Raw genomic sequence first — 230,686 nt, forward strand, 5'->3', positions numbered from 1 at the left:
TGCTTCTACTCCAGAATACAATGATCTTAACTATAATATTGCCTATGCTTATTTTTCAGATAAGGATTACGAAAATGCGGCTTCCTATTTTGAAAAATTCACCACTGAAAATACCGAAGATAGGGTACGTCGTAATGATGCTTATTTACGATTAGGAGATAGCCGTTTTATTTCTAGTAAATACTGGCCTGCATTAGAAGCATATAACAAGGCGATCGAAATCAATGCAGCCGATAGAGATTATGCGACTTTCCAGAAATCGATGAGCTATGGATTTGTAAATCGTAATGCAGATAAGATCAATGGTCTTAAGAACTTTACACAAAGTTTTCCAAAATCTAGTTATAGAGATGATGCTTTATATGAATTGGGGAATGTTTATGTCTCTCAAAATAATAATGATGAAGCGATTGCAGCCTATGATCAATTAGTGCGTGATGTGCCTGGTAGTTCTTATGTGTCTCGTGCATTGCTCAAAAAGGCATTGATTTACGATAATAATAATCAGTCAGACCAAGCACTTACCATTTTAAGAAAGGTGGCTGGTGATTACCCAGGAACTCCTGAGGCATTGCAAGCAGTAACTACCGCAAAACTTATTTACATAGATTTAGGTCGTGTAAATGAATATGGACAATGGGTAAGTACCTTAGACTTCATAGACGTAGAAGATGCAGAGCTCGATGATGCGGCATATGCTTCGGCAGAAAAACAATATTTAGAAAATAATACCACACAAGCAACACGCTTGCTAGATGAGTATGTAGAGAGTTATCCAAATGGGCAGCATGCCTTGAAAGCTCACTTTTATCTGGGGCAACTCGCTTTCGCGAAAGCGGACTACCCAACCACTATTCCTCATTACCAGTTTGTTATTGCTAAAGAACGATCGGAGTTTACAGAACAGGCACTAGCTAGATTAGGGCAAGTATTCTTAACACAACGCTCATATGCAGATGCGATTCCTGTATTAGAACGCTTAGAAATAGAAGCCGATTTTCCTCAGAATATCATCTTTGCACAATCTAACTTAATGAAATCCTATTATGAGTTAGAAAATTATACAGATGCAGTGACTTATGCAGAAAAAGTATTGACCAACGCTAAGATTGATAATGCTGTCAAGAGTGATGCACAAGTTATTATTGCCAGATCTTCTATTAAAACAGGAGATGAAGATCGTGCAAAAACAGCATATGCAACGGTACAAGGAATTGCTACTGGAGCACTTGCAGCAGAAGCATTATACTATGATGCGTATTTTAAGCATAAAGCCAATGACTTTAAAGGTTCTAATACAACTGTACAAGAACTAGCCAGAGATTATAGTGGCTATAAAGAATTTGGCGCTAAAGGACTTGTACTTATGGCAAAAAACTTCTATGCTTTAGAAGATGCATATCAAGCTACGTATATTTTAGAAAGTGTGATTACTAACTTCTCAGAATATTCAGATATCGTAAAAGAAGCAGAAGAGCAACTTGCACTTATTAAAACCAATGAAGCCAAAACTAATTCTTCTGTAGAAGAAGGTGGCAACTAATTTTTATCAATCACAGACATAATCTATTTATATATGATAATTCATCAGATCAAAACATATAAAACTATTTTCTTACTTGTATTAGGGTTAGGAGTTTCTCAGGTATATGCTCAAGAAGAAGAGGAGAAGGAAGAAAAGCAAGACTTAGGAACCGAGGTCGTAAATGTTGTCAAGCCGTATACACCCACCATTAGTGATGCGTTTAAAGTAAAGGCAACCCCAAAGCTTAATGACTCTGTAAATACAGCCAAGAAGAAAGTAACATACAGTATATTTTCTGTTCCTGTTGCCAGTACATTTACACCTGCCAAAGGAAGAGCGGCTGCCGTTAAGAAAGCACCTAAACTGAAGCTATATGATAATTATGCGACCCTAGGCTTTGGAAGTTTTACATCAGTACTCGCAGAGTTTTATAGCAATTTTCAAATAAGCCGAACCGAAGATTTTGGAGTCTTCTTAAATCATAACTCCTCACAAGGAGGTATTGATAATGTAATTGTAGATGATTTCTTTTATGATACACGTTTAAACTTAAATTACGGAGCGAGAGAACGTGATTTCTCTTGGCGTACCGATCTTGATATACAACATCAAGTATTTAATTGGTATGGAATATCACCTACCATTATAGACATAGGTCCAGCAGATGCACCTATCCTTACTGAAGACTTTGATGTTACACACTCCTATATCACTGGCGCTATTAATGGAAGTGTTGCCTTTAAAGATGGTATTTTTAAAGAAGGAAAAGGAACCGTACGTTACTTAAGTGATTCAGAAAGTAGTAATGAATTACGTGCCATTGTAAAACCAACGGTAGAGTTCCCTATCGCAGGAGAGAATATTACGACAGCATTTACGGTAGATTATGTAAATGGTAGTTTCGCAAATGATTTTGATATGAATCTAGAGGAAACAAACCATAGTATTCTTAATGTAGGAATCAATCCAAGTCTTGTTATTTTAAGAGATGACCTTACGGTAAATCTTGGAGTTGCAGGATTTGTGAGCTTAGATAGCGAAAATAGTGATACCGATTTCTTTGTGTATCCAAGAATAACAGCATCTTACCGCGTGGTGGGTGATTACTTTATAGCCTATGGAGGACTAGAAGGAAACTTAAAACAAAATAGTTATTATGATTTTGTACAAGAAAATCCTTTTGTTGCGCCATCACTTGCGATTACACCTACAGATCAACAGTATGATGGATATCTAGGGATGAAAGGAAAACTCTCTAATAATGTAAGCTATAACCTAAGAGCCAATTATAGCGCAGAAAGTAACAAAGCCCTATTTGTATTTAATCCAGCACAAGTATCATCACCAGTAGCCTTTCTAAATGGAAACTCTTTTAGTATTGTGTATGATGATGTTGAAACATTAGGCGTATTTGGAGAACTTAATTTTGATGTAAATAGCAACTTCAAAATGAAAATTAATGGACAGTATAATTCCTATACAACAGACAATCAGGCAGAGGCGTGGAACCTTCCAGAATTAAGAGCTTCTGTATTTGCAGATTATCAAATCACACAGCAATGGTTTGCAGGAATTAATCTATTCTTTGTAGGAGAGCGTCAAGACTTATTATTCTCAAATGACCCTACCGATATCCTTGCACAACCACAAATAACAACATTAGATAGTTATCTAGATGCAAATGCGCATGTTGGGTATCGATTTAATGATAGACTTTCTGCTTTTGGAAGGGTTAATAATATTTTGAATAGTGATTATCAAAAATGGTTAAATTATGAAGTACAAGGCCTCCAAGGAATGGTAGGTGCTACCTATAAATTTGATTTCTAATACGATTCTTGTAAAGAAGATGTACATACATACTGAAAAGGTTGCATTACTTTCTATAAAAGTGACGCAACCTTTTTTAGTTTTATGAATCTGGAGAGTAGAGCATAAAGACTACTTAATCATGAAAAAAATCATTTTTATACTATTCATAAGCCTTTCATTAGTACAATGTGCCAATGATGACGATGCTCTTGATTGTAGCACCGTATTATGTGAAGGACCTAGTTTCGTTTTTGAATTTATAGACAGTGATACCGGAGATAATGTATTAGAAGGCGTCTTTGATAATGGAGTCCCAGATGGTTTTTTTATTGCCTTAGGAGAAGATGATATTGCCTTAGAATTTGGAATAGACTATGCTGTCAATCCACTGAATCAATTAGGAGTTTTTAGGTTTTCTGAACAATTTCAAATTTCATTACCAAACGTATTTGACGTTACGATTGCCTATGATTTTGGCGCCATCTCAAATGGATGTTGTCAAGACTATACCTATGAAAATGTGACCGTTATCAATGCTACTTTTGAACAGGTGGAAGATGGCAATAGATTGTTTTTACGTATTTTTATATAACACCCCCAGAATATTAATTATGTTACAACGAAGTATAAGCACTTTATTCGTACTCATTATGTGCCTTTCTTGCGCAACTGATGATGCAGAAACTGCTGCAAGCCCATGTGAACTAATAGATTGTGCTACCATAAGCCTAGCATTACAATTTGTGTCTAGCGAAACTGGTGAAGATTTATTTTTTAATGAAACCTTTTCTATAAACAGTTTGCAAATTAGAAATACACAAACCAATGCAGTAATTCCCTTTGCCGTAGGAAGCTCTGGAACAGAACGTACGATTATCTCACTTCCTACATTTACAGAAAGCAGTGATTTAGAAAACTATCAGATTACGATACCAGAAGTATTTGATATTGGTTTTAGTTTTTCTGTAGAAGTGATAGAAGATCCCTGCTGTTTAGGGAATACCTATAGCAATGTTGCACTCCAAGCAGATGGGGTTCAAATTGAAAATACAGAATTCGGCATTTACAGATTGCTCTTTTAAAAGTATTTAGAAGCTATTGTAAAAGGACGATGTTTTGTACTTTAGTGCAAAAATCTTTGTCATGCGAATACTTACTTTTTTATTTCTTTTATGTATTGCTATTTCCTGTACTCAAAAACAAGAAGTAGATCTTATTGTTACCAACGCAACAGTATATACGGTGAATGACGCTTTCGCGAAAGCAGAATCATTTGCCATTAAAGATGGTGCTTTTGTAGCGGTAGGAACCTCTCAAGAAATCACCGATTCATATACCGCCACAGCAACCATAGATGCTTCTGGTAAAACAGTATTGCCTGGACTCATTGATGCCCATTGTCATTTTTATGGATTGGGACAAAATCTACAAATCGTAGACCTTGTCGGTACAACAAGTTATGATGAGGTGTTGGAACGTGTGTCCGCTTTCGCGAAAGCAAACCCAGCTACCTCCTTCTTACGAGGAAGAGGATGGGATCAAAATGATTGGGAAGTCAAAGAGTTTCCAACCAAAGAAAAATTAGATGCACTATTTCCAGACCTACCCGTAGCCTTAGAACGTGTAGATGGTCATGCATATCTCGTAAATCAAAAAGCGTTAGATATGGCTGGAATTACAAATGCAACTACAGTTACTGGTGGTGAAATTGTAAAAGTAGATGGAGAAATTACAGGTGTATTAGTAGATAGACCACAAGAATTAGTAGACGCTGTGATGCCTAAAGCCAGTAGAGCACAAAATATTACCTCTCTTAAAGATGCCGAAGAACTTTGCTTTTCGTATGGATTAACTACCGTCAATGACGCAGGATTGGATAAACCTATCATTGAGCTCATTGATAGCCTTCAAACTGCCGGCGATCTTAAAATGCGTGTATATGCAATGATTAGCAATAATGATGAAAACTTAGATCATTACTTAACCGCTGGAAAAGTAAAAACAGACTATCTGAATGTACGTTCTGTAAAAGTATATGGTGATGGTGCATTAGGTTCTAGAGGCGCTGCTTTAAAAGAAGCTTATAGTGATAAAGATGGACATTTTGGAGCTATGATTACACCAGTGACCGATATTCAAAACCTATCAAAACGTATTGCGCAAGCAGGCTTTCAAATGAATACACATGCCATTGGTGATAGTGCCAATGTTGTGGTATTAAGGGCTTATAAAGAAGCATTACAAAATGTAGATGATCCACGTTGGAAAGTAGAACATGCACAAGTAGTAGCACAAAATGATTTTGATTTCTTTAATCAAAAGATCATCCCATCGGTACAACCTACACATGCAACAAGTGATATGTATTGGGCAGAAGATAGAGTAGGGGCAGCACGTATAAAAGGAGCTTACGCCTTTAAAGATCTTTTAAATAAATCTGGTATTGTTGTCTTAGGAACCGATTTTCCTGTAGAGCAAGTAAGTCCGTTTTATACCTTTTATGCCGCTGTAGCTCGTAAAGACTTAAAACAATATCCTGAAGGTGGTTATCAAATGGAAAACGCATTAACGCGAGAAGAAACCTTAAAAGGGATGACTATCTGGGCAGCTTATTCTAATTTTGAAGAAGGAGAAAAAGGAAGTATCGAAGTTGGAAAATTTGCCGATTTTATTATCATGGATAAAGATATCATGACCGTAACAGAAGATGAAATTCCAAACCTAGAAGTAAGAGCAACCTATGTAGGAGGAGAAAAGGTATATGGGGAATAAAAAAACAATTTTTGTATTAGGAACAATAGGCGTTTTAGTGTATTTATTAACTCCTAGAGTTGCTGCCTATTTTTACAGATCTACTACAGACCCTATTGAAATAGAGAGTAAAAGGAAAGAGTATTGGGAATTGACTGATTATGCTTATAAGAATAATGTTAAGTCTTCTGAAATTCAAAAAAGGCGGAAGGAATTATTTTTATGGATGCACGTCAGGGATTTGCAAATAGACGAAGGGCATGATGGTTTAACGCTACTAGAAGAATGGAACGAGTTACTTGAATATTGGAAATTAGAAGATAGTAACTAATGACACCTCAAGATCACCTTATCGAACTCGCACATTACAGAATGCCTTTTGGAAAATATAAAGGAGAGTACCTTGTGGATATTCCTGAACATTACTATGTGTGGTTTAAGCAAAAAGGGTTTCCAGAAGGAAAACTGGGGCGTTTACTTCAGGAAATGTATGAGATCAAAGTAAACGGCTTAGAACCTATGATTAAGAAAGTACAGCGTACATATTCAAAACCTTCTAATTTGAAATAAAATTTAAGGATAGCTTCTTTTTTTGAATAGCGCAATGGTAAGATTAATCATTAGAATAAGCTGTGCAATACTAATTAGAATAACGGCATTCTTATCAGATACTATACTCGTATTTGTGTAATATACACGCTTCATATTGAATAATGGAATGACTATGAAGCCTAGTACTCCTAGAAACATCAAAACCATATAGACAATATCTAACCATCTGAGAGTCTTTTTTCCTACCTTATAGTATAACCAATACAATAAACCTACAATCCCAAAATACATAGCTATACCATTATACAACTGATTTTTTGCTATTACATAATAGGTGTCATGTACATTGAAGTCTAATGTTTCTCTTCTTTTAGTAAAACCTATAACTAAGGTTAGAATTGCAGCGATCCAAATGATATAGTGTGTCTTTAAATAGCGTTTTATCATAAACCCTTATGAATAATAAAAATCGCAGGACGCTTATGAAGGTCTGGTAAATTAGTTTTCCAAAAACTAGCTTTCTTTGTTTGGATAAACTCGGTAGGTAAGGTGATGTCACATGCTATGCATACTAATGTATCAGGACGTACTGTATTTACAATATCCATTAGCATTTTGTCATTACGATACGGAGTTTCTATAAATAATTGAGATTGACCCGTCTCGAAAGATAATTTTTCGAGACGTTTCAATTCCATTTTACGTTGTTTTTGTTCTATTGGAAGGTACCCATTAAAGGCAAAATTTTGTCCATTCATGCCACTACTCATCATCGCCATCAAAATAGAAGAAGGTCCTACAAGAGGTACTACTTGAATTCCTTTTTGATGTGCAATTTTCACAACATCTGCACCAGGGTCTGCAACCCCAGGTACTCCAGCTTCAGAGAGTAATCCCATAGAAATTCCTTCAAAACAAGGATCTAAGTACGAAGGCAATTCCAATTCATCCGTATACTTGTTTAGAAGTCTGATCTGTAATTTAGGCTGTGACTTCCCAGGAGAAATAGATTTGATAGATCGTCTTGCTGTTTTTTCATTTTCAACTATATAATGATCTACAAGTTCTATGACTTTTTTTACCGATAGCGGTATCACTTCAAGAGCGCTAGTTTCTCCTAAAGTAGTTGGGATAAGGTATAATTTGCCTAGTGTTTGGGGTTCACTCATTAGAATGTGTTATTTAATAATTAGTTTTTGGGTATATCCCGAATTTTCTAATTGTACAAGATACACACCAGCGGTTAAATTACTCATTGGTATCGTAGTTTCTGTTTGTTGTACACCCACTGACTTTACAAGCTTTCCAGTAATATCAAAAACTCGAAGTGTATCGGAAATTGTGGGATTAGAAAAAGTAACCGTAATGACATCTGTTGCTGGGTTTGGATATATACGTATGGTGCTTTCTTGAGAGAACTCATCAACATTTAATAAATTGGCATCAACCACTCTATATACGGTTCCAGCAAGACCAGATATATATAATTCCTTATTTTGATCTTCCCCAAAAGTTACAAATGAGTTGTTACTAAATTCTTCACTAAAGGTAATATCAGCAGGGGTTGTTGCATCTACATATCTGATGTCATCTGCGCACGTATCAGAAAAGAAATATAACCCTTGCATGGTAGGAAATTCGGTCCCTCTATAAACATACCCTCCCACTATAGAGAAGAAACCACAACTATTGTCATGTGTATATTGTACTACAGGAAATGTGAGTTCATTTTGATTAGGGCATCCAGAAGTATTAAAAGGACTATTCCCTTCATAACAACGCCATCCGTAATTATGACCACCTCCAGTACCGCGGTCTATTTCTTCTACAGCATTCTGTCCGACATCGCCTATCCACATAGCTCCAGTTTCATCATCAAAAGAAAAACGGAATGGATTACGAAGTCCTAAATCCCATATCTCTCCTCGAAAACTCGTATTATCTACAAAAGGATTAGAATCTGGGATGCTATAGTTTAAGTCACCATCTTGATTATCTACATCTATACGTAGCATTTTACCTAGTAGAATACTTGGGTTTTGAGCTCTGTTGCCAGGATCACCGCCACTTCCTCCATCTCCTAAGGCAATATATAAGAAACCGTCCTCGCCAAAGGCAAGTCCGCCGCCATTATGATTTCCAAACGGTTGCGCTACTTCTAAGATTTCAAATTCCGAATTTGGATCTGCAATATCGGGGTCGTCAGTCACTGTAAATCTCGATATTCGAGAAGCTCCATTATTTCTTGTGTAATGCACATAAAAAAAGCCATTTGTAGCATAATCAGGATGAAAGGCAAGTCCTAAAAGTCCTTGTTCATTACCGCTATCATTAACAGCTATTGAAATAAAAGGAGTGCTATTTACGGTATCATCATCATTAATAATTCGGATAGCACCAGGTTGTTCTACAATAAATAACCGATCGTCTCCTGCATTTTGGATGTCTATAGGTCGGTTAAAGCCAGAAGCAACTTCTAAGATATCAATGTCAGGATCTTGTCCGTATAATACATAAGTTGCTAAAAATAAAGTGAGTAGGATTTTAATTTTTTTCATAATAAGATAGTTTTCTTAAATATACGAAATCTACGCATATACAGATTACTACCTTATGTTTTGACTAATCATATCACAGGCTTCATCTAGCATTTTATATACACGCTCAAAACCATCATCACCACCATAATATGGGTCAGGTACATCCACGCGTTCTCCAGGAAATATAGTGTCTAGAATCATAGATACTTTTGAACGATCAAGATCGCTTTCTGCCAATGAGAGTACATTTTCTAAATTAGAACTATCCATCACATAAATATGATCAAAATCTTGATAATCCATACTTGTAAATTGTCTTCCACGAAGCGTGGAGATGTCTAATCCATATTTTTTTGCAACAGCAATACTTCTACTATCTGGAGGGTTTCCTATATGCCAGTTTCCAGTTCCTGCTGAGTCTATAATAAATTTATCAGTATCTAATTTATTACGTAGTATTCCTTCAGCAAGTGGCGATCGGCAGATATTGCCAAGACACACCATGAGCACCTTAGTCTTGTCCATAATCATTGGTTTTGGGGGTACTAAAATAGGGATTGTTATGCTTTCTAGGAACAAAGTGATCTAGAAGTTTATACTGAGTTATGTCGAAGTACGAAAACGTATGGTATGATAATCCTAACGTAAAGAGGGTAAAATTAAGTCTTGTACAATCTTAAATGGTAGCTTGTCTTCCTGTGAATTATAGGCACCTCCAGTAAATACAATAATCATATCTTGTTCGGGAAATACCATAATGTATTGTCCTCCATTTCCAGTAGCTAATGTAGCAGAAACACGCTGCCCTTGAATATTAAAAGGAAATTGCCACCATAAATACCCATAATTAATTCCAGTGATTTTTGTATGCACAGCAGTAGCTTTATCTATCCATGCTTCTGAGACAATTTGTTGGCCATTCCAATTTCCTTTTTGTAATATGAGCTTACCAATTTTTGCCATATCTCTAGGAGTCATGTAAATGCGTTTAGCAGTATTAATGATTTCCTTGTTGGTGGTCGTATGTCCTCGCTTAATATTTGTAATCCCTAACGGATCAAAGAGATATTTTTGAGTAAATTCTTCTAAAGGCATACCGGAAGCCTGTTGGATAATTTCGGCGGCTAGTAATGTACACATAGAGCAATACAGTGATGTTTCTCCGGGTTCTCGTACCATTGGAAGATCAAGCGTGTATTGTAACCAATCTTTCTTTTTATAGACGCGATCTTCTTGCCCTTTTGATTTTTTATCCCAATCATTACATTCTAAACCTGTACTCATGGTAAGTAAATGTTTAATCGTGATTTTTTCTTTTCTGGGATCTAAATTTTTCTCAGGCACAGGCTTTTTTAAATATTTTGAGATAAGATCATCTTCACTATCTATAAAACCTTTGTCAATAGCGATCCCCATGAGAATAGACTTTATGCTTTTATTTACAGAGCGTAAATCCTGTTGCTTATTATAGGCATAGTCTTGATAGTAGTGTTCAAAGACAATATGATCATTTTTAATAATGAGTGCACTATGCATTTTATGATCTACGGTAGCTAGTTGTGTAAATCCTTTATATAATAAGGTGGTATCAATACTTTGAGAGTGAAGATCACTGGTTTTCCATCCATCGGAGTATTGTGTTGGGGTAGTGTAGGTGAATGTTTCTTGTCCAAAACTTGAAGCAGAAAGTAGTCCAAGGAAAAACGAATAGATAAGTTTTGTATTCATATAAAATGAAATGTCTAGTTGTACGTGATCATGCCACTAAAATAATGCCGAATTTTCAGAAAAGATTTAAATAAAATATAAAAGGGATCAAATAGTACTATTTGATCCCTTTTATATTGAATTAAGCCTCCTGTAATTATACAGTTAATTTTTTATTTAAATCTTCTACATATTTACGGAATTGCTTATCTGTAGAAGCAAGGTTGTCTACTGTTTTACATGCATGTAAAACAGTGGCATGATCACGTTGTCCTATTTGAGAACCAATACTTGCTAACGATGCTTTTGTTAATTTCTTAGCAAAGAACATAGCTAGTTGTCTTGCTTGTACAATATGACGCTTACGTGTTTTAGATTGTAAGGTATCTACATCCATTTGGAAATAATCTGATACGATTTTTTGGATATAATCGATAGATACTTCGCGTTTGGTATGTTTTACATAGTTATCTACAATCTTTTTAGCAAGATCTAATGTAATTTCCTTTTTATTGAAAGAAGAATGTGCAATTAATGAAATGATAGCACCTTCTAATTCACGGATATTTGTTTTGATATTATTGGCAAGAAACTCTACGATCTCTTCTGGCATTTCTACACCATCTTGGTAAAGCTTATGCTTGATAATAGAAATTCGGGTTTCGAAGCCAGGATGTTGTAACTCGGCAGATAGTCCCCATTTAAAACGAGATAATAAGCGTTGTTCTATATCTTGCATATCTACAGGGGCCTTATCACTTGTAAGGATAACCTGTTTTCCATTTTGGTGTAAATGATTAAAGATATGGAAGAATACATCTTGTGTTCCTGCCTTACCACTTAATAATTGAATATCATCAACAATAAGGACGTCAATTACTTGATAGAAGTGAATAAAATCATTTCTATTATTTTTCTTAACAGACTCTATATATTGTTGTGTAAACTTCTCGGCAGAGATATAGAGTACTGTTTTTTCTGGATATTGATCTTTAATATGTACACCAATAGCATGCGCTAAATGTGTTTTACCTAGACCAACACCTCCAAATATAAGTAGTGGATTGAAAGAAGTTCCTCCAGGCTTATTTGCAACTGCCATACCCGCAGAGCGAGCTAGACGGTTTGAGTCTCCTTCTAAAAAATTATCAAAATTATAACTTGGGTTAAGCTGTGATTCAATTTGTAAATTACGTATTCCAGGAATTACAAATGGATTTTTTAATTCAGGGTTTTTATTCTTTAATGGAGCATCTACATCTTGAGATTTCAAAGAAGTTCTGTTTGCACTAGGTATTTTTTCCGTAAACGGTTGATTATTACCATAGGTGTTTTCCATTTTTATAACATACACCAGCTTTGCGTTCTCCCCCAGTTCCTTATTAAGTGCCACTTTTAAAAGCTTAACATAATGCTCCTCTAGCCACTCATAGAAAAACTTACTTGGCACTTGTATGTTAAGTGCCACATCTGTAAGCTTTACAGCTTTGATAGGTTCAAACCACGTTTTATATGCTTGGGGTGTAATGTTGTCCTTTATAAAAGACAGACAATTATCCCATACAGATTGCGCAGTTCTACTCATTCGTTAGTTTAAATTATTTGGTTGTTAGTTGTAATTAGGAGGCTAAAAATATATCAATTATTAACATAATTGTTCCCCGTTTTAGCCTGTAGCAAATATGTGAACAATTTTTTGAAAAAAAAAACGACTTAGGGGTTGTTTTTCGATTAATTTTTGTGCATACTTTACATGATTTAAATCTACAAAAAAAAACCGTACCATTTCTTGAAAACACATAATTCTTTTATAAAAGTTAGATATGCAGAGACAGATCAAATGGGAGTGGTCCATCACGGCAATTACCCACAATATCTTGAAATAGCGAGGCTTGAGTGGTTAAATGACTTAGGTGTGTCCTATAAGACTATGGAGGAGAATGGCATCTTCTTGCCTGTATATACTATAGGTATAACTTACAAGAAATCAGCACAATTTGACGATGTGTTAAAGGTGGTTGTAAGCTTGCGGAATTTACCTACAGTTCGAATCATTTTTGACTATAAAATTTATAATCAGCATAATGAATTGTTAACAACTGCACATACAGAATTGATTTTTATGGATGCAGCAAAAAATAGACCGATAAGATGTCCTGCTTATATTCTCGATAAACTACAAGATTAATCTTCTTTTTCTTTGACTTTTACACCGTAGATATTTTTTACAAGTAAACTTTTTTGCTCAAAATCTTTTTTTCTAATGGCTAATGTGTATTCACAAGCCAATTCAGACTTTTGACCAATAATCCTAATATTTTGTTCTTTGATCACTCTCATGACTTTATTCATGAGTGCATATTCAAAAGTAATTGTAAATTCAATATCGATTGTTTTTTCTTGAATAGTTGCTTTTTCTAAGGCAAGTTGTGCCGCAGTGCGGTAGGCATTGATCAATCCACCTACGCCTAATTTAGTACCTCCAAAGTAGCGAACTACTACTACGAGGGTATTTGTGAGTTCGAATGCTTGTAGTTGTCCATGTATAGGAGCACCCGCACTATTAGATGGTTCTCCATCATCATTTGCGCGATATCGGTTGTATGCTGTTCCAAGTACCCAAGCATAACACCAGTGACGTGCTTGATGGTGTTGTTTTTTGAGTGTTTCAATACATTCTTTTATCTGATCTTCATTCTCAACAGGAAAGGCATAGCCATAAAATTTACTATTCCGATCCTTAAATAATGCTTCAGGAGAAGGAGTAGTGATCGTTTTATAGGTGTCTTTCATAGGAAACAGTATGTGCTTAATCTATAATGTTGGTTGTATACGCTTTCGCGAAAGCGTATACTTAAAGGAGCATATACCATTTCACGAAAGTGAAACGAATATAATAGAAATCACCGCAAGTGCAATACCAATCCAATTTTTAAGGTGTAATTTTTCTGTAAATAATAAGATGCCTATTAAGGTTGAGACCATTACGACCCCTACATTATTGATGGTGAAAATAGTAGAACTGTCGAAGGCATCATTTCGTAATGCCTTTACTAAAAAATACATAGATCCATAATTAGGAACGCCTAGGCAGATACCTGCAATGATGTTTTTAACCTCAAACGTAAAGCGCTTTCTTAGGATTTGTCCAATGATAATAAGAGTACCTATAATACCAGCGGTACCAAAAACCATTGTCAAAAAAATAGGCAAATCTCCTTCACTGAGATACTTCCCTTCAAGGTATTTTATACTTGTATCAATAGCGCCACTTCCTAAAAAGACAAGCACTGGAAAAATAAGATCTGTTTTTTTAAAGGCAACCCCATCTTTAGATTTTACAGAGGCAAGGTATACCGCAATAAGCGCAATGATGATTCCTGTGGTTTTAAAAAAACCTAAGGACTCCTTATAATAGAGTATTCCGAATAATATGGGAATGACTACACTCATTTTTGTGGCAACAGATACTACAGAAAGTCCGCTGCGTTGTGTGGTGAGCGCCATCAAATTAAAAATGAGAATAAACAAGAATCCAAGTGCTACGGCAGAAAAAAACCAATCTTGGTGGGGTATCGATGGTAGGGGAATCTCTCCATTATATAATAGGACACCTAAGGTACTTGCTGTAAAATAATTAATGACAATAGCATGCAGTGTGTTTACTTTAAAACGCGCAAATAACTTAAAAACCACAAAAATGATACTAGAGGAAGCAATACTAAGGAGTAAATAGATCACGTGGTTTTGTTTTTATAAGTAGTGAGTATATCTCCTTTTATATCTTGCGTAATAGATGAAGTAGGTTGTTTGGGAAATACAGGTGCCTTCGTGCCATTACCAAAAGTGGTTTTTCCTGTAAACACTCTTGCCTCATCCCAATTGCCAGTATCTATAAAGCGCTGTAATGTTTTTGCACCTCCTTCTATAATAATAGACTGTACCTCTTTTTTATAGAGGATACTTCCAATTTCTTCTGGATCTTGTGATTTTATAACAATAGTAGCCGCTTGCTCATTAAAAACCTGCGCATCTTTAGGGATCGTATCGCTTTTATCTAACACGACGCGTAACGGTGATTTTCCTTCCCAATCTCTTGTAGTTAGTGAAGGGTTATCTGCCAGTACGGTATTTGCCCCTACTAAAATTGCTTGTTCTTCACTACGCCATTTATGAACGAGTTGTCTAGCATATAGATTTGTAATCCACACAGGAGCTTTTTTATCTCTATGAGCAGGAGCGATATACCCATCTAAGGTTTCTGCCCATTTTAATAGTATATAAGGACGCTTTTTCTCGTGGTATGTAAAAAAACGTTTGTTAGCTTCATAGCATTGCGATTCTAGAACCCCTACTGTTACATCAATTCCAGCTTCCATAAGTTTTTTTATCCCATTACCCGCAACTTTTGCATGCGGATCTGTGGTACCAATGACTACTTTTTTGATACCAGAAGCAACGACAAGATCTGCACAAGGAGGTGTTTTTCCATGATGACTACAGGGTTCTAAAGTAACATACAAGGTTGCTTTCTGAAGAAGCTCAGGCGAATGTGTTTGTGCGTAGGTAATGGCATTTACCTCGGCATGAGGCCCTCCATAGGCACTGGTATATCCTTCGGCAATGATAATATCATTTACTAATAGAAGTGCTCCAACAGATGGATTAGGCATCGCGCTAGGAAGTCCATTTTTAGCTAAATCTATACAACGTTTTATGTACTTTTCGTGTATCTTCACACTGCAAAAATAGAACTATAACTTTCGATGAGCAAACCTATTATTCGTCCTATAGAAAAGGCAGACAATGAGCAAGTTGCTGCCATGATTCGTAAAATACTTATAGATATTGGAGTTCCTAAAGTGGGTACAGCCTATGAGGATGTAGCCTTAGATCAAATGTTTGAAACTTATGATCGCCCTAAAGCGGCTTATTTTGTAGTGGTTGCTGATGGAAATATAATAGGAGCTGCTGGAGTTGCACAACTGGATAATTATGAAGGAAATGTATGCGAATTACAAAAAATGTATTTCCTAGAAGAAGCCAGAGGAAAAGGGCTGGGTAGTGAGATGATGAAGATCTGCTTGGATGCTGCACGCCGTTTTGGATATGATCAATGTTATCTGGAAACAATGCCGTACATGAAAGCTGCTCAGAAATTATACCAGCGTACAGGATTTCATTATATAGATGGTCCTATGGGAGATACGGGACATTTTTCTTGTCCAGTGCATATGCTTATTGACTTGTAAAATTTGTAGTACACTTACGTGAAAATAAAAGACCTCCGTACCGCTTTTGTAGATCGTCTACAGGATCACTATCCGCTTGAAGAAGTGCAAAGCTTTTTTCAAATCACAGCGCATCATTTTTTAGGGTATAGCCGAATGGATATTGTTTTACAGCTAGAAGAGGTTGTAGAAGAAGTAAAAGTGCAGCAGTTTTTAACTACTTGTGATCGATTAAAAAATCACGAACCTATACAGTATATACTTGGAGACACAGAGTTTTACGGACTTCCCTTTAAAGTAACACCAGCTACCTTAATTCCAAGGCCAGAAACCGAAGAGTTGGTATCATGGATATTGGAAGACCTCCCCAAAGACACCACGTTACAGCTATTAGACATTGGAACAGGCTCAGGGTGTATTGCCATAAGTCTTGCTAAGCATATGGAGCAAACAAATGTAACTGCGTATGACATTTCTGAAGATGCCATAAAGGTGGCTTCAGAAAATGCAATATTAAACAAGGTTACAGTCACTTTTACATCTGTAGATATTTTAAAAACAACCCGATTAGATCAATCCTATGATTGTATTGTATCTAATCCACCCTATGTACGTGAGCTTGAAAAAGAAGAAATTCAATCGAATGTATTAGACCATGAGCCTCATAGTGCTTTATTTGTATCAGATACAGACCCATTAGTTTTTTATCGTGCTATTGGAAAGCTTTCATATGATAACTTATCAGGAAACGGGAGGTTATTTTTTGAAATCAATCAGTATCTTGGTAAAGAAACCGTACAACTCCTTAAAGAGATAGGATTTACACAGGTAGAATTACGCCAAGACATCTTTGGGAATGATCGGATGATTAAGGCGAGTAGGTAAGTACTAAATAAGTTGATATTGATATACGTATTAAAGGTATTTTCGCTTAAAGCGAAATAATATAATGTATAAAATATGAAGGAATATAATACTGATATAGAATTCTTGATTTCTGCTTTTGCTTATTCTTATTTATCCTTAAATGAAACTTTTTATCTAAGGAAAAGAGATTTAAAAGTGATTGGAGTTCATGTTCTTGATCATTCGTTGGTATCAGATTGTAAATCTAAATATGATTCAGGTTTAACTAAAGCAGAAGAAAATGATATAAAAGAAGCTATTATAGCTAATGAAAAAAACTATGATACTCACGTTTTTATTCCAAGATTGACAAAAGAAGAGCGATTTGAAATTATAACAGAATTCATTGCTTTAAATAACAACTTTAAAGAAGAACTTAATAGGAATTATAAAACTTTAATTGATTCAACCGAAAATTATGGGATTGAATTTTATAAAAAAAGAATTAAGGCAGGGGTAGAGATGGAATATTTAACCAATGGAATTGATAATAACGAACTTAAATCTCAATGGACAAGATTCTACAGGGATAAAACAAAAGCGATCGCTATTATATGGTTGAGTGCACAAAAAAGTTTGTTACAATAAAGAATACAATATGTATCGTTTTTTGAAAGTAATACATACTAAACGATGCATAATCAACAGGAAACTAACTAACACTATTTCCACTTATCTGGAAATACTAAACATATAAGTTATGACAACTATAAAATCCATTTGTGTATTCTGCGGAAGCAGTGATGGCAATGATATCCAAGTAGAAGAAAAGGCCAAAGAACTCGGTACATATCTAGCACAAAACGATATCACATTGGTATATGGTGCTGCTAAAATAGGAGTGATGGGGCAAGTAGCGCAAGCAAGCTTGGATCAAAAAGGAAAAGTAATAGGAGTGATTCCAGAATTTTTAAAACTCAAAGAAGTGGTTCATTTAGGATTAACAGAGTTGATTACCAATGAAAACATGCATCAGCGTAAAATGACTATGCAAGAAATCTCAGACGGGTTTATCACTTTACCTGGTGGTTTTGGAACCTTAGAAGAGCTTTTTGAAATCATCACTTGGAGTCAGTTAGGACTGCATCAAAAACCAATAGGTCTCTTAAATATCAATGGGTTCTATGATGACTTATTAAAGATGCTAGAACATATGGTACGTAGAGGATTTCTAAAAATGGAAAATTACGAACTCTTACTAGTAGATACTACCGTAGAAGGTTTGATCTCAAAAATGAAAGCCTATAAACCCTTAGATGTTCCAAAATGGTTAAAAGGTGATCGTACGTAATGTGCCAAAAGTAAACTTGATAGCTAACTATTTAAAATCTAAAATAAGTTTATGAAGTATTTTTTTGTTGTGTTATTAATGCTATTAATGACAGGCTGTAAAAAGGAATATGAATTTTGGAACCTTTCCAAATTCAATATAGATGACACGGCTTTAAACGATGGAGAAGAAATAAAGCTTCTTTATACAAGTAATGGACCAGATGAAAATTTGGAACAAAAATATTATATACACTTAGTTGTTGTTTCTCAAAGAAGCAAGGATACCGTCAATATTTTAACGACGTCAAAAAACTTTTTAGACGGAAAGTCAGGGAGCAAAACTTTTAATTATTACAAAGAAAATAGCTTAATCTCCAAAATAACTCAAAGTGTACTAAATGGAGAAGATATAAAACACATAGATGACTTAAAAAATGTCGATCATAAAGACATAACTAAAGTAGCTAGAGACGTTAAGTTTGACTACATAGCAGATAATAATTTTCCAACTGTAATAGGAATGATAGGTAAAACAAGTTCAAATTAAATTACTATTCATTTTGAACTTGTTTTACTACGATCTACTAAATAACTAAAAGAGGACTACGTCTAGTATCTTTTTGTTTATACCAGCATTTAATCGATTTCTTTGTGTTTTTAATCGATGTTTGATTTATAATTTCAATTCATAAGACTGCTCATAATATAATTTTTAAATTAGTATTACTAACTAAAAATCAATTAATTATGAGTGCAATGAAAAAATACACTGCAGAGGGACTTGGTACTTTTGCGTTGGTTTTATTCGGTTGTGGTGCTGCTACAATAGCTGGCGTTTCAGCAACGGGACCTTCAGGATTAGGTCTTCTGGGAATTTCTTTAGCTTTTGGATTAGCTGTAGTAGCGATGGCCTATACGATAGGTCCTATATCTGGATGCCACATCAATCCAGCCATCTCTGTAGCTATGTGTGTAGCAGGTAAATTATCTGCAAAAGATCTCATAGGATATGTGATCGCACAGTGTATTGGTGCAATTCTAGGAGCAGCAATATTATACGTTATAGCTACTGGAAGTGCAGGATTTGAAATGGTACCATGGTCATTAGGAAGTAATGGTTGGGGAGAAGGATACCTAGGTGCTTATGATATGAAATCAGCATTTATAACAGAGTTTGTATTTACCTTTTTATTCTTGATGGTCATTTTTGGAACCACAGCAAAAAAAGCATCTCCACAAATGGCAGGACTAGCCATCGGGATATCATTAGCATTAATTCATTTTGTAGCAATTCCTATTACAGGAACATCAGTAAATCCAGCACGTAGTATAGGACCTGCCATATTTGCAGGAGGAATTGCAATACAACAATTGTGGCTATTTATTGTCGCACCACTAGCAGGTGGCATCTTTGCAGCTTTATTACGTAAAGTGTTTGTAGATGATTGATAGTGTCATTTATAATTAAATTTTATAGTGATATAGCTTAGTAAAGGGCCATTTTTTAATGGCTCTTTATGTTTATAGCTTTTTATAAAAGGTAGAATGTAGTAGCATAAAAATTATTATTTTGTGATGTGTAAATAATATAGGTGTATTAATAAAATACGCTTTCGCGAAAGCATATAATTAATGAATATAGAACAACAGATTACATCCCTACGTAAAGAACTTCAAGAACATAATCACAGGTACTATGTGCTTGATAACCCGGTAATTTCAGATTTTGAATTTGATCAAATGCTTAAACAGTTACAAGCATTGGAAGCGGCACATCCAGAATATGACGATCCTAATTCACCTTCTAGACGCGTAGGTGGGGATGTGACAAAAAACTTCAATACAGTCGTTCATGAACACCGAATGTACTCTTTAGATAACTCGTATTCAAAACAAGATTTAGAAGATTGGGAGGTACGTGTTAAAAAACAAGTAGATGGGGAAGTATCTTATACCTGTGAATTAAAATATGATGGTGCTTCTATAAGTCTTACCTATGAAAATGGAGAGCTAATAAGAGCATTAACAAGAGGAGATGGTATACAAGGAGATGATGTGACCACAAATATCAAAACAATTAAGTCGGTGCCTTTAAAATTAAAAGGAGATTACCCTCCTAAATTTGATATTAGAGGAGAAATTATTCTGCCTTGGGATGGGTTTCATAAAATGAATGAAGCTAGAGAAGCACAAGGATTAGAATTGTATCGCAACCCTAGAAATACAGCTTCTGGAAGCTTAAAATTACAAGACAGTGCAGAGGTTGCAAAACGACCATTAGATTGTCTACTATATAATATAACAGGAAATAACCTCGGTATTGCTAGCCAAATGGAGAGCTTGGAAAAAGCACGAGCATGGGGCTTTAAGGTGCCAGATGCTTCTAAACTTGCCAAAAATATAGATGAGGTGTTGGCATTTGTAAACCATTGGGATATAGCGCGTCATGACTTGCCGTATGAAACGGATGGCGTAGTGGTGAAAGTGAATAACCTACAACAACAGGAAGAGTTAGGGTATACTGCTAAAGCACCTCGTTGGGCTATGGCCTATAAATTTAAAGCAGAACAAGTGTCTACACGCTTACGCGAAATCACATACCAAGTAGGTCGTACAGGAGCCATTACACCAGTAGCAAACTTAGAGCCTGTAGAACTTGCAGGCACCACGGTAAAAAGAGCTTCCTTGCACAATGCAGATCAAATCGCAAAATTAGACATCCGCGAAAATGATGAAGTCTTTGTAGAAAAAGGAGGAGAAATTATTCCTAAAATTATAGCAGTTGATCTTACAAAGAGACCAGAAAGTTCTATCCCAACTACGTATATTTCTGAATGCCCAGAATGTACTACGCCATTAGTTCGTAAAGAAGGAGAAGCACAGCATTATTGCCTAAATGAAGTAGGATGTCCTCCCCAAATTATAGGGAGAATACAACATTATATCTCTCGGAAAGCATTAGATATAGAAGGTTTAGGGGGAGAAACAGTTGCTTTATTAGTAAAAGAAGGGCTTATTACAAATTATGCCGATTTGTATACACTTACCGTCGAACAATTATTGCCATTGGAAAGAATGGCGCAAAAAAGTGCCGAAAACTTAGTGCAAGGCGTACAAGCGTCTACTACTATTCCTTTTGAACGTGTACTTTTTGGATTAGGGATACGATATGTAGGAGAAACGGTAGCAAAAAAACTTGCAAAGCATTACAAAACTATTGATGCAATTGCGATAGCTTCAGAAGAAGATCTCGTGAGTGTAGACGAAATTGGAGAAAAAATTGCAGAGAGTGTGGTGGCTTTTTTCGCGAAAGCGGAAAATAATACCTTGATAGAAAGGTTAAAATCATACGGTGTACAACTAGAAATTTCAGCAGAGAAATTAGCAGATCAGTCTGATGTCTTACAGGGGAAAACCTTTGTGGTATCAGGAGTTTTTGAAATGCCTCGTAATGATTTGAAAAAACTAATAGAAGATAATGGAGGAAAAGTATCTAGTTCTATATCTTCTAAAACTTCATTTCTTGTAGCGGGAGATAAAATGGGACCTAGTAAGCTTGCAAAGGCTGAAAAACTAGAAGTTACAATGATTTCTGAACAAGAATTTTTAAATATGATTGAAGATTAAAAAAGAAGTACACATACGTAGCAAAATTTATAGAACATTAACGATTATTGTATCTGTACTGCTCGGACTTGCGACTATATTTTATGATATAGAGTATACGTTTGTGTTCTTTCCTATGTATGCACTTTTTCTGTTCTTATATCATTATACAGCTACACAAGTATTTAGCAAAGTGCTTCTTGTGTACTTAATAACGACAATGCTTTCAGAAATGATATTTTTGTATGACTTTGACAAGTATATTAATATTGCTTCTGCATTACACATCACAAGTCAGCTATGTTTTTTATGGTTATTAAAACCTATACTTAAAGTTGATATTAAAAAGTTTAGCACCCATAATTTAACGGAGCTAATTATAGGAACCCTCGGGATTAGTTATGTAGTAGGATATTTACTGTATCTAATTTTTCCTTTAATACCAGATTTAACGTTGTTTGTACCTTCTGTTATTTCATTTCTCATCATTGTAATATTGTGTATACGATACCCTTTCTTTAATAGACATCCTGATAATATTTTACTTTGGGGTGTTGGTGGTGGTATGATTGCTGAGATGATGTGTGCTTTTATTTTTCAATATGTGTCAGACCTTAGAATCTTTACCGTGATGGCCCATGTTTTTGGTGCGTTTTTAAAGATTGTTTTTGTTATATATCTTGTACGTTTAAGAAAAAAGGAAGGCATTGATGAGAGTTATTTATAAACGCTGAACCGTCAAGCTTTAGGATGTTTAGCTCAAAAAGTGGAAAAACTTAGTTGCGGTATGTAAGCATATATGATCATTGACTTTAAATGTGTATTTTTAGATGAGGATTCAAAGTCTAGGAGAAGCTGTAGCAAAAACTGAAAATTTAGAATTTACTATGATCTATTACTAGGAATTTTAAATTAGCAATAAGATTAAAAAGTCAATATACATACCGGGTAGAATTTACAGATCATTAGCGATTATAGTATCTATAATTTTAGTGATAGCTACTTTTTTTTATGATATACAATATACGTTTGTATTGTTCTTAGTTAATTTGGTGCTTTTTACATTGTATGATTATAAGTCAACTAGAAGATTTAATGGTGTTTATTTTGTATTTCTAACCATATTAATGATGGCAGAGGTGGGGTTCTTATACGATTATGAAAAGTATATAGTGCCTGTTACTTTTGCTTATTTGGGGAGTCAATTATGTTTCTTATGGCTTCTAAAGCCTATGTTGGGGATAAAAATTAAAAATTTTAGTACGCATAACTTACCAGAGCTCATTATTGGTTTTGTAGGAATTAGTTTTATAATAGTTTATGTGCTCTATTTAATCTTTCCTTTAATTCCTAGTGTAGCACTTTTTTTACCTTCTAGTATTGCCTTTATACTTATCGTATTATTAATTTTTGGAATTCCTTTTTTTAATAAACATCCTGACAATATTATGTTATGGGGAATAGGTGGAGGAATTATAGGTGAGATGCTTTTTGGGTTTGTATACCAATATATATCTGATGATAGATTATTTATAGTAATAGCTCATACTTTTGGCGTTTTTTTTAGAATCCTTTTTGCTACTTATTTAGTTCGTATGAAATCTATTAAAGAAACTGAAAATGAGTATAATCAAATATTATAAAACGTACTAGTGTGTTCATTCCCTTTAACAGGATCTAGATGAAAATCTACACGACCTACCTGAATACCACCCCATCCCACTTGATTTACGAGTACAATGTTGCCTTCTTTATTTTGAGTAATGGTTGGTTTGTCAAGAAAAGTGTGTGTGTGTCCGCCAATAATGAGATCTATATCTTTAGTACTAGCAGCTAGTTTAAGATCAGAGATACGATTCTTATTACTATAGTCATATCCAAGATGGGATAAGCATATAATAAGGTCACAAGCTTCTTCTTCTTTTAAGATTCGAGTCATATCATCTGTTAATTCTACAGGATCTAAATGTTTCGTTTCTTTAAATTGACGCTTGTTAACGAGTCCTTCTAGTTGAATACCAATCCCAAAAACACCTATGCGAATACCCTCTTTTACAAAAACACGATACGGTTTCGTAAGCCCTTCCATAATAGTATTTGTAAAATCATAATTGGCCGATAAGAGTTCAAATGAAGCATGAGGCATTTGTTTAGCAAGACCACCTACACCATTATCAAAATCATGATTTCCTATGGTTGCTGCATCATATCCTAACATAGACATGAGTTTAAATTCTAGTTCGCCTCCGTAAAAATTAAAATAGGGCGTTCCTTGAAAGATATCGCCAGCATCTAATAATAAGACATTAGGGTTTTCTTCTCGGATGCTATTAATAAGCGTGAGTCGTCTAGCAACACCTCCTTGATTTGCATATTTAGGGTCATTTGCTGCAAAGGGTTCTATATGGCTATGTACATCATTTGTATGCAAAATAGTGATCTGTTTTTTAGAAGGCGATGGTGTTGTACTCATTGCGATGCCTCCTAATCCAATAAGACTTCCTGCTGCGGCTGTTTGTTTTATAAAATGTCTACGTTTCATATGTTTATTCTTTTATAAACCTGTCATCTCTCACAGGAGCAATGGTATCGTATTTTTTAAAGTAATCTATAAGGACATTACGTATTTTATAATCTAGTGTAAGTAAACTTACGGGCTTACTTAAAAAGGTCATATTGTCTCCTCCTTTTTGAAGATAATCACTGGTGGCAACAAAATAGGTTTCATTATCAATAATTTCGTGACCTTGTATGGTTCCTTTTTTAAGACTTCCATCTTCATTAAGAATTACTTGTAGATTTGAAATAGGATGCGCTTTTCCTTTTGCTAAGTATTGAAATAATTCTTTCATCTGGAAACCACTAAGCTCTACTACTACCACTTCATTTTCAAAAGGCATCAATTCATATGCAGAACCCGTAGTGACATTCCCTTTGTTTAATGGAGCGCGGATACCGCCATGATTTAAAATAACAGCATTAAAAGGATAACCTGCCCTTGCTTTAAACACAGGATTTGCCATTTCAAAAACAGCATCTGCCATCATATTGCCTAAAGCTGTATTGTATCTAGTATCATTTTTAGATATGGATGTAGGAGCATATGCAAGAACACTGTCCATTTCTTTATCTACCGAAGCTTTGTATGGAGCAATAAAAGCCGTGATAGAAGAATCTTCTTTAATAGACCTGTCTATAGGAACAAGTTCGGCATCTACTCTCGAAGTATTGTAAGTATCTTCTTTACAGCTTGTGAAAAGTGTGAAAATACAAACAAAAAAGAGGGAATATGTTATTTTTTTTAGTACCATTCTTAAGTCAAATTTAGTCTGTTTTTAGCTACATTTGCGTAAAAGCTAAGATAGATGTTTTTGAACGGATTAAAGGCAAAATCCATTTTAAGAAAACTTAAAAAAGAAACAGAAAGTAGATCGTATACTCCTTCGGGTAGACAAATACGTCGTATAGGAATCCTACAAGAAAATGCTAAGCCCTTTGATATAAAAAGAATAGAACAACTTGCCCATGTTTTGGGAATTAAACCTAAAGACGTTGAGGTGTTATCATATGTGCCAAAACTTCCTAAAGATCAAAAAAATGATCCAGGGGTGTATTCTGAAAAAGGAATCGGGTGGAATGCAACCTTAAAAACAATAATTCTAAAAGAATTTGTAGCAAAAGATTTTGATATTCTTTTAAGTTATTATGCAGAAGATCGACTACCACTCCAAGTAGTGTCAGGACTTTCTAAAGCCACATTTAAAGTAGGTCTTATTAAAGATGAACAAAGTTTTCAGGATTTAGTTATTACTACAGCTATAGGTGAAGAGACATTATTTATCAATGAATTAGAAAAATATTTACAAATACTTAAAATTAGTTAACATGCAATCCTTCCGAGGTACAGGAGTAGCCCTAATTACTCCTTTTAATGAAGACCTATCTATAGATTTTGATGGGTTAACCAGACTTATAGAACATAATATTGCTCAAGGGACTGATTATTTAGTTGCTTTAGGAACTACCGCAGAGAGCGCTACACTTTCACTTGAAGAGAAAAAACAGGTCAAACAGCATGTGGTGTCTGTAAATAATGGACGCTTGCCTCTTGTGTTAGGATTAGGGGGAAATAATACAGCTGCTATTATTACTGAACTTAAAACAGAAGGAATTCTTGAGGGTTTTGATGCCATATTATCGGTTTCTCCATATTATAATAGACCTACGCAAGAAGGGATATATGCACATTACAAAGCAATTTCTGAAGCTTCACCACTTCCAATTATTATGTATAATGTTCCTTCTCGTACAGGAAGTAATATGGAAGCCAGTACAACTTTACGTTTAGCAAAAGATTTTGAAAATATTATTGCTATCAAAGAAGCTGCGGGAGATATGACACAAGCATTACGTTTGTTAAAAGATAGACCAGAAGGCTTTTTAGTGATTTCTGGAGATGATATGCTAGCATTACCAATGGTTTCGGCTGGTGGTGATGGGGTAATTTCTGTGATAGGCCAGGGGTTGGTAACCTCTTTTTCTTCTATGATCAGGAATGGTTTAGAGGGCGCTTTCGCGAAAGCGTATCAAGCACATTATCAAATCATGCCAAGTATAGATCTTATTTTTGAGGAAGGAAATCCGGCAGGAATAAAATCATTATTAACACAGATAAATATCTGTCAAGATCACGTAAGATTACCCCTTGTAAAGGCGAGTGAAGATTTAAAACAAAGAATTGGGGTATATCTTAAAACTTTATAAAAAGCGTTAATCTTATGCTAATCCTGTGATACGGACCATAAATCCGTTTATTTTTGGATCATCATATAAGTTTTAATATGTGATAGTTTTTGTGTAATTTTGCCTGCTGTTTTAGTCTTATGAAGAATATTCTTGTCCTTTTAGTTTTTGCAATCGTATTTTGTTCTTGTTCAACATACCAAGATGCATTGAAGTCTGATGATATCAAACTCAAGTATACGCTTGCAGATTCTCTGTATCAAAATGGAAGTTATAAAAAAGCGTTAAAGCTTTATGAACAAATCGTTCCTTTATATAGAGGGCGTCCACAAGCTGAGCGTGTGATGTATGCCTATTCAGATATCTATTACCAATTAGGAGATTACTATTTGGCAGGATACCAGTTTGATCGTTTTGTAAAATCGTATCCTCAGAGTTCTAAAAATGAAGAAGCAGCTTTTAAGAGCGCAGAAAGCTATTATCAACTCTCACCTAGTTATTATCTTGATCAAGAAGATACCAACAAGGCAATGGAGAAATTGCAAGAGTATATCAATAAGTATCCTGAATCAGAACGACAGGATAAAGCTAATGCTATGGTGAAAGAGCTTCAAACCAAGCTAGAAAAGAAAGAATTTGAAATTGCAAAGGGATATAATACGATAGGCGCAAGCCGTAACACATTTCCTAATGCAATGAAATCATTTGACAATTTTATATCTGCTTATCCAGGATCTGCATACAGAGAAGATGCCATGTTCTGGAAATTTGATTCTGCTTATCAATATGCTTTAGGAAGTCGACAAGACCTTATGGCAGAACGATTAGCAAAAGCAAAAGAAGCATATGAAGTTTTAGAAAAATATTATCCTTCTGGGAAATATGCTAAGGAAGTCACAAAAATGATAGAAGATATTAATGTAAGACTTCAAACTGAAGAGACCATAAATTAAACATTTATACAATGAATATTAAGGAGACTGATGCACCGGTAAACACTACAACAATAGATAAAAATCTAGTAGATGCCCCTACAAATAATGTGTATGAAGCAATATCTATTATTGCAAAGCGTGCAACACAAATCAATACTGAAATTAAAAAGGAACTTTCTGATAAATTAGATGAGTTTGCTACATTTAATGATAGTCTTGAAGAAATATTTGAAAACAAAGAACAAATAGAAGTATCTAAGTTTTATGAGCGTCTTCCTAAGTCACATGCACTTGCTGTTCAAGAATGGTTAGAAGACCGTATTTATTACAGAGATACAAGTGTTTCTGAAGACGAAACAAACGCTTAATCACATATATGTCAATATTACGCGGTAAAAAAGTACTTTTAGGTGTTACCGCTGGCATAGCCGCATACAAAAGCGCCACTTTAGTAAGAGCATTTATTAAAGCTGGCGCTTCTGTGCAAGTAGTTATGACAGAAAAAGCAAAGGATTTTGTAACACCCCTCACACTATCTACACTTTCAAAAAACCCTGTTCATAGTTCTTTTACAAAAGAAGAAGATGATAATGCCGTTTGGACAAATCATGTAGAATTAGGATTATGGGCTGACCTTATGGTGATTGCACCAGCCACAGCAAATACACTTTCTAAAATGTCTAATGGTACTTGCGATAATCTATTATTAGCTACGTACCTAAGTGCAAAATGTCCTGTATACTTTGCACCAGCTATGGATCTTGATATGTATATCCATCCTTCCTCTAAAGAAAGTTTTGAAAAGCTTACTTCATACGGAAATATTATGATAGAAGCTACAAGCGGAGAATTAGCGAGTGGCTTAGTAGGTCAAGGAAGAATGGCAGAACCAGAAGATATTGTACGATTTATAGAGACTCAAATGCAAGAAAAACTCCCCTTACGAGGTAAACGTGTAGTCATTACTGCAGGACCTACCTATGAAGCTATAGACCCTGTACGTTTTATAGGAAATCATAGTAGTGGAACTATGGGAGCTGAGCTCGCATACAGAGCTGCCGAATTAGGAGCTTCTGTAGATTTAATTTTGGGACCTAGCGCCTTAAAAGTCGAACATGATCTTATCACTGTTCATTCTGTGGTTTCTGGAGATGATATGTATGAAGCTGTACATCAAGTGTATGAGCAATGTGATATTGCCATCGCTTCTGCTGCTGTAGCCGATTATAAACCATCACACGTAGCTGACGAGAAAATAAAAAAGAATGATGATACGTTTACCATCCATCTGGTAAAAACAAAAGATATTCTTGCTTCTATGGGTGAAAAAAAACAAGGACAATTCCTTGTGGGGTTTGCCTTAGAGACTCAAAATGAGCAAGAAAATGCGCTAAAAAAATTAAAAAAGAAGAATTTAGATGCAATTGTTTTAAATTCGCTTAGAGATAAAGGTGCTGGCTTTAAGACCAAAACCAATAAAATTACGTTTATAGACAAAGATGGCTCACCTACTTCTTATGATTTAAAATCAAAAAAAGAAGTTGCTGTAGATATTTTTGACCAGATACTTATAAAAACGACATGAGAACACTTATCGCAATCTTTGTAATTTTATGTTCGCTATCCGTACAAGCACAAGAGCTTAATGCGGTAGTGATTATTAATGCAGAACAAACTGGAAAAGCAGAACTTCAAGTTTTTAGAACGTTAGAAAGATCGCTTACTGAGTTTATCAATAACACAAAGTGGACCGATAGAAGATATAAACAACAAGAGCGTATTGATTGCTCGTTTAATATTATTGTTCAAGAAGTAAACTCTGATGCTTTTAAAGCAAGTATTCAGGTACAATCATCTCGTCCAGTATTTAATTCAAATTACGATAGTCCTGTTTTTAACTTTAATGACAGAGATTTTGATTTTGAATATGTAGAATTCCAACCGCTTATTTTTAATCCTAATAACTTTGATTCTAACTTAGTTTCTGTGATTTCTTATTATGTCTATACTATATTGGGATATGATAGTAATACGTTTCAGCTTAATGAAGGCGATAAGTATTTTCAAATTGCAAAGCAAATAGTAACCACAGCACAAGGAAGCAACAATAGAGGTTGGAGACCACAAGACGGACCACAATCACGTTACAGATTAAATGAGGATTTATTATCTCCTAATTTTAGAGATTTTAGTAGTGTACTATATGATTACCACCGCGAAGGAATGGATATTATGGCAGACGATGCTAAAAAAGGAAAAAAAGCTGTAATGGATGCTATTGGTAAGATGAAGGTCATGTATAATAAGCGTCCTAATAACTTTTTAAACCGTGTGTTTTTTGATTCAAAAGCAGAAGAAATAGCGTCTATGTTTTCTGGAGGGCCACAACTTCCTATTACAGACTTATTAACGACACTTAATCGTATCGCACCTACAAAGTCTACATTCTGGAGGCAGATTTCTTTTTAAGAAAAACTTACTTATTTATATTTAGAAAATAATTTTTAAAGATTATTACTTAACCATTTAATTCTTTCAATTTATGAAAATCAAATACTTTCTTTTAATTGCTATTAGTATGATTACTTTAAATTCTGTCAACGCACAGAAGGTTAAGTTTAAAGGAGAAAAAGTACTTCTAGATGGTGAAGAAGTGTTTAAGTTTGATAGAAAAGGTTTGGGAACCGAAATATCTATATTCTCTCTAGAAAATAACGATGAGATCATTTATATGTCATCAAATGAAAATGGTACAAGAGGGTATTATGATGATGATTATGTAGTGTTAAATTTTTTTGAACAAAGAGTGAAATTCGAATCTGATAGGTTAAGATCTAATTGGAAAAAACTATTGACTATATTATTTAAAGAACAAGTAATAAATGAAAATGGAATAATAAACGTAGATAAATTAAATAAATTTGCTTCTAAATATTCCAGATACTAAGAAGTTATGATTTCAATCTAAACTCGCTAGTTTATCAACACTCCAAGCTTCAGGTTTATCTGAAAACATGGGTTTTGTTTTTGCCCAAACCCCTTTAAATAATGTTGAGTGACGATAGTCGTTTAAGGCATCGGCAGTATCCCAATAACTATAGGTGAAGAAAATGCAAGGATCATTTTGATCTCTATACAATTCTAAAAATTGACAACCAGGAAAAGCTCTTATCTGCTCTTTTACCTGTTCAAAATTCGTTAAAAATGTAGGTATTTCGCTTTCGCGAAAGCGCATTTTGACAATTCGTACTAGCATTAATCTTCAAAGTTTATCGTAATAGCATCGCGATAGTCTAATCCAAAAAGACTAGCGGCACTTCCTACTGTAGTTGGATTGCTCTTATAAATAGCAAGTTCTATATAATCACCCGAATTAAAAATGGCAAGCTTCTTACCTTCCTCTTCGCGTTTATGTTTTTCTAATGAAAAATTAATAGCTTCGCTATAAGACTTATGTATTTTTGAAATCTGAGTACGTCTTGCTTCTATCTTAAATGGACGCCCTTTTCCGATATCTTCAAATAATTTACGTGTAATATTACTCACAACATTGCCATAATTATCTACATAAATTACATTTCCTATAATCTGTTTTTGAGACTTATTAACAACCGGCTGAATGCCTGTAAGCGGTTTTATCTCAGAAATAGGCTTTCCGATCACGCCTAAGGTACCACCTCGAGCAATATGACAAGCCGTTTGTACAAATACATCCAGCACTGTGAAATTTGTGATAATTCTGTTGTGAATATTAATCTCTACCATCTCCTGAGGAACAATATCTCTAGTGATTAAAGAAATGATACCATTATTAGCACATATGAAGTAGTGATTCTCTAGTTTTACAGCAATATGGTTTGTTTCAGGTGTGAGCTCGCTATCTACCCCTATAATGTGAATACTCCCTTCCGGAAAGTTTTTATAGGCATTCTGTATAATATATGCAGCCTCTGTAATATGAAAAGGCGCTATAGAATGTGTAATATCTACAATACGTATATCACTAAGTTCACTATAAATAGCACCTTTTACAGCACCTGCAAAGTGATCTTTTTCCCCAAAATCTGTGGTTAATGTGATAATTGCCATACGTATATATAAAGGAATAGTACGCTTTCGCGAAAGCAAAAACAACAACCTTCCCCAAATTGTTTATTATTTTTAATAATACGATAACTCATGAGTAGGTATAGAAGCTCAAAAATTTCGTACTTTGCTTTAACAAATCTAAAATAATTTACTGAGGAATCTCATAAAAACTGCTTGCCATTTGAACGAATTAATAATTGAACTTTCAGAAATCAACCCGCGTGAGTTTTTTGGACAACAAAATGCCAATATAGAATTACTTAAACGCTACTTTCCAAAATTGAAAATTGTTGCTAGAGGAAATAAGATAAAAGCCTATGGTGACGAAGACTTATTAGAAGAATTTGATAGGCGATTTTCTATGCTTACAGAGCATTTTGGAAAGTATAACAAGCTGGACGAAAATGTCATTGAGCGTGTACTTACTAGTCAAAGTAAAGCCGATTATGAAACGTCTAAAGAGAGTGGAGAAACCATTGTACATGGTGTAAGTGGTAAATTGATTAAACCACAAACAGCAAATCAGCGTAAGCTGGTAGAGCTTTCTAAAAAGAATGATCTAGTATTTGCTATAGGTCCTGCAGGAACAGGAAAAACCTATGTAGGAGTGGCACTTGCTGTAAAAGCACTTAAAGAAAAATCTGTAAAACGTATTATTCTAACACGTCCAGCGGTAGAAGCAGGAGAGAACTTAGGATTTCTACCTGGTGATATGAAGGAAAAGCTTGATCCGTATATGCAACCGCTATATGATGCCTTACGTGATATGATCCCGCATGAAAAGTTAGAAAGCTTTATAGAAAAAGGAGTGATTCAAATTGCTCCGATGGCGTTTATGAGAGGACGTACCTTAGATAATGCATTTGTGATTCTAGATGAGGCCCAAAATACAACGCATGCGCAAATGAAAATGTTTTTAACGCGTATGGGGCGTAGTGCTAAGTTTATGATTACAGGCGATCCTGGACAGATAGATTTACCAAGACGTGTTACCAGTGGTCTTAAAGAAGCATTACTTATTCTTAAAAATGTAAAAGGGGTCGGGATGCTTTACCTAGACGATAAAGATGTTGTACGTCACCCATTGGTTAAAAAAGTAATTTCTGCCTATAAGGATATTGAGAATAGGAATTAATTACACATTCTATTCTTGCATTTTAAAATAAAACATACAACTAGATTTATCTACATACAATCATGAATACCATTATAGATACTAATTTTAACTTCCCAGGACAAAAGGATTTATATAAAGGAAAAGTACGAGAAGTATATACTCTTGATAATGACTTATTGCTAATGGTAGCAACAGATAGATTAAGTGCTTTTGATGTGGTGATGCCTAAAGGAATCCCATATAAAGGGCAAATCTTAAATCAGATAGCGACCAAGATGATGAAGGATACAGAAGATCTAGTACCTAACTGGCTCGTGGCTACACCAGATCCTAATGTGGCTATAGGAAAGCGTTGTGAGCCTTTTAAAGTAGAGATGGTGATACGTGGTTATATGTCTGGGCATGCTGCTCGAGAGTACAAAGCTGGAAAAAGAATGTTGTGTGGTGTCCCAATGCCAGAGGGAATGAAAGAAAATGATGCATTTCCAACACCTATCATTACACCTGCAACTAAAGCTGAGATGGGTGATCATGATGAAGATATCTCTCGTGAAGATATCTTAAAGAAAGGAATTGTTAGTGAAGCAGATTATGTTGTATTAGAAGATTATACACGTAAGTTATTTCAAAGAGGTTCTGAGATTGCTGCTAGTCGTGGTCTTATACTAGTAGATACTAAGTATGAGTTCGGAAAAACAGCCGATGGAGAGATTGTACTCATTGATGAGATTCATACGCCAGATTCTTCTCGTTATTTCTATGCAGAAGGTTATGAAGAACGTCAGGCGAGGGGAGAAGCCCAAAAACAATTATCTAAAGAGTTTGTAAGACAATGGCTCATAAGCAATAATTTCCAAGGTTTGGAAGGACAAACCGTGCCAGAAATGTCTGATGAATACATAGCTACCGTGTCTGATCGATATATCGAATTATATGAGAATATTACTGGGGAAGCTTTCGCGAAAGCGGATGTATCTAATATAGAAGTCAGAATAGAACAAAATGTATTAAACTATCTTGAGTAGGAGCTTTTGTGCATATAAAAAATACCTGTTAGCACTGTGTGTTTCAGTTACTTTTTGTTATGTTTCCTGCAATGAAAAAAAAGAAAGTACAACTCAAAAACAGTTAGATACCTCCATACTTAAAGAATATGATGTTGAGTTTCTAAATTCAACAGTTTGGTTACCTCCTAATTATGAGAAGCTAACGTACGAAGCGATTTTTGAACTAGCAAAAGTTAGTGATGATCGTTTTGTGAATACGTTACTACAATCCTCAAAAGAGTATAGGGATAAAGAAGAGAAACCTGTGTTCTTTAGGGATGAACTGATGCCTAGTAATTTTATAGCAATTTATCCTAGACCTTATTTAGCATTAACCAAAGAGGCAGCATCCTATTATATAAGCGATTTTGCTGCTACGATGAAAAGGGAAGACCAACAGTATGGTCGAACTTCTGAAATTATAGAAAAACGTATTAAGAATTTTAGAGGGCATAAAATGGTAAAACTAAAAGTAAAACAAGAGTTTGCTTTTAAAAATAATCATCATTTTATGCAGTATTTTATAAGTAGTGATATCCGATCATTTATGATCATCCATATTGATGTTCTTAATAATGACTATGAATTAAACTTTAAAGAACTTTCTTTAAAAAGTAATTAATCCATTTTATTTTGTGTCGATAAAACGAGTATTAGAAATATCTTTTTCTGAGTATAACTTGGTAAGTGCATCAAATAGGCGTTGCATTTCAATAGGTTTCCATAAGAAACCATCAAATAGATCTGCAAACTCGTCTTTATTTGCAGAAGTAACATCGGCTGTTAATGCAAAAATGGGTGTATGTTGATTTAAATTTTCTGTAGATCTGATGATACGTGTAGCATCAAAACCATTCATTTCAGGCATATGAATATCCATTAGAATAAAATCTACTTTAAACTCATGTGCTTGAACAATAGCTTGTTTTCCGTTTTTTACACGTTTTATAGAAATACCCCACTTGTTGAGTAGTTGTCGCATCACCAGTGCATTAATCTCATTGTCTTCGGCTAGGATAGCTGTTTTATTTTGTAACGACTTAAACATCTCCTTGTCCATATGAACAGGTGCTTCAGATTTTTTAAATTCAAGTTCAAATTTAAATACAGATCCTTCGCCTTCTACACTATCTATAGATATGGTGCTTCCGTGTAGCTCTATTAATTTTTTTACAATAGAAAGACCTAATCCAGTGCCTCCATCATTTCGAGTCATAATAGATTTAGGCATATAAAAACTCTCAAAAAGCTTTTCCTTTTCTGCTGCAGGAATACCAATCCCGGTATCTTTTACTTTAAATAATAGACGGTCATTTTCTTTTCCTATAGTAGTTGTGTCTACACTAATTTCTACAGCGCCTTTTTCAGTAAATTTGATAGCGTTACTTACTAAATTTCCTATAATTTGGAATAATTTAGTTTCATCTATTTCATAGCTATTGGCTACAGTATCTGCTATATTTAAATCTAAAGTAATGCCTTTGTCTTCAGCAAGACTTACATAGGTTTGCTGTATATTACACAATACCTCCTTGAATTTTACAGGATGTTTTTCTAAATCCATTTTATTGGATTCTAACTTTGAAAAATCAAGAATATCATTGATAATATGCATAAGATGATTTGCAGAAAACCGTAGTGATGTAAGTAATTTTTTTTCTTCCTCATCAGATCGTTCTCTTAGTAAAGAGATAATACTGGTTACTGCATTTAAAGGAGTTCTAATCTCATGACTCATCGCCGATAGGAAATTTTGCTTCATTGAAGCTTCTTGTTCTGCACGTTCTTGTTTTGCAGCAATTTCGGCTTTTTGTCTTTCTAATTTTGCTTCGTTTTCTTTAGACTGTATTTTAGAAATACGTTCATAATTCTCAATTACTTTGAGTGTTTGAGAATTTAAAGCGGCATCTTTTTCTTGGATATAATTTTCTAAGTATTGTAATGAAATCGCTGCATTTCCTTCTTCTTTATAAATGGTATACATAAAGTGATAACATTTATATTTCATGATAGAGAGATTATTTTTGGTGCTTATATCAATAGCAGCGAGTAGGCACTCTTTTGCCATTTCTCTCTTTCCAATTTTTATAAAGAGCTTTGCCATTTTATTATGGCACATAGCAATAGCAAATTGATCTCCTACTTCTTCATGAATAGCTAAAGCTTCTTCGAAGTCTTTTAGTGCTTCGTCATATCGTTCTAGATATGTTAATACTTTAGCACGGCCATAAATGGCAAAAGCATATCCGCGTCTATCTTTAGTTTCTATTTTTATAGCAACAGATAACTCTATGATTTCTAATGCTTCTTTTATTTCTCCTCTTTTAAGTAAGATTCCTGAAAGGGGATTATAGGCATTAGACTCTAGGTTTTTGTCACTAACATCTTTAGCACAGGTAATCGCATTTTTATATGCCAGAATAGCACTTTCTTGATCTCCTAAAACTTCATATATGGTTCCGAGTGTTTTATGAGTTCTAGATTCATTATGCTTATCGTCGTGTTTACGGAATATGGTAAGACAATCAATAAGATGAAACATCCCTAAATGGTAATTATTCGTCTTATAGTAAACGCCTGCGATGTTATATTTGGCTTTAGCGATGCCTAACTCATCATTGTCTTTTTTAAAATGAGTGATGGCTTCTTCAGACATTTCAATGGCTTTTTGATTGTCTGCACTAACCATATGAAATAAAGCAAGCTTGCTTAAGCTACTCCCTATGAGAGAAGAATCATTAAGGATTCTACTTTTTTTGAGTGCTTCTTGGGCAAGTTCTATACTGTGGTGCATATTTTCACCACGTAATGCATAAGCCTTATCGAGAAGCTCAATGACCTCTTTGGTTGATTGTGTATCTTTATTCATTGGTTAAGTAGCAATAAAGCGCTAGTACATAAATACTATCAATACATGGAGGGTACTATATTGATAACCAAGACAAATATACTTTTTTTAATTCTTTAAAAACTTTATTTGTAGGTATTTTCTTATTTTTTATTGCTGTTTAACAGTAGCAATATATGTTGGTGTTCGTTTTAAAAATAATCATATATAAAAAGAGGTTATCAATTAGATAACCTCTTTAAAATATAATTTAAATCGATAGATTTAAATTAATTGTCGGGGCGTTATTTGTTAACTTCTTTCAAATACAACTACGTCTATTCCTCCATTTCCTCCACTTATATCTCTAAGTTCTATACGATTTTCTGTAATAGATATGATATCCCAATCATCATTTAAATCTTCAAAATCATTTGATTGAGAAACAGGGAAGGAAATATTAAAATCGATGTCATCATCATCAGAACTATCATCATCACTACTACTATTACTGTCATCAGTGATAGACCAAGTACCTGTTAGCGTATTTGTACCATTGGTAGCTGTTAATACACCTTCGCTTCCAAAGTCAAACGTATAGCCATTAAAATCTGATGTTTCATCCTGTCCAGAATCATTAAAGTTGGTAATGATCCAAGTTCCTGTGTTTGCAATACTTTGTGCTTCCATGATTTGAGCATCCGTGTTATTACTGCTATTGCTATTATCATCGGTAGTACAACTTTGTAAAGCTATCATACCTATAAGGAAGAAAGTACCAATAAATAATTTATTCAGTGTTTTCATAATTTATAATCTTGTTAATATCAACGTATCAGTTCCTCCATTACCGCCACTCACATCTTGAAGCTCTACTTGGGTTTCAGTCACAGAAATGATATCCCAATCGTCTTCTAATTCATCTAATGGTGAGGAGGTTCCAAAATTTAGTAGTAATTCTGTCTCATTGTTTATATGTGCCCATGTTCCGTTAGTAATAGTACCACTGTTGTTAGCTGTCGCAGTCCCATCTATATTGAATTCAAATTCAAACCCATTAAAGATAGCGGTTTCATCATTGTTATCTTCTGTGTAGCTACTTACAAACCATACACTATTTTCTGCGGTAAGAACACCTTCTAAAAATGTGACGTCATCTTCTTCTTCACACTCACAATTTTCATTTATAATACCATTGTTTCCATTTTGGCTTTCACAAGCATCACCAATATTAGCTTCTAAATCGGGGCAATCAAAATCATCATTACCATCATCTTCATCATCACATTCAAAGACAATATAATCGTTACCATTTGTGATAGTAATTTCAACTTCTTCATCTTCATTCTCTATTTCTATAACCTCCCACACATCATTAAAATCATCTAATCCAGGTATAGAAATTTCAATAGTACTATCATTTCCTTCGCCGTCAAAAGACCAAGTACCTTCAAATACTTCTCCATTAGTTTCTACAATGACAACTCCATTTGGATTAAATTCAAAAACATAATCTTCATACTGCTCTGTATTATCAATGTCACCAATGATAAACTCATCTACAACAAATCCATTGTCGCATGATTCAAGCGCATCTACTAAAGTATCATTAGTACAGTCTTCACAATCATCGTCATCTATATCATTATCATCATCTTCATCACAATCATCTATGGCATCTTCAATGACTTCTTCTAAGTCTAAAATATTGGTGACTGTTACCGTATTTCCATCTGACAGGATTAAAGTAAGAGGGAAATTAATTGTGATAATATCAGTATCATCTAGATTCTCTATAAATTCATAATGTTCTTGGTCATTAGAAATCGTAACGGTTTCTATAAGTTCATTGTTTTGATCAAAAATAGAATAGGTGATAGGGTATTGAAAGTCAATACACTCAATATCTTCATCCACCTCATTCTCTCCAGAACATTCTTCCACAAGCGCTATTAACTCTTCTTCATTTGCAATAGTTACCTCTGTAAAATCGCTAAGAATAATTGTGATTGGAAATACAAAATCTAATTCATCTATATCATTTATAAATTCATCAAAAATATCTTCAATCGTATCAAAATCTTCTTCAGAATTAACGATGATTTCTAAGTCGTCAATAATAACAGTAACGGGTAATTGTATATTTATACAGTTAGCATTATCTAAAATATTATCATTAGATCCATCATTCGTACTTACTCTGGTAATTAAATTTGCAGCATTTGAATTTGCTTCAAGAGATTGTTGTTCTGGTGGGGTAATAATTTCTTCGTCTTCTGTTCTACAAGCACTAAAAAGTAAAAAAGTCGCAAGTAGAAAATATGGAGCATTTTTTAAGAATTTCATAAATATTCGTTTTTGTTATGATTAGCAAAAATTATTTTAAGAATGCATTTTGTTAACGATCGTTCAAACATAGAACAACTAGCTTTTAAAAACTCCTGAAAAAAAAATTAAAAAGTTTCTGTTAGCTTTGTAGCAAACCTAAAGCACCCTTTTGAAGAAGCCATTACATAGTTCTGTTTGTGAAGATCACATCTTTTCAAAATTATATGACACCTATGCGCAACCGCTAGCAAATCACTTGTATTATAAATACGGGGAGGTTCTTAATCCTAAAGATACCGCGCAAGAAGCTTTTATAAAATTATGGGAGAATTGTAAAAAGGTTGCATTGGATAAAGCCAAGTCCTATCTCTATACGATTGCAAATAATATGATGCTTAATCATGTAAAGCATCATAAAGTAGTATTGAATTACAGAAAAATTCAACCTAAAGACTATACTAATGAGTCTCCAGAGTTTTTACTTCAAAAGGATGAGTTTCTAAAAAATTATCAAGAAGTCTTAGGAAGATTGTCTGAAGAACAACGGGTCGCTTTTTTACTTAATAAAGCAGAAGGGAAGAAGCATCAAGAAATTGCAGATGAGTTGGGGATCACCAAAAAAGTAGTAGAATACAGAATTTATAGTGCTTTCAAAAAAATAAAAGAAGAGCTTGAAGGATTTAATATAAAATAGTTTCAGGATATTTTATACTAAAGTTGTTTTAATAGTAGACAGTGTATTATGGAAAAAGAACACTTACTTAAAAAATGGTTGAATGATGAGTTAAACTCAGAAGAGCTCGAAGCATTTCATAAACTAGAAGATGCTTCTCTCTACCAAGAAATCATTCAAGAATCTAAGCGATTTAAAGCTTCAGATCAATACACTGTAGATGATTTTGAAAAATTTAAATCACAAAAAGAAAATCATACAAAAACACCTTCATCGGTAATACCATTGCATTGGACAAAAATGGTTAGTAGTATTGCGGCAGTAATGCTTATTGCTTTAGGTATATACTATGTTTTTACAAGTAATGCCGCAACTACTATTACTACAGAATTTGCACAGAAAGAACTTTTAGATTTGCCAGACCAATCACAGGTAGTACTTAACGCCAAATCATCTATTCGATATAAAGAAAAAACTTGGGAAGAAAAAAGAGAAGTATCTCTAGATGGAGAGGCATTTTTTAATGTTGCCAAAGGATCAAAATTTGATGTCCTTACAGACGATGGAATTGTATCTGTATTAGGCACTTCTTTTAATGTAAAACAACGAGATCAATTTTTTGAAGTCACTTGTTATGAAGGGTTAGTGAGTGTAACATATCAAGCAAAAACCATTCAGCTTCCAGCAGGAACAAGCTTTCGATTAGATCACAATAAAGAGTCACATAGTAAGATTACTATAGATGCACCACAATGGATTGCAAATAGAAGCGTTTTCTCTAAAGTAACCGTATTAGAAGTTTTTAAAGAATTAGAAAGACAATTTGACGTATCGATAGATAGTGATCAAATAGATAACACCATACTGTTTTCTGGAGGATTTGAACATACAGATCTTACAGATGCATTGACACAGATTACAGCCCCTCTTCGTTTAGAATTTAAGATAGAAAACAATAAGAAGGTTGTTATATATGACGCAACACATTAAGAGATATCTCTCTATACTTATCTTTTTCTTACCCATCTATGAGGGCATTACTCAAGAAGATGCACAACCCATTGCTGTCATTCAAATGCTTGCTGAGTTAGAGCATTCTTACGATATTCAGTTTAATTATGCCGTACAAGACTTAGAGGGAATCTCCCTTTTACCGCTTTCGCGAAAGCGTACCCTTGAAGAAACCCTTCGTTACATACAAGATCAAACAGGATTAATAGCCACTAAAGTAGGATCTCGCATTTATTACATAACCAAAAAGAAAGAAGAAACCCGTATTTGTGGATATTTACGAGATGTCGAATCACAAGTCCCTATAGAAGGAGCCTTATTAAAAACAACAGAAAATACCCTTATCACAGACAGTGAGGGGTATTTTGAGTTTATAGCAACCACCCCAAATACCTTAGTAGAAATAAGACATTTAGGCTATAAAACAATAACAAGAAGTACAGCGTTCTTTACTAAAAATAAATGCGCCATTATATATGTATACCCAGAAGAAACGCTACTTTCAAAAGTGATTTTAACAAGCTATGTGGTTAAAGGAATTACTAAGAATAGTAGCGGAAGCACACAAATAGATTTTTCAAGATTTAGCATTCTGCCTGGACTAATAGAAACCGATGTATTACAATCTGTACAAGCATTGCCAGGTATCATAAGTTTAGATGAAACTATTTCAAATATTAATATAAGAGGTGGAAGTAATGATCAAAACCTATTGCTTTGGGATGATGTGAAGATGTATCAATCTGGTCATTTTTTTGGATTGATTTCGGGCTTTAACCCTCAAATCACAAACACCGTATCTATTCAAAAAAATGGCACAAATGCGGCCTATACAGACGGAGTCTCTGGAACGATTAACATGCATACAGATACAGAAATAGCCGATCGTTTTGAAGCTTCTGTTGGGATTAATCTTTTAAGCGCAGATGCTTTTGTAGATATTCCTTTTTCAGAAAAATCATCAGTACAAATAGGGGTTCGTAAATCCCTCAGTGATTTTGTAACCACACCTACTTATGTATCTTTTTTTGATAGAATTACGCAGGATACAGAAGTACAAGATAATGACATTGCCATTTTGAATACTAATCAGAATTTTGATTTTTATGATACGTCAGTACGATGGTTATATAAAATTTCAGATAAAGATAGACTTCGACTTAATTTTATAAATATTCAAAATGAGTTGAGTTTTAATGAGACTGCAAATGTAGATACTGTATTAGAAACAAGAGAAAGTAGTCTTACTCAGAATAGCATTGCAGGAGGTATTTTTTATGAGCGTATTTGGAATGATACGTTTAGAACGAGTCTTCAAGTATATGAAACAGATTATACCTTAAGAGGGTTTAATGCAAATCTTTTTGCATCACAGCGGTTTTTACAAGAAAATGTAGTTTCAGAAACCGGGATAAGGCTACAAGCCATGTATGCATGGTCACCTACATTTAGTATCCAGAGTGGATATCATGTAGTAGAAACAGAGATTACAAACCTTAACGATATTGATGAGCCTTTATTTAGAGAATTACGCTCTGATGTAGTACGTACTCATGGCGTTTTTTCACAACTAGGATATACCGCAAAAGATGGAAATACGCAGGCACATCTTGGAGGTCGTTTTAATTATATTGATAAGTTTAAAAAGGTATTGATAGAACCACGTCTTAGTGTAAATCATCAATTTGGCTCTTATTTTTCTGCAGAGTTACTAGGAGAATTCAAACATCAAAACGCGTCTCAATTTATTAATTTTCAAAATGATTTTCTAGGCATAGAACGTAGAAGATGGCAACTCGCAAATGATGAAGATATTCCTGTTATAGAAAGCAAACAAGCCTCTTTAGGAATCTCTTATAATCGTTCTGGGTTATTAATAGATATTGATACCTATTATAAAAAAGTAGACGGTATTACCACGCAAAGTCAAGAATTTCAAACAAAGTATGAGTTTACACGTACTACTGGGAGTTATAATGCTATGGGAGTAGATGTATTATTAAGAAAGCGATATGGTAAATTCAACTCTTGGTTGAGTTATTCTTTTATAGATAATACGTATACTTTTAATGAATTGCCAGAGATACAGTTCCCAAGTAATTTTGATATTACCCATGCACTTACTTTTGGAACCTCGTATAATTATAAGAATCTAAAGGTAGCTTTAGGTCTGAATTGGCGTACTGGAAGACCTACTACATTACCTGTAGAAGGAATAGAAGTTGTCAATGATGCGGTAAATTATGAAGATGTAAATACAAGCAATCTGGATGATTATCTAAGAGCAGATTTCTCGGCAATGTATCAACTAAAAACGAATAAAAGGTGGCGTGCTGATATTGGGTTCTCTATTTGGAATTTGACTAATAATTCTAATACAATAGAACAGTTCTTTAGAGTAGATAATACAGCCACTATTCAAGAATTTAAAAATGATGCTTTAGAAACTACGTTTAATACCGTTTTTAGAGTGTATTATTAAAAGGTTCTTATGTAGCCTATCCCTAACTCTGTAAAATCAGCTTGTCCTAAATTTGCATTAATAAAAGCACCCGCATATAGGTTATGCTTTGGAGCCTTGTCAGTTCCTATCACATAATACTTTAATCCTGCACGTGTACTCACAGCATTTTTAGCTCTAAATTTAGAATCAAACTCTCCAAACACCCATCCACCTGGAATATCTCTAGGCGCAAGATCCCATCCTTCATTAATACGCCAATCAATTTTATAGGCAGGTTTATGAAAATTAACCCCTAATTGTAGCTCGACACCTACGTGATTAAAAAGGAGTTCTCCTTTTGCAAAAAGGCCATAATTAGATGCGTTATTCCAAGGATTGTCTCTGAAAGAAGCAAATTCCTCTCCGTCTCTTACTAAGAATTCATTCCCTCTTATATAATCATAATAATGTTCATATACTCTGTAAAAAGCACCTACTCCTAATTTTAAAGTCTTGTTATAGATTTTACCATATTCTGCAGAGATAGTATACACTTCTTTTTTATCGTTTAAAATAGAAACATCACTAAATACATTTTGTCCAATACCAGCGCGTATAGCAATATAGTTTTGAACGTTTCTTTCGGGTGCAGGCTGTTCTATGATATTTTCTTTGTAGTTCTTGAATTTAGGACTTTTTAATTCTGCAGAAAGGCTTAACAAGAAAGAATTAAATCCTTGATTGGGAAGTCTTGTATGACCATTAGAATGATGAAAAAGACCTGCGCCTATTCTATAATTTATAGATTCAGTTTGAAGAAAGTTATAATGCATAAAAGCTTTAAAAGACCATGTGAAGTCTGTACTTACTGCTCTATTAAAAAAATTGGTTTCAAAATCATATTCATTGGTAAAATAAGATACACCAATACCTATTTGAGTGGTAAGACGCTTTTTCTTAAACACATTAAACTCTACAAAAGGGACTAAACTATAGGCACTTCCAAGGCTTTCAGAATTTCCAAAATTGGTATACCCTACACTTATTCCTGTGCGCAACCTTTTAAGGCGTTGTGCCCATTCTTGTGCATTATTTTCATGATGCCAAAGGATATTAAAAACTGCTTGTATTTGAGGATTTCGTTCTGGAAATGTCTTATTAGATGCTACAGAAGTACCAAAAACAAGTTCAGGAACTATCGTGATATTAGACGCATCTTCTTGAGCGTTTAATATATGTAAATTACTGAATAATAGCAAGATTAGTAGTAGTGTGAGACTTCTTTTGAATCGTAAAACACAAGTAGGATTTTTCATGTAGTTTTTAAAATTTACAAAGTTGGAAGATAGTTTAATTAATTTATCTACCGAAAAAAGAGGTGTAATACCAATTAAAACATAAAATAAGATGAATAATTTGTTTCTATTGCATTCAAATTTCAATATAAAATAAAATCGTAACGAAGGCTATGATTTGATTTTCTATTTCATCTGAACATACCATAATTCAAATTCTTTAATCCAATTTTGCATTCTAAATGGTATAAGTTGTAGATTTAAGCAAATTATGGAGCATCATTTATGGAAAAACTAGACTCGATTATAGAAGCTTTTTCAGGAGCAGTATGGGGTATTCCTTTACTCGTTTTATTAATAGGCGGAGGTCTTTTTTTATTGTTTTATTCTCGCTTTTTACCTTTTCGTTATTTAGGACATGCAATTCAAGTATTACGTGGGAAGTATGACGATCCTGATGATCCTGGAGAGATTAGTCATTTTCAGGCATTGACCACTGCATTGTCTGCAACTGTGGGTATGGGAAATATTGCAGGAGTAGCTGTGGCTATTGCTATAGGAGGTCCTGGTGCTGTATTTTGGATGTGGATAAGTGCTGTTGTGGGGATGGCTACTAAGTTCTTTACAGGAACACTTGCGGTGATGTATCGCGGTACTGATAGTGATGGAGTTGCTCAAGGAGGGCCTATGTATTTTATCACAGAAGGCATGGGGAAAGTATGGAAACCACTGGCTATTTTCTTTAGTGTGGCGGCATTGATAGGAGCATTGCCCGTTTTTAATGTAAATCAACTCACGCAAGCGATTAATGATATCTTACTAAAACCTCAGGGAGTAGAAGTTGGGCTTAAAACAAACTTAGTTATCGGCGGGATATTAGTACTTATTACTGGTTTTGTTGTACTAGGCGGGTTGAATCGTATTAGTAAAACAGCCTCTCGATTGGTGCCTTCTATGGTAGTTCTTTATTTTATAGCAGTAATGTATATCCTTATTGTGAATATAGAGGTGGTGCCCGAATATTTCAAATTGATTCTTACCGATGCATTTTCGGCGAGTTTATATAAAGGAGAACCCTTATATGGAGGTATATTGGGAGCATTGATTGTACTTGGAATTAAACGTGGAGCCTTTTCTAATGAAGCAGGTATTGGTACAGCACCTATGGCACATGGTGCAGCAAAAACAGATCAACCAGTACGTGAAGGACTTGTTGCTATGTTAGGCCCTGCAATCGATACACTGATTGTCTGTACCCTTACGGCACTCGCTATTTTAGTCACAGGTGTTTGGGAAAATACAGGAGCAAGTGGGGTGAGCCTTACGGCAACCGCTTTCGCGAAAGCAATCCCAAGCGTAGGAAAATATATATTATTAATCTGTATCGCGGTGTTTAGTATCTCGTCATTATTCTCCTATTCCTATTACGGATCGAAGAGCTTGAGTTTTCTAGCAGGCGCAAAAAATAAGAAGTATTATAATATTTTTTATGTAGCGAGTATTATGCTTGGTGCGACCACCACCTTAGATATGATGATTAATCTGATAGATGGCGTTTTTGCATTAATGGCTATTCCTACGATGTTTGCAACCTTATATATGGCGCCTAGAGTAATGAGAGAAGCAAAAAAATACTTCAGTAGTTTCAAAAAATCTAAAGGCTAATACTTTACCCTTCATTAGGATATGTTATCTTTGCACCTCATTAAAAAAATGAAGGAATGCAAGACGGTATATACGCAAAATTTAGTACGCCAAAAGGCGAGATATTAGTACAACTAGAGCATGAAAAAACTCCTGGAACAGTAGGGAATTTTGTAGCGCTGGTAGAAGGAAATATGGAGAATGGTGCTAAACCACAAGGAACTCCTTATTACGATGGATTAAAATTTCACAGAGTAATTCCTGATTTTATGGTTCAGGGAGGATGCCCTCAAGGATCAGGTACTGGAAGTCCTGGATATCAGTTTGATGATGAGATTCATCCAGATCTTATTCATGATGCTCCTGGTAAATTAAGTATGGCCAATGCGGGACCTGGTACCAATGGAAGTCAGTTTTTTATAACGCATGTACCTACACCATGGTTGGATGGTAAACATACTGTTTTTGGATCTGTTATAGAAGGTCAAGATGTGGTAGATGCTATTGCACAAGGAGACACTATGGATACAGTTTCTATTGTACGTCAAGGTGCTGATGCCGAAGCATGGAATGCGATCGAAGCATTTAGAACTTTTGAAGGTGCTAGAGAAAGAAGAATTGCAGAAGCAAAAGCAGCACAAGAGGCACAGTTAGATGAGCTTGCTGCTGGATTTGATAAAACAGAAAGCGGTCTGAGATATAAAGTGATCCAAAAAGGAAATGGTGCAAAACCAACTTCAGGACAAACGGTTTCTGTACATTACAAAGGACAACTTCCTGATGGAACTGTATTTGATAGTTCTTATAAGCGTAACCAACCTATCGATTTTCAAGTAGGGATAGGTCAAGTAATCCCAGGATGGGATGAAGGTATTATGTTACTAGAAGTAGGAGATAAAGCGCGTTTAGTAATTCCTTCAGATCTTGGATATGGAAGCCGTGGGGCTGGTGGCGTAATTCCTCCAGATGCTACATTGGTTTTTGATGTAGAATTAGTTGCTGTAAAGTAAGTTATATGCGCTTTCGCGAAATCGAACCCGTGAGATTCACGACCATGGGGAGAGCAAAGCGATAAAGCGTATAATGAAAATAAAGAATACCTATTCATGGGTTGTATAAACTGTGAATAACTACTCATAAAAAGTGCCTATTACGATAGGCACTTTTTCTATTTTTAGGGTATGGAAGCACTCAAATACCCAATAGGCACATTTACGCCACCAGAAACCATTTCTGATGAAAAATTAAAAGAATGGATTACCATTCTAGAAGTATTACCAGCACAGTTACGTGATATGGTAAGCGAAATGAAAGATGAACAGTTAGACACACCCTACCGCCCAGAAGGATGGACTGTACGACAGGTAGTTCACCATGTAGCAGATAGTCATCACCATAGTTATATTCGTTTTAAATGGGCACTTACAGAAGATAATCCAATCATTAAGCCATATTTAGAAAAGGAATGGACTGATCTTCCAGATTTGAAAGGAATGCCAGTAGAATGGTCATTAAAACATCTAGAGGCGGTACATTATAAGCTCGTACGTTTGTTACGTAGTTTAAGTGATGAACAGTTAGAACGTACGTTTATTCATCCAGATGGAAATAAAACGATTTCTTTACGCCAAAATGTAGGACAATATGCGTGGCATGGAATGCATCACTACATGCATATTGCAAACCTTGTGAAGAGAGAAGGGTGGTAGTCACCAAATACTAGATATGATTTAAGAAGCCTATGATCACTGATGATAGGCTTTTTTAATCATTGATATTTCTAAACTCTTTTGGGTTTTATTACTTTGGTTTTAACTATTTCTCCTTTTTCATTAAAAAATGTAATCGTTTCTTTTACTACTAATCCTTTTATTTCAATATATATATGTTTATACAAAAACCTTTCTTTGGTGTTTTTGGAGAGCTTATAATAATTAATGGTTCTTTTAATATCCCCTAAATCAGTTGGATTCAATTCATATCTTTTGAAATATTCCTCTAAATCTCTAGCATCATTATCTATTTCTGTTGTGATCCATTCCTCCGTGAGTTCTCCTGTTTTATCATAGAACTTTTCATTTAAATAATACCCATATGCATCTTTGACTGATATTCTACCAATAGTTCCATTTTTATGATAGAAAATACTGATGCCGTTTTCCTTAAGATATTCTTTGTCTTGAAATGTATATTCTGTTTGTTTTGCTAAGTGTTTTATTTGTCCATTGCTGTAATATGTGGTGTCAACAGTTGAGCTTCCTTTTTCTAATCCAGACATTAGTGTCATAAATCGTTCTGTATGTTGTGCATATGAACTAAAACCTATAAAAAATATAATATAACAGAGACACTTGAGATTAGTTTGAAAGTTCATGTTATAGTGATCGAGTTTATAAGATATTGTCTTTATGTTGAAAGACGATATCTATTAGCCGTTGTTGCAAAAGTCATTTATTTTATAAAACGTCTTTTATAGAAGGCGATTAGCTTTTACTCTTTATATATTTAATGGCTTCTATAATGTTTTTATCTTTTGTAAGGTCTTCAAAGTTAGCTTCTTTTATGATTTCAATATCAGGAGTGATATATTCTCTATATTTTTCCTGAGCATCGGTTATATAGGATGTGGTGAGGGCTATTTTGACAGTATAAGGAAGTTCAAACAAGTCGTTTCCAGTTAAAAAGCCATAGGTGTTTTCTCCTATAAAAGTGACATTCTCTCTATTTTTAAATGCGACTGCAATATCTTCGCCAGAACTTCCAGTGAGTTTACCAATGAGCAATGCTACGGGTATATTAGTATCTGGCTTTATGGAAGGTATTACTTTTGCTTTTAACACCTTACCTTCGTAAAACCCTCCATCTTTTAATGTGTGAACTCCAATGTTAATACCATCATTGTCAATTGCATTATACATCAGGTTATCCCCTAATAAGCTGTGTAGAGCAGCTAGCATAGGAAACACATTCCCACCACCATTAAATCGTAAATCTATTACCCATCCTTTTATTTTTTTTATTTTTTGTAGCGTGACTATTTCATCATACATTTTTTGGGTTTCTATATTAAGAGAATCCTGAGTTAAATCAATCATTAACATTCCTGGTATATTGATATATCCAATATTTTCATTAATGAGTTGTACTTTAAATGGAGGTCTTTTTTCTAATTCTATTAAAAATGCGCTATTGAAATCTTCTTTAGATAATTGTTTGTTTAATGTGCTCCTATAAAAGCCTTTATCTGAAAATAAGCTACAATGATTGCATTTAATAGTATCAAAAACTTTAGTTGTTGTCTCTAAAGAAGTAGCAAAATCTTTTGCTTTAAGCGCTTGTTCAAGGGAGTATTTCCTTACAGTATTCCAATCTACATCTTCACGATTTAAATATTTTGATTCTAGATTGTTTAATAAATCATGGTAAAAGAATGTGATACTATCTTTAACGGTTAGGGATGTGTCTTGCGCATATGCCGTTGAGATTAATAAAAAAAAGCATAGTAAGATACCTGTACTTATTGATTTCATATTTGTGTCTTTTTGATTAACTATAAAACCAAAACTAAGCGTTGTGATATAGTTTAGCGATAAAAAAATGATGGAGAATGTCCAGAAAAAAGATATTGGACGTCTTAATTTTTATAGGACGCTTTATATTGAGACGGTGTCATACCAGTCGCTTTTTTAAATACAGCATTAAAAGATGATTTTGAACTAAACCCTGCTTTTTCCCCTATGGCTACTAGGGTATATTTTTCTGCTTGAGGAGATTGTAAAAGAGTTTTTACTTTATCAATTCTATAGGAATTTATAAAATCAGAAAAGGACATAGAAGCTGTTTCTTGTATATAGATAGATAATTCTTTTTCTTTTATGTTGAGAAGCGTAGCTAGGTCTACTACTTTTAAATGTTTGTTTGTAAAAACCTCTTCTGTAGTCATTATCAAATCAAGTTTGTCTTTTAGTGATTTATGAAATACTTCTTGTTCTTTATCTTTTAGTGTATATGATTTGAATAATAGCTTTGATTTGGTAAAACCAATGTATCCAATCCAATAGATATACATAGAATTTAAAAGTAAAATTGCATAATAAAATTGACCACTATCTTCAAGATTAAAACTAATGGCAATGATTTGATGAAGTAAATTCAACATAATGAATACAATAAACACCCATGAAAAAGTGCGTAACCATTTCCAATTTTTATAAACAGTAGTAGATCCTTTTATAGTGCTTTGATGTTTTTTAAGAAACCGAATTGCATATAACATCATGCATAGGTTAAATAAGAGGTATCCAATATCATTATATAAGAAAAAACCAGTTTGATATACCCGCACAAAAATATATTCATCAATTCCTGAATGCACATTTATATACCAGTAAAGTCTTAAGAGTCCATAGATAATCGCCGGAAGAAATAAACAATATTCTATAGAAGAGATTATTTTTTTATTTGTAATCTGACGTTTGATATAAAAATAAAAACCTACTCCTATAAGGTATTTATATGGAAAAGGAAAAGAAGCAAGTGGTATGGGACCTATAGTTCTTATCTGCATGTATAAGAACGCATATACCAAATTAAAAAATGACAATGAAAATAAGAATAGTAAATAATTATTACGTGCTTTCTTATTTTCATACGATTGCTTATAAATATATATGCAAAGCGTAAAGCCTTGAATAGCTCCGAATAAAACAATAATATTTAAAACGGTGTAATTAATGTTTCTTTTTATTTACCCAAAGACGAGGTAAATAATCGGATGTTGCAGGTATTATACTTCTTTAGCTAGTAGTTTATCTGAAATCCTATAGGTAGCCGCATACTGTAAATTTGCTTGCTGTTTTTTAAATTCAAAAAAAGCTCTTTTATACCATTTAGGGTCGGTAGCTTTCTTTCTGTAGGCTTCGTTGGTTTTTACACCATACATCTTGCCCTCAAACCAAGGTTCAATACCATAGATGCCAATTCCAAAATGTTCAATTCTTTCAAGGATAACTGCAAAGTCTGCTTCCGAAAAATATGGTGTAGGATCAGCGTCTGATTCTTGATGTATCTTTTGAAGATCAGTGAAAATATGCTTTTCTAAAAACTCATTTTTATCCATAATTAGCTAGTGATTTTTGCAGGTGTATTCTTTGGTAAAGGTACAGGTATTCGTATAGCTATTTGATGATCTAACGAAAAAATAAAAATCTTTATTCGTTAGCTATTATGTCTATAAGTAAACATAGCATTTACTTACAGTATCTTATCCTTCAATTCTACTTTTCTGCCATCTAAGTCTTGTATTACGGCAGTCTGTCCCCAAGGTGTTTTCTGTATATCAGATAGTATTTTCCAATTTGTTTCCTTAAGAATTTCTATAGTTTGCGGTAGATTGCGAACATCAAATCCTAATCTAAGAGATGCATCTGCTACTGTCATTGATTTTGTTAGAGGATATATTTCAAAAACAAATCCATTTGTTTCACAAGCATAATGATATGGGCCTTTCTCATGTTTATGATATTCAAAATTCATCCCCAATAATTCATGTTGAGCTTTTAATAATTCAGGTTCTTGAGTTCTAATGACAAGAAGATTTAATTTCATGTGAGGTTAGCAATTACTACTCTTTATTTATGATACCTATCTGTATTTATAAAAGAGTCCATTACTTTAGAAATATTTTTTGGAATATCCTCATCCCATTCACCACTTGTGATTTCTGCAATGACTTCTGCATTTGGATTGGTTTTTATAAATGTAGGAATGACATTAATACCATAATTTGCATAGACACTTTGTTTTTCTACATCTTCATCTACATTTATTTTAATAAACACAGCATTAGCTAAAGCTTCTTTTACAAGATTACTTTTGAAGCTCTTTTTAAAGCGTTTACATGGACCACACCAATCGGCATAAAAATAAATAATGGCTACTTTATCTTGCTTTTCTATGCTAGTGATTAATTCTTTAAGCTTTAAATCTTGTTCATAATAGTTGACAATAGCTACTTTGGGAGCTTTTGTATCCGTATTTGTTGTAAACGAAAAGAATGTTACTGTACTTAGGATAAGAGTAAGGAGAACTATTGTTTTTTTCATATGCTTTGATTTTTATACGTTGTTTCTGTTAATGGTTGATTCTCTATTTTTGAAAATCGTTGTTTATCAGTAGGAAGTATATCAACTATTTCAAATTGCTTTTTATCTAAAACATTAAAATTAACATGGTCTAAATAGAGATCAACCACATTTCTATCAATCATTATTTTTCCTCCACCGGCCCAATGTCTATCGGTTCCGTCTTTTTTTACTCCAGAAACCCAGTATTCGTCACCAGTTTCAAGATCATAATAATTTCCTGCTATTCCAGTACCACTTGAACTTTTTAACGCTTTGTTATTAAAATAAACAGTACGCCCAGATTTGGAAAAATCGGGTACTCCTATCCAAGCAGGACCATTATCTCCAAAACCACTTTTAAGTTCTATATATTTTAAGGTTTGTTCCATAAGATGTATTAAGAATGCGTTAATCTAGTAATAATTGCCGTATGTTCTGGAAACAATTCGATTAATTCTTTACGAGGAGGCATTACAAAATCTTTAAAATCGAATCCAGGAGAAACAGTACACCCTACAAAGGCATAGGTATCATCACCCACCACTTCAGCAGCAAACCAATCACCTCCTTGCACTACCAGTTGTGGTACTTGCCCTAAGACGATATCACGTCCAATTATATGATAGGTATACTTTCCATCTTTAGAAATCACATGAAGCCTAATTGGAGCGCCATCATAAAAATGCCAAATCTCATCCTGATTAATTTTATGAAAAGCAGAAAAACTATCGGAGGTTAATAAAAAGTAGATACTCGTGGCATAATTTCGGTTGCCATCATAGGCTTCTGGAAGTGCAGTTGCAGGAATGCTTCCTTCACTCCTGTAGACTTCTTTATAATACCCTCCTTCTGGATGAGGTAAGAGATCTAAGGCTTCTATAAGGTTTTCTTTAGTGTTCATCTATAAATGAGTTTATTTTCTTTTAAATAATGCGCTATATACTTGTTAATTTAATAAACGTTGGGTGTGTCCATAGATTTTTTAATTCAATATATTGTTTTGCATCCTCTTTTAATTCAGGTTCTAATTGAAATGTTTTTTCTAGATATTCAAAACTCTCGCTTTCTTTGTTTTGTAAATTCTTAATAATTGCTATTTGATAATAGTTCCAGGAAAAGGGGTTTATGTTATTTAATTGCTCAAAAAGTATTATGGCTTCTTCAAGTTCATCAATGCCTTTAAGATATAGTGCTTTACAATAATCAAGTTGGTATTTTGCTTCTTTCGAAAGCCCATTTTCTATAATATCAAATTCTCTTAGCGCTTCTTTTTTATCAGGAATACGGTTAAATATATTTAAGAGTAGCTGTATAGCTATTTGTTCAGAATAATATTCAGAAAAGAGTTTCTTAAGTTCTTTAAGAGCGTTTTTTAGATCATTCTGTTTGATATAATATTGTATGATATACATTAGCGCATTTGGACTTTTATCATCTACACTTAAACAAGCCTTGACAGTATCTATAAACTTGTCTTCGCCTTCTGAAACCATAATCTCATAAAAAGCTTGCATTTTATTTTCAAGAATCTGAATATTTTTAGGATCAAATTCTAATGCCTTATCATAAAATGCTACAGCTTTTTTATACTCACCACGTATGGAGTATAATGTGCCTTTATTTGCATAAGCTAATGTGGCTGTTTCATCAAGTTCTATCGCTTTGTCAAAAAGTTCAAGTGCATTTTCTAAGTTATCTCTTTCCATTTGGTAGGCACCAAATCCAATATATTTATCAACTTGATCTTTAGTTACACTCCCTTTTTTATGATCAGGATTAGGTTGAATCTTTATTTCTGAAATTTCTCCAGAATCTAATTTCCCCTGAAAATCATCCACCATATTAGAAACAATTCTTTTTAAATTTTCTATTACTTGATTGCATTGATGCTCAGTAAGTCCCTCTTTTGCTAATTGTTTTTTGACAATAATGTAATCATGGTTGTTTTCAAAATATACAGTTTGTGCTAGTGCTGTAATTTCAGTTTGGTATTGAAGTGAATTAAAAGTCTCACTTTTAATTCCTTTTTTCTTTGATTTCATAAAGTCAAATATTCCCATACTTTTTGATGTTTAATAAATAAGATATTACTATTTCTTACTGAGAATGAAGATACTTAAATTAAAAGTCTTTATACGCTTTCGCGAAAGCGTAAAAAAGAATAATGCCATTCGATTATTTTCAGTACTTTAAAATATAAGCTTTTGCAGCTTCAAGCACTTCATCTTTCCCGTTTTTAATACCTTCTATGGTAGGAGTGACCTCAATATCTGGAACAATACCTATGCGTTGTGTTTCGGTACCATCAGGATAATATACACCAATACCAGAAATCATAGTGACGAGTCCGCCGGGTAAATCAATTTTTGAAACATCGCCATCGGCACCAGCTGTGGCGCTTCCTATTACTGTAGTATGTACACCCGCTTGAAATGCCATGGTTGTATATTCTGATTGACTTTGAGAATTTTCATTTACTAGTACAACAACTTTTCCTGTATACGGTTGCTTTGATGTCGGAATAGAAAGTGGTTCTCCAAATTTAAATTCCCCTGGATTTTCTTTATTAGGGATTGTGAATTTTACAAAAGGTGTTGCCTCCTCTACAAAATAGTTTCCCAATAAATAAGGGATATATGTATTAGGATAATGACGTAGATCAATAATAATTCCTTTAGCATTTATGAATTCTTTTTTGATGCTAGCAATATCACTTTTCTCGATATGTTTTACACTCATATAACCTATGTTGTGATCTAAAAAGTAAAAGCGTTGTTCTTTATCTTTATCAAACCATTGTTGGAGGTTTAATTTTTCTCTAGGATATACAGCTACTTGATATGAAGCCTTTTTACCATTTCGAATGACTCCTACATTGATACTATCTTTATTAGAGCGCAAAAGAATACTTGATAGTTTTCTGTGTAACGAAGCAGTATTAGAAACAGGAATTACGGGAGATAATTTCTTTATTAAATCATCAATAGGTTGTCCATCTACAGAGGTGATGATATCACCTATTTCAATATTGTTTTCTTGTTTTAACGCTTCATTATAATGATCTATCACCACAAGTTGGTTTTCAATAAACTGCATTCGAAAAGAAGGGAGGTTAGTTCCTTTCCATTCTTTGAGTTTATCATCACCTTCCCATAGTGTAGCATGGGTGTCTTGAACATCACCAATTATTTTTATAGTAGCGAATTCATATTCAAGTTCGTTTTTTGCATTGATAAATAGCGGTATGTATTCTTTTAGGGTTGTATCCCAATTTTTATCGGCGATATGCTTATATGGAAAGAAGTAATGAATGATATTCCAATATCTATATAGTGCTAATAACCTATAACCCGTATCTGGATAAGTTGCGTCAGCATACGGTTCTTCAGCAAATTGAGCGTTTCCAATATAAGGTTTTATAGATACGTACTGTTGTTTTCCTTGATGTCTATTAGTATAGATATTTTGTAGTCTGTCTTTTAAGGAAATGCTTAATTGATGTTGCGTCGTCCAATCTAAGTTGGGTTTACGTTGCGCATCAGGATCAGTAGGGATACATTTTTTACAAGCTGGAACTTCACCTAACCCATCTATCCATTCTAGGAGTAATTGATCTCTATCATTAGTTGTAACCTTTAGATATTTGGGTAAAAATGCAAATAATTCGTAATCCCATTGATAAGTTCCTTTTGCAACTGCGGGATGATGGTATTTTAAAAACCCCCAGATTTTACCTAATAGTTCTAGATTATCAATACGCTCAGGCGTGAGATTAGAAATAGTGATATTAGACCCATTTTCAAAGGTATTTGTTGTTGGTTGTCTACTATTTGTTTGAGATTGGCATGATAGGATTCCTATGACAAAAAGGAGGAGTGTGATTTTTTTCATTGATTGATATGTGAGTTCAATCTGTTGACGGATGATCACATACTTTGTTACACTAATTTCTATTTTATGGATGCTAGTTTTTGATGATACGCTCCTGCCTGCCGGCAAGGCAGGTTCGCGAAATCAAGCTTGCGAGACCTGCCTGCCGGCAGGCAGGTTCACGACTGGAGGGAGAATAAAATAGTAAAGCATACTCAGTCAGATTTCTAATTGTAGTACTAAGAGTTATTTAAAACCGCATCGTATCGTTAGTTTGATATCTTTGTCAATTACTGTTTTTTGTATAAAATTTTCTTCATAAGCAATACCCCACTGAAATCGGTCAATCGTAAATGTGGTTGAGAAGTGAGTATTTGTAAAAATAGCCTCAAATACAATGGTATGTGTTTTTCCTTTGATGGTTAAATCACCAGTAATTTCTGCAATCTTCTCTGTCTTATATGAAGCTTGTATCATCTCAAAAGTAGCCTTTGGAAAACGATCAACATCAAAAAAATCAGAACCTTTTAAATGCTCATTTAGATTCCTTCTAGGGATTGGCTCATACTCAGGAATATCAGTAACAGCAATGGTAGACATATCTACTGTAAAATGTCCTCCTGTTATCTTGTTTTGATGTGTGATGAAATATCCTTTTTGTAGATCTACTTTCCCTTCATGTTTTTTGGAACCTCTCAATTTAGTGCCTTCCCAAAGGATGCTTGACGTCTCTATAGATATAGGAATCGTATCTCCTTTTGTTTTGATATCAGAAACCTTTGCTTCAGTAATTATTGCTTTTTGAACTACCGAATGATTTTTGGAAGTACAGGAAGCAAAACATAAGAATACGATAAAAATGGCGCGATACTTATTCATAATTTGGAATATTAGCTCCTAGAATGATATCTCTTTTTACAGTCAGTATCCCATTTTCTATAACAGGTTGTGTAATTCCCGAACCTCCACGATTCTCTAATGACTCCCTTTCTTTTGGAGTTAATAATGGATCATCATCAAATACAACACTATCTATGTAATATTCATTTTTGAGAGGTTCTTTTACAGTAATATGTATATGTTCAGGTTCTGATCTATTGGGATATGCCGCAGGTCTGAATGTATAAAACGTATAAGAACCTGTAGCATTTGTTTTAATCCAACCACGTAAATACCCATGTTTTTTTGCCCAGCCTTTGGCATTGGTTTTAGGTGTGTATAATCCTTTTCTATCGGTATGATAGATATATAAAATGATGTTTGCTGCAGGCGTTGTACCGTCTTTTTGTAATACGTTGCCTGTGAGTTTTAATGTTGGTTTCGCTTTCGCGAAATCAGGGAGCGTATCTATAGCGGTAAGGTTTTTAGTTCCATAGTCAAAAATTGCTTCACATCCTTGACATGGCCCACCTATAATGGCCGTATTTGTTTGTTGACCTTGGCAACTACTACATAAAAATAAGCTGATTACGCAGATGAATAATGCGTTTTTAGAATAATACATGCGTCATTATTTTTTCTAAACATAGGCTAGAAAAATAGATAGTAGAAATAAAATAAGCTCACAGGAGTTAAGATTATCCCAAGGTGAGGTGATCAAAATACGGTTTGAATTTTTGACTGTAATTCCGGCTTGCTCTTACCATTTTTTGATTACTTAAAAGCACATCATAATCGCCATTTTTTCGAGATGTATAAGAGACAATAGCATTCGTATTAACGATAGTGCTTTTATGTATTTGTATAAAATTAGTGGATGTTTTTTCCTCTAAAAAACGCTTTAATGTACTCGTATGTAAATATGTTTTTTCTTTAGTAACAATAGCTATATATGGTTTTTCTGAGCTTATAGATACAATGTCTGAATACGCTATAATCACAGAAGTATTACGATAGGTTACAATCATTTTTTCAGCAACAGTTTCTTTTGTAGTAGTCTTTAGAGGTGTTTCTTTTTGTGAAAGAAAGAATAGATGTGTACTATATATAAGTAGGCAGACAATACCATATCGTGTGATGGTATTTAAAAAGGTTTTGAAAAATTCAAATGGGTATTCATAAAACATATTAGATATTGAAAAAACTAGTGCTGAAAATAACGTGATATGCAATAGGGTCATTATAGGCGGAAAATAGTAGGCAGTTACTACATGCTTCATTTTTCTAATAAGAAGAAGGGTAGGAGCAAATAGCACCCAGAAAATACTAAATAGTAATGATTCTGAGAGGTAAAAAGAATAGGATCGTAAATAGGAATGCGATAGGTCTTTTACAATCACAAGAAGTATGATGATAGTACTTGCTAATAGCCCTTTTTTTATGATGTTTGTATCCTTATGGATAGTCATTGTACTCATGATCGTATATGATAATATTGATACCTTTAAGATACACTTTTATTTTAGTTTCTTCCAGAATATCACCTTATCATCATCTTTGTCATAAAATTCAGGAATGATGGCTTGTTGTATGTAATTACATTGATCATAAAAAGACCTTGTTAGTTTAAAATCGGGTTTTCCAGAGGTTTCTACAATGAGAATACGGTGTCCTTGATTTTGTAAAAGGTTTTCTATGTAACGCATCATTTTTTTACCAATTCCTTTTCCTTGATGTTCTTTATGCACAGCTATGGCATAGAGATTATACGTGCCTTCTGTAAGCCTTTCTGGCGCGCAATAGCCAATAGCAATAGGTGTGTCATTATATAGTGTTGTAAACCAAATATCAGTAGAGGAGGGGTTGTTAAAATAGTCATAAATCATATCTTCTAGTAACTCGGAGGGAAATAATTCACTAGAATCTAATACGACTTTTAGATCATGAAGATCTTCTTTTTTAATCGTTCTTATTTCTGTATGCATCGCTTTAAAATATAAAGGTCAAAAATACACTAGCTAAAGCTCCTAAAATTGTACGGTTCTGCTATTATACGCCTTGGAAGGTGGAACACCTAATACATTTTTAAAAGCATTACTTAAATGTGCTTGATCAAAAAAACCATGCTCTAATGATGCTTCTGTAAGGGTGTTATTGTTTTGTAAATGACTTTGAATAGCTTTTTTAAGATTATTCCAGACTAGATACTTTTTTATAGAGACTCCAATATGTTCTTTAAAAAGATGCGAAAGTCTACTTTCAGATAGGAATACACTGTCTCTTAATGATGGGATGAGTGTTTCATAAGTCACCTTCTTATGTGTTATGATGTCAAGACATTTTGCGATACGGGTATCTAACGGAGTTTTAAGGTCATTGTTTAGAGCAAATTCCTTGAGATGGGTGTAGAACTGTTGTTTTTCGGGAAATGTCGTTGAGGTATAATATCCATTGGAAAGTATAATGCCAGATTGTATTAAAAATTCAGAGAGCATATTATTATGACTTTCTATCATCAGTGTTTTTACCAGACAATCTTGTGAAGAAAATTGATGTTTTACGTTTGCATCTACTATAGCGAATACTAGGTTTTCAGAGACGAGTTCATTTACTTTTAGGGAAAAGGTTCCTTTTATGGCTATGATAACTTCCACCACAGGATGTGCATGATTCGTAGTGTGTATATCATGCATCTCAAAATCATAGATGCCTTTGTAGATATCAAAGTAATGAATGGTCATGTGTGGATTTTTGTGTGTACTACTATCTAATAAAAACTTCTAATTTTCAGACAATTCTTGTGCCTTTTTATAATAAGCAGCAGCCTCTTTCTTCATATCTAAAGCCGTGTATGTATCTCCTATTTTTTTGTGTAATTCTTGCGAATCAGAACGTTTATGAAGGAGTATTTTATAGATATCTAAGGCTTCTGCATATTTACTGTGTTTTATATAAAAATCGGTGATTTCATAGGGGCGCGAACCTCTAAGATTTTCTATAAAAGAAGATGATGAAAATGTAGTCATAAAATAGTCAAACTGCGTATAATTCTCTTCGCGAATTCCACTACGTATTAAGGTGAATTTTGTCCACTCAGACACTTCATTTTGGAAACCAAATTGTTCTGATCGTTGTTTATAATAGTCATATACATATTCTAAACCTCCCGCTTTTGTATATTCCTCTAGGGTATTAAACTGTAACTCTGGATAATAATGATAAAATTGGGTAATCCCTTTGTATAAGGTCATATATGGAGTAGAACGATGCTCTGCATCTGCTAGCTTTTTATACGTCCAATGCATAGATTTTGGCGCTTTTACTTGAAGCAAACTATCTAACTTTTCGGTACCCATATTGACACTGCCTTCATGCGGACTTACAGAAAAATATAAGGATCTATCAATAGTTGGATGTTTCTGAAGAAAAGTAGCTACAGCATCTATTTTCTGTGCGATAGGAAATGGACTTGCCGCCATATACCCATTAAATAGTTCTGGGGTATCTAATAAGGTTTGAATCACAAAACTACCTCCATATTCCCAACCAAAAAGTAAGCGCTCTGATGAAGTGCGGTAGTTGGTATCTATAAATGGTAACACTTCTTCTTTTATAAATGATGAGAATTTTTTTTCTGAATCGCTAAAGTGACCAAAACGATGAGGATACGTATTAGTGATTCCTACTACGATAAACTCTGGGGTTTGTTTGAATTGTGTAAAAGACTTTAGTAAGCTAACGCCATAAGGAAATAAGCGTTGCCCATCAAGTATAAAAAGAACAGGATATTTTTTATCTGATTCAGAATACGAATCTGGAGTATATACCTTTATTTCTCGATGCTCTTCTAAGAATGTAGAAGGTATTGTACGCGTAAGTCCTAAGCTATTTTCTGAAGGTGTATTTTGTGTTTTCACACTAATGGTAATACAGAAAAAAATGAATAGGAAGAGTTTCGTTTTTAAGCGCATCATATACGTTGTTGATTGGCACTTAAATATATTGTTTTTGATACATCAGGGTTGTTAAATAGAGGTTAAAACACGACTTGAGTATGAGTACCTAAATTTTTCGATGTATTTACCTTACTTCAAGTTTGCATGGAGTTTTCTTTTTTCGCGAAAGCGGAATATTGACATCAATCCGTAATTATTTCTAAGTGATTCTTTGAGCCTGTCATTTGCCAATGAGTTAATGACACAGGGATATTTCCGATACTGTTTAGGGAATCAAAAAAGTCTTTTAGAATAAAGGGTTTGTTTTGTGATTCTTGGATTCTAGCATAATCAGCAAATGCATTTTCTAATAAATATTTACCTGTGATATAACTTGTCCCATATCCGGGTTGACGTAAATACAAGTGTTGCTCAAAAATAAGGAGTTCTTTTTCAGTCTTCATCCAACCACGAGGGGTGTATTCGCTGTGAATCCCGCCAGCTTCTTCCATGGTCATTTCATTGGCATGTGCATATAAAGATCCTAAACCTCTTGCAGCACGTTGCGCAATCATGATATATACAATCTCTTTGGTTCTTGGACTATCATCATATAAACCCGCTTGCATGAATAGTTCTTCAACAGCTGTGGCAGTTCCTTCATTTCTTGAATCGAAAATATTATACAATAAGGGGCCTTTTCGTATCTCACTTTTATGCGGTTCATTATCCATACGGGCTAGTTCAAACCAATGGTAAAAATGGGAGTATAGCGGTCTGGGATCGTAATGTTCTCCTATGGTGAAAAAATTTCGTTTCTCTTTGGGTATAAATGCTCCTAAATGCTCACGTAAGGCAGGGTCGAAATAAGGTTTTACAGTTACAATTTCTTCCTGATCTAGAAAAGTAATTAAACTATTGGCAGCTTCATCTGCCATTTTATTGTAGGCTTCAGGAGAGTTGGCATCCATTAATTTTGGAAGTTTTCTATTTCTGTGCTCTTCCAATTTTAACGAAGTCCAAGCACGGGCGAGTTCTCGTTTTAGAATCATTACTTCGTCATCCCAAGTTAAGGGAACTAGGTGTACATTTTGTAAATACCAAGTATAATTGTCTTTGCCAATTCCTGAGGGACCTGTTTTTGATTTAGATTGATTCTGTAACCAAGATACCAGATCATTGGTTGAGGCTATCGCTTCATCAATCATCGACACTAAGGCAGTATCCTCTTTAATAGTCGCTTGCTTTTTTAGATTGGTAAGTACGACGCTTTGGTATTGAATATCCCGAATTCCAGTGATCCATAAATCTCTGGCATTTCCGGTTAAATTTTTCTTTGCTTGCTTATTGAGAGGTGTAATTATTTTTAGATCGTTTAAGAGTCTATCTCTTTCTTTTGTCGATAATGGAAATGTATAGGTCCATAGTTCGGTAGTGCCGTGATGGGTAGGGCCTTCATGAGCAGGGACATCACTTCTGCTAGACCAAACTGATTTATAAAAAGCAGGATCACGCGCCCAAGGTTGTAAAATTCGATGGTTAAAATCATAGCCATTCATTTCTGCCCAAACAATCATCCAATCTACTTGATGTTCTATAGACCAGTTTGTAGTGTCAATAGATTGTAAACCTGACTGTAATTCTTTGAATTTTGGCACACGTTTTTCAAAAGTTTCTGCTGTATAATCAGGAGCGCCATCGAGTAGGGGTGGGTTTTCAAAGGTTCTCCATTCTTTAAATAAGGTTACTAAAGTAGAATAATCTTTAGAGGTATAATCCTGAATACTAGTTACGGTTTCTTTGGTTGTTTCTACCGATTTTTCTTTGGTCTCTGTTTGACAGCTTAAAAGAAATATGACTAAAAAAGAAAGAATGATGGTGGTTGTTTTCATCTGAGTATGGTTATGGTATTTTTTGTCCAGCTAAATGCAACATCTTAAAAATATCGCCAGACTTCATAAAAATACGGAAACCTTTTGATTCCCAGATTCTAGTCTTCTCTTAGAAGAAAAGGGATTACTTTTTTAGTCTTGAATTGTGATTTTTTTAGGTCTTGGTTCGCTTTCGCGAAAGCGTATAACGTATCAATAGTTATATGAGTTTCCTCTTTGGAGATTAGAGACATTCTCTCCCTTCCGTCTGTGTCTCATTCTTCGACACATTCACCTTCCCTCATCCTGGCCTTCTCCCAGAGGGAGAAGGAATTATTTTTTAGTTCGCCCTCCAGTGGTTAGGTGGCTTACCACTTAATACATTCATTCGGAAACGGAAAGTTATTATTTTTTTGTGCTTCGCATTTTACAAAAAAACAATAACAACTACCCACTCACATTAACATTATACACTATATAGATATGACTAGGTGATTGAGTGCTTCGTTGTAAACGAAGTGTATCGAAATCACCACTTAATAATAGAGCTTGCCCATGTAAAGCCACTACCAAATGCAGCAAGAACAACGGTATCTCCCTCTTTTACCTTTCCTTTTTCCCATGCTTCTGTTAATGCAATGGGAATTGAAGCAGCGGTCGTATTACCATATTTTTGGATATTATTAAATACCTGATCGTCTGTAAGACCAAATTTCTTCTGTACAAATTGTGCAATACGAAGATTGGCCTGATGAGGAATCAACATATCTATATTTTCTGCAGTTAAGTTGTTTTTAGCAAGTCCTTCTTTGATTACTTCAGAAAAACGAACTACTGCATTTTTGAATACAAATTGTCCATTCATATATGGATAATATGGAATATCTTCAGTAGGATTTGTTGCTATAATTTCTGGCACCCATTGCTCAGTACTTGGACCTTTAAGTGAAAGCTCCAATGCGTGTTCTCCTTGACTATGTAAGTGAGAAGAAAGAATTCCTTTAGACGTATCTTCTTCACGGGTTAATACCGCAGCACCAGCACCATCTCCAAAAATAACAGAAACTGATCTACCGCGGGTTGTAAAATCCAGACCCCCACTATGATTCTCTGCACCAATAACCAATACGTTTTTATACATTCCCGTTTTTACAAACTGATCTGCTGTAGCAAGGGCATATACAAAACCACTACATTGGTTACGTACATCTAATGCAGGAATGGTCTCCATACCCATAAGATGTTGTACTTGCACACCACAACCTGGGAAGTAATAATCAGGGCTTAAGGTGGCAAAGACAATCATATCAATATCCTTGTTTGTCAACCCTGCTCGTTCTATAGCGATAGTGGCAGCTTTCACCCCCATTTTTGCTGTAGAATTCCCATCTCCTTTTTTGATATGACGACGCTCTTTTATTCCAGTTCGCTCTTGTATCCAAGCATCATTTGTATCCATCAGTTTTGATAGATCATCATTAGTAACAACATTTTCAGGAACATATGCGCCCAATCCGGCGATTCTAGAATTATACATATAGATTTTTATTTAAAGGTCACACAATCAGGTGGTGACATATAAGTAATTGCTTTATACGTTTTCACGAAAGTGAAAAAAGACGTAACACAAATATATGTTTTTGAATGTCGTTTAAGAAGAAAGCATGCATCGTTTAGTATGCGTGCATAATAATATTAAAAAGTATGGTTGGATACAAAAAAGAGCGCCCGACTGAAAGCGCTCTTTTTAAAACAACCTAACCAAATAATTGAAAAGCTTAGCTGATCAAATATTAACTTTTTATGCTACCCGTTTTTTATAGGCATATTGCTCAAAGTTATTCACTTTGATACGTCCACCTAAGTCGTGCATTAAATTATAGAGACCAAAAAATGTTCTGTTTATATAGAGGAAATGTTTACTACCTCTATTTCCATTCATTTTTCGGATTTCAGTGTCTTTACTATATTTTTCACTTAACGCTGCTATCTTATCAAAGAAAGTAGTGTCTTTAAAATCAAATGTTTCTTGATGAAAAGGCTCTGTAAAAAGACTTAGCATTTCATGAAACAGCTCTGAGAAGAATTTGACTTGATCTGGTGTATCATCTTCTCTTAAGATTTCTAATTCAAATAATTTTTGCTTAAAAATCTCAGGGTTATTGATATTTTCTTTTTCAGCCAATTCAAAGTAGGGGATATAGAAGTCTTCCGGAACATGCTTGATACATCCAAAGTCTATGGCGATCAATTGATTTTTATCATTGACTAAGAAATTACCGGGATGCGGATCTGCATGGACTCTTCTAAGACGGTGCATTTGGAACATATAAAAATCCCATAAGGCTTGACTTAATTGGTCGGAAGCTTCCTGATTGTTGTTGGTTGCAACAAACTCACTCAAGTGTTGGCCATCCATCCAATCCATAGTAAGAATACGCTCACTTGACAGTTCTTCATAATACTTAGGAAACTGTAAGTTGGGTATAGATGCACAATCTTCTACCATCTGCATACTTTGTGCTAGCTCTAGTGTGTAATCGGTTTCTTCTAGTAGTTTATCTTCCACCTCTTTAAAGTACTTTTCTTTTCCTTTTCCTTGTAGATTAAACATTCTAGAAGCGATCGGTTTCACTAGAGCTAGATCACTACTGATACTATCTGCGACTCCAGGATATTGGATTTTCACAGCAAGTTTTTTCCCATCTAGTATAGCCTTATGAACTTGGCCTATACTAGCAGCATTAACACTTTGAGCCTCAAATGTATCAAATAAATCTTCTGGGTATTTCCCCAAATATTTTTTAAAAGTTTTGCGTACTAAAGGAGCAGAAAGTGGTGGTACAGAAAATTGAGAAAGCGAAAACTTCTCTACATATGCTTTTGGCATGATGTTTTTTTCCATACTTAACATTTGAGCTACTTTAAGAGCGCTTCCTTTTAAACTTTTTAAGCCGTCGTAAATATCTTCGGCATTACTCTCGTTTAATTTTTCTTTTGATAAAGAAGGATTGACCACCTTCTCACCATAATATTTCACATAATTCACACCAACTTTAGCACCTGTTTTTACTAGCTTGGATGCACGTTGTAGTTTATTAGTAGGTATGTGATCTATTGTTTTCATAGGCTTCGGTGCCTCCTTAGGAGGTCTCTATTCATTCTTATTCCCTCAAAGGCGGGAATCTTTATTTTAACGCTTCACTCTCCCTTTGGTTGTGAATCTTACGAGTTCGATTTCGCGAAAGCGAAATTCTCCTTCACTATAAATTTTCCAAAATCAATAATGCTTTCTAGGGGTGTTGTTTCAAACACATCAAAAATGGCTTTGACAGATTTTTCGATAGCAACATCTGTTTTTTCAAATCCGGCAGAATTATCACTCATCCAATATTTTAAAAGGAATAAGAACTGAATCCAAGCTCCTTCACTAAATAATTGCACAGGATTTTTTGTGATTTTATAGGCTTTGCTTTCATTACCTTCTTCAATGAGCGATGTTGCAAAGTGACGTATTTTTATACGAAGTTCTTTAAGCTGTTCTAAATTTTTAAGAGGCATCGCGTGCTCTTTCAAAACAAAAAGGACATAACTTCTATTGGCAGTAAGATTACCAAACATGGTATAGAAAAATGAAAGCATCTTGTCTTTATTAGGATAGTTTTCAAAATCTTTATCCTTGTGTAAAGTTGCAACGGTGCTTTCATAAAGAGCGATCCAGATATGTTGTTTCAATCCTTCAAAAGAACCAAAATGCTCATAAAATTCTGTTTCGGTACATTTGATGTCTTTACAAAATTTATAGATAGTTACTGGGGTTTTGCCATGTTCTAAAACATGGTCCATGTATTTAGAAATGATATCTGTAGCAGTTATCTTTTTTTTGGTAGTTTTCTTTGCTGTAGCCATGTGAGATGATTATACAGTAAAGATAATGAATGTTTACATTATTTTATAAATCGTTAAACAAAATATATTGTTAAAGTTGTTTCAAAATATTTGAAAGAAGTACCACAATCCTACATTAAAAAGATTAGGAAGTAAACTCACCGATATGCCATAAAATTCCTGAAGGATCGTACAGAAAAAACTCGTTTCCCCAATCGTTGTAATGAATATGAGAGATTCTAACTCTTTTATAGGTTTTGTCAAGTTCTAGTGATTTAATACGAAGTAAATGTGTTTCTAGATCTTTTACTTCTAGAAACAGCATCGAGTTATTTACCCAATCTTTCACATATGCATCTTGTAAATAAAAACCGAAATCACCCAATTTGAAATAAGACATTTTAGGGCCTATTTTTACTTCTTCAAAACCTAAATCAAGGTAAAAGTTTCTTGAAAGTTCGTAATCTTTGGCACCAATAAAGGCTCTGATTGATTTGACTGCGTATTCCATAGAGATGTGATATTTAGCTATTGTAGACTTAAAGATAGCTTTTATTATTTTACTTTTTATATGGACGGATTTGCTAGGATATACTATATGGGGTTTTACTCATTGACTTTGAGTAAAATGCAGTTGTTTTTTTTGCATTTTCAATTTCTTGATCTGAAAGGTTTAGTTCAAAATGCGCAATGATTTTTATAAAATCATCTAATAATGTATGATAGTTTGTATGTAGTGTGTGACTATTTGTATGAAGCTGTGCTTGTTTACGATGTAACTTTACCATATGAATTAGGTATGCTTCCTTTGTGGTGTAATGATACCCTTCTCCTGTAAAATACCTTTTAAGAATATCTGTAGGTTGTTGCCACCACTGAGCAAAACCGCCATCAGACTTTTTAAGAGAAGCGACAACTTCATCTGTTTTTCTATCGAGATACATCCATTTTGTAGTAGGATAAAGTTCTAGAAATACATCTATCATAAATACATTCCATGAAGTAAGTTTAAAAATCACATGCTTCTCATCACCTAAAGGTTGACAATAACTTTCAATAATTTTTTTTAATTGTTTTTGAACAGTTTCTTTTGGGAGATTATGTAATACGTAAGAAAGTAATAAACCATTAATGGCTTCTGTTTCAGATATAACTCTAATATGAGAAGTTGTTTGCAACATTCTAACTAGTAATGTAGAACCACAATGTGATGTATGAAAAATAAAGCCCTTTAACTCAATTTGTCTATTCGGAATTATGTCTATAGCATCTAATGTTTCATTTGTAATTGCGTGTCCTTTCATTCGGTATGCTTGAATACCTTCATTAAAAAAAGGATATTTAAAAACAACAGCAGGTAGTTTATAACAAACGGTGGTAGGATGTTCTTCAACAGTAGTATGTTTAGGAAATAGCTTTTTTGGTTTTTTTATAGAGGACATTTGTTTTCTATATTTTAGTACAAATATCTATAAAACTGTTTTCTTAAGACGATCTATTTTTTTAGTATTCAATCGTATGACTAAAAATACACTTATAACAAAAAATACGAAGAGCACTGCTAGATTAACTAAAGAGGCTTCTATATAATCTAGGTTTTCAAAAATTAGACTTCCTTTTCTTCTTGGGAGAATAGGAATTATAAAAGATAAGATGATCAGAAATGTTATAGAGTAAGGTGCTAGCTTTTTGAATGAACGATTTTGCTTTTGTAATCGTTCAATGTCTCTAGCAATAATCTCTTTTTTTTGCTCTTTTATACTTTTACTCATAGAAATGTAGCCATAATTATAATACTACACCCTAATAGTCTTTGGGAATAGTTATTTGTTACAGTTTGATTCTATATGCTTTAACGCTTTGCTTTCCTTTTGGGTCGTGAACCCGCCTGCCGGCAGGCAAGTCTCGCAAGCTCGATTTATCATTTCATTCTCTCTTCGGTCATGAATCTCGCAAGCTCGATTTATCATTTCATTCTCCCTCCGGTCGTGAATCTCACAAGTTCGATTTCGCGAAAGCGTATACAGTATCATTATATGCAATAGGAATTAATTATAGAATAAAAAATAGCGATTTGAATGCATTCAAATCGCTATGATATTATATCTAGAAAATGTTATTTATTTTACTTGATACCGGGTCATTTTCATAGTAGGAGCTTCTATCATATGTACATAGGTAGTTACGGATGTGTCTGTCATAAATTTTTGCATGGAAGCATCTGCACTTGCTTGATTTTTCCATTTGACCATTACCAGTACCTCATTATTTTCCTTTGAATAGGCGCTTTCGCGGCTTATAAATCCAGGTTGTTTACTAGTAAATTTGGATTGGATATTTGCATCTTCTTTCCAGAACTCCTCCATATTTACAGCTGCTTTATAAGCAAATGTGGTAATCTCAATAACATACGATTCCATAGTACTTTCTTTTTGTTGGCAACCCAACATGATGATGCATATGCATGCTAGAACAATTTTTTTCATTGGATTTAGAAATTGAATTTTCCATTAGTATTTTGACGTTCAGCTTCTGGTGCTATGGTTTCCATCACATCCCAATGCTCTACGATTTTTCCATCTTCTACTCTGAATAGATCATAAAAGGATGTTGGTGCTCCTGCAAATGTTCCTTCACTCACCGCTAATACAAAATTACCTTCTCCTAGTACTTTATGTGTTTTAGTATATACCATCGTAATGCCTTGTTTAGCCATTGCTTCTAAGGCTTGTCCTAATCCTGAGATCCCATCGGCGATATCTGGATTATGTTGGGTATAGGTATCTCCTGTGAAGTAATTTCCTATTTTATCCATTTCTCCTTTTACTAGAATGGTCGTAACAAAATCACTTACCAATTCCTTATTTGCTAAAGTTTTGTCTAGATCAGTAGCAATTGTAGGGCCGTCTGTTTGTGTATGTCCACTAGGATTAGCTGCTTTGATGTCTATTAAGTTATCCCAATGTTCTACAATTTTTCCATCTTCAAATCTAAAAATATCAAATCCTATTTTTGGTCCGAAGAAATCATAAATGGTATGAGCAAATACATAATCACCATCTTGATACGCTCTTACGACATTGGCTTTAAACCCTCCTTCTGGCGCGTTTTGTAAAACGGCTCCAAATCCTTCCAAACCATCAGCTACACCTAAGTTGTGTTGTACGTAATTTGTAGGGTTAATATATCCAACAGGGGTTTGATCTCCTGTCTCTAAGCTTACTAATAAGGCAACGGCTTTTTCTTTGTTTGTGGGTTCCATAATTGTTGGTTTTTCAAGTTGTGTGATTTCTTCTTTTTTTGTGTCTGTTTTGCAGGATAGTATTGTGATACATACTATACAAGCAAGTGCGCTATATTTCATTGTGATGATTTAAATGATGACACAAATGTAGCGCGCCCCTTATGAGAATAGTAGGTGTAAGTATTTCAAAAAATGGTTAATATCGAACCTGTAAGCTTATATGTGAAGATTTTTAAATGCATTTGGGGTTAATCTTGTGTGCTTTTTGAAGTACTTCACAAAATTAGTGGGTTCTTCAAACCCTAGTGCATAGGCAAGTTGCGTACTTTTAATAGAGGAATTTATAAGCTGTCTTTTGGCTTCTAGAATGATAAACTCATCTATAAATTGTTTTGCTGTTTTATGCACAATCTCTTTACAGATAGTATTCAAATGTTTGTAGCTTATATTCATATGGGATGCATAGAAATCGGCATTTCTGCTCTTTCCATAGTTGAGCGCTACTATGGATGTAAACTTGAGGAAAGTGGCAAGCTTATCGGACTCTTGTATATGAAAGGTTTGTGATTGTTTGAGTTGTTCTAGTTTTGAAAATATAATCGTATATAATGCATCTATAATGTTTCCTTTATTAAATGCCTGTTGTTCTTTATAAAACTCTTTATAAAACAACTGGAAATATTCAGGTACTTGAGAGCTTTCAGGAATTTGAATAATAGGGGAGAAGAGATGTGATGTAAATAAACGAATCACGGTATTTCTAGGCAGTGTATTTAACTGACTTTTAAAATAATTTTCTGTAAAAAGAATGATATATCCCTTTGTTTCTGGTGTAAATCTAAACGCATTAATTTGTCCCTTGGTAAGGTATACTAAGGTGTTTTTTCGAACAGGATGCCAAACAAAATCGATTAGATGTTCTGTTGCTCCTTCAGTGTAATGTATTAATAAATAGAAACGAACTTGATGTGCTTTTTCAGGAAAGTGATCTAAGGTCTCTTTCCGTTCCATCAAGCTTTCTATGGTAATAATCTCTATTTCTTGAAGTCCGTCATGATTTGTTTTAAATGCTATTTGAGGTATATCATGAGACATAGAAAGGATTGAAATACTAGTTGCGATATTAGTTACGAGTGATGCGACGTGCTAATCGGCCGCCTATATATGCCATCGGGATATACGCTAGTAAAATATCAACAATGGTAAACCATGCGGGTCCTTGTAGCATAATATTAACAACAATTCCGCCTATAAAGAAAAGCACTCCCACAATAAGAGCACTTAACATTTTGCGTGTTTTTGAAATCGCTCCAGCTACTAATGCACCTACTAAGGTTCCTAGTGCATGACCTAAAAATGGAAATATAAAAAATTTAGGAGCTAGGGTAGGCATTACTTCGGCCATTGCAGCCATATCATTGGGATCTACATTTGGTATTGGTGTGACACTGTATCCCAGAGTAATCAATCCCATATTAACGATACTTCCTACTATCCATCCTGCGATGACAGCAAGAACATTTCTAAGAACTGAATTCATAATCTATGTTATTTGGTTGGTTGTTTGGTGTACTAAAGATAGGGAAAGATTTAATTATTGTAAGCGGCTAAAAATGCTACTACAGCTTTTCGTGATGCAACCATTGCTTTTAAAGTTCCTTCTTGTGTACCACCATATAGGAATTTATGTTTTTTAATTCCTGTTAGATTGGTGGATTGATATTCGGCTCTTTCAGTAGGAATGGCATCATCAAACCAAAGAAATTGATGCCCGCAATCTTTATAAGAAATATGATCCATCGTGTAGGGGTTATTTTCTTTTTCAAAAGTAGTTTTCATATAATCCGCCATTTGAGAAGCTGGCCATACCCAATCGTCTTCTCCAGTTAATAAAAGCACATTACAATGTATGTTTTCTACTTTGATACGAGATTGTTCCATCACTGCTGGATTCTCAAAAATAGGATCAATATATTTTTTGTAAACTATTTTCCCTGCTTGATCGGTAAACCGATCTATTGGCGCAAAAGGCACTTCTTTTCCTTGTAAGGTCCAGGAAGATACCAGAGGCTCATTTTCTTTGACATCAATATGATTGGGTAATACAAATGCACTAGGCGTATAGGCGATCACTCCATCAACTAGATCAAAATACGAAGCAAATGCCAGACTGTATTCAGCCCCTTTGGAAATACCTAAAAGAATAATCTTACGTTTTGGAAATTTGTTTTTAGACCATAAGACGACCTTTTCCAAATACTCTAAAGGTATTTTCTCCATCTTTTTGGGAAGATTACGTTCTCCAAAATAGGCAATAGATAGTACATCATAACCACTTTTTGTCAACCCAAATAAAACCTTATTTGGAATAAAACTCCCTCCAGAACCCGGTACGACAATCACTAAAGGCGCTTGTAAATTTTCTGGTCGTGATAAAAGCTTGGCAACAATATCCTTTGATGGTATTTTTTCAACAGTCATACCGTCAGGAGTATCCGAACAAGATGTAATTACAATACCTATAATAATGAGAAGATACTTTCCTAAACTTCGCATGGTAATGGTTGTTTATAGCATAACGTCTCGGGATGATTTATGTTTTATTGATTTTATTTCGCTTTCGCGAAATCGAGCTTGCGAGATTCACGACCGTAGGAAGAATGAAATGATAAATCGAACTTGTGAGATTCACGACCGTTGAGAGAATGAAATGATAAATCGAGCTTGTGAGACCTGCCTGCCGGCAGGCAAGTTCATGACCGTAGGGAGAGCGAAGTGTTAAAGGGTATAAAGAAGCTAAGTATTTAGAGAGGATTATTTAGGAATGCCACCAATTGCAAAACTCGCGAGAGCGGAGGTTGTAGGCAGGTTTTTATTCAGTTTTAGGAAATTCAATTCCTATTATTTCTGCTTCTCCAATTTTTTTTGCTCCTTCATGAATCCACCATTTTCTTCCGATATTCATATATTCATCAATCGGTTGTTTTGATAAAAACCGAACTAAAACTTCTTTAGTTTCTCCCGGTAATATCAATGCACCTTCTTCAAATTGAATATCTCCTATATAGGTATATTTAAATTGCCCATTTGTTTTGTATTCAAAAACGTGATTTGGTCTTAATCCACTTTTGAATCCATTTTTTCTTCCTCCTTGTTCAGTGGTCAATAATCTTAAATTTGCTTTAACGTGAATTAGTTCTGGTGTTTCATCAAGGTCAAAATCTGTAATGCTATAATCAGTATATTTTCCGAAAGTGTGTGTGTCAAAAACTTTCCCATAGCCTAAATTCAGCCACCTTTTGTAAATCAATTTTCCATTGATATAAAGGTAAAACTCATTGTCGTCTTTTATTTCCTTTTTAATTACCATGTCCATACGGGTCCGTTATAATATAGTATGATCAACCAAGTAGTATAAAAAATTGAAAATAATGTTCCAATTACTAGAAAGAACCATCTAAACCTTTTGAACTTGAAAAGCGTTTTAAAATAATATTCATCTAGCAGTTCAATTAGTATTCCAATGGAATAGAGAATATTTGCTCCCAAACCATATAGTACAACTCCAAGAATATCTTCATGGTTGAAAGTATCAGGTCGTTCATTAATAATTTGCCATACACCAAAAATCAGTACAATTAGATTATACCAAATCCGCTTTTTTTCCCACCAATCTAATGTGTTTCTTGTTAGCTCACTGTTCATGATCAAATTAGTTATAGTGGTTTGGTTTTGTGTATGATTTCGTTGCGTGTTTAAGCACTAAAGTTAGCAAACAAATCACGGATAGAAAATTCCAGCGGAATTTTCGTAAGTAAGCCTTTACTAGCAATGAATTATACACAATGTTGTAGCTAGTTTTTTTCTATTGGGTATTTAAAATTAGGATACTCTGTTTCAAAATATTCATTTTTTTCCTTAACAACAGTATTGTCAATCATTCCTGTAGATAGATTTATTTTCCCAAATCCGAAGTACCAATTCTCGGTTTCATAAAACTTTATTTCGGACTTTATCAATTGTTTTGAATTGTTGTTATTATTTTTTTTAATCCAAAATAAATCCTGCTCGCTATACATACCTCCAATATGTAACATAGCACTCTCAAAACTTATTCTATTTAAGAGGGTTTCGATATTCCAAATCAGTTCATTGAAATCTTCCAAATCATATCCTAAATATTTAAACGTTCTAGAAAATGATATTATATATGATTCATAAAAGTATGGATATTCATTATTCCCTTTTGAAAACATTGAAGAATGTATGTAGTTATATTGTTCAGAGTTTGACATTTCGTCAATTGCTTTATTGACATTTTCATATTCTCTATCAATTAATATTACTCCATATATATAATTGTATTCGTACATTTCTTTAATTAGCTACAACTTATTTATATCATTACCCCTAAAATACCATAAAAACCCATCAATCATATAGTTATAGTCTTTTAAATAAGTGCCAGTTCGTTTATATCCGTTAAAAACGTTTATAAACGTTTTATTATAATAGTCTAAAACAATTTATCATAAGATTATACTCTTACATTTTCTGCTAATTGATTTGCTATATGTTCCATCTGTTTCCATTCTGATTCTGAAAAACTATCACTTTCAACCACTATAGGAATATTAAAATCTCCTATTATTTTTTCTTTAAATAAGAAAGTGCTTTTTTGATCATACAGTTCTGTTCCTTTAAGTAACATTAATGGAAATGCAGTAACTTTTTTACAGCCATTTGTATACGCAAAATCAATACTTTCTTTAAAGGACTTTAGTGTTTGTGATGGCAACCCATAAATAAGACTTATTTCAAAAGGAATATTACGTTGTTTAAGTTTAGACATAACTTGTTTAATAACTTCAGGATTATTCTTTCGGTTTATAAGATTACTTTCTTGTTCTGATGCAGTCTGTAGACCAAATTCTAAATTCATATTTAGTTTTGAACATAAATCAAGAAATTTACGTCCTCTATCTCCTTTTATCGTTTCAAACCTAGCTTGAACACTCACTAATCCTGAAAAGCGTATGTCTATTAATTTCTCCATTACTAATAAATAATCAGTACCAGCATTAAAAATTGGATCAATGATATTTATTTTTTTTACTTCTTTTTTTTTAAAGAATTCTAGCTCTTGAAAAACTTTATCTAATGATCCTTTATGCACACGATTTGTATTAAGGTCTCTATGTGCGCAAAATGTACACCTATATGGACAACCTCGTTTAGTTTCTAAACGAACCATTTCTTGGTTTTTAACAATCTGTAATTCTCCTGTTAAGTAAGGAGAAGGAATATTTTTGAAATCTATTTTTGAATCTAAATAGAAGTTCGTTGTGTTATTACTAATAATATCAAGGAGACTTTGTTCTGCATAACCACTTATAAAATAGGTACACAAAGGATATTCTTTCTGTGGATTTTGAGAATAAGATATTTGATAGCCGCCAAGTATAAAATCACCAGAAAAACCAAAAGTAGTTTTAATGGAAGCCATTAATGGATTTATTAAATACTCGTTCCATATATAAGCAGATAATGCTATATAATCATATATATTGTAATCTATGTTTTTAAGATGCTTATGTAAATTAAAACTATTTTTGATAGTGTACATATTTATAGATATGTGATTTACGACGAAATCTTTTCCATATCTGTCATCAGCTTTTAAAAAACCAACTAAAGAACTTATCGCCAATGATTTTTCACTTTCGCCTTCTCTTATAAGGTCAAATGATATAATAAGTAGTCTTTTCAATTTCAATAATGATATTTGAGGTCTCTCTAATTATAATTTTAATATCCCATTCCCCCTTACGGTTTCCCGTAATCCGCTCAAATAAATCCCAACAAAAACAATAAGCCATTCCATAAAATTGGAAAAATTCCAAATTATATCGTAATTTCCATTTGAAATATGGAGAAACTCCACTATCTTTACACCATCAATTCAAATTCGTAATACGTGCTTACATCCCTATCCATAAAAAACTATGCGCTTATTGAAGAAGCGCAATTGGCTATGCAAGATGGGTTTACCGTCATAACAGGAGAGACGGGAGCTGGAAAATCAATATTGTTAGGAGCACTAGGATTGATTACAGGCAAACGTGCTGATAGTTCGAGTATGGGGGATATGACGTCCAAATGTATCATCGAAGGGATCTTTGAAGTTGCTGGTTACCAATTACAATCCTTTTTTAAGAAGAATGATCTCGATTATGAAGAAGCGACCATCATTCGTAGGGAGATTTTACCTTCTGGAAAGAGTCGTGCCTTTATTAATGATACTCCCGTGACATTAGCACAGTTAGGTGCCTTGGGAGAACGATTGGTGGATATACATAGTCAGCATAAAACGCTAGATGTTACTAATAATGAGTATCAGTTTGAAGTACTGGATACCTTTGCAAATACGCTCATACTTCGTAAAAAGTACCAAGATCAATATACAGTTTGGAAGAATAAACTAGCACAATTACAGCAAGTTCAAGAGAAGAAGCAACGTGCACAGTTGGAGTTTGATTACCAATCCTTTTTATTTAATGAGTTGGATGAAGCCAAACTTATAGAAGGGGAGTTCGAACAACTGGAAACAGCACTTAAAACCTTAAGTCATGCTGAGGAAATTCAAGAAAACCTTGCCACAGCACAACAGAAGTTAGGACAAGATGATGTGGGAATATTAGATCAATTGTCTGAAGCAAGATCGGCATTATCTCGTATTAGTGGTTTTGGAGAGGAGTATGAAACCTTATATAATAGATTACACAGTGTATTTATTGAAGTAGATGATCTATCTCAAGAACTCGCAGATTTGGCAAGTGGCGTAGATGCAGATCCACTAACATTAGAAAAAACGAATACTAGAATCCAGTTACTGTATAATCTGATGAAAAAACATCAAGTAGATTCAGTGACACAGCTTATTGAAGTTCGTGAGCGTCTGGATGCCGAGCTATTCGAAGTACAAAACGTAGATGATCAGATCGCAGCAATTGAGAAAGAGATCGCTTTCGCGAAAGCGGAAGCTCAAAAAATTGCGGCCCAATTACATGAAAAACGTTCTAAAGCCATTCCAAAACTAAAAGCTTCTATCGAAAAGATATTGGTAGAACTTGGAATGCCTAATGCACAATTGCATATAGAAGTGACTCGTTTGCAAGACTTAATGACTAACGGACAAGATGCCTTAGCTTTTCTATTTTCAGCAAACAAAGGAATGGACGTAAAACCTTTAGGAAAAGGCGCTTCTGGAGGAGAATTATCCAGAGTGATGCTTGCGATAAAAGCAGTGTTGAGTAGACATAAAAAACTACCTACGCTTATTTTTGATGAAATTGATACAGGTGTGAGTGGAGAAGTGGCTGTCAAAATGGGAACTATCTTAAAGGATATGGGACATACGATGCAACTTATAAGTATCACACATTTACCACAGATAGCTGGACAAGGTACGTCTCATTTTAAAGTCTTTAAAACAGATCAAGCTGAGAAAACAAAGACACAAATTGTACACCTCTCTCCTGATGATCGTATTGTAGAAATTGCAGCCATGCTTGGAGGCAATAATCAAACGACAGCAGCATTAGAACATGCACGTAATTTACTAAACTAAATACGTACTTAACAGAGCAAAATTTACCAATTCATCGACAAACAACACAAATCAATCCGTAAAATCACCTGTTCTTTCGGTTAGGTATATATGGGGTATTGCTTATACATTTACCCATGTATATTTGTGTTATTCATGATTTGTGGGTTGAGCAAATACCTGTCAGAATGGGGATTTTGTTTTTTTGGTTGGCTCATTCCCGATATGATAAGATGGGGATGTCTTTTCATATCGAAATAATAGTACTATACTCAAGTTAACGAAGAAACCTGTGGCCCCTTAAACCGCAGGTTTCTGTTTTTTATAAATCGTATTAACTAATTAATAAGATCATTTCTCCTTGTAAAGTTGATAGTTAACTCATTTCTATTTTAATTTATAAAAAGTCAAGCTTAGTTTCGTGTAAAACTAAGAACATGCTATTAAAATATCCTATCCTTGTTAGTTTTCTATTACTTTATTGTATCACATATGCACAAGAAAAAATAGAAAGCGGAGTCTATATAACCACAGATAAATTAAAATATATTACTATTAAAGATGATTTTCAATTTGATTACATCGTTTATAGTGGTTATTCTCCTTATATGATAAATGAGCAACGAAAAAAAGAGAAAACATCTAGAACATGTGGTGTTGTGGGGTATATAGGAGATTTATATGGTAATGGGACATATCATATTTTGGACGGAAAGTTATTTTTAGAGTTTAAGGTTGATTATTTGTCATCTAGAGAAATAGATAGAAGGTTAATAGAAGGTTGTGTCTTTGAAATATCTCAATTAGAAAAAATAGAGGAATGAAAAACGAAAAGGAGTGCATACATATTAAAAAATAAACGCCGATATTTGTCTTTCAAAACGAAAATCAACTTTTAACCGAATATTACAATGGGGTATAACTTACTAAAAGGAAAAAAAGGAATCATTTTTGGAGCATTAGATGCAAATTCTATCGCATGGAAAACTGCAGAACGTGTACACGAAGAAGGTGGGGAATTTGTATTGACCAATGCGCCTATCGCAATGAGAATGGGAGCTTTAAATACACTTGCAGAACAAACTGGTTCTGAAATTGTTCCTGCCGATGCTACTTCTATAGAAGACCTTGAAAACTTAGTAGAAAAAGCACAAGAAATCTTAGGCGGTAAGCTTGATTTTGTATTACACTCTATCGGAATGTCTGTAAATGTACGTAAAGGACGCGCGTACACAGATCAAAATTATGCTTGGACAGAAAAAGGATGGGATGTAAGTGCTGTTTCTTTTCATAAAACCATGCAAACATTATATAAGAAAGATGCCATGAATGAGTGGGGAAGTATTGTAGGTTTAACCTACATGGCTGCACAGCGTGTATTTCCTGATTATAATGATATGGCAGATAATAAAGCTTTTCTAGAATCGATTGCGCGTAGTTTTGGATACCATTTTGGAAAAGAGAAAAACGTACGTGTAAATACGATCTCTCAATCACCTACACCTACCACGGCTGGACAAGGTGTAAAAGGATTTGACGGATTTATTGCTTTTGCAGAAAAAATGAGTCCGTTAGGAAATGCAACAGCACAAGATTGTGCAGACTATACGGTGACGTTGTTTTCAGATCTTACAAAACGTGTAACCATGCAGAATCTCTATAATGATGGCGGTTTTAGTAATACCGGAGTAAGTAGAGAAGTAATGGATGCTTTTGTGAAAGATCAAGAATAATAGAAAGGTAATTACGCTTTCGCGAAATCGAACTTGTGAGATTCACGACTGTAAGGAGAATGAAATGGTAAATCGAGCTTGCGAGACCTGCCTGCCGGCAGGCAGGTTCACGACCGGAGGGAGAGCGAAGCGTTAAAGCGTATACATCTACTATAATATATATGGCGTAGTGTTCTAAAATAGAATGCTACGCTTTTTTTGTTTATACAAAATGTTTATTGAATCTGTCTAGATAATGGATAAGAATCCTCTCTATTCTCCCTTTAGGGTTAGGGGGATTGTTCTATATTTGCGCCATGCAATTATCCTATTCATTTATTATTCCTGTATACAATCGCCCTGACGAAATTAAGGAGTTACTTGATAGCTTTGTAAGTCAGGATACCACTTTACCTTATGAGATTGTCATTATAGAAGATGGGTCATCATTACCTAGTGATTCGGTGATTGCAGCATATACAGATACCTTGAATATCACCTACCTTCCTAAATCAAACTCAGGTCCTGGTCCTTCTAGAAATTATGGAATGGCTCGTGCGGCAGGAAATTATTTTATCATCCTTGATTCAGATTGCATATTACCACCACATTATGTTCGTGTAATGGATGAAGCATTACGAATGGATTATGTAGATTGTTTTGGAGGTCCAGATGCGGCACATCCTTCATTTTCTGCATTGCAAAAGGCTATCAATTATAGTATGACTTCCTTTTTAACGACAGGTGGAATTCGAGGAGGGAAAAAACAAGTCAATACCTTTCAGCCTCGTAGTTTTAATATGGGGTTATCTAAAAAAGCGTTTGAAGCTAGTGAAGGTTTTGGGAAAATTCATCCAGGAGAAGACCCTGATCTCGTATTACGATTATGGGATAAGGGATTTAAAACACGACTTCTAGCTGATGCTTATGTATATCATAAACGTCGTATTTCTTGGTCTAAGTTTTATAAACAAGTACATAAGTTTGGGATGGTGCGTCCTATCTTAAATAATTGGCATCCTAGTTCGGCAAAAGTTACGTATTGGTTTCCTACTGTTTTTCTAGCAGGCATCCTCTTTAGTATGTTGATGGCTATTTTTGGGTGGTTATTTTTTATATACGTTGTGATAGGATATTTCGTTCTTATAGGTGTGCATGCCATGGTAGTTACTAAAAGCATTCCTATTGGAATCATGGCTATAGCAGCTACAATAGTGCAGTTTTATGGATATGGAACGGGGTTTTTAAAATCTACGATTGCCGTACAATGGCTAGGGAAGGAACCACAACAAAAATTCCCTCATTTATTTTTTAAGTAATTTAGAAGCATGTCTATTTTGAAAGGAATCACATTTAAAAGAGCTAGCGTAAGAGAATTTTTCTTTTTTCTTTTGCTTACAACAGTATTAGCTGTTCTTATTAAACTTTCAAAAAATTACACCAAAATATATAGCCTTCCTGTACGTATAGTGAATGTTCCTATAGATAAAGTGGTGAGTAATCTACAACCAGAAGAGCTTGAAGTAACTACGAGTCTTTCTGGATTTGCATTGCTTTCTAATCAGTTTTCAGATTTTGAACTTGCTATAGATTTTGATCAATTAGAAAAAACGTCCAATAAAAAATACCAATATATTCCGGACGGACATCCTTTAGAAATTGCCAATGCTTTTTCAGGAATATCTGAAGTAACTGCTATTAGTCCTAAACAAATTACTATTCAAATAGATTCATTAGCAAGTAAAGATGTACCTATTACATCATTACTTACCTCAGAATTTAAAAATGGATATGGTCCTAATGGAACTCCAATACTTACACCTTCTGTAGTCCGTATAGTGGGGCCTAAGGCATATATAGATACTATTGCTGGCGTACAAACGAAGCCTAAAAACCTAACGGAAGTTTCTGAAAATATAGAAACACAGCTATCCATAGATTCTTTAGCATTGCATAAAGAAGTAAAATTATCTTCTTATAACGTCACGTATACACAAGCAGTAGCAAAGTTTACAGAAGGTTCTTTTAGTATTCCTGTGACGTTGATAAACACAGAAGGGACAGATGTAAAGATATTTCCCAAAACTGTAGATGTTTATTTTACAGTACCCATAGATGCGTATGAATCTATTACTGCAAATGATTTTGAAGTAGTTTGTGACTTTAGAAATCGTGATTCTGAAGACGATTTTATTGTACTTGATGTCAAAAGAGCTCCAAGACAAGTAAAAAGTACTCGATTAGCAACCAAGCAAATTAAATATATTGTCGTCAATTAAAGACATCTTTGTTTGATCTTTTAAATATTTTTAAGGAATTTTTGATGTAAAAGTTAAACAAAGTATATTTTTTATGCTTAATTTTAAAAATAGAAAACCTTAGTATTCTTTTAAGGTGATATCTTAAAATTAATTTTAGAGTCGTATGATTGTAGGCCTTACTGGCGGTATTGGTAGTGGAAAGACAACCGTAGCTGGTTTTTTTAAAAAGCTAGGGATTCCTGTATATATTGCAGATGAAGAAGCTAAGCGTCTTATGATGATATCTCCTGAGATTCGTAAAGAGATTATTCAATTATTAGGACAGGACGCTTATACTATAGATGGTCTTAATAGAAAATATATAGCTGCAAAGGTTTTTAAAGATAAATATCTCTTAGAGCAATTAAATGCTATTGTACACCCTAGAGTAGCTACTCATTTTCAAAATTGGTACAAACAACAAGACAGTCCTTATGTAATAAAAGAAGCCGCCATACTTTTTGAAAATGGAGGCTATAAAGAATGTGACTTTATGTTATTAGTTACGGCGCCAATGCATATTCGTATTGAAAGACTTAAAAAACGTGATAATAGCTCTATAGAAGAGATAAAAGATCGTATGAAGGCACAATGGAGTGATGCTAAAAAACAGGCATTAGCAGACTTTTCTGTAGAAAATATATATATGGATCAAACAAAAGAAAAAGTCTTTCGTATTCATAACCATATCCTACTTAGAATTACTCGTAATTGGTAAAAGCTGTTAACATTTGGTTAAATGGAAAGCCGGCTAAATGTTAAAATATTACTTTTGAGCAGTGAATAAAAAACTGTTTTATGCTTTAATAACCCTCATGAGCCTATCACTGATAGGTATCATATTCGTACAGGGATATTGGATTTTAGATAGCGTTAAGGCAAAAAGAGAACAATTTTCTTTTAGTGCAAAAAGAGCAGTTATTAAAGTAGCTGAAAAAGTACAAGAAAGGGAGTATGAAGAATATTATTATACTGTTGAGAGATTAATAGATAGTATTGGAGTCCCTGATGATCTGACCCTTGATGAATATTTCTTTATAAATGAAGATCCTATTACGAAAGATGTTTTTTTGTATCGTAATGGAATTTTACAGCAAGACTTTAAATTGTCTGCACCTGCTTTTGATCGAAACCTAGATAGTGTAGAGTTTAAAAGATATTTTAATCTAAGCTCAAAACAGATACTAAGTAGAGGTTCATTAGATGGAAATCTATCTAGTGAAGGTAAAATACAAGAGATTTCTAAGCTTACTGATTTTAGAAAAATAAGCTATGAAAACCTAATAAGTGATGTATTAGATAAAAAACCAATTCACAAACGTGTTTCTGTTGAAGAAATACAACGCGTGATGACGTTAGAGCTTGTAGAAAGTGATTTAGAAACAGATTTTGAATTTGGAATTTTTGACAATGACCTTTTAACTAGAGTTCGTTCAGAAAACTTTGATTTTAGAGGCTCTTCTCAATTTTACAAAGCACCTATTTTTTTAGATAATGAAGGAAATACAGGCTATTATTTATATGCTGAATTTCCTGGAGAGAAAAAAATAGTGATCTCCTCCCTTATTGGAATGATCGTATTATCTGTCATATTTACACTAATTATTGTAGTTGCTTATTCAAGTGCATTACACCAATTAAATAAACAACGTCAAATCTCAGAGATTAAGACCGACTTTATTAATAATATGACACATGAGTTTAAAACACCTATTGCTACAATTAATTTAGCATTAGATGCTGTAAAAAACCCTAAGATATCTAATAATGCAGAGAAAGTAGCGTACTATCATAAGATGATACGTGATGAGAATAAACGTATGCATGCACAGGTTGAAAATGTATTGCGTATCTCAAAATTAGAAAAGAATGAACTAGATATCCGTAAAGAACGTTATAAATTACATGATATCATTGAAGATGCAGTGCAACACGTATCTCTTATTGTAGAAGATCGTGATGGATATATAGAAATGCATTTAGATGCGCCAAAATCATCAGTTTTGGCAAATGAATCACATTTTACAAATGTGATCGTTAATATGTTAGAGAATGCTGTTAAGTATTCTTCAGATCAACCTAAAATAGATGTCTATACAGAAAATGTAAAGAACTTTATTTATATAAAGATTAAAGATCAAGGAGATGGAATGTCAAAGGCTGCACAACGCAAAGTCTTTGAAAAATTCTATCGAGAACAGTCCGGAAATATTCACAATGTGAAAGGACACGGTTTAGGATTAGCCTATGCCAGACAAATAGTAGAGGACCATCAAGGAGAAATCTTTGTGGAAAGTGAGAAGGGAAAAGGAAGTACATTCATCATTAAATTACCACTAATATCATAATTATGGAAACTGAAAACAAAAAGATTTTACTCGTAGAAGACGATCCAAACTTTGGAACAGTCCTAAAGGATTACCTATCTATGAATGATTACGATGTCACTCATGCCAAAAATGGTATGGAAGGCTTCGAAAAATTTAAAAAAGACGATTTTGACCTTTGTATACTAGATGTAATGATGCCCTATAAAGATGGGTTTACATTAGCAAAAGAAATACGTGAGAAAAACGCCGATGTACCTATTATTTTCTTAACTGCAAAAGCACTAAAAGAAGATGTCCTTAAAGGATATAAAGTAGGAGCAGACGATTATCTTAATAAGCCTTTTGATAGTGAAGTACTTCTTATGAAGATCAAAGCCATCATACAACGTAAGAGTGTAGACTCTATAGCAGATAGTAAACAATTTGAATTTACGATTGGAAACTTCCATTTAAATTCAAAGCTTCGTTTCTTAACCTTTAGAGAAGAAGAGCCTATCAAGCTTTCACCAAAAGAAAACGAACTTTTACGTATGCTTGCATTACACGAAAATGACTTAATGCCTCGTGAACTTGCACTTACAAAAATATGGAGAGACGATAATTACTTTACATCACGTAGTATGGATGTATATATCGCAAAACTTCGTAAGTACCTAAAGAAAGACGATACCGTAGAGATACTAAATATCCACGGAGAAGGATTTAGATTGGTTGTAAAAGCCCTCTAAATAGATAACGGTATTAGTGAAGAAAGTATGAAAACGTCCTACTCATCATAGGACGTTTTCTTATGTATAAAATCTGCAATTTCTTCAAAAGGAGTTTGATAGTCAAACCAAGTAATCGAAGCGTCTTTTCGATACCAAGTAAGCTGCCTTTTGGCAAATCGGCGTGTATTGGTTTTAATATTCTCAATAGCCTTCTCTAGAGATACCTTCCCTTCAAAATGCTCAAAAAGCTCTCTATATCCTACAGTTTGTAATGCGTTTAACCGCTTTCGCGAAAGCAAACCCTGAACCTCTTCTACAAGACCGTTGGCAACCATTATATCTACACGTGTATTAATTCTATCATAGATGACTGTCCTATCTGCCGAAAGCCCAATTTTAATAGTTTCAAAAGGACGTTTAGGCTTAGGTTTATCAAGAAAAGATGAAAAAGGTTTTCCTGAAGAAAGACATACTTCTAGTGCACGTGTCACTCGCTGATGATTTTGAATATCTACACGGTCATAGTATACAGGATCCTTTTCTTTAAGAAGTTGTTGTAAAGCTATGATTCCCTCGGTTTTGTATAGGTCATTTAATTGTTCTCTTATACCTGGTTGAACATCTGGAAACTGATCTAAACCACGTATTACAGCATCTACATACATGCCTGAACCTCCTACCATAGTCACATAAGGTTGTTTCAAGTGTAATGTATCTATAAGAGACATAGCTTCTCTTTCAAAGTGTCCAACACTATAGGTATCTTCTATAGAAATATGTTGAATACAATGATGAGGTGCCGCAGCTAGTTCATCAGGATCAGGTACAGCCGTACCAATATTCATTTCTTTGTAAAATTGACGCGAATCTGCAGATATAATTTCTGTCTGAAAATGCTGTGCTATTTTAATAGATAATGCCGTTTTTCCTATTGCTGTAGGTCCAACAACTGCAATAAGGTATTTAGTCATTATGTAAAGAATAACCACAGTGATTACAAAACTTTGCATTATCATGATGAGTATCATGGTTGCAATTAGAACAGGACTGTGTATTGGTATGTATATGTTCGTCTTGATTACCCGTATTGTCTAAAGCCTTTTTTGTATACTCTGCACTTACGATACCTGTAGGTACAGCAATGATACCGTATCCCATAATCATAATAATAGAAGCTAGAAATTGCCCTAATGGTGTAATGGGATGAATATCTCCATACCCAACCGTGGTAAGGGTTACAATACACCAATAGATACTTACAGGAATATTTCTAAAACCACTTTCTTCTCCTTCTACTAGATACATAATAGTACCCGAAATAATACAAATAACAAGTACGGTAAATAGAAAGATACTTATTTTAGTGCGACTATCTACAAGTGCTTTTGTAAGTTTATTAGACTCTCCTATATAACGTGTTACTTTGAGAATCCTGAAAATTCGCAATAAACGAAGTGCTCTTACAGTAAGTAATGCATTAGAACCTACAATAAAGAATGACAAGTATAATGGAATGGTAGATAAGAAATCGATAATCCCATAAAAACTAAAAATATACTTACTCGGTTTGTTTACAGTAATGATACGTGCAAAGTATTCTAAGGTAAAAAAGATGGTGATAATCCATTCACCTGCATAGAAGATATCGTGGTATTTCGCATCCAGACTATCTACACTTTCTAGCATGACAAGTACAATACTAGCAAGGATTAAAATAAGAAGGACAACATCAAAGAAACGACCTTGAGATGTATCTGCCTCATAGATTACTTCGTGTAATTTACGTTTCCAGTTTTTTTTAGTTTGGGTTTCCAAATAGGATGTTTTAAAGACTATAAAAGTACTAAATACTTAGGAATTGGGAATATTTGATAATGGGATAAGCTTTTGCACTTTTTTAGTTCGTAAGTAACTTTGTATAATATGCTGCGCATCTCTATTGTTATCCATTTTTGTAATAATAGATTTTAAGATGTCAATATTGTTGAGTTGGAAGTTCAAATTATAGAAGCCAATTCCTTGAAAAATACCATCTTCTATAAGTACTACAGAGCGTTCGTCTATATCACGTCCTTTATCAATCACAAGCATACTTTTGTTTTCATAACTATAGGTATTGATAAAGTTTTGTGCTCTTTTATTATATAATTCAGGAGCTTCTTTATTAATACAGGCACCTTCACACGTCTTTATAGAATGCCCAAAACAACTGCCTTTAGCATTTGTGAGACCCGTTTTATTTTGACATAAGGTATAGCTATCTGTGATTTTTTCTAAATGCGCTTTTGCTGAAGCAATAGAACTATAGGTCGTGATACCTTTTTTACGACCATCTGCTTTTTCTGTTTTAAAATTTATATAACCATCTTCATCTTTATAATGGCTAAGTTGGATTTTATATTTTGTTCTTCGTAATGCTCTATTAAAAATAGGTTTATTACGTTTTATCTCTTCGTTTTCTTTTAATAGTGCGATAAGTTCGCTTCCTGTTTCTTCATAAGTTACGGCAACAACATCATCTTGTATTTTTTTGCTTTTTCGGTTATCACTAGTAAAATGTTGGGTAAGTCGTTTTTTAATATTCTTACTCTTTCCTATGTAAATAACTGTACCATTTATATTGTGCATATAGTAAACACCACATACAGAAGGAACTGCTTCTATAATGTCTTTAAGCTTCTTATCCATGTTTTTTTTAGGAAAAGCGCGTACAGATGCTTGGATAATTTTTTTCTCCGTATCCTTTGCTAAAAGCATTTTGAAAAGCTTGACGGTAGCCATGGCATCTCCACTTGCTCGATGCCTATCTGTAATTGGAATACCTAGTGCTCTTACTAATTTCCCTAAACTATAGCTTTTATGTCCTGGAAGTAATTCTTGAGAAAGCGCTACTGTACATAATGTTTTTCGGTCATACGGGTATCCTAATCTATCAAACTCTAAGCTTAGAATCCGATAATCAAATTGCGCATTATGAGCAACAATAATACAACCTTCGGTAATTTCTATAATACGTTTTGCAACCTCATAAAACTTGGGAGCGCTACGTAACATTTGATTATTAATTCCGGTAAGATTGACGACAAATGCTTGAATGGGACGTTCAGGATTTACAAGACTTATAAATTGATCTACTACTGTATGTCCATCAAATTTATATATAGCAATTTCGGTAATACCTTCTTCATTGTATTTACCTCCTGTAGTCTCTATGTCTAAAATCGCGTACATTCTTAATTCCCAGAAACAAGGGAATTTCTCATCAGTTTTAAATTAATCATCAAAATAGTATCACACATAGTTGTGTCATGTAAAAGAGTATAAGATACTATTATTTTGCAGATTTTATTACTATAGGTTGTTAATTCTATTGATAATTTCTTGCTCCAAAAATAGCACTTCCCACTCTTACCATTGTACTTCCGTTTTCTATGGCAAGTTGGTAGTCGCCACTCATGCCCATTGATAAAGTATATAGGTTTTTGCTTTCGCGAAAGCGTACAAATAAACTTTCTAATACTTTAAACTCTGCTGCTACTTGCGTCATATCATCAGTAAAAGATGCCATTCCCATAAGCCCTATAACATTTACATTAGGATAATTATCCAATTGATTTCCTTCTAAAAAAGCAATTGCTTCGGGAGTAGGCATACCATATTTGGTATCTTCTTGAGCAATTTTTACTTGGAGTAATACATCTACCGTACGATCTACTAATGCCGCTTGTTTATTAATTTCTTTAAAAAGCTTGAGTCTATCAGCACTATGTATTAGACTCACATATGGAATCATAAACTTTACCTTGTTGGTCTGAACATGACCTATCATATGCCATTGGATGTCTTTAGGGAGTTGTTCCCATTTTTCTGACATCTCCTGAATTTTATTTTCACCAAAAATACGTTGTCCACCATCATACGCTTCTTGAATAGCAGTAATAGGTTTGGTTTTAGATACAGCCACTAGTGTAACTGTGTCTGGGATGTTATGTTGAAGTTGTTTAATATTTTCTTTAATACTCATATACTTTCTATCATTAAAACTCATAAATAGTAATGCCACTACGTAATTTAGGTTCTATATAGGTGCTTTTTGGAGGCATAGTGTATCCGTCGTCTGCAATTTGCTTTAACTCTTCCATAGTAAGCGGAAGCATTCCAAATCCTACAGCGTACTCTCCTTTATCTACAGCGCTTTTTACATAAATCATATCCTTCTTTCCTCCAGCATAAGTGATGCGAGCATCATTGCGAAGATCAGATATACCTAATATGGGCTCTAGAATTGTTTTGTATAAAATCTGAGGGTCAAGTGCTTCAAGGGTGTTTTTGAAATTATAATTGCTTTTTCGTAAATACAGTGAGTAAAATTCTCCATCTAAATACATGGAGAAATGATGCTTTTTACTTGGAGTGTATGCAGCAACACCTCTATTTTCAATCCTAAACTCAGTATCTAAGGCAATAAGAAATTCTTCTTTGGATAACCCATTAAGGTCTTTTATAAGTCTATTAAATTCATGAATACGTACGTGTGATTCTGGAATAAAGAAGCTCATAAAATAATTATAGGTAGCTTCTTTATGATAATCAGGATCATTTTGCTGATGATCTTTGGCTAGTAAATAAGAAGACGAAGAACGATGATGCCCATCTGCAATGTAGAGCTGTGGCATTTGTTTAAATGCTTCTTGAATGGTAGCGATACTCTTAGGGTTACTTAATGGCCAAACATAGTGTGTGTCTCTATATGTTGTGGTAAATTCATATTCGGCACGTTCTTGTGTTGTTTCCTGAATAATGGATGCCACATCAGCATTGTCTGGATAGGTGAGTAGTACTGCTTCTGCATTAAATCCTACAGTATCTAGATATTCTTTAAATAATTCTTCTCTGTCTTCTAGGGTATCTTCGTGTTTTTTGATAAGGTTGTTTTCATAATCAAATACACTAGCACCTCCTATAAGACCACAAAATTCTTGTCCTTTACGGTCAATGATTTTATAGATGTAAAATGATGGTTGTTCTTCTTTAAGAAAAACACCCTCTTCTTTAAATTCTTGATAGCGATTTCGTACTAGTTTAAACGCTTTTTTACCAGTGATCTCCTTATGGTATTTATAACCAGGATTTACAATATGTAAGAATGAATACGGATTTCTATCCATTCTAAACTTGCGTCCTTTTTTAGAATAGGTTTCATAAGATCTTGATGCGACAAGACCTACTTTATCTCTAGTAGGACGTACAGCTCGAAATGGAATAATAGTAGGCAAAGTCTAATGGGTTTTAATAAATTCTGTTGGGTTTAAATATCCTTTTGATTCAGTGCTATATCCAGCCCCGATATCCATAAAAATACTATCTCTAACTTCTAAATGCAAATGAGCTAAATAGCTGCCATTAGCAGTACCAATAGTTCCTATTTGCTCTCCTCTTTTGATAAACTGATGTTCTTTTACAAAAATAGAATCACAATGTGCGTAGATAGATTCATAATACTTGTTTTTGTAGGAATGTATAATCCTAATCACATTTCCCCAACCTCCATCTATATTTTTTGATGAATAAATATATCCATTTGAAATGCTATATATAGGATCTCCTAAATCGGAATTACCACCTCCAACACCATTCCAATCTTCACCTAGGTGATCATTTTCTCTAAATTCTTGGGCATTGTAATACCCTTTATAAGAAGGTTTTCCTACAGGGGAATCAAATTGAATAGATTCAAACTCTTTATGTGTATTAAATAAACTATCTAAAAGTTGTAAGTCACTTTTACTCTGGGGTGTACTCACAATTTCTTTTTTTGTTGTTTTTTTTGCTTGATGCTTTTTTTCTAGACAACTACTAAGAATACACAACCCTAGTATGAGTATACAAGCCCGAAAAAAAATAGCATAATACATACAGTTATGAGATAATATTCTGGTTTATAATTTTTTCAAAAAACTCGCGATCTTCGGTTGTTTTAAATGCAACTTTTGGAATATAACTGAAATTATTTTGTGATAAATATAAAAGATATTCATCTTCTGTTTGTGTCATTTTTACAAAGGTAGCCACACTCACTTTTGTCTCATTATCTGCAATATCTTTAAAGTGTAAAAAAGAATTGTCAACCGTTAAGACACTTTCAACAAAATAGCTAGCATTTCCTTTAGCATATACCCATCTATAGATTTTATAAATATTTAGCGGGATGTATATAATTGCAAAAACAACAGCAAAACGAGAAAAATTACCTTCAGAAAATTTTGGAACATATAAAATTAGAATCGTAGCCATTAAGACTGAGATGTACCATTTTCGTTTAAAAAATAGTTTTACCAAAAGGTTAAAGTATCTTTTCTTTTCTAAGCGATATGGATGTGTTGTTATTTGTTGCATAATGTTCCTTGAAGGCTATTACTTATAAAGCGGTATTATTAATAATAGCTAATGTTTCATTAACAAAGTCGGTTTTAGAAAGCACATAATTTCCTCTATCATTTTTAAATTTAGCAGCAGATGAAATTTTTAATTTCTCATATGCTTTTGCTCTTTCTACATGCGCGTTAAGGTAATCTCTGAAGTCAACTTGTTGCCACATATAATTATCTTTGGGACACATATGTATATGATAAATTTGTTCTTTTTTACCTTCTAGATTATAGCCTTTCCCAAAAGACATATAAGCATCTATGCCGTCTCTTTTGGGTACTTCAAAATAGACATACCCAAGAGACTTAAAACTATGTATGATTTGTTCACCAAAAAGGTGTTCTTTAGAAACCTCGATGATAATATCTATATATGGTTTTGCTTTTATAGCAGGAATGGAAGTACTTCCAAAATGCTCAATTCTTAAGATGGTTTTTCTACCTAATGCATTTATAATACGTTTTTCTTCCTGCTCATAAATACGCTTCCATTTAGGATTGTGGTCTTCAAGAGTTACAGGAAATAATGTATTCCAATCATCTTTTGTTAAGTCATATACACTCTTTTTCATTAGATGATAGATTTGATACACCGTATTCCCAGTATAGAAATATCTTCTTGATCACTATCTATTTGGACCGTAGTATCATCAATTACTTTAAAATTGCCTTCTTGACCTGTAGTTATAGTAAAAATAGTAGTTGCTTTTACTTGTTGATCTTCAAATTTTAATACAATCCAATTCTCATTTTTTGTCCAAGTACCAGAGAGTGTTGTTGTTTTATACTCTCCTTCTGGTGTTTTAGATAATGGCGCTTGATAATAAATAAAAGTACCTTCTTTTTTTATAGTCAAATTAATATCTGTGATCTCGTTAAGTACGTTTCTATATACAATTGCAAGAAAATTTGCAGATGCATTAGCGACAGTTTCCTTACTTTCTAGTACTTCTTGCTTATTTTCTTCTTGGTCAGTTTGTTTTTTTTCTTGACAAGAAAAAAAGAAAATAACAGCTAACAGTATAATATATATGTAATTTCCTTTAAAACTCATTTTTGATATAATTTTAAGCAAACATTTTGGCTACGTTCTCAGCTTTACGGCTTTCAGAATAGTCATAAAACCCTTCTCCAGATTTCACACCTAATTTACCAGCACGTACCATATTAACAAGAAGTGGGCAAGGAGCATACTTTGGATTTTTAAATCCATCATGCATTACTTCAAGTATAGAAAGGCATACATCTAACCCTATAAAATCAGCAAGTTGTAATGGCCCCATTGGGTGTGCCATTCCTAGTTTCATTACAGTATCAATCTCATAAACACCAGCAACACCGTTATATAATGTCTCTATAGCCTCATTAATCATAGGCATTAAAATGCGATTAGCTACAAAACCAGGATAATCATTCACCTCTACAGGAACTTTGCCTAAATTTTTAGACATCTCCATAATGGTAGCAGTAACCTCATCACTGGTATTATATCCACGTATAATTTCTACCAATTTCATAATAGGTACTGGATTCATAAAATGCATTCCAATAACTAGCTCTGGGCGTTTAGTGACCGCTGCAATTTGAGTAATAGAAATAGAAGATGTATTGGTAGCTAGAATTGTATCTTCTCCAGTAGCAGCATCTAAATCTTTAAATATTTTAAGTTTTAGATCTACATTTTCTGTAGCAGCTTCTACAACAAGACCTGCATATTCTACACCTTCTTCTAGATTTGTAAACGTAGTAATATTATCAAGTGTAGCTTGTTTTTGGGCTTCTGTGATTCGCTCTTTAGCTAACTGACGGTCTAAATTTTTTGTAATAGTAGCTACCCCTCTATCTAAAGACGCTTGTGAGATGTCTATCAATTGTACTTTGTATCCACTTTGTGCAAATGTATGGGCAATTCCATTACCCATAGTTCCCGCACCTATTACTGCTATATTTTTCATACTGTTCTATAATTTTCATTTCCACAAAGGTGGAAATCTTATTTAATTCTATATACGCTTTCGCACTTCGGCTATGCTCAGTATAAACTCCAGCAAAAACCTATTTACATATTATTAATTAGTTCTGTTCTATTAATTTTATTCCATGCCATGGGCAGTAGTCCCAATTTCCATTTAACTGCTCTTGATCTTCGGGGCATACTTTTTTGGCTACCATGGATTGTAAAGGAAGACGATAGATAAAATCAACGTCATTTACTTTTACATAGAGTTTCCCTGTATTGTATGGAGAGATAGCTGTCGTGCCGTCTTCCAACTCATTTTTAAACACATAAAATATCATTTGTTCCCCTAATTGCCCAGCCATACCTGCAAGTGTTGGTCTAAAAACATCTATAAGCTCTTTAATATCTGTAGGAATTTCTTCTTCAGGTAAAGGCAATAAAATCTCATTGTTATGTATAATTGTAATGGTGGCATCACGTTTTTTAAAACCACTAAAGGGACTTATATCTGAATTAACCACAGAGAAAAGGGAATATCCTACTAGTTTGGTTTCAATATCAGTAATGATTTCTTCTCCTATATCTGGAGAATCTGTAAGTGCAATTCTCCAGTATTCACTAGGAATCCACCAAACTTGTTTGATATTGGACTCTTGTTTTTTTGTGATGATTAAATCCTTAGCCATATCAATAAGCTCCACCTTTTCTGCTTTATTTTGTGCAGATACAGTGGTAGCAGTGAGTATTAAAATAGCAACGACTAGTCTAAATATATACATTATTTGTTTTTTAGAAATTGGCGATCACCATTTTTGCAACACGTAATGCTTCGGTACCAGCTTCTAATGATACAATAGGAGTGGTGTTGGTTTTTATTGCTTTCGCGAAAGCGTCCAACTCATCAAGAATTGCATTGTTAGATGGAACATCTGGATTGTCAAAATATATTTGTTTTTTAATGCCTTCTGCATTTTGTAAAATCATAGCAAAATCATCGGGTTGTTCTGGTGCATCTTTCATTTTTACAACCTCAACTTTCTTTTCTAAAAAGTCAACAGAGATATAGGCATCTTTCTGGAAGAAACGTGCTTTACGCATATTTTTAAGAGAGATACGACTTGCCGTAAGGTTTGCCACACATCCGTTTTCAAATTCAATACGAGCATTAGCAATATCGGGTGTTTCACTAATCACAGAAACGCCACTAGCCGATACATTTTTTACAGGACTTTGAACAACACTCAAGATAGCATCTATATCATGAATCATAAGATCTAGTACAACAGGAACATCTGTTCCTCTAGGATTAAACTCTGCAAGTCTATGAGCTTCTATAAACATAGGAGTTTGTATAGAATCATTTACAGACATGAATGCAGGATTGAAACGCTCTACATGGCCTACTTGTCCTAATACATTGTGTTTTTGGGCTAGATCAAGTAATTCTTCTGCTTCTTCTATAGTATTTGTAATGGGTTTTTCTATAAATAAGTGCTTTCCAGCTGTAATCACTTTTTTAGCACATTCATAATGAAATGTAGTAGGTGTGACTACATCTACCATATCACAGGCGTCTATGAGGCTTTCCATAGTATCAAATGGGGTATACCCAAATTCATCGGCAATGGCTTTACGTACTTCAGGAGAAGCATCATAAAAACCAATAAGCTCATAATTTTCAGATTGTTGTAAAAGGCGTAAGTGTATTTTACCTAGGTGTCCAGCACCTAATACTCCAGCTTTAAGCATAGGGTTTATTTTTACACAAAAATAAGGTTATTTCAGGGATTTTTTTTAAGAATTTCATATAGAAAAAAGATGTTAATTAATCTAGGATGAGTTTTCTTTGAAAGCTCAATTAAAGCTGTATTTTTATGCCAATGAAGGATACAACTCGTCATCAAGGAAAACGTAGACAACTTGTAGAAATTGTCAAGAAAAAAGGGGTTGCTAATAAAGCAGTGCTTGACGCTATAGGAAAGATACCACGACACTTTTTTATGGATAGTAGTTTTGAAGATCATGCCTATCAAGACAAAGCCTTTCCTATTGCTGCAGATCAAACCATATCACAACCTTATACTGTCGCTTTTCAAAGTGAATTACTTCAAGTAAAGCGAGGTGATCAAGTCTTAGAAATAGGAACAGGAAGTGGGTATCAAACAGCAGTTTTATGTGAACTAGGTGCTAAAGTATACTCTATAGAACGGCAACAGGAGTTATTCAAAAAGACAAAGCTCTTTTTATCTAAACTAGGGTATCGCCCTAAGTTTTTAAGTTTTGGCGATGGTTATAAAGGACTACCAGAATATGCACCTTTTGATAGTATTATTGTAACAGCCGGAGCTCCTTATGTGCCAAAACCATTATTGAGTCAGCTTAAGATAGGAGGAAGACTTGTAATACCCGTGGGAGATGATCCTCAGGTAATGACGCTATTTGTACGCGTAGAGGCGACTAAATTTGAGAAAAAAGAATTTGGAGAGTTTCGATTTGTACCTTTGCTAGAAGATAAGAATTAAGATATGGAATTTTCTTCAAAACTTCTCGAAAATGCAGTCTATGAAATGTCACAGTTGCCTGGCGTAGGAAAGCGTACGGCATTGCGATTGGTATTGCATTTATTGCGACAGCCTGAAACGCAAACACACCATTTGGCTGAAGCATTGCTTACCATGCGAGATACCATTAAGTTTTGCAAGAAATGTCATAATATTTCAGATGTTGAGTTATGTGAGATTTGTGCAAATCCAAATCGTGATGCATCTTTAGTTTGTGTAGTTGAAGATATACGAGATGTGATGGCTATAGAAAATACGAGTCAGTACAAAGGATTATACCATGTATTAGGAGGGAAAATCAGTCCGTTGGATGGTATAGGACCTCAAGAACTTAATATTTACTCGCTTATAGATAAAGTAAAAGAAGGTGAAGTCAAAGAGATTATTTTTGCACTTAGTTCTACTATGGAGGGAGATACCACCAACTTCTATATCTATAAACAAGTAGAAGCCTATAACATACAAACCTCTACAATTGCCCGTGGAATTTCTGTAGGAGACGAATTGGAATATGCAGATGAGGTGACACTAGGACGTAGTATATTGCATCGTATTCCATTTGAATCTTCATTAAAGAATTAATTATTTGAAACAACTTTCAGTCGTCATAGTAAATTATAATGTGCGTCACTTTCTAGAGCTATGCTTAAAAAGTGTTCAAGCAGCTATACAGACTCTTGACGCAGAAATTATCGTGGTAGATAATGCTTCGGCTGATGATAGTTGTGAGATGGTCAGAACACTATTTCCTGAAGTCGTTTTGATTGCCAATAAAGATAATGTAGGGTTTTCTACGGCTAATAATCAGGGAGTCGCTATTGCAAAAGGCGAGTATGTATGTATTCTTAACCCAGATACCTTTGTGACGGAAGAGACGTTTGTAAAACTTTTTGATTTTGCTACTAAGACTCCTCAAATGGGGGCAGTGGGTACTCGACTTATTGATGGAACAGGGCGGTTTTTACCAGAGAGTAAACGTAATTTACCTACGCCAAAGGTGGCTTTTCAGAAGATATTTGGAAGTGGTAACTCCTATTATGTAGAGGAGCTTAGTCCCACCGAAATAGGTGCCGCAACGGTTCTAGTAGGGGCATTTATGTTTTTAAAACGTAAGGTATATCAAGAAGTTGGAGGTTTTGACGAGCAGTATTTTATGTATGGTGAAGATATTGATTTGTCATATACTATTGAAAAAGCGGGATATCAAAACTATTATTTTGGCGCAACAACAGTATTGCATTATAAAGGAGAGAGTACTTCAAAAGATGCGGTATATCGTAAGCGATTTTATGGGGCTATGCGTATTTTTTATCACAAGCATTTCAAGAATAATCCATTGGAAGCTTTTGGTGTAAAAATAGGGTTGTGGCTAGCTACGCTTTCGCGAAAGCGTATACAGGAAAATCAAACTCCACCGCCCACAGCATATGCAATTGCCACAGAAAATGATATGCTTGGACAAAAAATTTCTGAAGTTTTACAAGCAGATGTTCAGAAAGTAACAAATATGGAAACATTACAGAAAGGCACTGAAATTTTTCTGGATGTAGAATCCTTATCATACATAGGTTGTATGACATTGATTTCAGAATCAGTTGATAAGCAACTTACATTTAAGATTATTCCTAAAAATGCTACCTTTGCGATAGGGAGTAATAGTAGGGAAGGACGCGGAGAAGTACTCCACTTTTAACGATATAATATTATGAATTTCTTAATATGAAGTTCGTTAAAAATAGTATTTTTGCATAAATTTTAATAAAAACACCTTTTACATAAGAAAATGGCAAAATTTGAACTTAAACTACCAAAGATGGGAGAGAGTGTTGCAGAAGCAACCTTAACCTCTTGGCTTAAAGAAGTAGGCGATACCATAGAAGCAGACGAAGCGGTACTTGAAATTGCTACAGATAAGGTAGACAGTGAAGTCCCAAGTGAGGTAGATGGAGTTCTTGTAGAGAAGCTTTTTAATATAGATGATGTCGTTCAAGTAGGACAAACCATTGCAATTATAGAAACTGACGGCGATGCTGTTTCTGATGCTGCTCCAGCTGCTGTAGTAGAAACACCTGCGGTAGAAAAAGCAGTAGCGGCTGTAGAAAAAACAATTGCTGTAGCAAAAGATACGGTTGCTCCTGTAGTGAGTTCTGGAGATCGTTTTTATTCTCCATTAGTGAAGAATATGGCAAAAGCCGAAGGAATTTCACAAGCAGAACTTGATGGAATTGCTGGAACAGGAAAAGATGGACGTGTTACTAAAAATGATATGCTTGCTTATATCGATACACGTGGTACACAGGTACAAGCACCGGCTCCTGTTGCATCTCAAAAAACTGCAGCACCAGTTGCAAAAACAAAGGCAACACCAAGTCCGGTAAGTGTAAATGGAGAAGATGAGATTATAGAAATGACACGTATGGGGAAACTAATTTCCCATCATATGGTAGCTTCTGTGCAGACTAGCGCGCATGTGCAGTCATTTATTGAGGCAGATGTCACAAACATATGGAACTGGCGTAAGAAAGTAAAAGGAGCTTTTGAACAACGAGAAGGAGAGAAACTTACGTTTACACCTATCTTTATGGAAGCTGTAGCTAAAGCAATACGTGATTTCCCAATGATTAATATCTCTGTAGATGGGGATCGTATTATCAAACGTAAGAATATAAATCTAGGAATGGCTGCTGCACTTGCAGATGGAAATTTGATTGTTCCTGTGATTAAAAATGCAGATCAACTTAACCTTGTTGGAATGACAAAGGCAGTAAATGATCTCGCAACACGCTCTCGTGGCGGAAAATTAAAACCAGATGATACACAGGGAGGAACTTATACAGTAACCAATGTAGGTACTTTTGGAAGTATTATGGGAACTCCGATTATTAATCAACCTCAAGTGGCGATACTTGCTTTAGGAGCAATACGTAAAGTTCCAGCAGTTATTGAAACACCTGATGGTGATTTTATAGGAATTCGTATGAAAATGTTCTTATCACACTCATATGATCACCGTGTGGTAAATGGAGCTTTAGGAGGACAATTTGTAAAACGTGTTGCTGAGTATTTAGAAGCATGGGATATGAATAGAGAAATCTAATATCAAGCATATAAAAACAAAAAAGCCTCATTTAAAAAATGAGGCTTTTTTTATGGGGTACATTGCGGCTATTCAATTTCTTTGAGTTTATCCATTAATTGCTCATAAGTTTCTATATCTACAAATATTTTGCCTCCTAGATTTACAATAGGAGTTGTAAGTGATTCCAGAGGTGTAGCAGAGTTTGCTAATGATTTAGAGAGATACTCCTGCATTTTAGGTTGATCACTTAGTTTTTCTGTTTTGAAAAGATAAATGCTCTCTCCTAAATTAGCGATTAGTGTATCACAAGTCGTGCACTTTTCAGTAAGGTATATAAGAATAGGGCGTTTTGCCTCTATTTTAATCAGTTCAAATGGCCTTTTAAGTGCTCTTCGTGATAAACTGTCATTTACCACAAGTTCATATTCATAATGAGGTGTTTTTCCACGCTCGATAATGAGGCTTTTAATATTTACTTTAGAAGTAGCTGGAATACGTGTTAATCTTGGCTTGGCTTTACTTTGTCTAAAACCTGTACCAGTAACAGTAATCATAACATCGAGGTCTTTTTCGTTCTCATTTACAGCATACAGGAATAACCTATTTGCTTTTTGCTCATCTATAATTTTAATAGGACGATCTTGTGCTTGTAGTACAAACGTAAAGAGTAACAGTACAATGAAGGGTAGTTTTTTTAGCATATTGTCATAGGATTTATAATGGTATAACGCTAAAAAAAGACATTCCGTATACGCTTTCGCGAAAGCGTAAAAAGAAAACTGTTAAAAGGTAATTTCTGAAGTAGGAGAGAGGAGGTCTTCAAAGTTTTTGGTCCAAACACCATTTACTAGCTTTTCCCCATATTCATTAAAAAGCCCTTCTGGTGTTCTCTGAAACGTAAGCCGGTAATCATCTCCAATCGTACAAATGAGTTTTCCATCTACTATTTTAGCTGTAAAAGGACGCACTCCTTTTTGTCTAAACGCATAGTAATAGTACTGTTTTTCTTCTACATTATAATAAATAATGGTATGTAAACTCAATACGGGTTTGCCATCTCTTACAGATCTGTGTTTTAAGACAAGCAGTTCTCCATCTAAATCATAACGTACTTTAGAAAGCACATCATACGGCTTGTTTTGATCTTTTGGATAAGAGGTTCCAGTTCCTTTCCAATCTCCGATCATAAAAGAAAGTTTTGCCATGGCAGTTTGCTCTTCGGTTTGGGCAAAAGAGATTTGAGTCACTAAAAAGGTGCAAAAAAATATAAAAATGAAAGAAGGTTTTAATGTATTCATGACGATTATTATACTTGTTTAATATGCTGTTTAGTCTTATAAAGAACCCAAATAAAATAGATAAATGGTATAGATAGTAAAAGGATAATGTATAGTGCCCATCTAGCGCTTAAATCTATATACATGTTTGATTCAGTTAATTCAAAGATACTATTGATAAGAATAAGAGTATATGGAATGAAAGTAAGATAAATTATTAGTGATTGAGCTGTTTTCCATCTATTTCTATTTTCAAAATCTTCTGCATGATCGGTAAGTATAAACATTGCTTTGCAAAACGCTATCGCACCATAGATAACAAAGAGTTGCAAAAACATATTAAGTATTATAAACCAACTAGGTTGTGGGAAAACAAAAAAATCAAGCGCCCCAAAGTATATTGATATACTTGCCGCATAAAGTGCTGTTTTTAAATAGCTATAATATTGTTGTGATGTACTAGTTGTGTTAAGAAGTAAATATCTTACACCTACAAATATAAGACTGGCTCCCAAAAAATCATTTATAAGATCTAGATTAAGCCCTTTTCCATTAGTAGCATTTGAGATATTAACATCTATGATAATGCAAATTGACCCAACTAATATATAGTTGAAATGCCTTGTAAGTATATTCATGTACGATTTAAAGAATTGTTTTTTTTGAAAAGATACTATTATTACTAAAATTATAAACCTGTAGAGTACAACTTTATGATTTATAATTGAATAGATGCTAAGTGCGCTTTCGCGAAAGCGTATACCTTAATCAATTTTCTTCCAATCAAAATTCTGAATAAAGTGTTCCATATTAATGATATCAAAATACATCTTTTCCTGATGCATTAAAACGGGTAGCTTGATAAGTTCACGACCAGAAACAGAATCTTTTAAATGTTTCCACATCAGATTAAAAACGGCACTATTCTTTTTAATGTCTAGTGTACGGTGTTTAATTCTATTATATCTCAAATATTTCGTAAGATACGTACACTTCTCACAATCATTTTCTACAAAAACAGTGAGTTGTTCAGGATTTACAGGTAATAAATTAACATGTTCTTTTTGCCCTTCGCCTTTTCGTTTTTTGATAGTTTGTAGTTGCTCCTCGAATGTAAAAATCTTTGTATAGCTAGGTGTCGCCCCTTTTAATGGAATCAAAATCATCATGACTACTTTACTGTTGGGAGGTATTTTTTTTATAATAGGCCTATCGGCACTACGTCTAAAACCTTCTCCTTTTACCATAAGGAACGCTTCTTGCTCAATATCGGTATTATTCTGAGCATAGAGTGTCCAACGTTTAGCTTGTTTATCTTCTATAAGCTCTACAGCGGGTGTTTGCGCGATGAGATATACTGGAAATAGGAGAATAAATAGCTGTAAAAAAAGCTTCATAGGGAATACATTTCAATAATAAAGCTGCAAGATACATATTCTGATATTTTTAGCCATTTCTAGGGCGGAGGATAGCTTTTCAAATTGTATTTTTGTGTTTCAATATAACTTTATGAAGCTTAATATAAGTAGACCTATTTGCTTCTTCGATTTGGAGACTACTGGAATTCAGGTAGCAAAGGATAGAATCGTAGAAATATCCATATTAAAAGTATTTCCAGACGGAAGAGAAGAAGAATATACACAACGTATCAATCCAACGATTCCTATTCCTCCAGCCACTACAGCAGTGCACGGAATAAGTGATGCCGATATAGCCGATGCACCCGTTTTTGCAGAAAAAGCAGTAGAAATTCATAATATGATTAAAGATTCAGATCTTGCTGGCTTTAATTCTAATCGTTTTGATATTCCATTATTAGCAGAAGAATTATTGCGATGTGATATCGATTTTGATATGAAAAACAGAAATGCGATTGATGTACAGAATATTTTTCATAAGATGGAACAACGTACATTGGTAGCTGCTTATAAATTTTATTGTGATAAAGATCTAACTAATGCACATAGTGCAGCAGCAGATACAATGGCTACTTATGAAGTTTTAAAATCTCAACTAGATCGCTATGATGAGTTAGAGAATAATATGAAATCATTAGCCGAATTTAGTACCCGTAAGAAATCGGCAGATTTTGCAGGTTTTATAGGATATAATGATAAAGGAGCCGAAATCTTTACTTTTGGAAAACATAAAGGAAAATTGGTAGAAGCCGTATTAGAGAATGAACCAGGTTATTATGGCTGGATTCAAAATGCAGATTTTCCATTGTATACCAAAAAAGTATTAACTGCTATAAAACTTAGAGGTTTTAACACGAAATTATTTTAAAGTCTAGATGCTATGAAGCTCATTTGTATCGGTAGAAATTATGCCAAACATATAGAAGAACTTGCTAATGAAAGACCAGATCACCCTGTTGTTTTTCTAAAACCAGACTCTTCCATTCTTTTAAAACAACATCCTTTTGTAATTCCTGAATTTTCAAAAGATGTGCATCATGAGGTAGAAATTCTTGTAAAAATTAAGAAAATAGGGAAGTATATCGATAAAAAATTTGCACACACCTATTATGATGAAATAGGACTAGGAATAGACTTTACAGCACGTGACTTACAATCGAGTCTCAAGGCAAAAGGATTGCCTTGGGAAAAGGCTAAAGCCTTTGATGGTGCTGCTGTGATAGGAAAATGGATTTCAAAAAATACTTTTGAAAATGTAGATAATATTTCCTTTACATTAGAAAAAAATGGGGCTATTGTTCAAGATGGAAACACGGCACATATGCTCTGGAAAATAGACGAATTAATAAGTTATGTGTCTCAATACTTTACTCTTAAGATTGGAGATGTTATATTTACAGGCACGCCAGCTGGTGTTGGACCCGTTGCTATAAATGATAAATTAAAAGGATTTATAGGAGATACTGAGATGTTTTCTATCAATGTAAAATAGCTATGATAAAAAATTATAACCTAGAAAAAGTAAGAGAGATTGCTGGAGGTGATGATAGCTTTGTGAGTGTGATTGTAGAAACTTTCTTGCAAGAAATCCCGCCAGATATGCAATCTATGCAAACGGCGATAGAAAATGATAATCATAAAATGGCATATCAATTTGCTCATAAAATGAAACCCAATATTGATATGTTTGGGATTGATTTACTTAAGCAAATTGCGGCCATGGAGAAATGGGCAGATTCTAATAAGCCTACTTCAGCAATACAAGAACAGCTAGATCAAATTATTTCTACACTAACGATTGTTTTAGAAGAATTGAAAGAAGATTTTAACTTCTAGTCTTTATGAAAGCACATATCATTACAATAGGCGATGAGATTCTTATCGGTCAGATTGTAGATACGAATTCTGCCTATATTTCAAAGGCTCTTAACGCTATTGGAGTTGCTGTATATCAAATAAGTTCTATACAAGATGATAAGGACCATATTCTGGAAAGTTTTGCTTTCGCGAAAGCAAACTCAGATATCATTATCATTACAGGAGGGTTAGGTCCTACCAAAGATGATGTAACCAAAAGCACTTTTTGTGAATATTTTGACGACAAACTTGTTTTTAATCAGGAAGTACTGGATCACGTAACACACTTATTTAAGAAATACGTTAAAAAACCATTATTAGATGCAAATAAAACACAAGCATTAGTTCCTTCTAAAGCGACAATTTTAAAAAATCATTTTGGGACAGCACCAGGAATGTGGATGGAACAAGATGGAAAAGTCTTTATCTCTATGCCAGGGGTGCCTCATGAGATGAAAGGATTAATGGAGCATGAAGTGTTACCTAGATTAAAAGAACAGTTTCACCTTCCTTATATACTTCATAAAACGTTACTTACCTACGGGATGGGCGAAAGTGCCATTGCACAACGTATAGAAACTTTTGAAGACGAATTACCCCAAGATATTAAACTAGCTTATTTACCTTCATTGGGGCGTGTACGTATACGTTTATCTACTTCAGGAGCTCTTAAAGAACCTGTAGATGCAGCTATGGATATACAATTGCAAAAACTTCTCCCGCTTATTGAAGATGTTTTTGTTGGATATGAAGAAAATGGACCTTTAGAAGTGCTGATAGGAGAAAAATTAACTGCTCAAGGAAAAACACTTTCTATTGCAGAGAGTTGTACTGGAGGAAGTGTTGTACAACGTTTTACTTCAAATGCAGGCGCTTCTGGGTATTTAATAGGAAGTGCTGTCACTTATGCAACAGATTCTAAAGTGAAGGTCTTAGGAGTTGATAAGAAGTTAATAGATGACAATTCTGTTGTTAGTGCACAAGTAGCCGAAGCAATGGCTGTACAAATACAAAAAATGTATCATACTGATTATGCCATTGCCACCACAGGAAATGCAGGACCTACAAAAGGAGACTCTAATGTAGCCGTAGGAACAGTTTATATTGGAATTGCTACTCCAAAAGGAAGTACAGCGCATTATTTTATGATGGGAAACCATAGAAAAAGAGTCATAGAAAAGACTGTAAACAAGGCATTAGAGCTATTACATGAAGAAATTTCAAAAAACTAGTAATTTGTTTTGGTGTAGCTGTAGATTTTATGTAAATTTGCACCCTGTTTTGAAATAACAAAATAAAGTTTATTAAGATGTCAAGAGTTTGTGAGCTTACAGGAAAAAAAGCAATGGTAGGAAACAACGTTTCTCACGCCATGAATAAGACAAAGCGTAAATTTAACGCTAACCTTGTAAAAAAGCGTTTTTACATTCCTGAAGAGGATAAGTGGATTACACTAAAAGTGTCTACGTCTGCTTTAAAAAATATTAACAAGAAAGGAATCTCAGCAGTGCTTAAAGAAGCGCGTGCCAAAGGATTCATAAAATAATCCCATAAAGAGTAACAGAAATGGCCAAAAAAGGGAACAGAGTACAGGTAATCTTAGAGTGTACAGAGCATAAAGCTACTGGGCAGCCAGGAACATCAAGATACATTACAACAAAGAATAAAAAGAATACGCCAGATCGTATGGAATTAAAGAAATTTAATCCAGTTCTTAAGCGTATGACCGTTCATAAAGAAATTAAATAATATAGAGACATGGCAAAGAAATCAGTAGCATCGTTACAGACAGGATCAAAGCGTTTGACAAAAGCTATCAAAATGGTGAAATCTCCAAAATCAGGAGCTTACACTTTTGTTGAGTCAGTTATGTCACCAGATAGAGTAAATGATTTCTTAGCAAAGAAATAAGGTTTACTTACTAATGATATCAAAACCCGTCTTCATTTGAAGACGGGTTTTTTGTGTTACTTTACATTCATAATTAAAATGAATATCATGAATCATTTAATTTTAATATATAAAGGGACAGTGTTTTAAGTATGTACTTAAAACATTGAACAGTGAAAAATTATAAGAAATTAAAAGAAGCTTTTGGGTTAAATGAATATGGTTTAATTGATTTTCCTAAGAAAATATCCAATATTAAAATTTCAAGAATTGTAAATCATGAGAAAATGGGAGGGTGCTCTTATTGCTTTCCTCATGGATATGAAACCGTAAATGCTACGGTAGGTAAAAATACGAGATCTTGGAAAAATAATAGATTAAAACAGTGGAAGTAAAAGCTTTTGAGAAAAATAAAACGTCGTTTTTACGACGTTTTATTTATAATTTTTAATAGCTCATAACTCTTCTATATTTGTGAAACAAGTACACGTTCAATCACAAGAAACGCCAAAAGTGATTTTTGAATGAAGCGATACTTCGCACTAAAAATCCAAAATGAATAGAAATATCATAAGACAAGTTGTGGACATTCAAACTCAAGCTGAAAGATTGATTTCTCAGAAAGCTGAGGAAACTGATATTGAGTTATTCTCACAGTATAATAGAGAGTTGAAATCCTTTTTAATTTCAAATATTAAAGATGAATTTGTTCTAAATTATGTAAAGAAAATTCCTGATTTGGATATGATGGAATTAGATAAAGGAAATAGTTTTTTTGAGAAATTAATTGGATTGTTAAGTAACGGATATTCTAATGATAGAATGAGAAATGATAGAGCGCTAGATTTAATACGTGAAATAAAGAATAAATATGCTTCTGCTGAGTTTATGATTAAAAATTATTTTAATGAATGAATATCAACTTTTAAATTTATACTGTATTATATAATATAGTAAGACACTATTTATTTAGTAAAAGAATAATAATACTTAATCTCTAGTCCACTCCACAGTATCACCTATTTCAATCACCCACTCTTCAGAGAGGCCTCCGTTAATTTCTAGTACATACTTAGCTGGTACTTGAGATGATAAACTTGTTAAGTCCAATGGTTTTGCATTCTCAGCAAAAGATACTACTTTCTTATTACTATCTATAAAAATGAGATCTAATGGAATCAATGTATTTTTCATATAGAAGTTTTGAATACGCTCTACATCTTGTATAAATAGCATTCCTTGAAGTGGCTTCATACTAGAACGATGCATTAATCCAGTTTCTCGCTCATAATCATCTTCTGCAAATTCAACAGCTATTGTTTTAATAGGAGTGCCATTAGCCTTGGTTAACGTAAGTGTTCCTTCTTTTGTAAAAACAAATTCAGTTTCTGTAATTACTTTTTCTTCTTTGGTTTCTTTACAATTGGTTATTGTTATAGAAACAAAAATGACAAGAACTATTTTTAGAAGTGATTTCATTAGATAGCTTCTTTTTTAGTAAGTGCGTTATACACTAAGTAAAGTCCAATAAGGATAAACGGAATACTTAGTAGTTGTCCAGTGTTTAAAAACCACTCTTCACGGCCTTCTACTTGTACCTCTTTAAATCTTTCTACAATAATCCTAACGCCCATTAATAATAATAAGAAAGCTCCTAATAATAAGCCTGGCTTTTTTCGAGCTTCCGTTTTCCAATATAAAAACATCAAAATGAAAAATACTAATAAGTATCCAGTAGCTTCCATTAATTGTCCTGGATAGCGATATGGTAATTCAGAAATAATAGATGAAAATTGAGGGTCGTCTGTAAGTGCTTGATATGCTTTTTGTGGATTTTGAATTTTAGTTAACGATACCGCTTTTCCTTTTGAAATTTCATGTTGGATAAATTTAATACCTATAGCACTATCTGTTGAGTGACCTATCATTTCTGAGTTAAAGAAATTCCCTAACCTCACAAACATAGCTCCTATACCTGAAACAACCGCAAGTCTGTCAAGTATCCATAACCAACTTTTCTTAAGTACTTTTTTATTGTAATAGTACATAGAGACTAAAACTCCTACCACAGCACCATGACTAGCTAAGCCTCTAAAGCCTGTAAACTCAAAACCATTTTGTGTACTTATAGGAAGTAATACAGCAAGCGGGTCTTCCCATATGAGTTCTGTTTGATAAAAAATAACATGACCTAATCGCATTCCTAAAACAATTGCGATAACAGTATAAATGAATAGGCTATCTAATTTTTCTTTTTTGATACCTTCTCTTTTAAAAATAGGTTTCATTAAATAGAAACATGATGCAAATGTTACTACAAACATGAGACTATAAAAATGAATAGTAATAAAGCCAAGGTCTATTCCAGAAACTGGATTCCAAGTAAATTTAAGTGCGGTCATAGTATTCTTAACGTAGCGTTATTGTATGGGTAAAGATAACAAAGTCCGTTTGCGTTCTTGTTATTGTTATGTTTATTTTTTGATTTCTTCTTTTGGAGGTACAGGGTCATATCCTTGTCCACCCCATGGGTGGCAAGAAAAAATACGCTTTATAGACAAACTACTCCCTTTAATCAGTCCATGGGTTTGCAATGCTTCCTTTGTATAATGAGAGCACGTGGGGGTATATCTACAGGTAGAAGGTGTCCAAGAGGAGATAAACTTCTGATAAAACCAAATGATTCCTAAAAAAGGTGCAACAGCTATTTTTTTTAGCGTACTCATTTATTGTACGGTAAATGTAGTGCCCTCGCGACCATCTTTCAGCTGAATTCCTAATGCTAATAATTCATCTCGTATTTTGTCACTGGTAGCAAAGTCTTTATTCTCACGTGCTTCTTTACGAAGTTTGATTAATAATTCTACAGCACCAGAGAGTTTGGAGTCGTCCGCTTTCGCGAAAGCGTCCCCATCTTCAAGACCCAATACATCAAAAACAAAAGCTTCCATTGTATGTACTAACAACTTTAGATCGTCTGCCGTAATGCTAGCCTTTGCATCTTTAATCAAGTGTATTTGCTTAACACCTTCAAAAAGCTGTGCAATCAGAATAGGACTATTGAAATCATCATTCATAGCATCATAACATGACTGTTTCCACGTTTCCACATTCATACTACTAGAGGTATCTGTAGGCAATGACTTCATGATTTTCATGGCTTCCATAAGACGATTAAAGCCTTTTTCACTAGCAATTAATGCATCATTACTAAAGTCAAGAATGCTTCTATAGTTTGCTTGTAATACAAAGAAACGAGCAGCACTTGGTGCAAATCCTTTACTTAAATGCGGACTGTCACCCGTAAATATTTCACCAGGATTGATACTATTACCGGTGCTTTTTGCCATTTTCTGCCCATTTAGCGTAAGCATATTGGCATGCATCCAGTAACGTACAGGTACGGTACCTATGGCCGCTTCGTTTTGAGCTATCTCACATTCGTGATGTGGGAATTTTAAGTCCATACCACCTCCGTGAATATCAAACTGATCACCTAAATATTTTGTACTCATCGCAGTACATTCTAAATGCCACCCTGGGAATCCATCTCCCCAAGGGCTAGGCCATCTCATAATATGTTCTGGTCCTGCTTTTTTCCAAAGGGCAAAATCTTGCGGATTTTCTTTTTCATCCTGAGCGTTTAGTGCACGCGTATTTGCAATCATATCTTCTAACTTACGACCGCTTAGTTTTCCATATTCATGATCCTTATTAAAGGTTACAACATCAAAATAAACCGAACCATTCTTTTCATAGGCATATCCATTTTCTATGATCTTTTTTATGATTTCAATTTGCTCAATGATATGTCCAGTAGCAGTAGGCTCTATACTTGGTGGAAGGAAATTAAAAGTATTTAAGATATTATGGAAGTCAACGGTATATTGTTGTACCACTTCCATAGGTTCTATTTTTTCAAGACGGGCTTTTTTAGCAATTTTGTCTTCTCCTTGATCTCCATCGTCTGTAAGGTGTCCTGCATCTGTGATATTACGTACATAACGTACTTTATACCCTAAGTGTTTAAGGTATCTAAAAATCATGTCAAAGCTCATGAATGTACGTACATTCCCTAAATGAACATTGCTATATACGGTAGGACCACAAACATACATTCCAACATGTCCTTCAAGAAGGGGTATAAAATCTTCCTTTTTCCCAGTGAGAGAATTGTATATTTTTAATTGTTGTTCTTTGTATAATGCCATTTTTTGGGCTTTTTAAATGATTGTAATATTGATAACGAAGATAGTATGCTTTCTGTCAAAATCAAAAGCGATAACAGGTTGGTTATCGCTTTTTTAAAGATTTATGTGAATTATACGCTTTCGCGAAAGCGTATTAAAAATCAGTATCTAATTTGATATAATCTAAGAATTCTCTACGAGTAGCTATTTCTTTAAACTTTCCTCCAAATTCACTAGTGACTGTACTGCTTTCTATATCACGGATACCACGACTATTAACACATAGATGCTTAGCATCTATAACACAGGCTACATCTTTTGTTCCAAGTGCTTCTTGAAGTTCTTGAACAATTTGCATTGTAAGACGTTCCTGTACTTGTGGACGTTTAGCATAATAGTCTACAATACGGTTCATCTTAGAAAGACCCACGACAGTTCCATTAGATATATACGCTACGTGTGCTCTTCCTACAATAGGTAAAAGGTGATGCTCGCACGTAGAGTATACTACAATGTTTTTTTCTACTAGCATTTCTCCATACTTGTAGTTGTTATCAAACGTAGAGGCTTTGGGTTTACGATCTGGATGTAAACCACCAAAGATTTCGTTTACAAACATCTTTGCTACACGTGTAGGAGTTCCTTTTAAACTATCGTCTGTCATATCAAGGCCTAATGTTTCCATGATATGTGCTACATCTTTTTTGATGCTGGCTATTTTTTCAATATCGCTTAATTCAAAAGCATCATCTCGTAAAGGAGTAATAGCGCTTGAACCTATATGATCATTCCCCATAGCTTCAATTTGCTCTTGGTAGCGATCTGTGTTTTTTTCTATTTCTGTCTTCATTTGCATGTCATTTCTTCCCTAAGTATATATGTATGTATAAACTATGTTAGAAATATTTTTATTGTTATCCTACTATCTGTCGTAACAGATGGAATAGGCTTGCAAAGATAGGTATTATAGTTATTATAGCTAATTATTTTATTGTTGCTAGGTAGCGAGCAACGATATCTCTATAGCTTCTGCTTATGGGAATAGCAGTACGTCCAATAGTAATATGCTCACTTGTGAAACTGTCAATTTTTGAGATATTTATGATAAATGAACGATGGGTACGCATAAAGCGTTGTTCGGGTAACTTTTCTATAACGGTAGTAATAGTTTCTCTCGTGATTAGGACTTCCTGTGCGGTATGTATCTTTATATAGTCACCACAACTTTCTGTATATAGCAATTCATCAAAATTTACCTTTACCATCTTACGATCACATCTAAAAAACGTAAAATCATGCGATGGTTGTTGCTGTGTTACTGATTGTTCTTCAATAAATTTATGTACAGCCTTCATCAAACGCTCTAACGAGATAGGCTTTAATAGGTAATCTACTGCTTGTAGATCAAAACCATCTACAGCATATTCTCTGTATGCCGTTGTAAAAATCACTTTACTTTTTCCTTGTATGGCATTTGCAAACATAAGCCCAGTGACTTCGGGCATATTGATATCTAAAAAAACAAGATCTACAGATTGTTTACTCAATACTGAAAAAGCCTCTGAAGCATTTTTACAGCTAGCGATCACTTCTATAGTATCTATTTTATCAAGATGTGTCGCAAGAATATCTCTTGCGGTGGGTTCATCATCTACGAGTATGGCCGTATATGTCTTGTTCATGATTCTAATTGTATCTCTAGTTGTACTTGGTAATAATGCTCTTTATATATCGTGCTAAGTTGGTAAGCATCAGGATATATACTTTCTAATCTTTTCCTAGTATTTTCAAGACCAATACCATGATTTTCGGAAGAACTATTATTTACGATAGCTGTATTTTGAATGGTGAAAAACAATTGCTTTGCTGTTGTTTTCAAATGAATATCAATGGTTAAAAAACCATCAATAGGCGTACCATGTTTAAAAGCATTTTCTACAAAAGCTATAAATAGCATAGGAGGGATGCTAATTTCCTTTTCAATTTCTTTAGTAAAGGTTACACGTAATGTATCTCTAAAACGGACACGCTCTAAACCAATATAAGATTCTATGTGTTTTATTTCTTCGGTTAAAGGAACTTCCGGTTTTTCAATTTGATTAAGAATGTAATCTAATAAGTTAGAGAGTTTAAGAATAAGATCTGGTGTTTCTTTAGAACCTTTAAGTGCAAAACCATATACTGTGTTTAACGTATTAAAAAGAAAATGAGGGTGTATTTGTTGCTTAAGGAAATAAAGCTCTTTTTGTTTTAATACCAGTTTCCCTTCTAATAGTTTATTTTCCAATTCCTTATTAAGACTTGCTGTTTTGTGATTATACCTTAATAACTGTACAAAACACACAACACTTACCACCAGATAGACTAGTATTAATACAAAGATGACATTACGCGAGAGTAATGGCATTTCTTTAATCTTAAAATTAGAAAGAAAGACAAGGTTTACAAACGTAATAATGAGTATTAGATATACAGAACACACAAAAGTGTAAACTAGGTATAAACTGAACTTTAGATACTTTTTAGTGATGAGGTATTTGGGAATGAGTACGTAGGATATAAAATACGTGATAGCAATAGTCACTGGCAATAAGCTGGTAGAAAACCAAAAAACAAACTTCTCGTTGTTAGATCCATAGCTAAAGAAGTAGCTATAAAATAGCCAGACCCCTATCCATAATAAAAGGTGTAATGGGGTAAATTTTAATTCCTTTAGTAGCGTTTTCAGCATCCTACAAAGGTGTATAAAATCTTTTAACTATACAGATTTTTGAGACAGATTACTGGTTTTATGCTATAAATAACGTATCAACGGGTAATCATGTCATTACAAAGTTGATAATAGTTAAAACCCGTGGAAAAAAGGGTATTGGTCGCATTACGCTTTCGCGAAAGCGTATAAAAGATACATTTGACGTATCAATCAATAATAAGATCTCTTCATATGAAAAAAATAACCCTTCTTTTTTTATTTAGTTTTTGTACGCTCATCGCACAAACAGAAAAATATGATCAATTAGATGCCATTTTCAAAACACTAGAAACAACAGGAAATGGAATGGGCGGAATTTCTATCTATCAGGATGGGAAGGAAGTATATCAAAATGCTTTTGGATATGCTAACATAGAAAAGAAAATTAAGTCAACAGCAACTACAAAATATCGTATAGGGTCTGTTACAAAAATGTATACATCCACCATTATCATACAACTCATAGAAGAAGGAAAACTAGAGTTAGACACGCCTTTGAGTACGTTTTTTCCAAAACTTCCTAATGCTACAATGATTACAGTTAAGAACCTTTTAAAACATCAAAGCGGATTATTTAATATTACCGAGGATGATAATTTTGCTACTTGGATGTTCCAACCTCAATCAAGAATTAAAATGCTAGATCGGATGGTGAAGAATGGAGTTATTTTTGAACCTGGCACCGATACATCATACTGTAACACCAATTATATTTTGCTAGGGTATATCGCAGAAGAAATAACAGGAAAAAGTTTTTATGATATCGTACAGCATATGATTGTAGCCCCTTTACAATTAAAACGCACCTATGTTGGTACAGATCGTCCAAAGGGTGATCAAGAAGCTGTGTCACATCAACGTGTTGAAAATCAATGGGAGGTAGTTAGTGAGTATACAGAGATGAGTGCTCCAGGTGGTGCAGGGGCTATTGTGAGTACGCCATTAGAAGTAAATAAGTTTACCAATGCTTTGTATACAGATAAGCTTATGTCTCAAGCTTTTTATCAACAAATGACAGATGTGAGTACAGGAATGGGAATGGGACTAGGAGGAATGCCTATTATGGGAATGCAAGCGTATGGAATGAGTGGTCAAATAGATGGCTTTAAATCATTAGCTATTTTTTTTCCAGAACAGAAAATCTCTATGACACTTGTGAGTAACGCATATGAATCTTCTTTACAAGAAATCATGATGCAGGTTTTACAGGTGTTTTTTAAAAATTAATTATTAGTAACTTTAAATTTTAATAGAATTATGTCACAATTAATAGATCGTATACAAGAAGGTGGACCTGTATTTATGATACCCCTAGTATTAATTATTAGTATCATTGTTGTTTTATTTATAATAGCACTACTTGGTAAGAAGAAATTAATGCACGTGTATCAGTTGATAGCACATTTGAGTCTTTTTGGAATGATATGGGGTTTTTTAGGATCAACATTGGGCTTAATATCTGCCTTTGATGCGATAGAGTCTGTTGGTGAAGTATCACAACCTATGTTTTCAGGAGGTCTCAAAGTAGCTTTGTTAACAACAGTTTTTGGATTGATTACGTTCTTGATTGGAAGAATTTCTATGTTAGTATTGACTATAAAATCTCAAATGAGTACTCCGGTAGACGCATCTTAATATGACTTATAATTAAAAAATCCCTTTTCAATGTTGAAAAAGGATTTTTTAATTGTCAATTGAAGTTAATCAAATATTTTTTTCTTTCTGAGTTCAAAGTTCTGACCGAGATACACTTTACGTACCATTTCATCGGCGGCGAGTTCTTCTGGAACTCCATGTTTTAAGATACTTCCCTCAAACATTAGATAGGTTCTATCAGTAATAGCCAAGGTTTCTTGTACATTGTGATCTGTGATAAGAATACCAATATTCTTATCTTTTAATTGGGCAACAATACGTTGTATATCTTCTACTGCAACAGGATCTACTCCTGCAAAAGGTTCATCTAGTAGTATAAAATTTGGTGAGGTAGCTAGTGCACGTGCAATCTCTGTACGACGACGTTCACCTCCAGAGAGTAAATCTCCTCTGTTTTTACGAATATGACCAAGACTAAACTCTTCTATGAGTTCTTCCATCTTATGAAGCTGTTCTTTTTTAGAAAGCTTAGTTAATTGTAATACACTTAGAATATTATCTTCAATACTTAGTTTTCTAAATACAGAAGCCTCTTGTGCGAGATATCCAATACCGTTTTGTGCACGTTTGTACATAGGGTATTTTGTAATCTCTTGATTGTCTAAATAAATGGTTCCTCCATTAGGTTTGACCAAACCAACAATCATATAGAAAGAAGTTGTTTTTCCGGCACCATTTGGCCCTAGAAGACCTACAATTTCTCCTTGATTTACTTCTACAGAAATGCCTTTTACGACCTTTCGGCCTTTATAGGATTTCATTAGATTTTGTGCACTTAACTTCATAGATCGTAAAGATACGTGTTTCGTTGGATTTGCAATAAAGGGATGATATACTTTAGGAATGTATTAACGCTACGATTTATGCTTTTTGTGTTTCTAACTCATGCCAAAACTCTCTCGCTCTTCGTAGATGAGGTATCACAATAGTACCGCCTACAAGGGTGGCAATACTCATAGTCTCCATCATTTCTTCTGTAGTTACCCCTTCTTTATGGGCTGTTTCAAGGTGGTATTTAATACAATCATCACAACGCAATACTGCAGAGGCAACGAGTCCTAAAAGTTCTTTAGTTTTTACATCAAGAGCACCAGCAGCATAGGTATTGGTGTCTAAATTGTAAATACGCTTAATGACCTTATTATTATCACCAAGGATCATCTCATTCATACGAGTGCGATACTCATTAAATTCTTCTATTTGCTTACTCATAACTTTATTTTTCGTACCCTCATTGGAGGGAATCTTATCATATTATATTCACATCAAGTTTATGATGCTTGTTGTTTTTTTAATCTTTTTGCTTCTCTTTTTAAAACGATACGACTTATTACAATACTCACTTCGTATAAAATTAATACAGGTACCGCAACAATCACTTGTGTTGAGATATCTGGAGGTGTGATAATAGCAGAGAGAATAAGTACAATAACGAGTGCATACTTTCGATTCTTTTTTAAGAACTCGGGAGTGACTAATCCTATTTTGGTAAGGAAGTACATAATAATAGGAAGTTCAAATATAATACCTGCTGCTAATATTGATGCTCTCATTAATCCAACGTAAGAATCAATATCAAATTCATTTTGAATTACATCTGCAACTTTGAAACCAGATAAAAAATTGATAGATAAGGGCGCAATCACATAGTATCCAAAAAATGCACCTATAAAGAATAATAATGAGGCAATTATGATAAATCCTTTTGAACTTTTACGTTCATTATCATACAATCCGGGAGAAATAAATTTCCAAAACTCATATAATATATATGGAAAACCTACAACTACACCAGTTGTAATAGAGGTCCAGATAGCTGTATTAAATTGGGCACCTACTTTACGACTTTGGATAATAAAATCTAAATCCCCTTCTCCTATACATCCCTTTTCCATACCTACTAAGTTGGAGATTCGACAAAGAATATCATAAGAAACAAATTCAGGATATGAAGGTCCAAGAATGATTACTTCGAATAAAAAATCTATAAAAATAAAAGCTACGGTACCAATAATCACAACAGCGAGTGTAGATCTTATAAGGTGCCAGCGTAATTCTTCTAGGTGATCCAAGAATGACATTTCTGCCTCTTGTTTTTTTGTGTTTTTGGCTGCCATTAAATAATTCCTTCTTTTATTAAATCATGTATATGCACTACACCACTATAGACTCCTTGATGCGTAGCAAGTAATTGGCTAATGCCATTTTCTTCTAAGATACGTTTTGCAGTAACTGCCATGGCGTCATTATCAATAGTTTTAGGAGATGCGCTCATGATATCTTTTGCAGTGAGCCCTTCTAGGGTGTCATTTTTTGAGAGCATTCTTCGTAAGTCTCCATCAGTAATAATTCCAATAATTTTTTGATCTTCAACCACAGCGGTAACGCCTAATCGTTTTGCAGAGATTTCTACAATAACTTCTTTGATACTAGCCTCTGGAGATACAGATGGTTTTTCGTGTATTTGAGTCAGGTCACTTACACGTAAATATAGTTTTTTACCTAAGGCGCCTCCAGGATGATATTTAGCAAAATCTTTATCAGAAAAACCTTTTAAATCCAATAAAGCTACCGCTACAGCATCACCTACAACGAGTTGAGCAGTAGTACTTGTAGTAGGCGCTAAGTTATTAGGACATGCTTCTACGGATACTTGTGCGTGTAAAACAAAATTGGCTTGAGTGCCTAAAAAAGAATCTTTGTTGGAAGTAATAGCAATAAGCGGGTTATTAGTCTTCTTGATGAGCGGTACTAATACTTTAATTTCTGGAGTATTTCCACTTTTAGAAATACAAATCACAACATCATCTTTTTGTACGGTACCTAAATCTCCGTGTATGGCATCGGCGGCATGCATGAATATAGCAGGGGTTCCCGTACTATTAAGTGTTGCCACAATTTTTTGTGCGATAATGGCACTTTTTCCGATTCCTGTAATGATCACCCGTCCTACTGAGTTATAAATTACTTCTACAGCTTGTGCAAATTCTTCATCTATGAGTGTGTGAAGATGAGCAATGGCTTCTTGTTCTATAGCTATGGTTTTCTGGGCGCTAGCAATTATCTGCTGTAATATGTTCAAAATTTAGTTTTTATTAGGTTTGTATACCGTAAGGAATTCACTATATTTATGTAATACAAAGGTATGCAAAAATGCACAAGAATAAATGAATACTGGGCAATTAGACTTACACGCTGCACTTAAAAAATATTTTGGTTTTGGGCAGTTCAAAGGACTTCAAGAAGAAGTTATAAAAAGTATTGTTGGAGGAGATCATACATTTGTGATTATGCCCACAGGCGGCGGAAAATCACTATGTTATCAATTACCAGCACTGCTTAAAGGAGGTACAGCAATTGTGGTTTCGCCATTAATTGCGTTAATGAAAAATCAAGTAGATGCACTGCGGGGAATCTCCCAAGAAGAAGGAATTGCACATGTACTGAACTCTTCATTAACCAAAGGAGAGATTAAAACAGTAAAAGAAGATATTTCTCGAGGTGTCACAAAACTCTTATATGTGGCTCCAGAATCACTTACTAAAGAAGAAAATGCAGAGTTTTTAAGATCTGTTCCTATTTCTTTTTTAGCTATAGATGAAGCACATTGTATTTCAGAATGGGGACATGATTTTAGACCAGAATATCGTAACCTCCGTAATATTATAAAACGTATAGGTGATAATATTCCTATTATAGCTGTAACTGCTACGGCAACTCCTAAAGTTCAAGAAGATATTCTCAAAAATTTAGGAATTACAAATGCCAACACATTTAAAGCTTCTTTTAATAGACCCAACTTATATTATGAAATTCGTCCTAAAACCAAGGATGTAGATGGAGATATTATTCGGTTTGTAAAACAAAATGAAGGTAAGAGCGGTATTGTGTATTGTCTTTCGCGAAAGCGAGTTGAAGAATTAGCACAAACCTTACAAGTAAATGGCCTTAAAGCGGTTCCTTATCATGCGGGACTCGATGCAAAAACACGTGCAAAACATCAAGATATGTTTTTGATGGAAGATGCAGATGTTGTAGTTGCTACCATTGCTTTTGGGATGGGAATTGATAAACCAGATGTGCGTTTTGTAATTCATCACGATATTCCTAAGAGTATTGAGAGTTATTATCAAGAAACTGGACGTGCAGGACGTGATGGAGGAGAAGGTCACTGTCTAGCTTTTTATGCCTATAAAGATATTGAGAAACTCGAAAAGTTTATGAGTGGAAAACCTGTTGCAGAACAGGAAATTGGACATGCATTGCTTCAAGAGGTCGTCGCTTATGCAGAGACAAGTATGTCTAGACGTAAATTTATCTTGCATTACTTTGGAGAAGAGTTTGACAATGAAACTGGAGAAGGAGGAATGCTAGATGACAATATGCGTCACCCTAAAAAGAAACATGAAGCCAAAGATGAATTGGTTAAAATACTCAAAGTAGTACGGGATACTAATCAAATCTATAAGAGTAAAGAATTGGTCTTTACAATGTTAGGTAAAGAAAATGCAATTATTACGTCTCATAAAACACATCAGCAACCTTTCTTTGGTTGTGGTAGTGAACGTGAAAAAACCTATTGGCATGCCTTATTACGCCAAGCCTTGGTTGCGGGCTATATATCAAAAGATATAGAAACTTATGGTGTTATAAAAATTACTGATAAAGGACTAGCTTTTATAGATGCTCCTTCATCATTTATGATGACAGATGATCATATATATGACGAAAGCGCAAGTAATCAAATAGTTTCAGGTGCTAAAGGAGGAGGAGCCGATAAAGTGCTTGTTGAAATGCTAAAAGATCTTCGTAAAAAAGTATCTAAAAAACTCAATGTACCTCCATATATTGTTTTTCAAGATCCATCTATAAATGATATGGCTATAAAATACCCTATGACTATAGAAGAACTTTCTTCTGTGCATGGTGTAGGAGATGGGAAGGCTAAAAAATATGGAAAGGACTTTGTTGCACTCATAGATACATACGTAAAAGAAAATGATATTTTACGACCCGATGATCTTATTGTAAAAAGCACTGGAGCTAATAGTGGTCTAAAACTATACATCATCCAAAATGTAGACCGTAAGTTGCCACTTGATGATATAGCATCTGCCAAAGGTAAAGAGATGCCTGAGTTCATTAAAGAAATGGAAGCTATTGTTTACAGCGGAACAAAACTTAATATCTCTTATTGGATTGATGATATTCTAGATGAAGATCAGCAGGAAGAACTTCATGAATATTTTATGGAGGCAGAAACCGATGGTATAGAAGCTGCTCTTGAAGAGTTTGATGGCGATTATGATGACGAAGAATTACGTCTTTATCGTATCAAGTTTATCAGTGAGGTGGCTAATTAATTGTATTGCTTTTTATATATATGCTTTCAAAGAGCATAGCGATGCACAACTTTATACTGAGTTTTATCGAAGTACAAAAGCGTACATTGAAGCATAAAAAAATCAGGCAAACATACTATGTATGATTACCTGATCTTACAAGCAATGTGTTATACAATTACTTTACTAATTTCCTTGTTAAGAAGAATCCTGCCAGTAAGCCTGTTCCAGCCATTAAGAATATGATTCCTGGATATAGAGCATCGTTATATCCTACAGTTTCTTGAAGCATTAATGCGATTAGAATTCCTGTTCCTATACCCATTAATAGTAACGCTATATTCAGTACAAGAATTTTCCAAATAGGTGGTGTTTCTCTTGATTGCTTAAAGATTCCAGCATCCATTCCTTTTTCTATAAGTGCCAAACGCTCTTTGTTACGTGTAGAATAATGTAGGTATGCGATCCCGAAAATTGATCCAAAAATGCATAAGAATATGATAATTTCTCCTCCCATAATAGTCGATTTTTAATTGATTACAAATTATTTATTTGCCCATATGACGAAAGGTTTTTTAAAACGGTTACAGAATTTATAAAGTTTTTTTTGCTTTCGCGAAAATTAACTCAGAAATCAAAGCAATGTAATACAGACATTTTTAGTTCTGGACGTAATTACTATACTTATTTCTTTCTTCAGGAACTTCACTGAGATACTGTACAAATTCAAACTGATTTCCATCTGCATCTGCAAAATAATCTCTAATTCTAAATTCCTCTACTTGCTTCGGATAATCTCGTTGATACCCATTATTTAAAAGATTAGTAGCAATGTCTTCTACATTGGGTACAACAAATGCTAAATGATTGATACCAATTTTCTCATAGTTGTTTTCAGCTTTGATATGATTTTCTGTTGCTTGATTAATGGCAACATATGTATAATCATCTCCCAGATGTACCCATTCTCTAACATCGTTACCGCCTCCTCGTATTTTAAAATGAGGAAAAGCAATTTGGAAAAATTGTATGGCTTCTTGTAAGTTACTTACGGTAATGTTAGCGTGTTCTAAATATATATGCTGTGTCATAAATAAAAGTGTTTATTAGTTATGACAAATATCTACAGAGAAAATGATGTGTAAAACGAACTTATGTACAGAAAGATACCTGTACGATAGTACAGGTGGAAAGAAATTTAGTAGAAATTAAATACTAAAAAGCCCTCTTTTTAAACCAATATCTACTGCTTCGGTACGATTAGTAGCATTGAGTTTGGATAGTATGGCAGTAATATGAAACTTAACCGTTCGCTCTGTGATGAATAATTGTGTCCCAATTTGCTCATTAGTAAGTCCCTTTTTTATGAGAGTGAGTACTTGTAACTCTCGTTTTGTAATAGGCATTTCGGGGTAATTAAACTCATGAAGTGTTTTACCAGTTTGCTCAAGGGTTTCAGTTTCCTTAAGAAGTGTTTTTAATTGATGCTGTAAGTCTGTTGCTTTGTTAAGAGCCTCTTGTATTTTACTTTTTTCACTCTTTACACTTTCAAGAGATGAAATAATAGCTTCTATCTTTGGAAATAGTACTGCTTCAGAGATTTTACTCAAGGTTGTTCCTGATGTTACATCTTTAGAAGGTTGCTGTAAACGCGCGCGTTGTATGGCTGTTCCCACCAATTCACTAATCGTATTAAGAATAGTCAATTCTTTTTCAGTAAGTTGTCGTGTTTCTTTACTTAGTAAGTTGATGAGTCCTACTTTTTGATCATTAATAATGATAGGAATAGTAGCATGAAACTTTAAATCATTAGTGCCTGAGCTGATATCTTTTAATCTTGAACAAGCAATTTCACTAATGTTTACTGCTTGATTAATATCGTCAGATAGGTATTGTTTTATACAGTAACACCAACCCGATAAGCGTTCGGGGAAATTACTTAGTGCAGGTGGTAAATTATGAGACACTGCTAAATACACCGATTCGTTATCTGGTTCAGTAAGCCAAATCCAACCCGTTTCTATACCCAGAATCTCAGCTGTTTTTTCTAAAGATTTACGAAGTGCCGCATGCAAAGAAAATTCTTTGTTGAGGTGACTTGCGATTTCATATAGATGAGAAAAGTAATCCTTATCGTTCATTATTTGGCATTAACTATTAATAAATGCATGTAGCTTTCGTTATGTGCAATCTACATATAAAACTAGTGATTAATTATATATTTCAATAAGATCATTTATAAATCTAGACACTGTTTTTCTGCCTACGAAGAGGTCTCATATCTTTTTTTGTAACTTTTCTAACAATTCCTGTAACCATATGATACTTTAAGCAGTCTTACGTTTGTACAATGACCCATCAAGATGACCATATCTATATAACCAAGACGTTGGAAGGCGAGGTGAATGCCTTTGCTATGCTCATAGATCGTTATAAGCATATGGTCTATACGCTGAGTTTGCGTATGATGAAAACCACCGAAGAAGCCGAAGAGGTTTCGCAAGATGTATTCTTAAAGGCATTCCAGAAATTGGATAGTTATAAAGGAACGTCTAAATTTAGTACGTGGTTGTATAGTATTACGTATCATAAATGTCTGGATTCGCTTTCGCGAAAGCGGAAACAGCCCACTCATTATGCTGCCGAAATACAAGAAGAGATTACCGAAGAAAAAACAGCAAGTATTCTCGAAGCCATTGAAGCCAATGAATTACGAGGACAACTAGAACAATGTATTCAGCAATTGCGAGAAGAAGATGCTTTTTTAGTTACTTTGTATTATCTTGAAGAGCAAACGCTAGAGGAAATTGCTACGGTAACGGGAATGACAAAAAATAATGTAAAAGTGAAGCTTTTTCGAAGTAGAAAGAAATTATATACAATTATGGCCTCACATTTACCTAAAGAATTAGTAGCGCGTTATGAAAGAAAATGAAGAAAAATTAATAGATCAAGTTGTGTCTAAAGCGGTACAAAAAGTTTCTGTAAAATCACCATCTCATGATTTTACAAAAACACTTATGCATACCATTAAAACAGCACAAGCTTCTCAAACTACTATTGTATATCAACCCCTTATTTCAAAACGAATCTGGAGCCTTCTCGCTGTTGTTTTTGCCCTTTTAATTGGGTTTGTAGGGATACGTAATATAGAACTGACGACTGTTTCTGAAGTGGTACAAAAAGTATCTGATAAATTGCCTTCTTTCGATGTACCTACCTGGGAACTATTTAGTTTTGATACTTCTGTTGAAACCACAAGTCCCTTTGTGTATGGGGCTATTATACTAGCAGGTTTCTTGTTTTTAGAAATTGTGATTTTAAAACGAAAGTATAAATGGTAGTATGCACGCCGTCTTGAAATAGAAGTGTTGCCTAATGCTATGATTATCTGTTTTTAATATAAAGCCTTATTCTATAGGTTGGTGTTATCGTAACAATGCCACTTTTTTTATACATATTTGATACCACAATATACAGTTCAATTTCTGTATGTTCATTTGGATACCATTTATTATTTTTTCTTAGTCCTCCGGGTTGATCGGCTAGTGTTGTATCAGATAAGTTACCTCTTGACTTTGGAGTTCCATAAAGTGTCGTAAGTTCTTTTTCTAAATCTTTATATTTTTGGATGAGTGCTTTCTGAAATTCTTCCGATTGTTTTTCACCTTCTTCTAATTCTTTTGAATTCTTAGGATCCCACTCATAAAGAACTTTAGACATTAAAGAATCTTTTTCTTTAAAATGTAAATAAGTAACTAAACCTGGAAGTATGTTTCCTTTTCTTTTAAATGTAATAGGTTGTGCATTACCACTCAAAGAAATATATTTTGTTGTATTTGGCATTTGCACACTACCTAGTTGTTCTTCCATTTGAATATATGCATCCAGTGAAGTATTCTGAATATCAAATTGATATTCCTGCCCATATATTATAGCTCCAATAAATAAAAACCCAAGGATCTGTATATTTTTTAATAATGTATGATGCATTGTATTTTTAATTTCTTAGTAATAAATAATAGCTAACTCCGTAGACTTATCTAACACTTTTTTGCCATTGCGTAGAATATACGATGCAATATACGTAGGATTGTGATAGGTATCATAGGTGTATTCAAAGAGAAGGTCTCTGTGAATAGTGATCTCTTTCTGGAAACTATAATCATCTCGTGATACATATATATTCTTTTTAGCATCATTTTCATAAGATACGTTATACACGATATTATTTTTCTGAGAATCTGCTTTTGTATACGATGTTATCCTGTCTTTACTGTCATATGACACTGAAAATGTTGTTTCGATGTACATGCCTTCTACTGTTTCGTTTTCTTGTAACTTCCATTTTTTAGGATGTTTTTTAAGTTGTTTATATGTCAAAAAACAGCGATCTGAAACTGTAGTCGCATTTTTAAAACGCCCTTGTTGATCATATGTGTAGGTGCTTTTATAAGTATCTATAAGATCACTTTCTATAGTAAACTCATGCTGTAGTAATGTATGTAATTGTCCCAACTTTGTATACGTTGCTTCTCCGTATCCATAAATACTAAATTCAGAAAAATAAATTACAGATTCGTCTACAAACCCTTCGTCATCCATTTCTAGTGCGCCTTCAGATTTGTAATGTGTACGAGTAGATAATTTGTCATTCTTATAAGTGTATACAATACTATCCATCATCCCTCCAGCAATGTCATAAGCCATATAATTGGTGAGTTTTCCTTTTTTGTAGATATAGGTATAGAAATCTTCTTCCTTGATAATTGTGTCATTTTTTATAATAGGAAGTAGTTCGCTATTTAGATTTTCTACAGTAATATCATCAAAGACATTATCTGTGGTATATTTTGTGATTTTTCTATCGGTATTTATTAGGTAATAATAATTCTCTGTATACGTCTGGTCACTATCGGGCGATGTATGTTGTGTAAATGTGCGATTTACTTCGCGTACTGAACCTTCTAGAAATAGAGGGTTTGTCACTTTGTCTTCTTCTAATAGGGTATAAAAATCATTTTGAGGTGTAGGGAAATCTGGTAGTGTTCTGCTTTGAGCATTTATTGATACTATGCAGATAAGTAAAAGTAAAGAAGTGTATACCTGTTTATACATATAGTGGTTACGTGAGTTAGTGTAGCAATATAACGGTAAAATGGTATAATTATGATACTGGATATAGGGTATAAAAAAAGCGCCCACCCTTCCCCTAGGCAAGCACTTATTTTTCTGATCGTAAAAAATTAATTAACTAACTCTTAATCTTTAGAGCTGAAAGATGCGTAAATGATAGATGACATCATTACGGGTTTCCGTAAAAAATAGTAGAAATAAATTTGTATACAGATATCGGGTATATTTTAAGCAAGAATATTTATTCTAACCTCTTAAAAAAGAAAGGGCTGTAATCCGGTATGAGTTGAGGATGTGCAATAGCAATAATATCCTTTAAGATAATATCGGGTCGTAAAGGGCCTAATTCAAAATATAATAACCCTCCATTTTCTCCTATTTTATTTGTGTAGGTATAAACGTTATTGTTGTTATATGCATCAAAGAGCGCATAATTTTTACTATTTGCATGCATCTGTGCTTTGTTTTTAAAACTACCTGCACCTATCCATAAAGGGGCATGTTGTGCTTTTACCAAAACACTTTCGAAATTTAATTGTAGACTCCCTGTATTTGGTGTGTCTTTCCATAAATAATCAGTGTTGGCGTCTTCTAAGTATTTCGCTACAAAACTCTTCCCACCAGGGATGTTCCAAGTATCTTTAAAAGGCGAACCAGAAAATACAATGGGCTTTTCTATAACGTGAGATGCAATTTGTTTTGCTGCTAAATAATCTCTCTCTACTTGTTTGAAAATTTCGTGAGCCTCTGTTTCTTTATCAAAAAAAGTAGCAATAAACTTTATCCATTCTGCACGTCCTAATGGATGTTGCTCTGTCCATGCGCCATCTAAAATAACAGGAATCCCAAATTGAGCAATTTTGTCTAAGGTCTCATTATTGCCATTTACCGAAAAACCAATGACTAGTTCCGGAGCTAACTCTAAAAGGAGTTCCATATTAATATCAATGCTACTGTTGAGGTTTTTAATTTCTCCCTTATCGATACGAGCTCTTGTTTTTTCTGAAGAAATATAGTCAGGATTAGGAAATCCTACTAATAAATCATCAACACCCAAATACTCTAAAGAAGGAATATTTGTTGTAGACATGGCGACCATTTTTTTAATAGGAAGTTCTACAATAACAGTATTTTCATCTTGTTGATCATAAGTGCTTATATCTTGTGTTAAGATATAGGTAAACGTTTCTTCACTATCTGGCCAAGCAGAAGTAACTTTTATTTCTTTATAGTTTGTATAGTGTGTGATAGAAAACCCTTTTGCATAATCTATTTGTTCAATTCTTTTCTCTTGAATTGATACTTGTGAAGGTGTATCGCTTTTTTTTTGAATCTCTTTACAAGAAGTACTTATGAATACTAAAGAAAGACATATAAAGAGAAATCGCATAGATGAAAATTTAAGAAACCAAAATTCGTTATTTTTTTTGTATCCCCATCTATAGAAGGGTATTTTTGATGCAGAAGTGATTTAGCTTTTTTGATTCAAGTGAAAAATAGGAATTTTTATAGCCAATAGGAAAAGTCTAAATTACTTCTTTAAAATAAAGTCAATGAAATTTTTATGTTCGTGGAGTGGTGGTAAGGATAGTTGTTATGCTTTGTATAAAGCGCAACAATTAGGATATACGCCTACAGTATTACTTAATGTGATGAATGAACATGGAGATAGATCCCGCTCTCATGGAATCCCTAAAGAAATTCTAATGGCACAAGCTGAAGCTATTGGAATACCTATTCATTTTTTTAATAGTACGTGGGCAGATTATGAAGTAAACTATATCAAACATTTAAAAGATCTTGTAAAAACGTATAGCGTATCCCATGCTGTTTTTGGAGATATTGATATAGCCTCGCATCGTGCTTGGGAAGAGAAAGTATCTCATGCTGCTTCTATAGAAGCAATTTTGCCTTTATGGCAAGGAGATCGGAAAGCGTTGGTTCTTGCAATGATTAAAGATGGAGTAGAAGCTATGATTGTTTCCTGTAATCAAACTTTAGGACCTGACTTTTTAGGAAGAACTATTGATAGTAAACTTCTGGAAGAACTAGAAGCCATAGGGGTAGATGCTTGTGGTGAAAATGGAGAGTATCATACACTAGTCGTAAATGCTCCATTTTTTAAAAACCGATTGAATATTCAAATGGTTGGAAAAGCCACTTCGAGTAATTATAATTTTGCAGAGTTACAATTGGAATAATTTTTCAGCTCTCTTTTTGCTATTTTATATAAACAATTAAAGCGTCACTCTGAACTTGTTTCAGAGTCTCACGAATTCGTATCTCCTTTTGAGATGCTGAAACAAGTTTAGCATGACTACTATAGCATCATTTTAGATACAAAACATCTATACTTTAAGAAATAGGAATCTTAGTAATCACTTTGATATCGTTGTCTTCTTTTTTAAGATGAATCACATCTCCGTATTGAATCTTAATACGGAATGATTTTTCTAAAGGAATTTTCAGAAGTTTAGCAAGCAGTGACCGTATAGGACCTGCATGTGTTACAATAATGACAGGTTGTGCAAGTTCTGATTGGATTAATTCTTCAAAAAAAGAATACACGCGTGTGGTCAAATCAATATAGGACTCTCCATTTGGAACGCGCACGTTTACAAAATCATTCATCCAAGGTTCTATATCTTTCTGCGGAATATCATTCCAAGGCATGAGTTCCCAATCTCCAAAATTTAATTCTAAGAGCCTATTGTCATAGGTAATAGGGCTTTTATACGCTTTCGCGAAAGCGGAACAACGTTGTAAAGGACTGGAAATAATGTGATAATCTCCTTTTGGAATGGTATCTAAAATCACTTGAAATTCTTCTGGGTAGCTACTTATAAGTTCCAAATCACTTTGTCCATAACAAATGCCTTTGTCTATATGGGGAGTGGTATGACGTACTATATATATGTCCATAAGGCGATGAGGCTTATATAAAAAATGACTTCTGATAGTTGTTGCACAGCGCCTGCGCAATCACCCGTTTGACCACCGAGCCATTTAGTGAATTTAGCACCTAGATACATTTTAGAAAGATACATAGGAATGATAACCAAGAGTACGAAAGGAGATTTAAAAAATAACAGAGGAATCATCCCTATAAGACCACTCACAATTATAATATCGATACCAATATTTTTTGCAGCAGGCTTCGCTTTGCTATCTTCTGTCTCTCTTACATATGGATGTGTATAGAGTAGGGTAGTAGCAATAAATCGACTTAGACTATGACCAGAAATAATAGTCAATGGGATATAGTGTACAGGAACTTCACGTAATGCTGAAAATTTGATCGCTAATAAGAGTCCAATTCCAATAACGCCATAGGTTCCTAATGTAGAGTCTTTCATAATAAGAAGGATCTTCTCTTTGGTCCACCCACCGCCTAAACCATCACATACATCTGCAAAACCATCTTCGTGAAATGCGCCTGTGGTATAGATAGAACTTGCCATACTGAGTAACAATGCAATTTCTAATGGCAAAATAAAGGAAGCACCATAAAATACTAAGGCTGCAATACTACCTACCAAGATGCCTACTAAAGAAAAATACCGCGAACTCTTCTTAAGATAGGTAGGATTATGGTCTACCCACTTAGGACACGGAATGCGTGTAAAGAACATTAAGGCTGTAAAAAAAATATGAATCTCTTTCTTCATTTATGGGGTTGTTTCTCCGCTTATACCAGCACTTTCAAAGCTAGCCATTTCTTGTAAGAAATTAACAGATGCTCTCAATATAGGTATTGCTAATGCCGCTCCTGTTCCTTCTCCTAATCGAAGTCCTAGTGATAGTATAGGTTGCACCTTTAGAAAATCTAACATTTTGATATGCCCTTGCTCATTTGAGGTATGCGCAAATAAGCAGTAATCTAATACATTTGGTTGCATTGCATGTGCAGCCAATAAAGCAGCAGTCACAATAAATCCGTCTATCACAATAGTCATTTTTAATTCGGCAGCTTTTAGAATAGCAGCAGTAATCATGGCGATTTCAAATCCTCCAAAAGTCGCAAGCGCTTCGGTAGGATTTTGAATGTTGTATGTCTGATAAACTTCTGATAGAATACGTTGTTTTTTAGAAATCCCATTTTGGTCGAGACCAGTTCCAGACCCTACACATGTTGCAATAGGAATTTGTGTGAAATAGCTCATTAATAAGGAAGCCGATGAGGTATTTCCAATGCCCATTTCTCCAAATCCTATTGTATTTACCCCTTCTTTATGCAAATCAGTTACAATGGTTTCAGCATGCTGGAAAGCGGTTTTGAGTTCTTCTAGCGTCATTGCTGGAACATGCTGATAGTTTTTGGTGCCCATAGCTACTTTAGCATGTGTGATAGCTATGTCTTTATCAAATGTATGATTTACACCCGCATCTACTACTTTGAGATGGATATCATTTGTTGTGCTCAACACATTAATAGCAGCGCCTCCTTGTACAAAATTATACACCATTTGCGAGGTCACTTCTTGCGGAAATGGATTTACTTCTCCTTTGGAAGCAATACCGTGATCTCCTGCAAAAACAACGATGGTAGGCCTTGTAATTACGGGAGTTTCTGTTTGTTGTATACAGCCGATTTGGAAAGCAATTTTTTCCAACATTCCTAACGCCCCAACGGGTTTTGTTTTTAAATCTATTTTATGTTGAAGTCTTGCTTCTAATTCGCTGTTTTTTGTGGTTGTAATCATGTTTTTTTGTAGGATTTATTTAAGAGTCATAGGAATTCCCGAGACCATAAATGTAGCTTTATCTGCCCGTTTTGCAATGTGCTGATTGACCCAACCTTGCAGTTCTGTAAATTTCCTACCCACCTCTGTTTGTGCATGCACACCCATTCCTATTTCGTTAGAAATGATAATAATAGTAGCATCTATGTTTGCTAGTTTGTCGAATTCCGCTTTCGCGAAAGCTAAACATTGCTGGATATCGTTTTTTGTATCAACAAAGTAATTGGTAAGCCATAAGGTCACACAATCTATCACCACGACATCATTTGTAGAAACGACAGTAGAAATATTTTTTTCTTCCTCTATAGACGTCCAACGTTCATCTCTGTCGGCTTTATGTCTATCAATACGTTCGGTATGATCACCACCCCAATTGCGGGAGGTTGCGATGTATATAGGAGTATCAGATAAAGAAGTCGCTAATGCCTGTGCATAACTACTTTTTCCTGAACGTTCACCACCAGTAATGTAATAGATCATAGATTATATTTTTCGGAATATATGAATGCAAAGATTATATTTTTTTGAACTAATAGTAAAGAAAATGCGCATTGATTATAAAAATGATAGTATCTTCGCGCCGAATTTTGGTTTGATTTTGTTGTTTGCAAACAGAATCAATTAAAAGGGAATCTGGTGCAATAGTAACTATTAAATCCAGAACTGTTCCCGCAACTGTAATTCTTTGCTAATGAAAATTAGCACCGTTTAGGATGTTATTAACTACAAAACCACTGGCACTTGCTGGGAAGGTATAATAACATAAGATAAGTCAGGAGACCTGCCATATTCAGCAAAGTAAGTCAAACTTTCGGGATAAAAGTTTACGTATAATAGTGATTATACTATTCTCGATTTTAATTAAAAAAAATGAACAAAAAAACAAATGCATTTGTAGCATTAGGTATGTTTTTTTCTGTGTGTACTATGGCACAAGAAACGCAACAACCTACTGTAGAAACATTGGACGAAGTGGTATTAACAGATTCGCGTTTTGCATTAAAACGTGAAAACTCTGGAAAAACAGTCATTACAATTTCTAAAGAAGAAATTGAAAAAAACCAAGGCCGTTCTGTCGCTGAATTAATCAATACAAAATCTGGTATTGAAGTAAATGGTAGTAGAAGTAACGCAGGACAAAACTTAGGTGTTTTTGTACGTGGAGGTAGAAACCGTCAAGTATTGGTGATTATAGATGGGGTTCAGGTTTCTGATCCATCTCAAATTAATGGCGAATATGATTTACGCCTATTATCTTTAGGAAACATCGAAAAGATTGAAGTAATCAAAGGTGCTGCAAGTACACTGTATGGAAGTGGAGCTGCCGCTGCTGTAATTAATATTACAACGAAGGATGCGAGTGATAAAGCAGTACATGTTGTCATCAATTCTAGTGTGGGAACCAATCAATCTCAAGATGACCAGGATTACAGATTGTCAGATTTTAATAATAGCGTGAATGTAAACGGAACGTTAGATAAGTTCACTTATAAAGCAGGGTTTAATCAGCAATTTACCGACGGACTTTCAGCAGCACTAGTAGAAGAAGGAGAAGCAGAAAGAGATGCATTTTCTAAAAAGAGTTTTGATCTAAATCTTGGATACCAATTTACAGATGCTTTCTCTATAAATATTTTTGGGAATGTAACTGATATTAATTCAGATTTTGACGGTGGTGCCTTTTTTGACAGCCCAGGAAATGAATTTAATAGTGATCAGTACAGAGTAGGGGTTTCTTCTACATATAAGTACAATAAAGGAAGCGTACATTTAAACGCATCGTATAGCACATTTGATAGAGCGTTTATCTCTGATTTTCCATTCTTTGCAGAAGGTGAGAATTTGATTTTAGATGTATATAATAAATATAAAATCAACAATTCTTTCTACACGATTGTAGGTTTGAACGTCATTGATAATCAAGCTACTTTTGAAGGAAATGCACAAGATGAAAACCCAGATTTTAATATCATAGACCCGTATGCCAATGTGGTGTATGTATCAGATTTTGGTTTAAATATCAATGCTGGTGCTCGTCTGAATAATCATAGTGAGTATGGTTCTAATTTTACATACAATATCAATCCTTCATATACATACAAGTTTGGAGAAGGAAGCTATGTAAAGCCATTTGGATCGTATAGTACATCATTTATAGCGCCTTCTTTAAATCAATTATTTGGAAACTTCGGACCTAATCCTGAATTAGACCCAGAAGAAAACTTAACCATAGAAGGAGGAGTTGAAGTAAAACTAGGAAAGAATTTTAGAGCTAGTGCTTTATATTTTGACAGAGAAGAAACAGATGTGATTCAATTTGACTTTGAAGCTGGGTATTTTAATAGTGAAGAAGTGGTCAATACGAGCGGTATTGAAGTAGAAGTAAATGCTACACCCGTAAAGAACCTATCATTAACTGCTAACTATACGTATATAGATAATGAAAATAATGCGGTGTTGATTCCAGAAAGCAAAGCCAACTTTACCGTAGGATATGATTTCTCTCCAAGAACATTTGCTTCTGTAGCCTATCAATATACAGATGATAGATTGGCTAATGACTTTAGAGAGTTTCCAGCAACAGAAGTTACACTAGAAAGCTTCAGTCTTGTAAACCTTGCTTTTGGACATACTTTAAAAAATGAAAAATGGCGATTCTTATTAAGTGTAGATAATCTATTAAATGAAGATTATCAAGACGTTTTCGGATTTACATCAAGAGGTGCCAACGTAAAACTAGGAGTAACACTAAATCTTTTATAAGAAGAGCTCTTAGTTGAATTAAGCAGATGCTATATTCCTTTATAAGATATAGCATATCACTAAAAAGCCCTTATCTATTTGGATAAGGGCTTTTACAATTGTGTATATTGATTTCATTTCATCAATATAGTACTACTACTTAGGGGAATGTTTTAAAATTTTAACTCTTCCTTTTTTTGCTTTCGCGAAAGCGTATATATCAAATAGAAACGTGGCGAAAATTTTATGAGCAGTTATTTCTTTTTGAAGATCAGATTAAATAAGAATAAAATCACGATAGCACCTATGGCACCAGTGAGTATGGCTCCTATCCAACCAGTCCCGAGATTTATGCCAAGCTTTCTTAAAATCCACGAACCGACAAAACTACCAATAATACCTACAATAATATTTCCGATAATACCTAGCCCACTACCTCTGTACAATTTACTGCCTAGCCAACCAGCTAAAGCACCAATAATAAGTGTTGCAATGATTCCCATATGATGATTTTTTAGTTATTAGTATCCTACAATGTAATGGATTTTTTTGAGAATACTTATTCCAACCTACTAATCACCTGCGTCTCATTATGTAATGTTTTATGTACAGGGCACTTATCTGCAATTTGCATAATCCTTGCTTTTTGTTTGTCATCTAATCCATCGGCGGTAAGTTTGACCACACGTGTGAAGGTGTCAATTTTTGCCGTAGCATCATCAGGACACGATTGACAATCTTCAGGATACGATTTAGAATAACTCGTATGTACCTCTACATTATCTATTTTCCATCCTTTACGTCTCGCATACATTTGTATGGTCATGGCTGTACACGCCGAGAGGGATCCCGCTAAAAGCTCATAGGGTGTAGGCCCATAATCATTTCCTCCAATACTAGGCGGCTCATCTGCTTTCATATAATGATTTCCGAGCTTCAGTTCGGTGGTGTATTTATCTTCGTCATCTAGACTTGCCACTACTTGGTAGGTTGTACTTATTGTATCATTTTCTACAGCCGGAATATATCGAGCGGCCCATCCAGCGATTACTTTCCCTACATAAGAGGCATTTTTCTTATCAATTAATAAATGCTCCGAGCCATCTAAGGTCACAAAACTTTTTGGGTGATGTGCCGCATGGTAAATCTCTTCTGCATTTTTAATAGATACGGTAGCATCTTGCGGTGAATGTAAAATCAATAAGGCTTTATTGAGTTTGCGCGCTGCATCTGTACAAGAACACGCTTCTAGATCATCTATAAATTGTTTCTTGAATGTAAAATCACGACCCGCAAGCGTTACATTGGCTTGCCCTTCTTGTCTAATAACTTCAAGTCGACTGCCTAATTGTTTTTGCACATGCTGCGGATTACTAGGCGCTCCTATCGTAGCCACTGCAAGTACACTCTCTATTTGGCCACCTGCAAAAATAGCAGCAGCACCTCCTAAGGAATGTCCTACTAAAAGCGAAGGCGCTTTGTATTCTTTGGTAAGAAATTCGGCAGCACTGATGAGGTCGGTGACATTAGTAGAAAAGTTAGTGTCGGCAAAATCACCTTCACTTCTTCCTAATCCCATAAAGTCAAAGCGTAATACCCCAAAACCTTCAGACGCTAGCGCACGACTTACATTTCGAACAGCACTAAAATCTTTACTACAGGTAAAACAATGGGCAAAAATGGCAAAATTATGAGGATCTTGATTTGCAGGAAGATCCAATCGAGCAGATAGAGACTTCCCTTCTGCGTTTATGAATGTTAATTTACGTGATTTCATGAAGCTGATTTGTTTTGATGTCTAGCTAAGTCGGTTTTCAAAAAAATACCTAACGAATTTTGATGCGTTAAGGTACAAATATTCCCATTTTCAAGTATCGTTTTTTTTCGCTTTAAGCAAAAATATAAATAGCGAAACCCTACTTTATATAGATCTAAATTCTCTACCTTCTGTTATGTATGAATCCTGAATTACGGATCTATTTCTCTTTTTACAAGTTTTATTAGCGTACCTTTCATCGTGTATTATGTACTTATTGATATTAATTATCTCTTTGCTTCACTTTTGCAAAAAGCTAAGGCTCACTTTTAAGTCTTTATTTCTACTCATAAAACGTCAGTAAACAGACTAATGACTGATTTCTGAAAAGTATCTATTAGTGATTTTAACGATACGTTTTGCCGCTATCATTACGTTGCAATTCGTTTTAATGCAAAAGAATATGACTTTATTTAGTACCGATGTTCATTCCATTTTTGTACCCAAAAAAATACAGGTATACCTACTTTTTATAGATGGGCGTGCCCTTTATCCTGAATTATATTCAGAATAAAGATCGGGCTTTCCGATACAATTCCTCGCACTTCTCCCGATCACAATCGGGATCAGGCTGCGGGATTTCCACTGCAATCCCTCACGCAATACCTAATAAAGATGATATTATGAGTACAGAAATACGAGTAAACAGACCAACTCCTATTACGAGTAAAAAACACATAATCCTATTTGATAATAAGACCGATGTTATACAAACTATCAAAACCTTAGAAGCAGGAAAATCTATAGTCATATCAGATTTCTATAGCAATGGCTTAGTAGTACTCAAAGCATTAAAAAATTATCTTAATAAAAAACTACCTAACACATCATTTCAAGAACAACGTACGTTTCGATCTACGTATCATAAGTTATCTAATCGTATTCTCATTGAAATTGAAGATCATAAAGTAGCCTTAAAGAAAGCACCTTCTATTGGTTGGCTGAAAAAGTTATATCCAGAAATATCTGATTTTGTATTATCCTTTCCTCAAGTACAAGGACTCAACAGTTCGTGGCAATGGTATACTAATGGAATTTCGATACCTGTATTACGCAATAAAATACATCCCTATTATGGTACTTATTTTCCAACACGTTTTGATCATCTTACTCTTTTTGACAACTGGTTAAAACGCTATGAAGGTCCTAAAAAAACAGCTATAGATGTGGGGATAGGAAGTGGGATTCTCTCTTTTCAGCTTCTAAAATATGGATTTCAAAAAGTGTATGGAACAGATATAAACCCCAATGCCATTGTTGGATTAGCAGTGTTTATGGGAGACACCAAACTATCACGTAAAATAGCATTAGATTATGCCCCTCTTTTTGGACGCTATGATTCCCCAACAGAACTCATTATTTTCAATCCACCATGGTTACCTAAATCAAATCAAGAAGATTATGTTGATGCTGCCATTTATTATGATGAGCACTTATTTCCTAATTTTTTCGCGGAAGCAAAACAACGATTATTACCAGAAGGACAGATTGTAATTTTATTCTCAAACTTATTTCAAATTACAAACTTTAAAACAATACACCCTATTGAAAAAGAACTTTCTGAAGGTGGGAGATTTCAATTAAAACGCTGTTTTAAGAAACGTGTAAAAGAAGCCTCTAGTTTGACAAAGCGAGATCAGAATTGGCGTGGCTCTGAAGAAGTCGAACTTTGGGTATTAATACATAAGGTGAGTTTGTGAGTCTATAAGTTGATGTGTTTAAAAGTTTATAATAACCAATAGCTATTTGCTATACATTCATCATAGGGCTACTCTTCTAGAGGGTGTACAGCAACGGCTATTTTTGAGTCGGCAGTTCCATAATAAAGGAACCAGCTATTATTAAATGTAACCAACCCTTCTACAAAACACACTTCATTGACTTCTCCAATTTTTTCATATTCCTTATCAGGATAAATAAAATAGGAAGGCGTTCTGTCTATTAATTGATACGGATGATCTTTGTCAAAAAGTGCTTGACCGGCTGCGTAGGTGAATTTAGGGATAGCGGGATCATTAAAATTTGCAGCATTACTTCCATTATAGATTAGTAAGATTCCTTCTTCTTTATAGATCGCAAATGGACCAGGTTCTACCAATCGGCTATCAAAGTAACCGCTTCTAGGGTGTAATACGGTGATCATTTTCTTGTTTTCTTCATTGATAGCCACCTCCCAATGAATCAGATCTTCTGAGGTAGCCATAAACAAATTAGTATCTCCAAAGTACATCCAGTATTTTCCATCTATCTTTTTAGCGATATTTTTAGTTCCTACCACTTCTACGACAATCGCTCCAGATTTTGACCAAAGGTCTTTGTAGATCTCTTGATGTAACACAAGTCCGTGTTTTGTCCAGTTGATTAAATCTTTAGAAGAAGCAATCGCTAGTCGGGCTGTTTTTCCGTTATAGGCAGTATAGGTCATAATATAAGTTCCATCAGCACTTTCAATGATTCTTGGATCCTCAACGCCATCAAAATAACAGCTTTTACAATCTTCTATGAGTGGCGCTCCATTTAGTTTTCTATAATTCCACTCATACGGTTGCATCGCATCTTTATCTGGATAAAACACAGGAGTTGCTCGCTTGGTAAAATGAAGCCCGTCGTCACTAATTGCAAGACCTATACGAGACGTTCCCATTGAATCTTGGGCTCTATAAAATAAATACACCTGATTGTCTTTGATAATAGCAGACGGGTTGAGTACGTTTCGTTCTTCCCAATTACGTTGCTCTTTTGTAATAGGACATTCAAAGTGTAGGCGGGGTGTTGGTTTTAAAATAGGATTGATACTATCCACTTTCGTGAAATCAGTAAATGCCCAATGCGCTGCTTTTTTAGGTACTTCAAGAGTTTCTAACGATTCATTCTTACATCCATAAAAAGCCAGGATAAGTAGGATGATCAAATACATAGGTTTTCTCATAGGAGTATTTATGGGTTGTCATATGAATTGAATTATCTCCAAGATACGGTTATTAAAACTTAGGTCAAGATTCCCATTTCTATATCGTATTTTTGAGCTACTTTCAAAGAGATTTATGACACACCCGTCTACCGAAAAGATAGCACCTGTTTCTTATAGAATTGTTATCCTTGATGTCCTTAGAGGTTTTGCGCTCCTAGGTATATTTGTGGTCAATATTGAAATTATGAATTGTGTCTTTATGAATCAAGATGCATTTTCTGCACAATGGACTTCATCTATAGATACACTCGCCGTTCGACTCCAACAGCTTTTCTTTTATGGAAAATTCTTCCCGATATTTTCTTTGTTATTTGGGGTAGGCATTAGTATTCAATTGGTAAGCTTAAAGCGAAAAGGAATACCGATGTCCTTCTTTTTTCGCCGAATGGGCGCGTTATTTTTGTTTGGTGTCGCACATATTCTCTTTTTATGGTCTGGTGATGTTATACATATCTATGCCTTTCTAGGACTCTGTACATTGTTACTAGTACAACTGAAACCTAAACAGCTTATCATTATTGCGCTGGTGATCTTCTTATTTCCATTCTATGGATCATTATTTGAATGGATCACCGCTGCCTTAGGATACCAACCTGAGGTCTATTTAAAAAGCTATACTCCAGAAACGATCGAGACTACTATTCGAGAAGGCTCCTATGTGGATGGGATGCAGTTACGCATGCAAGAATACAAAAGCAATTTAGCCGTTTTATTTGTCTCCTTAATGCCTATTGCATTTACGATGTTCATCTTAGGATTAACGATAGGGAAGAAGGGATGGTTACAAGACATTCCTAGAGGGATACAACGTATCAAAAAACCAGTATTATGGATCGCTGTACTTTCTAATGTATATAGAGTAATTTTCCTATTCTTTTTATGGGAAACTGAAATCTGGAAAGTCCCATTTTGGCGAACGTTGTTTATTTATGGTATGCAGATAAGCGATACGCTGATGGCATTATTTCTTGTGTGGTTGGTCGTATATGCATTTCAATACGCATTTTGGAAAAAGCTATTGAGTCCTTTACAATATGCAGGCCGTATGGCATTGACCAATTATTTACTACAAAGTTTTATCGGATTATTGATATTCTCTTCTGTAGGATTGCAATGGTATCAAACCTTATCACCTATACAGACTATGGGTGTCGCTATGGGTGTTTTTATAGTACAGGTGTTACTGAGTAAGCTTTGGCTGTCATTCTTCCAATTTGGTCCTTTAGAATGGATTTGGCGATGTATTTCGTACTGGAAAGTATTAGAGATTCGGAAGAAGGGCTAATATTATTTATAGAGTATCATCATTTACTTCAATCCAATATCCATTTGGGTCTTGAAAATATACCTGCTTGATTCCATCGTCTCTTACGTAATCTTTGTTTGGGGTATTTTTCCAATCAGAGTACTCCATGTTTAATGCTATTAGATGTGTGATAAATGCATCAATATCTGATGTGGCTACTGCAAAATGAACTGCCTTATTCGTTTTTATTTCGGCATTTGGACGCGGAATCAAGTGAAGTTGTTTTCCTTCGCCAAGGGATAACCACCTCGTTTTTGAATCTGAAGCTGTATTCTTAATTTCTTCAAGTTGTAATACCTTTTGATAAAATGCCATAGATACATCGACATCTTTAACCGAAAGTGCGATATGATTGAATGAAAACGAAATCATTTAGTAAGATTGGTTTTGAGTTTAAAAGTAACAGTTGTGAGTAGTTGTAACAAACGAGCGTTACCAGAGATAGTAAGTTGTCATAAAAATACTTAATCTACATAAACTTCTCTTGTATAGATAAGTATGTTTTTTGATATTATTTCATTAATTCTGTCTTCAGTTATTCCTTCATTATTTTTTTTGAATAATTTATAAATTGGATTTACATCTTCAGATAGAATGAAGTATTCATATTGTTCCTTTTTGAAACTTTGTAGATCATCAAAGTTCATTTCTCTTTTTTGTATAAAATCTCCATTATTAATTTCTAAAAATTCAAATTTTCCGTCTTTTGGTTCTTCGTCCCATTCACCTCTGTAGTCATCTATTCTTATCAATCCAGAATACCATTCAAATTTGTTATTGTTTGGGAATAATTCTTTTATAATTTTTAAATTCAGTTTAGTGTCTTCAAACATTTCAAGTTTGTCAACTAATAGCTGATCATCTTTAATTTCAAATGTTGCGATATATCCTCTCCACAAAGCGGTACATGTTACTTTCGATTCTGGTTTTTTTTCAGGATGTTCTCTAAAATACCCTTCTAAAAGCTCTTCGTTCAAGTAATAATCTTCTCCCGAATAAATGAGTCTATCTCTAATTTGTCTTGTCATTTCTTAAATTGGATACAACATGTTAGCTACTGATTTTTGTATATTCTATTATAATTTTCTGATAGGAACACATATGTCAACTTTAAAAGTTCCATTTTCAGGTTCTTCAGGGTATAATTCGAAACAAGCTCTGTCGTCTGGTTGATATCCACTTGTCGGAAACCATTTTTCAATAAGCCAATCCCAAGCCTTTTGAAATTCATCGGCTTTGACTGTGAATCTGGCAACAACATATTTTCCTTTTTCAAGAACCATTTTTCCGATTTCGCCGTCCACTTTGGTGTTTTCAGGTGCTGTTAGACAAACACTTGTCCTTAATTTGCTTTTATCGGCAACGTTCACGTCATCGTGGTAAACTATGGCAGTTTGGAAGTCTCCATTATCTAATATTCCTTTTGGACCAGCCCAAGCGAATAGTTTGCTAAACAGTCTTTCAAATAATTTAACGTCTCCTTGATAGGGGCCGATGTGTCTTACATAAATTACAGGTATGTTTGGTAAGTCTTTTATTTCAATACTTTCGTTATTTTTCATATCTACCTTCCATTTAATTGATTTCGTTTGATTACAAATATAAACGGAAGGTGTTTCAATGTTTTTATCCTGAGTGCTATTTACTTTATTCAAATTGCTATTTTTCTTTTTGAATGAAGTCGCTGATTCATTAAAATGAGATTTGAAATTCTTTGAAAATACTGGTAAACTTTTAAATCCGCATTTAAGAGCAATACTAGAAATCGAATCGTTTCTGTTACTCAAAAGTGATGCTGCTTTTTCCAATCGGAGACGAAGAATCAATTTAAATGGTGTCTCTCCTGTTATGTCTTGAAATATTCTACTGAAATGAAATTTAGAAAAGTTGGAAATCTTTGCTAATTCGTCCAATGAAAAATCATTGTCCAAATTTCTCTCAATATGGTCAATTACTTTATTGATTCGATATTTGTATTCATTGTCAATCATTGGGTTCGTTCCAACTTGCAGCTAACGATTGTTTATGCAAACCTAACTGAATTTTGAGGGTTTAGCAACTATATTATATATAAGCACTTTTTGTGATTAGTAGCGATAACCGCTTCTTATGTTGTATATGCCAATTGTTTTAATAGTTTTAAATCTAAACCAAATTTGATGTAAATAGTTTGCAGTTTTCCACAATTGATAAAAAAGACTCGAGATCACTACACGTCCATGACGTATATTCTCTTTTAGTCATTTCGACAGAGCGAGGTATGAGCGACGAGAAATCGCATCACATTGAGTTAGATGTGTGATCTCTCCTTTCGTCGAGATAACTCAAAATTATTAAGCTCTAAGACACAAGATCCAGGACGAATTACTTTAGTCTTGATTCCTGGTTCTTTCCAGTCTAGACTCTCTTCTATTGTAGATAATTTTTAAAAATTTCGAATGCATATTTACTAGCGATTTGCGTTACAAAAAGCGGGAAATCTATAGGAGCCTCACTATTGGCTTTATCCGAAATAATACGAATGATAGAAAAGGGAACCTCATATTCATAACACACTTGTGCCACAGCAGCTCCTTCCATTTCTGCGCATACTACAGATTCTAAATGGGTTGTTATAAATTGTACTTGTGATGCTTTGCTTATAAATTGGTCTCCACTTGCAATGTCGCCTATCACCACTTTAGGATTCATAATATCCAGGCTTCTCGCTTCCTTTTCTGAAATCACATTCGTATACGTATCAATGAATTGTTGACATGCATTTGTGAGTTGTTCTCTTTTTTCGGGATGTGTGTCAAAAAAGGTTTTATGTAAAAGCGGAATTTCAAATAGACCATATAAAGGCGAGGCATTCATATCATGTTGCACGAGTTGTTTTCCAATCACAATATCACCAATATTCATATCTGGATGGATACCTCCAGCAACGCCTGTAAAGATGAGTTCGTTTACATCAAAATCATTGATCAATTGAGTGGCTGTTGTTGCCGAAGCAACTTTTCCCCAACGGGAAAATACCAATACCGCTTCTTTTCCAAAAAGGGTCCCTTTATAGTACGTTCGTTTTCCTTTTGTGTACTCTTCTGTATGTTCTAAATGGTTCAGCAATGCTTGAATCTCTTCTTGCATGGCACTCATAATTCCGATCATTCTTTGCTTTTATACGTGTGGAATAACAAATGTAGCCTTTTTCACTCTTTTGTTATTGGGTTATAGTAAAGCCGATAGATGCGTTGCGATAAGAAGTTTGGTAGTCTCCCCTCCGTCTGAATCTCGTGCCTCGATTCATCCACCTCCCCTCGTTAAGGGGAGGAGCCTTCTTGTTTTTATACGAGATACTATTCTTGTTTTCTTTTGTATTTAGTGTTTTAAGTTTGAGTTCCCCTTTTGGGGATTAGGGGGGCTTACTTACCTCGTAACTCCTCAATTACCTCGGTACTTACCCAATAGATATCTTGGTTACTTGTATAAAAGAAATACTTACCGTCTTTAGAAACAAAAGGACAAAGCTCGTGACCTTCTGTATTAATGGTAGTTCCCATATTAATAGATTTTGTCCATGATCCATCTGGGTTTTTGAAACTAATGTAGAGATCACCTCTTCCTAATCCTTCAGAGCGTGTGGCGCAGAAAATCACATACTTCTCATTAGGATCAACAAAGACATCAGCTTCATAGCTAGTGGTATTAATGGATGGTCCTAACTTTATGGCTTCTTGGAATTCTCCATTCTTAGATTCGGAAGTATAAATATCAAAGTGATTCTGGTTTTTATTGGATGAAAAATACATGGTACCTTCCTTTGTAAAGGAGATATAATATTCTTCAGAAGGTGAGTTAATATTTGGTCCAGCATTGATGGGTTCTGACCAACTATTGCCTTGTCTCTCTACATACCAGATATCATGATCTTCTTTGGCTCCTGAACCGTCTAGTGCTTTTTGAGAAATAAAATATAAGCGTTGTTCATCTGGAGATAAAAAAGGATCATTAAATCCATATTTTGGGTTTGATAAAATGGTTATAGGTGTTGTCCATGTGTTTCCTTTAAGTTCTGAATAACATATGACGGTTCGTCCTCCTAGCTGTACTCCGTAAAAAAACTGCGTAGCATCTTTATTAAAAACAGATCCAAACTCATACTCGCCTTTTTTTGAAATGATTTCAGGAGCAAATATTTTGGGTTGTACTGTTGGCGGTTTTTGTCCCAAATAGGTGAACGCAGGATTTACTTGTTGAGCGTAAGCCATAAACGGAATACATAACGAGCATAAAAAACAACAAAGGAATAGACGCATAAGTTTTAAGATTGATTGATATGATACTAACGTATGTATGTGTTATTTAGTTGTGTTAGCGAAATATAATAATATGATTTCTATGTAAATAATTAGTTATTTCTTAGTGTGATTTTGTTTTAAAACAACATGATTTATTTAAAATTAGCAATTTTGTTCATTTTCTTTGCTTGTCCAAAGAAAACGGAACCAAAAGAAAAGACACCTTTTCTTAGGTATTTTTTCGCTTTAAGCGAAAAACCACAAGAACTTCCCTAAATTTTTTCCATGGTTTCAAAAATTTTTAACGGGAATTCCTTTCTATACTGAAGAAAAGGGGAGAAAAATCTGAGAACTTACGTCGAACTTATATTAAATAATAATACGCGCTAATTTCTAATTTACCAATGCGGGAATAATATAGTCCTTTAAAATCTCTCTGGGTTGATTGCCTTTACGGTTTCTGAAATTCCCTGAAGTGATCACTACCACCGATTCTAGCGCTGGAAGAATAAAAATAAATTGTCCGCCAGCGCCTCTTGCTTCAATTGCTTCATAGGCTTTTCCATTGACTTCATAAGTGTCATGCCACCATAGATATCCATACAAGTTTTTATCATTGTAGTCTTGTAATCGTAAGTATTTACCAAAAGAGGCTTCCACCCATTTTTCAGAGATAATTTGTTGTCCTTTCCATTTCCCTTTATTTTGGTATAGTTGTCCAAATTTGAGCAAATCTCGCGATGTTAATAGCATGCCTCCTCCAAAATAAGGAGTGATTTTAGAATCATCTGTCTGATTGATATAATTAGTGATGCCTAAAGGGGCAAATAGCTTTTCGTCCATATAGGTTTCAAGAGGAATGTCTAAATGCTCATTTAAACAAACACCCAGTAAAAACGGATTGGCAGAACCATAATCTGCATAGGTACCTGGTTCTTTGACCATAGGAGCTTCTAATACGGTCTTTAACCAATTATTAGAAAAACGCGGATCTTGATAATTGTTTTCTGATGCCTGATTATTGACATCCAATCCTGAACTCATGGTGAGTAAGTCTTTTAGGGTTATGTTCGCTTTTTGAGGATCTTTTGTGTATTGATAGGTTTCAGGAAGAAAGTCATATAATTTTTCATCAACACTTTTTATAATGTTTTCATCGATCGCAATTCCAATAATTGCAGAGGATATACTTTTGGATGCCGATCTCAAGTCGTGTGGTATATGGGCGTTAAATCCATCAAAATAGGTTTCAAATACGAGCTTATTTTCCTTGGCGATAAGGATACTATGGGTATTGACTAACTTTTGAGCTTCAACATCAGTTATTAATCGTGTTAATTCACTTTTATTGATTCCCAACGCATCTATATTGGTTGTTTCCCAACCATCCTTTAATTGTGCAGGCGTATTTGTATTTTGTGGTTGGTGTACGTAATCTGAATGATATTCCCAACCATCATTGGTATGAGTTAAGTTTGTTTTTGTAATAAACATGTCAGCTAGGAAAATCTCTAACTCAATATTCTTTTTTGATAGCTTAGCGCGAAAATTGAATCCGGTCATCCCATCTGTAAATAGGAGGATATCTCCTTTTTGTTTAAAATCAGCAGTCCACGTGCCTCTAAACCGTTGATCTCCGAAAAATGGATAGGCAGCTAGCGTTTTTTCATTCATGGGTTCTATATACAGCATGATATCATCAGATTGTAAACCATTATCTACCATAAAAGGATTCCAAGCACCTGCGAATGTATCATTCCCTTGATGTTGCAAGTTTACATGGTACATCAATTTCCCCGTTTGAATAAACCCCGTTAGTACTTGTTCATTCTGAGTATACTGCAAATCGAAGAATAACTGGTTGTCTATTGTAAATTCAACTCCATTAGTACTAGAAGAAGTTACAGATTCATCAAAGAGGGTTGTGTCATTAGCGATTTTCAAGTGATACGCAGTGCCTTCTCCTTTATGTAAAGTTACCTGAAAATTGAAACTGTTTTTATTCGGCAAAAAGCCTATCCATTCGCCCTCATAATCTTTTTGATCAATCTGAGCGCAGCTTGTCATTATGGACACAGATAATGCTACTATAATTGTTAGGTATTTGAACATTTTTTTAAGTTTAAGTCACAAACTTAGAACATATCAATAGGTGAAAATTGTATGAAATTAACATTACGTCTATTTCTTTAGTATTTTTCTATACGAACTGGGGTTCATATCAAAATGAGATTTAAATACCCGATTAAAATGACTTTGATCTGAAAAGCCTGCTTGGTATGTAATTTCTGTTAATGACTTAGAGTTGTCAAACAAAAGTGGAATCGCTTTTTTAAGTTTTTGTTGCCGTATATATTCCCCAAGACTCATAGAAAGGTGTTTAGGAGCTGCTCTTGAAATATGTACAGGATGTATCTGTAATTGATCAGATAAATATTTCAGACTTAGTTCTGCTGTATCGTAGTGTAATAATTCTTTTAAGTCTTCTATCCAGATAGGTGGTTTTTGAATATGTGTCGTTTTGATATTGCTTAAGGCTTCCGATATTTGAAGTAGTAAAAATTCAACAGACACTTTACTATAGGTGTCTGAGAGTAGTAGTTCTCTATATAGTTTTGCAAAAAGAAGGTGTAATTGCGGATTCTCTATAAGCTGACTCCCTTCTAGTATCTGCAAATCGATGCCATTCTTTTCAAACCACGTTCTTTCAAACTCTAAATGAAATCCACTCGCAGTATCAGAATGCATACTGCCATAATGAGATTCTTGCCAATTATTAAACATTAAACTTCCAGAAGGACAAAGTGTTTTGACCCTAGTATTACAATCCATCATATTGCCTTGTAATACATACATGAAATAAGGATTCTCATGATAATGCCAATCTGTTTTAACACCTGTATAGATATAGCGTGATAACAGAATTCCATTAAAGGACACCTCTAAATTTTGATCGCCGTAATATTGTCCTTTTGTTAATACTTTCATTTTTTGCTAGCACTTATAGATACTATAACTAATGATTGTTATCTTTTATTTTTCTATGATAAAATATACTCTTTTTTATCTAGAGAATGAAATTTATATATAGCTACATCTAAAAACGCTGTATACCATTTTATCGTAACCATTTCTTCATTATAGGAAATTCTTTACTATCGCATAACTCCATCCATTCAAGTAATGGTAATCCAACATAATTCTTATTGGTGAATTGCTCAATAAGCCATTCTGAATCATTTTTATAGCCTCCTGAATGAAATAGAATGGTAAGATCAATGCTTAAATGAGTTGCTGCAGCATATGACCATAATATGGTTGCAATTTCATCACCATCTGAAGGCCAAGCTGGGTCCATTTCTTTAGTGCCTATTAGAGGTCTTAGTTCTTTATCTGTAATAGCTATATGTCCTGCTTCATGCAATAGGTCTCCTGGATATTGCAACTTTTCTTTATCCAATAAGATAGTACCTCCTTTTAATTGTAAACCCGGTAGGAAGGTGTCATTAGTTAATGCTTCTTCAACTACAAGTATGTGAATACTTGTAAGAAAATGTATGATTACTTCTAATGTATTTTTATGGAATTGCAATATTTAGAATTTTATTTTCATAAGTAGTATTCAAAACTTTTTATGATCAAATATCTAATAAATCTGATACAGGGTATAGCGTCCCGTCTTTCCTTTTAGCTCAGTTTCAAAGGTTGTGTATTCTGGGTATGTTTTTTCTACTTTTTGATAAGCTTCTTGAGAGAGCAGGAGGGAAGTGCCAAATTCTTTATTGGCAGCTTCAATCCGACTCGCATAATTTACATTATCTCCTATAATAGCTAATTTTCTCATAGCTCCAGTATCAAAAGGACCTACAATCGCATTTCCATAATGAACGCCTGCTCGTATTCCAAAATGTGTATTGAAGTTTTCTTTGAGATATTCATTAAAATCGTCTAGCTTTTGATTCATCCCTTCTATGGCATGGATGGCATCTAATACAGAGTTGTCTGTATTTTCGTCTATTCCAAAAACTGCTAAGATTCCATCACCCGCTACATCACTAATGATTCCTTTGTGTTCTTGGATGATGGTATTCATGATTCTATAATATCGATTTAATACGTGTACAATATCATATGGTGGAAATTTTTCTGCAAAAGCGGTATAATTCACAATATCGGTAAATACGATGGTGAGCCTCTGCTGTCTTCCTAAGGCAATTTCTGAATCTTCAGAAAACTGTTCAGAAATGAGATCAATATCCAATTTATCAGAGACCATTCTTCTAATCAAAACATCTCCTTTTAATTTGGTTTGACAGGCTAGTCTGATTTCTTTTGGGAAATTTAATTTCGTAGAAATAAGTTGTTCCAGTTCGTTTTTTGGATAACAATTTTCTATTCCTTCCATGACACTCACCCGACAAGTAGAGCATTTGCCTTGCCCTCCACAAGCATGTGTATGATTGATATGCGCTGCTAGCGTTGCCTTTAGAATAGTATCTTCTTCGGCGCAATGAATTTCTTGCTTTTCTTTAAATAACTGTATTTTATTGAAAGTGGTTTGATCCATGAGGGAGCTTGTTTTCTTTGTATCTCACAGTTATTTTAACTATCCTCTTTCTTCTTCTTTCTCAAGTCTGTTTTTAGAAAGAAAGCAATTTGAAAACGATCAAAAGTATCTACTCTAAAATCATTTTTTAAGTAGCCTACTTGTGTACTTAGGTTTTTAGAGATATTATATCCTAATGCGCCATACAAACGGTTTTGACCGAAGAATTCATTCTGTAAATTGATAAACACTTCATCATAGGCCGTTAAGAACCATTTGTCGCTAAGCGGATATGTAAGCCTTAAAAAATAACGGGCACGATGCTGCGTATCATTTCCCGAAAGGGGATTATCTATAAAACGTTGTTCTAAACGATAGCGATGTGAAAACTTCAATTTTCCAACCGAGTTACGTAGCACAAACTGTTGATAGATACGGTGCTCTGAGATGTTTTCTTCTCCATTTGGATCTTCAAATGTAGGATCCGTACTAATAAAACCATAGCCAAAAGAGGCCATGGCTTTATCAGAAATATGATAATTTAAAGCGGTACGTAATAATAACTGATTAAAATTATCTGCAAATTCGTAATTACGATACTGTACTTCTGCATGGATACTTAATTTTTCAGATACTCGATTGTTGGTAAATAGCATATACCAAGCTCCTAAATCATCTTCTCCATTATTTTGTGCATATGTACTTGCAGTTATAGATAGTAGTATGAACGCTAAAAATATTTTTTTCATAGAATTAATAATGTATTGTCGTTTTTTTTGAATGAATAAATAAAGTACTAAAGATCGGTTTTTTCTAGCTTACTTGTATCACCTTTTAGGTATTGATCTAAAAATTCGATTACTTTTTTTGTAGCTTCTATTTGGTTTTCCTTTTTAACGAATCCATGTCCTTCGTCTTCAAAAAGTACATATTCTACAGGAACCCCATTTTGACGAACACCTTCTACAATCTCATCACTTTCTACTTGTAATACTCTAGGATCTTGAGCCCCTTGTAGAACTAATAATGGTTTGGTTACTTTATCTGTATGAAATAGCGGAGATATTTTCTTTAAACGAATAGAATCTTCGGTATGTGGATCTCCCATCTCTTCATACAAAGCATCTTTAAAAGAAGCCCACCATGGCGGAATGCTTTTAAGTGTACGCATCCAATTGGTCACACCAAAGTAATTCACACCTACTTTAAACTCTTCTGGAGCTGATGTAAGGGCTGCCATGGTCATAAAACCACCATAGGATCCACCCATAATACCAATTTTATCGGCATCAATTATTTCTTGTTCTGCTAACCAATCTTTCCCAGCGATACAATCTTTAAGGTCTTTATCTCCGTGGTTTTGATTGTCCATCATATAGAACGTTTTTCCATACCCACTACTACCTCTATTATTTACAGCAAGTACAGCATATCCATGATTTACTAAGAACTGTGTACGCGAACTAAAATTCAATCTAGATTGCCCTCCTGGGCCTCCGTGCACCATTACGATAGCTGGAACTTTATTGTTTGCGTTTGCTTGCTTAGGTTGATAATAAATAGCAGGGACTTCCACACCATCAAAAGAATTAAATCTCACAACTTTTCCTTCTACAAGATCATCGGCATTGATTTCTTTATTGAGTACGTCTGTTAATTGATAATAGTCTTTTGTATTCATATCATAGGCATACATATTGGTAGGTTTTGCAGAGTTACCTACTCGCAGTAAAGCCATAGATTCATCTCTTGAAAAACTAGCACTGGTTACAGATTGTCCATCTATTTCTGGAAACTCAATGGTTTTTCCAGTAGCTACTTCTGTTACTTTCATCACTGTCTTTGCATCTTCATTGGTAAAGAAAACATTGTATTTTCCATTATGAGTAAAGTAATAACTAAATACGGGCCACTCATTATTTGTTACGCGCTCTACCGTTCCTGTAGCAATATCGTAACTTGCTACATACGAATTTTCTGCTCCTTCATCTGTAGAGAAATACAGTGTTTTTCCATCTGGAGAAAAGTCTAAATGCCCATTACCACTTTGGGTTGCATTTACTTTCTTTTGTTCGTTGGTTTCTGTATTGACAATATATAAGTCACTATCATTTGTATTAATAGCTTCAGAGAGTGTAATGTATTTGCCATCGTCACTCATAGCATTAAAATCACGAGCACTTTCTACTTTATACACTATTTTAGAAGAAAAATCTTCAATATTCATTTCATAATGATCTAAGAATTGTGGATCACGTTCATTACTTCCATAAAAGAAGCTTTTTCCATCTTTTGCCCACCCTCTAAAATTTGTACGAACACCTTCAAGAGGTGTCAATGCTTTGATGCCATTTTCATCTTTCATAAAAATTTTGAAAATTTCATCTCCATTTCCGTCCATACTAAATAAAATACGATCATCTTTAGGGAAGTAAGAGATTCCATATATAGAACTACTGTCACTTTGGGTGATAGGCGTAAGCTCACCGCCTTTAACTGGCGTACTATACATATTATTAATTCCAGAACGATTACTGGTAATTAATACTTTGGATTTGTCGGCAGAAAAGCCATTGGCTCCTGCGCTTTCGTTATCCATAAATTGCTCAATAGAGTATTGTGCAACGGTACGTTCTTCTTGTGATTTTTCTTTTACTTGTTCTTTACAGGAGAAAAGAATTAAAGTAAAGCACACGATAAGGTAAACTGCTTTTTTCATATGATTAGATTGTTAGTTGTTTAAAAAAGCCCCTCTTTTTTGAGAGGGGCTGTATATATTCTTAATCCATTTTAAAGCTCTTTATTTCTTTAAAAGGCTTTACATCCAGTCCTTCTAATTTTGTTTGGAACGGTGTCCACTCATCTGTAAAGAAAGTGTTTGTGGTTTCTAATGCTTCTTGCAACTGATCTTTTGCTTGTTGGATCAACAAGTTTTCTGTAGCTGTGAGTCCGTTGGGACGACTACCCGCATAACCACGAGCAAGACCAATACGACGCATTACTGTCATTTCAGGATTACGTGTAATTCCTTGACGTTTATCTTCTTTACCTAAGTATAACGCAATGACTTCATCTATACGTTTTACCATTTTTCCAATCTCTTTCAGATCTTCTTTATGCGCATCGTCTTTATCAAGCTTTTTCAGCATTTTCTTATAATCTTGCGCAATGGTTTTACTCTCAACCAATTGTTTTACAGCATCTGCAGCTGTTTGCGTGAGTCCTTCTAATGTTTTTCCAGAGGTATACTCATCATTAATCGCTTTTTGAGGAACATCTAATCTAGGATCAGACTCCACCGTAATAGATGAGGTACTTGTCTGGTCTCCGTAAGTCATTTCTAAACGATAGGTACCTGGTTTTACAGAAACACCTCCTGGTTCACTTTTACGTTTACGGATAGTACGTGATGGTCTATCCCCACCAGCTTCATTCATAAACCATCTTGTTTTATGAATACCTGTACTATCTGGGGTTTTCCATTTTAAGTGACGTATTTGTCTCTCTCCATCATATATTTTTAAATGGATAGAATCCCAAGTTACTTTCTTCACCTCCGAGTCATCAGAAGTTTCATCTTCATCCTCCTCTTTTTCCTTGTCTTTCTCTTTAGACGCTTCTTTCTTCACTTTGGTTACATAATAAGAGATATGTGCACCACGACCTCTGTTTTCTGCATTGTAAAGGGCATCACCACCAAAGCGACTTCCTGTAGGTTGTTGATAGGCTGCTTGGTATGCTGTAGGAGGATCAAAGAGTTGTAGCTTTCGCGAAAGCGTATTCTTATCCTTTGCAATAGCACGTAGTGGTCTGATATCATCTAGTACCCATGCCGCACGTCCAAATGTTCCAATCACTAAGTCATGCTCTCTTGGCTGAATCACTAAATCTTTTACCGAAGTCGTAGGGAATCCTTTGGTCCATTTTTCCCAGCTTGACCCAGCATCTAATGAGATATAAAGTCCATCATCGGTTCCTAAAAACATCAAGTTAGGCTCTTCAATATCTTCAATAATAGAAAGGGTGTAACTCTGTACATCATTGCTATCTACAATACGCTCCCAAGTTTTTCCGTAGTTACGTGTACGATACGCATACGGTGTATAATTGAAACGACGGTAATCATTTGCTACTAATAATGCTTCTCCTTGCTTTTTATTACTCGCTTTGATTTGTACAATCCAGCTACCCTCGGGTAATCCTTTAATGTTTTTGGTAACTTCTGTGTAGTTATTTCCACCATCGGTGGTATAGTGTACACGACCATCATCGGTTCCTACCCAGAACATATTGCGCTCTAAAGGTGATGGCTCAATGACTAGAATAGTGGTGTGATTTTCAGCCCCTGTTGCATCCATAGATAATCCTCCAGATTCCGATTGCTTTTGCTTTTCAGGGTCGTTGGTTGTTAAGTCTGGCGAAATCACCTTCCAAGTCAATCCTTTATCTGTCGATTTGTGTACAAACTGACTTCCAAAGTATATGGTACTATTATCAAATGGGTCAATATTAATAGCCGAGTTCCAGTTAAAACGTAAAAATACATCAGGATCTGGATGGGTAGGTTTTACTCCATAGTTATTTCCAGTTTTCCAATCATAACGACTTACAAACCCTTGCTGACTCATACTCCAACCGTAACGGCTATCATCTTTATCTGGTACTACATCAAATCCATCACCAAACGAAATCTCTTGCCAGTAGCTATTACGAATTCCTTGTGCTTTCCAAACATAAGCAGGACCTCTCCAGCTTCCGTTATCCTGCATTCCTCCGTATACATTATATGGAAACTCATTATCTACACTAATATGATAAAACTGTGCCACAGGTAAGTTTCCTATAAAGCGCCATGTTTTCCCACCATCTTTTGTGATGTTCATTCCTCCATCATTTCCGTCAATCATAAACTGACCGTTATCTGGATGAATCCACCATGCGTGGTGATCTGGGTGAACTCCATTATCTACACCATAAGCTCCCATGAGTTGTGAGAAATTCTTTCCACCATCTTCAGATACATTTACATAGGTAAATACCGAAAAGATTCTATTTTCATTATCGGGATCTACGTGAATATCTGAATAGTAAAAAGGTCTATTTCCGATATCACTTTTATCATTTACTTTTTTCCAGTTAAAACCTCCATCTTCAGAGCGGTATAATGCATTCTTTTTTGCTTCAATTAGTGCATATACCACATTAGGTTTATTGGGCGCAATAGAAATACCAATACGTCCTAACTCTCCTTTTGGAAGTCCATCTTTATCTGATAGCTTTTTCCAAGTCTTTCCGCCATCATGCGTCATATGTAATCCAGAACCTTCTCCTCCAGATTTAAAAAACCAAGGATCACGTTTGTGTTCCCACATTGCAACGATGAGTTTATTTGGATTGGTTGGGTCCATTACCATATCGGCAACCCCCGTTTTATTATTGGCAAATAAGATTTTATTCCATGTTTTTCCTCCATCGGTAGTTTTAAAAACACCGCGCTCTGGATGTTCGCCCCATGGGGATCCGATAGCACCTACATAGACCACATCAGGGTTGGTAGGATCTATAATCACACGATGGATATGTCTTGTTTTTTCAAGCCCCATAGATTGCCATGATTTCCCGCCGTCTAAAGACTTATATACACCATATCCTCCATTGAGAGAGTTACGTGGATTTCCTTCTCCAGTACCTACCCAAATTACACTTGGGTTAGATTGTTGGATCGCAACTGCTCCAATAGAAGCTGTTAATTCATTATCAAAAACTGGATCCCATTTAATACCTCCAGAAGTAGACTTCCATAACCCTCCAGAAGCAGTACCTACGTACATAACATCTGGATTATCTGTAACTACATCTATTGCTGTAACACGACCAGACATACCGCCAGGACCAATATTACGAGGTTCCATGTCTTGAAGAATAGACATGTCAAGTTTTTGTGCGCTTGCGATGGTACAAAAGCACAATAAAAGGAGTGAGTAAAAGTGTTTCATTTGGTTGAATTAAAAAATAAGGTTGTCATTCTAAACAGTGCAGTGATGGTCTATCAAAGTTGTTAAGAGATCATTATGTATTTGAATCGACTAAGTTAAGGAAATGTGAAAGTTCAAAATCTTAAAGGCTTGTTAAGTTCATTTACTTTCAATGTTATTTTATACGCTTTCGCGAAAGCATATATATTCTCTTTCTTAAAAGTGATTGTAATAAGGAATTAATTATCTACTTTAGATAGAAGTAAACAAGAGAAACATATAAATGAGAAAGATTTTCGCAAGTTTGAGTGTTGTACTATTTATAGTTCTTAGTTGTAAAAAAGAGAATAGATTTATTGACGAAAATGGAAATGAATTTATAAAAAAGGGTGATGAGTTATTTATCATCCCTGCTAAATACGAAAAAGCAGGAAAGTCATATAAAGTATTTATTTATAATGAAACCTTGAAAGATGTTAGCATAACTAAAGATTTGAAAATAAAACCAAATCAATTTAAGGTGATTCATATGAAAGATACTGACACCTTACGCTTTGACATTGGAGTAAAGTTTATGTTTGGAGATGAATATGGTCTTGAAGTTGAAGATAAAAAATCTCAGATACTTGGGCTTGGTGGAGAATTTTTAGATAAATATGGAGTCCCTGATGAAGCAGAATGGGCTTTTGTAATTGTCCCGCCAGGTGAGGGATAAGAAACGACTGAATAAAACTTCAGGTACTACCAAAAATATATAATTAATTGCTAGATGGTATTTAAATAGTATCACGGAAACCTTACTGAATTTCCTTTATGTAATTTCTTTTGCTAACTTAATTCTCATAGCATCAAACAAGTACTGAATATCATAGAGATTGCTATTTTTTTAACCCTTTAAGAATACTAATCGGAAAGAAACTTATATAAATGGATAGCCTATTATTCATAGGCTAACGAAATAAATTAACGAAGCTTTAATACTTTGTTTACCTTTTTTAAAATATCTTTAAACATAATTAAAACCAAACTATCATGAAAAAAGTTCTAGTAGCCATCATTTGTATATCTATAATGTTTTTATCATTTACAGAAAAGGAAGTAATTACTTATCAAGATAAAACGATTGTAGAAATTGCAGCGGGGAATGATAATTTTAGCACATTAGTTACCGCTATAAAAACAGCAGGTCTTGTAGAGGTATTATCAGGAAAAAATGAATTTACTGTATTTGCTCCTACCAATACGGCTTTTGATAAATTACCAGAGGGAACAGTTACTTCTTTACTTAAACCAAAAAATAAAGATGCACTAACAGATATTTTAATGTATCATGTGGTTGCTGGAGAGTATAAAGCGGCAGATGTTGTAAAAGCAATAAAAGATAATGGCGGAAAATTTTCTTTAAATACAGTGAAAGGAGAGAAGATAACGTTAAAGATGAAGGGTAATAATGTCGTAATTAAAGATGCAAAAGGTGGTCAGTCAGTAATTATTATGACAGATGTAGATGCTTCCAACGGAGTAATACACGCCATCGAAAGTGTACTTATGCCAAAATCATAAGTAACTCTGAATGTAGTTTTGAATGCCTCCGTTTGGAGGCATTTTTTTGTAATTTCTCTCTTATTATACAGACATACCCTAAGAATCATAAAGCGATGTTAAGTACGCTTTCGCGAAAGCGTAATTTTTGTTTTCCCCGCCCTGAAGGGAGCAAAAAATCTTTACATAAATAGATTTTTAGAATACCTCACCCTTTAGGGGCGGGCAAAAGGTATTCTGTTTTATTATTTTTTAGTTTATACAAAATATTATTTTACTCTTAAAGCGATGTTAAGTACGCTTTCGCGAAAGCGTAATTTTCACAATTAATCGTATTTTTATACTGCATGAAAAAAGAACAGATACGTAAAGGGTTTGTATTTAAAACCTATGAAGCACCCAGCCAATCTCTTTTTGAAAAATTATTAGATATTTTTCAGGAACTCATTACACATACTTCAGGTGATTTTGATGAGGCAATGGATTGGTTAAAGCAATTAGATCAAGAATACAAACTGACTAATGATGAGTATACCCTTGATGATTTTGTTCAAGAGTTAAAGGATAAAGGGTATATACGTGAAGAGGTACGTCCTGATGGAACCAAAGGTGGTGCAATCACGGAGAAGACAGAAAGGGCTATACGCCAGCGTGCCCTGGATCAGATTTTTGGGAAGTTAAAGAAAAGTGCACAAGGAAATCATCGTTCTAAAATGAGCGGGCGTGGTGATGAACATACAGGTGACTATCGCTCCTATCGTTTTGGAGACCCATTAGAACGCATCTCAATGACCGAGAGTTTGCGTAATGCGCAAATCAATAATGGCGTAGGAGATTTTAGCTTACGCGAAAATGACCTCGTCGTAGAAGAGACACATTTTAAAGCACAGATGAGTACGGTACTAATGATTGATATATCTCATAGTATGATTCTGTATGGGGAAGATCGAATCACACCGGCTAAGAAAGTTGCCATGGCGTTAGCACAATTGATTACGACACGTTATCCAAAAGATACGCTGGATATTATTGTGTTTGGTAATGACGCTTGGCCAATTAAAATTAAGGATTTACCGTATTTACAAGTGGGACCATATCATACCAATACGGTGGCAGGTTTGGAACTTGCAATGGATATTTTACGTCGTAAGCGTAATACCAATAAGCAAATTTTTATGATCACCGATGGGAAACCAAGTTGTTTACGTCTTAAAGATGGGAGGTATTATAAAAACCCCAATGGATTGGATCAGCATATCGTAAAGAAATGCTATTCTATGGCACGTCAAGCTCGAAAATTACATGTTCCTATTACTACTTTTATGATCGCTAGTGATTCTTATTTACAGCAATTTGTAGATGCGTTTACAGAAGCCAACCAAGGGAAAGCTTTCTACACAGGTCTAAAAGGATTAGGGGAGATGATTTTTCAGGATTATGAAACGAATCGTAAGAAGAGGATAAAATAGAAAATAGAAAAACGAAAGTAGATACCTAATATTAGGGTGGTTGTTTTAAAAAATGGATACATTTTTTTGATTCATTTTTTAAACTTTCCGTTTCCAACTCTATTGGATTATGAAACGAATAAAGTAGAATGCCCCCTAACCCCCAAAGAGGGAATGAATATAGAAAATAGAAAAACGAAAGTTGAATGAAAATGTCTATCAAATTCTTTTCTCTCCCAGAGGGAGAGGTGTCCAAAGGACAGAGAGGGAATAAAAGGAAAGATAAAGCAAAGGACATTGAGTGATTTGATTTCGCCGAAAGGCAGAAAGAAAATAGTATCGAAATGACCGACTTAGAGATAAAATAATGAGATTCCCGTCTTCACGGGAATGAAAAGAAAGTATGAAAGACATAACAACATTAGGAGCATTAAAAGCATCCAACTGGACATCAAGAAGTATTAAGGAAGAGCTTCGCGAACATTTAATTGAAAAACTGCAAAAGAAGGAGCCTACGTTTACAGGAATTCATGGATATGAAAATACGGTGATCCCAGAATTAGAACGAGCAATCTTATCGCGTCATAATATCAATTTATTGGGGCTTCGTGGGCAAGCGAAAACACGTTTGGCGAGACAGATGGTAAATTTACTAGATGAATGGATGCCTATTGTAGCTGGCTCTGAGATTAATGATGATCCGTTACAACCTATTTCACGCTATGCCACAGAACTGATTGCTGAAAAAGGAGATGAAACACCTATTGAATGGATTCACCGTTCAGAGCGATTTGCAGAGAAATTGGCAACACCAGATGTAACTGTCGCTGATATTGTTGGGGATGTAGATCCGATTAAGGCAGCCAATTTAAAATTGAGTTATGCCGATGATCGTGTGATTCATTATGGGATGATCCCGCGAGCAAATCGTAGTATTTTCGTAATTAATGAGTTACCGGATTTGCAAGCACGTATTCAGGTAGCCTTATTTAATATTTTACAGGAAGGAGATATTCAAATACGTGGTTTTAAATTACGCTTACCGCTAGATATGCAGTTTGTCTTTACAGCAAACCCCGAAGATTATACCAATAGAGGTAGTATTGTAACCCCATTGAAAGATCGTATTGGTTCGCAAATCTTAACGCATTATCCTGAAGATGTGGCTACAGCAAGAGCTATCACTGAACAGGAAGCACGTCTGGATGAGCGTCAGAAAAATAAGGTACACGTACCAGATTTGGTAAAAGATTTATTAGAAGAGATTAGTTTTTCTGCTCGTGATAGTGAGTTTATTGATGAGAAAAGTGGTATTAGTGCGCGTATGAGTATCACGGCTTTTGAAAATCTAATGAGTACTGCAGAGCGTCGTATGCTTATAAGAGCTGAGACAGAAACCACCATACGTTTTGGAGATTTGATGGGCATTATTCCTGCAATTACTGGTAAAGTTGAATTGGTGTATGAAGGAGAGCAGGAGGGAGCTGCATTTGTTGCAAAAGAATTGATAGGTGATGCAACTAAAAACCTATTTCTAACCTATTTTCCGAAAATAGAAAAACTCACTAAAGAAACAGATGAGGATCCATATGAAGAGGTATTGTCTTGGTTTTTTGAACAAAGTGGTTTTGTACTAGAAGATGATCTTTCTGAAAAGGAGTACAAAGAAAAACTAGATAGTATCACACCACTTACTGATTTGATTAAAAAATACCAACCAGACACCGAAGCAGCCGATTTCTATTTTGTGAAAGAATTTGTCTTATGGGCACTAGTAGAGTTTAAGAAATTAAGTAAATATGAACTCTCAAATGGAATGCGCTTTAATGACCTGTATGGGAGCTATATTTCTGGGTTGTCGTAACGTTTCTTGGTAGTAGAATTATGGTGGTTATTCTGTATTCTTTGTACATTTTTTTCTGACAAAGAATACAGAACTTTCCGTCTCGCCTTTCTAAGTATAAGAGATTGAGTAAATATTTATTATCTAATGGAATGTGCTTTAATGAGCTACCTGTATGGGAGTTATATTTCTGGGTTGTCGTAATCCTTCATTTCATAAATCACCAAAAAAGCCAGAATCTTTGATTCTGGCTTTTTTGGTGATTTACATCTTTATAAGATCGTATTCTCAAAACTGTGGCTAGTGTATCTTAAAAATCTAGCAAAAACATAAATACGATACTGAATTGACTTGATTATACGTGTTACTACGTATAAAAGCATAGTAAATTACGTGCTGCCTCTTATTTGTAAGAATAATCCTATAAGTTACATTTGAGAAGTATGTATTTGTAACTATTTCAATTGCTTATACATATACATAGAGTAGAAGTGAAAACTTTCTCTATGGAAAGGGATATACTGCTTAACATAAAGAGGCAGTTATATTTTATTACTAATCAAAATATTTTATTTATGAAAAAAATTAAACTAACCAAATTAATGTTAAGTGCTATTTTTAGTGCTGGAGTACTTTTTATGAGTTGTGATTCTGATAATGAGATTCTTACGGAAGAAGGTCTGGATTTAGAAGTAACCATTGGATCCCCTAGGCATATTGAAACAATTGGCGAGTCAATCAAAGCATTTTATAATGGTAAATCTGTTACTTTATTTCAGATAGATGAAGAGCGTTATTTGTATGATGGTGATATCATTCTTAATAGAAATCAATTTAGCTTACCGGGAGAGCCTATAGATAATAGAGGTACTTATAATGGTCTAACTTGGACAAATCGAATTGTTTATTATTCGTATGCAAGAGGACGAAACAAACCTAATAATGCTACAAAGAATTATTGGCAAGGAGCCATGAATGCTTGGGAAAATGATCTAAATTTTACATTCATTGAAGTGAATAATAACTATAATGGTGATTATATTCAGGTTCAAAGTAACAGAGATGGTTATGCTTATAGCACTAGTATTGGTCGTGCAGGAGGAAGACAAGTCATAAGTTTAGATAGTAGATATTTTGACACTGGGAGTATGATTCATGAAATAGGACATGCTGTAGGGTTGGAGCATGAACAAAAAAGACCAGACGCTGAGCAATACATTATTATTAATTGGAATAATATTAGACCAGGTTCACCGACATATCAGTTTGAGCCTTGTACAGGAAATTGTGTAGGAGATGGTGTATTTGATTTTGGTTCGATCATGCTATACCCTTCATCTGGATATTCTTCAGAATGGGTATATGATACGTCTATACCAACAATGACCAAGTTAGATGGGTCTACATGGGTTTCACAACGATCTAATTTATCTAGTGGTGATATAGCTGCTATGAATGCCATGTATAATTAAAAATTCACCCTTATATGAGAAAGCGGCTGTTCTATAAACAGTCGCTTTTTTTATGGATTGAAGAATTTTTAAAATAGGAGTTTGTTTTATTGGATAGGGTTTATTCTTAATACTTTAGTATAGTAATACTTGTACAGTTACTATAAGAAGTATTTAATCTCCGTATGCTATAAGTCCAGCTTTAAGATTTTGTGCTTTATCTAAAATCTTTTTCAAATAGACTACATCCGAATCATCATTATATTCTCTTATCTTCATGTCAATTTGTTTTATCATTTTACTTCCCCATCTAAAATCTGAATAGAAGTCAAACCTTGAATCAATAATTTCTTTTCTCACCAAACGTTCAAACATTTCAAATTCTAAACCACCAGCATACTCAAGTGTATTTAGCATATCTGGTTTGGGTTTTTCTTTTGAATCTGATGCTATATAAAAGTCAAGCATGTTTAGTTATTTAATGAAATAAAAAATGGTCAGAAAGAAATCGGTGTTAGTGGGAGATTTGGATGTTTATACTTTCATTTTATAATTAAAGCTATTATTACTTATATCGATTAGCCTCAATCTATCAAATTATATTCTTCTCTAGGTGTTGAAAATAAATACCATTTATTATTGATATTAGTCATTTCACCAATTTGATATGCATAAGTCTTGTCATTTGACTTAAAGAGCATGCCATAGGTCATTCTTATCTTATAACTTTCGTATTCAAAATTACTATCGGTTTTTATTAATAACTCTTCTATAGGCTTTTGTAAAGAATTACTTTTAGCTAAAATTTCATTGTATTCATTAATAGATAGCTTTTTTTGATATTGATTTATTAACGCATCTGCTTCTTTTTGATTGATAATCACGACTACTTGAGAAGCAAAGTCGTAATTAGTTGTGTCAACATGAGTTAAATTTTCAAGAATTCCATCATGGCTTAATTTATTCCTAACTTGTTTCAGGCTAGGATAAATTGCATTAAATAAATTTTCGGTTATTTCTTCCAAAGGAACTTCTTTATTTTTCATTTCACATGGAAACCCTCGATAACACAAATTATTTTTTTCCATATAATTTTGTGTTGTTTCATCTGCGATAAGCTTATAGCAAAAATCTTTAAGGGTTTTATCATTTTTAGTTTTCCAAACCTCAATTAATTCAGCATACACATCTTCTAGTTTAGAATGATCATTCTCCTGTGATGTACATGAGTTAAATATTAATAAAATGATACAAAGTTTTGCGATTCTCATTTTCTTTTTTCTTTTAATTGTTGATAATACTATCAACGATGAGTAGTTGTGTAAAGTACTTTACAATTTAATTAATAAATTGGATTGTTATCATAATCTTTTAGTACTTTATTTTCATCTAAACTATATGTTTCTCCGACAGCAGTAGACTCTACAAGAATTCCTATAGCTTTACTATTTGTGAAAGATTTTGCTTCCTTCCAACATTTAGATAAAAACTCACTTAAGAATTTTACTTCTAAATCATAGAATTCTGTTCGGTCGTCAAATAGATCGTCATCAATTAAAGTGTCTATTTTTAATTCATACCATAATTCATTAAATAGTTTATAAAGTAGGAGGTTTAAATTCCCAGAATCAGTAGTTTTTAAACCTAAATCAGGGAAATAATCATGTTCATGATAAGGTAATATACCTATTGAAAAGTATTGTAGTATATAATAATGAACACAGTATATTTTTTCTTTAAATTTTGAAGGTTTTTTTAATTTATAATCTATTTTTAGGGCTTTTTTAAATACTTCAGTTATTTCTTCTTTTATCGGATCTAGAACAAATTTATGATAGACTTTTCTCCATTCATTTAAAGTAATATCATAGAGTGAATCATATAAAGTATCAGTGTAAATTTCATGATCTGTATCTAATTTAAGATTATAATCATTTACTAGTTTTTTGAAGGAAAGATATGTAGGGTATATGGTTTCCAAATGATTATTTAATAGTTCAGATTTAAGATCAAATTTTTCCTCCTTTTGCATAGTTTTTAAGTTTTAGTTTTAAATGCTCATATTGACTCATATGGAAGATTATTCAGAACCTTTTCTAAGGTTTTCTTAAAGTTATTTGGAGATGTCTTTAATCTCAATATACAACTATACTTTTCTGTCATTCTTGAATGGGCAATACTCATAACATATATAATTTTTATACGCTTTCGCGAAAGCGTATAATGGAGAGGTCGTAATGAACCTTTTTTTAATCTATTATATTAATTACTAACTATTTCTTTGAATCTACAGGAATCTTTATATAACTTGGCTTTTCCTGAGAGTGGTGTACATTGATAATTGCTTTTTTAGCATCTTCTTTAGTCTCTGAAGACACCTCTTTTCCAGAGCTATAATTTTTTTGAAGATACATAGAATTGATTCCTGCAATAGTTAAAATAAATCGACTTCCTTTTTCGGCTGTTAATGCAGTTATATATGGGGTGTCAAATGTACAGAAAAATGGCTCACCTGGTTGTACAGGCTTAGGCTGTGATAGTCCCTCTCTATAACGTAATCTGATCATATCAGCGCCAATATATTTGGTTTCTCCTACTTGATTTACTGTATACAAAGCCACTTGCATATCTGCGTCAGGAACATTCATAGATAGCTGTAAACCCACTTCAAACCTTCCAGCAATAGCAGTAGCCTCTGTTAATGCATCTGATACATAAAGGATACTACCTTTTTCTTCCATAGGTATAGGTGCCATATAATAATCTTCTCCTTCATAGGATGGATACTCTTCTGTATCTAATGGATCATTAGTAAAACTATCTACATCAGTAATAGATGGTTTTTGCGTAGACAAACGCCCTGGATTGATCAATAATTTTGCATCAGATTGCGGACTCGATAAATAATAGGTAAGTGTATTATTAGAGATGTTTTCTAATGCATTGGTATAATTCCATTCATTTTGATCCATCATATAATAAGAGACACGGTCTTGTAAAAATTCAGGTTTCTCTTCATTTTTAAGGGTCCAGTTAAACCAATCTAGATGAAGTTTTTTCATATCCAATTTAGAATTATCTCCGAAAGTAAGTCCGCCTAATTTTGTTTCAGGGTTACGAGTACCTCCGTGTGACCAAGGCCCTAGAATGATGTAATGATTTGATTTACCATTAGAGTTTCCATATTTCATATGCTGTTCATAATAGGTCATTGCACCTGGTTGGTCTGCATCAAAATAACCCGTTATGGTAAGAATAGGAATATCAAATGCTTGATAGTCTTGTGATGTGGGGTAAAAATTTTGCCAGTAGCTATCAAAATCTGGATGTGAAATCCACGTTTGGAAGACAGGGTTTCGTTCATTAAACGCTAAGGTATCCCAATCTTTAAATGGAATAAATTCCTTATACTTTTTAGAGGCTTTGTTGTACCAAAAAGAACCATTGCCAAAGAGTTTATCATTTCGACTGTTTCCTCCTGTAAAATTTAACCACTGTAATGAATAATTACTAAATATCCCACCAGCCTTTGGGAAGTCAATACCAGGACCTACAGAAGCTGTAGGAACAATTGTTTTTAATGCTTTTGGTTTATTCTTTAATGTCATCCATTGTACCATCCCTCTGTAAGAGCCACCCATCATACCAATGTTTCCATTGCACCATGGCTGTTTACTGATCCATTGGATAGCATCATAACCATCAATACCATCTTTTTCAAAAGGTCTGTATATTCCTTCTGAGTTCCCTCTACCTCGCAAGTCAAGCGTTATAAAAACATATCCTTCTTTGGCAAAATACATCCCTCTTTCAACCGCCTCATCATTCACATAAGGAGTATATATAAGAATAACAGGATAAGATGTTTTGTCTCCATCTGGTAAATAAATGTTTGCAGATAGTTCAATACCATCTCTCATCGGAACCTTCTGATAGAGTTGTATATCAATTTCCTGTGCATTGACTGATATATTACTGAAAATTAGGAGTATGCTAACGATAAGGAATTGTTTCATATTGGCTGAGGTACGTTTAAGTTCTTACTAAATAGTTGTTTGTATTTTTATCGAATTTACATCTTTTTTGACACAGCTTTAGGGAATTGAAGAATTCATTTTTTAAACACAACAACGATTTTTAATAGGGTTGGTTGTGAAGTGTATATAGGGTATTATACGCTTTCGCGAAAGCGTATAAAATATGTTATCGATACTCACTTTTTTACCCGATCTTCGTATAGCTATTTTAAATAAATGCTTATGGATCACCAAGAACGTATAGAGGCTTCTAAAACTACTATTTTTAAAGCTGTATTTCCCAATACTACCAATCATTATCACACACTATTTGGAGGCACAGCGATGCAACTTATGGATGAAACGGCGTTTATTACAGCCACACGTTTTAGTAGACAACAAATGGTAACAGTGAGTAGTGATCGTATTGATTTTAAAAAACCAATTCCTGCGGGAACGATTGTAGAGTTGGTAGGAAAAGTATCGTATTTAGGGAATACAAGCCTTAAAATACGGGTAGATATATTTGTGGAAGAGATGTATACAACTTCTAGAGAGAAAGCTGTGTCTGGAGAATTTACCTTTGTGGCGATAGATGAGAACAAGCAGCCTGTAAAAATTAAATGAGTATAGGGTATTAGTATGATTTCTACTTTACGAAAAACAGAAAGATATTCAGAAGAAGAGTTACAGCTTTTAAAAGCAGCTATTGTCGTTCGCGATTTAAAAAAGGGAGAAGTACTCTTAGAAGTGGGTGCTGTATGCTCTCAGGTTTGTTTTTTAGAAAAGGGAGCGATCTATCAATATCGTGTAGATACTGATAATCAAGAACAAATTATAGATCTCAATGCATCTAATGATTGGATTATCAATCATCAAAGCTTTACAGGTCGCAAACCTTCTACCTATTGTATACAAGCTTATGAAGATAGTACCATACAGGTATTGACTATAAATGCTATTCATGCATTAATTGCTCAGTCGCAAACCTTTTTACAAATGGGTACCATTATGGAAAAAGCAATATCGAGAGTTCGTTTTTTTGATGAGCAATATACACCTGATGAAAAATATCAATATATCCTTGAACAACAACCTGCGTTGATTCAAAAATTTCCACAAAAAATGCTGGCTTCTTATCTTAAAATGAGTCCAGAAACTTTAAGCCGTGTACGTAAGCGGATTTCTTAAGAATAGTTTTCTTATCACTTTCTAGAATCACAATGTCAACCTGAACTTGTTTCAGGTTCTCAATAATCTTTCCCTAGAATGAATTTATAATGATGTTCTTGATTCAAATCAAGTGCAAGATCATGGAGAACCTATGATATTTGATGTTTTATAACTAACATATTATTTTATGAAACATCAAGCATATCAAAGTACAGGGTTTTCTCTTATCGTAGGTGCCTTTCTTGTTATTGTTACCATGGTGATGCATCCTTCAGGTGGCAGTATGGAACGTATTCTAAGTATTTCTAAAACAATTACGATTACGCATGCTTTAGCTATTTTTAGCCTTCCTTTTATCTCATTTGGTTTTTATGGACTCACGCATAAACTAATGGATACTCGAAAAATAGCGGTGCTCGCTTTTTTGATCCTCATCTTTGGATTAATTGCAGCGATGTTTGCTGCTTTAGTTAATGGATTAACGGTTCCTTATTTCTTAGGAGACTACGCCCATCGATTAGAGGAGAATAGGGAAGTGCTCGGTCCGATACTCAATTATAGTTTTGCTTTAAATACTCCTTTAGATTATATCTTTATTGTAGGATGCTGTTTAGCCATAGTCTTATACTCTATAAGTATTTTGATGACCCATACTATTCCTAAATGGTTAGGATACTTTGGAATTATTTTTGGCATCTTTGTGAGTATAGGAGCATTAACAGGATTTGTTTTTACGAGTTTAACAGGTTTTAGGATCGTGACATTTAGCATTGCTGCCTGGATACTATGTGCAGGTTTTTTTGTTATGAGAACAAAACCTGATGCTACATAAACAATATTATTTTTTTAGAATATAGAAATCATTTTGTCAACACACACTTGAAGAGAACAGATGAGTAAAGAAAAAATAAAACAAGCCTATGAGCAATTGGCAACCGCTTATAGTAATCTGATTGATCATAAACCTCATAATGCGTATTATGATCGCCCTAATACGTTGGCATTACTTGGTAACGTAAAGGGGAAGAACATACTAGATGCAGCTTGTGGTCCTGGTAAGTATGCAGAAATCCTTATTGATCAAGGTGCTGAGGTCGTTGGAATGGATATAAGTGAGCAAATGATATATCATGCTAAAGAACGGAATCCAAGTAAAGGAAGATTTTTTGTTCACGATCTGGAACAGCCTTTATCAATGTTGGAAAATGATTCTTTTGATACGGTGCTTTGTGCGCTCGCAATGCACTATCTAGAAGATTGGAATCATACACTTCAAGAGTTTTATAGAGTTTTAAAACCCAATGGACAATTAGTATTATCTATAGAACATCCATTTTTTGAATATACTTATTTTAAATCTAAGGAGTATTTTGATGTAGAGCCAGTCTCTTGTACTTGGAATGGTTTTGGAATGCCTGTAAAAATACATAGCTACAGAAGGTCGTTACAAGACTGTATCAATCCGTTGCTCAATAATGGATTTATGCTGGATACCTTATTAGAGCCTAAACCTGTAGCAGCATTTGAAGCCTTAGATCCGAAACATTTTAAAGAACTCAATGAGTTTCCTGCATTTATGCATATAAGAGCTATAAAAAAGTAATCTATTTTTTAACCTTATATTTTAAAGTGGTTTATCGAAAGATTGTCGTAAAATTTGAAGCGAATATCTCGTGAAATTTTGGACTGTTTGAGCATAGCGAGTTTCTAAAATTTAGAGATTGAGTAATAAATTTAGACAAGGTTTCGTCTACCTAGATTTTTTTGTTTCTTTTTTTATCAATGAAAAAAAGAATATAGAAAGAATAATTCTTTATTCTATTTCTTTAATACTTTACGATAAATAAAGAGGGCATCATTAAAATGGATCTATAATAGAAAGTATTTAATCAAATACATTCTATATTTACGCTATGAGTCGAAAAATATGCATTGGTGATATTCATGGTTGTGTAGCAACGTTTAAAGCATTATTAGAACAGCTACACTTTACAAAAGAAGATGCATTATACTTATTAGGAGATTATATAGATAGAGGTCCAGATTCTAAAGGAGTGATAGATTATATTCAAGAACTACAGGAACAACAATATCAAGTAGTGGCATTACGAGGAAATCATGAACAGATGCTTATAAATGATCATACTGCCGAAACAAAATGGAGATGGCATGACATGGGAGATGAAGCACTTTTAAAGAGTTTTGGGTTAAAAAACCTCAAATTACTTCCTATGTCATATATTGATTTTTGTAATACATTACCTTTTTATCATATAGATGATACGTTTATAGCAGTGCATGCTGGGGTGAATTTTATACATGAGAACCCTTTAGAAAACACAGAAGAATTGATGTGGATTCGTAATTGGTATCAAAACATCAATTATGAATGGTTGCAAGATAAGATCATTATACACGGACACACTCCTTTAACCAAATATGAAATAGAAGCACAATTTCAAGACCTTGCAAAAACACAGGTCTTAAATATAGATTGTGGCTCTTTTATGTCTCAACAAAAAGAATCAGGTTTAGGATACCTATGCGCATTTGATGTAACGCATCAAAAACTATACTTTCAAGAAAATATAGATGAAAATTGTAAATACTAAGCAATGTATACCTATAATTTCAGTCCTTTATTTTAACAATTCAGCCCATAAAATCAACACTTCAGGAGGCATTTTACAAAATCTTGTAACAAATATTTTTTTTAAACGTCTTTTAAGTATCAATCAATAAATCAAAATAATTATGAAAACTGAAGTATCAACAGAAACACCAAAGAATTATAGGCGTAACACATTATTAGGAATTTACGTAATTCTTACCACAACATTTGCAGGCGCATATACACTCATTCAATTAATGACAGTAGTATAAAAGACAAAATCTGCGTACAAGTACGCAGATTTCATTCTTCATCATAGCAGATTTTTAATGTCTTTAACATCAAAAATGATGAATTGTTTTCCTATCTGTCGACTAGGATTATACGTCCTTACAGAAAAAAGGAAAAAAAGTTAATTTTTTTTAGAATTACTCGGAATGGTGAGTGAATGCGATACAACTAAAAGTTTGTAAACTAATATCAAATTCAATTTGTTATTAGTGTAGCACCACTACAACTCAACTAAACTAGACAATGTATAAGCACCGTATCATTTTAAGCGCATATTAAAATGGTATAATCTTCGACTAATCAACGTAGATGTTTTGCTTGCTGTTTCGAGTTTACTAGAATAGTGTATTTTAGCGTATACATTAAATACATATCACAATGCGCTATTTATATCTTCCTATATTACTTTTTGTTATTTCTTTTACTAGTTGTAAAGAAGAAGCAGCTCCTGTAGTTGTAGAAATTACTAACACAGAAGTAACGACCACGACGTATTATTTAATAAGACATGCCGAAAAAGATCGTAGTGATCCTGAAAATAGAAACCCATCATTAATTGAAGCGGGACAGGCGAGAGCCAATCGTTGGTCAGAAGTATTTAAAGATATTCCTTTGGATATGGTTTATAGTACTGATTATGCACGTACTCAAGAAACAGCTACACCTACCGCTACACAAAAAGGACTAGAAATACAGTCCTATAATCCAAGAACGTTATTTGACGAGAACTTTCAAAAAGCAACAGAAGGGAAGACCGTATTGGTTGTAGGACATAGTAATACAACACCTTCATTTACAAATGCAATTTTAGGAGAAGAGCGTTTTGCTCAAATAGATGATTCTAATAACGGGAATCTCTATATCGTTACAATAACCGGTGATGAAAAATCAGCACAGGTATTACATATCAATTAATCACCTAATTACTCACGATAGGAATTACTTCAGGATTTTCCGTTTCTATAGTAGATAATAGTTTCAGTTCATTATTTTCAAATTGCGCATCTAAATCTGTGAGCGGAGGAAACTGTGTTTTTGGCTTATAATTACGATAATCCACAAAGCGTACACCATTGACAATACGCTCATTAAAAGCCTCTCTAAAACGAGTACCACCTTCATCTACTTGGTAGTTGTAAGCAATATAATCTACGGTATAATCATCAGTAGCGATCCAATACATATATTGATCTTGGAAATCTTCACCACCTCCTTCTTGTGCAAAAGTTACTTTTATGCGGTAATACGACTGTCCTTTTACGTCATGTATGTCAATGAGTTCTTTCGTCACCGCAGGATCGTTTAGACCATAGGGTAATACTGAAAAGTAATGTACAGAATTCACACTGTTTGCATATCGCTGTTTCATACTATCGGGAACCTGTATGGGTGCGCTTTCGCGAAAGCGTGTAAAGTCCCCTTTACTATCTAATACATCACGTTGTAGGATACATTCTTTATCCATGCAACGCTCAAAAGTACGTTGTCCATTCTCACGAGTAGCTCTATAATAATGATCTCTAAACTTAAAATGAATACTTGCATTATCAATAGTTGGTCCTCCACTTTGTGCAATGGCGCTGTCTACAATCTCTTGAACACTAGGTGTTTTGGGAGAGCAAGAAGCAAGTATTAGAATGCCTATGAATGCAATAATACTTACTAGGTTATGTGTTGTAAAGAACTTTTGAGCGCTATTTTTTGAGATCATAATGAGATAAAATATGTTCGTATGTATATCGTATTAATTTTGGAAATAGTATTCAGTCTCAAAAGTAGCATTTTCATTACATTTGTCCTGATGTCAAAACCAAATACAGTAAATATATTAAATAAGCGTGCACGCTTTGAATATGAGATTTTAGATAGACTCACGGCAGGTATTGTACTTGCTGGTACTGAGATTAAATCCATAAGAGAAGGAAAAGCATCTATTGCCGAAAGTTTTTGTGAATTTAATGATCATCAAGAACTATTTGTGATCAATATGACCATACAAGAATATTCGCATGCTACTTATTTTAATCACAAACCCAAAAGTGAGCGTAAACTTTTATTAAATAAACGCGAACTTAAAAAATGGGAACGAGAGATCAAGAAATCTGGATTGACTATTGTACCACTTCGGCTATTTACAAATGAGAAAGGATTTGCCAAATTAGAAATCGCATTAGCTAGGGGTAAGAAAAATTATGATAAACGTGAAGTCATTAAAGACCGTGATAATAAACGAGATTTAAGCCGTATTAAAAAGGCGTTTAATAATTAGAAAATCAATAGCACTTCTAATAGTCAATTATCTAAAATAAATTAAAAAATTAATTTTTAATTATATGTAAATTAGATAATTATGTTTTTTTTACCTTCCTAAAGTAATCACAACTAACATTTTTTTAAGAAGTTAGCGTTCTTAAGTATAGTTTCTTTGATGCGCTAACTAAAAAACAATCATGACTAAAACTACACTAACCCTCCTTTTCTCTTTTTTTGTTTCTATCGTCTCTGCTCAAATTGTGGGTACAGTACGTGATGATAAAGGAGAATCACTCCCTTTTGTAAATATTTATTTAGAAGATTCTAAAGAAGGAACCACCACCAATGGCGATGGCGAATATGAACTAGATGTCTTAGGTGCTGGAGCAGGTACAAATGCTACCGAGCAAACGTATACAGTCGTTTTTCAATTTTTGGGCTATACCACAGTACGAAAAGAGATTTCAACAAAAAACTCCCGTTATACACTAGATGTGGTTTTAATACCTGAAACAACCTCACTTGATGAGGTGATTGTAGAAGCAGGAGTAAATCCCGCCGATAGGGTAGTACGTGCCGCTATTGCTAATCGAAAGGCCAATTTAGAAAAACTAAGTGAGTATACGGCTAACTTCTATTCAAGAGGATTGTGGCAAGTAAAGAATGCTCCAGAAAAATTCTTAGGTCAAGAAGTGGGAGACTTAGGAGGTGGTCTGGATTCTACACGTACAGGTATTATCTATTTAAGTGAAACTATTTCAGAAATAGCGTATCAGCGTCCTAATAATTTTTCAGAAAAAATCATTGCGAGTAAAGTAAGTGGAGATGATAATGGGTTTAGCTTTAACACAGCAATCGATGCCAATTTCTCTTTTTATGAAAATACGATAGATATTAATACACAGCTTATATCGCCTATAGGGATAAACGCATTTTCCTATTATAAATATAAGCTTGTGGGGACTTTTTATGAGCAAGGAAAGATTATCAATAAAATTGAAGTAACTCCTCGTAGGCCCAAAGATCGTGTCTTTAGTGGTCTTATTTATATTGTAGAAGACGAGTGGCAGTTATATGGTGTAGACCTTGCAACCAATGGCGAAGCCATTCAAGTTCCTATTGTAGAAAGCCTCAATTTTAAACAAAACTTTAAGTATGATGAGACCTATAAACAATGGGTAAAAATCTCTCAAGTCATTGATTTTAGTTTTGGTCTCTTTGGATTAAAAGGCGATGGACGGTTTACAGCTGGATATAGCGATTATGACTTTGAGCCTAATTTTACAAAAAAGTCCTTTACCAATGAAGTACTTTCTTTTGCAGATGAAGCTAATAAAAAAGATAGTCTTTATTGGGAAGAAAAACGACCAGTACCCTTAACCATTGAAGAAACAGATGATTATCTTAAAAAAGATAGTATCCAAGTAATTAGAAAGTCTAAAAAATATCTAGACTCTATCGATGGGCGTAGTAATAAATTCAGAATTTTAGACCCTATCACGGGCTATTCATATACCAATACCTATAAACGTTGGCGTTTAAGTTATGAAGGCATTTTAAATACAATACATTATAACACTGTGCAAGGTTGGAATGGAGAGACAGGACTTAATTATTTTGCGTGGAGTGATGATGATTATACAAAGACATTATACGCTTTCGCGAAAGTAAACTATGGCTTCTCTGATGATAGATTACGTTATAGAGCTGGATTTACAAGACAATTTGACCAAAAGAAGAGAGCAGTTTTAAGTGTTATAGGAGGAGTCGAAACCAAACAATTTAATGCAAATGAGCCTATTTCAAATACCGTCAATACGATAGCTTCTTTATACTTTGAGCGAAATTATTTAAAAATCTATGAGCGTTCTTTTGTAGATGTGGCCTACTCTCAAGAAATTTTTAATGGCCTCCGATTATGGGGAAGTGTAAGCTATGAAGATCGTAAAGGGCTTGCCAATACCACAGATCAGACCTTTTATCCAAAACAAGATATTGTCTTTACAAGTAATAATCCGCGAGATCCTCAAAACCTTTTTCCTCAAGACCCTACAGGAGTTATAGACCACACAATTGTAAAAACAAGATTAAGTGCGCGTATTAATTTTGGTCAGAAGTATTATAATTACCCTACAGGAAAATTTAATATCCCAAATGATCGTTATCCTACCTTATTTTTAACCTATGAAGGTGGACTAGGAGCAGATGAAGATCGGTTTAATTTTACACAATTAAGTGCTAGTTTACGACAAGGGTTTAATATAGGAAACAAAGGTCGTTTTCGATATGCATTAAATGCAGGAACTTTTTTAAACTCAGCAAGTGGTGCTAGTTTTATAGATTACCAACATTTTAATGGAAATCAAACGAGAGTAAATCTAGACGGAAGTAGTTTAAATCGCTTTAACCTTTTACCGTATTATGAACGTAGTACCAATCAAGGCTACTTTGCAGGTCATGTAGAACATAACTTTAAAGGATGGGTGTTAGGTAAAATACCAGGATTAAATAAACTTAATTTTAATCTTGTTGCAGGAGCTCATGTGCTTAGTACAGCAGATAATAGACCGTATACAGAATACTCTATTGGATTGGATAATCTAGGATGGGGTAAATTTCGTTTTCTACGTGTAGATTATGTACGTTCTTCTGGATTAGGCGCTAATGACGGTGCTTTTGTGTTTGGACTGAGTTTTTAATCTTAACACATAGCATATTAACGAATACAGTAGATATCTATATGCTTTAAGGCTGTGCTCTCACGATCTTTTTAAGAATGGCAATTTGTCCTAAATGATAATGGGTATGCTCAACAATACCTTGTAAGTTACGATAGTAATTCCCATACTTAGGATCAATAAATTCCTCCCAAATAGCATCTTCAGGAAGCTGTTCTATAAGCGATGCGAAATGATCTGCGGCCGTATAAGTTTTTTCTAAGAAGGTATCCCAATCTTCTTTGGATTGAATAGGAGGGTGGTCAAAACTAAATTTGTCTTTTCCATCTAAAGGTCCACCTTCCAATACTTGAGTAACGGTATTTACATAATAATGGATGTGATAGGCAAGTGTTGCAATGGTGTTACATTTATAAACTTGTGTAGTCGCTTCTTGCCACGTCACATCTGCAAGTTGATTTTTAAGATTAGAAGCGGTCCAGTTTCCCGAAAAATAAACATCTCTTAAATGTTTGGCGATGTGTTTTGCTGTATTCATAATCAATACTTATTGCGATTCCCATTGAAGTGCGGCATCAGCTTCACCATTAGGGATTACAGTAGAGTTACCTCCTTGTAATATACGTAATTCGTTATGTGTTAATAAAGTACCTGTAAACTCCTTAACTGATGTCTCTTTATGATTTTTCATTGCATTTGTTTTTGTACTTCTAAAATACATCATTTTATTAATTTAAATATCTTGTTTTTCCACATTGTGCAAAAGGAGTTTCTCGGGTAATCATGATACGATGATCTTTAGCAAAATCAGCGATATACTTACCAAATTGTTGCTTAATACTATCGGTTACATTCTTATTTCTGATATTAAAAAAATAACTTTTGATTTGACCTTCTGGTGTAAAATAGAATTTCTGAACAATCGTAATGGTAGAATCTTTAACACCCCAAGAGAACTCTTTTTCGTTTAAGTAGGTACCTATGTTTTGATGCAGTTCACTCCAAGAAGAGCTTACTTCAGTATACATTTCAGGTGCTATTTGTGGATTTAATAGATTGGGATGCGAACTGTCTAACTTTAATGCTTGATAGGCTGCACGATCGGTTTCATTATCAAAATTAAATACCTGAATAGAAGGTGTTTCTTTTGGGCTAGGTTCTTTTTTTACTGGTGTATTTTGTTGACAGCTTATACATACAAAAAGAAAAGATAGCATAAGAATAGTTGTTGATTTCATAGGATAGTAGTTCTATTAGAATTCAAATATAACTAAGTTTTTAGTTAAAACTAATTTGCTAGTTATTTTTTAGTAAAGAGTAGTCGTTAATTCCATGCTTTAATAAGTGCTTCTATTCCTTTTTGGATACCCTCATAGTATTGTGCATCTTTAAACTTAGGTATCATAATATCATCTATTACTTCTTTACAGATTTCATCAGTGAGTATATGTTCTGTTCCATATCCTGTAGCGATACCTACTTTGCGTAATGCGCTACTAAAAACAATGATTAGGCCATTGTCTTTGTTTGGATCTCCAACTCCCCAATCGTTTCCGATGGCTGTCGCATATTGTTGGGAATCTTCATACGGGGAGAGATCATCAATAGTTATAACTACAATTTGACGTGTAGTAGTTAGGTCATATTGATAGAGATGATCCGATAACACTTTGATTTGATTTTCTGTAAATATGTGTTCGTAATCATTAATAATCCCTATAGATTTAGGAAATATGTGTTCTTGAGAGTCCACAATCTCTACAATAGAATCTGCTCGCATCATTTCTGGTTTTTGTGAGTACCCTTTACAACACGTAATGCAGGCTAATACTATTATAATTATGAGTTGCTTTTTAAACATTATTCTTTCAATTAAGTTCAACCATCAAAACCTTTTTCTAAATTTCCTATCTATTTTGTCACAATGACTATCTTTTATTTGTCTAAAGTAAAGAATATGAAGAACAATCTAACCAAACTGGTAAAAAAGGCAAATGCAGGAGATAAGCAATCTTTAGAGTTGGTCATTCTTGAGATTAATGATTTGATATATAATCTTTCCTTAAAGATGTTGCTCTTTCCAGAAGATGCAAAAGATGCTACTCAAGAGATTTTAATTAAGGTAATTACACATTTAAGTACGTTTCACTATCAGAGTCAGTTTACAACATGGGTGTATCGTATTGCAACAAATTATCTGATTACCTATAAAGGGAAAAAATCGAAGGAGTTTGCGATGCCTTTTAAGGAATATGCGGTTTTAATTGACTCAGGACAATCGGATACGGTATCCTATGCTAAAAATGCAGGTGAACTTGCACTTTTAGAAGAAGAAGTAAAAGTAAGTTGTACACAAGGCTTATTACTTTGTTTAAACTCCAGTGACCGGTTGGTATATATTCTTGCTGAGATTTTAGAGTTTAGTAGTAAAGAAGGCGCGGCTATTCTTACAATTACTCCAGATAATTTTAGAAAGAAACTTTCTCGATCTAGACAGAAAATAAGAAATTTCCTAACAAATAAATGTGGCTTAGTCAATTCAGAAAACCCTTGTCGATGTCATAAGAAAATAGATTTTCTAACCCATCAAAAAGTCATCAATCCTAATAATCTTCGGTTTGCCCAGTTTACAAAGCGAAGTATAGATCTCGTTGATCAAATAGGAGACTTAGAGAAAGCAATTGCTATTTATCGCGCTACCCCAGCTATTCCTGCTCCTGAAACTATTATGAAAACGATAAAAGAAACCATTTTAATCACCTAAAAAATTATGAAGTCACCTTTTAATCTCAAGCAGTTTGTGATCATTACATTATTGGTAAGTATTTGGATCAACATATCTGAAGTGTTCAGATACTTTGTACTTGTCATGCCTCGAGTGAAATCTTTTTTTCAATATCAATCAGGAATTGCAGACATGAATATGGGGATTTTTTCTATTTGGGGATTGTGGGATACGTTATTGACGGCGGTACTTGTGTTTGTTTTTTGGTTATTTGCTCGTTCTTTTGGAAATACTCATACATCTGTTTGGGGTGCAGGGATATTCGTTTGGATGGCTGTTTTTGTGATCTTTTGGGTGGCCACAGCAAATATGGGATTATCCGAATGGAGTATTCTTCTCATTACATTGCCATTGAGCTTGTTAGAAATGCTAGTAGGCGCCTGGATAGCTTATAGGTTGTATAAGAGGGTAGATAAGAGATAAGAGATAGGTGATTTTATATGGAGTCGATAATAATAATGTTGGTATTTTCTTTTTTGATAGAGTTTTTGATTTCAATAAAATGAATTAAAAAACCATATGCTAACTCACAAATCCAATAGTCATATGGAAATTCTATCGAATTATATTTATCTGGATCTGTACTGTTCTCATAATCGATCCATTGCTTATAAATATCGGGCACTACTTCTGTTAATGCTCGTTGAATATAGGGCTCTTTTTTTATTAATTTTTTTAGACGATTTGCTTCAATGATGTATGGCTTAATTTTATCATCTATATCATGAGTCATAACCACAAATTCTAAAGTAAGTATGATGATATAGTTTACAAATATCATAAACAATTCCTGCTTTATATTATAATTATCATCAATTCTTTGAGCAATTATAAGATCACTGAAATGATACATGAATGCATATGCATTGTCTCTTCCTAAATAGAGAATTTCGTGTATACCATACTTATCAAGAGTGGATTGTTTTTCTAATGGCTTTATCGTTAGGCCAACATATTGAATAATGCGGAATAAGTTTATAGGATTAATTTGATTTATATCCTCTGAAATTACTTTTATTGATTCCTCATAACCTTTAGAACTAATCCATTTTCTATCATAACAGAATTTTTTAAATGTTATAGGTAATTTATGCGGATCTTTTAAATCTGGAAGAAGAACTTCTCTCGCTTTTATTTTATCTAATTTATAAAACCAGGTGTCTCTACCCATAATTGTCGTATTACGTTACTTATGTAGATTTTAAAGTATTCTAAAATTACGCATCTTTCCTCTTTAAAACCCGTCCTCTAGGTTCATTACCTTCATGAAGTACAATTTCAGAATGTAAGAATTGTGCTGCATCTGCCGAGTCTTTTACTTTGGAAGCACTACGGGTTAACATTTCTGTTTCAAATGCGGTTAATACACTATGTCGTATGCCAGTTTCTCTCCATCCAGATAAAGGCCTGCATTCTTTAGAAATTTCTCTAGCGAGTGCTAAGGCATCTAATAATGCTTGATTAGCTCCCTGCCCTTTAAACGGGCTCATGGGATGTGCGGCATCACCTATCAGCGTTACTTTTTCACCCTTTTGTAATAACTCTGGCGTAAGAAGCTCTCGATCGTAGACAGGATATCCAGAAATTTGCATTGGATGGGTTGCCTCCATAATCTGAGGAATGGGGTCATGCCACTGTGTTCTGCGACATGCTTCTTCTTTTAATGCTTCAGCTCCTTGCTCACTTAATGCTTTTGCTTCTTTTTCAGACATTGGAAAACTTAATTGCCACATGATAGCGTCTGAAGTAAATGGCATCATATAGATCCGTTCATTTCCATTTGCTGTTTGAAAAACAGTAGCTGAGTCGAGTAGGGGACTGTCTACATTTTTGAGTGCTTCTAGCGGACAAATACCCAAAATGACAATACAATCTAAATAACGTAAAGGAGTTCTCTCTTCACCGATGAGTAGTTTTCGGACTGTACTTCGTATACCATCTGCTCCTACAATCAGATCTGCTTTGGCATTTTTCATCGTTCCATTTACTTGAAAACTAAGGTCTACGCCTTCGTTTTTATGTTCTTTGAAATCAATGAGCTGATGTCCCCATTGTACGTTGTCCTGTTCTTGAAGTTGTTCTAGTAACGCTAAGCGTAAAGATTGCCTAGCTATATGAATATTGGTACGTTTTGGAGTAGTTTTTACATCAGATTCCACCCATTTTCTCATTCCCCATTCTCCTAGTATTTTTCCATCAGTAGTATGTACGAGATGTCTTGTAGATACAACCCCTTCTTTTAGGGAAGAAATCCCAAATCCTTGAATAGCTTTACTTGCTTGTTGCAAGGTGAGTCCATAGCCTTGCGATCGTTCATCAAAGCTCGTATCACGTTCATATAACGTAAAAGGAATCTTGCGATGTAAGCATGCCACCGCCAGTGCAACACCGCCAATACCACCTCCTATAATAGCAATGTGCGGGTAGTTTTCTGTATCTGGGATAGGGTAGGTATCAGATGGGAGTAATCCAGATCCGCCACAGTTGGGGCAGGGATATAATTTGCCTTTCGGCGAAACGGGTGCTATTCCTTGTCCCTTTGTTTTTTCAAACGTTTCTAGATCCTTCTTATACTGAAGTCGTACTTTCTTACGAATACGTCGCCTTTTTTTCCCATGCCCTTTACATTCTTGACAAGTCGTCCAGTTATGCGTTTCCGTTGCTATCTTTTTCATGATTCTTCACGCAATACAAATGATGACTTTTATATGTTAAAGGGTATGCGCTTTCTAATTTTTTATAAATATAATTTAAAATAATAAGAGGTAGTATAGGCTTTAAGGCTATGTTTTCCTCTTAGCCATGAATCTCGCAAGCGCAATTTCGCGAAAGCAAAAAAATAAAATTTCACTTAGTAGAAGTTGTTGTATGAAGCTTTAGAACGGGTTTTCAGTAAGATGCCCCAGGTTTACTTATACCATATTTATCAGGAACATATAAATGAAACGTATTTTGCTCATCACAAAAATCTGGTTCTGGCAATATTGATACTTTTTCATTCATACTATCTGTCAGTTCTTCTTTAAGTTCATCAATGTTCTCAACAATTGCCCATTTCGAAATACCATTTTTTTGATATTCTCTGTACGTATTATTTACAATTAACAATTCAGTTTTAAAATTATTGTGAGATTGAGATGTTATTAAGTTTTTTATAAATAGCTCAGTTACTAATCCATTATTCAGTTCATTAATTGTTTTAAATACAGTTATAGAATCACTCGCATTACTCCTGCTCAATAGTTCGTTCAGGTCATTAATGTTCTCCATAAAGAAATAATTTCGATTGCTCCCAGAGTTGGGAATTCGAACAAAGGTTAAAACTTTATTGTTTTCTTTTAGTAAATCAGTTATTGATTTTATAAAGTTGATTTTCGTCATTTCTAGTTTTTGATTTACTATTCTACCTATACGGAGGTCCAGAAACCCATCCTACAATAGATTGACGTGTGCCTTTAGTGATAGGCGTAACTCTATGAATAATAAAGGATGGAAAGATAATAATCGTTCCTTTTTCGCGAGGAGCACTGACCACTTTTTGATTAATCATAAATTGTAAATCACCACCTTCATATTCATCAGGGTCTGATAATTGAATGGTCATGCTTAGTTTTCGAGCCGAGATCTCTCCAGCGCCAAAATCTAAATGCCAATCAAAAAAATCACCTTCAGAATATCTTGTTAATTGTAATTCTTGATGAAAGCCTAATAAATCAAACCAATACCGTTCATTATTACAATGCATGGCAAGGTCTGCTAGTTTTTTATAAATCCACTCATTTTCTGGGATATGATCTATAAACATCACCGAACTCTTTCGGAGTTCTTCATCTGGTTTTCCTTTTCCAGAAACGGTTGCTTCTATGGTTTTACTATCATCCCAAAAGCTTAGGATTCTGTCTATTTCATGCGGAAGAAATAATCCTTGATAATAAATATATTCTGCAAAATTATGTTTAAGAGGAAGACCAAATGAATAGTTTATTGCCATGGTGTGTGGTATTGTTTTTAAATAATTTTAAACCTACAAAATTGATTGTATTCTATTGCAAGGGTATTTACCTGTTATTAATTTCTTTGTATAAAGTCAGTAGTGTTGGGACCTTTTAGATCTTCTTTCCAAGAATTTTCCAAAAGTTTATAAAATATGTAACAACTTAAAATTCCAAAAGGAAGTAATATGATGCCTAATAACATTTCATCAATAGACTCTACAAATCCTGGTGAAAATTGTTCTATTACTATGCCTAGAATAATACCAAATAAAAAGGTGCCAACGTAGTATGTAATAATTCCTAAAATAGCAAATCCCCATTTGCTCTTATTGTGCTCTTCTGCTAATTTGTAAAAGTATTTACCTATCCAGTAGAGTAATAGTATTCCTAACATATTTTTATTTTTAAGATCGTTTTTAAATGTTGTTATGTGTTTTAAGTGGTCTTCTTTTTTATCGTAAAAATTTTAAAGAAAGTAAGACTTCGCCATAACCATTCTAGCGGTCCGTATTTAAAGTATTGTAACCAGATTTTACTAATCCAAGCTTGTATTACAATAAGTGCAATGGCTATTATAAAAGTATAAGTATTAGATAGTTCACCTATAAAACCTAATCCCCAGCCATAGAGTAGTAGCGTACCCAATATGCTTTGCATCACATAATTGGTTAATGCCATTCTTCCATAAGGTGCCAACGTTGCCAACCATTTTTCTAGTTTACTTTTTCGATATAAGATTACAAAGAGTGCAAGATATATAAACGTCATCGCTACATTATTTAAATCATATCCTGCAAGTCCAATCATTGCTAACCAATTGTCCATTCCAGCTTCAGGTCCCATGCTCATAAAAGCACCGGCTGTAATTCCAAGGGATACGACAAACAAAACAAGCGACCAGATGAGTACTTTTTTGGTGAATTTTTTGCTTTCGCGAAAGCGTGTAAAGAAACCTGAGCGTCCTACATATAAACCTATAAGGAAGAAACCAAATGTAAAATACCCACGCCCAAAGACGCCATATTGGAAATTCATTTTATCCAAATGACCTTCCCAACTATTGGTGGCAAATACGTCTCCAATAGTTCCACTTTTTAAAATATTGTAATAGTCGGCTACATGCGCACTTTCCATATCCATAGGATTTACATCTAAGAACAGGTGTTCTCCTTGTGTAAGGAAAAATACAATGTATCTCCCAAGTCCCAGAAATAAAAGTGCCGCAATACCCAATACCCATTTGTTATTGATCTTATAAAATGGAATAAGAAAGATTCCGAGCATAGCATAAATGGTGAGGATATCACCTCTGTAGAATAGGCTGTGTACATACCCGATAGCTAGAAGTAATAATAATCTCCATAGGAATCTAATCCCAAAGGCTTTGCCTTTTTTGGCACCATTATCCATTTGGATAAAGAAACTAAGTCCAAATAAAAAGGAAAATAGTGCAAGAAACTTTCCTCGCATCATAATGCCTATAAACCCATCTATGATTTGATCTGATACTCCAATACTCACTGCTTCAGAGTGACCTGGTGGAGGTGCTGCGCCCAAATATTGCTCTACCATATGGCAGATTAATATTCCTGCAAGTGCAAACCCACGAAGGGCATCTATAATTTCAATTCTGGGTAATTTTGAAGATGACATATTGATTGGATTGATTGATGTTATTTATGTCTTTTTTCGCTCCTTCCTATCGGTAGACGGGTTCACGAAAAGCAATTCTGAACGCTATCATATTGCTGTTTATCATACAACTATCATAGCGCTTCCTAAATGTAGTAAAAGAAAATGAACCTTAAAGAGAAGTGGTTGTTTTTATTAGAGTTATGGACGTTTCGGTTATGATTGGTTTTATTCATCATAAGGATCCATTAGATTGTTAGGGTGATGACCTTCTTTTCTTTCTTTATCTAATTGTTCTGGATTAATAAATGTGACTATCTCATTAGAAACAATTGTGTTATTATCTATTTCCAATTTATAGCGAAGGGTTGTTTTGAAACTCCCTTTAAATATTGGTTGCACAAACTCCCAATATTCCTCTGAACCAAGAGTAATTGTGTGATAGCTATTTCCACACGAACTGGATGGAAGATAGGTAATTTCAGTCCATAAACCTATCTTGGATTTGACTTCTGTTTTTATGTCGAGTCTGCTATCTTGAGCAGATAAATCAATATTCTTGTTAGTTGTGTTGATTAAGTAAAGTGTGTGACCAATATTTTTTTTATACACTTTTTGAAGTTCATTTTCGCTTAGATAAAGTCCGAATAATCCCTTGTCAAACTTTCCATTGTTGGGTTTGGCAATATTCTCTGAATGCGCTTCTCCATTTGATTTTTCAGCATTTTTATTACTGCTAAATGCGTAGCAATTTCCTCTTAGTTGGAAGTCAATATCTAAACTGTCTAAACTTTTTAGACTATCAAGATCAATCTTTGGTTTTCCATTATAAGCAATCTCTTTAGAGATATTTACTTTTTTTTGACATTGAGAAAAACAAATCAACCCAACTATTATTAAAGTAAATTTTATTATTTTTTTCAAAGCGTTTGTTTTAATGTTGCATAACGATTCGTGTATAGTTTCGTAGCTATCCCGAAAGGTAGCTATGAACTATGCACCTTTTTCTATTTGTTCTTTTATTATAGGAAGTATATCACTACTTTTTTCTCTTACTATTATGGCTCTTTTCTTATCTTTTAGTAGTTCCGTAAAATGGTTGTCCTCAATATTCATATCAACCACATATCCACCATATTTTAAAGTTGTACGAGCAATTTCTATAGGTAAATTTGTTGCTCCCGATGTACCAACTATAAATAGTACTCCACTATTTTTAGCTACTTTCAAAGAACTAAATTTCTTATTAGTTTTTTCATCATAATATTCGTCAAACCACAAAATATTTGGTCTTAACCAATTCCCACATTCAGGACATTTTAGATAATCAATTTCATCTTTTCTAAGTTCTTCTGTAATATCTTTTCCAGATAGATTGTTTGGAATAGGTAAGATCTCTTTGCAATCTATTGAGCATTTCACCTCTCTATAATTTCCGTGAACTTAATAAATGTTTTTGTTTCCAGCTCTTCTATGAAGATTGTCAATATTTTGCGTTATCAAATGGAATCTATCGCCTAATATTTTTTCAAGGTCAGCAAGTATTTTATGACTTTCATTCGGTTTAGCATTTTCAATCATTTTTTTTCTAAACAAAGTGTATTGCCAAACTTCTTCTTGATTTTTTATAAAGTATTTATATGTTCCAAATTCTTCGGGTTTATGATACTTAGTTCCTTTAACCCATATTCCGTCCGATCCACGGTATGTTGGAATTCCACTGTCAGCAGAAATTCCAGCACCAGTTAGGAAAGTGAATTTATTTCGTTTCTCTTTTGATAATACTTCTTTTATTATGTCATTTAGTTGGTTCATTCAAATTACATAGAACGGACTTGTGTATGAAATGTAGCGTATAAAAAGACACTAACATTTCGGATTAACACAGAGCCGAATTTTTATATTTTGTTTTAATTTCTCATTTTTTAAAAGCCAAATTAAAAATTTGGCGGACTTAGTAAAAATACACAAGCCTTTCGGTTAAGCACTTATTAGCTATTTTTTATACACCGTGTTGGCATTTCGTTATTTCACTAATAAATCAAATACTATCATTTCATCATCTTTTACAGAATAAAATAATTTATATGACCCAATGTTAAAATCTTTTAAATCAAATAAATAGAAGTTGTCTCCTAAAGAAAATTTTAAATTCATAGATTCGGCGCCACACCCACCTTGTCTACTACAATTTACCATTAATTCATATTGGCTTTTTTTCCAAATCATAATGTCTGTAGTTTTAGGTAATAATGTAGATGAAATTTTCAATTTTTTGTTTTGATTTTTATGGACTACAAATTCCTTTTTATCAGAATTCATCACAGACTTAATATCGTCAATTGATATTGTAAATATGTTTTCCATCTGACTCATACTAAAGAGTGTGAATAGAATAGTGACAAAAAAGATTAGTTTTAGGTAATTTCTCATAATGAATGCCAACTAGTTTATATCATTACCATACGTTATTTCTATTGTATAGCGTCACTTACAAAGCTACAGTAAATTTTAATAGATAGTGATGTAGTGTATTGTTTATGAGTATGTTTTAAGTGTAGATTAGAAATTGTAAAGGATTCTAACCATTATAAACGATTAGGGTGTATAGTAAATATATAGGATAGGCATGCTATTTTATTACAGGTTTCTATACCCATGGTAAAACTTGCTGGGAATGTTTTCGCGCAAGCGGAATTTTTAAAAATCATATAGATATCTATCTATGATTTGCAGTAACAGTTTTATACTATAGATATTTGTCGTCATTCTGAACTTGTTTCAGAATCGCAGTATATGTGTACATATCGGTTTATAGTGTGAACCTGAAACGAGTTCAGGTTGACGTATGATTTCAGCATATGAATAGAAGTATAATAAAAAATAGATGTCTACTCACAGGCTTTTTTACAAAAAAAAGCCATTTCATAATGAAACGGCTTTTAAGTTTTTAGTAGGATCACTACGTAAAAACATGTTTATATTTCTAAAAAAATACAAACGGGGGAATATATAGTGTATCGCATTACATAAAACTAGATTTGAAGGGGTCATCTCATAAAAACAACAAACAAAAAACGATAACACTATGTTTATTTATATGATCATTTATATTTAAAATCAATATCGTTTCGTCTTATCAAAACTATAAGTATTATCCCTTCTGTGCAATACGTAGTGTCACTACTATTTTACGTAGTAATACGTATAAACGCTACAATATGATTAAATGATTTTAGCTAGGGTGGTGGTATTGACTATGTTTGATAGTCTCTTATGAATTTTTTTGAGCTTTTTTCCTGATATCTTGTAATGACTATAGTTGATGCGTAGTTCTAGTTTTAATAACAGGCAATTAGTTGTTTAATGCTCCTATATATAATTGAATTACAAGACTACCATTATAATAGTTAGATCATAGCACATAGAATATAGACACCCATGCACCGACTTTTCCGTAAAAAATAAAACCATTCCGTTACGAAATGGTTTTATAGTTCAGCTATTGTGGTGCTTTTGTGTGTTCAAGTTAGCTGAATAATCGTATGAATTCTACTTTTTCTGTAGTGCTTTTTTAAGGTTTTCTTGAAACATAGGAAGATCTGGTGAATTATCTGCAGTTGCAAGTGCGACTGCTTTCTTATAATTTTTTATAGACTCTTCATAGTTGCCAAGTGTCATTAATCCTTCTGCATAACTATCAAATCCATTGGCTGATTCAGGATGTAACACGGTATTTGCTTTAAATATACAAACAGCAATTTTTGGTTTTTTATGCTCCATCATATATTGATAGCCTAAGGCATTTATTTCCCAATCTTGAATCATTCCTTTTTCCTCACAGTCTTTTAGGACAGCTAAAATTTCTTTTTCAGAATTTGTAGGATCATAGGTTTCTAATTTTGATAGAAGATGAGCGAATGTATTGGTGTATTGTTCTTTTATTTTTTCTCTGTATTGATCGGCTGCTTTTTTAGCTAATTCATGGGTTTTTGTAAAGGATTCCTCAGGAGTTACTTTAATTTCAGGAATGACTCCTACACCTTCCCAGTTTGTTTTTGTAATGGGATTAATGGCTTTACCCGTAGGAATAAAAACGCTTAAAGATTCATTAATAGGTCTAGTGCCTCCCGGGTTTGCTCCGCCTCCTGTCGTTTGCCCTACGAGGGTTGCACGCTTTTGTGTTTGCATGTTGTATGAAAACTCTTCAGCTCCTGAAAATGTTCTACCACTAGTAATTACAAATAGAGGAATATCAATCATTTTTGCGCCATCTACTTCATCTAGTGTGTAAAAATCTATTGTTTTGTCTTCTTCTCTAAAGTATAAACTATTTAAGTGAACACCACCTTTGAAAAAATAGCTGCATAGGTATTGTACCATTTCTGGATCTCCACCACCATTTTTACTTAGATCTATAATAACAGCATCTGTATTTGAGATTAATTTCATGTAAGCATCTGCAATGGGTTTTCCTTGTTGGAAATACGTGAAGCCTCTTAAATCTATATAGCCTATATTTCCTTCTAATACTTTTACAGTATTAAAACCTGCATTGTATTCTTTTTTTCTTTTGAGGCTGTACAATTTTTCTTCAATGATTCGTTCGGGTGTCATCACGGGAGCTTCATATGGAGGTTGATTCATAATCCTCATATGTTTGTCATTATTGATTGATTGTACAGATTCTGTAAGTGCTTTAGCAAAGCTCTCATTCGTTTTGAATGGATCAAAATGACCTGCTTTCAATTGCTTTTTTATATGTGCTTCGGTGTCTTTTGCTATATCAGGGAATACATACAAGTCATTCATGAGTGTAGAAAGGGTATTAATAACCTCTTCTTTGTACGTATTACTTAGGTCTTGTGAATAGGTAGTTGTATGATATAAGGATACTATGAATAGGAGAAAAAGGTATTTTCGAATGATTGACATTGTTCTGTTTTTTTACGTAAAATTAAAGAAGCGTGTCTTTAAAAAATTGTAAAAAAGTAAACCTTAAAGTGAGTACTCCTAAATTAGGCTACAATAGGATCGTATTGATGGGTAAATCGTTTTGAAATATTAAGATTGGTAATTTCGATCAGGTTTGATTTCTGAGCAAAAAACTTAAAAGGAGTTGTTTTAAAAATGGCATAGAAGTCCTTAATAAAATGCGCTTGATCATAAAAACCTGCTTCTAAACCAATTTTAGTGAGATTTATATCAGGAAATTCTTTTCTAAGTTGAAGGATTCTATTCATGCGCCATATTTGCGACACCTTTTTGGGAGATAGGCCTACTTTGTTTATAAAATGTTTGTGTAAGGTAACTTTACTTACATTAAATTCTTCAAATAATTCACTGATTCTAATGCTTCCGTGTCTAAACATAATAAAGTTCAGTTGTGCTCTTAAGGTCTCATCAATAAACATCGTTTTTGATAATAAGAGGTCTGTAAATTCATTAATCAGTTGTTCTTGTATGATGGCTTTGCTTTCGGTAGCAATTTTTTGAATAAGTATATGAGATGTTTTTTCTAGTGTAAAAATATTTTCTAACGCTATAATACTGTCATTAAAATCTATAAGCGGATTTTTAATAAGATTGGCAAACGCAAAAGGTTTAAACCGAACGCCTGTAATATTTATGGCATTGTTTGATTTAAAACTTAATACGGTGTTTGTTTGTCCTATAAAATAAGCACCTGGTTTTAGAGGTATCCACTTGGTTTGCGTATTGCATCTTACCATACAGAATGAGTCAATAAAGACAATGTTAAACGTACAGGTAGGTAGAAACATTTCTAATGGGTCTTTTGTGAATTGCTCATCAGAAAAAACATGCCAATAGCTTTCCACGTGATGTGAAAATAAATGATCTGGCAATGTTTCTCTGTATTTTATATTCATTTAGAAAAAATCAGGCTCTAATAATCGGAGTTGTGCTTTAGTTTTTATGTTGCATATTGATTACTAAAAATACGATTTTTCATTTGTAAAATCATTAGCAACGTTAGTTTGTACAGGTTACCACAATTTTTGTTCCAATTTTAGGATTTAATTCCTTTTTATAGGTTGAATATTTAGTCCATTTTCAAGTATAGTATCATCATTGGTTGCTTCTTGTAGTATAAACATTAACCGTTTTATACTATAAAGATATTTTGTCGTCATTCTGAACTTGTTTTAGAATCGCAGTATATGTATTCATATCTGTTTATAGTGTGAACCTGAAACAAGTTCAGGTTGACGTATGATTTCAGCATATGATACAGGAGTATAAAAAAGCCATTTCTTAATGAAATGGCTTTTGGTTTTTAGTAGGACCACTACTCAAAACATGTTTATATTTTTAAAAATATAAAACGGGGGGAATATAGTGTTAAGCATAACATATGAAGTTAGACTTGGGAATCATCGCATAACAAATAACAACGAATACAAAAACGATAAACACTATTTTTTTATATTGATTGTAACTACTAATTAATAGATTGCATAGGCCGATATGTATCCTAAACCACCAGAGCCAAAATTTACAGAGAAAATATTTTCTGGACCAGTAGATCCTCCTGTAAGACCTGCCCAAAGATGAACACTATGTGTTCCGGGTTGTAGAAATTTAAACGCTGTTGCAGTGATATAGTAGTATCCAAAAGAAGCATCATCATCAGTAGCATTAGAAAAACTTTCAGATTGTGTTCCAAGAATTCCTAGAGCATTATCATGATCATCACCATTATTATCGTTATCACCGCCCGTGCCAAATCTTAAAAATGCCTCTACTCGTTTGGCTCTACCACCATTTGTAGGAAAACCATTATCGTTATAATTTCTAACTTCATAACTTAATGAATAAGTAAAAATGACTAATGCAGGCCTGGTTAATGTAAAAGTTGCATCTGTTAATTCTTCATATCTTGGTTGAGCATTAGGTCCTGTTCGAATATTATTATAGGATAGTCCTGAATCATCTATGACAGGTTGGGATATAGATACTAATTCTTCTGCTCCCGCAGGTAAATCAAGTACAACCAAATCTCCATTTGTGTCTACATGTACAGGATAAGTGTCTGTTCCTCCTAAATTATTAGCATTATTTGTGCTATTAAGTCCATCTATACGTATAGTAGACGCATCACCTGCTATATGTAAATCTGCTTGTGGATCGGTAGTTCCAATGCCTACTTGTGCATATCCTATTTGAATAGAAAATACTATAAAAAGAATTGCTTTTGTAACAAAATTTGATTGGGGTCTAGATTTCATTATATGAGTTAGTTTTGTTATGTCAAAACTATTATGAATATCCCTTGAAATAAATACGTAGTATTACTATTATTTTACGTAGTAATACGTATTTCCTTTGATTTGTAAAAATAATATAGAGCTATTTATACTATAAATAGCTCTATATTGAATGTTGTCTGTGGATACCTTATTCAGGCAGTTCAATACTTTCATAAGCTCCTAAGTCTGGAGCTGTTGTTCTACTTACCCCTTTAATATCAAATGGAAATTGGTTGGCAGCACTTTGAAGGCCTTGACCATTTCCAGCTGTATCTTCACCTACTTGTAAGAGGTTATTAAACTCGTCTTGGAAATCAGGGTCTCCGCCTCGTATAACATCTGTGTAAAGTGTTGTATTGGTAAAATCAAAGAGTGGATCATTTTCAAAATTTCCAAAAGTATCGTCAAAACGTATCAGCGTATTCCTAAAGTTATAATTGAATGGCGCAATGGGATCAGCATTAAAACCAATTTCTTCGCCTTGATTTCCATAGATGATACAATTGGTAAAATTGGCTTCTATTAAATCATTTCCGAAGCCAGCAAAGGTATTATCTAAAAATACAGCAGGTGTATTTCTAAAACTTTGTGTCCAGTAGTTTGCAAATGTACAGTGAGTAAAGTTGTAAGTACCTCCTAACTGTACAAGCATTGCAAATTGCCCACAATTATTAATCACAACATTAGAACCTTCTACCGTAGAAAAACGGTTGAGTAATCCTGCAGCCGAAGCATTATAAATTTGCGTATTACTAATGGTAAGATCTGGAGTTGCAGATCCTGTATTTGATTCATTAAGAATTCCTACGGTGGCATTTTTTATAGTGGCATATTCTACTTCATTATTAACACTTCCGTCGGTGAGTAGGATAGTTCCCCATTGTCCAGGTGTATTTGCAAAAGAAGGTTCTAAACGGTCTCCTTCAAAAATGACTTCATTTTCCATCAGTTCAGGATCGGTACTTAAAGCGCCATTAATATCAAGAGTACCATTATCTCCCACAATAATTCCACTATCTGCATGAAAATGAATACGTGCACCAGGTTCTATGGTTAAGGTTTTAGGAACGTCACCATCTGGTGAGCCTACTGCCATATAGCCATAAATGACATATGGTTTTTCATTTGTAAAAGTCAATTCTTCATCGGTTAAGAAACGCCCTTCTAATACAGTTTCTGTACCATTAATAGTGAGTGTTTCTACCATGCCAGTCTCTTCGTCACGGTCAGCAAATAAGAATATAGCGTCTTTTATTAAAGTAACGAGTTCTACTTTTTGTTGGTTGGGACCACTGTCAAACTCAATAGCTTCTGTATTTAAAAATTCTAGACTTCCAGCTCCAATTTCATTAATGTCTGAGGTAGTCTCTACAAATACAAAAAGGCTATCATTTGCAAGGATTTCTACATTTTCAAAGGTACGTCCTGCAACGCCCCCCACATTAAGACGATAATCAGAATCTTCACCTGTAGTTAAACGTACGCTAGGAATATTAATGGTCTCATCAGAGTCATTATATACCTTAAAATTATAGGTACTAGAGCCAATATTGGTAAATACGGTATCCAAGAAGATAGTGTCTCTAGAAAAACGTAAGTCTCCAGTACTAGGTGTAGTCTCAAAATCATTACGACATGAGCTTACTAAAATGATACAAACTAATAAGAGTAAAGTATAAATACTGCGCATTCAGATAAATTTTATTGGCACCGCCAAAGGGTTTAATATTCCGAGGCTTGCCTCAAAATTAAAATTCAGTTTCGTATAAATGCCTCGTTGAGTTGCCCCGAGGTAGTTTACAACAAATATAACTTTTTAGCCATTGCAATATTGTCTATAGATACGATTACTTTTTCATACCGTTGTACAACGCCACTTTTTTCTATGAAATTATATGTTTTTTGCAGCGTTTTAGCAAATAGAGTACTACTCTAAATTAGAGTGTTACTCTATTTGTATAGGTTAAAAGAACTGTTTATTTATAATGAAGTATAGTACATTGATCTTAAGGTATACGCTTTCGCGAAAGCGTACCTAGAAAATATAAATACTATCAAAATCACCGATGATAAAACTTACTTCTCAAAAATCTCAATTTCAAACAATGTATTCCAGTGTTTTCCAGTTACAAAAAGACGGTCTTCATTAGCTTTATAGGCAATGCCATTCAATACCTCATTTTGAGGATCAAGACCTTCTTGTACTTCTTTAGGTAAGGAAGTAAGATCAATCAATCCTTCTATAGCTCCCGTGGTAGGATCAATAATGGCAATACTTGCTACTTGATAGGTGTTGGCATATATTTTACCATTTATAAATTCTAGCTCATTAAATGCTTTAGAAACACTTTTGTGGTTAGTTGGTTCAATATAGTGTTGTTCTGCAAGCGTATTAGGATCTAGTGTCCATATTTTACTTGATCCGTCAGATTTATAGACATTGTTACCATCATTACATAATCCCCAACCTTCTTTACTTTTATTATAGGTAAACGTACCGATCTTTTTAAAGTCAGATAGATTGTAGATAAAACCTGTATTTTCTTTCCAAGTAAGTTGGTAGATTTTATCGTTATATATAGTGAGTCCTTCTGCAAAGTAGGCATTGTCTAATGCAACCTCTTGTAAAACATCACCAGTGGTATAGTCTACTTTACGAAGCTTAGATTCACGATACTTACCTGTACTTTCATATAAGGTATCCCCGACAAACTCCAATCCTTGTGTATATGCATCTGTTTGATGCGGAAAACGATTTACAATCTTATACCCATATATTTTGGGTGCCTTATTATTAAGTACTGAAATAGTAGTTTTGAGATTTATACGCTCATTTGGAAGATATATGGTAATAGATACTTTTTTACGACCCAAGGTTGGTGTCTGTATTTTTGTAGTAAAGTCTCCAATTGTCGTTGTTTTATGTAGTTTCTTATCATCTATCACATACACAATAGAATCTATTTCATAATTTTTCTTTGCTTTAATAGAAAAGGAAATTTCTTCTCCATTTGCAACTGCATTTTTGGGTTTTGAAGTTTCGAGTGTATAATTTCCAGATAAATCTTTTGTGTCTCCACAAGAGTAAATTAAAAGCGGTAAGCTTACTAAACAGAGGGTCTTATATAGCGATGTCATAGGTGTCAAATTTGAATGGCAATTTATAACAAAAAATCGGGCAAAAAAACCTTGCATAGGTATGTAAATGATGTATCTTTGCATCGGCAAGTCCTACACAACTAGCTCCTGTTGAATCCCCCAGGGCGGGAACGCAGCAAGGGTAGACGGTCGTAGCGGTGTGATGTAGGTAGCTTGCCTTTTTTATTTACAATTATTTATAGTTCATATATACAAAACCGAAGCAATTTTGCTTCGGTTTTTTTGTTTTCAGTCATTTCAGTTCTTCTTATAGGAATTTCACTTTTGTTTGATTTCATGGTGGTATTTTTACAAAATATCAAATTTTAGTATAACAAATGTTTAATTTAAGAGTGTGTAAATGAATTTTTTTGATGAAAATGGAAACCCTATTCAATTAGATGCCCCTTTTGTAGGATTTAGTAACCCTAATGAAGACCCGTTATTATCTGGTTTGGGTATAACAAACTTTATATCTAGCTCTAATTTTACTTCTAATAGTGGCTTATTAGAGAGTCATAGAGGAATGACGAATGTAAGTCCTTTTGCTGCTATGTTTTTTAGCAACCGAACACAAAACGAAATTGAATCTATATACTTTCCAGGAAGGGAAAAACATATAGTCAATGATGTTAAAGTGATAACAGATGTAGATATAAATCCAAATAGAGTTGAACATATCAAAAAAAGAAAGGTCTTTTTTGATAAAAATGCAAATAAGACCTTTGAGCCTACTATAGATGTTTTCGCCTTTAATATAGAATTGTACTTTTCTAAAGATGGTATCAAGCTTAAAGAGACATTTGAAGTTACTGAACCTGACCCTTTTGGTATTATCTTTTTTATAGAAGATAATACAGATGATATTAGTTTTCAAACCTGTAGAGTACTCATAGGAGACCATGTCAAGGATAACTTAAAAAATGACGCTCAACTTTATAATAATAAAAATGTATATGATTTTATTAATGAATATGTTACAATAGATGAAGATATTTTAAGAGAACTGATACAAACTGGTACGATAGAAAATGTTGCCCTAAAATCTGTAGAATTTCTATTCACAGCTAATGATTATCTCAACCCATTAGGTTTAGATAGACTATTAATTACGGGGTTAGGAAAAATTTGTGGCGCAATTGGGGATTTTATAAATAAGGGCAAATTAGCAGATTATAGATGGAATCCTAATGCAGAGAAAAAAGACGAAACAGGTATTGTATATGAATCTCATACGTTTACTCCCTTTTTCTTCCCTTTTATAGAAGATACACTAGATCAAATTCCAGATGATAAAATAAATGAATATGCTAGAAAAGGATTTGAAGGATTAAAAAAAGGGTTCTTAGCATATGATGAGAAAATAAGAAATTATATAGAGGCAACGGATTTCGGTAGAATTGCGAGCGTACCAGTAATTATAGGAGGTATTCCTTTTCCAGCACTTGGTGATTTAGAAATCGATCTTATTCCCGATAGTGCTGAAGCATTTGTATTTTCTAAATATAAACAAGTAAGTGATAAGATACTTGCTATTTTTAAAGAGTTGGAAAGTTTTGATCTTACAGATATTGTCAAGAAAGGTATTCGTATTGCAAATGCGTTTTTATGTGGTATTTGGAATGGCTTGTTAGATGCTGTTTCTGGTATTTTCAAAATGCTAGAAATGGTATTTAATGGGATGGCAGTGATGAGAGATTATACACGTAATATTAGTACTCAATTTCCTTTATTATTAGAATATGTAGATAATGCAATTGTTGCTATTGCAAATATAGATTATAAAGCCATTTACAAACATTTACAAACAAAGTTTGAGAGTATTACAAATGTACCTCTTGAGACTGTAGCTTATTTTAGTGGGGCATTTGTAGGGTTCATTGTAAGTTTAGTTATAGAGATTGTAATTGGTATTTTATTTACTGGTGGTACTTTGACTGTTGCCGCTGTAATAGAAAAATTAACGACATTATTTTCAAGTATTTTTAGAGGGATTGCATCTGCGGGCAGAGCCGTTTTTAATTTTGCAAAGAAATTAGTCATAAATACCTTTAAAAGTTTTACCAAATTATTAGATGATCTACTCGCTTTTCTTAGAAAAAGCACAAAGGAATTTAAAGCGATGATTGATGATATTTTCAAGGTTGGCAAGAAGACAGCAAAATTTGGAAAAGTAACCAGAGCTTTAATGCGAAAAGAAATGCCTGATGATTTCTTAAAAGCACTAAAAAAAATGGGTAGAAAAGAAAATGACATTTTAGATTATTTTGTAGGCTATCATAATGACAATAATTTCATATTTTTAAATGAAATAGATGATATCATAACTAAAAATCCAAATCTCACAAAAACAGACGCATTTTCATTATGGAGTTATACAACTAAGTTTTATTATAAAGAATTAAATAATTGGTTGCGAAATGGCATTAATGTTGCAAGAACCAAAGAGATTTCAAAATTAATTACAAATGCGTTAGGAAAAATGTCGACCTATAATGGAAAAGCATTTAGGGCATTAGAGTTTAGTGATGAAGCATTGTTAAATACATTTTTGAAGAATCATAAAAAAGGAAATATAGTAGATTATAATGATTTTGTTTCTAGTGGAAGTAACACAAAAGCAGCTTTTTTTGATAAACTTGAAAATAATGTTTTTTTAGAATTAGAAGTTAAGAATGCCCCCATTATATCAAATTTTTCTGATGGAATAAAATTACGTGGGTATGCTAAAGAAGAATTATTACTATTAAGAGGGAGGAAGTTTGAAATTGAATATGTAAAACCTATTAAACGAGGTTATGAAATTAAACTAATAGAAAAATAAAAACTTATGAGTTTAGACGAATTAAATAAAGAAATACAAAAAGATTACAATAAATATCTTTCAAGTTTAAATACAAAAGAAAGAGAAAAGCATTTAAAGGAAAGTAAAGAATTAGAAGATTCATTTAAATCTTTTTGGTCAGAAGAATATCCACAATTAAGTTTTGAAGAAAAAGTACGCTATTGGGAAGAAAGTACGTATAGAGGCATGCGTACACAAGGAGAAGCCTTTGCAGATGAATATTCTGGATTTTCTAAAAAGTGGTATGATTCTGCTAAAGAAAATGAGCCTGATTTTGATCGTATTTTTAAAGAAGCTATAGATCGCTTTACTGCTGGCTTTGAGTTTGATTGGAAAGAATATGAGAAGCGTATTCAGGAGTAGAGAGAATCTTAAAACCAATTTAATATAAATAACATCTATCTGTATATAACATGCATCCATACCCAAGAAGTAAGTAAGGTGTGTTACAGAAAAGCTTACTATAAAATGTGTTAGGTAACGAAGGTTCAGATTCCCGTCTTCACGGGAATGAATTTAGTATAAACAACCACCCACCTTAGGCTAACAAGCATCCATACCCGGAAAGTAAGAGAAGTGTGTTACGGAAAGTTTACCCTAAAATGTATTCTAAAAATTACATTTTATAGTAAACAACCACCCACCTTAGGCTAACAAGCATCCATACCCGGAAAAGCAAGCATTTGTCCCATTCCTACCGTAAAGAGCCAATTGCCATATAAGGCATGCTCTATAGAAACTAAAGTCGTCGATTTTGTTTTGGTATAGGTATATGCAAATAGCAATCCACCTATAAAGGTAAGTACGGTCACCAGTGTATTACGTAAAAATAGATGTGCCATAGAAAATACAATGGCATTTACAAAAATGAAGACTTTCTTATTTGTAAAAATGCTTTGGTATCGTTCAAAGAAAAAAGTACGGTAAATTACTTCTTGAGGCCATACCGATAAAAATGTATAGATAAAGAGAATCGTAACCCACAAATCTGGTTTATTACGAGGTACACAAAATAGGGCAGAGGCATCCATGATATATACATATATACTCGTAATGATGGCAATCCCAATAAACTTAATTCCTGTAGCTTTCCAAAAAGAAACCCAGTCAATTCCCTTTTTAAGTTTAAGTTTTACAGGTGTTTTTTTAAAGAGAATGACTAATAGATAGACAAAAGCTACTAGAATTGATGCCGCTTTAATTCTAAAATCATACGGTAGCAATAAACTAAGCGGAAGTGCTATAAAAAGTATAAATAATTCGGTAGCGAGATATCTAGATAATGGCATATTATAAGGTAATAGCGGTAGTATGTTTTACTTCATTAATAACAAACGAACTGTGCGTACTTCCTATATGATCCAGTGTTGTTAGTTTTGTAACCATAAACTCTCTAAATTCATTAATATCGGCAACCAATACCTTAATAATATAATCATAATCACCACTTACGTGATAACATTCTACCACCTCTTCTATAGCAAGTACTGCTTTCTCAAAAGTAGTAAGATATTCTTTACGATGCTGTATTAATTTGATATGACATAATACCACAAAATCGCGGTTTACTTTTGTCTTATTAACCAGCCCTACATAGTTTTCAATAATCCCTTCTCGTTCTAGCTTTTTTATACGTTCATAAACCGCCGTAACAGATAGATTTAATAGCCCAGAAAGTTCCTTATTCGTTTTTTTACAATCTTCTTGAAGATAGCCTAGGAGTTTTTTATCAATAGTATCAAAAGTCATCATAGAAAATATTTCTAATAGTTAGGGTAATTGATACGCTTTCGCGAAAGCGTATACAGCAAAAATACAGTTTTATTAGTTTAATTTTCTAAATATTATACTAATCATTGATAAATTATCTAGTATAGTGTAGTTTTGGTGTATAAATAATAGAAATAGTATCCTTTTTTAAAAAATTGATCGTATAAAAATACACATATTATGTCCTATAAACCAGCAAATAAGATTCAAGATTTACAGTACTTTGGAGAATTTGGAGGAGTGAATCCTTCTATTTCTGATAGTTCTACCTATACATTCCTTTCCGCCAAAACCATGTTTGACACCTTTGAAGGTGATGCCGATGGTTGTTATTTGTATTCTCGACACAGTACGCCATCTAATTTGTATTTGGGGGAAGCACTTGCCGCAATGGAAGATACAGAAACCGCCAATGTAGCTGCGAGTGGTATGGGAGCTATAACCCCCGTATTATTACAATTATGTGAAGCCGGAGATCATGTGGTATCTAGTAGAACAATTTATGGAGGTACGTATGCTTTTTTAAAGAATTTTGCGCCAAGACTAGGAATTTCTACCAGTTTTGTAGACATCACAAATCTAGAAAAGGTAGAAGCAGCTATTACACCACAAACCAAGGTGTTATATTGTGAGTCTGTAAGCAATCCTTTATTAGAAATAGCCGATTTAGATGCGTTAAGTGCGCTTTCGCGAAAGCATAACTTAAAGCTTGTTGTAGATAACACATTCTCACCATTATCTATCACTCCTGTAAAACATGGAGCAGATGTAGTCGTGCATAGTTTAACAAAATTCATTAATGGATCTTCAGACACGGTAGGTGGTGTTGTGTGTGGAAGTCAAGAATTTATTGATCAGTTACGTAATGTAAATGATGGCGCAAGTATGCTATTAGGATCTACAATGGATAGTTTACGAGCGTCTTCAGTACTTAAAAATTTACGTACGTTACATATTAGAATGAAGCAACATAGCTATAATGCAACATATTTAGCTACTAAATTTCAAGCCGATGGACTACGTACAGTATATCCAGGACTCACATCACACCCGAGTCACGAAGTATTTAAACGTATGATGAATGAAGAATATGGTTTCGGGGGTATGCTTACTATAGATGTAGGAAGTCTTGATAAAGCCAATGCACTTATGGAATTAATGCAAGAGCGTAATCTAGGATATCTAGCCGTAAGTTTAGGGTTTTATAAAACACTATTCAGTGCACCAGGAACATCTACATCGTCAGAGATTCCTGAAGATGAACAAGCAGAAATGGGACTTACCGATGGACTAATTCGTTTTTCTGTAGGACTTGATAATGACATAGAACGTACGTATCAAGAAATGAAAAAATGTATGGAAGCAGTAGGTGTTTTTGAAGCTGTAGCTGTATAAGTATAGCTTGATATATATACTAATCATAAAAAGAGCCCGCATACAATGCGGGCTCTTTTTATGTATGATAATAGATAACGATCCCTTTTTTAATTGTATTAGATAGTATAAAAGGAATAGTTAATTTATTTTTTCTATCAACACATAACATTGATTTGTTAAAGTACTAGCACCTACACCACCAGTTACTATAAAATCTAATGTGCCAGTAGCTGCAGTGATTTCAAATATTGCTAGTTGTTGTACTTCACTCGCATTTGTATTAAATGTAGTTGGATTTGTAGACCCGACAATACTTCCGTTTATAGCAACTCCATTTAATCTTGCTTGCCAGTCTACTGTATTATTTGAATTAAGACGAAGTTCAGAGCTTACTTTATATAAACCTGTGGGTAAAGTAATAGATGTTCCTGAATAACTAGCGCCACTTATATTATTAAATGATTCACTTGGAAAATTAAAAACAGTTCCATTTCCTCCGATGCCTCCAGCGGTAAAACGCCTCATCATTAGTTGTGTACTAGGTACTATATGTGTCCATGAAGATCCACTCCAGAAAACAAAACCTTCAGCTAGTGCATTTGTTCCTGTAACCTGAGTTGTATTGTAAACCAAAGTACCCACTTCTAAAGAAAAACCATTAGGATTTGATACTGTACTTGTATCATTAGATCCAGAAAGTGCATATTTAGGAACTAAAACTCCACCACCTGTTGTATTAGAAACTTCTAAAGCTGCTCTAGGAGAAGTTGTACCGACCCCAACTTGCCCATAAAATACTCCCGTATGTATGAAAATAAAGAATAATATATAGTTGAGTTTTTTCATTTTATTATGATTTACGTTCAAAAGTAGGTACGTAGATCTTGATATAAAATAATTAACTATAAGTATTCGTTGAAGTGCTTGATTTTATCTATGAAAGACGCAAGGTTTGCGTTTTTTTTACGTGAAAACCAGAAGTGCTTTATGGTTAACATGTTAAAACAATAGTTTTACTATAAATGTTTGATTTGTAATACATTCTAAAAATAACAAAAGTCCGAAATAAGGGATTTCGAACTTTTGTTATTTTATCTAAAGGTTACTTTTCTACTTAAGGCCTTCTATAAGACTTTCTAATTTTTTAAGACGCGCTTCAAGTGCATCTATTTTTTCGTTTTGTGAATCAATGACTACTTGTTGCTCTTGTACTGCTTTTACTAAAGGCACAACAAAAGTAACATAAGATACTTTGTAATTATCTTTACTTAGGTCTTCTGGTTTTACTAGACCAGAAAAATCATAACCTGTAGCTAGCATAGCTTCTTCAATCTCTTGGGCAATAAAACCTGTTTCAATTTTTGTAGAATTCTCCCTTACAATTTGTGAGTTATGGAATTTATCTAATTTTGTAAGATTAAATTTATAGGTTACTGGACGTAAACGATTAATGAAATCTAACCCAGGGACATTAGCTTTGATATCATACTTAAATCTCCCATCAGAAGTATTTACAATAGTAGCTGTTCCTTGATCTATTTCAGTAATACTTCCATATTTTAATTGATTTGCTTTTGTAGGTGTTGCACCATTACCTATACCAACCGAATTATCATATCCATTTAATATAGTGATATTACTACCTAAGGCAACAGTATTGTTTGCACCTCCAGCTATCATATTATTATTACCTAAAGCAATACCAGAGGTAACACCATTATCGATAGTACTGCCAATACCTAAGACAACAGATTGGTCAGCTCCACCATTTACCGAAGAGTTTTGTCCAATAGCAATTGCACTATTAGAACCTCCATCTACTAAGGCATTATCACCTATTGCGATAGCTTCTGTACTATCTGCAGTAGAATTTGGACCTATGGCGATAGCATTACTACTTCCTGTCACAGCCGAACTACCTATAGCAATAGCATTACTATTTCCAGTTTCTTCAGCATTTGCATTGACACCTATAAAAACATTATTACTTCCTGTCTGATTTGTTGTCCCAGCATTGATGCCAATACCAGTATTGTTAAACCCAGATAAATTACCTTGTAATGATGTTTGACCAATAGCTGTATTATTTCCTCCTGTACTATTTTGTCTTAATGCATCATTCCCTAAAGCAGTGTTGCGACTTCCAGTTGTATTATTTTCTAATGTTTCATCTCCTACAGCAGTGTTGAAATCTCCACTTGTACTTTTCGTAAGACTTAGAGTTCCTACGGCAACATTATCACGTCCAGAATTAGTTGCTTTTCCAGCTTGGTATCCTATAAACGTATTATGTTCAGAAGCTGTATTATCAGGATCATACGCTTCACCAGCTTCAAATCCTATAAATAGTGATAAATCATCAGACTGTAATTCAAACTGTCCAAGCTCTGTAAGACGTCCTACAAATTTGTTGTTTACTCTAAAATCTACTTCTTGATTATTTGTAGTTCCTATAAAGTGAGTACCACTAATAGCATCGGCATTTCCTGTAGTTTTCCAGTCGGCGCTTTCATCAGGATTGATGGCTACCCAATTAGGAATTGTATTATCCCAATAATAAAATCCAACACCATAATCTTGTGGTGTACCACTTATGTTTACTCCAGTTCTTGCTACTGTTAAATATACAAGCATTGATTGCTGATCAGCAACAGGATTGGTACTTGGAAAATTACTGATACGTGGTATTAACATCCCATCTGTAGCACTTGGAGTTGTGCTATTAGAAGCTAAAATATCTAAAATTGCTTTTGGATTTGTTGTGTTTATACCAACTTGTGCAGTGGTAATTGTACATACCAATAGAATGGTAATAAGTAGTAATTGTTTCATTATTTAATACGATTTGGGACTACAAACATATAGATATAAAAACATACTAAAAATGAGGGAACTAGACTTTTCGTTAACATGTCTCAAAGAATCGATGAACGTCACAAAAAACAACTTTTTTCTTACGGTTTTTACTACAATTACGCACAAGATTTGAGGTAAAACCGTAAAAATAATCTGGTTATATGTTATAAATGAGTATACCATATTTTATATAAAATGGTTACATTGTGACTTCAAAATTTAGATCATATGGATAACGAAACTGAGGATATTAAAAACCAAAATATTGTCGAGAACAAGGAGTTAAATATATTGGAAGCATTAGTGCCTGTATTTATTCTCATGGGATTATTAGCTTATAATATCTTTTTTAAAGAAGGAGCTTGGCTAGGGGATTACTCTAATCAATATATTCTTTTAATGGGTGGTGGTGTTGCTGCTATTGTTGGATTTTTTAATAAAGTTTCTGTTCATACGATGATTGCTGAAATCTGGGAAAATCTAAAAAGTGTCATTGTCCCTATTATGATACTCTTTTTAGTAGGAGCTTTAGCAGGAACATGGTTAGTTAGTGGTATTATACCTGCTATGGTATATTATGGTTTGCAAGTACTTAGCCCTTCGATTTTCTTACCAGCTTCTATTATTATCGCAGCTGTAATATCTATTGCAACTGGTAGTTCTTGGACAACATCTGCTACGGTTGGTATTGCATTGATTGGAATAGGATCTGCTTTAGGAATTCCAACAGGAATGATTGCTGGAGCTGTGATCTCTGGAGCTTATTTTGGAGATAAGATGTCTCCATTAAGTGATACCACAAATCTTGCGCCAGCCATGGCAGGGACCGATTTGTTTACACATATTAAATACATGACCATAACAACAGTACCTACAGTATTAATCACTCTTATTGTATTTAGTATTTTGAGTTTTACTATAGATACATCTGGAAATGCAGATGTGAGTGGTCTTTTAACAACAATAGATGCTACCTTTAATATTACACCATACTTATTTATAGTTCCTTTGGTAGTAATCGCTTTGATTTTAACCAAAACAAAACCTCTTATTGCTCTTTTAACTGGGGTTATTCTTGCTGCTATTTTCGCTATTATCTTTCAACCAGATATTCTAACAAGCCTAGCAGATTCTAAAATGAGTGCTATTACAACGGCAATGTTAACAGACACATCAATTATAACACCAAATGAAACCCTTAATGATCTATTTAGCTCAGGAGGAATGAACGGAATGATTTGGACTATTTTATTAATTGTATGTGCGATGGTTTTTGGAGGTGTCATGGATGGAATAGGAGCACTAGCCCGTATTACAAAATCATTATTAAAAATGACAGATTCTGTATTTGGTTTATTTGCGAGTACAGTAATTAGTTGTTTAGGACTTAATGCTATTGCATCAGATCAATATTTAGCACTTGTAATTCCTGGAAAAATGTTTAAAAAAGCATATGAAGATAAAGATCTAGCACCAGAAAATTTATCTAGAACTTTAGAGGATTCAGGAACAGTAACATCTGTTTTAATTCCTTGGAATACCTGTGGTGCATATCAGAGCACAGTTCTAGGTGTTTCTGTAGCAGATTATTTTGTATATGCAATCTTTAATTGGTTAAGTCCGTTTACGACCTTGTTATTTGCTGCATTTAATATTAAGATTCGTCAATTAAAAGATGCGAAAAAAAAAGCATAAAAAACACAGACTTATATAGTTAGTAAAACAACTCTTTTAGACTTTTAAAAGAGTTGTTTTTTTATGAGAAAAAACACACAAATTACTTTTGTAAATAAATAGTGCATACCTACTTTTGCGCGCTCAAAAAATAGCTAACTATTTATAAAAACAATCGTATGACCTTAGTTGGGAAAAACTTTCCAAATCTTGCCGTAGATTCAATGAATCATAGAGGCGAAAACAAAAAAATAAACATTTTAGAAGAAGCACAAAATCATGGTAAAAAAGTACTTCTTTTTTGGTATCCTAAAGATTTTACATTTGTATGCCCTACAGAACTTCATGCTTTTCAAGCAGCAGTAGCTGCTTTTGAAGAAAGAAACACTATTGTTGTAGGTGCTTCTTGTGATACCCCAGAGGTACACTTTGCATGGTTATGTACTCCTAAAAATAATGGAGGGATAGAAGGAGTAACGTATCCTATTCTTGCAGATAGTAACAGGAATTTGGCGAATCAATTGGGAATTCTTGACGTAACTAATGAGCGCTACGATGAAGAAACTGGAGCCGTGATGGTAGATGGTGATAATGTTACTTACAGAGCGACGTACCTTATAGATGAAAAAGGAATTGTTTTTCACGAAAGTGTAAACCATATGCCCGTAGGGCGTAACGTAGCAGAGTTTATTCGTCTGATAGATGCATATACTCACGTACAACAAAACGGGGAAGTATGCCCTGCAAATTGGAAAGAAGGTGAAGAAGCAATGAGTGCTGACAGAGAAGGAGTTGCTACATATTTAAGCGAGCAATTAAACTAAGCCTTTGTACGCCTAATATTTAACAAAGCCTTGTGATTTCACAGGGCTTTTTCTTTATAATATAGACGGTATTTTCTTATAGATTTTTTACTTTTACAAAAACACTTTTATATGGCATCAGTAACCTTAGGGGGAACCCCAGTAAATACCATAAGCAACCTTCCTGAAGTAGGAAGTCCAGCACCTGCTTTTACGCTTTCGCGAAATGATCTTTCTTCTGTAACTCTTAATGATTATAGAGGTAAAAAGTTAGTATTGAATATATTCCCTAGTGTAGATACAGGAGTTTGTGCACAATCTATACGAACGTTTAATGAGAAGGCAAGTGCGTTAGAAAATACAGAAGTACTTTGTATTTCTCGTGATTTACCGTTTGCTCAGGCACGCTTTTGTGGCGCTGAAGGGATTGAAAATGTAAGTACGCTTTCTGACTTTAAGCGTGGTGAATTTGGAAAAGACTATGGAGTAGAACTCATAGATGGTGGTTTTGAAGGATTACATTCTAGAGCCATTGTTGTGGTAGATGAAAAAGGAAAAGTAATTCATACAGAACAAGTCTCAGAAATAGGACATGAGCCTAATTATGAAGCTGCTCTTAATGCACTGTCATAAATGCCAACTAGTTTTATAAAAGGGCGCCTTAAAGGTTGTGTCTATGCATTTAAAGGAGGAATACTCCTATTAAAAACGGAAGCTAGTATTCAGGTGCAATTTGGGATTGCAATACTGATTACTATTGCAGGTTTTTATTTTCAAATATCACCTACAGAATGGATGATACAAACATTATGTATTGGAATGGTGATGAGCATTGAAGGTTTAAATACAGCTGTTGAAGAAATTGCAGATTTTGTACACCCTGATTTTCATAATAAAATAGGGAAGATTAAAGATATTGCTGCTGGCGCAGTAGGTATTGCTGCTCTTATAGCTGTAATTGTTGCTGGTATTATATATGTTCCTAAGGTGTTTTAATACTAAAATAATCATTTATAACCCTTTACTTTAAGAACTTATAAGCAATAAATCATAAGGCCTAAGCTTGTTTATGATATCTCTGTTTATAAAAAGCTGTAATTGGACACCAAATCCCCTATATTTCCGTTTCATATTTGTATTTTTAACCTAACAACACAATCCAATCACTAGCTTAATGGCTAAAAAGAAAACAACGACTAAAAGTAAACCTAAAAAGACTAAGACCAAGACGCCCAGAAAACCTATAAACTTTAAACTTTCTAGACAACAACAGATTTTATTAGGAAGTTTTTTGTTTTTTCTAGGAATAGCCTTGTTCTTTTCTTTTGTCTCTTATTTATTTACTTGGAAAGTAGACCAAAGTGTCATCACAGAAATTACTGACAGAGATGTACAAGCAAAAAACTGGTTGAATAACTTTGGTGCGGGAATGAGTAATTTCTTTATTTATAAAGGATTCGGAATATCTGCTTTTATTATTGCTGCATTACTCACCATATCTGGAGTATATTATTTCTTTGACTATGCAAAAGCTAGATTAAGACAATTTTGGTTTTGGGGTATTTTAGTGATGTTATGGCTTTCAGTGTTTTTTGGATTTTTCCATAAACAGAATGATATTCTTGGAGGACGCGTAGGATATGAGATTAACGATTACCTACAGGACTATTTAGGACTTATTGGAGCTGCTTTTATTTTAGCCTTTTTAGCAATAGCATATGCGGTAGTTCGACTTAAGATGACACCAGATAAGGTTGGTACCTTCTTTAAAAGTACCAAGGATCAATTATCTGATGAGTTTACAGAGACCCTAACAGCTACAGAAGAAACTATAGAAGACACTCAAGAATCTGAAGTGCAACCTATCGTAGAAAATACGACTTTACCGGTAGAAGAAGTGACCGAAAATGTTGCATCTGATACTACCACTACAAAATCTACATTTGAAATGAATGTAGAAAATCTCCAACCTACTATTGGGAAAAAGAAAAAGGATGAGGTTGTAGACCCTCCTATGGAAATCACAACGCCGGAACCAGAGCCGGAACTTATTATTACATCTGAAGATATTGATATAGAGGTAAAAGCTCCAGTAGAAGAAAAAGAAATAAAAAAGAATCTTAGCGATACACTAGTAGAAGATTTTGGAGAATTTGATCCAACACTAGAGCTTGGAAACTATAAGTTTCCTCCTATAGATCTATTAAAAGATTATACGAATGGTCAAGGTATAACCATTAATCAAGAAGAGTTAGAGGAGAATAAAAATCGAATTGTTGAGACCTTAAACAATTATAAAATAGGCATCGCAAATATTAAGGCTACTGTTGGTCCTACTGTTACTTTATATGAAATTGTACCTGAAGCAGGCGTACGTATTTCTAAGATTAAAAACTTAGAAGATGATATTGCGTTATCTTTAAGTGCACTTGGGATTCGAATTATAGCACCTATTCCAGGAAAAGGAACTATTGGTATTGAAGTGCCAAATAAAAAACCTAGAATCGTATCCATGCGATCTGCAGTTGCGTCTCCTAAATTTCAAGAAGCAGAAATGGAGTTGCCTTTAACATTAGGTAAAACTATTTCTAATGAAACCTTTGTCGTAGACCTAGCAAAAATGCCTCACTTATTAATGGCTGGGGCGACTGGACAAGGAAAGTCGGTAGGATTAAATGCTATCCTTGCTTCCCTACTATACAAAAAACACCCAGCAGAGGTAAAGTTTGTACTTGTAGATCCTAAAAAGGTAGAACTTACCCTATTTAATAAAATAGAAAGACATTATTTAGCAAAACTTCCAGATACAGAAGAAGCTATTATTACAGATAACTCAAAAGTAATCAATACACTTAATTCCTTATGTATTGAAATGGATGCGCGTTACGACCTTCTTAAAAATGCTATGTGTCGTAATATCAAAGAGTACAATGCTAAGTTTAAAGCGCGTAAACTTAATCCTAATAATGGTCATAAATTTTTACCATACATTGTATTGGTAGTAGATGAGTTTGCAGATTTGATCATGACCTCAGGTAAGGAAGTAGAAACTCCTATTGCACGTTTAGCACAATTAGCACGTGCTATTGGAATTCATCTTATTATAGCTACACAACGACCTTCTGTAAATGTGATTACAGGTATTATTAAAGCAAACTTTCCGGCGCGTATTGCTTTTAGAGTAACGTCAAAAATAGATAGCCGTACTATTTTGGATACCTCTGGAGCAGATCAATTAATAGGACGTGGAGACATGTTATACACACAAGGGAATGATGTGGTTCGTATTCAATGTGCCTTTGTAGATACGCCAGAAGTAGAACGTATTGTAGATTATATTGGAGGACAAAAAGCTTATCCAGATGCACATCTCTTACCAGAATATGTAGGGGAAGAAAGTGGCACGAGTCTTGATATAGATGCTAGTGATAGAGATAAACTCTTCCGCGAAGCCGCCGAAGTACTGGTAATAGCGCAACAAGGAAGTGCATCTTTATTACAACGAAAACTCAAACTAGGATATAATAGAGCAGGACGTCTTATAGATCAGTTGGAAGCAGCAGGTATAGTAGGACCCTTTGAAGGTAGTAAAGCACGTCAAGTACTCGTACCTGATATTATGGCTCTAGACCAACTTTTAAATAATGAAGGAAATGAATAAAGTTAGTATGCGATTTTTAATGAGTATGATGTTAATTGTGGGTGGGTACGCTTTCGCGAAAGCGCAATCAGCACAATCACTACTCAAAGAAGTAGACAGTAAGGTAAAAAGCTATAAAAATATAGCCATCGACTTTAAATATGCATTGAGCAATGAAGCACAAGGGGTAAATCAAGAGACAAAGGGAAATGTGGTCTTAAAAGGTGATTTATACGCACTTAATTTATTAGGAACAAAACAAATATTTGATGGTGCAAGTATTTATACAATAGTACCTGAAGATGAAGAGGTAACGATAAGTGCCGTAAGTGATCAGGATGAAAATGCCATTACTCCATCTAAAATGCTCTCCTTTTTTAATGATGGATATATCCAAAAAATGGATATTACTCAAAAAGTTAATGGACGTACTATACAGTACGTGAAGTTAACACCTATGGATTCTAATAGTGAAGTAAAACATACGCTATTAGGCATTGATACTACAACAAAGCATATCTATAGATTGATCATTGTACAGAAAAATGATACTAAAATCACAATAACTGTAAACTCATTTAAGGCAAATCAACCTATGTCTGCAAACGCATTTGTGTTTGATGAAAGTAAGTATGCAGATTATTATATTAACAAAATATAACAGCTGTAGTACCATAGGAATGAAGAAGGTATTGTATTTTTGTTTTCGATTTCCTAATTAATGAAAATACTAGATCGTTATATACTTTTCACATACGTGAAAACATTCTTGAGCATCTTTATCATATTGATGTTCATTTTTGTTTTACAAAGCGTCTGGCTATATATACAAGAACTTGCTGGGCGAGATCTTGATTTTAGTGTGATTCTTAAGTTCTTACTGTTTGTAACCCCTAGTCTTGTTACCCTTGTATTACCACTTTCTGTATTGCTTACAAGTATTATGACTTTTGGGAATTTTGCTGAAAATTATGAGTTTGCAGCAATGAAGTCAACAGGTATTTCATTGCAAAGAGCTATGAAAAGTCTCATTGTATTTATTGTGTTTTTAGGAATCACCTCCTTCTTATTTGCAAATTATGTAATTCCAGCTTCTCAATTTGAGTTTAGAAACTTGCGTAATAATATCGGGAAATTAAAACCCGCCATGATTATACGCTCAGGACAGTTTAATGCTATAGGGGACGACATTAATATTCGTGTAGCCAATAAATATGGAGATCGAGACCAATACCTTACCGATGTCATCATACATCAAAAAGAACCCGGACGTATTGGAAATTATACAGTTATAAAAGCAAAAGAGGGAGAACTTATTAGCTCTTTAGACTCACCAATATTGTCTTTAAAACTTACTGATGGAAATTATTATAGTGAGGTAAAACAATCTGATTATAAAAAGCAAAAAAGAGAACCCTTTGCAAAGAGTTATTTTGAAACGTATACGCTTAATATTGACTTAGGAACGCTTAATGGAGGTGTAGACCTTGACAAAAAAGGGATTGATAACTCATACCAAATGCTTAATGTACAAGAGTTGGACTCATCATTAACAGGACTTGCTGTAAAGTATGATAAGAGTAGAACAGAATTTGGAGAGACATTTATAAGAAAAGCTAATTTCAGTCCTATAAAAGATTTTAAACTTCCTGTAATAGATACAATACAAGAAGTACTATTAGATAATTATAACCTTACAGATAAGGTAGCTATTTTACAATCATTAAAATCTAATATTGGTAATTCTCTTACTTCTATAGATAGAAGAAAAAAGATACATGCAGTAGATGTAAAGCGTCTTAATAAATTTGAGATTGCAATACATGAAAAGTATGTTCTTGGATTTAGCTGTATCGTATTATTTTTTGTGGGAGCACCCTTAGGAGCTATTATCCGTAAAGGAGGCCTAGGACTACCAATAGTAGTAGGAGTGGTGCTTTTTCTTACCTTTCACTTTATTGGAATTTTTGCAAAAAACAGTGCAGAAGACGGAACGATCTCTGCATTTACAGCGAGCTGGTTAAGTACGTTTATCACATTACCCATAGGCGTCTATCTCACCTATAGAGCTACAACAGACCAAGGACTCATAGATTTAGATCCTGTACGTTTATTTCTTCAAAAAATATTCGGAAAGAAGAAAAAGGAAGAAGTTGTAGAAGAAGAAAAAATTGAATATACTCTAACCGCAGAAGAAGAAGCATTACTAGATGCACGTTCTATTAATCAACTAAAAGAAATTGTAAAAAACTATAAGCAATATGACTATAGTGATGCATTGCGATATGGGGCATTAGACCGATTGGATACATTAGGGATTACAAAAGAGAATCTTAAAGTGCAAGGGTTTTATGAGAATACAACCTATAATAAAGCCGACAAGTATTATGCAGATTTTAAGAAATACAACAAATATGCACTCATCAATTATTTAGTTTATATAGTACTTTTTGCAGTCGCTCTTTTTGCACCACAGGTTATAGGGAAAACCCCTTCTATTGTTCTTGCATATCAAATATCACAAATAGCTTTTCTTGTCATATTTTATGTATTATTAATACTCACGCTTATTTCTGTTTCTAGATATTATAAGACAATAGGAAAAAAGAAAGAACAAACAACATGGTTATTTATTTTTATACTTGTGTTTGGTATTCCTGCATATTTACTTATTCACTTTTACTATAAGAAAATAATGAAAGAAAGTTTACAAATGATTAGATAAAATAGCTAGTAAAGATTTCTGGTTATTATATAATTGAGCTATGTAAACCATCATTTTGAAACCTTCCAGTAAACTACATATTTCTTTAAAATATCATTCTGAGCTTATCTAAGTTTTGACTATTTAATAATCGAAACCTCTTTAACAAGCTCAGGATGATAATAAACTATTTGTATTATTTTTTACTATAAAATATTTTCTCACATACCTCAAGTGCCCAAGAGTCTACATAATCAACACTTAAAATATTAACGATATTTCCATGGCTATTAGGCTGCAGTAAATTTTTATTGGTAAACTCATCTGGCTGTATAATTTGGGGATTGATCCTATCGGCCTCTGATTTATTATCCCAAGTCATACTCCCATTATTAGTGAGTGTCCAATTAAGACAGAATAACTCTTCAGGACTTTCTAATTCACTAAACTTAGCAATTTGATCAGCTCTCATTTTTTCAAACGTTGTTTTATTGGCATAATTATCATATAATGAGAAAAACTCTGATCGTCTGTACACGTTATTATTTTTAATTTTTTTATAGCTAAATTCTTTTTCACCATCATCAATTATAGAGACAATTTTACCTCTTAATTCTTTTAATGGGATTGTATTTAGTTTTCTGCCATTAACGACGTCTCTGGAAAGTTGATAGTTTTTACCATATTCTTTCTTATTAATATAATCATCAAAAAACAGTTCAGTCCCTTTGTCTTTATTCATATAAAAGTGAGAATACATAATGACAACGGTTTCATCTTGCCCTTCATTTTGAAGAAATTTCTTAATGTCTTCAAGCGCTTGATCTAGTTTTACAGAATTTACTTTTTTGAACCATGACTCTCCATGATAAAATCTAAGTACATGTCCAAATGCCGTTAACTCCCAAAGACGTTCAACTCTAAAGTCAAAATATCTAACACCGAGTCTTAGTTGTTCTTTAATACTCTTACTTTGTGTTAAGCCTAATCGTGTTTCTAACGGAAATGCTATAAAAGGAGAAATTATCATTTTTCCATCAATATCTAATGCATACATTCCAGAATCATGAGATGCAGGCATACAAATATCTTTTAAGGTTAAGTTTCCATTTACTGTAGACATCCATTTACTTGGGTTACTAATATCCATTACTATTTATTTTTTAATTGTTCCTTACTCTATTGTAGGTTTTTCAGGTTCCACCAATTTGATGGTGTAAATATCTCTATAGAAGCTAGATATAGACATAGGGAGATTCCCCTACTTAAAAAAATAGGGAATTCCCTAAGTATAGACAGTTACTTGATATGTGATAGATTATTAAATAAAAATAGAAGGCTACGCTTTCGCGAAATGACATACTAAACTCATCAAAGTAGTATGTGTAATGTTAGTTTATGAGTTCTTTAATTACCTAATAGTAGTAAGGAATCGGGGTTGATTAATTGATGTTGTATTGCATATATGATAAGGCCTATAGAATTACGTGTACCTGTCTTAAGTAGTAAATTACTTTTATGCATCTCTACAGTTTTAGGAGATAAAAACATACGTTCTGCAATCTCTTTGGTAGTTAACTGTTGACTCAATAATCCTAAGACTTCAAGTTCTCGCTCAGACAACGCGTTTTTGGTTTGGATATGAAGTTTTGGACTTTTAGGAGAAATTTGTTTTCTGATATGATGTATTTGTTCTTCTGTAAAATACGATCCTTTTTGAGATACTGTATAAATAATATCAATGAGTTCGCTAGGATCAACTTCTTTAGGTAAAAAAGCATCACAACCTAGCTTGAGCATTTGCCCTATATAGTTGACATCATAATAGGTAGAGATCACAATGATTTTAAATGGTTTTTGCTCTTTAGAGATGGCATCAAGAACATCTAAACCAGTACCATTTTTCATCTGTAAATCTAATAAAATGACATCAGGCATGTCACTAGTAGTAGCCATGTGTTCTAAAAACTGATGACCACTATTTGCAATCAAGATCGTATCTATAGCGCTATTTGACGTAAAATAATCCTTCAGTAAACTAGAGATGATTTTATCATCATCTACAATAGCTAGTTTTATGGGAGATATTGGGGTATTCATATGGTTAATGTTATATCTAAAGGCATAGAAAACAGAAAGATACTCCCTTTTTTAGACATATTCTTAAATTTATGTGATCCTTGTAATAATTGTACCCTAGCTGTAATGTTTTTTAGCCCTAACCCTTGTGATTGTGTAGGATCAAAACCTACACCGTTATCTTCTATTTTAATAGAAAGATGTTGTGTTGTACTACGTACTAAAAATCGAACCTGTGTGGCGTCTGCATACTTTAATACATTAGTCGTTACTTCTTGTATAATGCGTATAACCTGTAATTTAGCATCTGGACTTAGTTTTTCAGGTATTGAAATGTTGTAATGAGTTTCAAGTGTTCTTGTATCATTGTCTAAAACAGTAACTACTTTATGTAGTAAATCGTTTATAGGTGTTTCTTCAACCAATGGAGGAATTAAATCATGAGAGATCAAACGTACTGTTTTAATACAATCTGCAATTTGCGCATTGACCTGTTTTTCTTCCTTTTTTGACAGTCGTATCACATTTAATTTAGAAACTAGGCCATCATGAATATCTTGCGCAATACGCTCCCGTTCTTTTTCTTGCGTTAAGATGGTAGTTTTTAGAAGTTCCTTTTGATGATCTAATTTACTATCATTTAATTTCTTTTCTTTTAATAAGATGTTTTTGTAGAATATTCTAGTAATAATGATGATTAAGCCTATTAGGCCTATCACAAATAATAGGGTAAACCACATCCAAAAAGCTATAGATTCTATTTCTTGTCCAGCTTCCATCCAAAATAGATTAAAGAAATATAAAATAATTGAATTAATATGTATCTAAAATAACTAATCAATATAAAACTGTTTAAATCATAATCTAGCAGGAACTTTATCATTACATATAATATAATATCTAGAGAGAAAAAAAGTAAAATGATTGAGTTTAAAGTGAAATGCTTAATATTAAAATTAATTCTTTGTTGCATTAATTTTAAAAAGTAAATTATAGGATAAATTAGTATTATAAGCTCCACAATAGCAACATAATGAAAAACAAAATTATTATGTTTTTGATGAATTATTAATAATCCAATCACTAATGTTATCAATATTAATATTAAGATTTTATGGTATAGTTTTTTATTTAAAAAATGATAAGAAATGGTTTTATATAGTGTATGTATAACAACAAAGTATAGAGGTCCAGAAAAATAATTAATCCATTTGTTATTTTCACCTTCTATGTATGCAATACATTCTAGTATAAGTAAACCGATGATTCCAAGCGAAATAGGATTTACTTTTTTGTGATAAAATAAAAAAGAAGCACCTATTAATAATAATATAATAGGTGCTAACCTTGCTATAACTTCTAAATTCATTAATAATTTATTCTTTTGGGAATAATGAATGTTTCTTTTCATTGTGGATTGTTACCGCACAGCCTCCACCTATACATGAGTTATCATTTGCAGAATCATCTTCATTGTCCGTATTGTGTATACTTGTAACATTTGTAACTATTAGATCTATCATATAATTATCCATAGAGTTAATAGAATATTGATCATCATCATTATTAGTATTATTTTCTTTTAAGCCAAAAAAATGATATGCATATGATTCTGAGGTATTTTTAAAAATATTCTCAAGGTCTTTTATGGGGTTTATAATCAAAGGAATTGTATGGTCTTTATAATATTTTTTTTCTGACATGGCTTTTAACCAATTATAAGAAAAAAGATTCCATCGGAAGCTCCTATTTAATGCTTCTTCCATTGAGATAGTAACATCTTTACTACCCATTAAATTTAATGATAGGTCTTGTATTTCATTAGATAATGATTTTTCAAAGACATGAGTGTGATCTCCTGCTTCGTCAGCTTTATTATCAATAATTAAAATTTTAAACTCTTTATCTTTAATTGCAAAATAATAATGTACATATTCAGGCTGATTAGCCTGGATTATGTTGTATTCTTTTCTTGTTATATAAAATGAAAACCCTGAATTCATATATTTTATAATAGAATCAATATCCTTAGTTTCCGTTAATTTTTTCCATTCATTAGTATACGATAATAAGTTTTTCTTTATGTTTTTTTTTAGAGTCATAATATATTTTTTGAAAACTAAAATAGAGCCTTTATGTAATATATTAAAACACAATAGTGTTTTAATTATTTTTAGAGCTAATGCTGTATCTTTGTAATCAAAATAATAAGCAATGCAAGTGACTGCAGAACGTACCACCCAACTTCATACTATTGAAGAAGCAATAGAAGATATCAGACAAGGCAAAGTGATCATTGTTGTAGATGATGAAGATCGTGAAAATGAAGGAGATTTTGTAGCTGCTGCAGGTGCTGCCACACCAGAAATGATCAACTTTATGGCTACACATGGTCGTGGGTTGATTTGTGCACCTATTACTGAAGATCGTTGTGATGATTTGCAATTAAATATGATGGTAACCAGTAATACAGATCCTATGGAAACGGCATTTACAGTTTCTATAGACTTAAAAGGTCAAGGCGTAACCACAGGAATTTCTGCAAGTGATAGAGCAAAAACAGTCATCGCACTTACCGATCCAGCAACAAAACCACACGATTTAAGTAGACCAGGACATATCTTCCCACTAAAAGCAAAAGAAGGTGGTGTATTACGCCGTACGGGGCATACAGAAGCTGCTATAGACTTTGCAAGACTTGCTGGATTTGAACCAGCAGGTGTGATTGTAGAAATCATGAATGAAGACGGGACGATGGCACGATTGCCACAGCTCCTAGAAGTAGCAGAAAAATTTGACCTTAAAATTGTTTCTATAGAAGATCTTGTTGCCTATCGTATGGAACATGACAGTCTGATAGAGAAAAAAGAAGACTTTGATATACAAACACGTTTTGGTAATTATAGATTACGCGCATACAAGCAAACAACCAATGACCAAGTGCACATCGCATTAACCAAGGGAAGTTGGACAAAAGATGAGCATGTATTAGTTCGTGTAAACTCTACACACATCAATAATGATATTCTTGGAACGCTCACTAATAATGCCGATAAGAAGCTAGATGATATGTTTAGAGCTATTGACCAAGCAGAAAAAGGTGCGATTGTATTTATTAATCAAGATAATAATGCCGCTAATCTCTTAGGAAGACTAAGCGAGCTTAAAAAGAACCAAAAAGAAGGCATTATGAAAGCGCCTAACATTGTGATGGATGCTAAAGACTTTGGAATAGGAGCACAAATACTTCATGACCTTTCTATAACAAAAATCAAATTATTATCTAATACCGATGGTACTAAGCGTGTGGGTATGATAGGATATGGCCTTGAAATTGTAGATCGCGTTCAGTATTAAAATGTACATATAGTTTGGAAAAGCGTATGATTCTTAGGATAGAATGATACGCTTTTTGTTTTGTATTTAGTTTTTCTATTTAAAACCAAAACTAGCTGTGTAGAATAATTAGGCATAGAAAAAGGAAGTAGATCTACCTTTAAAAAATTAATAACTATGAATAGGATTGTATACGCTTTCAAGGAGCAGAGTGACGCAGAAGTTTATACAGAGCTCAGTCGAAGTACGAAAGCATACACAGATATCAAAAACAATCTCACATAAACTTTTAAACTCAAGTAACGGTTCGTACCTTTGTACGACTATATTAAAAAAAACTTATGAGTTCATATGATGTAGCCGTTATAGGCTCTGGACCTGGAGGATATGTAGCAGCGATACGTTGCGCACAACTAGGGATGAAAACTGCCATTATAGAAAAGTATAACACATTAGGAGGAACATGCTTAAATGTAGGCTGTATCCCTTCTAAAGCCTTACTAGATTCTTCACACCATTATGAAGATGCTATCAAGCATTTTGATGAACATGGTATCGAAGTGGGAGATGTAAAGTTCAATCTTGAAAAAATGATTGCTCGTAAGCAAGGTGTTGTTGATATGACTACAAAAGGGATTGAATTCCTGATGGGTAAAAATAAGATTGACGTATACCAAGGTGTGGGATCTTTTATAGATGCGACACATATCCAAATAGATGGTGAGAAAAAGGAAACGATCGAAGCAAAAAATACCATTGTTGCTACGGGATCAAAACCAAGTACACTTCCATTTATAACCTTAGATAAAGAACGTATCATCACTTCTACAGAAGCCTTAAAACTTAAAGAAGTTCCTAAGCATATGATTGTGATAGGAGGGGGAGTGATAGGCTTAGAACTTGGTCAAGTATATAAACGACTTGGTGCCGAAGTAACCGTTGTTGAATATATGGATCGTCTTATCGCTGGGATGGATAGTGCACAAAGTAAAGAAATCCAAAAAGCACTTAAGAAACAAAAAATGAAGTTTGCATTATCTCACGCTGTAACAGCAGTAGAGCGTAATGGAGATGAGATTACTGTAAAAGCAACCAATAATAAGAAAAATGCAGAAGTAGAGTTTAAAGGAGACTATGTATTGGTTGCCGTAGGACGTCATGCTTATACAGAAGGACTCAATCTTGAAGCTGTAGGTATTCCAACTGACAAACGAGGAAAAATAGAAGTAAACGAGCATTTACAAACCAATGTGTCTAATATCTATGCGATAGGAGATGTCATTAAAGGAGCAATGCTTGCTCATAAAGCCGAAGAGGAAGGTGTTTTTGTTGCAGAAACATTAGCAGGACAAAAACCTCATATTAACTATAACTTAATCCCTGGTGTCGTATATACTTGGCCGGAAGTAGCTTCTGTTGGAAAAACAGAAGAACAGTTAAAAGAAGCAGGTGTCGTTTATAAATCTGGACAATTCCCAATGCGAGCATTAGGACGTAGTCGCGCGAGTGGTGATATAGATGGATTTGTAAAAATCCTAGCAGATAAGACTACAGATGAGGTGTTAGGAGTTCATATGGTAGGTGCACGTGTTGCCGATCTTATTTCGGAAGGTGTTACCGCTATGGAGTTCCGTGCAAGTGCAGAAGATATTGCTAGAATGAGTCACGCACACCCTACTTATGCAGAAGCTGTAAAAGAAGCAGCACTAGCGGCTACAGAAGACAGACCTTTACATATTTAAAGAAACTATGTTTTAAGAAGTGTAGCGCACTTAAAACATAAAATTTCATACATCCCGCGCTTGTCGCGGGATTTTTTTTGAACCCTATTGTACTTTAATCTAACTACCTATGTACAGAACAACCCTCAAAATTTCTATCATATTTTTATACCTAATTATCATTGCAGGAGCTGTTGTGAGAATGACAGGAAGTGGTATGGGATGCCCCGATTGGCCTAAATGTTTTGGATACTATATTCCCCCTACAGAAGAAACCCAATTACAATGGGAAGCTAATAGAGCCTATAAAGAAGGACAGATCATTATTGTAAATGAATCATTGCGTATTGCTCCTAGTGATTTTATATCTGGAGATACTTATATAGAAAATAACTGGTCTACGTATGATAAGCATGATTATGCTGCTTTTAATGTATGGCATACTTGGATTGAGTACATCAATAGACAAGTAACGGTGCTTGCAGGAATTCCTATTCTTTTGATGATTCTCTTTTCATTTTGGTATTGGAAAGAACGTGTATGGCTCATCTTTGGGTCGTTCTTTGTATTACCACTAATGGGGTTTGAAGCATGGTTAGGAAAACAAGTGGTAGATTCTAATTTATTACCTGTTAAGATTACCATACATATGATTGTTGCATTACTCATTGTTGCACTATTGTTATATCTATGGCATAAATCGCAAGAGAAGGAGCGTAGTATAAGTACGCTTTCGCGAAATCGAACTCCTGAGATTCACGACCATAGGGAGAGCGAAGCGTTAAAACTAAAGAAGTATGACCCACTTTTTAAGAACTTAGTATTACTAGCGGGTGTGCTCACCTTAGTACAAGTTGCATTTGGAACCCAAGTACGACAGTATGTAGATGAGCAAGTCATTGCACTAGGATATGAAGCAAAAGGACAATGGCTGAATCCACCGACAGTTATGTTTTATGTACACCGATCTTTTTCTATACTTGTTACCCTTCTTAACGTATACTTATTCTGGCGTAATAGAAAATACCTTTTGGGTCATGCCCATCTATTAGTTTGGGTACTTATCCTAATAGCTTTAGAAGTTATTACAGGTATTGCCATGTATTATATAGATTTCCCATTTGGAACACAACCTTTGCATTTAGTTGTGGCTTCTTTATTATTTGGAATTCAGTTTTATATATTCTTAGAGAGCCTTAAAAGGAAGGAAGAAGTAATTGTAGGATAAAAATAACGGTATAAAAAAGCCCTCTATTTTTGATAGAGAGCTTTTTATGGTATTTATATAACCGTTTGCTTACATAACGATTAGTTTTTTGACTGTTCTTGAGTTACCTGAATTTATAGTAACAAAGTAGATTCCAGCTGCATAATTTGACACATCCATTTGAATGTTTTCTCCGGCAGCACGATTTTTAATCGTATCTATTAATTGCCCTTGATTATTTACTACGTTTATATCCACTTGATTTAGATTATTGCTAGGTAATGCAATCGTTACTTGAGAAGATGATGGATTAGGATATAAAGACACACCATCTAATTGAGTAGCATCTTCTACAGCGAGTAAGGTATCAACATTAAAATCATCTATAAATGTTCCATTACCAAAGCCACCCACATTAATTACTCTAAAAATAGCTCCTACAGTACCTTGATATGCTGCTAAATTTATTTCCTCAGTTCGCCAATCATTTGATGAAGTTGGGAACCAACTAAATGTTGCAGGTGGGACAGTTGCCAATTCAGAACCTTCTTTTTCGTAAATAGAAGTAAATGTAGCACCGCAATCTGTAGAAATTTCAACACGCAGTCCATCAATAAAATTAGTATTGTTAAATTGTGCTTTTGCTAATTCAAACCTCAATACAGGGCTATTAATAGTAAGATCAAATACAATGGTTGTAAGAACATCTTCAGCTCCATTTGCATTGTATTGAAAATTATTTACATATCCCACAGTAGTAGGAGTTCCATCAACACCAATTACGTTAGTTGATTCTTCCCAAGTAAAACTATCATCAGGATTTGAAATAGACCATCCTAATGCTGGAAAACCATTACTTTCAAAAGTTTCAACAAACGGTGTTGATTGTACTGTAGCTTGAATAACCATATCAAGACTAATAGTATCATTAGCGATATATTCATCACCATCACTAGATGCAGTGACAGTTAGGGTATAGCTTCCTGAATCTGTAATAGTAAGTAGTGTAGTAAAATCATAGTCAACACTTTCTCCTGTTGCTAATGTGCCATTAAAAATTTCAGTTACAATATCTCCTCCGCTTAACTGGTATGATACCTCAAAATCAGTTTGTGCTACTTCTCCATTATTTTGGATAGTGGCAGAAACAACACCATCAGGATCTCCACATGCGCCAGAAAAATTTTCTGAATCGCTATTGATTGCTGTAACCGTAAGGTCATTATTAAGAACGCAATTCAATAATCCATTTGAATATAAAATAGCATTTGTTCTTCTGTTATTCCATCCTTCTGTTGCATTGCTAGCTGCTACTGCATACCAAGTATCTGCTTCAGGATCTGTAATTGGAACAGTAATAGAAGTTCCAGAAGTAGAACCAGCGATTTCCATATAAGGACCGTCTAGTATATATAAATCATAACTCTCTGCTCCATCAAGAGCGTCCCATTCAAAAGTTGCTTCTGTAGGACACGCTTGAGTAATAGTAAGTCCTGAAACAAGATTTGCTATAGAAAAGTTTGCATCACTTGTATCAGAAAAAGCACCACTAGTTACTCGTACTAAAGCTTCTCCAGTTACATCTTGTGGTACATTCCAGATAAAAAGGTTTGAATTATCCGTCACTGTAGCAATTGTATTCCAAGTACCACCATTATTATTAGAGTATTCAACAACAAAATCTTCTGTAGTATTAACTGCATCCCAATGGATTACTTCTTGTTCTCCAGGAGTAAAACTTTCACCTTCATTAGGATATGTAACTGTTAATTCATCTTCAATAACTTCATAAACTATAAAGTATTCTTGTGATCCTACAGGAACATTAAACCCAGAAATATCAAGCGTATAATCTCCAGCGCTTGGATTATTAATCAATACTTGCTCCATATTATTAAGATGATCTTCACCTGTAGTAGCTGGAGTATTAAGATTAGTTGGATTAGGTGTTGAATCAAGAATCCATGGTAATAAACTTGTATTATCAGGTGAAGTAACCACAAGATCTAAGTCATTAACAAGTGCTGTTGAAGCACCTGGGCTTGCAGCAACATCTTTCCAATATAACATAAATCGCACTTGAGAAGTTCCATTAGGAATAGAAATAGTGTGCGTGTTAGATTCACCTTGTGATACATTATCAGATAGATAACGCTCGTCTTCTAACAGTTTTGCAGCACGTAAACCGTTTACAATACCCCATCCAAATCTAAAATCAGGTCCTACATTACCTGCTTCATTTGCAGTATTTAAAAGAGTAGCTTTAATTAATGCAGAATTTGGAAGTTCTCCACCATTTAGTTCTCCGTAGGCTTGATATAATTGTGCTGAAATCCCTGCAATACCAGGAGCTGCTCCAGAAGTTCCTCCAAAAGAAAAATAAGAATTGTTTTCTCCTGTAGAGATTTGGTTTTGACCATTTGCAGCAATGTCTGGTTTAATACGCCCATCATGAGCAGGACCTCTACTACTAGAGTTCACTAATGAACCATCGAAAAATACATTAGCCGTAGCGATAACGTTTTTCCCTTGCTTATGTCCTCCTGTGATATTTCCCCATTGAGTACCAGCTCCATAACCACAATTATTATTATTTGAATTTCCTGCAGAAAATACGTGTAATAAACTAGGAATATTATTAATTTGAGTATCTACCGTTTGTGTAACTGTAGTATAACCTGCATTACAACCATCTGAATATGATGAATTAGTGATTTGTACACTACCATCATTGATAAGTGATGTCGTAGCAGCATCTAGATGGCTAGGTACATAAGTTGCCACAAAAACATTTGATCCAGCTGCCATTCCTCTATTTCTAGGATTTAAATTTCCAGCTCCAGCCATAATACCAGCAACACCATCTCCATGTGTTTGACCTGAACCAGCTGTCAAAGAGTTATCTATTCTATCTTGGAAATCAATATGTGGTCCTACAATACCATCGTCACGTACCAAAACACCAATGCCTTCTCCAGTATAGTTTCTACCTGTTGGTGTTTGTGTATCTAAACCTGAAGCTCTGTGAAGAGATCTACCAAAAACATCTTCTTTTGTAGCAGGAGCATTAATAACTTCTACCCATTTTACATATGGTAATGCAGATAATTCCTCAAGACAATTATTTGGAATCTCAAGCTCAATATTTCTAGCACCTCTCCATTGTTGAGATACTGTAATCTGCTTATTTGCTAAGTCAGAAATAACATAATCAGCTGTTACAGCATCATGGAATTGAAGTGTAACTAAAATACGATCACCTACAATAGCCCAATCGCCAATATTGCCGAATTTGAGATCTGGTGATAATTTATATTCTCCTAATACAGGAGCAATACTTCTTACTCCTTGTGCGCCAAGAAATGAAGTGCTAGTAGTTTCAGGAATAAAAGCTAGGTATGTTCTGTTACCTATATATTCTAGTAAATCTACTCTATTAGCCTTAATAAGATCTTGTACACTTTTTGTAGGAGTTTGATAAAATTGAATCCACGTATAAAAACCTTGCTGAATTCTAGTTGTAGGATTTAATTGATCCCACTGAAAAGAATCGATGTTTTCAGTTAAATTAATGGATTCATTTTGAAAATTAATAGTGTACTCATTTTGAGCAAATGATTTTGTAAATACAAAAATCAAAAATAGTAATGTAATTTTTTTCATAGTAATTCATAAATTGATGATATCTCAAATGTAATTAGTTAAATCGGAAAATCGTTAGTAATCAGTAATCGCCGATAATAATTTCCATATAAAATCTCATAGAATCAGCTTTTTAAAGCCAAAACCCCAAAAAAGATTGTAATTTACTTATATGGTATTGTGTACATTCTAAATATTTGTTTGTTGTAAAAATAATAGTAATAATAGCTAATAAAATGATAATAATACCTAATTAAATGCTAATATGCTATTTTTTCCTACCAACGATAAATAAATAATCGCCTAAATTATTTTTGTATGAAGAAATTATATTATCAATATATGTATGCCTAATATCCTTTTTAAGATTTTTGAGTCCTTGTAGTACTTCTTCTTTATTTGCTAAAGAAGAAAAAGATGAAATACCATTTCTTATATGTTGATTAAAATATAATGTAGGATCGTGTTTACCACAGTATAGAAATTGATCTTGTAAATCTGGTTGAATAAAATATGGAGCTGTTGTTACTATTTCTATACCTGCATTTTTCATTGCCTTTGTAATGGAAGTTAAAGTGGGCATTTGTGTGATAGAGTCAGCAAGCATTTTAGGAAAATAATGGTGTAACCAATAGTTTTTCATCTGTAAAGGAGTAGAAGTAAAAATAACAATGCGTCCTTTTTTTTGTAATACTCTAGATAACTCTTTCATCCCTTGAGTAATATCTGTCCAATGATGTATCGTTAAAAAAGCGGTAACACCCTGTATACTCTCAGTAGGCAATCCTGTGTTTTCTGCTGTTCCCATTCTCCAATCTATAGAAGCATTTTTTTGTTTTGCTTTTTCTAGCATTGTTGTAGATGGATCAATACCTATACAAGTAAAACCTCTTCTTTGAAGTTGATGCGTGTAATTTCCAGATCCGCATCCAATATCTAAGTATAGATTATGTACTTGAGGTTGTAAATGATATATGAGACGTTCAGTAAGGTAAGGATCTGCCTTCCTAGTGAGATTATATGTTGTTCCTATAGTATCATACGTTGCTTTCATTTAAAACAACTTTCCATAATAATTTAAATCAATTAACCGTCCATCTGTAGTACGATAATCGCGCTTAATAGTACCCTCATATAGAAAACCACATGCAATTGCAACCTGAATACTTCGTTTGTTTTCTTTAGCAATTCTGCATAATAATTTTTTAAACCCATGTCTTTGTACAATAGTATCTATAAGATGAGTAAGGTGATGCGTAATGATACCCTTACCTTCATAGTTCTTATCTATGAAAGCACCTAATTCTGCTTTAGGAACTTCCCAATCTATATTCTTTATATCTATAAATCCAATGAGTTTTTGAGATGTTTTTTCTTTAATAAGATATGGAAAGTATGTGCGCTCTTCTATGCGTATTTCTATTTGCTTGCAATAATGCTTTGTAGCTTCTAATGTTGTTGTTTTTGAAACTGTTCCAGCAAAAAAGTCTTTTAATCGCTCCTTATTTTCATTTATCAGTTTAAAAAAAGACGTGTCATCTTCTATGGACAAGAGTGTAAACTGATAATTATTAAAATCAAATGACATACGCATGCTTCTTTATGATGACAATCTTACGACGAATTCTATTTAAAAAGCTTGATATAGATTAAGATTTTTGAATTCTAGATAATGTTTCTGGTGTCATTCTTAAATAAGAAGCGATATATCTATGTGGGATTTCTTGAAATAATGTAGGGTACATTTCTAATGTTTGTTCATACCTTGCTTTAGAAGAATTAAGTAATAAGGTTTTTTCACGATCAACTCGCATTAATAACAATTGAAAAAGAACCTGTTGCCATAGAGATAATGTTTCTTTTTCCTTCTCAATAAATTGTAAAAACTGACTTTTAGAAATCACCTTAACTGTTGTTTTCTTGATGGTTTTAATGCATAATTTAGAAGGGGCATCCGTTAAAAAAGAATCTATAGCAGATAGTAATGAGTTTTTATAGCCAAAATACATGATATGTTCTTTAGCTTCTTCAGTAATATAAACACGAGCGCTTCCATCTTCTAGGAAATAAAGATTTGTATCTATGGTACCGGCTTCTTTAATACATGTATCTCTTTTAAATTCAAGTTCGTGCTCCCATAAACTGGCAGTTGCAATTTTATCTTTTAATATTTGAATAGCATTTTCTATCAAAACTATCTATTTTAAGAACTACAAGATAACATAGAGCATCCTACTTTATGACGCGCCCACTCTGGACGTTTAGCAAACCAACGTTCATACTTCGGTTGTTCATCATATGGATTTTTAAGAAGTGTATGGATCTCATCCAGAAGTTTATAATCCCCTTTGTCTGCGGCATCTATCACGAGTTGTGCTATATAATTACGTAATACATATTTAGGATTGACTTTATTCATTTGTACTTTACGTTCAGCATCTGTTAGAGTCTCCCTAGAAAGTCTTTTTATATAGTTTTGAAACCATGTTTCCCAATGGGAATAGATGGTTTTGGAAATCTCTTCTGGTTTATAGAAGGCCGCTTTCGCGAAAGCGTAAAAAGCATCTTCCCAACTAGTAGTTATATTTTTTGATACGAGTGACAAGTTCCTAAAGAATATAGTCATATCAGTTTCTGAAGCTTGAAGATTTTTCTCTAAATCTGCTATGAGTTGGATATCTGATTCCTCAGCCATTTGTAAGCCTAATTTTTCTCGCATCATTGCGATATATTTTTTAGGATACTCCGTATGATAGCTTTGTAATATAGCTTCTAGTGGTTCGGTTTCACCTATTAATGGATATAATGCATTGGCCAATTGGAGCAGATTCCAAAGGGCAATCTGTGGTTGATTTCCAAATCGGTATCGTTTGTTTTGGCGGTCGGTAGTATTGGGTGTCCATCCAGGTTCATAAGCTTCTAACCATCCATAAGGGCCATAATCTATGGTAAGACCTAAAATAGACATATTATCGGTATTCATGACACCATGTACAAATCCAACACGTTGCCAATGAATAATCATTTCTAATGTGTTTTGTACGATCTCATTAAAGAATCCAAGATAACCTTCTTTAGTTCCTCCTTCATATTGAGGATAAAAATGCTTAATCGTATAATCTGTGAGGGTTTTAAGTGTTTCTGTATCCTGACGACTGGCAAAGATTTCAAAATTTCCAAAGCGAATAAAACTTGGAGCAACACGACAAACAATAGCCCCTCTTTCATAAGCCGCATTACCATCATACATGACGTCTCTTAATACTTGATCACCTGACAACGAAAGTGATAATGATCGTGTAGTAGGCACGCCTAAATGATACATCGCTTCACTACATAAATGCTCTCGTATAGAAGACCTAAGTACTGCTAATCCATCTGCTGTACGAGAATAGGGTGTTTCTCCAGCTCCTTTAAGCTGTATTGCCCAACGTTTATTCTGATGTGTGATTTCTGCTAAGTTAATAGCTCTTCCATCACCTAATTGACCAGCCCAATGTCCAAATTGGTGCCCGCCATAACACATCGCATATGGAGCAGTTCCTTCTTGTACATGGGCTCCAGTTACCATATCAAGAAAGGCTTTTGATTTTATATCTTCTTGAGATAACCCAAGAGTTTCTGCCATTTCATTAGAAACCTGAAGTAGGGAAGGAGCAGATGGTATTCTAGGGGTTACATAAGAAAAACAAGCTTTTTCTACCTGTCGTCTTGTATTTGCTGTACTAGGATCGGCAGGTAATTCTTGACTAAACGTGTTTTCTATAGATAATTGCATAGCGCTTTTTTGAATAGGAAATATTCAAAGTTACGAAGACAAATGTGACTTATTACTATTTACCGAAACTACTGATCTGATCTTAAAAATAGACATTAATTGATAATAACTTGATCTACTTTTGGCAAGCTAAATATAAAATGGGATGTCTTTACGATCTCTTTATATGTAATATAATAACAAGAATAAAAAGTATGGGAATAACGCGAGTAAGATTAGAACAGTTAACAGGTATACCTAGTATAAGACCTCATTTAAGAGAAGTAATAGCAACAAGTAACTTACCAAATAACACTGCATTTTTTACATTAAAAGGCTCTTACTTTACTCCAGATATGAGTATAGATTTTCGAGGGCAAACAGTTAATTCAATAGATTTTATAAGTGATAATGAGGTAAATGTTAGTGTTTCTACGGGTGCGACCGAAGGCCTTTTTGATATCATATTAAATAATGGAATAGAAGTCACTTTTAAAGAAGTATTATTGATCGCATTAGGTGAAGTGTTTATACCTACAGAAGAAACAATAACTATTGTCTCTGGGCAAATAGATACAAGCATAGACGGACAGATTAAAGTCTTGAATGATAATATAGCTGGAATAGGTGAGTTTTTTTCTATACCCATTGATAAAGATTTCAGATTAGAATGGAAATTTTCTGAATCACTTGTAAATACACAAGGAGGAGTAGGTTTAGGTAGTAGTAGAATAGATTTACTAACACAAGCTGGTAACAAAGTTCTCTTTAGAGGTGATGTGTATTTAAATAAACTCCCTTCTGAAATAGGAATGTTTTTAAATCAATCTACATCTGGATTTGGTTTTGGTTCTAATGTGTATAATTCATTGAGACCTCCTGTGACTAATCATAACTATATGTTTGAGAGAATCAATGGTATTTTACATTTTAAAATTAATGGAGTAACAAAGCATACTTTTACAGATGTAGCTGATAGTGATGTTATGAAAATACAAATGTCTACTAGGTTTTTAGACATCATTAATATTAGGTATATAGAACTAGTATAGATTTACTAATAAAGAATTGAAACTACTGATTTGATCTTGAAAATAACCCATGTTTTACAACCTGAACCTATATTTTTGAGGTGTACGTTGTAATGAAGGAAATCAAGATAACGGAGTGTCAATAATACGAGAAAGTAAGACATGAATACATCATTGAAATAGCATTTTAAAAGAACCACTGAAGCTATTGATCTGATCTTGAAATAATAGTGTGATTCTTGATTTCCTCATTTACTTTTGACACCAGTTAAGAAATAAAAGTTAACTGAATCTTTATGAATGATATAAAAATGAATGTCATTATATCATTTTGAAATTGTAATAAAGTAGAATTTAAAGAAGAGCTGAAACTACTGATCTGATTGAGAAAAAGTAGTGAAATTTAAAAAATAGGATGCTACTTTTGACAAACATTTGAATAAGTAATTAGCTTAGGAAATGATAAAATAGAATTATGAGAGAACAAAGAGAAGCCTTAAAAACATATTTTGAAAACGGAGATCGACCAACACAAACTCAGTTTGCACAGCTTATAGATTCTTATGTGCATTTAAATGAACTGAATTTCGGATTGAAATTGCGATCATCGGGAACTTTAAAAGCTAAGTTCTATCATTTTTATGATGCTAATGAACCTTTTTCTGCAGAGGCTCATAAAACTATAGAAGCTCCAGCTGGGAGTAAAGCGGAAGTAATTCCTGGTTATACACATCTTTTCAGTAGAATAATTCAATACAAAGAATTAGTGTGTGAAATAGAAGGAGCTGTTGATTTAGTGAAACATCAACCTAAAATTATTATAGAACGCTATAAACAAAAAAAGAAATTAGCCAGTGGTTATATAAAACCAGCAGGTTTTTATAAAGAGCTAACATTTGATGCTGCTTTATGGAATAGGAAGTCAGAATATGATGTAACCTCTAGAGAAATGACCTTGGACCTTGGACCAGTTCATTATTTTAAACCAGGTGCTAGTTTTAGAGATTTCAGACCATCAGGAAGTATACGTAGATCAGGATCTTTTAAGTATTCTAGACATGGGAAATCATATGTTCCTATTCAAATGAAATTACAAATAACCATAGATAATACAAATTATACCTCACATCCTATAGATTTAAAAATAGTTATGGGAAGTGGAGAAGAAACAGATGCTATAAATTTTGCTTTTGATTAAGCAATATGTTCATAAATAGAATGACCTTAACCGCGTAGGACGCTATATACAAGAAATACCTTTATTAAAATAGTCAGGCGACTAGTTTTTGAGATGTGTATAGCTTGCTCTGGCAATTTATAATTGCATTAGTGCAGAGGTTCTTTAGTAAAACGTATGTGTAACTTAGTGATGTAAAAATTGCTTTGATGTACTATGAACACTAATCCCTCATAAGACACTTTTGTGAAAGATGTATTTTGCCATTGTAAGTGAAGACAACCATTACTTTTCAAATGATTGTTGTAGGAACTTCGGTGGAGAAAGACTCTAATCAAAAAGAGGTACAAGTGCGTACCATCTTTTGAGACTTTTCAATGAGAGCGACCTTGAGGTTAACATTCTATTTTAAAATGAAAGCACGTTACTCTTTATGAGTGACGTGCTTTTTATTTTTTAATAATTTGGGTGATAAATATATTCTTCTATATATTTTTTAAGATTAGAAGGTTTTTCATCTCTTGCAATCTTCATTTTATATGCTTTTTCTGCAACCGCTATTGCTATTTCAATAGAGAGTCTTCTTATTTCGGTTAACCTAGGATATAATGCACCTTCTTGAAGGTTTTCATCGGTTACAAGTTGCGCTAATGTTTTTGCTGCTACTAGAAATAGTTCATCAGGAATGATGGATGCGTTTGCTATAATAGCTCCTAATCCCAAACCTGGAAATATATAAGCGTTATTTCCTTGCCCAGGACGAAATACCTTCCCATTATAATTCACGTTACCAAATGGACTTCCACTAGAGAAAATAGCTTTTCCATTACTCCATGTATATGCTTGTTCTGCGGTACATTCTGCTTTGGATGTAGGGTTTGATAAAGCAAAAATGACGGGGTGTTCATTTAACACAGACATACGTTCTATAACTTCTTGTGTAAATGTCCCTGGAGCTCCTGTAGCACCAATTAAAATATGCGGTTGTACACTGTCTATAGCATCTATAAAATTGCTTTGTATTGCTTCATGTGCATATGGTAAATTATGAGATCTTAAATCTGTACGACTTGCAACCACTAGCCCTTCAGAGTCTACAAACCATAAACGTTTACGAGCTTCTTCTAGAGATAACCCTTCATTTACAAATGCAGCAACCATTAAATCAGCAATTCCTGTTGCTGCAGATCCAGCACCTAAAAACATCACTTTTGAATCTACAAAAGAACGTCCTGTGATTCTACTAGAGGCATATACGCCTGCTAATGCAACAGCTGCAGTTCCTTGTATATCATCATTAAAACTAAGAATACGATCTCTATAGGTATTTAATAGTCCATATGCATTTGGAGTTAAAAAATCTTCAAACTGAATCAGAGCTCTTGGATATTTTTTTTGAACTGCTTGTACAAATTCCTCAACGAGCTCAAGATATGCTTGACCTTCTAATCTTTTATGAGGGTATCCTAAGTATAAAGGATCGCTTAGTAACTCTTCATTATTCGTACCTACATCTAGCATCACAGGTAATGCTTGATGCGGTGGTATACCAGCACATGCTGTATAAAGCGCTAATTTACCAATAGGAATTCCCATACCATTTGCACCTAAGTCTCCAAGACCAAGAATACGTTGCCCATCAGTGATTACAATAATTCTAATATCATTTTCTGGCCAGTTCTCTAAAATAGTCTCTATATCTCCTTTGTCATCAGGAGTAATATAAAATCCTTTTGGACTTCTAAAAATATGCGAAAATTCTTTACTTGCTTGCCCTACTGTAGGAGTATAAATTAACGGCATAATTTCTTCTATATGATCTATAGCTACTTTATAAAAAAGGCGTTCATCTCTTTCTTGTAATGATGATAATAAAATATAACGTTCTATATCAAACCCTTTACGTCGTATGCCGTCCATGACGCGTTGTACTTGTGTGTCCTGAGTTTCTACAGAGTAGGGAAGTAACCCTCTCAAACCTAGTTTCTCTCTTTCTTCTTTAGAAAAAGACACTGACTTATTGAGTGTTCCGTCTTCTAATATGGCTAAACATCTTTTTTGCATTGACATAAATCTTTATTTAGTATGTTATTTTCTTTGTAGTTGGATAAGGCCTCTTTGTTCAAATGGAAAATGATCTATATGAAATTTTTGATATACTGAAGCTGGTATCCCTAAATCTGCAATATATATAGTTGTTGAAGTGGGAAGATTATACAAGATTTTTTTGGGAGCAGCTAGTGTAACAATAGTATCTGCCTCAAAGAATAGAGAAGTAGTATCCCCTAAATACCCTGTAGGGATATCAAGTGCTATTTTATAGGAATGACTTGTATTTGCCTCTTTAATCCTTTGTGCTAAATTCTCCCTTAAAGGTAGCTTTTGCGAAAAACCTAGATACGCATCTACCCATATATCTGGTGATAGTATATGATCGATAGATGCACCAAACTTTAAAGCTCTTTTTAACTGAAGACTAGGAAGTTTTTTTGTGATTTCAGTAAAGGGGTCAATATAGACTTTATATCCCCATGCAGACAATCTTCGTGCTGCAACAAGGCCACCGCCACCATTATTTCCATTACCAACACCTATTTTAATGGTTTGCGCCTTTGTAGTCTTTTCTGCAATCATTAAAGCCAATTGTAATCCAGCATTTTCCATCATAAGTTCTATAGGGAGATGATACTGCTCGACGGCATAATAATCCATATCTCTAAAGGCTTGTAGCGTTAATGCTTTTTCTTTTGGATATTCAATTTCTGGGTAATGAACAGCAGCTGTCATGTACAGATATCAGTTTTGGTTGTTAGTATAAATGATATGCTACTAGACGAAATTAATAAAAAGAACTTACGACAAAAAGTGTAGAATTGGCAAGATGTCGCCTAGGCGACATTTTAAACCCTATAAAATGTAAATTTATTCTGACAGGTACTCATTAAATACCTTTTGGGGGATTTCTATTGTTTTTTCTTGCTTAGGCTCAAATGGAAATCCATATTCAGGATTGTCCATAAAATAGGCAGTAGATGTAGTACTAAAATCATAAATAGACCACGCATAAATAGATGAATTTCCTATTTTATTTTGATAATTAGGATTTTTATAATAGTTGGTTTCTGCTTTAATATCAAAAATACTATAGGTTATTTCTTTCTTAAACAATCCTTTTTCAACATCATTTTTCCACCAATAGGTAGTAAATTGTTTAGAGTGATCTTTATCTAAATACCAAGTTTCATCTAGTAAAGGTAATCCAAGATTTTCTCTTTCTTGGTTGAAAATTATTCCATGCTCTTTATTAAAAGGGATGACAGCTTTGTAAAGGAAATTGATTCCTAGTGCTAGAAGAGAAAGAATTACCCAACGTAATAATTTTTTTAGATCTACTAGGTCTATTTTTAAAGATGATGAAAACTGTTTAGGATTACTTTTATAATCATAATAGTAAGCGATTAAAATAGGAACTATTAAAATTCCTATTAAAGCAGCAATAATTATATAATTCATTGATTAATCTTTAACCCCTGGCTGTTTGATTTCAAATCCTCCTTCGGCTGCTTTTGCCTTGTCTACCATTGCTTTTACATCACGTAATAGCTGTTTTGCATCATAGATAATCCCATCTTTAATGGTGTATTTTACACCACCAGCACGAATAACTTCATTGTCTTCAGTAAGTTTGATAGCACCAGTACCGTAGAGTACTTTCAAATTTTGGAGCGGATTTTCATCTACAATTACAAAATCGGCTAGTTTTCCTACTTGTATAGACCCTATTTTATCATCCATACGTAATGCTTCGGCTCCATTCAGCGTAGCAGCTCTAATAACTTCCATAGGATGGAAACCAGCTTCTCTTAATAATTCTAATTCACGTATGTAAGCAAATCCATACAATTGAAAGATAAACCCAGAGTCAGATCCTGCGGTTACACGTCCTCCTCGGTTTTTATACTCATTGATAAAGGTCATCCATAAGCGGTAATTTTCGCGCCAAGCAACTTCTTCTTCTGTCCCCCAGAAATGCCAGTAGGATCCATGTGAGATTTTACTAGGTTGATAAAAACGCCATAAGGATGGAAGTGTATAATCTTCATGCCACTCTGCTCTTCGTGCTCTCATGAGATCACGGCTTGCTTCATAGATATTAAATGTAGGATCAAGTGTAAAATCTAAAGCTAGTAATTCTTCCATGACCGCATTCCAATGATCTGAGTATGGAGCTGCTGCTTGTTGCCATAATCTACCCGCTTCTCCAAAACGATGTTGCTCATTATTGTAGTTATAATCTAACGGATAGTCTTGTACAGTACGATCTGTAAATAGCGCTTCTGGTAATCCATACCAATGCTCCATAGAGGTAAGTCCAGCTCTTGCCGAGTGTAATACATTCCATCTTGCTACACTTAATTGTGCGTGATGCATAGATGAGGTAAGGCCTAGTTTTTTATTCTCTTCAAGGGCTGCTTGCATGATATGTGGTT

The 230,686-nt window shown here is 34.0% G+C and carries 235 protein-coding genes, 1 other RNA gene, 1 pseudogene and 1 riboswitch (2 of these 238 running past the window's edge); of the genes and pseudogenes, 95 read left to right on the top strand and 142 right to left on the bottom strand.

Features of this window, described 5'->3' with window-relative positions; genetic code table 11:
• The 7 genes from CHB80_RS11045 to CHB80_RS11075 all read left to right on the top strand — a co-directional run.
• On the top strand, positions 1-1,543 hold the 3' portion of the coding sequence (locus CHB80_RS11045; protein ID WP_089371528.1) for a tetratricopeptide repeat protein. Its footprint begins 1,478 nt before the window's first position; only the last 1,543 of its 3,021 coding nucleotides appear in the window; its start codon lies off the left edge, out of view; its stop codon occupies positions 1,541-1,543.
• A 33-nt stretch (positions 1,544-1,576) separates the two neighbouring features.
• A complete protein-coding gene (locus CHB80_RS11050) occupies positions 1,577-3,355 on the top strand; it encodes a TonB-dependent receptor (protein WP_089371529.1) in 1,779 nt (592 codons plus the stop codon).
• 121 nt (positions 3,356-3,476) lie between these two features.
• Entirely contained in the window at positions 3,477-3,929 is a 453-nt protein-coding gene (locus tag CHB80_RS11055; protein WP_089371530.1) for a hypothetical protein, read from the top strand.
• Positions 3,930-3,948: 19 nt separating this feature from the next.
• Positions 3,949-4,419, top strand: coding sequence for a hypothetical protein (locus CHB80_RS11060; RefSeq protein ID WP_179218136.1), 471 nt, complete (start codon positions 3,949-3,951; stop codon positions 4,417-4,419).
• A 61-nt stretch (positions 4,420-4,480) separates the two neighbouring features.
• Positions 4,481-6,109, top strand: coding sequence for an amidohydrolase (locus CHB80_RS11065; RefSeq protein WP_089371532.1), 1,629 nt, complete (start codon positions 4,481-4,483; stop codon positions 6,107-6,109).
• Positions 6,099-6,419: a hypothetical protein gene (locus tag CHB80_RS11070; protein WP_089371533.1), complete on the top strand. Its 321-nt coding sequence runs from the start codon at positions 6,099-6,101 to the stop codon at positions 6,417-6,419. The genes CHB80_RS11065 and CHB80_RS11070 overlap by 11 nt, the downstream gene beginning before the upstream one ends.
• A complete protein-coding gene (locus CHB80_RS11075; protein ID WP_089371534.1) occupies positions 6,419-6,658 on the top strand; it encodes a DUF3820 family protein in 240 nt (79 codons plus the stop codon). The genes CHB80_RS11070 and CHB80_RS11075 overlap by 1 nt, the downstream gene beginning before the upstream one ends.
• A 3-nt stretch (positions 6,659-6,661) precedes the next feature.
• Here the strand turns inward: CHB80_RS11075 and CHB80_RS11080 are convergent, their stop codons facing one another.
• The 6 genes from CHB80_RS11080 to dnaA all read right to left on the bottom strand — a co-directional run bounded on the left by CHB80_RS11080 (position 6,662) and on the right by dnaA (position 12,472).
• A complete protein-coding gene (locus CHB80_RS11080) occupies positions 6,662-7,087 on the bottom strand; it encodes a hypothetical protein (protein WP_089371535.1) in 426 nt (141 codons plus the stop codon).
• Positions 7,084-7,809 (bottom strand): SAM-dependent methyltransferase, encoded by a 726-nt coding sequence (locus CHB80_RS11085; protein WP_089371536.1) that lies wholly within the window; start codon positions 7,807-7,809, stop codon positions 7,084-7,086. The genes CHB80_RS11080 and CHB80_RS11085 overlap by 4 nt, the downstream gene beginning before the upstream one ends.
• Positions 7,810-7,818: 9 nt before the next feature.
• The gene (locus CHB80_RS11090; protein ID WP_089371537.1) at positions 7,819-9,198 is read right to left on the bottom strand and encodes a PQQ-dependent sugar dehydrogenase; all 1,380 of its coding nucleotides are present in this window, start codon (positions 9,196-9,198) and stop codon (positions 7,819-7,821) included.
• Between the two features lie 48 nt (positions 9,199-9,246).
• The gene (locus CHB80_RS11095) at positions 9,247-9,705 is read right to left on the bottom strand and encodes a low molecular weight protein-tyrosine-phosphatase (RefSeq protein ID WP_229746838.1); all 459 of its coding nucleotides are present in this window, start codon (positions 9,703-9,705) and stop codon (positions 9,247-9,249) included.
• Between the two features lie 114 nt (positions 9,706-9,819).
• The gene (locus CHB80_RS11100; RefSeq protein ID WP_089371538.1) at positions 9,820-10,908 is read right to left on the bottom strand and encodes a serine hydrolase domain-containing protein; all 1,089 of its coding nucleotides are present in this window, start codon (positions 10,906-10,908) and stop codon (positions 9,820-9,822) included.
• A gap of 136 nt (positions 10,909-11,044) precedes the next feature.
• Complete coding sequence (gene dnaA / locus CHB80_RS11105; RefSeq protein ID WP_089371539.1) at positions 11,045-12,472, bottom strand: chromosomal replication initiator protein DnaA; 1,428 nt, start codon at positions 12,470-12,472, stop codon at positions 11,045-11,047.
• Positions 12,473-12,676: 204 nt separating this feature from the next.
• On the opposite strand from dnaA, the gene CHB80_RS11110 reads away from it, so the two are divergent.
• Positions 12,677-13,075, top strand: coding sequence for an acyl-CoA thioesterase (locus CHB80_RS11110; protein ID WP_089371540.1), 399 nt, complete (start codon positions 12,677-12,679; stop codon positions 13,073-13,075).
• Here the strand turns inward: CHB80_RS11110 and CHB80_RS11115 are convergent.
• The 3 genes from CHB80_RS11115 to ribD form a co-directional block, all read right to left on the bottom strand.
• Complete coding sequence (locus tag CHB80_RS11115; protein ID WP_089371541.1) at positions 13,072-13,680, bottom strand: IMPACT family protein; 609 nt, start codon at positions 13,678-13,680, stop codon at positions 13,072-13,074. The genes CHB80_RS11110 and CHB80_RS11115 overlap by 4 nt on opposite strands.
• Positions 13,681-13,761: 81 nt before the next feature.
• Positions 13,762-14,628 carry an EamA family transporter gene (locus CHB80_RS11120; RefSeq protein ID WP_089371542.1) on the bottom strand — a complete coding sequence of 289 codons (867 nt, stop codon included), beginning with the start codon at positions 14,626-14,628 and terminating at the stop codon, positions 13,762-13,764.
• The gene (gene ribD, locus CHB80_RS11125; RefSeq protein WP_089371543.1) at positions 14,625-15,626 is read right to left on the bottom strand and encodes a bifunctional diaminohydroxyphosphoribosylaminopyrimidine deaminase/5-amino-6-(5-phosphoribosylamino)uracil reductase RibD; all 1,002 of its coding nucleotides are present in this window, start codon (positions 15,624-15,626) and stop codon (positions 14,625-14,627) included. The genes CHB80_RS11120 and ribD overlap by 4 nt, the downstream gene beginning before the upstream one ends.
• Positions 15,627-15,653: 27 nt before the next feature.
• Here ribD and CHB80_RS11130 point away from each other — a divergent pair, with 27 nt between their 5' ends.
• From CHB80_RS11130 to CHB80_RS11170, 9 genes are all read left to right on the top strand, one after another.
• Entirely contained in the window at positions 15,654-16,139 is a 486-nt protein-coding gene (locus CHB80_RS11130) for a GNAT family N-acetyltransferase (RefSeq protein ID WP_089371544.1), read from the top strand.
• An 18-nt stretch (positions 16,140-16,157) separates the two neighbouring features.
• Positions 16,158-17,003, top strand: coding sequence for a peptide chain release factor N(5)-glutamine methyltransferase (gene prmC / locus CHB80_RS11135; protein ID WP_089371545.1), 846 nt, complete (start codon positions 16,158-16,160; stop codon positions 17,001-17,003).
• A gap of 75 nt (positions 17,004-17,078) precedes the next feature.
• On the top strand, positions 17,079-17,612 hold the full coding sequence (locus tag CHB80_RS11140; protein WP_089371546.1) for a hypothetical protein: 534 nt from the start codon (positions 17,079-17,081) through the stop codon (positions 17,610-17,612).
• A 112-nt stretch (positions 17,613-17,724) separates the two neighbouring features.
• On the top strand, positions 17,725-18,315 hold the full coding sequence (locus CHB80_RS11145; RefSeq protein ID WP_089371547.1) for an LOG family protein: 591 nt from the start codon (positions 17,725-17,727) through the stop codon (positions 18,313-18,315).
• Positions 18,316-18,366: 51 nt separating this feature from the next.
• Complete coding sequence (locus CHB80_RS11150; RefSeq protein ID WP_089371548.1) at positions 18,367-18,843, top strand: hypothetical protein; 477 nt, start codon at positions 18,367-18,369, stop codon at positions 18,841-18,843.
• Positions 18,844-19,043: 200 nt separating this feature from the next.
• Positions 19,044-19,745: an aquaporin Z gene (gene aqpZ, locus CHB80_RS11155; protein WP_317044270.1), complete on the top strand. Its 702-nt coding sequence runs from the start codon at positions 19,044-19,046 to the stop codon at positions 19,743-19,745.
• Positions 19,746-19,928: 183 nt separating this feature from the next.
• Complete coding sequence (ligA, locus tag CHB80_RS11160) at positions 19,929-21,923, top strand: NAD-dependent DNA ligase LigA (protein WP_089371549.1); 1,995 nt, start codon at positions 19,929-19,931, stop codon at positions 21,921-21,923.
• Positions 21,913-22,629 carry a hypothetical protein gene (locus CHB80_RS11165; protein WP_089371550.1) on the top strand — a complete coding sequence of 239 codons (717 nt, stop codon included), beginning with the start codon at positions 21,913-21,915 and terminating at the stop codon, positions 22,627-22,629. The genes ligA and CHB80_RS11165 overlap by 11 nt, the downstream gene beginning before the upstream one ends.
• 307 nt (positions 22,630-22,936) lie before the next feature.
• Complete coding sequence (locus CHB80_RS11170; protein WP_143337110.1) at positions 22,937-23,545, top strand: hypothetical protein; 609 nt, start codon at positions 22,937-22,939, stop codon at positions 23,543-23,545.
• Here CHB80_RS11170 and CHB80_RS11175 read toward each other — a convergent pair.
• Together CHB80_RS11175 and CHB80_RS11180 are read right to left on the bottom strand one after the other, a co-directional pair.
• Complete coding sequence (locus CHB80_RS11175) at positions 23,533-24,444, bottom strand: metallophosphatase (RefSeq protein ID WP_089371552.1); 912 nt, start codon at positions 24,442-24,444, stop codon at positions 23,533-23,535. The genes CHB80_RS11170 and CHB80_RS11175 overlap by 13 nt on opposite strands.
• Before the next feature lie 4 nt (positions 24,445-24,448).
• Positions 24,449-25,213, bottom strand: a complete 765-nt coding sequence (locus CHB80_RS11180) for a 5'-nucleotidase C-terminal domain-containing protein (RefSeq protein WP_089371553.1) — start codon at positions 25,211-25,213, stop codon at positions 24,449-24,451.
• Positions 25,214-25,267: 54 nt separating this feature from the next.
• Here CHB80_RS11180 and CHB80_RS11185 point away from each other — a divergent pair, with 54 nt between their 5' ends.
• The 7 genes from CHB80_RS11185 to CHB80_RS11215 all read left to right on the top strand — a co-directional run bounded on the left by CHB80_RS11185 (position 25,268) and on the right by CHB80_RS11215 (position 30,527).
• Entirely contained in the window at positions 25,268-25,786 is a 519-nt protein-coding gene (locus CHB80_RS11185) for a DUF6913 domain-containing protein (RefSeq protein ID WP_089371554.1), read from the top strand.
• A gap of 1 nt (position 25,787) precedes the next feature.
• The gene (gene dapA / locus CHB80_RS11190; RefSeq protein ID WP_089371555.1) at positions 25,788-26,666 is read left to right on the top strand and encodes a 4-hydroxy-tetrahydrodipicolinate synthase; all 879 of its coding nucleotides are present in this window, start codon (positions 25,788-25,790) and stop codon (positions 26,664-26,666) included.
• Between the two features lie 119 nt (positions 26,667-26,785).
• Positions 26,786-27,598: an outer membrane protein assembly factor BamD gene (locus CHB80_RS11195; protein WP_089371556.1), complete on the top strand. Its 813-nt coding sequence runs from the start codon at positions 26,786-26,788 to the stop codon at positions 27,596-27,598.
• Between the two features lie 11 nt (positions 27,599-27,609).
• On the top strand, positions 27,610-27,948 hold the full coding sequence (locus CHB80_RS11200; RefSeq protein WP_089371557.1) for a DNA-directed RNA polymerase subunit omega: 339 nt from the start codon (positions 27,610-27,612) through the stop codon (positions 27,946-27,948).
• Between the two features lie 8 nt (positions 27,949-27,956).
• The gene (gene coaBC / locus CHB80_RS11205) at positions 27,957-29,165 is read left to right on the top strand and encodes a bifunctional phosphopantothenoylcysteine decarboxylase/phosphopantothenate--cysteine ligase CoaBC (protein WP_089371558.1); all 1,209 of its coding nucleotides are present in this window, start codon (positions 27,957-27,959) and stop codon (positions 29,163-29,165) included.
• Positions 29,162-30,049: a type IX secretion system protein PorD gene (gene porD, locus CHB80_RS11210; protein ID WP_089371559.1), complete on the top strand. Its 888-nt coding sequence runs from the start codon at positions 29,162-29,164 to the stop codon at positions 30,047-30,049. Before coaBC ends, porD begins: the two co-directional genes overlap by 4 nt.
• Before the next feature lie 73 nt (positions 30,050-30,122).
• Positions 30,123-30,527 carry a hypothetical protein gene (locus CHB80_RS11215; protein ID WP_089371560.1) on the top strand — a complete coding sequence of 135 codons (405 nt, stop codon included), beginning with the start codon at positions 30,123-30,125 and terminating at the stop codon, positions 30,525-30,527.
• A 12-nt stretch (positions 30,528-30,539) separates the two neighbouring features.
• On the opposite strand, the gene CHB80_RS11220 is transcribed toward CHB80_RS11215, so the two are convergent.
• Positions 30,540-30,836, bottom strand: coding sequence for a putative quinol monooxygenase (locus CHB80_RS11220; RefSeq protein WP_089371561.1), 297 nt, complete (start codon positions 30,834-30,836; stop codon positions 30,540-30,542).
• Positions 30,836-31,669, bottom strand: a complete 834-nt coding sequence (locus CHB80_RS11225; protein ID WP_089371562.1) for an SAM hydrolase/SAM-dependent halogenase family protein — start codon at positions 31,667-31,669, stop codon at positions 30,836-30,838. The genes CHB80_RS11220 and CHB80_RS11225 overlap by 1 nt, the downstream gene beginning before the upstream one ends.
• A 181-nt stretch (positions 31,670-31,850) precedes the next feature.
• Here CHB80_RS11225 and CHB80_RS11230 point away from each other — a divergent pair, with 181 nt between their 5' ends.
• From CHB80_RS11230 to CHB80_RS11240, 3 genes are all read left to right on the top strand, one after another.
• Entirely contained in the window at positions 31,851-32,804 is a 954-nt protein-coding gene (locus CHB80_RS11230) for a PhoH family protein (protein ID WP_089371563.1), read from the top strand.
• Between the two features lie 62 nt (positions 32,805-32,866).
• Positions 32,867-33,811, top strand: a complete 945-nt coding sequence (locus CHB80_RS11235) for a phosphoribosylaminoimidazolesuccinocarboxamide synthase (RefSeq protein WP_089371564.1) — start codon at positions 32,867-32,869, stop codon at positions 33,809-33,811.
• Positions 33,804-34,454 carry a hypothetical protein gene (locus CHB80_RS11240; RefSeq protein ID WP_089371565.1) on the top strand — a complete coding sequence of 217 codons (651 nt, stop codon included), beginning with the start codon at positions 33,804-33,806 and terminating at the stop codon, positions 34,452-34,454. Before CHB80_RS11235 ends, CHB80_RS11240 begins: the two co-directional genes overlap by 8 nt.
• Before the next feature lie 6 nt (positions 34,455-34,460).
• Here the strand turns inward: CHB80_RS11240 and CHB80_RS11245 are convergent, their stop codons facing one another.
• The 3 genes from CHB80_RS11245 to CHB80_RS11255 form a co-directional block, all read right to left on the bottom strand.
• The gene (locus tag CHB80_RS11245) at positions 34,461-36,701 is read right to left on the bottom strand and encodes an ATP-binding protein (protein ID WP_089371566.1); all 2,241 of its coding nucleotides are present in this window, start codon (positions 36,699-36,701) and stop codon (positions 34,461-34,463) included.
• 270 nt (positions 36,702-36,971) lie between these two features.
• Positions 36,972-37,466 (bottom strand): hypothetical protein, encoded by a 495-nt coding sequence (locus CHB80_RS11250; RefSeq protein ID WP_229746839.1) that lies wholly within the window; start codon positions 37,464-37,466, stop codon positions 36,972-36,974.
• Positions 37,467-37,469: 3 nt separating this feature from the next.
• Positions 37,470-39,005 carry a hypothetical protein gene (locus CHB80_RS11255; protein WP_089371567.1) on the bottom strand — a complete coding sequence of 512 codons (1,536 nt, stop codon included), beginning with the start codon at positions 39,003-39,005 and terminating at the stop codon, positions 37,470-37,472.
• 151 nt (positions 39,006-39,156) lie between these two features.
• Between CHB80_RS11255 and CHB80_RS11260 the strand changes: the two genes are divergently transcribed.
• From CHB80_RS11260 to CHB80_RS11270, 3 genes are read left to right on the top strand one after another with little or no spacing between them, the layout of a single operon-like run.
• Positions 39,157-39,681 carry an RNA polymerase sigma factor gene (locus CHB80_RS11260; RefSeq protein ID WP_089371568.1) on the top strand — a complete coding sequence of 175 codons (525 nt, stop codon included), beginning with the start codon at positions 39,157-39,159 and terminating at the stop codon, positions 39,679-39,681.
• A gap of 48 nt (positions 39,682-39,729) precedes the next feature.
• Positions 39,730-40,650, top strand: coding sequence for a FecR family protein (locus CHB80_RS11265; RefSeq protein WP_089371569.1), 921 nt, complete (start codon positions 39,730-39,732; stop codon positions 40,648-40,650).
• Positions 40,634-43,153, top strand: coding sequence for a TonB-dependent receptor (locus CHB80_RS11270; RefSeq protein ID WP_089371570.1), 2,520 nt, complete (start codon positions 40,634-40,636; stop codon positions 43,151-43,153). Before CHB80_RS11265 ends, CHB80_RS11270 begins: the two co-directional genes overlap by 17 nt.
• On the opposite strand, the gene CHB80_RS11275 is transcribed toward CHB80_RS11270, so the two are convergent.
• Entirely contained in the window at positions 43,150-44,430 is a 1,281-nt protein-coding gene (locus tag CHB80_RS11275) for an acyloxyacyl hydrolase (protein WP_089371571.1), read from the bottom strand. The genes CHB80_RS11270 and CHB80_RS11275 overlap by 4 nt on opposite strands.
• A gap of 264 nt (positions 44,431-44,694) precedes the next feature.
• Between CHB80_RS11275 and CHB80_RS11280 the strand changes: the two genes are divergently transcribed.
• From CHB80_RS11280 to CHB80_RS11290, 3 genes are all read left to right on the top strand, one after another.
• The gene (locus CHB80_RS11280; protein WP_089371572.1) at positions 44,695-46,074 is read left to right on the top strand and encodes an alanine/glycine:cation symporter family protein; all 1,380 of its coding nucleotides are present in this window, start codon (positions 44,695-44,697) and stop codon (positions 46,072-46,074) included.
• 56 nt (positions 46,075-46,130) lie between these two features.
• Positions 46,131-47,063 (top strand): peptidylprolyl isomerase, encoded by a 933-nt coding sequence (locus CHB80_RS11285; protein WP_089371573.1) that lies wholly within the window; start codon positions 46,131-46,133, stop codon positions 47,061-47,063.
• 171 nt (positions 47,064-47,234) lie between these two features.
• A complete protein-coding gene (locus tag CHB80_RS11290) occupies positions 47,235-47,762 on the top strand; it encodes a YfiT family bacillithiol transferase (protein WP_089371574.1) in 528 nt (175 codons plus the stop codon).
• Between the two features lie 71 nt (positions 47,763-47,833).
• Here the strand turns inward: CHB80_RS11290 and CHB80_RS11295 are convergent, their stop codons facing one another.
• The 32 genes from CHB80_RS11295 to CHB80_RS11450 form a co-directional block, all read right to left on the bottom strand.
• Positions 47,834-48,427, bottom strand: a complete 594-nt coding sequence (locus tag CHB80_RS11295) for a hypothetical protein (RefSeq protein ID WP_089371575.1) — start codon at positions 48,425-48,427, stop codon at positions 47,834-47,836.
• Positions 48,428-48,536: 109 nt separating this feature from the next.
• Complete coding sequence (locus CHB80_RS11300; RefSeq protein ID WP_089371576.1) at positions 48,537-49,583, bottom strand: S41 family peptidase; 1,047 nt, start codon at positions 49,581-49,583, stop codon at positions 48,537-48,539.
• Positions 49,584-49,687: 104 nt separating this feature from the next.
• Positions 49,688-50,620, bottom strand: coding sequence for a helix-turn-helix domain-containing protein (locus CHB80_RS11305; protein ID WP_143337111.1), 933 nt, complete (start codon positions 50,618-50,620; stop codon positions 49,688-49,690).
• 219 nt (positions 50,621-50,839) lie between these two features.
• Positions 50,840-51,172: a hypothetical protein gene (locus tag CHB80_RS11310; RefSeq protein WP_089371578.1), complete on the bottom strand. Its 333-nt coding sequence runs from the start codon at positions 51,170-51,172 to the stop codon at positions 50,840-50,842.
• A gap of 134 nt (positions 51,173-51,306) precedes the next feature.
• Entirely contained in the window at positions 51,307-51,660 is a 354-nt protein-coding gene (locus CHB80_RS11315) for a VOC family protein (RefSeq protein WP_089371579.1), read from the bottom strand.
• A gap of 23 nt (positions 51,661-51,683) precedes the next feature.
• Positions 51,684-52,157, bottom strand: coding sequence for a thioredoxin family protein (locus CHB80_RS11320; RefSeq protein WP_089371580.1), 474 nt, complete (start codon positions 52,155-52,157; stop codon positions 51,684-51,686).
• Positions 52,154-52,567 carry a hypothetical protein gene (locus tag CHB80_RS11325; RefSeq protein WP_089371581.1) on the bottom strand — a complete coding sequence of 138 codons (414 nt, stop codon included), beginning with the start codon at positions 52,565-52,567 and terminating at the stop codon, positions 52,154-52,156. The genes CHB80_RS11320 and CHB80_RS11325 overlap by 4 nt, the downstream gene beginning before the upstream one ends.
• Before the next feature lie 8 nt (positions 52,568-52,575).
• Positions 52,576-53,079, bottom strand: coding sequence for a cupin domain-containing protein (locus CHB80_RS11330; RefSeq protein WP_089371582.1), 504 nt, complete (start codon positions 53,077-53,079; stop codon positions 52,576-52,578).
• Between the two features lie 34 nt (positions 53,080-53,113).
• Positions 53,114-54,238, bottom strand: a complete 1,125-nt coding sequence (locus CHB80_RS11335) for a tetratricopeptide repeat protein (protein ID WP_089371583.1) — start codon at positions 54,236-54,238, stop codon at positions 53,114-53,116.
• Positions 54,239-54,359: 121 nt separating this feature from the next.
• Entirely contained in the window at positions 54,360-56,069 is a 1,710-nt protein-coding gene (locus tag CHB80_RS11340) for a S41 family peptidase (RefSeq protein WP_089371584.1), read from the bottom strand.
• Between the two features lie 225 nt (positions 56,070-56,294).
• Positions 56,295-56,927 (bottom strand): YceI family protein, encoded by a 633-nt coding sequence (locus CHB80_RS11345; RefSeq protein WP_089371585.1) that lies wholly within the window; start codon positions 56,925-56,927, stop codon positions 56,295-56,297.
• The gene (locus CHB80_RS11350) at positions 56,920-57,552 is read right to left on the bottom strand and encodes a dioxygenase family protein (RefSeq protein ID WP_089371586.1); all 633 of its coding nucleotides are present in this window, start codon (positions 57,550-57,552) and stop codon (positions 56,920-56,922) included. The genes CHB80_RS11345 and CHB80_RS11350 overlap by 8 nt, the downstream gene beginning before the upstream one ends.
• Before the next feature lie 73 nt (positions 57,553-57,625).
• Positions 57,626-58,405: a LytTR family DNA-binding domain-containing protein gene (locus CHB80_RS11355; RefSeq protein WP_089371587.1), complete on the bottom strand. Its 780-nt coding sequence runs from the start codon at positions 58,403-58,405 to the stop codon at positions 57,626-57,628.
• A gap of 39 nt (positions 58,406-58,444) precedes the next feature.
• Positions 58,445-58,912 (bottom strand): GNAT family N-acetyltransferase, encoded by a 468-nt coding sequence (locus tag CHB80_RS11360; protein ID WP_089371588.1) that lies wholly within the window; start codon positions 58,910-58,912, stop codon positions 58,445-58,447.
• A 42-nt stretch (positions 58,913-58,954) separates the two neighbouring features.
• Complete coding sequence (locus CHB80_RS11365) at positions 58,955-59,668, bottom strand: helix-turn-helix domain-containing protein (RefSeq protein ID WP_089371589.1); 714 nt, start codon at positions 59,666-59,668, stop codon at positions 58,955-58,957.
• A gap of 39 nt (positions 59,669-59,707) precedes the next feature.
• The gene (locus CHB80_RS11370) at positions 59,708-60,844 is read right to left on the bottom strand and encodes an alpha/beta hydrolase-fold protein (RefSeq protein WP_179218137.1); all 1,137 of its coding nucleotides are present in this window, start codon (positions 60,842-60,844) and stop codon (positions 59,708-59,710) included.
• A gap of 221 nt (positions 60,845-61,065) precedes the next feature.
• On the bottom strand, positions 61,066-62,754 hold the full coding sequence (locus tag CHB80_RS11375) for a hypothetical protein (protein WP_089371591.1): 1,689 nt from the start codon (positions 62,752-62,754) through the stop codon (positions 61,066-61,068).
• Between the two features lie 508 nt (positions 62,755-63,262).
• On the bottom strand, positions 63,263-64,270 hold the full coding sequence (locus CHB80_RS11380) for a 3-oxoacyl-ACP synthase III family protein (protein WP_089371592.1): 1,008 nt from the start codon (positions 64,268-64,270) through the stop codon (positions 63,263-63,265).
• A 264-nt stretch (positions 64,271-64,534) separates the two neighbouring features.
• Positions 64,535-65,860: an ABC1 kinase family protein gene (locus tag CHB80_RS11385; RefSeq protein ID WP_089371593.1), complete on the bottom strand. Its 1,326-nt coding sequence runs from the start codon at positions 65,858-65,860 to the stop codon at positions 64,535-64,537.
• A 98-nt stretch (positions 65,861-65,958) separates the two neighbouring features.
• On the bottom strand, positions 65,959-66,642 hold the full coding sequence (locus CHB80_RS11390) for a TetR/AcrR family transcriptional regulator (protein WP_089371594.1): 684 nt from the start codon (positions 66,640-66,642) through the stop codon (positions 65,959-65,961).
• 124 nt (positions 66,643-66,766) lie between these two features.
• Positions 66,767-67,132, bottom strand: a complete 366-nt coding sequence (locus tag CHB80_RS11395) for a VOC family protein (RefSeq protein WP_089371595.1) — start codon at positions 67,130-67,132, stop codon at positions 66,767-66,769.
• A 73-nt stretch (positions 67,133-67,205) separates the two neighbouring features.
• Entirely contained in the window at positions 67,206-68,063 is an 858-nt protein-coding gene (locus tag CHB80_RS11400) for a hypothetical protein (RefSeq protein WP_089371596.1), read from the bottom strand.
• Between the two features lie 27 nt (positions 68,064-68,090).
• Positions 68,091-68,393: a hypothetical protein gene (locus CHB80_RS11405; protein WP_089371597.1), complete on the bottom strand. Its 303-nt coding sequence runs from the start codon at positions 68,391-68,393 to the stop codon at positions 68,091-68,093.
• A 348-nt stretch (positions 68,394-68,741) separates the two neighbouring features.
• Positions 68,742-69,041, bottom strand: coding sequence for an antibiotic biosynthesis monooxygenase (locus CHB80_RS11410; RefSeq protein ID WP_143337112.1), 300 nt, complete (start codon positions 69,039-69,041; stop codon positions 68,742-68,744).
• 71 nt (positions 69,042-69,112) lie between these two features.
• The gene (locus CHB80_RS11415) at positions 69,113-69,985 is read right to left on the bottom strand and encodes a nuclear transport factor 2 family protein (protein WP_229746840.1); all 873 of its coding nucleotides are present in this window, start codon (positions 69,983-69,985) and stop codon (positions 69,113-69,115) included.
• A 96-nt stretch (positions 69,986-70,081) separates the two neighbouring features.
• Positions 70,082-70,960 carry an AraC family transcriptional regulator gene (locus CHB80_RS11420; RefSeq protein ID WP_089371599.1) on the bottom strand — a complete coding sequence of 293 codons (879 nt, stop codon included), beginning with the start codon at positions 70,958-70,960 and terminating at the stop codon, positions 70,082-70,084.
• Positions 70,961-70,988: 28 nt separating this feature from the next.
• Positions 70,989-71,405, bottom strand: a complete 417-nt coding sequence (locus tag CHB80_RS11425; RefSeq protein ID WP_089371600.1) for a hypothetical protein — start codon at positions 71,403-71,405, stop codon at positions 70,989-70,991.
• Between the two features lie 50 nt (positions 71,406-71,455).
• Positions 71,456-72,421 carry an acyl-CoA thioester hydrolase/BAAT C-terminal domain-containing protein gene (locus tag CHB80_RS11430; protein ID WP_089371601.1) on the bottom strand — a complete coding sequence of 322 codons (966 nt, stop codon included), beginning with the start codon at positions 72,419-72,421 and terminating at the stop codon, positions 71,456-71,458.
• A 316-nt stretch (positions 72,422-72,737) separates the two neighbouring features.
• Positions 72,738-73,241 carry a hypothetical protein gene (locus tag CHB80_RS11435; RefSeq protein ID WP_089371602.1) on the bottom strand — a complete coding sequence of 168 codons (504 nt, stop codon included), beginning with the start codon at positions 73,239-73,241 and terminating at the stop codon, positions 72,738-72,740.
• Entirely contained in the window at positions 73,229-73,570 is a 342-nt protein-coding gene (locus CHB80_RS11440) for a hypothetical protein (RefSeq protein ID WP_089371603.1), read from the bottom strand. Before CHB80_RS11440 ends, CHB80_RS11435 begins: the two co-directional genes overlap by 13 nt.
• A 149-nt stretch (positions 73,571-73,719) precedes the next feature.
• A complete protein-coding gene (locus CHB80_RS11445) occupies positions 73,720-74,238 on the bottom strand; it encodes a hypothetical protein (protein ID WP_089371604.1) in 519 nt (172 codons plus the stop codon).
• 164 nt (positions 74,239-74,402) lie between these two features.
• Complete coding sequence (locus tag CHB80_RS11450; protein WP_143337113.1) at positions 74,403-75,635, bottom strand: B12-binding domain-containing radical SAM protein; 1,233 nt, start codon at positions 75,633-75,635, stop codon at positions 74,403-74,405.
• A gap of 207 nt (positions 75,636-75,842) precedes the next feature.
• Between CHB80_RS11450 and recN the strand changes: the two genes are divergently transcribed.
• The 8 genes from recN (at position 75,843) to CHB80_RS11490 (ending at position 84,544) form a co-directional block, all read left to right on the top strand.
• The gene (recN, locus tag CHB80_RS11455) at positions 75,843-77,495 is read left to right on the top strand and encodes a DNA repair protein RecN (protein ID WP_089371606.1); all 1,653 of its coding nucleotides are present in this window, start codon (positions 75,843-75,845) and stop codon (positions 77,493-77,495) included.
• Between the two features lie 416 nt (positions 77,496-77,911).
• Positions 77,912-78,298: a hypothetical protein gene (locus tag CHB80_RS11460; protein WP_089371607.1), complete on the top strand. Its 387-nt coding sequence runs from the start codon at positions 77,912-77,914 to the stop codon at positions 78,296-78,298.
• Positions 78,299-78,385: 87 nt separating this feature from the next.
• Positions 78,386-79,207 (top strand): enoyl-ACP reductase FabI, encoded by an 822-nt coding sequence (locus CHB80_RS11465; protein ID WP_089371608.1) that lies wholly within the window; start codon positions 78,386-78,388, stop codon positions 79,205-79,207.
• A gap of 296 nt (positions 79,208-79,503) precedes the next feature.
• Entirely contained in the window at positions 79,504-80,505 is a 1,002-nt protein-coding gene (locus CHB80_RS11470; protein WP_089371816.1) for a glycosyltransferase, read from the top strand.
• Positions 80,506-80,514: 9 nt separating this feature from the next.
• Entirely contained in the window at positions 80,515-81,465 is a 951-nt protein-coding gene (locus CHB80_RS11475) for a CdaR family protein (protein WP_089371609.1), read from the top strand.
• A 145-nt stretch (positions 81,466-81,610) separates the two neighbouring features.
• Positions 81,611-82,204, top strand: a complete 594-nt coding sequence (coaE, locus tag CHB80_RS11480; protein WP_089371610.1) for a dephospho-CoA kinase — start codon at positions 81,611-81,613, stop codon at positions 82,202-82,204.
• A gap of 97 nt (positions 82,205-82,301) precedes the next feature.
• Entirely contained in the window at positions 82,302-83,834 is a 1,533-nt protein-coding gene (locus CHB80_RS11485) for a sensor histidine kinase (RefSeq protein ID WP_229746841.1), read from the top strand.
• A gap of 2 nt (positions 83,835-83,836) precedes the next feature.
• Positions 83,837-84,544, top strand: coding sequence for a response regulator transcription factor (locus CHB80_RS11490; protein WP_089371612.1), 708 nt, complete (start codon positions 83,837-83,839; stop codon positions 84,542-84,544).
• 38 nt (positions 84,545-84,582) lie between these two features.
• On the opposite strand, the gene miaA is transcribed toward CHB80_RS11490, so the two are convergent.
• The 12 genes from miaA to CHB80_RS11550 all read right to left on the bottom strand — a co-directional run bounded on the left by miaA (position 84,583) and on the right by CHB80_RS11550 (position 94,663).
• Entirely contained in the window at positions 84,583-85,497 is a 915-nt protein-coding gene (gene miaA / locus CHB80_RS11495; RefSeq protein WP_089371613.1) for a tRNA (adenosine(37)-N6)-dimethylallyltransferase MiaA, read from the bottom strand.
• A complete protein-coding gene (locus CHB80_RS11500; RefSeq protein WP_089371614.1) occupies positions 85,490-86,341 on the bottom strand; it encodes an ion transporter in 852 nt (283 codons plus the stop codon). The genes miaA and CHB80_RS11500 overlap by 8 nt, the downstream gene beginning before the upstream one ends.
• 36 nt (positions 86,342-86,377) lie before the next feature.
• A complete protein-coding gene (locus tag CHB80_RS11505) occupies positions 86,378-87,757 on the bottom strand; it encodes an exonuclease domain-containing protein (RefSeq protein WP_089371615.1) in 1,380 nt (459 codons plus the stop codon).
• Between the two features lie 136 nt (positions 87,758-87,893).
• On the bottom strand, positions 87,894-88,550 hold the full coding sequence (locus CHB80_RS11510; RefSeq protein WP_089371817.1) for a YggS family pyridoxal phosphate-dependent enzyme: 657 nt from the start codon (positions 88,548-88,550) through the stop codon (positions 87,894-87,896).
• Between the two features lie 13 nt (positions 88,551-88,563).
• On the bottom strand, positions 88,564-89,802 hold the full coding sequence (locus CHB80_RS11515) for a DUF1015 domain-containing protein (protein ID WP_089371616.1): 1,239 nt from the start codon (positions 89,800-89,802) through the stop codon (positions 88,564-88,566).
• A gap of 3 nt (positions 89,803-89,805) precedes the next feature.
• A complete protein-coding gene (locus CHB80_RS11520; RefSeq protein WP_229746842.1) occupies positions 89,806-90,330 on the bottom strand; it encodes a M23 family metallopeptidase in 525 nt (174 codons plus the stop codon).
• Between the two features lie 115 nt (positions 90,331-90,445).
• Positions 90,446-90,922 (bottom strand): YcxB family protein, encoded by a 477-nt coding sequence (locus CHB80_RS11525; RefSeq protein ID WP_089371618.1) that lies wholly within the window; start codon positions 90,920-90,922, stop codon positions 90,446-90,448.
• Between the two features lie 22 nt (positions 90,923-90,944).
• Entirely contained in the window at positions 90,945-91,526 is a 582-nt protein-coding gene (locus CHB80_RS11530; protein WP_089371619.1) for a GrpB family protein, read from the bottom strand.
• Entirely contained in the window at positions 91,526-92,008 is a 483-nt protein-coding gene (locus CHB80_RS11535; RefSeq protein WP_143337114.1) for a hypothetical protein, read from the bottom strand. The genes CHB80_RS11530 and CHB80_RS11535 overlap by 1 nt, the downstream gene beginning before the upstream one ends.
• Positions 92,009-92,021: 13 nt before the next feature.
• On the bottom strand, positions 92,022-92,909 hold the full coding sequence (locus CHB80_RS11540; protein ID WP_089371621.1) for a 3-hydroxybutyryl-CoA dehydrogenase: 888 nt from the start codon (positions 92,907-92,909) through the stop codon (positions 92,022-92,024).
• 118 nt (positions 92,910-93,027) lie between these two features.
• Positions 93,028-93,693, bottom strand: a complete 666-nt coding sequence (locus CHB80_RS11545) for a hypothetical protein (protein WP_089371622.1) — start codon at positions 93,691-93,693, stop codon at positions 93,028-93,030.
• 10 nt (positions 93,694-93,703) lie between these two features.
• Positions 93,704-94,663 (bottom strand): Gfo/Idh/MocA family protein, encoded by a 960-nt coding sequence (locus CHB80_RS11550; protein WP_089371623.1) that lies wholly within the window; start codon positions 94,661-94,663, stop codon positions 93,704-93,706.
• A gap of 131 nt (positions 94,664-94,794) precedes the next feature.
• Here CHB80_RS11550 and CHB80_RS11555 point away from each other — a divergent pair, with 131 nt between their 5' ends.
• The 4 genes from CHB80_RS11555 (at position 94,795) to CHB80_RS11570 (ending at position 98,572) form a co-directional block, all read left to right on the top strand.
• Positions 94,795-95,436 (top strand): protein-L-isoaspartate(D-aspartate) O-methyltransferase, encoded by a 642-nt coding sequence (locus CHB80_RS11555; protein WP_089371818.1) that lies wholly within the window; start codon positions 94,795-94,797, stop codon positions 95,434-95,436.
• A 3-nt stretch (positions 95,437-95,439) separates the two neighbouring features.
• Entirely contained in the window at positions 95,440-96,057 is a 618-nt protein-coding gene (gene recR / locus CHB80_RS11560) for a recombination mediator RecR (protein ID WP_089371624.1), read from the top strand.
• Between the two features lie 4 nt (positions 96,058-96,061).
• Entirely contained in the window at positions 96,062-97,168 is a 1,107-nt protein-coding gene (locus CHB80_RS11565) for a glycosyltransferase family 2 protein (RefSeq protein ID WP_089371625.1), read from the top strand.
• Between the two features lie 90 nt (positions 97,169-97,258).
• Positions 97,259-98,572 carry a dihydrolipoamide acetyltransferase family protein gene (locus CHB80_RS11570; protein ID WP_089371626.1) on the top strand — a complete coding sequence of 438 codons (1,314 nt, stop codon included), beginning with the start codon at positions 97,259-97,261 and terminating at the stop codon, positions 98,570-98,572.
• Between the two features lie 68 nt (positions 98,573-98,640).
• Here CHB80_RS11570 and CHB80_RS11575 read toward each other — a convergent pair whose 3' ends face one another.
• The 4 genes from CHB80_RS11575 to CHB80_RS11590 form a co-directional block, all read right to left on the bottom strand.
• Positions 98,641-99,255 (bottom strand): hypothetical protein, encoded by a 615-nt coding sequence (locus tag CHB80_RS11575; RefSeq protein WP_089371627.1) that lies wholly within the window; start codon positions 99,253-99,255, stop codon positions 98,641-98,643.
• Between the two features lie 81 nt (positions 99,256-99,336).
• Positions 99,337-99,852: a hypothetical protein gene (locus tag CHB80_RS11580; protein ID WP_089371628.1), complete on the bottom strand. Its 516-nt coding sequence runs from the start codon at positions 99,850-99,852 to the stop codon at positions 99,337-99,339.
• Between the two features lie 8 nt (positions 99,853-99,860).
• Entirely contained in the window at positions 99,861-100,469 is a 609-nt protein-coding gene (locus CHB80_RS11585; RefSeq protein WP_089371629.1) for a hypothetical protein, read from the bottom strand.
• Positions 100,470-100,595: 126 nt separating this feature from the next.
• Positions 100,596-101,228 carry a hypothetical protein gene (locus CHB80_RS11590; RefSeq protein ID WP_089371630.1) on the bottom strand — a complete coding sequence of 211 codons (633 nt, stop codon included), beginning with the start codon at positions 101,226-101,228 and terminating at the stop codon, positions 100,596-100,598.
• 112 nt (positions 101,229-101,340) lie between these two features.
• Between CHB80_RS11590 and CHB80_RS11595 the strand changes: the two genes are divergently transcribed.
• The 9 genes from CHB80_RS11595 (at position 101,341) to CHB80_RS11635 (ending at position 105,911) form a co-directional block, all read left to right on the top strand.
• Positions 101,341-102,117 (top strand): 3'-5' exonuclease, encoded by a 777-nt coding sequence (locus tag CHB80_RS11595; protein WP_089371631.1) that lies wholly within the window; start codon positions 101,341-101,343, stop codon positions 102,115-102,117.
• A gap of 12 nt (positions 102,118-102,129) precedes the next feature.
• Positions 102,130-102,741 carry a fumarylacetoacetate hydrolase family protein gene (locus tag CHB80_RS11600; RefSeq protein ID WP_089371632.1) on the top strand — a complete coding sequence of 204 codons (612 nt, stop codon included), beginning with the start codon at positions 102,130-102,132 and terminating at the stop codon, positions 102,739-102,741.
• Between the two features lie 2 nt (positions 102,742-102,743).
• Positions 102,744-103,085 (top strand): Hpt domain-containing protein, encoded by a 342-nt coding sequence (locus tag CHB80_RS11605; protein WP_089371633.1) that lies wholly within the window; start codon positions 102,744-102,746, stop codon positions 103,083-103,085.
• A 5-nt stretch (positions 103,086-103,090) separates the two neighbouring features.
• A complete protein-coding gene (locus tag CHB80_RS11610) occupies positions 103,091-104,338 on the top strand; it encodes a CinA family nicotinamide mononucleotide deamidase-related protein (protein WP_089371634.1) in 1,248 nt (415 codons plus the stop codon).
• A gap of 77 nt (positions 104,339-104,415) precedes the next feature.
• Complete coding sequence (gene rpmB / locus CHB80_RS11615; RefSeq protein WP_089371635.1) at positions 104,416-104,652, top strand: 50S ribosomal protein L28; 237 nt, start codon at positions 104,416-104,418, stop codon at positions 104,650-104,652.
• 20 nt (positions 104,653-104,672) lie between these two features.
• A complete protein-coding gene (gene rpmG / locus CHB80_RS11620) occupies positions 104,673-104,855 on the top strand; it encodes a 50S ribosomal protein L33 (RefSeq protein WP_089371636.1) in 183 nt (60 codons plus the stop codon).
• Between the two features lie 9 nt (positions 104,856-104,864).
• A complete protein-coding gene (locus CHB80_RS11625) occupies positions 104,865-105,017 on the top strand; it encodes a DUF4295 domain-containing protein (protein ID WP_089371637.1) in 153 nt (50 codons plus the stop codon).
• A 152-nt stretch (positions 105,018-105,169) separates the two neighbouring features.
• Complete coding sequence (locus tag CHB80_RS11630) at positions 105,170-105,391, top strand: phosphate ABC transporter substrate-binding protein (RefSeq protein WP_089371638.1); 222 nt, start codon at positions 105,170-105,172, stop codon at positions 105,389-105,391.
• Between the two features lie 160 nt (positions 105,392-105,551).
• On the top strand, positions 105,552-105,911 hold the full coding sequence (locus tag CHB80_RS11635; protein ID WP_089371639.1) for a hypothetical protein: 360 nt from the start codon (positions 105,552-105,554) through the stop codon (positions 105,909-105,911).
• Between the two features lie 75 nt (positions 105,912-105,986).
• On the opposite strand, the gene CHB80_RS11640 is transcribed toward CHB80_RS11635, so the two are convergent.
• The 7 genes from CHB80_RS11640 to CHB80_RS11670 form a co-directional block, all read right to left on the bottom strand.
• Positions 105,987-106,475, bottom strand: a complete 489-nt coding sequence (locus CHB80_RS11640; protein WP_089371640.1) for a DUF192 domain-containing protein — start codon at positions 106,473-106,475, stop codon at positions 105,987-105,989.
• Positions 106,475-107,398, bottom strand: coding sequence for a prolipoprotein diacylglyceryl transferase (gene lgt, locus CHB80_RS11645; RefSeq protein ID WP_089371641.1), 924 nt, complete (start codon positions 107,396-107,398; stop codon positions 106,475-106,477). The genes CHB80_RS11640 and lgt overlap by 1 nt, the downstream gene beginning before the upstream one ends.
• 72 nt (positions 107,399-107,470) lie before the next feature.
• A complete protein-coding gene (yidD, locus tag CHB80_RS11650) occupies positions 107,471-107,722 on the bottom strand; it encodes a membrane protein insertion efficiency factor YidD (protein ID WP_089371642.1) in 252 nt (83 codons plus the stop codon).
• Entirely contained in the window at positions 107,723-109,207 is a 1,485-nt protein-coding gene (gene cysS, locus CHB80_RS11655) for a cysteine--tRNA ligase (protein ID WP_089371643.1), read from the bottom strand. It abuts the gene before it with no gap.
• A gap of 133 nt (positions 109,208-109,340) precedes the next feature.
• On the bottom strand, positions 109,341-109,982 hold the full coding sequence (gene folE / locus CHB80_RS11660) for a GTP cyclohydrolase I FolE (protein ID WP_371874966.1): 642 nt from the start codon (positions 109,980-109,982) through the stop codon (positions 109,341-109,343).
• 187 nt (positions 109,983-110,169) lie between these two features.
• Positions 110,170-110,868, bottom strand: coding sequence for a LytR/AlgR family response regulator transcription factor (locus tag CHB80_RS11665; protein WP_089371644.1), 699 nt, complete (start codon positions 110,866-110,868; stop codon positions 110,170-110,172).
• The gene (locus CHB80_RS11670) at positions 110,865-111,917 is read right to left on the bottom strand and encodes a sensor histidine kinase (RefSeq protein ID WP_089371645.1); all 1,053 of its coding nucleotides are present in this window, start codon (positions 111,915-111,917) and stop codon (positions 110,865-110,867) included. The genes CHB80_RS11665 and CHB80_RS11670 overlap by 4 nt, the downstream gene beginning before the upstream one ends.
• A 213-nt stretch (positions 111,918-112,130) precedes the next feature.
• Between CHB80_RS11670 and CHB80_RS11675 the strand changes: the two genes are divergently transcribed.
• Both CHB80_RS11675 and CHB80_RS11680 read left to right on the top strand, forming a co-directional pair.
• A complete protein-coding gene (locus tag CHB80_RS11675; RefSeq protein WP_089371646.1) occupies positions 112,131-113,165 on the top strand; it encodes a serine hydrolase domain-containing protein in 1,035 nt (344 codons plus the stop codon).
• 30 nt (positions 113,166-113,195) lie between these two features.
• Positions 113,196-113,573, top strand: a complete 378-nt coding sequence (locus CHB80_RS11680; protein WP_089371647.1) for a MotA/TolQ/ExbB proton channel family protein — start codon at positions 113,196-113,198, stop codon at positions 113,571-113,573.
• A 65-nt stretch (positions 113,574-113,638) separates the two neighbouring features.
• Here the strand turns inward: CHB80_RS11680 and lptB are convergent, their stop codons facing one another.
• The 4 genes from lptB to CHB80_RS11700 form a co-directional block, all read right to left on the bottom strand.
• Positions 113,639-114,379, bottom strand: a complete 741-nt coding sequence (gene lptB / locus CHB80_RS11685; RefSeq protein WP_089371648.1) for an LPS export ABC transporter ATP-binding protein — start codon at positions 114,377-114,379, stop codon at positions 113,639-113,641.
• Between the two features lie 76 nt (positions 114,380-114,455).
• On the bottom strand, positions 114,456-114,806 hold the full coding sequence (locus CHB80_RS11690; protein ID WP_089371649.1) for a carboxymuconolactone decarboxylase family protein: 351 nt from the start codon (positions 114,804-114,806) through the stop codon (positions 114,456-114,458).
• A 59-nt stretch (positions 114,807-114,865) separates the two neighbouring features.
• Positions 114,866-115,711, bottom strand: a complete 846-nt coding sequence (gene tatC / locus CHB80_RS11695; RefSeq protein WP_089371650.1) for a twin-arginine translocase subunit TatC — start codon at positions 115,709-115,711, stop codon at positions 114,866-114,868.
• Entirely contained in the window at positions 115,711-116,676 is a 966-nt protein-coding gene (locus tag CHB80_RS11700; RefSeq protein ID WP_089371651.1) for a KpsF/GutQ family sugar-phosphate isomerase, read from the bottom strand. The genes tatC and CHB80_RS11700 overlap by 1 nt, the downstream gene beginning before the upstream one ends.
• 85 nt (positions 116,677-116,761) lie before the next feature.
• Here CHB80_RS11700 and CHB80_RS11705 point away from each other — a divergent pair, with 85 nt between their 5' ends.
• Positions 116,762-118,957 carry a RecQ family ATP-dependent DNA helicase gene (locus tag CHB80_RS11705; protein WP_089371652.1) on the top strand — a complete coding sequence of 732 codons (2,196 nt, stop codon included), beginning with the start codon at positions 116,762-116,764 and terminating at the stop codon, positions 118,955-118,957.
• 157 nt (positions 118,958-119,114) lie between these two features.
• Here the strand turns inward: CHB80_RS11705 and CHB80_RS11710 are convergent, their stop codons facing one another.
• From CHB80_RS11710 to CHB80_RS25105, 3 genes are all read right to left on the bottom strand, one after another.
• Positions 119,115-119,453 carry a DUF6249 domain-containing protein gene (locus CHB80_RS11710; protein ID WP_089371653.1) on the bottom strand — a complete coding sequence of 113 codons (339 nt, stop codon included), beginning with the start codon at positions 119,451-119,453 and terminating at the stop codon, positions 119,115-119,117.
• Positions 119,454-119,595: 142 nt separating this feature from the next.
• Positions 119,596-120,027 carry a VOC family protein gene (locus CHB80_RS11715; RefSeq protein WP_089371654.1) on the bottom strand — a complete coding sequence of 144 codons (432 nt, stop codon included), beginning with the start codon at positions 120,025-120,027 and terminating at the stop codon, positions 119,596-119,598.
• Between the two features lie 117 nt (positions 120,028-120,144).
• Positions 120,145-121,077 carry a LuxR C-terminal-related transcriptional regulator gene (locus CHB80_RS25105; protein ID WP_089371655.1) on the bottom strand — a complete coding sequence of 311 codons (933 nt, stop codon included), beginning with the start codon at positions 121,075-121,077 and terminating at the stop codon, positions 120,145-120,147.
• A gap of 209 nt (positions 121,078-121,286) precedes the next feature.
• Between CHB80_RS25105 and CHB80_RS11725 the strand changes: the two genes are divergently transcribed.
• Positions 121,287-121,871 (top strand): RNA polymerase sigma factor, encoded by a 585-nt coding sequence (locus CHB80_RS11725; protein ID WP_089371656.1) that lies wholly within the window; start codon positions 121,287-121,289, stop codon positions 121,869-121,871.
• Positions 121,858-122,280 carry a hypothetical protein gene (locus tag CHB80_RS11730; RefSeq protein ID WP_089371657.1) on the top strand — a complete coding sequence of 141 codons (423 nt, stop codon included), beginning with the start codon at positions 121,858-121,860 and terminating at the stop codon, positions 122,278-122,280. Before CHB80_RS11725 ends, CHB80_RS11730 begins: the two co-directional genes overlap by 14 nt.
• A 43-nt stretch (positions 122,281-122,323) precedes the next feature.
• Here the strand turns inward: CHB80_RS11730 and CHB80_RS11735 are convergent, their stop codons facing one another.
• The 3 genes from CHB80_RS11735 to CHB80_RS11745 all read right to left on the bottom strand — a co-directional run bounded on the left by CHB80_RS11735 (position 122,324) and on the right by CHB80_RS11745 (position 125,462).
• Positions 122,324-122,929 carry a hypothetical protein gene (locus tag CHB80_RS11735; RefSeq protein WP_089371658.1) on the bottom strand — a complete coding sequence of 202 codons (606 nt, stop codon included), beginning with the start codon at positions 122,927-122,929 and terminating at the stop codon, positions 122,324-122,326.
• Between the two features lie 15 nt (positions 122,930-122,944).
• Positions 122,945-124,054: a hypothetical protein gene (locus CHB80_RS11740; protein ID WP_089371659.1), complete on the bottom strand. Its 1,110-nt coding sequence runs from the start codon at positions 124,052-124,054 to the stop codon at positions 122,945-122,947.
• Positions 124,055-124,313: 259 nt separating this feature from the next.
• A complete protein-coding gene (locus CHB80_RS11745; protein WP_089371660.1) occupies positions 124,314-125,462 on the bottom strand; it encodes an ABC transporter substrate-binding protein in 1,149 nt (382 codons plus the stop codon).
• A gap of 163 nt (positions 125,463-125,625) precedes the next feature.
• Here CHB80_RS11745 and CHB80_RS11750 point away from each other — a divergent pair, with 163 nt between their 5' ends.
• Positions 125,626-126,273: a Dph6-related ATP pyrophosphatase gene (locus tag CHB80_RS11750; RefSeq protein WP_089371661.1), complete on the top strand. Its 648-nt coding sequence runs from the start codon at positions 125,626-125,628 to the stop codon at positions 126,271-126,273.
• A gap of 154 nt (positions 126,274-126,427) precedes the next feature.
• Here the strand turns inward: CHB80_RS11750 and cobC are convergent, their stop codons facing one another.
• From cobC to CHB80_RS11770, 4 genes are read right to left on the bottom strand one after another with little or no spacing between them, the layout of a single operon-like run.
• Entirely contained in the window at positions 126,428-126,994 is a 567-nt protein-coding gene (gene cobC, locus CHB80_RS11755) for an alpha-ribazole phosphatase (protein ID WP_089371662.1), read from the bottom strand.
• On the bottom strand, positions 126,979-127,740 hold the full coding sequence (locus CHB80_RS11760; protein WP_089371663.1) for an adenosylcobinamide-GDP ribazoletransferase: 762 nt from the start codon (positions 127,738-127,740) through the stop codon (positions 126,979-126,981). The genes cobC and CHB80_RS11760 overlap by 16 nt, the downstream gene beginning before the upstream one ends.
• On the bottom strand, positions 127,741-128,775 hold the full coding sequence (gene cobT / locus CHB80_RS11765) for a nicotinate-nucleotide--dimethylbenzimidazole phosphoribosyltransferase (RefSeq protein ID WP_089371664.1): 1,035 nt from the start codon (positions 128,773-128,775) through the stop codon (positions 127,741-127,743).
• 15 nt (positions 128,776-128,790) lie between these two features.
• Positions 128,791-129,294 carry a bifunctional adenosylcobinamide kinase/adenosylcobinamide-phosphate guanylyltransferase gene (locus CHB80_RS11770; RefSeq protein ID WP_089371665.1) on the bottom strand — a complete coding sequence of 168 codons (504 nt, stop codon included), beginning with the start codon at positions 129,292-129,294 and terminating at the stop codon, positions 128,791-128,793.
• A gap of 91 nt (positions 129,295-129,385) precedes the next feature.
• Positions 129,386-129,617: riboswitch (cobalamin riboswitch) on the top strand.
• A 67-nt stretch (positions 129,618-129,684) separates the two neighbouring features.
• On the opposite strand from CHB80_RS11770, the gene CHB80_RS11775 reads away from it, so the two are divergent.
• Positions 129,685-131,577: a TonB-dependent receptor plug domain-containing protein gene (locus CHB80_RS11775; protein WP_089371666.1), complete on the top strand. Its 1,893-nt coding sequence runs from the start codon at positions 129,685-129,687 to the stop codon at positions 131,575-131,577.
• A gap of 233 nt (positions 131,578-131,810) precedes the next feature.
• On the opposite strand, the gene CHB80_RS11780 is transcribed toward CHB80_RS11775, so the two are convergent.
• Both CHB80_RS11780 and CHB80_RS11785 read right to left on the bottom strand, forming a co-directional pair.
• Positions 131,811-132,059, bottom strand: a complete 249-nt coding sequence (locus tag CHB80_RS11780; protein ID WP_089371667.1) for a GlsB/YeaQ/YmgE family stress response membrane protein — start codon at positions 132,057-132,059, stop codon at positions 131,811-131,813.
• A gap of 56 nt (positions 132,060-132,115) precedes the next feature.
• Complete coding sequence (locus CHB80_RS11785; protein ID WP_089371668.1) at positions 132,116-133,333, bottom strand: bifunctional alpha/beta hydrolase/OsmC family protein; 1,218 nt, start codon at positions 133,331-133,333, stop codon at positions 132,116-132,118.
• 662 nt (positions 133,334-133,995) lie between these two features.
• On the opposite strand from CHB80_RS11785, the gene CHB80_RS11790 reads away from it, so the two are divergent.
• On the top strand, positions 133,996-135,072 hold the full coding sequence (locus CHB80_RS11790) for a 50S ribosomal protein L11 methyltransferase (protein WP_089371669.1): 1,077 nt from the start codon (positions 133,996-133,998) through the stop codon (positions 135,070-135,072).
• A 68-nt stretch (positions 135,073-135,140) separates the two neighbouring features.
• Here CHB80_RS11790 and CHB80_RS11795 read toward each other — a convergent pair whose 3' ends face one another.
• Complete coding sequence (locus CHB80_RS11795; protein ID WP_089371670.1) at positions 135,141-136,301, bottom strand: glycoside hydrolase family 130 protein; 1,161 nt, start codon at positions 136,299-136,301, stop codon at positions 135,141-135,143.
• Positions 136,302-136,416: 115 nt separating this feature from the next.
• On the opposite strand from CHB80_RS11795, the gene CHB80_RS11800 reads away from it, so the two are divergent.
• The gene (locus CHB80_RS11800) at positions 136,417-137,628 is read left to right on the top strand and encodes a DUF418 domain-containing protein (RefSeq protein ID WP_089371671.1); all 1,212 of its coding nucleotides are present in this window, start codon (positions 136,417-136,419) and stop codon (positions 137,626-137,628) included.
• A 6-nt stretch (positions 137,629-137,634) separates the two neighbouring features.
• Here the strand turns inward: CHB80_RS11800 and CHB80_RS11805 are convergent, their stop codons facing one another.
• From CHB80_RS11805 to CHB80_RS11860, 12 genes are all read right to left on the bottom strand, one after another.
• Positions 137,635-138,021, bottom strand: a complete 387-nt coding sequence (locus CHB80_RS11805) for a VOC family protein (protein ID WP_089371672.1) — start codon at positions 138,019-138,021, stop codon at positions 137,635-137,637.
• Positions 138,022-138,113: 92 nt separating this feature from the next.
• A complete protein-coding gene (locus CHB80_RS11810) occupies positions 138,114-138,677 on the bottom strand; it encodes a hypothetical protein (protein WP_089371673.1) in 564 nt (187 codons plus the stop codon).
• Positions 138,678-138,725: 48 nt separating this feature from the next.
• Positions 138,726-139,640: an AraC family transcriptional regulator gene (locus tag CHB80_RS11815; protein WP_089371674.1), complete on the bottom strand. Its 915-nt coding sequence runs from the start codon at positions 139,638-139,640 to the stop codon at positions 138,726-138,728.
• Positions 139,641-140,058: 418 nt separating this feature from the next.
• Positions 140,059-140,799 (bottom strand): 5'-methylthioadenosine/adenosylhomocysteine nucleosidase, encoded by a 741-nt coding sequence (locus tag CHB80_RS11820; protein WP_089371675.1) that lies wholly within the window; start codon positions 140,797-140,799, stop codon positions 140,059-140,061.
• 254 nt (positions 140,800-141,053) lie between these two features.
• Positions 141,054-141,899, bottom strand: a complete 846-nt coding sequence (locus CHB80_RS11825; RefSeq protein ID WP_089371676.1) for a TolB-like translocation protein — start codon at positions 141,897-141,899, stop codon at positions 141,054-141,056.
• A 423-nt stretch (positions 141,900-142,322) separates the two neighbouring features.
• The gene (locus CHB80_RS11830; RefSeq protein ID WP_089371677.1) at positions 142,323-144,041 is read right to left on the bottom strand and encodes a serine hydrolase domain-containing protein; all 1,719 of its coding nucleotides are present in this window, start codon (positions 144,039-144,041) and stop codon (positions 142,323-142,325) included.
• Between the two features lie 69 nt (positions 144,042-144,110).
• Positions 144,111-144,917: a helix-turn-helix domain-containing protein gene (locus CHB80_RS11835; protein WP_089371678.1), complete on the bottom strand. Its 807-nt coding sequence runs from the start codon at positions 144,915-144,917 to the stop codon at positions 144,111-144,113.
• Between the two features lie 130 nt (positions 144,918-145,047).
• Positions 145,048-145,521, bottom strand: coding sequence for a hypothetical protein (locus CHB80_RS11840; RefSeq protein WP_089371679.1), 474 nt, complete (start codon positions 145,519-145,521; stop codon positions 145,048-145,050).
• A 54-nt stretch (positions 145,522-145,575) separates the two neighbouring features.
• Positions 145,576-146,496, bottom strand: a complete 921-nt coding sequence (locus tag CHB80_RS11845; protein ID WP_089371680.1) for an adenylate/guanylate cyclase domain-containing protein — start codon at positions 146,494-146,496, stop codon at positions 145,576-145,578.
• 35 nt (positions 146,497-146,531) lie between these two features.
• Positions 146,532-147,224 carry a DUF2490 domain-containing protein gene (locus CHB80_RS11850; protein ID WP_089371681.1) on the bottom strand — a complete coding sequence of 231 codons (693 nt, stop codon included), beginning with the start codon at positions 147,222-147,224 and terminating at the stop codon, positions 146,532-146,534.
• Between the two features lie 47 nt (positions 147,225-147,271).
• On the bottom strand, positions 147,272-149,194 hold the full coding sequence (locus tag CHB80_RS11855) for a S9 family peptidase (RefSeq protein WP_089371682.1): 1,923 nt from the start codon (positions 149,192-149,194) through the stop codon (positions 147,272-147,274).
• A gap of 61 nt (positions 149,195-149,255) precedes the next feature.
• Complete coding sequence (locus CHB80_RS11860) at positions 149,256-152,471, bottom strand: WD40/YVTN/BNR-like repeat-containing protein (RefSeq protein WP_089371683.1); 3,216 nt, start codon at positions 152,469-152,471, stop codon at positions 149,256-149,258.
• Between the two features lie 262 nt (positions 152,472-152,733).
• Between CHB80_RS11860 and CHB80_RS11865 the strand changes: the two genes are divergently transcribed.
• The 5 genes from CHB80_RS11865 to CHB80_RS11885 all read left to right on the top strand — a co-directional run bounded on the left by CHB80_RS11865 (position 152,734) and on the right by CHB80_RS11885 (position 158,755).
• Positions 152,734-153,165 carry a hypothetical protein gene (locus tag CHB80_RS11865; protein ID WP_089371684.1) on the top strand — a complete coding sequence of 144 codons (432 nt, stop codon included), beginning with the start codon at positions 152,734-152,736 and terminating at the stop codon, positions 153,163-153,165.
• A 356-nt stretch (positions 153,166-153,521) separates the two neighbouring features.
• Positions 153,522-154,013 carry a fasciclin domain-containing protein gene (locus CHB80_RS11870; RefSeq protein WP_371874967.1) on the top strand — a complete coding sequence of 164 codons (492 nt, stop codon included), beginning with the start codon at positions 153,522-153,524 and terminating at the stop codon, positions 154,011-154,013.
• Positions 154,014-154,339: 326 nt separating this feature from the next.
• The gene (locus CHB80_RS11875) at positions 154,340-155,461 is read left to right on the top strand and encodes a vWA domain-containing protein (protein WP_089371686.1); all 1,122 of its coding nucleotides are present in this window, start codon (positions 154,340-154,342) and stop codon (positions 155,459-155,461) included.
• A 382-nt stretch (positions 155,462-155,843) separates the two neighbouring features.
• Entirely contained in the window at positions 155,844-157,304 is a 1,461-nt protein-coding gene (locus CHB80_RS11880) for a sigma 54-interacting transcriptional regulator (RefSeq protein ID WP_089371687.1), read from the top strand.
• Positions 157,305-157,858: 554 nt separating this feature from the next.
• Positions 157,859-158,755 (top strand): M12 family metallopeptidase, encoded by an 897-nt coding sequence (locus CHB80_RS11885; RefSeq protein ID WP_179218140.1) that lies wholly within the window; start codon positions 157,859-157,861, stop codon positions 158,753-158,755.
• 153 nt (positions 158,756-158,908) lie between these two features.
• Here CHB80_RS11885 and CHB80_RS11890 read toward each other — a convergent pair whose 3' ends face one another.
• The 4 genes from CHB80_RS11890 to CHB80_RS11905 all read right to left on the bottom strand — a co-directional run bounded on the left by CHB80_RS11890 (position 158,909) and on the right by CHB80_RS11905 (position 162,750).
• A complete protein-coding gene (locus CHB80_RS11890; protein ID WP_089371689.1) occupies positions 158,909-159,202 on the bottom strand; it encodes a hypothetical protein in 294 nt (97 codons plus the stop codon).
• Positions 159,203-159,318: 116 nt separating this feature from the next.
• Positions 159,319-160,005 (bottom strand): hypothetical protein, encoded by a 687-nt coding sequence (locus CHB80_RS11895; RefSeq protein ID WP_089371690.1) that lies wholly within the window; start codon positions 160,003-160,005, stop codon positions 159,319-159,321.
• 71 nt (positions 160,006-160,076) lie between these two features.
• A complete protein-coding gene (locus CHB80_RS11900; RefSeq protein ID WP_089371691.1) occupies positions 160,077-160,766 on the bottom strand; it encodes a hypothetical protein in 690 nt (229 codons plus the stop codon).
• 241 nt (positions 160,767-161,007) lie between these two features.
• Positions 161,008-162,750 carry a CocE/NonD family hydrolase gene (locus CHB80_RS11905; RefSeq protein ID WP_089371692.1) on the bottom strand — a complete coding sequence of 581 codons (1,743 nt, stop codon included), beginning with the start codon at positions 162,748-162,750 and terminating at the stop codon, positions 161,008-161,010.
• Between the two features lie 243 nt (positions 162,751-162,993).
• Between CHB80_RS11905 and CHB80_RS11910 the strand changes: the two genes are divergently transcribed.
• From CHB80_RS11910 to CHB80_RS11935, 7 genes are all read left to right on the top strand, one after another.
• The gene (locus CHB80_RS11910; RefSeq protein WP_089371820.1) at positions 162,994-163,377 is read left to right on the top strand and encodes an acyl-CoA thioesterase; all 384 of its coding nucleotides are present in this window, start codon (positions 162,994-162,996) and stop codon (positions 163,375-163,377) included.
• Positions 163,378-163,392: 15 nt separating this feature from the next.
• On the top strand, positions 163,393-163,941 hold the full coding sequence (locus CHB80_RS11915) for a Crp/Fnr family transcriptional regulator (RefSeq protein ID WP_089371693.1): 549 nt from the start codon (positions 163,393-163,395) through the stop codon (positions 163,939-163,941).
• A 169-nt stretch (positions 163,942-164,110) separates the two neighbouring features.
• Entirely contained in the window at positions 164,111-164,755 is a 645-nt protein-coding gene (locus tag CHB80_RS11920) for a hypothetical protein (protein WP_089371694.1), read from the top strand.
• Positions 164,756-164,815: 60 nt separating this feature from the next.
• Positions 164,816-165,526 (top strand): class I SAM-dependent methyltransferase, encoded by a 711-nt coding sequence (locus tag CHB80_RS11925; RefSeq protein WP_089371695.1) that lies wholly within the window; start codon positions 164,816-164,818, stop codon positions 165,524-165,526.
• A gap of 310 nt (positions 165,527-165,836) precedes the next feature.
• The gene (locus CHB80_RS11930) at positions 165,837-166,535 is read left to right on the top strand and encodes a metallophosphoesterase family protein (protein WP_089371696.1); all 699 of its coding nucleotides are present in this window, start codon (positions 165,837-165,839) and stop codon (positions 166,533-166,535) included.
• Positions 166,536-166,677: 142 nt separating this feature from the next.
• The gene (locus CHB80_RS25015) at positions 166,678-166,806 is read left to right on the top strand and encodes a hypothetical protein (protein ID WP_262486176.1); all 129 of its coding nucleotides are present in this window, start codon (positions 166,678-166,680) and stop codon (positions 166,804-166,806) included.
• Positions 166,807-167,203: 397 nt separating this feature from the next.
• The gene (locus CHB80_RS11935) at positions 167,204-167,740 is read left to right on the top strand and encodes a SixA phosphatase family protein (protein ID WP_089371697.1); all 537 of its coding nucleotides are present in this window, start codon (positions 167,204-167,206) and stop codon (positions 167,738-167,740) included.
• 4 nt (positions 167,741-167,744) lie between these two features.
• Here the strand turns inward: CHB80_RS11935 and CHB80_RS11940 are convergent, their stop codons facing one another.
• Entirely contained in the window at positions 167,745-168,536 is a 792-nt protein-coding gene (locus CHB80_RS11940; protein ID WP_089371698.1) for a DUF6503 family protein, read from the bottom strand.
• Between the two features lie 90 nt (positions 168,537-168,626).
• Between CHB80_RS11940 and smpB the strand changes: the two genes are divergently transcribed.
• Positions 168,627-169,094 carry an SsrA-binding protein SmpB gene (gene smpB, locus CHB80_RS11945; protein ID WP_089371699.1) on the top strand — a complete coding sequence of 156 codons (468 nt, stop codon included), beginning with the start codon at positions 168,627-168,629 and terminating at the stop codon, positions 169,092-169,094.
• A gap of 181 nt (positions 169,095-169,275) precedes the next feature.
• The gene (locus CHB80_RS11950; RefSeq protein WP_089371700.1) at positions 169,276-171,777 is read left to right on the top strand and encodes a DUF5686 and carboxypeptidase regulatory-like domain-containing protein; all 2,502 of its coding nucleotides are present in this window, start codon (positions 169,276-169,278) and stop codon (positions 171,775-171,777) included.
• Between the two features lie 46 nt (positions 171,778-171,823).
• On the opposite strand, the gene CHB80_RS11955 is transcribed toward CHB80_RS11950, so the two are convergent.
• The 4 genes from CHB80_RS11955 to CHB80_RS11965 form a co-directional block, all read right to left on the bottom strand.
• On the bottom strand, positions 171,824-172,294 hold the full coding sequence (locus CHB80_RS11955) for a DUF1572 domain-containing protein (protein WP_089371701.1): 471 nt from the start codon (positions 172,292-172,294) through the stop codon (positions 171,824-171,826).
• Positions 172,295-172,303: 9 nt separating this feature from the next.
• A complete protein-coding gene (locus CHB80_RS24615; RefSeq protein ID WP_179218141.1) occupies positions 172,304-172,447 on the bottom strand; it encodes a hypothetical protein in 144 nt (47 codons plus the stop codon).
• A gap of 37 nt (positions 172,448-172,484) precedes the next feature.
• Positions 172,485-172,994, bottom strand: coding sequence for a hypothetical protein (locus CHB80_RS11960; RefSeq protein ID WP_143337115.1), 510 nt, complete (start codon positions 172,992-172,994; stop codon positions 172,485-172,487).
• Positions 172,995-173,080: 86 nt separating this feature from the next.
• Positions 173,081-173,539 (bottom strand): TPM domain-containing protein, encoded by a 459-nt coding sequence (locus CHB80_RS11965; protein ID WP_179218142.1) that lies wholly within the window; start codon positions 173,537-173,539, stop codon positions 173,081-173,083.
• Positions 173,540-173,713: 174 nt separating this feature from the next.
• Here CHB80_RS11965 and CHB80_RS11970 point away from each other — a divergent pair, with 174 nt between their 5' ends.
• Positions 173,714-174,520, top strand: a complete 807-nt coding sequence (locus tag CHB80_RS11970) for an RNA polymerase sigma factor (RefSeq protein WP_179218143.1) — start codon at positions 173,714-173,716, stop codon at positions 174,518-174,520.
• Between the two features lie 6 nt (positions 174,521-174,526).
• A complete protein-coding gene (locus CHB80_RS11975; RefSeq protein ID WP_089371705.1) occupies positions 174,527-174,964 on the top strand; it encodes a hypothetical protein in 438 nt (145 codons plus the stop codon).
• Positions 174,965-174,977: 13 nt separating this feature from the next.
• Here CHB80_RS11975 and CHB80_RS11980 read toward each other — a convergent pair whose 3' ends face one another.
• From CHB80_RS11980 to CHB80_RS12045, 14 genes and pseudogenes are all read right to left on the bottom strand, one after another.
• Entirely contained in the window at positions 174,978-175,712 is a 735-nt protein-coding gene (locus CHB80_RS11980; protein WP_089371706.1) for a hypothetical protein, read from the bottom strand.
• A 46-nt stretch (positions 175,713-175,758) separates the two neighbouring features.
• The gene (locus tag CHB80_RS11985; protein ID WP_089371707.1) at positions 175,759-177,216 is read right to left on the bottom strand and encodes an FAD-dependent oxidoreductase; all 1,458 of its coding nucleotides are present in this window, start codon (positions 177,214-177,216) and stop codon (positions 175,759-175,761) included.
• Positions 177,217-177,430: 214 nt separating this feature from the next.
• Positions 177,431-177,811: a hypothetical protein gene (locus tag CHB80_RS11990; RefSeq protein ID WP_179218144.1), complete on the bottom strand. Its 381-nt coding sequence runs from the start codon at positions 177,809-177,811 to the stop codon at positions 177,431-177,433.
• 133 nt (positions 177,812-177,944) lie between these two features.
• A complete protein-coding gene (locus CHB80_RS11995) occupies positions 177,945-178,532 on the bottom strand; it encodes a 2OG-Fe(II) oxygenase family protein (protein WP_089371709.1) in 588 nt (195 codons plus the stop codon).
• Positions 178,533-178,609: 77 nt separating this feature from the next.
• On the bottom strand, positions 178,610-178,930 hold the full coding sequence (locus CHB80_RS12000) for a hypothetical protein (protein WP_089371710.1): 321 nt from the start codon (positions 178,928-178,930) through the stop codon (positions 178,610-178,612).
• Between the two features lie 41 nt (positions 178,931-178,971).
• The gene (locus CHB80_RS12005; RefSeq protein WP_089371711.1) at positions 178,972-180,189 is read right to left on the bottom strand and encodes a DUF418 domain-containing protein; all 1,218 of its coding nucleotides are present in this window, start codon (positions 180,187-180,189) and stop codon (positions 178,972-178,974) included.
• A 207-nt stretch (positions 180,190-180,396) separates the two neighbouring features.
• On the bottom strand, positions 180,397-181,092 hold the full coding sequence (locus tag CHB80_RS12010; RefSeq protein ID WP_143337116.1) for a hypothetical protein: 696 nt from the start codon (positions 181,090-181,092) through the stop codon (positions 180,397-180,399).
• Positions 181,093-181,161: 69 nt separating this feature from the next.
• Positions 181,162-181,983, bottom strand: a pseudogene (locus tag CHB80_RS12015) (SIR2 family NAD-dependent protein deacylase).
• A gap of 210 nt (positions 181,984-182,193) precedes the next feature.
• The gene (locus CHB80_RS12020) at positions 182,194-182,601 is read right to left on the bottom strand and encodes a hypothetical protein (protein WP_143337117.1); all 408 of its coding nucleotides are present in this window, start codon (positions 182,599-182,601) and stop codon (positions 182,194-182,196) included.
• Positions 182,602-183,720: 1,119 nt separating this feature from the next.
• Positions 183,721-185,103: a S41 family peptidase gene (locus CHB80_RS12025; protein WP_089371714.1), complete on the bottom strand. Its 1,383-nt coding sequence runs from the start codon at positions 185,101-185,103 to the stop codon at positions 183,721-183,723.
• Between the two features lie 83 nt (positions 185,104-185,186).
• Positions 185,187-186,059, bottom strand: coding sequence for a helix-turn-helix domain-containing protein (locus CHB80_RS12030; protein ID WP_089371715.1), 873 nt, complete (start codon positions 186,057-186,059; stop codon positions 185,187-185,189).
• Between the two features lie 576 nt (positions 186,060-186,635).
• Entirely contained in the window at positions 186,636-187,418 is a 783-nt protein-coding gene (locus tag CHB80_RS12035; protein WP_089371716.1) for a hypothetical protein, read from the bottom strand.
• A 169-nt stretch (positions 187,419-187,587) separates the two neighbouring features.
• Positions 187,588-189,129: a hypothetical protein gene (locus tag CHB80_RS12040; protein ID WP_089371717.1), complete on the bottom strand. Its 1,542-nt coding sequence runs from the start codon at positions 189,127-189,129 to the stop codon at positions 187,588-187,590.
• A 386-nt stretch (positions 189,130-189,515) separates the two neighbouring features.
• Positions 189,516-190,577, bottom strand: a complete 1,062-nt coding sequence (locus CHB80_RS12045) for a glutaminyl-peptide cyclotransferase (protein ID WP_089371821.1) — start codon at positions 190,575-190,577, stop codon at positions 189,516-189,518.
• A gap of 84 nt (positions 190,578-190,661) precedes the next feature.
• On the opposite strand from CHB80_RS12045, the gene ffs reads away from it, so the two are divergent.
• The 3 genes from ffs (at position 190,662) to CHB80_RS12060 (ending at position 193,785) form a co-directional block, all read left to right on the top strand.
• An RNA gene (ffs, locus tag CHB80_RS12050) (signal recognition particle sRNA small type) lies at positions 190,662-190,760 on the top strand.
• A 178-nt stretch (positions 190,761-190,938) separates the two neighbouring features.
• Positions 190,939-193,401: a hypothetical protein gene (locus CHB80_RS12055; RefSeq protein WP_089371718.1), complete on the top strand. Its 2,463-nt coding sequence runs from the start codon at positions 190,939-190,941 to the stop codon at positions 193,399-193,401.
• 6 nt (positions 193,402-193,407) lie between these two features.
• Entirely contained in the window at positions 193,408-193,785 is a 378-nt protein-coding gene (locus CHB80_RS12060) for a hypothetical protein (protein WP_089371719.1), read from the top strand.
• 287 nt (positions 193,786-194,072) lie between these two features.
• Here the strand turns inward: CHB80_RS12060 and CHB80_RS12065 are convergent, their stop codons facing one another.
• Entirely contained in the window at positions 194,073-194,711 is a 639-nt protein-coding gene (locus tag CHB80_RS12065; RefSeq protein ID WP_089371720.1) for a CPBP family glutamic-type intramembrane protease, read from the bottom strand.
• Between the two features lies 1 nt (position 194,712).
• Positions 194,713-195,171: an Lrp/AsnC family transcriptional regulator gene (locus CHB80_RS12070; RefSeq protein WP_089371822.1), complete on the bottom strand. Its 459-nt coding sequence runs from the start codon at positions 195,169-195,171 to the stop codon at positions 194,713-194,715.
• A gap of 201 nt (positions 195,172-195,372) precedes the next feature.
• On the opposite strand from CHB80_RS12070, the gene CHB80_RS12075 reads away from it, so the two are divergent.
• Positions 195,373-196,587 carry an aminotransferase class I/II-fold pyridoxal phosphate-dependent enzyme gene (locus tag CHB80_RS12075; protein WP_089371721.1) on the top strand — a complete coding sequence of 405 codons (1,215 nt, stop codon included), beginning with the start codon at positions 195,373-195,375 and terminating at the stop codon, positions 196,585-196,587.
• A 120-nt stretch (positions 196,588-196,707) separates the two neighbouring features.
• On the opposite strand, the gene CHB80_RS12080 is transcribed toward CHB80_RS12075, so the two are convergent.
• On the bottom strand, positions 196,708-197,415 hold the full coding sequence (locus CHB80_RS12080) for a hypothetical protein (RefSeq protein WP_089371722.1): 708 nt from the start codon (positions 197,413-197,415) through the stop codon (positions 196,708-196,710).
• Positions 197,416-197,679: 264 nt separating this feature from the next.
• Entirely contained in the window at positions 197,680-199,401 is a 1,722-nt protein-coding gene (locus tag CHB80_RS12085) for a tail fiber domain-containing protein (protein ID WP_089371723.1), read from the bottom strand.
• Between the two features lie 252 nt (positions 199,402-199,653).
• Between CHB80_RS12085 and nhaC the strand changes: the two genes are divergently transcribed.
• From nhaC to CHB80_RS12120, 7 genes are all read left to right on the top strand, one after another.
• The gene (gene nhaC / locus CHB80_RS12090; RefSeq protein ID WP_089371724.1) at positions 199,654-201,120 is read left to right on the top strand and encodes a Na+/H+ antiporter NhaC; all 1,467 of its coding nucleotides are present in this window, start codon (positions 199,654-199,656) and stop codon (positions 201,118-201,120) included.
• Positions 201,121-201,278: 158 nt separating this feature from the next.
• The gene (locus tag CHB80_RS12095; protein ID WP_089371725.1) at positions 201,279-201,923 is read left to right on the top strand and encodes a peroxiredoxin; all 645 of its coding nucleotides are present in this window, start codon (positions 201,279-201,281) and stop codon (positions 201,921-201,923) included.
• Positions 201,924-202,034: 111 nt separating this feature from the next.
• On the top strand, positions 202,035-202,535 hold the full coding sequence (tpx, locus tag CHB80_RS12100) for a thiol peroxidase (protein ID WP_089371726.1): 501 nt from the start codon (positions 202,035-202,037) through the stop codon (positions 202,533-202,535).
• On the top strand, positions 202,536-202,898 hold the full coding sequence (locus tag CHB80_RS12105) for a diacylglycerol kinase (RefSeq protein ID WP_089371727.1): 363 nt from the start codon (positions 202,536-202,538) through the stop codon (positions 202,896-202,898).
• Positions 202,899-203,076: 178 nt separating this feature from the next.
• On the top strand, positions 203,077-205,563 hold the full coding sequence (locus CHB80_RS12110; protein ID WP_089371728.1) for a DNA translocase FtsK: 2,487 nt from the start codon (positions 203,077-203,079) through the stop codon (positions 205,561-205,563).
• Positions 205,556-206,203 (top strand): LolA family protein, encoded by a 648-nt coding sequence (locus CHB80_RS12115; protein WP_229746844.1) that lies wholly within the window; start codon positions 205,556-205,558, stop codon positions 206,201-206,203. Before CHB80_RS12110 ends, CHB80_RS12115 begins: the two co-directional genes overlap by 8 nt.
• Before the next feature lie 60 nt (positions 206,204-206,263).
• A complete protein-coding gene (locus tag CHB80_RS12120) occupies positions 206,264-208,267 on the top strand; it encodes an LptF/LptG family permease (RefSeq protein WP_089371729.1) in 2,004 nt (667 codons plus the stop codon).
• 175 nt (positions 208,268-208,442) lie between these two features.
• On the opposite strand, the gene CHB80_RS12125 is transcribed toward CHB80_RS12120, so the two are convergent.
• The 5 genes from CHB80_RS12125 to CHB80_RS12145 all read right to left on the bottom strand — a co-directional run bounded on the left by CHB80_RS12125 (position 208,443) and on the right by CHB80_RS12145 (position 212,427).
• Positions 208,443-209,396, bottom strand: a complete 954-nt coding sequence (locus CHB80_RS12125; protein WP_089371730.1) for a PI-PLC domain-containing protein — start codon at positions 209,394-209,396, stop codon at positions 208,443-208,445.
• Between the two features lie 257 nt (positions 209,397-209,653).
• On the bottom strand, positions 209,654-210,346 hold the full coding sequence (locus CHB80_RS12130) for a response regulator transcription factor (protein ID WP_089371731.1): 693 nt from the start codon (positions 210,344-210,346) through the stop codon (positions 209,654-209,656).
• A complete protein-coding gene (locus CHB80_RS12135; protein WP_089371732.1) occupies positions 210,343-211,104 on the bottom strand; it encodes a sensor histidine kinase in 762 nt (253 codons plus the stop codon). Before CHB80_RS12135 ends, CHB80_RS12130 begins: the two co-directional genes overlap by 4 nt.
• On the bottom strand, positions 211,083-211,736 hold the full coding sequence (locus CHB80_RS24620; RefSeq protein WP_089371733.1) for a hypothetical protein: 654 nt from the start codon (positions 211,734-211,736) through the stop codon (positions 211,083-211,085). The genes CHB80_RS12135 and CHB80_RS24620 overlap by 22 nt, the downstream gene beginning before the upstream one ends.
• Complete coding sequence (locus tag CHB80_RS12145) at positions 211,702-212,427, bottom strand: hypothetical protein (RefSeq protein ID WP_089371734.1); 726 nt, start codon at positions 212,425-212,427, stop codon at positions 211,702-211,704. Before CHB80_RS12145 ends, CHB80_RS24620 begins: the two co-directional genes overlap by 35 nt.
• Before the next feature lie 112 nt (positions 212,428-212,539).
• On the opposite strand from CHB80_RS12145, the gene ribB reads away from it, so the two are divergent.
• The 3 genes from ribB (at position 212,540) to CHB80_RS12160 (ending at position 216,610) form a co-directional block, all read left to right on the top strand.
• Positions 212,540-213,682: a 3,4-dihydroxy-2-butanone-4-phosphate synthase gene (ribB, locus tag CHB80_RS12150; protein WP_089371735.1), complete on the top strand. Its 1,143-nt coding sequence runs from the start codon at positions 212,540-212,542 to the stop codon at positions 213,680-213,682.
• 320 nt (positions 213,683-214,002) lie between these two features.
• Positions 214,003-215,403, top strand: a complete 1,401-nt coding sequence (gene lpdA, locus CHB80_RS12155) for a dihydrolipoyl dehydrogenase (RefSeq protein WP_089371736.1) — start codon at positions 214,003-214,005, stop codon at positions 215,401-215,403.
• A 109-nt stretch (positions 215,404-215,512) separates the two neighbouring features.
• The gene (locus tag CHB80_RS12160) at positions 215,513-216,610 is read left to right on the top strand and encodes a COX15/CtaA family protein (protein WP_089371737.1); all 1,098 of its coding nucleotides are present in this window, start codon (positions 215,513-215,515) and stop codon (positions 216,608-216,610) included.
• 69 nt (positions 216,611-216,679) lie between these two features.
• On the opposite strand, the gene CHB80_RS12165 is transcribed toward CHB80_RS12160, so the two are convergent.
• The 5 genes from CHB80_RS12165 to CHB80_RS12185 form a co-directional block, all read right to left on the bottom strand.
• On the bottom strand, positions 216,680-220,252 hold the full coding sequence (locus tag CHB80_RS12165) for a S8 family serine peptidase (RefSeq protein WP_089371738.1): 3,573 nt from the start codon (positions 220,250-220,252) through the stop codon (positions 216,680-216,682).
• Positions 220,253-220,499: 247 nt separating this feature from the next.
• Entirely contained in the window at positions 220,500-221,285 is a 786-nt protein-coding gene (locus CHB80_RS12170) for a class I SAM-dependent methyltransferase (RefSeq protein ID WP_089371739.1), read from the bottom strand.
• Positions 221,286-221,819, bottom strand: coding sequence for a GNAT family N-acetyltransferase (locus CHB80_RS12175; protein ID WP_089371740.1), 534 nt, complete (start codon positions 221,817-221,819; stop codon positions 221,286-221,288).
• A 61-nt stretch (positions 221,820-221,880) separates the two neighbouring features.
• On the bottom strand, positions 221,881-222,423 hold the full coding sequence (locus tag CHB80_RS12180) for a Crp/Fnr family transcriptional regulator (protein ID WP_179218145.1): 543 nt from the start codon (positions 222,421-222,423) through the stop codon (positions 221,881-221,883).
• An 11-nt stretch (positions 222,424-222,434) separates the two neighbouring features.
• A complete protein-coding gene (locus CHB80_RS12185; protein WP_089371742.1) occupies positions 222,435-224,009 on the bottom strand; it encodes a protein adenylyltransferase SelO in 1,575 nt (524 codons plus the stop codon).
• A 194-nt stretch (positions 224,010-224,203) separates the two neighbouring features.
• Between CHB80_RS12185 and CHB80_RS12190 the strand changes: the two genes are divergently transcribed.
• Complete coding sequence (locus tag CHB80_RS12190) at positions 224,204-225,040, top strand: hypothetical protein (RefSeq protein ID WP_089371743.1); 837 nt, start codon at positions 224,204-224,206, stop codon at positions 225,038-225,040.
• A 454-nt stretch (positions 225,041-225,494) separates the two neighbouring features.
• Positions 225,495-226,217: a hypothetical protein gene (locus CHB80_RS12195; protein WP_089371744.1), complete on the top strand. Its 723-nt coding sequence runs from the start codon at positions 225,495-225,497 to the stop codon at positions 226,215-226,217.
• A gap of 435 nt (positions 226,218-226,652) precedes the next feature.
• Here CHB80_RS12195 and CHB80_RS12200 read toward each other — a convergent pair whose 3' ends face one another.
• From CHB80_RS12200 to CHB80_RS12215, 4 genes are all read right to left on the bottom strand, one after another.
• Entirely contained in the window at positions 226,653-228,260 is a 1,608-nt protein-coding gene (locus tag CHB80_RS12200; RefSeq protein ID WP_089371745.1) for an NAD-dependent malic enzyme, read from the bottom strand.
• A 24-nt stretch (positions 228,261-228,284) separates the two neighbouring features.
• Positions 228,285-228,983: an NAD(P)H-hydrate epimerase gene (locus CHB80_RS12205; RefSeq protein WP_089371746.1), complete on the bottom strand. Its 699-nt coding sequence runs from the start codon at positions 228,981-228,983 to the stop codon at positions 228,285-228,287.
• A 135-nt stretch (positions 228,984-229,118) separates the two neighbouring features.
• Positions 229,119-229,709, bottom strand: a complete 591-nt coding sequence (locus tag CHB80_RS12210; RefSeq protein ID WP_089371747.1) for a hypothetical protein — start codon at positions 229,707-229,709, stop codon at positions 229,119-229,121.
• 3 nt (positions 229,710-229,712) lie between these two features.
• Positions 229,713-230,686 carry the 3' portion of an amidohydrolase family protein gene (locus tag CHB80_RS12215; protein WP_089371748.1) on the bottom strand. 592 nt of this gene lie beyond the right edge of the window, so the window shows 974 of its 1,566 coding nt (coding positions 593-1,566); its start codon lies beyond the right edge, outside the window; it ends in the stop codon at positions 229,713-229,715.

The organism is Dokdonia pacifica (genome assembly GCF_900188275.1).
In the GTDB taxonomy this organism is placed as follows: Bacteria; Bacteroidota; Bacteroidia; order Flavobacteriales; family Flavobacteriaceae; genus Dokdonia; species Dokdonia pacifica.

What these genes read in the sequence shown, in the direction of transcription:
- CHB80_RS11050 (WP_089371529.1), top strand. Translation starts at nt 1,577, where the DNA reads ATGATAATTCATCAGATCAAAACATATAAAACTATTTTCTTACTTGTA.
- CHB80_RS11055 (WP_089371530.1), top strand. Translation starts at nt 3,477, where the DNA reads ATGAAAAAAATCATTTTTATACTATTCATAAGCCTTTCATTAGTACAA.
- CHB80_RS11060 (WP_179218136.1), top strand. Translation starts at nt 3,949, where the DNA reads ATGTTACAACGAAGTATAAGCACTTTATTCGTACTCATTATGTGCCTT.
- CHB80_RS11065 (WP_089371532.1), top strand. Translation starts at nt 4,481, where the DNA reads ATGCGAATACTTACTTTTTTATTTCTTTTATGTATTGCTATTTCCTGT.
- CHB80_RS11070 (WP_089371533.1), top strand. Translation starts at nt 6,099, where the DNA reads ATGGGGAATAAAAAAACAATTTTTGTATTAGGAACAATAGGCGTTTTA.
- CHB80_RS11075 (WP_089371534.1), top strand. Translation starts at nt 6,419, where the DNA reads ATGACACCTCAAGATCACCTTATCGAACTCGCACATTACAGAATGCCT.
- CHB80_RS11080 (WP_089371535.1), bottom strand. Translation starts at nt 7,087, where the DNA reads ATGATAAAACGCTATTTAAAGACACACTATATCATTTGGATCGCTGCA.
- CHB80_RS11085 (WP_089371536.1), bottom strand. Translation starts at nt 7,809, where the DNA reads ATGAGTGAACCCCAAACACTAGGCAAATTATACCTTATCCCAACTACT.
- CHB80_RS11090 (WP_089371537.1), bottom strand. Translation starts at nt 9,198, where the DNA reads ATGAAAAAAATTAAAATCCTACTCACTTTATTTTTAGCAACTTATGTA.
- CHB80_RS11095 (WP_229746838.1), bottom strand. Translation starts at nt 9,705, where the DNA reads ATGGACAAGACTAAGGTGCTCATGGTGTGTCTTGGCAATATCTGCCGA.
- CHB80_RS11100 (WP_089371538.1), bottom strand. Translation starts at nt 10,908, where the DNA reads ATGAATACAAAACTTATCTATTCGTTTTTCCTTGGACTACTTTCTGCT.
- dnaA (WP_089371539.1), bottom strand. Translation starts at nt 12,472, where the DNA reads ATGAGTAGAACTGCGCAATCTGTATGGGATAATTGTCTGTCTTTTATA.
- CHB80_RS11115 (WP_089371541.1), bottom strand. Translation starts at nt 13,680, where the DNA reads ATGAAAGACACCTATAAAACGATCACTACTCCTTCTCCTGAAGCATTA.
- CHB80_RS11130 (WP_089371544.1), top strand. Translation starts at nt 15,654, where the DNA reads ATGAGCAAACCTATTATTCGTCCTATAGAAAAGGCAGACAATGAGCAA.
- CHB80_RS11140 (WP_089371546.1), top strand. Translation starts at nt 17,079, where the DNA reads ATGAAGGAATATAATACTGATATAGAATTCTTGATTTCTGCTTTTGCT.
- CHB80_RS11145 (WP_089371547.1), top strand. Translation starts at nt 17,725, where the DNA reads ATGACAACTATAAAATCCATTTGTGTATTCTGCGGAAGCAGTGATGGC.
- CHB80_RS11150 (WP_089371548.1), top strand. Translation starts at nt 18,367, where the DNA reads ATGAAGTATTTTTTTGTTGTGTTATTAATGCTATTAATGACAGGCTGT.
- aqpZ (WP_317044270.1), top strand. Translation starts at nt 19,044, where the DNA reads ATGAGTGCAATGAAAAAATACACTGCAGAGGGACTTGGTACTTTTGCG.
- ligA (WP_089371549.1), top strand. Translation starts at nt 19,929, where the DNA reads ATGAATATAGAACAACAGATTACATCCCTACGTAAAGAACTTCAAGAA.
- CHB80_RS11175 (WP_089371552.1), bottom strand. Translation starts at nt 24,444, where the DNA reads ATGAAACGTAGACATTTTATAAAACAAACAGCCGCAGCAGGAAGTCTT.
- CHB80_RS11180 (WP_089371553.1), bottom strand. Translation starts at nt 25,213, where the DNA reads ATGGTACTAAAAAAAATAACATATTCCCTCTTTTTTGTTTGTATTTTC.
- CHB80_RS11185 (WP_089371554.1), top strand. Translation starts at nt 25,268, where the DNA reads ATGTTTTTGAACGGATTAAAGGCAAAATCCATTTTAAGAAAACTTAAA.
- dapA (WP_089371555.1), top strand. Translation starts at nt 25,788, where the DNA reads ATGCAATCCTTCCGAGGTACAGGAGTAGCCCTAATTACTCCTTTTAAT.
- CHB80_RS11195 (WP_089371556.1), top strand. Translation starts at nt 26,786, where the DNA reads ATGAAGAATATTCTTGTCCTTTTAGTTTTTGCAATCGTATTTTGTTCT.
- CHB80_RS11200 (WP_089371557.1), top strand. Translation starts at nt 27,610, where the DNA reads ATGAATATTAAGGAGACTGATGCACCGGTAAACACTACAACAATAGAT.
- coaBC (WP_089371558.1), top strand. Translation starts at nt 27,957, where the DNA reads ATGTCAATATTACGCGGTAAAAAAGTACTTTTAGGTGTTACCGCTGGC.
- porD (WP_089371559.1), top strand. Translation starts at nt 29,162, where the DNA reads ATGAGAACACTTATCGCAATCTTTGTAATTTTATGTTCGCTATCCGTA.
- CHB80_RS11215 (WP_089371560.1), top strand. Translation starts at nt 30,123, where the DNA reads ATGAAAATCAAATACTTTCTTTTAATTGCTATTAGTATGATTACTTTA.
- CHB80_RS11220 (WP_089371561.1), bottom strand. Translation starts at nt 30,836, where the DNA reads ATGCTAGTACGAATTGTCAAAATGCGCTTTCGCGAAAGCGAAATACCT.
- CHB80_RS11225 (WP_089371562.1), bottom strand. Translation starts at nt 31,669, where the DNA reads ATGGCAATTATCACATTAACCACAGATTTTGGGGAAAAAGATCACTTT.
- CHB80_RS11235 (WP_089371564.1), top strand. Translation starts at nt 32,867, where the DNA reads ATGAATACCATTATAGATACTAATTTTAACTTCCCAGGACAAAAGGAT.
- CHB80_RS11245 (WP_089371566.1), bottom strand. Translation starts at nt 36,701, where the DNA reads ATGAATAAAGATACACAATCAACCAAAGAGGTCATTGAGCTTCTCGAT.
- CHB80_RS11250 (WP_229746839.1), bottom strand. Translation starts at nt 37,466, where the DNA reads ATGAAAACACTGAATAAATTATTTATTGGTACTTTCTTCCTTATAGGT.
- CHB80_RS11255 (WP_089371567.1), bottom strand. Translation starts at nt 39,005, where the DNA reads ATGAAATTCTTAAAAAATGCTCCATATTTTCTACTTGCGACTTTTTTA.
- CHB80_RS11265 (WP_089371569.1), top strand. Translation starts at nt 39,730, where the DNA reads ATGGAAAAAGAACACTTACTTAAAAAATGGTTGAATGATGAGTTAAAC.
- CHB80_RS11270 (WP_089371570.1), top strand. Translation starts at nt 40,634, where the DNA reads ATGACGCAACACATTAAGAGATATCTCTCTATACTTATCTTTTTCTTA.
- CHB80_RS11275 (WP_089371571.1), bottom strand. Translation starts at nt 44,430, where the DNA reads ATGAAAAATCCTACTTGTGTTTTACGATTCAAAAGAAGTCTCACACTA.
- CHB80_RS11280 (WP_089371572.1), top strand. Translation starts at nt 44,695, where the DNA reads ATGGAAAAACTAGACTCGATTATAGAAGCTTTTTCAGGAGCAGTATGG.
- CHB80_RS11285 (WP_089371573.1), top strand. Translation starts at nt 46,131, where the DNA reads ATGCAAGACGGTATATACGCAAAATTTAGTACGCCAAAAGGCGAGATA.
- CHB80_RS11290 (WP_089371574.1), top strand. Translation starts at nt 47,235, where the DNA reads ATGGAAGCACTCAAATACCCAATAGGCACATTTACGCCACCAGAAACC.
- CHB80_RS11295 (WP_089371575.1), bottom strand. Translation starts at nt 48,427, where the DNA reads ATGAACTTTCAAACTAATCTCAAGTGTCTCTGTTATATTATATTTTTT.
- CHB80_RS11300 (WP_089371576.1), bottom strand. Translation starts at nt 49,583, where the DNA reads ATGAAATCAATAAGTACAGGTATCTTACTATGCTTTTTTTTATTAATC.
- CHB80_RS11305 (WP_143337111.1), bottom strand. Translation starts at nt 50,620, where the DNA reads ATGCAGATAAGAACTATAGGTCCCATACCACTTGCTTCTTTTCCTTTT.
- CHB80_RS11310 (WP_089371578.1), bottom strand. Translation starts at nt 51,172, where the DNA reads ATGGATAAAAATGAGTTTTTAGAAAAGCATATTTTCACTGATCTTCAA.
- CHB80_RS11315 (WP_089371579.1), bottom strand. Translation starts at nt 51,660, where the DNA reads ATGAAATTAAATCTTCTTGTCATTAGAACTCAAGAACCTGAATTATTA.
- CHB80_RS11320 (WP_089371580.1), bottom strand. Translation starts at nt 52,157, where the DNA reads ATGAAAAAAACAATAGTTCTCCTTACTCTTATCCTAAGTACAGTAACA.
- CHB80_RS11325 (WP_089371581.1), bottom strand. Translation starts at nt 52,567, where the DNA reads ATGGAACAAACCTTAAAATATATAGAACTTAAAAGTGGTTTTGGAGAT.
- CHB80_RS11330 (WP_089371582.1), bottom strand. Translation starts at nt 53,079, where the DNA reads ATGAACACTAAAGAAAACCTTATAGAAGCCTTAGATCTCTTACCTCAT.
- CHB80_RS11335 (WP_089371583.1), bottom strand. Translation starts at nt 54,238, where the DNA reads ATGGGAATATTTGACTTTATGAAATCAAAGAAAAAAGGAATTAAAAGT.
- CHB80_RS11340 (WP_089371584.1), bottom strand. Translation starts at nt 56,069, where the DNA reads ATGAAAAAAATCACACTCCTCCTTTTTGTCATAGGAATCCTATCATGC.
- CHB80_RS11345 (WP_089371585.1), bottom strand. Translation starts at nt 56,927, where the DNA reads ATGAATAAGTATCGCGCCATTTTTATCGTATTCTTATGTTTTGCTTCC.
- CHB80_RS11350 (WP_089371586.1), bottom strand. Translation starts at nt 57,552, where the DNA reads ATGTATTATTCTAAAAACGCATTATTCATCTGCGTAATCAGCTTATTT.
- CHB80_RS11355 (WP_089371587.1), bottom strand. Translation starts at nt 58,405, where the DNA reads ATGAGTACAATGACTATCCATAAGGATACAAACATCATAAAAAAAGGG.
- CHB80_RS11360 (WP_089371588.1), bottom strand. Translation starts at nt 58,912, where the DNA reads ATGCATACAGAAATAAGAACGATTAAAAAAGAAGATCTTCATGATCTA.
- CHB80_RS11365 (WP_089371589.1), bottom strand. Translation starts at nt 59,668, where the DNA reads ATGACCATTCATTACTTTGATATCTACAAAGGCATCTATGATTTTGAG.
- CHB80_RS11375 (WP_089371591.1), bottom strand. Translation starts at nt 62,754, where the DNA reads ATGAAAACAACCACCATCATTCTTTCTTTTTTAGTCATATTTCTTTTA.
- CHB80_RS11380 (WP_089371592.1), bottom strand. Translation starts at nt 64,270, where the DNA reads ATGTATAATTCTAGAATCGCCGGATTGGGCGCATATGTTCCTGAAAAT.
- CHB80_RS11385 (WP_089371593.1), bottom strand. Translation starts at nt 65,860, where the DNA reads ATGAAAACAATAGATCACATACCTACTAATAAACTACAACGTGCATCC.
- CHB80_RS11390 (WP_089371594.1), bottom strand. Translation starts at nt 66,642, where the DNA reads ATGGCTACAGCAAAGAAAACTACCAAAAAAAAGATAACTGCTACAGAT.
- CHB80_RS11395 (WP_089371595.1), bottom strand. Translation starts at nt 67,132, where the DNA reads ATGGAATACGCAGTCAAATCAATCAGAGCCTTTATTGGTGCCAAAGAT.
- CHB80_RS11400 (WP_089371596.1), bottom strand. Translation starts at nt 68,063, where the DNA reads ATGTCCTCTATAAAAAAACCAAAAAAGCTATTTCCTAAACATACTACT.
- CHB80_RS11405 (WP_089371597.1), bottom strand. Translation starts at nt 68,393, where the DNA reads ATGAGTAAAAGTATAAAAGAGCAAAAAAAAGAGATTATTGCTAGAGAC.
- CHB80_RS11410 (WP_143337112.1), bottom strand. Translation starts at nt 69,041, where the DNA reads ATGGAATCGTATGTTATTGAGATTACCACATTTGCTTATAAAGCAGCT.
- CHB80_RS11415 (WP_229746840.1), bottom strand. Translation starts at nt 69,985, where the DNA reads ATGAAATATAGCGCACTTGCTTGTATAGTATGTATCACAATACTATCC.
- CHB80_RS11420 (WP_089371599.1), bottom strand. Translation starts at nt 70,960, where the DNA reads ATGTCTCATGATATACCTCAAATAGCATTTAAAACAAATCATGACGGA.
- CHB80_RS11425 (WP_089371600.1), bottom strand. Translation starts at nt 71,405, where the DNA reads ATGAATTCAGTTCTTAGAAATGTTCTTGCTGTCATCGCAGGATGGATA.
- CHB80_RS11430 (WP_089371601.1), bottom strand. Translation starts at nt 72,421, where the DNA reads ATGCGAAGTTTAGGAAAGTATCTTCTCATTATTATAGGTATTGTAATT.
- CHB80_RS11435 (WP_089371602.1), bottom strand. Translation starts at nt 73,241, where the DNA reads ATGGACATGGTAATTAAAAAGGAAATAAAAGACGACAATGAGTTTTAC.
- CHB80_RS11440 (WP_089371603.1), bottom strand. Translation starts at nt 73,570, where the DNA reads ATGAACAGTGAGCTAACAAGAAACACATTAGATTGGTGGGAAAAAAAG.
- CHB80_RS11445 (WP_089371604.1), bottom strand. Translation starts at nt 74,238, where the DNA reads ATGTACGAATACAATTATATATATGGAGTAATATTAATTGATAGAGAA.
- CHB80_RS11460 (WP_089371607.1), top strand. Translation starts at nt 77,912, where the DNA reads ATGCTATTAAAATATCCTATCCTTGTTAGTTTTCTATTACTTTATTGT.
- CHB80_RS11465 (WP_089371608.1), top strand. Translation starts at nt 78,386, where the DNA reads ATGGGGTATAACTTACTAAAAGGAAAAAAAGGAATCATTTTTGGAGCA.
- CHB80_RS11470 (WP_089371816.1), top strand. Translation starts at nt 79,504, where the DNA reads ATGCAATTATCCTATTCATTTATTATTCCTGTATACAATCGCCCTGAC.
- CHB80_RS11475 (WP_089371609.1), top strand. Translation starts at nt 80,515, where the DNA reads ATGTCTATTTTGAAAGGAATCACATTTAAAAGAGCTAGCGTAAGAGAA.
- coaE (WP_089371610.1), top strand. Translation starts at nt 81,611, where the DNA reads ATGATTGTAGGCCTTACTGGCGGTATTGGTAGTGGAAAGACAACCGTA.
- CHB80_RS11485 (WP_229746841.1), top strand. Translation starts at nt 82,302, where the DNA reads ATGAGCCTATCACTGATAGGTATCATATTCGTACAGGGATATTGGATT.
- CHB80_RS11490 (WP_089371612.1), top strand. Translation starts at nt 83,837, where the DNA reads ATGGAAACTGAAAACAAAAAGATTTTACTCGTAGAAGACGATCCAAAC.
- miaA (WP_089371613.1), bottom strand. Translation starts at nt 85,497, where the DNA reads ATGACTAAATACCTTATTGCAGTTGTTGGACCTACAGCAATAGGAAAA.
- CHB80_RS11505 (WP_089371615.1), bottom strand. Translation starts at nt 87,757, where the DNA reads ATGTACGCGATTTTAGACATAGAGACTACAGGAGGTAAATACAATGAA.
- CHB80_RS11510 (WP_089371817.1), bottom strand. Translation starts at nt 88,550, where the DNA reads ATGAGTATTAAAGAAAATATTAAACAACTTCAACATAACATCCCAGAC.
- CHB80_RS11525 (WP_089371618.1), bottom strand. Translation starts at nt 90,922, where the DNA reads ATGCAACAAATAACAACACATCCATATCGCTTAGAAAAGAAAAGATAC.
- CHB80_RS11530 (WP_089371619.1), bottom strand. Translation starts at nt 91,526, where the DNA reads ATGAAAAAGAGTGTATATGACTTAACAAAAGATGATTGGAATACATTA.
- CHB80_RS11535 (WP_143337114.1), bottom strand. Translation starts at nt 92,008, where the DNA reads ATGAGTTTTAAAGGAAATTACATATATATTATACTGTTAGCTGTTATT.
- CHB80_RS11540 (WP_089371621.1), bottom strand. Translation starts at nt 92,909, where the DNA reads ATGAAAAATATAGCAGTAATAGGTGCGGGAACTATGGGTAATGGAATT.
- CHB80_RS11545 (WP_089371622.1), bottom strand. Translation starts at nt 93,693, where the DNA reads ATGTATATATTTAGACTAGTCGTTGCTATTTTAATACTCACTGCTACC.
- CHB80_RS11550 (WP_089371623.1), bottom strand. Translation starts at nt 94,663, where the DNA reads ATGCTTAAAGCTGGAGTATTAGGTGCTGGACACCTAGGTAAAATACAC.
- CHB80_RS11555 (WP_089371818.1), top strand. Translation starts at nt 94,795, where the DNA reads ATGAAGGATACAACTCGTCATCAAGGAAAACGTAGACAACTTGTAGAA.
- recR (WP_089371624.1), top strand. Translation starts at nt 95,440, where the DNA reads ATGGAATTTTCTTCAAAACTTCTCGAAAATGCAGTCTATGAAATGTCA.
- CHB80_RS11570 (WP_089371626.1), top strand. Translation starts at nt 97,259, where the DNA reads ATGGCAAAATTTGAACTTAAACTACCAAAGATGGGAGAGAGTGTTGCA.
- CHB80_RS11575 (WP_089371627.1), bottom strand. Translation starts at nt 99,255, where the DNA reads ATGCTAAAAAAACTACCCTTCATTGTACTGTTACTCTTTACGTTTGTA.
- CHB80_RS11580 (WP_089371628.1), bottom strand. Translation starts at nt 99,852, where the DNA reads ATGAATACATTAAAACCTTCTTTCATTTTTATATTTTTTTGCACCTTT.
- CHB80_RS11585 (WP_089371629.1), bottom strand. Translation starts at nt 100,469, where the DNA reads ATGAATATACTTACAAGGCATTTCAACTATATATTAGTTGGGTCAATT.
- CHB80_RS11590 (WP_089371630.1), bottom strand. Translation starts at nt 101,228, where the DNA reads ATGAAGCTTTTTTTACAGCTATTTATTCTCCTATTTCCAGTATATCTC.
- CHB80_RS11595 (WP_089371631.1), top strand. Translation starts at nt 101,341, where the DNA reads ATGAAGCTTAATATAAGTAGACCTATTTGCTTCTTCGATTTGGAGACT.
- CHB80_RS11600 (WP_089371632.1), top strand. Translation starts at nt 102,130, where the DNA reads ATGAAGCTCATTTGTATCGGTAGAAATTATGCCAAACATATAGAAGAA.
- CHB80_RS11605 (WP_089371633.1), top strand. Translation starts at nt 102,744, where the DNA reads ATGATAAAAAATTATAACCTAGAAAAAGTAAGAGAGATTGCTGGAGGT.
- CHB80_RS11610 (WP_089371634.1), top strand. Translation starts at nt 103,091, where the DNA reads ATGAAAGCACATATCATTACAATAGGCGATGAGATTCTTATCGGTCAG.
- rpmB (WP_089371635.1), top strand. Translation starts at nt 104,416, where the DNA reads ATGTCAAGAGTTTGTGAGCTTACAGGAAAAAAAGCAATGGTAGGAAAC.
- rpmG (WP_089371636.1), top strand. Translation starts at nt 104,673, where the DNA reads ATGGCCAAAAAAGGGAACAGAGTACAGGTAATCTTAGAGTGTACAGAG.
- CHB80_RS11625 (WP_089371637.1), top strand. Translation starts at nt 104,865, where the DNA reads ATGGCAAAGAAATCAGTAGCATCGTTACAGACAGGATCAAAGCGTTTG.
- CHB80_RS11635 (WP_089371639.1), top strand. Translation starts at nt 105,552, where the DNA reads ATGAATAGAAATATCATAAGACAAGTTGTGGACATTCAAACTCAAGCT.
- CHB80_RS11640 (WP_089371640.1), bottom strand. Translation starts at nt 106,475, where the DNA reads ATGAAATCACTTCTAAAAATAGTTCTTGTCATTTTTGTTTCTATAACA.
- lgt (WP_089371641.1), bottom strand. Translation starts at nt 107,398, where the DNA reads ATGACCGCACTTAAATTTACTTGGAATCCAGTTTCTGGAATAGACCTT.
- yidD (WP_089371642.1), bottom strand. Translation starts at nt 107,722, where the DNA reads ATGAGTACGCTAAAAAAAATAGCTGTTGCACCTTTTTTAGGAATCATT.
- cysS (WP_089371643.1), bottom strand. Translation starts at nt 109,207, where the DNA reads ATGGCATTATACAAAGAACAACAATTAAAAATATACAATTCTCTCACT.
- folE (WP_371874966.1), bottom strand. Translation starts at nt 109,982, where the DNA reads ATGGGGAATGATCATATAGGTTCAAGCGCTATTACTCCTTTACGAGAT.
- CHB80_RS11665 (WP_089371644.1), bottom strand. Translation starts at nt 110,868, where the DNA reads ATGAACAAGACATATACGGCCATACTCGTAGATGATGAACCCACCGCA.
- CHB80_RS11670 (WP_089371645.1), bottom strand. Translation starts at nt 111,917, where the DNA reads ATGCTGAAAACGCTACTAAAGGAATTAAAATTTACCCCATTACACCTT.
- CHB80_RS11675 (WP_089371646.1), top strand. Translation starts at nt 112,131, where the DNA reads ATGAAAAAAATAACCCTTCTTTTTTTATTTAGTTTTTGTACGCTCATC.
- CHB80_RS11680 (WP_089371647.1), top strand. Translation starts at nt 113,196, where the DNA reads ATGTCACAATTAATAGATCGTATACAAGAAGGTGGACCTGTATTTATG.
- lptB (WP_089371648.1), bottom strand. Translation starts at nt 114,379, where the DNA reads ATGAAGTTAAGTGCACAAAATCTAATGAAATCCTATAAAGGCCGAAAG.
- CHB80_RS11690 (WP_089371649.1), bottom strand. Translation starts at nt 114,806, where the DNA reads ATGAGTAAGCAAATAGAAGAATTTAATGAGTATCGCACTCGTATGAAT.
- tatC (WP_089371650.1), bottom strand. Translation starts at nt 115,711, where the DNA reads ATGGCAGCCAAAAACACAAAAAAACAAGAGGCAGAAATGTCATTCTTG.
- CHB80_RS11705 (WP_089371652.1), top strand. Translation starts at nt 116,762, where the DNA reads ATGAATACTGGGCAATTAGACTTACACGCTGCACTTAAAAAATATTTT.
- CHB80_RS11710 (WP_089371653.1), bottom strand. Translation starts at nt 119,453, where the DNA reads ATGGGAGGAGAAATTATCATATTCTTATGCATTTTTGGATCAATTTTC.
- CHB80_RS11715 (WP_089371654.1), bottom strand. Translation starts at nt 120,027, where the DNA reads ATGACACAGCATATATATTTAGAACACGCTAACATTACCGTAAGTAAC.
- CHB80_RS25105 (WP_089371655.1), bottom strand. Translation starts at nt 121,077, where the DNA reads ATGAACGATAAGGATTACTTTTCTCATCTATATGAAATCGCAAGTCAC.
- CHB80_RS11725 (WP_089371656.1), top strand. Translation starts at nt 121,287, where the DNA reads ATGACCCATCAAGATGACCATATCTATATAACCAAGACGTTGGAAGGC.
- CHB80_RS11730 (WP_089371657.1), top strand. Translation starts at nt 121,858, where the DNA reads ATGAAAGAAAATGAAGAAAAATTAATAGATCAAGTTGTGTCTAAAGCG.
- CHB80_RS11735 (WP_089371658.1), bottom strand. Translation starts at nt 122,929, where the DNA reads ATGCATCATACATTATTAAAAAATATACAGATCCTTGGGTTTTTATTT.
- CHB80_RS11740 (WP_089371659.1), bottom strand. Translation starts at nt 124,054, where the DNA reads ATGTATAAACAGGTATACACTTCTTTACTTTTACTTATCTGCATAGTA.
- CHB80_RS11745 (WP_089371660.1), bottom strand. Translation starts at nt 125,462, where the DNA reads ATGCGATTTCTCTTTATATGTCTTTCTTTAGTATTCATAAGTACTTCT.
- CHB80_RS11750 (WP_089371661.1), top strand. Translation starts at nt 125,626, where the DNA reads ATGAAATTTTTATGTTCGTGGAGTGGTGGTAAGGATAGTTGTTATGCT.
- cobC (WP_089371662.1), bottom strand. Translation starts at nt 126,994, where the DNA reads ATGGACATATATATAGTACGTCATACCACTCCCCATATAGACAAAGGC.
- CHB80_RS11760 (WP_089371663.1), bottom strand. Translation starts at nt 127,740, where the DNA reads ATGAAGAAAGAGATTCATATTTTTTTTACAGCCTTAATGTTCTTTACA.
- cobT (WP_089371664.1), bottom strand. Translation starts at nt 128,775, where the DNA reads ATGATTACAACCACAAAAAACAGCGAATTAGAAGCAAGACTTCAACAT.
- CHB80_RS11770 (WP_089371665.1), bottom strand. Translation starts at nt 129,294, where the DNA reads ATGATCTATTACATTACTGGTGGTGAACGTTCAGGAAAAAGTAGTTAT.
- CHB80_RS11775 (WP_089371666.1), top strand. Translation starts at nt 129,685, where the DNA reads ATGAACAAAAAAACAAATGCATTTGTAGCATTAGGTATGTTTTTTTCT.
- CHB80_RS11780 (WP_089371667.1), bottom strand. Translation starts at nt 132,059, where the DNA reads ATGGGAATCATTGCAACACTTATTATTGGTGCTTTAGCTGGTTGGCTA.
- CHB80_RS11785 (WP_089371668.1), bottom strand. Translation starts at nt 133,333, where the DNA reads ATGAAATCACGTAAATTAACATTCATAAACGCAGAAGGGAAGTCTCTA.
- CHB80_RS11790 (WP_089371669.1), top strand. Translation starts at nt 133,996, where the DNA reads ATGAGTACAGAAATACGAGTAAACAGACCAACTCCTATTACGAGTAAA.
- CHB80_RS11795 (WP_089371670.1), bottom strand. Translation starts at nt 136,301, where the DNA reads ATGAGAAAACCTATGTATTTGATCATCCTACTTATCCTGGCTTTTTAT.
- CHB80_RS11800 (WP_089371671.1), top strand. Translation starts at nt 136,417, where the DNA reads ATGACACACCCGTCTACCGAAAAGATAGCACCTGTTTCTTATAGAATT.
- CHB80_RS11805 (WP_089371672.1), bottom strand. Translation starts at nt 138,021, where the DNA reads ATGATTTCGTTTTCATTCAATCATATCGCACTTTCGGTTAAAGATGTC.
- CHB80_RS11810 (WP_089371673.1), bottom strand. Translation starts at nt 138,677, where the DNA reads ATGACAAGACAAATTAGAGATAGACTCATTTATTCGGGAGAAGATTAT.
- CHB80_RS11815 (WP_089371674.1), bottom strand. Translation starts at nt 139,640, where the DNA reads ATGATTGACAATGAATACAAATATCGAATCAATAAAGTAATTGACCAT.
- CHB80_RS11820 (WP_089371675.1), bottom strand. Translation starts at nt 140,799, where the DNA reads ATGATCGGAATTATGAGTGCCATGCAAGAAGAGATTCAAGCATTGCTG.
- CHB80_RS11825 (WP_089371676.1), bottom strand. Translation starts at nt 141,899, where the DNA reads ATGGCTTACGCTCAACAAGTAAATCCTGCGTTCACCTATTTGGGACAA.
- CHB80_RS11830 (WP_089371677.1), bottom strand. Translation starts at nt 144,041, where the DNA reads ATGTTCAAATACCTAACAATTATAGTAGCATTATCTGTGTCCATAATG.
- CHB80_RS11835 (WP_089371678.1), bottom strand. Translation starts at nt 144,917, where the DNA reads ATGAAAGTATTAACAAAAGGACAATATTACGGCGATCAAAATTTAGAG.
- CHB80_RS11845 (WP_089371680.1), bottom strand. Translation starts at nt 146,496, where the DNA reads ATGGATCAAACCACTTTCAATAAAATACAGTTATTTAAAGAAAAGCAA.
- CHB80_RS11850 (WP_089371681.1), bottom strand. Translation starts at nt 147,224, where the DNA reads ATGAAAAAAATATTTTTAGCGTTCATACTACTATCTATAACTGCAAGT.
- CHB80_RS11855 (WP_089371682.1), bottom strand. Translation starts at nt 149,194, where the DNA reads ATGAAAAAAGCAGTTTACCTTATCGTGTGCTTTACTTTAATTCTTTTC.
- CHB80_RS11860 (WP_089371683.1), bottom strand. Translation starts at nt 152,471, where the DNA reads ATGAAACACTTTTACTCACTCCTTTTATTGTGCTTTTGTACCATCGCA.
- CHB80_RS11865 (WP_089371684.1), top strand. Translation starts at nt 152,734, where the DNA reads ATGAGAAAGATTTTCGCAAGTTTGAGTGTTGTACTATTTATAGTTCTT.
- CHB80_RS11870 (WP_371874967.1), top strand. Translation starts at nt 153,522, where the DNA reads ATGTTTTTATCATTTACAGAAAAGGAAGTAATTACTTATCAAGATAAA.
- CHB80_RS11875 (WP_089371686.1), top strand. Translation starts at nt 154,340, where the DNA reads ATGAAAAAAGAACAGATACGTAAAGGGTTTGTATTTAAAACCTATGAA.
- CHB80_RS11880 (WP_089371687.1), top strand. Translation starts at nt 155,844, where the DNA reads ATGAAAGACATAACAACATTAGGAGCATTAAAAGCATCCAACTGGACA.
- CHB80_RS11885 (WP_179218140.1), top strand. Translation starts at nt 157,859, where the DNA reads ATGAAAAAAATTAAACTAACCAAATTAATGTTAAGTGCTATTTTTAGT.
- CHB80_RS11890 (WP_089371689.1), bottom strand. Translation starts at nt 159,202, where the DNA reads ATGCTTGACTTTTATATAGCATCAGATTCAAAAGAAAAACCCAAACCA.
- CHB80_RS11895 (WP_089371690.1), bottom strand. Translation starts at nt 160,005, where the DNA reads ATGAGAATCGCAAAACTTTGTATCATTTTATTAATATTTAACTCATGT.
- CHB80_RS11900 (WP_089371691.1), bottom strand. Translation starts at nt 160,766, where the DNA reads ATGCAAAAGGAGGAAAAATTTGATCTTAAATCTGAACTATTAAATAAT.
- CHB80_RS11905 (WP_089371692.1), bottom strand. Translation starts at nt 162,750, where the DNA reads ATGAAACAATTCCTTATCGTTAGCATACTCCTAATTTTCAGTAATATA.
- CHB80_RS11910 (WP_089371820.1), top strand. Translation starts at nt 162,994, where the DNA reads ATGGATCACCAAGAACGTATAGAGGCTTCTAAAACTACTATTTTTAAA.
- CHB80_RS11915 (WP_089371693.1), top strand. Translation starts at nt 163,393, where the DNA reads ATGATTTCTACTTTACGAAAAACAGAAAGATATTCAGAAGAAGAGTTA.
- CHB80_RS11920 (WP_089371694.1), top strand. Translation starts at nt 164,111, where the DNA reads ATGAAACATCAAGCATATCAAAGTACAGGGTTTTCTCTTATCGTAGGT.
- CHB80_RS11925 (WP_089371695.1), top strand. Translation starts at nt 164,816, where the DNA reads ATGAGTAAAGAAAAAATAAAACAAGCCTATGAGCAATTGGCAACCGCT.
- CHB80_RS11930 (WP_089371696.1), top strand. Translation starts at nt 165,837, where the DNA reads ATGAGTCGAAAAATATGCATTGGTGATATTCATGGTTGTGTAGCAACG.
- CHB80_RS25015 (WP_262486176.1), top strand. Translation starts at nt 166,678, where the DNA reads ATGAAAACTGAAGTATCAACAGAAACACCAAAGAATTATAGGCGTAAC.
- CHB80_RS11935 (WP_089371697.1), top strand. Translation starts at nt 167,204, where the DNA reads ATGCGCTATTTATATCTTCCTATATTACTTTTTGTTATTTCTTTTACT.
- CHB80_RS11940 (WP_089371698.1), bottom strand. Translation starts at nt 168,536, where the DNA reads ATGATCTCAAAAAATAGCGCTCAAAAGTTCTTTACAACACATAACCTA.
- smpB (WP_089371699.1), top strand. Translation starts at nt 168,627, where the DNA reads ATGTCAAAACCAAATACAGTAAATATATTAAATAAGCGTGCACGCTTT.
- CHB80_RS11950 (WP_089371700.1), top strand. Translation starts at nt 169,276, where the DNA reads ATGACTAAAACTACACTAACCCTCCTTTTCTCTTTTTTTGTTTCTATC.
- CHB80_RS11955 (WP_089371701.1), bottom strand. Translation starts at nt 172,294, where the DNA reads ATGAATACAGCAAAACACATCGCCAAACATTTAAGAGATGTTTATTTT.
- CHB80_RS24615 (WP_179218141.1), bottom strand. Translation starts at nt 172,447, where the DNA reads ATGAAAAATCATAAAGAGACATCAGTTAAGGAGTTTACAGGTACTTTA.
- CHB80_RS11960 (WP_143337115.1), bottom strand. Translation starts at nt 172,994, where the DNA reads ATGAAATCAACAACTATTCTTATGCTATCTTTTCTTTTTGTATGTATA.
- CHB80_RS11965 (WP_179218142.1), bottom strand. Translation starts at nt 173,539, where the DNA reads ATGATGCGAGCAGATTCTATTGTAGAGATTGTGGACTCTCAAGAACAC.
- CHB80_RS11970 (WP_179218143.1), top strand. Translation starts at nt 173,714, where the DNA reads ATGAAGAACAATCTAACCAAACTGGTAAAAAAGGCAAATGCAGGAGAT.
- CHB80_RS11975 (WP_089371705.1), top strand. Translation starts at nt 174,527, where the DNA reads ATGAAGTCACCTTTTAATCTCAAGCAGTTTGTGATCATTACATTATTG.
- CHB80_RS11980 (WP_089371706.1), bottom strand. Translation starts at nt 175,712, where the DNA reads ATGGGTAGAGACACCTGGTTTTATAAATTAGATAAAATAAAAGCGAGA.
- CHB80_RS11985 (WP_089371707.1), bottom strand. Translation starts at nt 177,216, where the DNA reads ATGAAAAAGATAGCAACGGAAACGCATAACTGGACGACTTGTCAAGAA.
- CHB80_RS11990 (WP_179218144.1), bottom strand. Translation starts at nt 177,811, where the DNA reads ATGGAGAACATTAATGACCTGAACGAACTATTGAGCAGGAGTAATGCG.
- CHB80_RS11995 (WP_089371709.1), bottom strand. Translation starts at nt 178,532, where the DNA reads ATGGCAATAAACTATTCATTTGGTCTTCCTCTTAAACATAATTTTGCA.
- CHB80_RS12000 (WP_089371710.1), bottom strand. Translation starts at nt 178,930, where the DNA reads ATGTTAGGAATACTATTACTCTACTGGATAGGTAAATACTTTTACAAA.
- CHB80_RS12005 (WP_089371711.1), bottom strand. Translation starts at nt 180,189, where the DNA reads ATGTCATCTTCAAAATTACCCAGAATTGAAATTATAGATGCCCTTCGT.
- CHB80_RS12020 (WP_143337117.1), bottom strand. Translation starts at nt 182,601, where the DNA reads ATGAGAAATTACCTAAAACTAATCTTTTTTGTCACTATTCTATTCACA.
- CHB80_RS12025 (WP_089371714.1), bottom strand. Translation starts at nt 185,103, where the DNA reads ATGTCAATCATTCGAAAATACCTTTTTCTCCTATTCATAGTATCCTTA.
- CHB80_RS12030 (WP_089371715.1), bottom strand. Translation starts at nt 186,059, where the DNA reads ATGAATATAAAATACAGAGAAACATTGCCAGATCATTTATTTTCACAT.
- CHB80_RS12035 (WP_089371716.1), bottom strand. Translation starts at nt 187,418, where the DNA reads ATGAAATCTAGACCCCAATCAAATTTTGTTACAAAAGCAATTCTTTTT.
- CHB80_RS12040 (WP_089371717.1), bottom strand. Translation starts at nt 189,129, where the DNA reads ATGCGCAGTATTTATACTTTACTCTTATTAGTTTGTATCATTTTAGTA.
- CHB80_RS12045 (WP_089371821.1), bottom strand. Translation starts at nt 190,577, where the DNA reads ATGACATCGCTATATAAGACCCTCTGTTTAGTAAGCTTACCGCTTTTA.
- CHB80_RS12055 (WP_089371718.1), top strand. Translation starts at nt 190,939, where the DNA reads ATGAATTTTTTTGATGAAAATGGAAACCCTATTCAATTAGATGCCCCT.
- CHB80_RS12060 (WP_089371719.1), top strand. Translation starts at nt 193,408, where the DNA reads ATGAGTTTAGACGAATTAAATAAAGAAATACAAAAAGATTACAATAAA.
- CHB80_RS12065 (WP_089371720.1), bottom strand. Translation starts at nt 194,711, where the DNA reads ATGCCATTATCTAGATATCTCGCTACCGAATTATTTATACTTTTTATA.
- CHB80_RS12070 (WP_089371822.1), bottom strand. Translation starts at nt 195,171, where the DNA reads ATGACTTTTGATACTATTGATAAAAAACTCCTAGGCTATCTTCAAGAA.
- CHB80_RS12075 (WP_089371721.1), top strand. Translation starts at nt 195,373, where the DNA reads ATGTCCTATAAACCAGCAAATAAGATTCAAGATTTACAGTACTTTGGA.
- CHB80_RS12080 (WP_089371722.1), bottom strand. Translation starts at nt 197,415, where the DNA reads ATGAAAAAACTCAACTATATATTATTCTTTATTTTCATACATACGGGA.
- CHB80_RS12085 (WP_089371723.1), bottom strand. Translation starts at nt 199,401, where the DNA reads ATGAAACAATTACTACTTATTACCATTCTATTGGTATGTACAATTACC.
- nhaC (WP_089371724.1), top strand. Translation starts at nt 199,654, where the DNA reads ATGGATAACGAAACTGAGGATATTAAAAACCAAAATATTGTCGAGAAC.
- CHB80_RS12095 (WP_089371725.1), top strand. Translation starts at nt 201,279, where the DNA reads ATGACCTTAGTTGGGAAAAACTTTCCAAATCTTGCCGTAGATTCAATG.
- tpx (WP_089371726.1), top strand. Translation starts at nt 202,035, where the DNA reads ATGGCATCAGTAACCTTAGGGGGAACCCCAGTAAATACCATAAGCAAC.
- CHB80_RS12105 (WP_089371727.1), top strand. Translation starts at nt 202,536, where the DNA reads ATGCCAACTAGTTTTATAAAAGGGCGCCTTAAAGGTTGTGTCTATGCA.
- CHB80_RS12110 (WP_089371728.1), top strand. Translation starts at nt 203,077, where the DNA reads ATGGCTAAAAAGAAAACAACGACTAAAAGTAAACCTAAAAAGACTAAG.
- CHB80_RS12115 (WP_229746844.1), top strand. Translation starts at nt 205,556, where the DNA reads ATGAATAAAGTTAGTATGCGATTTTTAATGAGTATGATGTTAATTGTG.
- CHB80_RS12120 (WP_089371729.1), top strand. Translation starts at nt 206,264, where the DNA reads ATGAAAATACTAGATCGTTATATACTTTTCACATACGTGAAAACATTC.
- CHB80_RS12125 (WP_089371730.1), bottom strand. Translation starts at nt 209,396, where the DNA reads ATGGATATTAGTAACCCAAGTAAATGGATGTCTACAGTAAATGGAAAC.
- CHB80_RS12130 (WP_089371731.1), bottom strand. Translation starts at nt 210,346, where the DNA reads ATGAATACCCCAATATCTCCCATAAAACTAGCTATTGTAGATGATGAT.
- CHB80_RS12135 (WP_089371732.1), bottom strand. Translation starts at nt 211,104, where the DNA reads ATGGAAGCTGGACAAGAAATAGAATCTATAGCTTTTTGGATGTGGTTT.
- CHB80_RS24620 (WP_089371733.1), bottom strand. Translation starts at nt 211,736, where the DNA reads ATGAAAAGAAACATTCATTATTCCCAAAAGAATAAATTATTAATGAAT.
- CHB80_RS12145 (WP_089371734.1), bottom strand. Translation starts at nt 212,427, where the DNA reads ATGACTCTAAAAAAAAACATAAAGAAAAACTTATTATCGTATACTAAT.
- ribB (WP_089371735.1), top strand. Translation starts at nt 212,540, where the DNA reads ATGCAAGTGACTGCAGAACGTACCACCCAACTTCATACTATTGAAGAA.
- lpdA (WP_089371736.1), top strand. Translation starts at nt 214,003, where the DNA reads ATGAGTTCATATGATGTAGCCGTTATAGGCTCTGGACCTGGAGGATAT.
- CHB80_RS12160 (WP_089371737.1), top strand. Translation starts at nt 215,513, where the DNA reads ATGTACAGAACAACCCTCAAAATTTCTATCATATTTTTATACCTAATT.
- CHB80_RS12165 (WP_089371738.1), bottom strand. Translation starts at nt 220,252, where the DNA reads ATGAAAAAAATTACATTACTATTTTTGATTTTTGTATTTACAAAATCA.
- CHB80_RS12170 (WP_089371739.1), bottom strand. Translation starts at nt 221,285, where the DNA reads ATGAAAGCAACGTATGATACTATAGGAACAACATATAATCTCACTAGG.
- CHB80_RS12175 (WP_089371740.1), bottom strand. Translation starts at nt 221,819, where the DNA reads ATGTCATTTGATTTTAATAATTATCAGTTTACACTCTTGTCCATAGAA.
- CHB80_RS12185 (WP_089371742.1), bottom strand. Translation starts at nt 224,009, where the DNA reads ATGCAATTATCTATAGAAAACACGTTTAGTCAAGAATTACCTGCCGAT.
- CHB80_RS12190 (WP_089371743.1), top strand. Translation starts at nt 224,204, where the DNA reads ATGGGAATAACGCGAGTAAGATTAGAACAGTTAACAGGTATACCTAGT.
- CHB80_RS12195 (WP_089371744.1), top strand. Translation starts at nt 225,495, where the DNA reads ATGAGAGAACAAAGAGAAGCCTTAAAAACATATTTTGAAAACGGAGAT.
- CHB80_RS12200 (WP_089371745.1), bottom strand. Translation starts at nt 228,260, where the DNA reads ATGCAAAAAAGATGTTTAGCCATATTAGAAGACGGAACACTCAATAAG.
- CHB80_RS12205 (WP_089371746.1), bottom strand. Translation starts at nt 228,983, where the DNA reads ATGACAGCTGCTGTTCATTACCCAGAAATTGAATATCCAAAAGAAAAA.
- CHB80_RS12210 (WP_089371747.1), bottom strand. Translation starts at nt 229,709, where the DNA reads ATGAATTATATAATTATTGCTGCTTTAATAGGAATTTTAATAGTTCCT.